General features: G+C 73.2%; 212 protein-coding genes, 4 tRNA genes, 3 pseudogenes and 1 riboswitch (1 of these 220 cut by a window edge). Of the genes and pseudogenes, 54 read left to right on the forward strand and 165 right to left on the reverse strand.

What is annotated here, in order from left to right:
- Nucleotides 1-386 carry the start of a cell division protein PerM gene (locus tag GCE86_RS21500; protein ID WP_154228629.1) on the reverse strand. It extends 907 nt beyond the left edge of the window, so only the first 386 of its 1,293 coding nucleotides appear in the window; the start codon lies at nt 384-386; its stop codon lies off the left edge, out of view.
- A gap of 159 nt (nt 387-545) precedes the next feature.
- On the opposite strand from GCE86_RS21500, the gene GCE86_RS21505 reads away from it, so the two are divergent.
- Nucleotides 546-815 (forward strand): DUF4190 domain-containing protein, encoded by a 270-nt coding sequence (locus GCE86_RS21505; protein WP_154228630.1) that lies wholly within the window; start codon nt 546-548, stop codon nt 813-815.
- A 57-nt stretch (nt 816-872) separates the two neighbouring features.
- Here the strand turns inward: GCE86_RS21505 and sucD are convergent, their stop codons facing one another.
- The 4 genes from sucD to icmB form a co-directional block, all read right to left on the reverse strand.
- Entirely contained in the window at nt 873-1,760 is an 888-nt protein-coding gene (gene sucD / locus GCE86_RS21510; protein ID WP_154228631.1) for a succinate--CoA ligase subunit alpha, read from the reverse strand.
- 2 nt (nt 1,761-1,762) lie between these two features.
- Nucleotides 1,763-2,941 carry an ADP-forming succinate--CoA ligase subunit beta gene (gene sucC / locus GCE86_RS21515; protein WP_154228632.1) on the reverse strand — a complete coding sequence of 393 codons (1,179 nt, stop codon included), beginning with the start codon at nt 2,939-2,941 and terminating at the stop codon, nt 1,763-1,765.
- 188 nt (nt 2,942-3,129) lie between these two features.
- Nucleotides 3,130-3,645: a hypothetical protein gene (locus GCE86_RS21520; RefSeq protein ID WP_154228633.1), complete on the reverse strand. Its 516-nt coding sequence runs from the start codon at nt 3,643-3,645 to the stop codon at nt 3,130-3,132.
- Nucleotides 3,646-5,092: 1,447 nt separating this feature from the next.
- Nucleotides 5,093-5,497, reverse strand: coding sequence for a coenzyme B12-dependent isobutyryl CoA mutase small subunit (icmB, locus tag GCE86_RS21525; RefSeq protein WP_091262602.1), 405 nt, complete (start codon nt 5,495-5,497; stop codon nt 5,093-5,095).
- A 385-nt stretch (nt 5,498-5,882) separates the two neighbouring features.
- Here icmB and GCE86_RS21530 point away from each other — a divergent pair, with 385 nt between their 5' ends.
- Together GCE86_RS21530 and GCE86_RS21535 are read left to right on the forward strand one after the other, a co-directional pair.
- The gene (locus tag GCE86_RS21530; protein WP_154228634.1) at nt 5,883-6,593 is read left to right on the forward strand and encodes a M23 family metallopeptidase; all 711 of its coding nucleotides are present in this window, start codon (nt 5,883-5,885) and stop codon (nt 6,591-6,593) included.
- A gap of 250 nt (nt 6,594-6,843) precedes the next feature.
- Nucleotides 6,844-7,629, forward strand: coding sequence for a M23 family metallopeptidase (locus tag GCE86_RS21535; RefSeq protein WP_154228635.1), 786 nt, complete (start codon nt 6,844-6,846; stop codon nt 7,627-7,629).
- 61 nt (nt 7,630-7,690) lie between these two features.
- On the opposite strand, the gene pcrA is transcribed toward GCE86_RS21535, so the two are convergent.
- On the reverse strand, nt 7,691-10,144 hold the full coding sequence (gene pcrA, locus GCE86_RS21540) for a DNA helicase PcrA (RefSeq protein WP_154228636.1): 2,454 nt from the start codon (nt 10,142-10,144) through the stop codon (nt 7,691-7,693).
- Between the two features lie 289 nt (nt 10,145-10,433).
- On the opposite strand from pcrA, the gene GCE86_RS21545 reads away from it, so the two are divergent.
- Nucleotides 10,434-10,781, forward strand: coding sequence for a chorismate mutase (locus tag GCE86_RS21545; RefSeq protein ID WP_154228637.1), 348 nt, complete (start codon nt 10,434-10,436; stop codon nt 10,779-10,781).
- A gap of 84 nt (nt 10,782-10,865) precedes the next feature.
- Here GCE86_RS21545 and GCE86_RS21550 read toward each other — a convergent pair whose 3' ends face one another.
- From GCE86_RS21550 to GCE86_RS21570, 5 genes are all read right to left on the reverse strand, one after another.
- Nucleotides 10,866-11,882 carry an ABC transporter ATP-binding protein gene (locus GCE86_RS21550; protein WP_154228638.1) on the reverse strand — a complete coding sequence of 339 codons (1,017 nt, stop codon included), beginning with the start codon at nt 11,880-11,882 and terminating at the stop codon, nt 10,866-10,868.
- Nucleotides 11,875-12,903, reverse strand: coding sequence for an ABC transporter ATP-binding protein (locus GCE86_RS21555; protein ID WP_154230614.1), 1,029 nt, complete (start codon nt 12,901-12,903; stop codon nt 11,875-11,877). Before GCE86_RS21555 ends, GCE86_RS21550 begins: the two co-directional genes overlap by 8 nt.
- A gap of 25 nt (nt 12,904-12,928) precedes the next feature.
- Nucleotides 12,929-13,912 carry an ABC transporter permease gene (locus tag GCE86_RS21560; protein ID WP_154228639.1) on the reverse strand — a complete coding sequence of 328 codons (984 nt, stop codon included), beginning with the start codon at nt 13,910-13,912 and terminating at the stop codon, nt 12,929-12,931.
- Nucleotides 13,905-14,831 carry an ABC transporter permease gene (locus GCE86_RS21565; RefSeq protein ID WP_154228640.1) on the reverse strand — a complete coding sequence of 309 codons (927 nt, stop codon included), beginning with the start codon at nt 14,829-14,831 and terminating at the stop codon, nt 13,905-13,907. Before GCE86_RS21565 ends, GCE86_RS21560 begins: the two co-directional genes overlap by 8 nt.
- Before the next feature lie 146 nt (nt 14,832-14,977).
- Nucleotides 14,978-16,621: a peptide ABC transporter substrate-binding protein gene (locus tag GCE86_RS21570; protein ID WP_154228641.1), complete on the reverse strand. Its 1,644-nt coding sequence runs from the start codon at nt 16,619-16,621 to the stop codon at nt 14,978-14,980.
- Nucleotides 16,622-17,050: 429 nt separating this feature from the next.
- Here GCE86_RS21570 and GCE86_RS21575 point away from each other — a divergent pair, with 429 nt between their 5' ends.
- Nucleotides 17,051-17,788 (forward strand): PIG-L deacetylase family protein, encoded by a 738-nt coding sequence (locus GCE86_RS21575; protein ID WP_244317039.1) that lies wholly within the window; start codon nt 17,051-17,053, stop codon nt 17,786-17,788.
- A gap of 27 nt (nt 17,789-17,815) precedes the next feature.
- Here GCE86_RS21575 and GCE86_RS21580 read toward each other — a convergent pair whose 3' ends face one another.
- The gene (locus GCE86_RS21580) at nt 17,816-18,496 is read right to left on the reverse strand and encodes a response regulator (protein ID WP_091263104.1); all 681 of its coding nucleotides are present in this window, start codon (nt 18,494-18,496) and stop codon (nt 17,816-17,818) included.
- A gap of 2 nt (nt 18,497-18,498) precedes the next feature.
- The gene (locus tag GCE86_RS21585; protein ID WP_154230616.1) at nt 18,499-19,740 is read right to left on the reverse strand and encodes an ATP-binding protein; all 1,242 of its coding nucleotides are present in this window, start codon (nt 19,738-19,740) and stop codon (nt 18,499-18,501) included.
- 189 nt (nt 19,741-19,929) lie between these two features.
- Here GCE86_RS21585 and GCE86_RS21590 point away from each other — a divergent pair, with 189 nt between their 5' ends.
- From GCE86_RS21590 to GCE86_RS21600, 3 genes and pseudogenes are all read left to right on the forward strand, one after another.
- Nucleotides 19,930-21,735 carry a PspC domain-containing protein gene (locus tag GCE86_RS21590; protein WP_154228642.1) on the forward strand — a complete coding sequence of 602 codons (1,806 nt, stop codon included), beginning with the start codon at nt 19,930-19,932 and terminating at the stop codon, nt 21,733-21,735.
- Nucleotides 21,732-22,010: pseudogene (locus GCE86_RS32630) on the forward strand (hypothetical protein); the annotation flags it as partial. The gene GCE86_RS21590 and the pseudogene GCE86_RS32630, both read left to right, overlap by 4 nt.
- A gap of 549 nt (nt 22,011-22,559) precedes the next feature.
- Nucleotides 22,560-23,807, forward strand: coding sequence for a phosphatidylserine decarboxylase (locus tag GCE86_RS21600; RefSeq protein WP_154228643.1), 1,248 nt, complete (start codon nt 22,560-22,562; stop codon nt 23,805-23,807).
- Nucleotides 23,808-23,881: 74 nt separating this feature from the next.
- Here the strand turns inward: GCE86_RS21600 and GCE86_RS21605 are convergent, their stop codons facing one another.
- The 3 genes from GCE86_RS21605 to GCE86_RS21615 form a co-directional block, all read right to left on the reverse strand.
- Nucleotides 23,882-24,817 carry a CDP-alcohol phosphatidyltransferase family protein gene (locus GCE86_RS21605; protein WP_154228644.1) on the reverse strand — a complete coding sequence of 312 codons (936 nt, stop codon included), beginning with the start codon at nt 24,815-24,817 and terminating at the stop codon, nt 23,882-23,884.
- 345 nt (nt 24,818-25,162) lie between these two features.
- Nucleotides 25,163-26,074: an NUDIX hydrolase gene (locus GCE86_RS21610; protein ID WP_154228645.1), complete on the reverse strand. Its 912-nt coding sequence runs from the start codon at nt 26,072-26,074 to the stop codon at nt 25,163-25,165.
- A 138-nt stretch (nt 26,075-26,212) separates the two neighbouring features.
- Nucleotides 26,213-27,160 carry an NUDIX domain-containing protein gene (locus tag GCE86_RS21615; protein ID WP_154228646.1) on the reverse strand — a complete coding sequence of 316 codons (948 nt, stop codon included), beginning with the start codon at nt 27,158-27,160 and terminating at the stop codon, nt 26,213-26,215.
- Between the two features lie 144 nt (nt 27,161-27,304).
- On the opposite strand from GCE86_RS21615, the gene GCE86_RS21620 reads away from it, so the two are divergent.
- The gene (locus GCE86_RS21620; RefSeq protein WP_154228647.1) at nt 27,305-27,658 is read left to right on the forward strand and encodes a PspC domain-containing protein; all 354 of its coding nucleotides are present in this window, start codon (nt 27,305-27,307) and stop codon (nt 27,656-27,658) included.
- A 7-nt stretch (nt 27,659-27,665) separates the two neighbouring features.
- Here the strand turns inward: GCE86_RS21620 and guaA are convergent, their stop codons facing one another.
- Complete coding sequence (guaA, locus tag GCE86_RS21625) at nt 27,666-29,219, reverse strand: glutamine-hydrolyzing GMP synthase (RefSeq protein WP_154228648.1); 1,554 nt, start codon at nt 29,217-29,219, stop codon at nt 27,666-27,668.
- A 68-nt stretch (nt 29,220-29,287) separates the two neighbouring features.
- Nucleotides 29,288-30,973 (reverse strand): FAD-dependent oxidoreductase, encoded by a 1,686-nt coding sequence (locus tag GCE86_RS21630; protein ID WP_154228649.1) that lies wholly within the window; start codon nt 30,971-30,973, stop codon nt 29,288-29,290.
- 142 nt (nt 30,974-31,115) lie between these two features.
- Between GCE86_RS21630 and GCE86_RS21635 the strand changes: the two genes are divergently transcribed.
- Entirely contained in the window at nt 31,116-32,228 is a 1,113-nt protein-coding gene (locus tag GCE86_RS21635; protein WP_154228650.1) for an LCP family protein, read from the forward strand.
- Between the two features lies 1 nt (nt 32,229).
- Here the strand turns inward: GCE86_RS21635 and GCE86_RS21640 are convergent, their stop codons facing one another.
- The 4 genes from GCE86_RS21640 to guaB all read right to left on the reverse strand — a co-directional run bounded on the left by GCE86_RS21640 (nt 32,230) and on the right by guaB (nt 37,955).
- Nucleotides 32,230-33,687, reverse strand: coding sequence for a M1 family metallopeptidase (locus tag GCE86_RS21640; protein WP_154228651.1), 1,458 nt, complete (start codon nt 33,685-33,687; stop codon nt 32,230-32,232).
- An 89-nt stretch (nt 33,688-33,776) separates the two neighbouring features.
- Nucleotides 33,777-35,171, reverse strand: a complete 1,395-nt coding sequence (locus GCE86_RS21645; RefSeq protein WP_154228652.1) for a M1 family metallopeptidase — start codon at nt 35,169-35,171, stop codon at nt 33,777-33,779.
- A 72-nt stretch (nt 35,172-35,243) separates the two neighbouring features.
- Nucleotides 35,244-36,362 carry a GuaB3 family IMP dehydrogenase-related protein gene (locus GCE86_RS21650; RefSeq protein ID WP_091262642.1) on the reverse strand — a complete coding sequence of 373 codons (1,119 nt, stop codon included), beginning with the start codon at nt 36,360-36,362 and terminating at the stop codon, nt 35,244-35,246.
- Nucleotides 36,363-36,392: 30 nt separating this feature from the next.
- Entirely contained in the window at nt 36,393-37,955 is a 1,563-nt protein-coding gene (gene guaB / locus GCE86_RS21655) for an IMP dehydrogenase (protein WP_154228653.1), read from the reverse strand.
- A gap of 197 nt (nt 37,956-38,152) precedes the next feature.
- Between guaB and GCE86_RS21660 the strand changes: the two genes are divergently transcribed.
- The gene (locus tag GCE86_RS21660; protein ID WP_154228654.1) at nt 38,153-38,557 is read left to right on the forward strand and encodes a DUF5319 domain-containing protein; all 405 of its coding nucleotides are present in this window, start codon (nt 38,153-38,155) and stop codon (nt 38,555-38,557) included.
- Between the two features lie 9 nt (nt 38,558-38,566).
- On the opposite strand, the gene GCE86_RS21665 is transcribed toward GCE86_RS21660, so the two are convergent.
- Complete coding sequence (locus GCE86_RS21665; protein WP_154228655.1) at nt 38,567-39,391, reverse strand: helix-turn-helix transcriptional regulator; 825 nt, start codon at nt 39,389-39,391, stop codon at nt 38,567-38,569.
- 257 nt (nt 39,392-39,648) lie between these two features.
- On the opposite strand from GCE86_RS21665, the gene GCE86_RS21670 reads away from it, so the two are divergent.
- Complete coding sequence (locus tag GCE86_RS21670; RefSeq protein ID WP_154228656.1) at nt 39,649-40,032, forward strand: WhiB family transcriptional regulator; 384 nt, start codon at nt 39,649-39,651, stop codon at nt 40,030-40,032.
- Nucleotides 40,033-40,450: 418 nt separating this feature from the next.
- Here GCE86_RS21670 and GCE86_RS21675 read toward each other — a convergent pair whose 3' ends face one another.
- From GCE86_RS21675 to groES, 3 genes are all read right to left on the reverse strand, one after another.
- Complete coding sequence (locus tag GCE86_RS21675; protein WP_204343114.1) at nt 40,451-42,037, reverse strand: molybdopterin-dependent oxidoreductase; 1,587 nt, start codon at nt 42,035-42,037, stop codon at nt 40,451-40,453.
- A gap of 135 nt (nt 42,038-42,172) precedes the next feature.
- On the reverse strand, nt 42,173-43,816 hold the full coding sequence (gene groL / locus GCE86_RS21680; RefSeq protein ID WP_154228658.1) for a chaperonin GroEL: 1,644 nt from the start codon (nt 43,814-43,816) through the stop codon (nt 42,173-42,175).
- 70 nt (nt 43,817-43,886) lie between these two features.
- Nucleotides 43,887-44,201 (reverse strand): co-chaperone GroES, encoded by a 315-nt coding sequence (groES, locus tag GCE86_RS21685; protein ID WP_018222648.1) that lies wholly within the window; start codon nt 44,199-44,201, stop codon nt 43,887-43,889.
- Between the two features lie 286 nt (nt 44,202-44,487).
- On the opposite strand from groES, the gene GCE86_RS21690 reads away from it, so the two are divergent.
- The 7 genes from GCE86_RS21690 (at nt 44,488) to GCE86_RS21720 (ending at nt 51,771) form a co-directional block, all read left to right on the forward strand.
- Nucleotides 44,488-45,675: a THUMP-like domain-containing protein gene (locus tag GCE86_RS21690; protein ID WP_154228659.1), complete on the forward strand. Its 1,188-nt coding sequence runs from the start codon at nt 44,488-44,490 to the stop codon at nt 45,673-45,675.
- 47 nt (nt 45,676-45,722) lie between these two features.
- Nucleotides 45,723-46,202, forward strand: coding sequence for a Cys-tRNA(Pro) deacylase (gene ybaK, locus GCE86_RS21695; RefSeq protein WP_154228660.1), 480 nt, complete (start codon nt 45,723-45,725; stop codon nt 46,200-46,202).
- A 221-nt stretch (nt 46,203-46,423) separates the two neighbouring features.
- Nucleotides 46,424-47,524 (forward strand): sugar ABC transporter substrate-binding protein, encoded by a 1,101-nt coding sequence (locus tag GCE86_RS21700; protein WP_154228661.1) that lies wholly within the window; start codon nt 46,424-46,426, stop codon nt 47,522-47,524.
- Between the two features lie 106 nt (nt 47,525-47,630).
- Nucleotides 47,631-48,446 carry an ATP-binding cassette domain-containing protein gene (locus GCE86_RS21705; RefSeq protein WP_154228662.1) on the forward strand — a complete coding sequence of 272 codons (816 nt, stop codon included), beginning with the start codon at nt 47,631-47,633 and terminating at the stop codon, nt 48,444-48,446.
- On the forward strand, nt 48,443-49,702 hold the full coding sequence (locus tag GCE86_RS21710) for a sugar ABC transporter permease (RefSeq protein ID WP_154228663.1): 1,260 nt from the start codon (nt 48,443-48,445) through the stop codon (nt 49,700-49,702). The genes GCE86_RS21705 and GCE86_RS21710 overlap by 4 nt, the downstream gene beginning before the upstream one ends.
- Nucleotides 49,703-49,727: 25 nt before the next feature.
- Nucleotides 49,728-50,909 (forward strand): ROK family protein, encoded by a 1,182-nt coding sequence (locus GCE86_RS21715; RefSeq protein WP_154228664.1) that lies wholly within the window; start codon nt 49,728-49,730, stop codon nt 50,907-50,909.
- A gap of 124 nt (nt 50,910-51,033) precedes the next feature.
- Nucleotides 51,034-51,771, forward strand: a complete 738-nt coding sequence (locus tag GCE86_RS21720) for a DUF4142 domain-containing protein (RefSeq protein ID WP_154228665.1) — start codon at nt 51,034-51,036, stop codon at nt 51,769-51,771.
- A 51-nt stretch (nt 51,772-51,822) separates the two neighbouring features.
- Here GCE86_RS21720 and GCE86_RS21725 read toward each other — a convergent pair whose 3' ends face one another.
- From GCE86_RS21725 to GCE86_RS21780, 12 genes are all read right to left on the reverse strand, one after another.
- Nucleotides 51,823-53,586, reverse strand: coding sequence for an ABC transporter ATP-binding protein (locus GCE86_RS21725; protein WP_154228666.1), 1,764 nt, complete (start codon nt 53,584-53,586; stop codon nt 51,823-51,825).
- On the reverse strand, nt 53,583-55,289 hold the full coding sequence (locus GCE86_RS21730) for an ABC transporter ATP-binding protein (RefSeq protein ID WP_154228667.1): 1,707 nt from the start codon (nt 55,287-55,289) through the stop codon (nt 53,583-53,585). The genes GCE86_RS21725 and GCE86_RS21730 overlap by 4 nt, the downstream gene beginning before the upstream one ends.
- 72 nt (nt 55,290-55,361) lie before the next feature.
- Nucleotides 55,362-55,616 (reverse strand): hypothetical protein, encoded by a 255-nt coding sequence (locus tag GCE86_RS21735; RefSeq protein WP_091262671.1) that lies wholly within the window; start codon nt 55,614-55,616, stop codon nt 55,362-55,364.
- An 18-nt stretch (nt 55,617-55,634) separates the two neighbouring features.
- Complete coding sequence (tsaD, locus tag GCE86_RS21740) at nt 55,635-56,681, reverse strand: tRNA (adenosine(37)-N6)-threonylcarbamoyltransferase complex transferase subunit TsaD (RefSeq protein WP_091262673.1); 1,047 nt, start codon at nt 56,679-56,681, stop codon at nt 55,635-55,637.
- Between the two features lie 5 nt (nt 56,682-56,686).
- Nucleotides 56,687-57,139, reverse strand: a complete 453-nt coding sequence (rimI, locus tag GCE86_RS21745) for a ribosomal protein S18-alanine N-acetyltransferase (RefSeq protein ID WP_154228668.1) — start codon at nt 57,137-57,139, stop codon at nt 56,687-56,689.
- On the reverse strand, nt 57,136-57,813 hold the full coding sequence (gene tsaB, locus GCE86_RS21750) for a tRNA (adenosine(37)-N6)-threonylcarbamoyltransferase complex dimerization subunit type 1 TsaB (RefSeq protein ID WP_154228669.1): 678 nt from the start codon (nt 57,811-57,813) through the stop codon (nt 57,136-57,138). The genes rimI and tsaB overlap by 4 nt, the downstream gene beginning before the upstream one ends.
- A gap of 99 nt (nt 57,814-57,912) precedes the next feature.
- Complete coding sequence (gene ung / locus GCE86_RS21755) at nt 57,913-58,614, reverse strand: uracil-DNA glycosylase (protein WP_154228670.1); 702 nt, start codon at nt 58,612-58,614, stop codon at nt 57,913-57,915.
- Between the two features lie 62 nt (nt 58,615-58,676).
- Complete coding sequence (gene tsaE, locus GCE86_RS21760; RefSeq protein ID WP_154228671.1) at nt 58,677-59,153, reverse strand: tRNA (adenosine(37)-N6)-threonylcarbamoyltransferase complex ATPase subunit type 1 TsaE; 477 nt, start codon at nt 59,151-59,153, stop codon at nt 58,677-58,679.
- A gap of 55 nt (nt 59,154-59,208) precedes the next feature.
- Nucleotides 59,209-60,300, reverse strand: coding sequence for an alpha/beta fold hydrolase (locus GCE86_RS21765; protein ID WP_154228672.1), 1,092 nt, complete (start codon nt 60,298-60,300; stop codon nt 59,209-59,211).
- On the reverse strand, nt 60,297-61,415 hold the full coding sequence (alr, locus tag GCE86_RS21770; RefSeq protein WP_154228673.1) for an alanine racemase: 1,119 nt from the start codon (nt 61,413-61,415) through the stop codon (nt 60,297-60,299). The genes GCE86_RS21765 and alr overlap by 4 nt, the downstream gene beginning before the upstream one ends.
- A gap of 172 nt (nt 61,416-61,587) precedes the next feature.
- Nucleotides 61,588-63,057, reverse strand: a complete 1,470-nt coding sequence (locus tag GCE86_RS21775; RefSeq protein ID WP_154228674.1) for an NAD(P)H-hydrate dehydratase — start codon at nt 63,055-63,057, stop codon at nt 61,588-61,590.
- A gap of 63 nt (nt 63,058-63,120) precedes the next feature.
- Complete coding sequence (locus GCE86_RS21780) at nt 63,121-63,489, reverse strand: holo-ACP synthase (RefSeq protein WP_154228675.1); 369 nt, start codon at nt 63,487-63,489, stop codon at nt 63,121-63,123.
- Nucleotides 63,490-63,653: 164 nt separating this feature from the next.
- Here GCE86_RS21780 and GCE86_RS21785 point away from each other — a divergent pair, with 164 nt between their 5' ends.
- Both GCE86_RS21785 and GCE86_RS21790 read left to right on the forward strand, forming a co-directional pair.
- The gene (locus tag GCE86_RS21785; RefSeq protein ID WP_154228676.1) at nt 63,654-63,950 is read left to right on the forward strand and encodes a type VII secretion target; all 297 of its coding nucleotides are present in this window, start codon (nt 63,654-63,656) and stop codon (nt 63,948-63,950) included.
- Nucleotides 63,947-65,776: an alpha/beta hydrolase gene (locus GCE86_RS21790; RefSeq protein WP_239543302.1), complete on the forward strand. Its 1,830-nt coding sequence runs from the start codon at nt 63,947-63,949 to the stop codon at nt 65,774-65,776. The genes GCE86_RS21785 and GCE86_RS21790 overlap by 4 nt, the downstream gene beginning before the upstream one ends.
- 64 nt (nt 65,777-65,840) lie before the next feature.
- Here the strand turns inward: GCE86_RS21790 and glmS are convergent, their stop codons facing one another.
- Nucleotides 65,841-67,754 carry a glutamine--fructose-6-phosphate transaminase (isomerizing) gene (gene glmS / locus GCE86_RS21795; protein WP_154228677.1) on the reverse strand — a complete coding sequence of 638 codons (1,914 nt, stop codon included), beginning with the start codon at nt 67,752-67,754 and terminating at the stop codon, nt 65,841-65,843.
- Between the two features lie 291 nt (nt 67,755-68,045).
- Between glmS and GCE86_RS32405 the strand changes: the two genes are divergently transcribed.
- Genes GCE86_RS32405 through GCE86_RS21810 form a run of 3 tightly spaced genes read left to right on the forward strand, consistent with a single transcriptional unit; the run spans nt 68,046 to nt 71,520 of the window.
- The gene (locus GCE86_RS32405; RefSeq protein WP_154228678.1) at nt 68,046-69,170 is read left to right on the forward strand and encodes an MmpS family transport accessory protein; all 1,125 of its coding nucleotides are present in this window, start codon (nt 68,046-68,048) and stop codon (nt 69,168-69,170) included.
- Nucleotides 69,171-69,226: 56 nt separating this feature from the next.
- Complete coding sequence (locus GCE86_RS21805; RefSeq protein WP_154228679.1) at nt 69,227-70,414, forward strand: pyridoxal phosphate-dependent aminotransferase; 1,188 nt, start codon at nt 69,227-69,229, stop codon at nt 70,412-70,414.
- Nucleotides 70,411-71,520: a threonine aldolase family protein gene (locus GCE86_RS21810; protein WP_154228680.1), complete on the forward strand. Its 1,110-nt coding sequence runs from the start codon at nt 70,411-70,413 to the stop codon at nt 71,518-71,520. The genes GCE86_RS21805 and GCE86_RS21810 overlap by 4 nt, the downstream gene beginning before the upstream one ends.
- A gap of 99 nt (nt 71,521-71,619) precedes the next feature.
- Here the strand turns inward: GCE86_RS21810 and GCE86_RS21815 are convergent, their stop codons facing one another.
- A complete protein-coding gene (locus GCE86_RS21815) occupies nt 71,620-72,225 on the reverse strand; it encodes a PadR family transcriptional regulator (RefSeq protein ID WP_154228681.1) in 606 nt (201 codons plus the stop codon).
- Between the two features lie 70 nt (nt 72,226-72,295).
- On the opposite strand from GCE86_RS21815, the gene GCE86_RS21820 reads away from it, so the two are divergent.
- The 3 genes from GCE86_RS21820 to GCE86_RS21830 are packed head-to-tail and all read left to right on the forward strand — an operon-like array spanning nt 72,296 to nt 76,233.
- Nucleotides 72,296-72,634, forward strand: a complete 339-nt coding sequence (locus GCE86_RS21820; RefSeq protein ID WP_154228682.1) for a hypothetical protein — start codon at nt 72,296-72,298, stop codon at nt 72,632-72,634.
- Between the two features lie 2 nt (nt 72,635-72,636).
- Complete coding sequence (locus tag GCE86_RS21825) at nt 72,637-73,383, forward strand: ABC transporter ATP-binding protein (RefSeq protein ID WP_154228683.1); 747 nt, start codon at nt 72,637-72,639, stop codon at nt 73,381-73,383.
- A 21-nt stretch (nt 73,384-73,404) separates the two neighbouring features.
- Entirely contained in the window at nt 73,405-76,233 is a 2,829-nt protein-coding gene (locus GCE86_RS21830; protein WP_154228684.1) for an FtsX-like permease family protein, read from the forward strand.
- 55 nt (nt 76,234-76,288) lie between these two features.
- On the opposite strand, the gene glmM is transcribed toward GCE86_RS21830, so the two are convergent.
- The 7 genes from glmM to GCE86_RS21865 form a co-directional block, all read right to left on the reverse strand.
- On the reverse strand, nt 76,289-77,644 hold the full coding sequence (glmM, locus tag GCE86_RS21835; RefSeq protein WP_154228685.1) for a phosphoglucosamine mutase: 1,356 nt from the start codon (nt 77,642-77,644) through the stop codon (nt 76,289-76,291).
- A 116-nt stretch (nt 77,645-77,760) separates the two neighbouring features.
- Complete coding sequence (gene rpsI, locus GCE86_RS21840; protein WP_088991922.1) at nt 77,761-78,225, reverse strand: 30S ribosomal protein S9; 465 nt, start codon at nt 78,223-78,225, stop codon at nt 77,761-77,763.
- A 20-nt stretch (nt 78,226-78,245) separates the two neighbouring features.
- On the reverse strand, nt 78,246-78,689 hold the full coding sequence (gene rplM, locus GCE86_RS21845; RefSeq protein WP_091262713.1) for a 50S ribosomal protein L13: 444 nt from the start codon (nt 78,687-78,689) through the stop codon (nt 78,246-78,248).
- Nucleotides 78,690-78,880: 191 nt separating this feature from the next.
- On the reverse strand, nt 78,881-80,254 hold the full coding sequence (locus GCE86_RS21850; protein WP_154228686.1) for an MFS transporter: 1,374 nt from the start codon (nt 80,252-80,254) through the stop codon (nt 78,881-78,883).
- Between the two features lie 122 nt (nt 80,255-80,376).
- Entirely contained in the window at nt 80,377-80,670 is a 294-nt protein-coding gene (locus GCE86_RS21855) for a type II toxin-antitoxin system PemK/MazF family toxin (protein WP_091262715.1), read from the reverse strand.
- Nucleotides 80,660-80,920: a DUF6364 family protein gene (locus GCE86_RS21860; protein WP_154228687.1), complete on the reverse strand. Its 261-nt coding sequence runs from the start codon at nt 80,918-80,920 to the stop codon at nt 80,660-80,662. Before GCE86_RS21860 ends, GCE86_RS21855 begins: the two co-directional genes overlap by 11 nt.
- 78 nt (nt 80,921-80,998) lie before the next feature.
- Nucleotides 80,999-81,694: a class I SAM-dependent methyltransferase gene (locus tag GCE86_RS21865; protein WP_154228688.1), complete on the reverse strand. Its 696-nt coding sequence runs from the start codon at nt 81,692-81,694 to the stop codon at nt 80,999-81,001.
- A gap of 148 nt (nt 81,695-81,842) precedes the next feature.
- Here GCE86_RS21865 and GCE86_RS21870 point away from each other — a divergent pair, with 148 nt between their 5' ends.
- The 5 genes from GCE86_RS21870 to GCE86_RS21890 are packed head-to-tail and all read left to right on the forward strand — an operon-like array spanning nt 81,843 to nt 89,341.
- Complete coding sequence (locus GCE86_RS21870; protein WP_154228689.1) at nt 81,843-83,951, forward strand: molybdopterin oxidoreductase family protein; 2,109 nt, start codon at nt 81,843-81,845, stop codon at nt 83,949-83,951.
- Complete coding sequence (locus GCE86_RS21875; RefSeq protein ID WP_154228690.1) at nt 83,948-85,417, forward strand: FAD-dependent oxidoreductase; 1,470 nt, start codon at nt 83,948-83,950, stop codon at nt 85,415-85,417. Before GCE86_RS21870 ends, GCE86_RS21875 begins: the two co-directional genes overlap by 4 nt.
- Nucleotides 85,414-87,918: a nitrite reductase large subunit NirB gene (gene nirB / locus GCE86_RS21880; protein WP_154228691.1), complete on the forward strand. Its 2,505-nt coding sequence runs from the start codon at nt 85,414-85,416 to the stop codon at nt 87,916-87,918. Before GCE86_RS21875 ends, nirB begins: the two co-directional genes overlap by 4 nt.
- The gene (gene nirD, locus GCE86_RS21885; protein WP_154228692.1) at nt 87,915-88,253 is read left to right on the forward strand and encodes a nitrite reductase small subunit NirD; all 339 of its coding nucleotides are present in this window, start codon (nt 87,915-87,917) and stop codon (nt 88,251-88,253) included. Before nirB ends, nirD begins: the two co-directional genes overlap by 4 nt.
- Entirely contained in the window at nt 88,253-89,341 is a 1,089-nt protein-coding gene (locus tag GCE86_RS21890) for a uroporphyrinogen-III synthase (RefSeq protein WP_154228693.1), read from the forward strand. Before nirD ends, GCE86_RS21890 begins: the two co-directional genes overlap by 1 nt.
- 21 nt (nt 89,342-89,362) lie before the next feature.
- On the opposite strand, the gene GCE86_RS21895 is transcribed toward GCE86_RS21890, so the two are convergent.
- From GCE86_RS21895 to GCE86_RS21910, 4 genes are all read right to left on the reverse strand, one after another.
- A complete protein-coding gene (locus tag GCE86_RS21895) occupies nt 89,363-89,980 on the reverse strand; it encodes a GTP-binding protein (protein WP_154228694.1) in 618 nt (205 codons plus the stop codon).
- Nucleotides 89,961-90,323 (reverse strand): DUF742 domain-containing protein, encoded by a 363-nt coding sequence (locus tag GCE86_RS21900; RefSeq protein WP_091262733.1) that lies wholly within the window; start codon nt 90,321-90,323, stop codon nt 89,961-89,963. Before GCE86_RS21900 ends, GCE86_RS21895 begins: the two co-directional genes overlap by 20 nt.
- A gap of 66 nt (nt 90,324-90,389) precedes the next feature.
- Entirely contained in the window at nt 90,390-90,797 is a 408-nt protein-coding gene (locus GCE86_RS21905) for a roadblock/LC7 domain-containing protein (protein WP_154228695.1), read from the reverse strand.
- Entirely contained in the window at nt 90,794-93,862 is a 3,069-nt protein-coding gene (locus GCE86_RS21910) for a sensor histidine kinase (protein WP_154228696.1), read from the reverse strand. The genes GCE86_RS21905 and GCE86_RS21910 overlap by 4 nt, the downstream gene beginning before the upstream one ends.
- A gap of 447 nt (nt 93,863-94,309) precedes the next feature.
- Between GCE86_RS21910 and GCE86_RS21915 the strand changes: the two genes are divergently transcribed.
- Nucleotides 94,310-95,491, forward strand: a complete 1,182-nt coding sequence (locus GCE86_RS21915) for an ABC transporter substrate-binding protein (protein WP_154228697.1) — start codon at nt 94,310-94,312, stop codon at nt 95,489-95,491.
- A 50-nt stretch (nt 95,492-95,541) separates the two neighbouring features.
- Here GCE86_RS21915 and GCE86_RS21920 read toward each other — a convergent pair whose 3' ends face one another.
- Together GCE86_RS21920 and GCE86_RS21925 are read right to left on the reverse strand one after the other, a co-directional pair.
- Nucleotides 95,542-96,381 carry an ABC transporter permease gene (locus GCE86_RS21920; RefSeq protein WP_154228698.1) on the reverse strand — a complete coding sequence of 280 codons (840 nt, stop codon included), beginning with the start codon at nt 96,379-96,381 and terminating at the stop codon, nt 95,542-95,544.
- Between the two features lie 101 nt (nt 96,382-96,482).
- A complete protein-coding gene (locus GCE86_RS21925; protein ID WP_154228699.1) occupies nt 96,483-97,514 on the reverse strand; it encodes an ABC transporter substrate-binding protein in 1,032 nt (343 codons plus the stop codon).
- Between the two features lie 286 nt (nt 97,515-97,800).
- Here GCE86_RS21925 and GCE86_RS21930 point away from each other — a divergent pair, with 286 nt between their 5' ends.
- The 4 genes from GCE86_RS21930 to GCE86_RS21945 all read left to right on the forward strand — a co-directional run bounded on the left by GCE86_RS21930 (nt 97,801) and on the right by GCE86_RS21945 (nt 103,341).
- Nucleotides 97,801-98,586, forward strand: a complete 786-nt coding sequence (locus GCE86_RS21930; protein ID WP_154228700.1) for an ABC transporter ATP-binding protein — start codon at nt 97,801-97,803, stop codon at nt 98,584-98,586.
- A gap of 2 nt (nt 98,587-98,588) precedes the next feature.
- Complete coding sequence (locus GCE86_RS21935; protein WP_154230618.1) at nt 98,589-99,539, forward strand: LLM class F420-dependent oxidoreductase; 951 nt, start codon at nt 98,589-98,591, stop codon at nt 99,537-99,539.
- The gene (locus tag GCE86_RS21940; protein WP_154228701.1) at nt 99,536-99,844 is read left to right on the forward strand and encodes a cupin domain-containing protein; all 309 of its coding nucleotides are present in this window, start codon (nt 99,536-99,538) and stop codon (nt 99,842-99,844) included. Before GCE86_RS21935 ends, GCE86_RS21940 begins: the two co-directional genes overlap by 4 nt.
- A gap of 65 nt (nt 99,845-99,909) precedes the next feature.
- Nucleotides 99,910-103,341, forward strand: a complete 3,432-nt coding sequence (locus GCE86_RS21945) for a hypothetical protein (RefSeq protein ID WP_154228702.1) — start codon at nt 99,910-99,912, stop codon at nt 103,339-103,341.
- Between the two features lie 48 nt (nt 103,342-103,389).
- On the opposite strand, the gene thiC is transcribed toward GCE86_RS21945, so the two are convergent.
- From thiC to GCE86_RS21995, 10 genes are all read right to left on the reverse strand, one after another.
- Nucleotides 103,390-104,973: a phosphomethylpyrimidine synthase ThiC gene (gene thiC, locus GCE86_RS21950; RefSeq protein ID WP_154228703.1), complete on the reverse strand. Its 1,584-nt coding sequence runs from the start codon at nt 104,971-104,973 to the stop codon at nt 103,390-103,392.
- A gap of 17 nt (nt 104,974-104,990) precedes the next feature.
- Entirely contained in the window at nt 104,991-105,779 is a 789-nt protein-coding gene (gene thiD, locus GCE86_RS21955) for a bifunctional hydroxymethylpyrimidine kinase/phosphomethylpyrimidine kinase (RefSeq protein ID WP_154228704.1), read from the reverse strand.
- Nucleotides 105,776-106,417 carry a thiamine phosphate synthase gene (locus GCE86_RS21960; protein WP_244317040.1) on the reverse strand — a complete coding sequence of 214 codons (642 nt, stop codon included), beginning with the start codon at nt 106,415-106,417 and terminating at the stop codon, nt 105,776-105,778. The genes thiD and GCE86_RS21960 overlap by 4 nt, the downstream gene beginning before the upstream one ends.
- A gap of 74 nt (nt 106,418-106,491) precedes the next feature.
- Nucleotides 106,492-107,271, reverse strand: a complete 780-nt coding sequence (locus GCE86_RS21965; RefSeq protein WP_154228705.1) for a thiazole synthase — start codon at nt 107,269-107,271, stop codon at nt 106,492-106,494.
- Entirely contained in the window at nt 107,268-107,468 is a 201-nt protein-coding gene (gene thiS, locus GCE86_RS21970; protein ID WP_154228706.1) for a sulfur carrier protein ThiS, read from the reverse strand. The genes GCE86_RS21965 and thiS overlap by 4 nt, the downstream gene beginning before the upstream one ends.
- A complete protein-coding gene (thiO, locus tag GCE86_RS21975) occupies nt 107,459-108,547 on the reverse strand; it encodes a glycine oxidase ThiO (RefSeq protein WP_154228707.1) in 1,089 nt (362 codons plus the stop codon). Before thiO ends, thiS begins: the two co-directional genes overlap by 10 nt.
- Nucleotides 108,541-109,167: a thiamine phosphate synthase gene (locus GCE86_RS21980; RefSeq protein ID WP_154228708.1), complete on the reverse strand. Its 627-nt coding sequence runs from the start codon at nt 109,165-109,167 to the stop codon at nt 108,541-108,543. Before GCE86_RS21980 ends, thiO begins: the two co-directional genes overlap by 7 nt.
- Nucleotides 109,162-109,271: riboswitch (TPP riboswitch) on the reverse strand. It overlaps the preceding gene by 6 nt.
- Nucleotides 109,272-109,469: 198 nt before the next feature.
- Nucleotides 109,470-110,414: an aldo/keto reductase gene (locus GCE86_RS21985; protein ID WP_154230620.1), complete on the reverse strand. Its 945-nt coding sequence runs from the start codon at nt 110,412-110,414 to the stop codon at nt 109,470-109,472.
- Between the two features lie 39 nt (nt 110,415-110,453).
- The gene (locus tag GCE86_RS21990) at nt 110,454-112,130 is read right to left on the reverse strand and encodes an ABC-F family ATP-binding cassette domain-containing protein (RefSeq protein ID WP_154228709.1); all 1,677 of its coding nucleotides are present in this window, start codon (nt 112,128-112,130) and stop codon (nt 110,454-110,456) included.
- 41 nt (nt 112,131-112,171) lie between these two features.
- Nucleotides 112,172-112,777 (reverse strand): class I SAM-dependent methyltransferase, encoded by a 606-nt coding sequence (locus GCE86_RS21995; RefSeq protein ID WP_154228710.1) that lies wholly within the window; start codon nt 112,775-112,777, stop codon nt 112,172-112,174.
- A gap of 126 nt (nt 112,778-112,903) precedes the next feature.
- Here GCE86_RS21995 and GCE86_RS22000 point away from each other — a divergent pair, with 126 nt between their 5' ends.
- The gene (locus GCE86_RS22000; RefSeq protein WP_239543167.1) at nt 112,904-114,088 is read left to right on the forward strand and encodes a hypothetical protein; all 1,185 of its coding nucleotides are present in this window, start codon (nt 112,904-112,906) and stop codon (nt 114,086-114,088) included.
- Between the two features lie 60 nt (nt 114,089-114,148).
- Here GCE86_RS22000 and truA read toward each other — a convergent pair whose 3' ends face one another.
- From truA to GCE86_RS22280, 56 genes are all read right to left on the reverse strand, one after another.
- Nucleotides 114,149-114,982, reverse strand: a complete 834-nt coding sequence (gene truA, locus GCE86_RS22005; protein WP_154228711.1) for a tRNA pseudouridine(38-40) synthase TruA — start codon at nt 114,980-114,982, stop codon at nt 114,149-114,151.
- 71 nt (nt 114,983-115,053) lie between these two features.
- Entirely contained in the window at nt 115,054-115,614 is a 561-nt protein-coding gene (gene rplQ, locus GCE86_RS22010) for a 50S ribosomal protein L17 (protein WP_154228712.1), read from the reverse strand.
- 34 nt (nt 115,615-115,648) lie between these two features.
- Nucleotides 115,649-116,671: a DNA-directed RNA polymerase subunit alpha gene (locus tag GCE86_RS22015; RefSeq protein ID WP_007073009.1), complete on the reverse strand. Its 1,023-nt coding sequence runs from the start codon at nt 116,669-116,671 to the stop codon at nt 115,649-115,651.
- A gap of 96 nt (nt 116,672-116,767) precedes the next feature.
- Nucleotides 116,768-117,394, reverse strand: a complete 627-nt coding sequence (rpsD, locus tag GCE86_RS22020) for a 30S ribosomal protein S4 (RefSeq protein ID WP_091262774.1) — start codon at nt 117,392-117,394, stop codon at nt 116,768-116,770.
- 13 nt (nt 117,395-117,407) lie between these two features.
- Nucleotides 117,408-117,815, reverse strand: coding sequence for a 30S ribosomal protein S11 (rpsK, locus tag GCE86_RS22025; RefSeq protein ID WP_148430066.1), 408 nt, complete (start codon nt 117,813-117,815; stop codon nt 117,408-117,410).
- Nucleotides 117,816-117,833: 18 nt separating this feature from the next.
- Nucleotides 117,834-118,214: a 30S ribosomal protein S13 gene (gene rpsM / locus GCE86_RS22030; protein WP_154228713.1), complete on the reverse strand. Its 381-nt coding sequence runs from the start codon at nt 118,212-118,214 to the stop codon at nt 117,834-117,836.
- 264 nt (nt 118,215-118,478) lie between these two features.
- Nucleotides 118,479-118,592: a 50S ribosomal protein L36 gene (rpmJ, locus tag GCE86_RS22035; protein ID WP_088982067.1), complete on the reverse strand. Its 114-nt coding sequence runs from the start codon at nt 118,590-118,592 to the stop codon at nt 118,479-118,481.
- Between the two features lie 92 nt (nt 118,593-118,684).
- Nucleotides 118,685-118,906 carry a translation initiation factor IF-1 gene (gene infA / locus GCE86_RS22040; RefSeq protein WP_007073013.1) on the reverse strand — a complete coding sequence of 74 codons (222 nt, stop codon included), beginning with the start codon at nt 118,904-118,906 and terminating at the stop codon, nt 118,685-118,687.
- Between the two features lie 274 nt (nt 118,907-119,180).
- A complete protein-coding gene (locus tag GCE86_RS22045; RefSeq protein WP_239543165.1) occupies nt 119,181-119,684 on the reverse strand; it encodes a DUF1707 SHOCT-like domain-containing protein in 504 nt (167 codons plus the stop codon).
- A 121-nt stretch (nt 119,685-119,805) separates the two neighbouring features.
- A complete protein-coding gene (gene map, locus GCE86_RS22050) occupies nt 119,806-120,657 on the reverse strand; it encodes a type I methionyl aminopeptidase (RefSeq protein WP_154228714.1) in 852 nt (283 codons plus the stop codon).
- 89 nt (nt 120,658-120,746) lie between these two features.
- Nucleotides 120,747-121,400 carry an adenylate kinase gene (locus tag GCE86_RS22055; RefSeq protein ID WP_154228715.1) on the reverse strand — a complete coding sequence of 218 codons (654 nt, stop codon included), beginning with the start codon at nt 121,398-121,400 and terminating at the stop codon, nt 120,747-120,749.
- Nucleotides 121,401-122,726: a preprotein translocase subunit SecY gene (secY, locus tag GCE86_RS22060; protein ID WP_154228716.1), complete on the reverse strand. Its 1,326-nt coding sequence runs from the start codon at nt 122,724-122,726 to the stop codon at nt 121,401-121,403.
- 234 nt (nt 122,727-122,960) lie between these two features.
- Nucleotides 122,961-123,404, reverse strand: a complete 444-nt coding sequence (rplO, locus tag GCE86_RS22065) for a 50S ribosomal protein L15 (protein WP_154228717.1) — start codon at nt 123,402-123,404, stop codon at nt 122,961-122,963.
- The gene (gene rpmD / locus GCE86_RS22070; protein WP_013473693.1) at nt 123,404-123,586 is read right to left on the reverse strand and encodes a 50S ribosomal protein L30; all 183 of its coding nucleotides are present in this window, start codon (nt 123,584-123,586) and stop codon (nt 123,404-123,406) included. The genes rplO and rpmD overlap by 1 nt, the downstream gene beginning before the upstream one ends.
- The gene (gene rpsE, locus GCE86_RS22075) at nt 123,586-124,200 is read right to left on the reverse strand and encodes a 30S ribosomal protein S5 (RefSeq protein ID WP_091262790.1); all 615 of its coding nucleotides are present in this window, start codon (nt 124,198-124,200) and stop codon (nt 123,586-123,588) included. The genes rpmD and rpsE overlap by 1 nt, the downstream gene beginning before the upstream one ends.
- 33 nt (nt 124,201-124,233) lie before the next feature.
- Nucleotides 124,234-124,623: a 50S ribosomal protein L18 gene (gene rplR / locus GCE86_RS22080; RefSeq protein ID WP_148430077.1), complete on the reverse strand. Its 390-nt coding sequence runs from the start codon at nt 124,621-124,623 to the stop codon at nt 124,234-124,236.
- Nucleotides 124,620-125,162, reverse strand: a complete 543-nt coding sequence (gene rplF, locus GCE86_RS22085) for a 50S ribosomal protein L6 (RefSeq protein WP_148430078.1) — start codon at nt 125,160-125,162, stop codon at nt 124,620-124,622. Before rplF ends, rplR begins: the two co-directional genes overlap by 4 nt.
- Nucleotides 125,163-125,178: 16 nt before the next feature.
- The gene (gene rpsH / locus GCE86_RS22090) at nt 125,179-125,586 is read right to left on the reverse strand and encodes a 30S ribosomal protein S8 (protein WP_013288624.1); all 408 of its coding nucleotides are present in this window, start codon (nt 125,584-125,586) and stop codon (nt 125,179-125,181) included.
- A 96-nt stretch (nt 125,587-125,682) separates the two neighbouring features.
- Nucleotides 125,683-125,868, reverse strand: a complete 186-nt coding sequence (locus tag GCE86_RS22095) for a type Z 30S ribosomal protein S14 (RefSeq protein WP_007073023.1) — start codon at nt 125,866-125,868, stop codon at nt 125,683-125,685.
- A 1-nt stretch (nt 125,869) separates the two neighbouring features.
- Nucleotides 125,870-126,439, reverse strand: a complete 570-nt coding sequence (gene rplE / locus GCE86_RS22100; protein ID WP_091262796.1) for a 50S ribosomal protein L5 — start codon at nt 126,437-126,439, stop codon at nt 125,870-125,872.
- Nucleotides 126,439-126,759: a 50S ribosomal protein L24 gene (rplX, locus tag GCE86_RS22105; protein WP_007465276.1), complete on the reverse strand. Its 321-nt coding sequence runs from the start codon at nt 126,757-126,759 to the stop codon at nt 126,439-126,441. The genes rplE and rplX overlap by 1 nt, the downstream gene beginning before the upstream one ends.
- Nucleotides 126,756-127,124, reverse strand: a complete 369-nt coding sequence (rplN, locus tag GCE86_RS22110) for a 50S ribosomal protein L14 (protein WP_007073026.1) — start codon at nt 127,122-127,124, stop codon at nt 126,756-126,758. Before rplN ends, rplX begins: the two co-directional genes overlap by 4 nt.
- A gap of 97 nt (nt 127,125-127,221) precedes the next feature.
- Nucleotides 127,222-127,497, reverse strand: coding sequence for a 30S ribosomal protein S17 (rpsQ, locus tag GCE86_RS22115; RefSeq protein WP_154228718.1), 276 nt, complete (start codon nt 127,495-127,497; stop codon nt 127,222-127,224).
- Nucleotides 127,494-127,730, reverse strand: coding sequence for a 50S ribosomal protein L29 (gene rpmC / locus GCE86_RS22120; RefSeq protein ID WP_013288628.1), 237 nt, complete (start codon nt 127,728-127,730; stop codon nt 127,494-127,496). Before rpmC ends, rpsQ begins: the two co-directional genes overlap by 4 nt.
- Complete coding sequence (gene rplP, locus GCE86_RS22125) at nt 127,730-128,155, reverse strand: 50S ribosomal protein L16 (RefSeq protein WP_073834927.1); 426 nt, start codon at nt 128,153-128,155, stop codon at nt 127,730-127,732. Before rplP ends, rpmC begins: the two co-directional genes overlap by 1 nt.
- A gap of 3 nt (nt 128,156-128,158) precedes the next feature.
- A complete protein-coding gene (gene rpsC, locus GCE86_RS22130; RefSeq protein WP_091262800.1) occupies nt 128,159-129,031 on the reverse strand; it encodes a 30S ribosomal protein S3 in 873 nt (290 codons plus the stop codon).
- Nucleotides 129,031-129,504, reverse strand: coding sequence for a 50S ribosomal protein L22 (gene rplV, locus GCE86_RS22135; protein WP_154228719.1), 474 nt, complete (start codon nt 129,502-129,504; stop codon nt 129,031-129,033). The genes rpsC and rplV overlap by 1 nt, the downstream gene beginning before the upstream one ends.
- A 40-nt stretch (nt 129,505-129,544) precedes the next feature.
- Nucleotides 129,545-129,826, reverse strand: a complete 282-nt coding sequence (rpsS, locus tag GCE86_RS22140) for a 30S ribosomal protein S19 (RefSeq protein WP_007073032.1) — start codon at nt 129,824-129,826, stop codon at nt 129,545-129,547.
- Nucleotides 129,827-129,838: 12 nt separating this feature from the next.
- The gene (gene rplB / locus GCE86_RS22145; protein ID WP_088976123.1) at nt 129,839-130,678 is read right to left on the reverse strand and encodes a 50S ribosomal protein L2; all 840 of its coding nucleotides are present in this window, start codon (nt 130,676-130,678) and stop codon (nt 129,839-129,841) included.
- Nucleotides 130,679-130,690: 12 nt separating this feature from the next.
- Nucleotides 130,691-130,993 carry a 50S ribosomal protein L23 gene (rplW, locus tag GCE86_RS22150; RefSeq protein ID WP_073834931.1) on the reverse strand — a complete coding sequence of 101 codons (303 nt, stop codon included), beginning with the start codon at nt 130,991-130,993 and terminating at the stop codon, nt 130,691-130,693.
- Nucleotides 130,990-131,640: a 50S ribosomal protein L4 gene (rplD, locus tag GCE86_RS22155; RefSeq protein WP_091262804.1), complete on the reverse strand. Its 651-nt coding sequence runs from the start codon at nt 131,638-131,640 to the stop codon at nt 130,990-130,992. The genes rplW and rplD overlap by 4 nt, the downstream gene beginning before the upstream one ends.
- The gene (gene rplC / locus GCE86_RS22160) at nt 131,637-132,302 is read right to left on the reverse strand and encodes a 50S ribosomal protein L3 (RefSeq protein ID WP_154228720.1); all 666 of its coding nucleotides are present in this window, start codon (nt 132,300-132,302) and stop codon (nt 131,637-131,639) included. The genes rplD and rplC overlap by 4 nt, the downstream gene beginning before the upstream one ends.
- An 11-nt stretch (nt 132,303-132,313) precedes the next feature.
- Entirely contained in the window at nt 132,314-132,622 is a 309-nt protein-coding gene (gene rpsJ, locus GCE86_RS22165) for a 30S ribosomal protein S10 (RefSeq protein ID WP_007073037.1), read from the reverse strand.
- Nucleotides 132,623-132,976: 354 nt separating this feature from the next.
- Nucleotides 132,977-134,170, reverse strand: coding sequence for an elongation factor Tu (gene tuf, locus GCE86_RS22170; RefSeq protein WP_091262807.1), 1,194 nt, complete (start codon nt 134,168-134,170; stop codon nt 132,977-132,979).
- A 214-nt stretch (nt 134,171-134,384) separates the two neighbouring features.
- The gene (gene fusA / locus GCE86_RS22175) at nt 134,385-136,481 is read right to left on the reverse strand and encodes an elongation factor G (RefSeq protein WP_154228721.1); all 2,097 of its coding nucleotides are present in this window, start codon (nt 136,479-136,481) and stop codon (nt 134,385-134,387) included.
- Between the two features lie 75 nt (nt 136,482-136,556).
- Entirely contained in the window at nt 136,557-137,027 is a 471-nt protein-coding gene (gene rpsG, locus GCE86_RS22180; protein WP_077938296.1) for a 30S ribosomal protein S7, read from the reverse strand.
- 1 nt (nt 137,028) lies between these two features.
- Nucleotides 137,029-137,403, reverse strand: coding sequence for a 30S ribosomal protein S12 (gene rpsL, locus GCE86_RS22185; protein ID WP_007465318.1), 375 nt, complete (start codon nt 137,401-137,403; stop codon nt 137,029-137,031).
- A 533-nt stretch (nt 137,404-137,936) separates the two neighbouring features.
- Nucleotides 137,937-138,359, reverse strand: a complete 423-nt coding sequence (locus GCE86_RS22190) for a hypothetical protein (RefSeq protein WP_154230623.1) — start codon at nt 138,357-138,359, stop codon at nt 137,937-137,939.
- Nucleotides 138,360-138,861: 502 nt separating this feature from the next.
- The gene (locus GCE86_RS22195; protein ID WP_154228722.1) at nt 138,862-139,230 is read right to left on the reverse strand and encodes a hypothetical protein; all 369 of its coding nucleotides are present in this window, start codon (nt 139,228-139,230) and stop codon (nt 138,862-138,864) included.
- Between the two features lie 95 nt (nt 139,231-139,325).
- Entirely contained in the window at nt 139,326-143,213 is a 3,888-nt protein-coding gene (locus GCE86_RS22200) for a DNA-directed RNA polymerase subunit beta' (protein WP_154228723.1), read from the reverse strand.
- An 81-nt stretch (nt 143,214-143,294) separates the two neighbouring features.
- Nucleotides 143,295-146,726 (reverse strand): DNA-directed RNA polymerase subunit beta, encoded by a 3,432-nt coding sequence (gene rpoB / locus GCE86_RS22205; protein ID WP_154228724.1) that lies wholly within the window; start codon nt 146,724-146,726, stop codon nt 143,295-143,297.
- Between the two features lie 593 nt (nt 146,727-147,319).
- Nucleotides 147,320-147,706 carry a 50S ribosomal protein L7/L12 gene (gene rplL / locus GCE86_RS22210; protein ID WP_154228725.1) on the reverse strand — a complete coding sequence of 129 codons (387 nt, stop codon included), beginning with the start codon at nt 147,704-147,706 and terminating at the stop codon, nt 147,320-147,322.
- 54 nt (nt 147,707-147,760) lie between these two features.
- Nucleotides 147,761-148,306 (reverse strand): 50S ribosomal protein L10, encoded by a 546-nt coding sequence (gene rplJ / locus GCE86_RS22215; protein ID WP_154228726.1) that lies wholly within the window; start codon nt 148,304-148,306, stop codon nt 147,761-147,763.
- A 309-nt stretch (nt 148,307-148,615) separates the two neighbouring features.
- A complete protein-coding gene (locus GCE86_RS22220) occupies nt 148,616-149,305 on the reverse strand; it encodes a hypothetical protein (protein WP_154228727.1) in 690 nt (229 codons plus the stop codon).
- Complete coding sequence (locus GCE86_RS22225; RefSeq protein ID WP_154228728.1) at nt 149,302-150,234, reverse strand: ABC transporter ATP-binding protein; 933 nt, start codon at nt 150,232-150,234, stop codon at nt 149,302-149,304. The genes GCE86_RS22220 and GCE86_RS22225 overlap by 4 nt, the downstream gene beginning before the upstream one ends.
- A gap of 78 nt (nt 150,235-150,312) precedes the next feature.
- Nucleotides 150,313-151,029 carry a 50S ribosomal protein L1 gene (gene rplA, locus GCE86_RS22230; protein ID WP_154228729.1) on the reverse strand — a complete coding sequence of 239 codons (717 nt, stop codon included), beginning with the start codon at nt 151,027-151,029 and terminating at the stop codon, nt 150,313-150,315.
- An 86-nt stretch (nt 151,030-151,115) separates the two neighbouring features.
- Nucleotides 151,116-151,547, reverse strand: coding sequence for a 50S ribosomal protein L11 (gene rplK, locus GCE86_RS22235; protein WP_091570017.1), 432 nt, complete (start codon nt 151,545-151,547; stop codon nt 151,116-151,118).
- 186 nt (nt 151,548-151,733) lie between these two features.
- Entirely contained in the window at nt 151,734-152,456 is a 723-nt protein-coding gene (gene nusG / locus GCE86_RS22240) for a transcription termination/antitermination protein NusG (RefSeq protein WP_046567240.1), read from the reverse strand.
- Between the two features lie 35 nt (nt 152,457-152,491).
- Nucleotides 152,492-152,884, reverse strand: coding sequence for a preprotein translocase subunit SecE (gene secE, locus GCE86_RS22245; RefSeq protein ID WP_154228730.1), 393 nt, complete (start codon nt 152,882-152,884; stop codon nt 152,492-152,494).
- Nucleotides 152,885-153,098: 214 nt separating this feature from the next.
- Nucleotides 153,099-153,171, reverse strand: a tRNA-Trp gene (locus GCE86_RS22250).
- A gap of 126 nt (nt 153,172-153,297) precedes the next feature.
- Nucleotides 153,298-153,690: a MaoC family dehydratase gene (locus GCE86_RS22255; RefSeq protein WP_154228731.1), complete on the reverse strand. Its 393-nt coding sequence runs from the start codon at nt 153,688-153,690 to the stop codon at nt 153,298-153,300.
- Between the two features lie 4 nt (nt 153,691-153,694).
- Nucleotides 153,695-154,141 (reverse strand): MaoC family dehydratase N-terminal domain-containing protein, encoded by a 447-nt coding sequence (locus GCE86_RS22260; RefSeq protein WP_154228732.1) that lies wholly within the window; start codon nt 154,139-154,141, stop codon nt 153,695-153,697.
- Between the two features lie 119 nt (nt 154,142-154,260).
- Nucleotides 154,261-154,428, reverse strand: coding sequence for a 50S ribosomal protein L33 (gene rpmG, locus GCE86_RS22265; protein WP_067301359.1), 168 nt, complete (start codon nt 154,426-154,428; stop codon nt 154,261-154,263).
- A 131-nt stretch (nt 154,429-154,559) separates the two neighbouring features.
- Nucleotides 154,560-154,632, reverse strand: a tRNA-Met gene (locus GCE86_RS22270).
- 25 nt (nt 154,633-154,657) lie between these two features.
- A tRNA-Thr gene (locus GCE86_RS22275) sits at nt 154,658-154,730 on the reverse strand.
- 96 nt (nt 154,731-154,826) lie between these two features.
- On the reverse strand, nt 154,827-157,355 hold the full coding sequence (locus GCE86_RS22280; protein ID WP_154228733.1) for a putative bifunctional diguanylate cyclase/phosphodiesterase: 2,529 nt from the start codon (nt 157,353-157,355) through the stop codon (nt 154,827-154,829).
- Here GCE86_RS22280 and GCE86_RS31700 point away from each other — a divergent pair.
- Nucleotides 157,264-157,566 (forward strand): hypothetical protein, encoded by a 303-nt coding sequence (locus tag GCE86_RS31700; protein ID WP_163636909.1) that lies wholly within the window; start codon nt 157,264-157,266, stop codon nt 157,564-157,566. The two genes, GCE86_RS22280 and GCE86_RS31700, sit on opposite strands and share 92 nt — an antisense overlap.
- Nucleotides 157,567-158,001: 435 nt before the next feature.
- Here GCE86_RS31700 and GCE86_RS22285 read toward each other — a convergent pair whose 3' ends face one another.
- The 3 genes from GCE86_RS22285 to GCE86_RS22295 all read right to left on the reverse strand — a co-directional run bounded on the left by GCE86_RS22285 (nt 158,002) and on the right by GCE86_RS22295 (nt 160,135).
- The gene (locus tag GCE86_RS22285) at nt 158,002-159,192 is read right to left on the reverse strand and encodes an epoxide hydrolase family protein (protein ID WP_154228734.1); all 1,191 of its coding nucleotides are present in this window, start codon (nt 159,190-159,192) and stop codon (nt 158,002-158,004) included.
- Between the two features lie 128 nt (nt 159,193-159,320).
- Complete coding sequence (locus GCE86_RS22290; RefSeq protein ID WP_154228735.1) at nt 159,321-159,974, reverse strand: class I SAM-dependent methyltransferase; 654 nt, start codon at nt 159,972-159,974, stop codon at nt 159,321-159,323.
- 77 nt (nt 159,975-160,051) lie between these two features.
- Nucleotides 160,052-160,135, reverse strand: a tRNA-Tyr gene (locus GCE86_RS22295).
- A 147-nt stretch (nt 160,136-160,282) separates the two neighbouring features.
- Here GCE86_RS22295 and GCE86_RS22300 point away from each other — a divergent pair.
- A complete protein-coding gene (locus GCE86_RS22300; protein ID WP_132180567.1) occupies nt 160,283-160,777 on the forward strand; it encodes a YajQ family cyclic di-GMP-binding protein in 495 nt (164 codons plus the stop codon).
- Nucleotides 160,778-161,022: 245 nt separating this feature from the next.
- On the opposite strand, the gene GCE86_RS22305 is transcribed toward GCE86_RS22300, so the two are convergent.
- From GCE86_RS22305 to GCE86_RS22345, 9 genes are all read right to left on the reverse strand, one after another.
- Nucleotides 161,023-162,282, reverse strand: a complete 1,260-nt coding sequence (locus GCE86_RS22305; protein ID WP_154228736.1) for an MFS transporter — start codon at nt 162,280-162,282, stop codon at nt 161,023-161,025.
- 184 nt (nt 162,283-162,466) lie between these two features.
- On the reverse strand, nt 162,467-163,345 hold the full coding sequence (gene htpX, locus GCE86_RS22310; RefSeq protein ID WP_154228737.1) for a zinc metalloprotease HtpX: 879 nt from the start codon (nt 163,343-163,345) through the stop codon (nt 162,467-162,469).
- A 148-nt stretch (nt 163,346-163,493) separates the two neighbouring features.
- The gene (locus GCE86_RS22315; RefSeq protein WP_154228738.1) at nt 163,494-164,960 is read right to left on the reverse strand and encodes an NADH-quinone oxidoreductase subunit N; all 1,467 of its coding nucleotides are present in this window, start codon (nt 164,958-164,960) and stop codon (nt 163,494-163,496) included.
- A gap of 55 nt (nt 164,961-165,015) precedes the next feature.
- Entirely contained in the window at nt 165,016-166,524 is a 1,509-nt protein-coding gene (locus tag GCE86_RS22320; protein WP_154228739.1) for a complex I subunit 4 family protein, read from the reverse strand.
- Nucleotides 166,521-168,446 carry an NADH-quinone oxidoreductase subunit 5 family protein gene (locus tag GCE86_RS22325; protein WP_154228740.1) on the reverse strand — a complete coding sequence of 642 codons (1,926 nt, stop codon included), beginning with the start codon at nt 168,444-168,446 and terminating at the stop codon, nt 166,521-166,523. The genes GCE86_RS22320 and GCE86_RS22325 overlap by 4 nt, the downstream gene beginning before the upstream one ends.
- Nucleotides 168,443-168,790, reverse strand: a complete 348-nt coding sequence (gene nuoK / locus GCE86_RS22330; protein WP_154228741.1) for an NADH-quinone oxidoreductase subunit NuoK — start codon at nt 168,788-168,790, stop codon at nt 168,443-168,445. Before nuoK ends, GCE86_RS22325 begins: the two co-directional genes overlap by 4 nt.
- On the reverse strand, nt 168,787-169,395 hold the full coding sequence (locus GCE86_RS22335; RefSeq protein WP_154228742.1) for an NADH-quinone oxidoreductase subunit J family protein: 609 nt from the start codon (nt 169,393-169,395) through the stop codon (nt 168,787-168,789). Before GCE86_RS22335 ends, nuoK begins: the two co-directional genes overlap by 4 nt.
- Nucleotides 169,392-169,985 carry a NuoI/complex I 23 kDa subunit family protein gene (locus GCE86_RS22340; RefSeq protein WP_154228743.1) on the reverse strand — a complete coding sequence of 198 codons (594 nt, stop codon included), beginning with the start codon at nt 169,983-169,985 and terminating at the stop codon, nt 169,392-169,394. Before GCE86_RS22340 ends, GCE86_RS22335 begins: the two co-directional genes overlap by 4 nt.
- 58 nt (nt 169,986-170,043) lie before the next feature.
- Nucleotides 170,044-170,466 carry an ester cyclase gene (locus GCE86_RS22345; RefSeq protein ID WP_154228744.1) on the reverse strand — a complete coding sequence of 141 codons (423 nt, stop codon included), beginning with the start codon at nt 170,464-170,466 and terminating at the stop codon, nt 170,044-170,046.
- A 95-nt stretch (nt 170,467-170,561) separates the two neighbouring features.
- On the opposite strand from GCE86_RS22345, the gene GCE86_RS22350 reads away from it, so the two are divergent.
- Nucleotides 170,562-171,617, forward strand: coding sequence for a glutathione S-transferase family protein (locus GCE86_RS22350; protein WP_154228745.1), 1,056 nt, complete (start codon nt 170,562-170,564; stop codon nt 171,615-171,617).
- 21 nt (nt 171,618-171,638) lie between these two features.
- Here GCE86_RS22350 and nuoH read toward each other — a convergent pair whose 3' ends face one another.
- Nucleotides 171,639-172,601, reverse strand: coding sequence for an NADH-quinone oxidoreductase subunit NuoH (nuoH, locus tag GCE86_RS22355; RefSeq protein WP_154228746.1), 963 nt, complete (start codon nt 172,599-172,601; stop codon nt 171,639-171,641).
- Nucleotides 172,601-173,332 (reverse strand): NADH-quinone oxidoreductase subunit C, encoded by a 732-nt coding sequence (locus tag GCE86_RS22360; protein WP_239543163.1) that lies wholly within the window; start codon nt 173,330-173,332, stop codon nt 172,601-172,603. The genes nuoH and GCE86_RS22360 overlap by 1 nt, the downstream gene beginning before the upstream one ends.
- A 114-nt stretch (nt 173,333-173,446) precedes the next feature.
- Here GCE86_RS22360 and GCE86_RS22365 point away from each other — a divergent pair, with 114 nt between their 5' ends.
- Nucleotides 173,447-174,493, forward strand: coding sequence for a glucose 1-dehydrogenase (locus GCE86_RS22365; RefSeq protein ID WP_208818035.1), 1,047 nt, complete (start codon nt 173,447-173,449; stop codon nt 174,491-174,493).
- Between the two features lie 39 nt (nt 174,494-174,532).
- Here GCE86_RS22365 and GCE86_RS22370 read toward each other — a convergent pair whose 3' ends face one another.
- The 6 genes and pseudogenes from GCE86_RS22370 to GCE86_RS22395 all read right to left on the reverse strand — a co-directional run bounded on the left by GCE86_RS22370 (nt 174,533) and on the right by GCE86_RS22395 (nt 180,733).
- Nucleotides 174,533-175,849, reverse strand: coding sequence for a DUF2252 domain-containing protein (locus GCE86_RS22370; RefSeq protein WP_154228748.1), 1,317 nt, complete (start codon nt 175,847-175,849; stop codon nt 174,533-174,535).
- Nucleotides 175,850-175,885: 36 nt separating this feature from the next.
- Nucleotides 175,886-176,461: an NADH-quinone oxidoreductase subunit B gene (locus tag GCE86_RS22375; protein WP_154228749.1), complete on the reverse strand. Its 576-nt coding sequence runs from the start codon at nt 176,459-176,461 to the stop codon at nt 175,886-175,888.
- A 412-nt stretch (nt 176,462-176,873) separates the two neighbouring features.
- A complete protein-coding gene (locus GCE86_RS22380; protein WP_154228750.1) occupies nt 176,874-177,314 on the reverse strand; it encodes a hypothetical protein in 441 nt (146 codons plus the stop codon).
- 189 nt (nt 177,315-177,503) lie between these two features.
- Nucleotides 177,504-178,976 (reverse strand): pyridoxal phosphate-dependent decarboxylase family protein, encoded by a 1,473-nt coding sequence (locus GCE86_RS22385; RefSeq protein ID WP_154228751.1) that lies wholly within the window; start codon nt 178,974-178,976, stop codon nt 177,504-177,506.
- A pseudogene (locus GCE86_RS22390) lies at nt 178,973-180,386 on the reverse strand (MFS transporter). Before GCE86_RS22390 ends, GCE86_RS22385 begins: the two are co-directional and overlap by 4 nt.
- 32 nt (nt 180,387-180,418) lie before the next feature.
- Nucleotides 180,419-180,733 carry an MGMT family protein gene (locus tag GCE86_RS22395; RefSeq protein ID WP_154228753.1) on the reverse strand — a complete coding sequence of 105 codons (315 nt, stop codon included), beginning with the start codon at nt 180,731-180,733 and terminating at the stop codon, nt 180,419-180,421.
- Between the two features lie 13 nt (nt 180,734-180,746).
- On the opposite strand from GCE86_RS22395, the gene proB reads away from it, so the two are divergent.
- Nucleotides 180,747-181,904, forward strand: coding sequence for a glutamate 5-kinase (proB, locus tag GCE86_RS22400; RefSeq protein WP_154228754.1), 1,158 nt, complete (start codon nt 180,747-180,749; stop codon nt 181,902-181,904).
- 11 nt (nt 181,905-181,915) lie between these two features.
- Nucleotides 181,916-183,157: a glutamate-5-semialdehyde dehydrogenase gene (locus GCE86_RS22405; protein WP_154228755.1), complete on the forward strand. Its 1,242-nt coding sequence runs from the start codon at nt 181,916-181,918 to the stop codon at nt 183,155-183,157.
- Nucleotides 183,158-183,361: 204 nt separating this feature from the next.
- Here GCE86_RS22405 and GCE86_RS22410 read toward each other — a convergent pair.
- The 6 genes and pseudogenes from GCE86_RS22410 to GCE86_RS32670 form a co-directional block, all read right to left on the reverse strand.
- A pseudogene (locus tag GCE86_RS22410) lies at nt 183,362-184,231 on the reverse strand (prenyltransferase/squalene oxidase repeat-containing protein); the annotation flags it as partial.
- Between the two features lie 93 nt (nt 184,232-184,324).
- The gene (gene moeZ, locus GCE86_RS22415) at nt 184,325-185,572 is read right to left on the reverse strand and encodes an adenylyltransferase/sulfurtransferase MoeZ (protein WP_204342987.1); all 1,248 of its coding nucleotides are present in this window, start codon (nt 185,570-185,572) and stop codon (nt 184,325-184,327) included.
- Nucleotides 185,573-185,613: 41 nt separating this feature from the next.
- The gene (locus tag GCE86_RS22420; protein WP_154228756.1) at nt 185,614-186,480 is read right to left on the reverse strand and encodes a DUF3152 domain-containing protein; all 867 of its coding nucleotides are present in this window, start codon (nt 186,478-186,480) and stop codon (nt 185,614-185,616) included.
- 86 nt (nt 186,481-186,566) lie between these two features.
- Nucleotides 186,567-187,445, reverse strand: a complete 879-nt coding sequence (locus tag GCE86_RS22425; protein ID WP_154228757.1) for a DUF3152 domain-containing protein — start codon at nt 187,443-187,445, stop codon at nt 186,567-186,569.
- A gap of 5 nt (nt 187,446-187,450) precedes the next feature.
- A complete protein-coding gene (locus tag GCE86_RS22430; RefSeq protein ID WP_154228758.1) occupies nt 187,451-188,497 on the reverse strand; it encodes an alpha/beta fold hydrolase in 1,047 nt (348 codons plus the stop codon).
- 39 nt (nt 188,498-188,536) lie between these two features.
- Nucleotides 188,537-191,605: a hypothetical protein gene (locus GCE86_RS32670; RefSeq protein WP_154228759.1), complete on the reverse strand. Its 3,069-nt coding sequence runs from the start codon at nt 191,603-191,605 to the stop codon at nt 188,537-188,539.
- Nucleotides 191,606-191,754: 149 nt separating this feature from the next.
- Between GCE86_RS32670 and GCE86_RS22440 the strand changes: the two genes are divergently transcribed.
- A complete protein-coding gene (locus GCE86_RS22440) occupies nt 191,755-192,393 on the forward strand; it encodes a TetR/AcrR family transcriptional regulator (RefSeq protein WP_154228760.1) in 639 nt (212 codons plus the stop codon).
- Between the two features lie 65 nt (nt 192,394-192,458).
- On the forward strand, nt 192,459-192,686 hold the full coding sequence (locus GCE86_RS22445) for a DUF3107 domain-containing protein (protein WP_117665019.1): 228 nt from the start codon (nt 192,459-192,461) through the stop codon (nt 192,684-192,686).
- An 80-nt stretch (nt 192,687-192,766) separates the two neighbouring features.
- Here GCE86_RS22445 and GCE86_RS22450 read toward each other — a convergent pair whose 3' ends face one another.
- Nucleotides 192,767-193,408 carry a ferritin-like fold-containing protein gene (locus GCE86_RS22450; RefSeq protein ID WP_154228761.1) on the reverse strand — a complete coding sequence of 214 codons (642 nt, stop codon included), beginning with the start codon at nt 193,406-193,408 and terminating at the stop codon, nt 192,767-192,769.
- Between the two features lie 296 nt (nt 193,409-193,704).
- Here GCE86_RS22450 and GCE86_RS22455 point away from each other — a divergent pair, with 296 nt between their 5' ends.
- Together GCE86_RS22455 and GCE86_RS22460 are read left to right on the forward strand one after the other, a co-directional pair.
- Complete coding sequence (locus GCE86_RS22455; RefSeq protein WP_154228762.1) at nt 193,705-195,372, forward strand: DEAD/DEAH box helicase; 1,668 nt, start codon at nt 193,705-193,707, stop codon at nt 195,370-195,372.
- 101 nt (nt 195,373-195,473) lie between these two features.
- Nucleotides 195,474-196,622 carry a class I SAM-dependent methyltransferase gene (locus tag GCE86_RS22460; protein ID WP_154228763.1) on the forward strand — a complete coding sequence of 383 codons (1,149 nt, stop codon included), beginning with the start codon at nt 195,474-195,476 and terminating at the stop codon, nt 196,620-196,622.
- On the opposite strand, the gene GCE86_RS22465 is transcribed toward GCE86_RS22460, so the two are convergent.
- Entirely contained in the window at nt 196,619-197,050 is a 432-nt protein-coding gene (locus GCE86_RS22465; protein WP_154228764.1) for a hypothetical protein, read from the reverse strand. The two genes, GCE86_RS22460 and GCE86_RS22465, sit on opposite strands and share 4 nt — an antisense overlap.
- 189 nt (nt 197,051-197,239) lie before the next feature.
- Between GCE86_RS22465 and GCE86_RS22470 the strand changes: the two genes are divergently transcribed.
- On the forward strand, nt 197,240-197,659 hold the full coding sequence (locus GCE86_RS22470; protein WP_154228765.1) for a helix-turn-helix domain-containing protein: 420 nt from the start codon (nt 197,240-197,242) through the stop codon (nt 197,657-197,659).
- An 8-nt stretch (nt 197,660-197,667) separates the two neighbouring features.
- On the opposite strand, the gene GCE86_RS22475 is transcribed toward GCE86_RS22470, so the two are convergent.
- The 10 genes from GCE86_RS22475 to GCE86_RS22520 all read right to left on the reverse strand — a co-directional run bounded on the left by GCE86_RS22475 (nt 197,668) and on the right by GCE86_RS22520 (nt 208,156).
- Nucleotides 197,668-198,654, reverse strand: coding sequence for a hypothetical protein (locus GCE86_RS22475; RefSeq protein WP_239543161.1), 987 nt, complete (start codon nt 198,652-198,654; stop codon nt 197,668-197,670).
- Entirely contained in the window at nt 198,647-198,877 is a 231-nt protein-coding gene (locus GCE86_RS22480) for a heavy-metal-associated domain-containing protein (RefSeq protein ID WP_154228766.1), read from the reverse strand. Before GCE86_RS22480 ends, GCE86_RS22475 begins: the two co-directional genes overlap by 8 nt.
- Nucleotides 198,878-198,986: 109 nt before the next feature.
- Nucleotides 198,987-201,107 (reverse strand): RecQ family ATP-dependent DNA helicase, encoded by a 2,121-nt coding sequence (locus GCE86_RS22485; protein WP_154228767.1) that lies wholly within the window; start codon nt 201,105-201,107, stop codon nt 198,987-198,989.
- A 19-nt stretch (nt 201,108-201,126) separates the two neighbouring features.
- Nucleotides 201,127-201,876, reverse strand: a complete 750-nt coding sequence (locus GCE86_RS22490; RefSeq protein ID WP_154228768.1) for an SDR family NAD(P)-dependent oxidoreductase — start codon at nt 201,874-201,876, stop codon at nt 201,127-201,129.
- 89 nt (nt 201,877-201,965) lie between these two features.
- Nucleotides 201,966-203,081: a branched-chain amino acid ABC transporter permease gene (locus GCE86_RS22495; RefSeq protein ID WP_154228769.1), complete on the reverse strand. Its 1,116-nt coding sequence runs from the start codon at nt 203,079-203,081 to the stop codon at nt 201,966-201,968.
- Nucleotides 203,078-203,968 carry a branched-chain amino acid ABC transporter permease gene (locus GCE86_RS22500; protein WP_091262914.1) on the reverse strand — a complete coding sequence of 297 codons (891 nt, stop codon included), beginning with the start codon at nt 203,966-203,968 and terminating at the stop codon, nt 203,078-203,080. Before GCE86_RS22500 ends, GCE86_RS22495 begins: the two co-directional genes overlap by 4 nt.
- Complete coding sequence (locus GCE86_RS22505; RefSeq protein WP_154228770.1) at nt 203,965-204,750, reverse strand: ABC transporter ATP-binding protein; 786 nt, start codon at nt 204,748-204,750, stop codon at nt 203,965-203,967. Before GCE86_RS22505 ends, GCE86_RS22500 begins: the two co-directional genes overlap by 4 nt.
- Before the next feature lie 55 nt (nt 204,751-204,805).
- Nucleotides 204,806-205,549: an ABC transporter ATP-binding protein gene (locus tag GCE86_RS22510; protein WP_154228771.1), complete on the reverse strand. Its 744-nt coding sequence runs from the start codon at nt 205,547-205,549 to the stop codon at nt 204,806-204,808.
- A 3-nt stretch (nt 205,550-205,552) separates the two neighbouring features.
- The gene (locus GCE86_RS22515) at nt 205,553-206,755 is read right to left on the reverse strand and encodes a substrate-binding domain-containing protein (protein WP_154228772.1); all 1,203 of its coding nucleotides are present in this window, start codon (nt 206,753-206,755) and stop codon (nt 205,553-205,555) included.
- Nucleotides 206,756-207,028: 273 nt separating this feature from the next.
- Entirely contained in the window at nt 207,029-208,156 is a 1,128-nt protein-coding gene (locus GCE86_RS22520) for a DUF7507 domain-containing protein (protein ID WP_154228773.1), read from the reverse strand.
- A 588-nt stretch (nt 208,157-208,744) separates the two neighbouring features.
- Between GCE86_RS22520 and GCE86_RS22525 the strand changes: the two genes are divergently transcribed.
- Together GCE86_RS22525 and GCE86_RS22530 are read left to right on the forward strand one after the other, a co-directional pair.
- Nucleotides 208,745-210,079, forward strand: a complete 1,335-nt coding sequence (locus GCE86_RS22525) for a TrkH family potassium uptake protein (protein ID WP_154228774.1) — start codon at nt 208,745-208,747, stop codon at nt 210,077-210,079.
- The gene (locus GCE86_RS22530) at nt 210,069-210,737 is read left to right on the forward strand and encodes a potassium channel family protein (RefSeq protein WP_154228775.1); all 669 of its coding nucleotides are present in this window, start codon (nt 210,069-210,071) and stop codon (nt 210,735-210,737) included. Before GCE86_RS22525 ends, GCE86_RS22530 begins: the two co-directional genes overlap by 11 nt.
- A 50-nt stretch (nt 210,738-210,787) precedes the next feature.
- Here GCE86_RS22530 and GCE86_RS22535 read toward each other — a convergent pair whose 3' ends face one another.
- From GCE86_RS22535 to GCE86_RS22565, 7 genes are all read right to left on the reverse strand, one after another.
- The gene (locus GCE86_RS22535) at nt 210,788-212,404 is read right to left on the reverse strand and encodes a serine/threonine-protein kinase (RefSeq protein WP_154228776.1); all 1,617 of its coding nucleotides are present in this window, start codon (nt 212,402-212,404) and stop codon (nt 210,788-210,790) included.
- Between the two features lie 71 nt (nt 212,405-212,475).
- Nucleotides 212,476-214,029, reverse strand: coding sequence for a fused MFS/spermidine synthase (locus GCE86_RS22540; RefSeq protein ID WP_154228777.1), 1,554 nt, complete (start codon nt 214,027-214,029; stop codon nt 212,476-212,478).
- Between the two features lie 36 nt (nt 214,030-214,065).
- Nucleotides 214,066-215,043, reverse strand: coding sequence for a VldE C-terminal domain-containing protein (locus GCE86_RS22545; protein ID WP_239543188.1), 978 nt, complete (start codon nt 215,041-215,043; stop codon nt 214,066-214,068).
- Nucleotides 215,044-215,298: 255 nt separating this feature from the next.
- Nucleotides 215,299-216,108, reverse strand: coding sequence for an inositol monophosphatase family protein (locus tag GCE86_RS22550; protein WP_154228779.1), 810 nt, complete (start codon nt 216,106-216,108; stop codon nt 215,299-215,301).
- Entirely contained in the window at nt 216,101-216,553 is a 453-nt protein-coding gene (locus GCE86_RS22555; RefSeq protein WP_154228780.1) for a response regulator, read from the reverse strand. The genes GCE86_RS22550 and GCE86_RS22555 overlap by 8 nt, the downstream gene beginning before the upstream one ends.
- Entirely contained in the window at nt 216,550-218,289 is a 1,740-nt protein-coding gene (locus GCE86_RS22560) for a sensor histidine kinase (protein ID WP_154228781.1), read from the reverse strand. The genes GCE86_RS22555 and GCE86_RS22560 overlap by 4 nt, the downstream gene beginning before the upstream one ends.
- Entirely contained in the window at nt 218,286-219,524 is a 1,239-nt protein-coding gene (locus tag GCE86_RS22565; protein ID WP_208818036.1) for a PP2C family protein-serine/threonine phosphatase, read from the reverse strand. Before GCE86_RS22565 ends, GCE86_RS22560 begins: the two co-directional genes overlap by 4 nt.
- Nucleotides 219,525-219,790: 266 nt before the next feature.
- Between GCE86_RS22565 and GCE86_RS22570 the strand changes: the two genes are divergently transcribed.
- Together GCE86_RS22570 and GCE86_RS22575 are read left to right on the forward strand one after the other, a co-directional pair.
- Entirely contained in the window at nt 219,791-222,214 is a 2,424-nt protein-coding gene (locus GCE86_RS22570) for a M28 family peptidase (protein ID WP_420846496.1), read from the forward strand.
- A gap of 87 nt (nt 222,215-222,301) precedes the next feature.
- A complete protein-coding gene (locus GCE86_RS22575; protein ID WP_154228782.1) occupies nt 222,302-222,898 on the forward strand; it encodes a dihydrofolate reductase family protein in 597 nt (198 codons plus the stop codon).
- A 31-nt stretch (nt 222,899-222,929) separates the two neighbouring features.
- Here the strand turns inward: GCE86_RS22575 and GCE86_RS22580 are convergent, their stop codons facing one another.
- Nucleotides 222,930-224,105 carry a low temperature requirement protein A gene (locus tag GCE86_RS22580; RefSeq protein WP_154228783.1) on the reverse strand — a complete coding sequence of 392 codons (1,176 nt, stop codon included), beginning with the start codon at nt 224,103-224,105 and terminating at the stop codon, nt 222,930-222,932.
- Between the two features lie 306 nt (nt 224,106-224,411).
- Between GCE86_RS22580 and GCE86_RS22585 the strand changes: the two genes are divergently transcribed.
- The gene (locus tag GCE86_RS22585) at nt 224,412-224,882 is read left to right on the forward strand and encodes a SigE family RNA polymerase sigma factor (protein ID WP_239543159.1); all 471 of its coding nucleotides are present in this window, start codon (nt 224,412-224,414) and stop codon (nt 224,880-224,882) included.
- Nucleotides 224,883-224,911: the final 29 nt, after the last annotated feature.

Here is a 224,911-nt window from a genome sequence, read left to right on the forward strand (position 1 = left end):
TGGACCCCGGCGCGGGTGAGCCGCCAGACGGCGAGCGCGGTCAGGGCGAGCGGCGCCAGGCCGAGCGGCCCGGCGGAGGTCTCCAGCGGCACGCCGTGCCCGAGCAGCCAGCCGACCAGCCCGGCGCGGAGCGCGCCGGGCACCGAGCCGGCGTCCTCGCTGAGCTGGGCCAGGCCGAGCACCACGGAGACCGGCAGCCACGACGTCACGGCGGCCCAGAGGGCGGCCACCCCGGCGGCGACGGGCAGCGGGGCCCGGCCGCGCGGCGGCTCCCCCGACCGGGGTGCGGGCACCCGCGGCGCCGGCCCGGCACGGCGGGTCGGCCGGGTGTCGGCGGCGACCTCGGCGGCGGGCTGGCGAGGCTGGTCAGGGGTGACGCGTGACATCGGCTCTACTCTGGCATGCCGCGCGGGTGACGGCAGTCCGATACCGCCCCGGGGCCACGGCGAGTTCCCTGATCCACCGGCTCGGCGGCCCGGATCCGGTTTAGCCTCGGCCCAGGACGCGACCTTTCCTGTCGCGGCACCGACCGCTCGGAGGAAGCCGTGAACGCTCCGTATCCGCCGCCCCCGCCGCCACCGGCCGCCGGCCGGGACCGGACCACACTCTGGGGCATCCTGGGGATCGTCACGGGCCTGCTCTGCTGCGGCATCCTCGGCATCGTCTTCGGCTACCTGTCGATCCGGGACGCGAAGCGCTTCGGCAAGTCCCCGCTGCTCGGCTGGCTGGCCATCGCGTTCGGCGTCATCAACCTCATCGCCAGCGCCATCATCCGGTCCCGGGGCAACTACTACTCCCCCTACTGGTACCGGTAGGAAGCGTGAGGGGGCCGACCGGACGCGGTCGACCCCCTCGGCACGTCACGGGACCGCTCAGCGGCCGGACATGATCTCCCGCATCAGCTTGGCGGTCTCGGTCGGGGTCTTGCCGACCTTCACGCCGACCGCCTCCAGCGCCGCCTTCTTCGCGTCGGCGGTGCCCGCCGAGCCGGAGATGATGGCGCCGGCGTGGCCCATGGTCTTGCCGGGCGGGGCGGTGAAGCCGGCGATGTAGCCGACCACCGGCTTGGTGACGTTGGCCTTGATGAACTCGGCCGCCCGCTCCTCGGCGTCGCCGCCGATCTCACCGATCATGACGATCGCCTCGGTCTCCGGGTCCGCCTCGAAGGCGGCCAGGGCGTCGATGTGGGTGGTGCCGATGATCGGGTCACCGCCGATGCCGACGCAGGTGGAGAAGCCGATGTCCCGCAGCTCGTACATCATCTGGTAGGTCAGCGTGCCGCTCTTGCTGACCAGGCCGATCCGGCCGGAGCCGGTGATGTCGGCCGGGATGATGCCGGCGTTGGAGGCGCCCGGCGAGGCGATGCCCGGGCAGTTCGGGCCGATGATCCGGGTCCGCTCACCCTTGGCCACGTTGTACGCCCAGAACGCGGCGGTGTCGTGCACCGGCACGCCCTCGGTGATCACCACGGCCAGGTCGATGCCGGCGTCGATCGCCTCGACCACCGCGGCCTTGGTGAACTGCGGCGGCACGAAGATGACGGTGACGTCAGCCCCGGTCTCCTTCATGGCGTCCGCCACGGACGCGAAGACCGGCAGCTCGGTGCCGTCGAAGTCGACCTTCTGGCCCGCCTTGCGCGGGTTGACGCCGCCGACGACGTTGGTGCCGGCGGCGAGCATCCGCCGGGTGTGCTTGGAACCCTCGGAACCGGTCATCCCCTGCACGATGACCTTGGAGTCCTTGGTCAGCCAGATAGCCATTGTCAGACCCCCGCAGCTGCCAGCTCGGCGGCCCGCTCGGCCGCGCCGTCCATGGTGTCGACCCGCTGGATCAGCGGGTTGTTCGCGCCGTCGAGGATCGCCCGACCGGCCTCGGCGTTGTTGCCGTCGAGGCGGACGACGAGCGGCTTGGTGGCCTTCTCGCCGCGCTGCTCGAGCAGCGCCAGCGCCTGCACGATGCCGTTGGCGACCGCGTCGCACGCGGTGATGCCGCCGAAGACGTTGACGAAGACGCTCTTCACCGACGGGTCGGAGAGGACGATCTCCAGGCCGTTCGCCATGACCTCGGCGCTCGCGCCGCCGCCGATGTCGAGGAAGTTGGCCGGCTTGACGCCGCCGTGCCGCTCACCGGCGTACGCGACCACGTCGAGCGTGGACATGACCAGGCCCGCGCCGTTGCCGATGATGCCGACCTCGCCGTCGAGCTTGACGTAGTTGAGGTCCTTCTCCTTGGCGGCCTGCTCCAGCGGGTCCACCGACGCCTGGTCGACCAGGGCCTCGTGGTCCGGGTGCCGGAACGCGGCGTTCTCGTCGAGGGTGACCTTGGCGTCCAGCAGCAGCAGCTTGCCGTCCTTGGTCGTGGCCAGCGGGTTCACCTCGACCAGCGTGGCGTCCTCGGCGACGAACGCCTGCCACAGCTTGACCGCGACCTCGACCACCTGGTCGGCGACCTGGGCCGGGAAGCCGGCCGCGCTCACGATCTCGCGCGCCTTGGCCTCGTCCACGCCGGTGTTGGCGTCGATCGGGGCCTTGACGACCTTCTCGGGGGTGTCGGCGGCGACCTGCTCGATGTCCATGCCGCCGGCCACGCTGGCGATGCAGAGGAAGGTGCGGTTCGCCCGGTCGAGCAGGTACGAGAAGTAGTACTCCTCGGCCACGTCCGCGGTCACGGTGATCATGACCTTGTGGACCGTGTGACCCTTGATGTCCATGCCGAGGATGTCGGTGGCGCGGGCCACCGTCTCCTCCGCGCCCTCGGCCAGCTTCACGCCGCCGGCCTTGCCGCGGCCGCCGACCTTCACCTGCGCCTTGACGACCACCCGGCCGCCGAGGCGCTCGGCGATCGCGCGGGCCTCCTCCGGGGTAGTGGCGACGCCGCCGGCGAGCACGGGCAAGCCGTGCCGCTCGAACAGGTCCCGCCCCTGGTACTCGTACAGGTCCACGATTGCGCGTCCCGTCCCGTCTCCGCGGCGCGCCGTCGCGCCGCCACCAGCGTTGGAAAATCAGTTTGACGCCTGTCATCAGATGAGACAGGCCATTTGCCGCAGCCTAACGAGATGGGAACCGGCGGCAACCGAGCGGGTGCACGGTGTGCGGTAATGCACAGCCACCTCTGTCTGGCGCGCCCGGCTCAGCCCACCCGGCAGCGACCGGCCACGTACCCGACCACCGCTCGCATGATCTCGTCCTCGCTCCGGTCGGCGTGGTTCACTGTGGCGGTGAAGCCGGTGCCGAAGAACGCCTGCTGCATTCCCGAGTCGAGGGCGGTGAACGCGCCGAGCCCGCTGCCCACCCGCGGGTCCCGCGGCTTCACGCAGAGCACCTTCTCCAGCCCCCAGCGCCGCACGTAGACCCGCTCGACCGCCTCCCACGGCAGCCAGATCGCCTGCCCTCGGGTCGGCCGCGTCTTGATCCACAGCCCGGCCGGCCCGAGCGCGAGCACCGGGCCGCCGGAGGAGACCAGCCAGAGCTGGAGGCCGATCGGCACGGCGAAGACCAGCATCACGACGGGAACGATGAGGAGCAGCCCGGCGCCACCGTTCTCGGACGACGCGGCGAGACCGATCGGGCAGGCGATCACCAGGCCGACCGCCAGGGTCACCAGCCCGAGCGTCAGCGCGCGCTTGCGCAGACTCGGTCGGACCACGTACGGCTGGTCCTCCGGAATCCGCTTCGCGGTCGGCGCCACCGGCGGCCGCGCCGGCCCGGGGTGATACGCCTGCGGCCAGCCCGGCGCCGGCTGCTGGTACGGAGCGTGCTGCTGGTACGCACCGGGCCAACCGGGCGCCGGCTGCTGCGGGGCAGGCGGGTACTGCGGCGCAGGCTGGTGCTGCGGCGCAGGCTGATGCTGCGGCCCGGGCTGGTGCTGCGGCGCGGGGGGCTGGTGCTGCGGCGCGGGGGGCTGGTGCTGCGGCGCGGGGGGCTGGTGCTGCGGCGCGGGGGGCCGATGCTGGGCGGCCTGGTGCTGTGGAGCCGGCCAACCGGGCTGACCATGCTGCTGGGGTGCGGTCCAACCGTGGGCGGGTTGCTGCGCGGGCCACGCCTCGCCGGGTGGCTGCGCGGGCCATGCCTCGCCGGGTGGCTGCGCGGGCCACGCCTCGCCGGGTGGCTGCGCTGGCCACCCCGGGGGCGGCGGGGGCTGGCCACCGGCGGGGTCGGGCTGCGGGTACGACGGCTGGGTCACGGCGGGCTCCCGGCGAGGTCGGGCTGGGGGTACGGCGGCTGGGTCACGGCGGGCTCGTCGACCGCGGGACGCGGTCCGGGCAGGCACACCCTACGACCCGCGCGCGGGGGCGCGAGGCCCCGCCGGAATCGGCCCGTCAGGGCGTCCGGGATGCGGGTTGTCAGCCGTCCGGGGGATGTTGCAGAACAGGCGTAACCCCCTGTTGAGGGCGTCGTTGAGTCTGATGTCGGAGCGCTGGTAAGGCGCGACGACGGGAGCGGCCGATGCCCTGTCGGTCGAGGGGTGGCGGCGGGGCATCGTGCATAGAGGGGCCGGACGTGTGAGGGGTGCGTCCGGCCCCTCCCCCTGTCCGGACACCGCCGATCGCCGCCACAACGCCGATCTGGCCGCAACCCGGCCGCCACGACACCGCCACCTCGGCGAGCCGGCGAACCCGAACGTCGACGTCGGACCGGCCGAGCGCCGTCCCAGCCATCGGACCCGTCGTGGCCCCGAAATCAATCGCAGATCCTGGCCTACTTGCCGGCCGCGACCTGAGCCACCGCCTCGCACCGCTTACAACCCTGATGACGTGGACGAGTCACGCCTGAATCGCCCGCAGCCCGCAGCCCGCAGCACCGCACTGGACGACTCACGCCTAGATCGCCCGCAGCTCGCAGCTCGCAGCTCGCAGCGAGTCATCCGCGACGTCAGCTCGAAAGGCTCCCACGAAGAGCCACCCGCTCCGATCCGTCCACGTCATCAAGCTCCTAGGCACCGACCGCACCCCGCGGAACCGCCGACGCCGTCCACCACCCGAGTTGATCAAGAGGTTTGCGTCGGGAGAGGGCACGTTCCTGACGCAAACTTCTTGATCAACCATGTGGGGGGTGCGGGCGGGCCAGTCCCGATGCCGGCGGCGACCCGTAGGTCAGGCGACCGGCTGGGCGACGTTCTCGCGGACCCAGTCCACGATCGACTGAGTGGTGGCGCCGGGGGTGAAGATCTTGGCGACGCCGAGCCGCTGGAGTTCCGGGATGTCGGCGTCCGGGATGATGCCGCCGCCGAAGACCACGATGTCGGCCGCGTCGCGCTCGGCGAGCAGCTCGAGGACCCGCTTGAAGAGCGTCATGTGCGCGCCGGAGAGGACCGAGAGCCCGACTGCGTCGGCGTCCTCCTGGATCGCGGTCTCCACGATCTGCTCCGGGGTCTGGTGCAGGCCGGTGTAGATGACCTCCATGCCTGCGTCACGCAGGGCACGGGCGACGACCTTCGCGCCCCGGTCGTGGCCGTCCAGGCCGGGCTTCGCGACGACGACCCGGATACGAGAGCTCATCAGCGCACACCTTTCACGGCTCCGGCACTCCTGACCTGAACGAACGGTAACCCGACCTGCCCGGGGCCGGAAACCCGGGCTGCGTCTTACCGTCCGGCCCCGCGCGCGGGAAGCCGGACACCTCCGCCGAACGGTCACTGTCCGCGACGATCAGGCGGTTGTCGGGCCACCCGACCGGTGGCACGAGCTATGACAAGAGCGGACGGAAACGGACAGAAAGAAACCCCAATTCGGCGCTTCGGCTTGTGACAGGAGTGGCGGTTGGCTAACGTGTCCACGGTTGTCATCAGGTCCACGGACGGGTGACGACGCGACACCGGAGGTTCGACCGAGCTTCACCGAACGGTCCGGAGTCGCATCGGATCCCCGACAACGGAGGGTGTGCGTGCGCCAGCGCCTGTCGTCTGAGCCCGATAGATATCGCGGCCGCCGCCGCGTACCCACCCCCCCGCGGAGCCGCTACGCCGCGGTCGTGACCACCGCCTTCGTGGGAGCCGGCATCGTCGCCCTCGGCGCGAACGCCCTCCCCGACGCCAAGAGCGTCAGCCCGTCGGTCCTCGACGAGCTCAAGCAGGCCTCGATCACCAGCCAGGACGCCGCGGCCCGGGCCAAGAGCGACGACCGCGCCACCCGTGACGAGCGCGCCGGCAAGTCCGCCACCGAGCAGGACACCTGGCTGCTCCCCCTGCACGGCTACGACTTCCAGTCGCCCTACGGCATGCGCTGGGGCAAGCTGCACACCGGCATCGACCTGGTCGCCCCGGAGGGCACGCCCTACCAGGCGATCCACGACGGCCAGGTCACCAAGGCCGGCTGGTTCGGCGGCTACGGCTACGCGGTGATCGTCAAGCACGCGGACGGCAGCGAGGCCATCTACGGCCACTCCTCGGCCGTGACCGTCAAGGAGGGGCAGCAGGTGAAGGCGGGCCAGCAGCTCGGCCTGGTCGGCAACACCGGGCACTCCTACGGTTCGCACCTGCACCTGGAGATCCATGTCAACGGCCAGCCGCTGGACCCGGTGCCGTGGCTGCAGGACCGCGGAGTGGACATCCAGCTCGAAGTCGAGGCAATCTACAGCGAGGTAGCCGCTTCCTGACGCTACGCATCGCCCGTTGACCGCCCGGATCAGTCGATCCGGGCGGTTTCGTCTGGGGCGAAGTCTGCTGGGTCACAACCACGAATGTGGCCGGAGCCACAGCCCCGCATGATCCTTTTCGGCAGCAAACCGCCCAGCCCGGCGGAAACCCGGGCAGGGGCCGTCACGCGCCCCGCCGGTCCTCCCGAACCCCGTACCCGCCCCCAGCCCGGCCGACACCAGTATTTCGAGGTCACGTGCCCCTCGACTGATGAAGGTTTCCGTGCAGGAAGACAGCTCCATCCAGAACGAGAACACCCCGGACATCGCTCCCGCCCGGCACCGGCGCCAGCGCCCGGTCCGGCGTACCGCATATTTCGTCGTCGGCGCGGTGGCCCTGCTGGGCCTCGGCGTCGGCGGCGTCTCCGTCGCCACCACCGACCACGGTGCCCCGACCCCCGCCGCCGTCGACTTCGACGCCCAGGCGCGCGCTGAGGCCGCCGCCCGCGCCGATCGCTCGGCCCGCGAGTCGCCCGCCCCGGTCACCCCCTCGGCCACTGCGTCGCCGAGCCCGACCGCGAGCCCGACGCCGACGCCGACGCCGACGAAGACCGCACCGGCCAAGCCGAAGCCGAAGAAGACCACCAAGCCGAAGCCGGCCTGGGTCATCCCCATGAAGGGCGCCGGCATCACCTCCTGCTACGGGCAGCGGTGGGGCACCCTGCACGCCGGCATCGACTTCGCCATGCCGGCGGGCACGCCCATCCACGCCGCCGCGGCGGGCACGGTGGTCAAGGCCGGCGACGTCGGCGACGGGTACGGCAACTCGGTCTTCATCGACCACGCCAACGGCTACCTGACCCACTACGCCCACCAGAGCCGGCTGATCGTCAGCGTCGGCGACAAGGTGAAGGCCGGTCAGGTCATCGGCTACGAGGGCGCCACCGGCGACGCCACCGGCCCGCACCTGCACTTCGAGGTGCACAAGGGCGCCATGTGGAACCAGATCGACCCGGCGCCGTTCCTGCGCGCCCGGGGCATCGACGTGGCCTGCTGACGGGCCACGGCACGAGGGAGGGGCCCGGTCCGGCGCGTCGCCGGGCCGGGCCTCACTCGGCTCAGAGCTTGTCGATCGGGGCGTGCCGGAGGACCAGCCACATGGTCTGGTCGCCGAAGTCGATCTGCGCCCGGGCGCCCGGGCCCTGCCCCTCCACCGCGAGCACCCGGCCGAGGCCGTAGCGCTGGTGGTTGACCCGGTCGCCAACCGAGACCTTGGGCGCCTGCTTCAGCTCGCTCGCGGTGGCCAGCCGGCTGGCGTCCACCCCGAGCCGCTTGGCGAGCTGGGTCGCCTTGGGCGTGCCCCCGGTGAAGCCGCCGCGCCCGCCGGGCGCGCGGTCCGCCCGGCCGCCGACGCCGCCGCCCCCACCGCCCCACGAGGTGTACGCCCCCTCGGTGCGCTCCCAGCGGACCAGCTCGGTCGGCAGCTCCTCGAGGAACCGCGACGGCGGGTTGTAGGCCGGCGCGCCCCAGGCCGAGCGGGTGACCGCCCGGGACAGGTAGAGGCGCTGCCGGGCGCGGGTGATGCCCACGTAGGCCAGTCGCCGCTCCTCCTCCAGCTCGCGCGTGTCGCCGAGCGAGCGCAGGTGCGGGAAGACGCCGTCCTCCAGGCCGCTCAGGAACACCACCGGGAACTCCAGGCCCTTGGCGGTGTGCAGGGTCATGAGGGTCACCACGCCCTGGTGGTCCGGGTCGTCGGCGGGGATCTGGTCAGCGTCGGCGACGAGCGCCACCTGCTCCAGGAAACCGGCCAGGGTGGCCCGCTCGTCCTCCTCGCCCAGCGCCTCGATCCGCTCGGTGTACTCCCGGGCGACGCTGACCAGTTCCTGGAGGTTGTCCACGCGGCCGGCGTCCTGCGGGTCGAGGCTCTCCTCCAGCTCGGCCAGGTAGCCCGAGCGGGTCAGCAGGGCCTCCAGCACCTCCTCGGGGGTGCCGGTGGCGGCCAGCTCGCGCGCCTCGTCGAGCAGCGCGACGAACTCGGCGATGCCGTTGGCGGCCCGGGTGGAGATCCCCGGGGCGTCCTTGGCCCGGCGCAGCGCCGCGCCGAACGAGATCCGGTCACGGCCGGACAGCGCCTCCACGCACGCCTCGGCGCGCTCGCCGATGCCCCGGCGCGGGGTGTTGAGGATCCGGCGCAGGCTGACCGTGTCGTCGTCGTTGACCACCGCGCGCAGGTAGGCCAGCGCGTCACGGACCTCCTTGCGCTCGTAGAAGCGCACCCCGCCGACCACCTTGTAGGGCAGGCCGACCCGGATGAACACCTCCTCGAAGACGCGGGACATGGCATTGGTGCGGTAGAAGACCGCCACGTCGCCGGGGCGGGTCTCGCCGGCGTCGACCAGCCGGTCGATCTCCCGGGCCACCCAGTCCGCCTCGGCGTGCTCGGTGTCGGCCACGTAGCCGACGATCTGCTCCCCGGCCCCGGCGTCGCTCCAGAGCCGCTTGGGCTTGCGGGAGGTGTTCCGGTCGATCACCGCGTTGGCGGCGTTGAGGATGGTCTGGGTGGAGCGGTAGTTCTGCTCCAGCAGGATCGTCCGGGCGTCGGTGAAGTCGCGCTCGAACTCCAGGATGTTGCGGATGGTGGCGCCACGGAACGCGTAGATCGACTGGTCGGCGTCACCGACCACGCAGAGCTCGGCCGGCGGGACACCCTCGGTGCCGGAGACCAGCTCCTTGATCAGCACGTACTGGGCGTGGTTGGTGTCCTGGTACTCGTCGACCAGCACGTGCCGGAACCGCCGCCGGTAGCTCTCCGCGACGTGCGGGTGCGACTGGAGCAGGTGCACCGTCGCCATGATCAGGTCGTCGAAGTCCAGCGCGTGCGCCTCGCGCAGCCGCCGCTGGTAGAGCGTGTAGGCCTCGGCCAGCGCCCGCTCGTTGGGGCCCTTGGCGCGGCCGGCGAACTCCTCCGGGTCGACCAGCTCGTTCTTCAGGTTGGAGACCTGGGCGGCCAGGCCGCGCGCCGGGTGACGCTTCGGGTCCAGGTCCAGCTCGCGGGCGACCAGCTGCATGAGCCGCCGGGAGTCGTCGGCGTCGTAGATCGAGAAGGTGGACTTCAGGCCCGCGTGCTCGTGCTCGGCGCGCAGGATCCGGACGCAGGCCGAGTGGAAGGTCGAGACCCACATCAACCGGGCGCGCGGGCCGACCAGGGCGGCGACCCGCTCCTTCATCTCACCGGCGGCCTTGTTGGTGAAGGTGATCGCGATGATCTCGCCGGGGTGCACGTCCCGCGCGGCGAGCAGGTAGGCGATCCGGTTGGTCAGCACCCGGGTCTTGCCGGAGCCGGCGCCGGCCACGATGAGCAGCGGCGACCCGGAATGGGTGACCGCGTCCCGCTGGGGGCCGTTCAGGCCGTCGAGGAGGGCCTGCGGATCCGGCCGGGCAGACGGTCTCGGGTCACGGCGCGGCGCCGAGGCCGAGGCCGAATTGTGGCCGCCGGCCGCGCGGGAGTCGGGCCGGTGCGCCGGGCGCTCCGGCGCGGGCGGGGACGCGGGGATGTCGAAGAGAGGATGCATCGCACCGGAAGTCTATGCCGACGGCCGGACACTTCCCGCCCGCGCGGCCCGACGGGACGGCGGCGTCACGTCCCACCTGTTGGCGGGTTTCCTTGCGCGGGCGGCACCCGGCTCGGCATACTCGACGGCGTGTTCGGTCAGCGCTTCTACTTTTACTACGGCACCGGGAGTCCGGCAGCCGTAGGTCGCGCCTGATCACAGACCTACGAAAAGCCCCGGGCTCCTGGAGCCCGGGGCTTTTCCGTCCCGGGATCCGGGTACCGGGCCCGAGACCCCGAGGGGTACGACGATGATGACTGACGTGGTGGACGGCAGCGCGGCGCCGCACGACCGGCCCGCCGGCGGTGACCCGACCGGGGCCGCGGCGGCACGGACCGGCACCGGCGACTCGGCGGCGGCCGAGCGGATCAGCGAGATCCGGGAGCGGATCGACGAGATCGACCGCACCATCATCGCGCTCTGGCAGGAGCGGGCCGCGCTCTCACAGGAGGTCGGGGCCACCCGGATGGCCTCCGGCGGCACCCGGCTGGTGCTCTCCCGGGAGCGGGAGATCCTGGAGCGGTTCCGCCAGGCGCTCGGCGCCGACGGCACCCAGCTCGCGCTCCTGCTGCTGCGCGCCGGCCGCGGACCGCTGTGACCCTCGCCGGCGGGGCGGCGGCCGCCGGATACGACGAACCGCCTGCCGGCGTCCAGTTGACGCCGGCAGGCGGTCCGGGGTGGATCAGGCCGCGTCGTGGGTGGCGACGATCTCCCGCTTCTCCGCGAAGTGGCAGGCGCTCGGGTGGTCCGAGCCCCGCCGGATCTGGAGCAGCGGCGCCTCCTGGGCGCAGACGTCCTGCGCCTTCCAGCACCGGGTGCGGAACCGGCAGCCCGAGGGCGGGCTGACCGGCGAGGGGACGTCACCCTGGAGCCGGATGATCGCCTTGCTCTCCCGCACGGTCGGGTCCGGCACCGGCACCGCCGACAGCAGCGCCTGGGTGTACGGGTGGGTCGGCCGCTCGTAGATCTCGTCCTCGGTGCCGACCTCCACCATCTTGCCCAGGTACATGACGGCGACCCGGTCGGACAGGTGGCGCACGACCGACAGGTCGTGGGCGATGAAGACGTACGAGAGACCGAACTCGGCCTGGAGCTTCTCCAGCAGGTTCATGACCTGCGCCTGGATCGACACGTCCAGGGCCGACACCGGCTCGTCGCAGACGATGACCTCGGGCCGCAGGGCCAGCGCCCGGGCGATGCCGATGCGCTGCCGCTGGCCGCCGGAGAACTGGTGCGGGTACCGGTTGATGTGCTCCGGGTTGAGGCCGACCAGGTCGAGCAGCTCCTTGACCTTGTCCCGGCGGGACCGCCGCGGAGCCACCTCGGGGTGGATCTCGAACGGCTCGCCGATCAGGTCGCCGACCGTCATGCGCGGGTTCAGCGAGGTGTACGGGTCCTGCATCACCAGCTGGATCTGCCGGCGCAGGCGCCGCAGCGCCCCGCCGGAGAGCTTGGAGATGTCCTGGCCCTTGTAGAGCACCTGGCCGGCGGTCGGCTTCTCCAGGTTCATCAGCACCCGGGCGAGCGTCGACTTGCCGCAGCCGGACTCACCGACCACGCCGAGGGTCTCGCCGGCCTTCAGGTCGAAGGAGACGCCGTCGACCGCCTTGACGTGACCGATGGTCTTCTTGAACACCACACCCCGGGTCACGGGGTAGTGCTTGACCAGGTCACGGACCTCGATGATGTTCTCAGTCACGGTTCACGAGCTCCTCGGCGAAGTGGCAGGCGCTGGCCCGGCCGCGGCCCAACTGCAGCAGCGGGGGCACCTTCTCCCGGCACACCGGCTGCGCCATGGGGCAGCGCGGGTTGAAGGCGCAGCCCGGCGGGATGTTCATCAGGTTCGGCGGGAGGCCCTTGATGGTGCGGAGCTCCTGCCCCTTCTCGTCCATCCGCGGGATCGAGTTGAGCAGGCCGAGGGTGTACGGGTGCGCCGGCTTGGCGTACAGGTCGTACACGTCGGCTTCCTCGACGATCCGGCCGGCGTACATGACCGCGATCCGGTCCGCGACGTCGGCGACCACGCCGAGGTCGTGGGTGATCAGGATCATGCCCATCTGCCGCTCCCGCTGGAGCTCGCCGAGCAGGTCCATGATCTGGGCCTGCACGGTCACGTCCAGCGCGGTGGTCGGCTCGTCGGCGATCAGCACCTCGGGGTCGAGCGCCAGCGACATGGCGATCATGGCGCGCTGCCGCATACCACCCGAGAACTGGTGCGGGTAGTTGCTGTACCGACCCTTGGCGTTCGGGATCTTCACCTGGTCGAGCATCTCGATCGCGCGCTTCTTGGCGTCCGAGCGGCTCATGCCGCGCCGGATGCGGAACTGCTCGGCGATCTGGAAGCCGACGGTGAAAACCGGGTTGAGGGCGGAGAGCGAGTCCTGGAAGATCATCGCAATGCCTTCACCCCGGATCCGACGCCGCTGCTCGGAGGACATCTTGAGCATGTCCTTGCCGTGGAAGCGGACCTGGCCTCCGGTGACGAAGCCGGGCGGGGTGTCGAGGATGCCCATGATGGTCTGCGCGGTGACGCTCTTGCCGGAGCCGGACTCGCCGAGCACGGCGAGGGTCTCCCCCGCGTCGACGTGGTACGTCACCCCGTTGATGACCTTGGCGACACCGTCCCGGGTGCGGAACTCCACCCGCAGGCCGTCGACCTCGAGCAGGCGGCCCGAGGGGCGGCCGGATCCGTCGGCGCCCGGCGCGGACTGCTCGGACACGAGAATGTCGGACAACTCAGTTCCCCTATCGGAGCTTCGGGTCGAGGGCTTCGCGGACCGCCTCGCCGAGCATCACGAAGCTCAACACGGCGACGACGAGGAACGCGGAGGGGAAGAACAGGAGGAACGGCGAGACCCGGATGTAGTTCTGCGCCTCGCTGATCATGATGCCCCAGGAGACCACCGGGCTCTTCAGGCCGATGCCCAGGAAGGACAGCGTGGCCTCCGCGCCGATGAACGAGCCGACCATGATCGTGCCGTACACCAGCAGCGGCGCCAGGCAGTTCGGCAGCAGGTGCTTGAGGATGATCCGGCCGGTGCCGGCACCCAGCGCACGGGCCGCCACGATGTAGTCGGCCTCCTTGGTGGCGAGCACCGAGGAGCGCATCAGCCGCATCACGACCGGCCAGCTCAGCACGGTCAGAGACAGGATGACCAGCCCCATGATCGTCCACTCACCGTTGTCGGTGCCCGAGCCGTTGAACGTGGTCAGGATGACGATCGAGCCGAGCACGAACGGCAGGCCGAAGAAGATGTCCGCGATCCGAGACAGGACCGCGTCCACCCAGCCGCCGCGGTAGCCGGCGATGATGCCCATCGCGCCACCGAACACCAGGGTGAGGATGGTCGACAGCAGCGCCACCACGATCGAGGCGCGGGCACCGTAGATCACCCGGGCGTACACGTCGCGGCCCTGCACGTCGTAGCCGAACCAGGCGTCGGCCGACGGCTCGACCCGGCTGCGGGACAGCGCGCCGTTGACGGCGTCGCCGGAGGTGAACAGCGAGGGGAACGCCGCCATCACCACGAAGAGCAGGATGAACGAAGCGGAGATCCAGAACAGCGGCTTGCGGCGCAGGTCGCGCCAGGCGTCGCCGAGCAGGCCACGCGGCTTCTGCTTCTTCGCGCTGTCCGGCAGGCCGGCGTTCACGGGCGCGCCGGAGCCTGCCTCGGTCGGCATGGTCGCGGGCGGCGTCGAGACGATCGACGCGGTACTCGGGTCACTCATAGCGGATCCTCGGGTCCAGGGCGGCGTAGAGCAGGTCCACCAGCAGGTTCATCACGAGATAGACGACCACCAGCACCACCACGATGCCGACAACGGTAGCGCTCTCCTTGGTGACGATCGCCCGGAGCACCTGGCGGCCGATGCCGTTGATGCCGAAGATGCCCTCGGTGATGATCGCGCCACCCATCAGGGCGCCGAGGTCGGTGCCGAGCAGGGTGACCACCGGGATGAGCGAGTTGCGCAGCAGGTGCACGCCGACGACCCGGCGCATGGGGAGGCCCTTGGCGATGGCGGTGCGGACGTAGTCGGCCCGCCGGTTCTCGGCGATGCTCGTCCGCGCGACACGCGCGATGTACGCCATCGAGGCGCTGCCGAGCACGAAGCCCGGCACGATCAGTTCGCTGAACCGCATCTCGTTCGAGACGGTGGGGTTGATGATCCCCCACTTCACGCCGAGCAGCCACTGGAGCACGAAGCCGATGACGAAGACCGGCAGCGCGATCAGGAAGAGGGTGGAGATCAGGACCAGGTTGTCCAGGAAACCGTTACGCCGGAGACCGGTGAGGACGCCCGCGCCGAGACCGATGACGGCCTCGATGGCGAGCGCGACCACCGCCAGCTTCAGGGTGTTCGGGTACGAGGTGGCGATGATGTCGCTGATCTCGCGACCGCCGAACGTGATACCGAAGTCGCCCTGGAAAAGGTTCTTCATGTAGCTGGCGTACTGCACCCAGATCGAATCGTCGAGATGGTACTTCTCGGTCATCATGGCCCGGTAGTTCGGGGGGCAACCGCGGTCGCCGCACTTGCCGGCGAACGGGTCGCCGGGCACCGACCAGACGAGCCAGTAGATCAGGAACGTCGTGCCGATGAACACCGGCACGAGTTGCAGCAGCCGTCTCAAGAGATAACGGCCCATGGGGTGGTCCTCCAGACAAGGGACGCGTCGGGCGGCCGACACGGATGGCGACAACGTGCGAGGGGTTCGTTGTACACCCCCTCGCGGAACGGCCCCGGGTCGGGCTCACCGGTAGGCGAGCCCGACCCGGGGTCAGACCGTTCGGATCAGAGCTCGACCGAGGTGATGTCGAGCTCGCCGACGTTGGTCAGCTCCAGCTTCTTGATCTTCTCCGAGTGGCCGGACTGCTCACCGTTGAAGTAGATCGGCATGGACGGGACGTCCTGGTCGATCAGCTTGACGGCCTCGGCGAACTTCTTGTGGGCCTCCTCGAGGCTGGGGGCCGCGGAGGCCTCCTTGGCGAGGGCGTCCACCTGCGGGTTGCTGTACTTGCCGTCGTTCGAGGAACCGCCGGTCACGTAGAGCGGGTTGATCCAGTTCTCGACGTCCGGGTAGTCCTGCTGCCAGCCGGCACGGTAGGCACCGGTCATCTTGTAGGCGTTGATGTTCGCCCGGAAGACCGCGAAGGTCGGCACGCCGACGGCGACCGCGTCGATGTTCAGGTTGGTCTTGATCTGCTGGGCGACGGCCTCCATCCACTCCTTGTGGCTGGCGTCCGCGTTGTACGACAGGGTCAGCTTGCCCTGGAAGCCACCGGCCTGCTGGAGCAGCCGCTTGGCCTCGGTCGGGTCGAACTTGCAGGCGGTGCAGTTGCCCGGCTCGGCGCCCGGGGTCAGCGGGTTGGCCCAGCTGTCAGCCGGCTTGCGGTTACCGAAGAAGATCTTGTCGGTGATCTCCTGCCGGTTGATCGACAGGGAGATGGCGCGACGCAGGTCCTTGTTCTGGAACCGCTTGTCGTAGATCGGGAAGGCGATGATGCCGCTCGCCGGGATCGTGGTCTGGATCGCCCGCTCGCCCAGGTCGGTCTTCCACTTGTCGCCCGCGAGCGAGGAGACCGGGACCTGCTGCTGGAAGTCCAGGTTGCCGGCGAGCAGGTCGTTGTAGGCCGCCGTGTCGTCCTGGTAGATCTTGACGGTGACGTCCTTGATCTTCATCTTGTCGCGCAGGCTGTAGTCGTCGAAGCGGGTGAGCTTCAGCTCGACGTCGTCCTGCCAGGAGACGAGCTTGACCGGGCCGTTACCGATCGGCTTCTTGCCGAACTCCGCCGGAGTCGTGTTGAAGAAGGCGTCCGGCAGCGGCATGAAGGCGCTGTAGCCGAGCTTGGTCGGGAACACGGCGGTCGGCGACGAGAGGGTGACCTCGAAGTTCCAGTCGTCGACGACCTTGAGGCCGGACAGCTCCTTGGCCTTCGGCTCCGCCGGCTTCTTCGGGCCGTCCGGGCCGTCCGGGTCCTCGGTGTAGGTGTCCTCGAAGCCCTGGATGTCGGAGAAGAAGGAGGCGTTCTGCGCGCCGTTCGGGCCGTAGGCCGCCCAGTTCCAGGCCTTGACGAAGTTCTCGGCCTTGACGGTGGTGCCGTCGTGGAACTTGGTGTTCTGCTTGATCTTGATCTTGAAGACCTTCGAGTCGCTCGTGTCGATCGACTCGGCCAGCAGGTTCTGCGGGGCCCCACCGTTGTTGGGGTACTCGACCAGGCCGCTCCACAGCCAGTCGACGATCTTGCCGCCACCGGTCTCGGTGGTGTTCGCCGGAACCAGGGGGTTCTCCGGCTGGGTGCCGTCGATGACGATCGCGCCGTCCTTGCTGGCGCTGGCGTCGCCGCCGTCGTCGTTACCGCTGGAGCAGCCGGACGCGATGAGCGCGAACGCCGCGCCCACCGCGAGCGCGCCGCTCGCCCGCTTCGAGACTCTCATGCCGAGGGGCCTCCTCTTTCTAACCTGGTTCCGTCGTGGGTTTCACGCACGTTTGGGGGGTGACACCGCCGACGACCCGGACCACAGGACGCCGGTTACCGCAGAGGAAATCGGGACACCCCAGGGGTACCGATCCGCCGGGCGCCACACCCTTCGACGCAGACACCGCGCAGGGTCCACAGCCACGCGCGGCGCGCGGAGGCGGCGTCACGTGGTCGGCAGGCCCGACGGGGTGCCTCACACCGGGGGGTGAGGTGCTGCCACTGTGACACTCACCGGCCCTTTGCGTGAAGGTGCCGTTATCAAGACGTTAGTTGCCCGCCACGTTGCCGATACTTGAGAAAAGATCATGAAACGCCCGTGTCGCACGGGGCTGAACAGGTCGGACACGCCCAGACGGGGCGAGACCACCCGCGTAGGCTCGGCGTCGTGAGCTTCCCCGCGTCCGCTCCGGTGCTGCCCGACGTCCGTCGAGCCCTCGCGGTTTTTGCCCATCCGGATGATGTCGACTTCGGCTGTGCGGGCACCATCGCCGGCTGGGTGGCCGAGGGTATCGAAGTGGCGTACCTCATCGCCACCCGTGGGGACTCCGGCGGCTTCGACAACACGCCGCGCGAGGAGATGCCGGCCCGGCGGGAGGCGGAGCAGCGGGCGGCGGCCGCCGCGGTCGGCGTACACCGGGTCGACTTCCTGGACGGCCACACCGACGGCGTCCTCACCCCCAGCCTGGTGCTGCGCCGGCAGATCAGCGCCGCGATCCGCCGGTTCCGGCCCGACCGGGTCCTGACCAGCTCGCCGCTGCGGCGCTGGGAACACCTGACCGGCCCGAGCCACCCCGACCACCTGGCCGTCGGCGAGGCCACCACCTGCGCGGTCTACCCGGACTCGCGCAACCGCTTCGCCTTCCCCGAGCTGCTCGACGAGGGGCTGGAGCCGTGGCTGGTCCGGGAGATCTGGTACGCCGGCGGACCCGGCCCGGACCACGCCGTCGACGTGACCGACCGGATCGACCGCAAGATCGCCGCGATGGAGGCGCACCGGTCGCAGACCGCCCACCTGGACGTGCCCACCTGGATCCGGGACCGGCTCACCACCGTGGCCGACAACGCCGGCCTCCCGCCCGGGCGGCTGGCCGAGGCGTTCACGGTGCTGCGCACCACCGAGTGACGCCCCGGCCGGGCGCGGCCGGGGCGGTCAGACCAGGCGGCGGTCGGCGGCCCAGCGGGACAGCTCGTAGCGGTTGGACATCTGGAGCTTGCGCAGCACGTTGGAGACGTGGGTCTCGACGGTCTTTATCGAGATGTAGAGCTCCCGGGCGATCTCCTTGTACGCGTACCCCCGCGCGAGCAGCCGGAGCACCTCGCGCTCCCGGTTGGTGAGCTGGTCCAGCTCCGGATCGGCCACCGGCGCGTCCGGCCGGGACGCGAAGGCGTCCAGCACGAAGCCGGCCAGCCGCGGGCTGAACACCGCGTCCCCGTCGGCCACCCGCCGGATCGCGTCGGTCAGCTCCTCGGGCGAGATGGTCTTCGTGACGTAGCCCCGGGCACCCGCCCGGATCAGCCCGATCACGTCCTCGGCGGCGTCGGACACGCTCAGGGCGAGGAACCGCACCTGCGGGTGGGTACGCCGCATCGCCTCCAGCACGGCCCGGCCACCGCCGTCGGGCATGTGCACGTCGAGCAGCACCACGTCCGGCTGCATCGCCGCGATCCGGCTGACCGCCTCCGCCACCGTGCTGGCCTCGCCGACCACCTCGACGCGCGCGCCGAGTTCGGCGCGAACGCCGGCCCGGAACATCGCGTGGTCGTCGACGAGGAACACCCGCAGCCGCCCGTCCCGGGGCGCCGCGCCCTCGACCGGTTCCTGCTCGACCATGGTCATCTGTCCCTTTCCGCCGTGGAGCCGGACCCGCTGATCGGCAGGATCAGCCGGACCTCGGTCCCCTCCCCCGGCTCGGACCGGATCTCCGCCCGGCCACCGTGCCGCTTCATCCGTCCGATGATCGAACCCCGGACTCCGTGCCGGTGATCCTCCACCGTATCCGGGTCGAAGCCCTTCCCCCGGTCCCGGACGAAGGCGCTCACCTGCTCCGGCTCCACTTCGGCGTAGAGCGAGACGGTCTGCACCTCCGCGTGCCGGGCCGCGTTGACCAGCGCCTCCCGGGCCGCCGCGACCAGCGCCCCGACCCGTTCGTCGGTCTCCCGGTCGCCGACCACCACCGTCTCCACGGTGATGGCGAAGGTGTCCTCCACCTCGGCGGCGGCCTGCTCCAGAGCGGCCGCGAAGCGCTCGGTCGGCGAGGCGGTCGGCTTGTAGAGCCAGTTCCGCAGCGACCGCTCCTGGCCCCGGGCCAGCCGCTGCACCGTCTTCACGTCGCCGGCGTTGCGCTGGATCAGGGCGAGGGTGTGCAGCACCTGGTCGTGCACCATGGCGGCCAGCTCGGCCCGCTCCTGCTCCCGGATCCGCCCCTCGCGCTCCGAGCGGAGCTGGTTCCACGTACGCCAGAGCACCGGGCCGGTCACCACGCCCACGCCGGCCAGCCCGACCAGCGCGAAGATGATCCCGTTGAGCACCGCGTCGAAGTTCTGCGCCGGGGAGTAGACCGCCGCCACGCCGATGATGCCGACGGCGACGAGCACCCCGCCGCCGATGAAGCGGAGCACGAACGCGCGCCGGTCGCTCTCCTCCACCACCGCGCCCAGCCAAGGCACCGCCATCGAACCGCCCCACTGTCGGCGGCGCTCCGGCGCGGACTGGTGCCAGATCACCCCGGCGCCGACCGCGATGATCGCCACCAGCCAGCCGGCGGTGCCGGCCGCGCCGACCGAGTCGAAGGCGACGACCTGGAGCAGCAGCACGCCCAGCCCGATCGCCACGAACGGCAGCAGCTGGGCGAGGTCGCGGCGGGGCGGGACGGCGGTGTCGCCGGGCCGCGGCGGTACGACCGCCCAGAACGCGGCGTAGAGCAGCAGCCCGAGACCGCTCAGGCCGAGCAGCACCATGAAGGCCACCCGGACCCGGAGCACCGAGATGCCCAGGTGCTCGGCGATGCCGGCGGCCACCCCGGCGGCCAGCCGGTGCTCGGTGGCCCGGTAGAGGCGCGGGGGGTGCGGGGTCACGGTGCTGCTGATCGGAGGCTCCCGGGTCGGGGACGGCGTGCCGGCGGCGGCCGACGTCCCGATCGTCACACGGCCGCACCGCCCCGGACCACGGGGACGCCCCGGACATTCGCGGCCCCGGGATCTCAGGGTGGGGTCAGGGTCGGGTCCTGAGGACGCTCGGGCGGCCGGGGCAGCAGGATCGGAGACATGACCGAGGACGCTGCCCGTCCGCCCCGCCCCGGGGCGGCAGCACAGGACGGGCCACCGCCACCCCCGCCGGGGACGGCGCCCACCGCCGCCGACGCCACGGCACCCCCGCCACCCGGATCCGTCCCGCCGCCCACCGGCGGCGGGCCGTCCGCCGACCCGCCACCCACCGGGTACGCCCCACCGCCCGGCGGCGCCGGCTTCACCTCCCGGTACGGGCTGGTCCGCCCCCGTGAGGGCCGCTACCTGGCCGGCGTCTGCGCGGCGATCGGCCGGGCCACCAACACCGACCCGGTGCTGTGGCGGGTGCTCCTGGCCGTGCTGGGCTTCTTCGGTGGCATCGGCATCCTCGTCTACGTCACCGCGTGGCTGATCATCCCGGGCGAGGGGGACACCGCCTCGCCGGTCGAGTCGATGCTCGGCCGCGGCCGGTCCAGCATGTCCCCGATCACCGTGATCGTGCTCAGCATCGTGGTCGCGGTCGGCTTCGGCTACGTCGTCACGAACGGGTTCCGGGCGATCCTGCTCGGGGCGGTGATCCTGATCGGCGGCGCGCTGCTGCTCAACCGCGACCAGCGCGGCCCGGCGACCCGGACGGCCGCACCCGGCGCGCCCGCCGGCCCGCCGCCGGGCCCGGTTCCCCCGGTGGCGTGGCCCGCGCCGCCGGCCGCCGCGCCCGCTCCCGGGACGCCGGCCGCCGCCGGACCGGTCCCGCCGCCCGCCACCCCGTCGACGCCCTGGCCGGGCACCCCGGCCGAGGCCGCCGCGGCGCCCTGGTCCGGCGCGCCGGCCGAGGCCACCCCGTGGTCCGGCGAGCCGCCGGTGACCGCCCCGCCGGCCGCCCGGCCGGAGCCGGGATACCCGCCCGCGCCGGTGTCCACGGCCGGCTGGCCGGCCACGACCGTCGCCCGGCCCGCCTGGTCCGAGCCGGAGCCCGCCGCGGCGCGACCGCCGGCCGTACCGGGCACCCGGTCCGGCGAGGCGTGGTCCGGCACCGAGACGGCCTGGTCCGCGGCCCCGACCACCGGACGTCCCTACGAGGAGCCGGCCGCCGTGCCGCCGCCCGCCCCGGTGGGCGCGCCGCTGCCGCCCGGGGGCTACCGGCCGCCGTTCGCGCCGCACGGCCCGTACGCCGGGTCGACCCCGCTCGCGCCGCCGGCGCCGACCCGCCCGGCCAAATCGCCGAAGCGGCCGAAGGAGCGTTCCGCGCTCGGCGCTGTCACCTTCTCGCTGATCTTCCTGGCGCTGGGCGTGGTGGCGATGCTCGACCTGCTCGACGCCTTCCCGGTCGGCGCGGCCGGCTACTTCGCCGCCGTGCTGGCCACCATCGGGCTCGGGCTGCTCGTGGGTACCTGGTTCGGCCGGGCCCGCTGGCTGATCGCACTCGGTCTGGTGACCGCGGCGGCGCTCGGCATCGCCACCGTCGCCGAGTCCTACGACCGGGTCCGCGGGATCGACGGGGACGTCACGTGGGCCCCGGCCGACTACCGCGACCTGGCCGACCGGTACGAGAACAACTTCGGCGACGCCGTGCTGGACCTGCGCGCGGTCGACTTCGACAAGAAGGACACCCAGGTGACCGTCGAGATCAACTTCGGCAAGGCCACGGTGGTCGTCCCGCCGAACGTCGACGTCACCACGGTGGCCGACGTGAACGCCGGTGACGCCGACGTCTTCGGCCGGCGGACCGGCGGGCTGAACGGTCGCCAGTGGGAGAACACCGACCTCGGGCCGGACGGCCGCGGCGGCGGCACGCTGCGCCTGGTGGTCCACGTCAACGCCGGAAACCTGGAGGTGACCCGGTGAAGGCTCACCGCACCGACATCGTGTCGTTCGCCTTCGGGCTGGCCTTCCTCGGGCTGTCCGCCTGGTGGCTGCTGGCCCGGATCCTCGGGCTGGCACTGCCTCCGGTGGGCTGGTTCCTGGCGGGCGCGCTGATCCTGATCGGACTCCTCGGACTGGTCGGCGCGCTGCGCTCCGGCCGGCACCCGGCACCGGAACCGGCGGAGGCGACCGTGTCCGCGCCCTATGAGAGCGGCACGCCGGCAGGCTCCACAGCGGCCGGTGACGAGGCGGACGAGTGGGCCACCGACGCGGTGACCGACACGCCGCTCGCGGCGCGGGAGGACCGCCCGTTCGACGAGGAGCCACGCTGGTCGCCCGGCGCGCCGGAGGTCCGGAGCGAACCGGTGACCCGCGAGCTGCCCCGCGTCGAGCCGGCACCTCAGGACTGGGCCGAACCGGCGACGGGCGAGCTGCCGGCCGCCGACGAGCGGAACGACGCGACCCGCGAGCTGCCCGCCGCCGACGAGCGGAACGACGCGACCCGCGAGCTGCCGACCGCCGAGGGCGGGGACGGCACGGCCGGGCCGGCCACCCGGGAGTTCCCGGCGGTCGACGAGGCGGCGGACCGGCCGGGGGGCGGTCCGCGTACCGGCGGGGACGGGCCGGGCTGACCGGCGGCGGTGCGGCTCGCGGGCGGCGCCGCCTATGCTGGCTGGTGGAGATCCCGCCTCCACCGGCCGGCCCACCCGTGGCGCCCCGGTCGCGGGCCGCGGCTCCCGGTCGGCCGGGTCGCCCGGGTCGGTCCCGTCTCCTTCCGTCTCTACCTCGTCAGGAGCCCGTCCGAGATGACCCAGTCCCCCGCCGTACGCGTCACCGGTCCCACCGGTGCGGTCCGCGTCGGCGAGCGCGCCGCCCGCACCCTCGTCAGCGAGTTCGCCCGGCGCAACGACGCGAAGGCCGGCCTGCTGGTCGGCGCGACCCCGGAGTCCGCGGTGCTGGCCGCGGCGATCGAGGCGCTGCTCCCCGGCGACCGGCTCACCGTCGTCCCGGCCGAGGGCGCCTCCGCGGCCGCGCTCCGCGCGCACGTGACGGCCCAGGGCCGCTGGGTGGCCGACCGGGTACGCGTGGTCGACACCCTCGCCGAGGCGGACGCCGCCGCGGTGGTGGTCGCGGCCGAGCCGTTCACCGGCACCGCCGAGGAGGCCCGCACCGCCGTCGACGGGCTGACGAAGTACCTGGCCGAGGGGGCCGTGCTGAGCGTGGCCGCGCCGCTGTTCCGCACCGAGGGCGCCGGGGCGGAGTTGGACCGGCAGGGCCTGCTGCACGGCATCCGCACCGACCTGGTGCTGCGCAACTCCCCGCCGGTGCGCGTACACCACCTGCGCTCCACCCCGGCGCCCGCCGCACTGGCCGCGTCGCTGTCCCCGGCGTACCGGCCGTCGAGCGTGCCGCTGACCCGGAGCATGCACATCGACTCCAACGGTGTGGCCGCCGCCGGCATCACCCTCGGGCTGGCCGCGCTGGCCCGGGCCGCCCGGCCGAAGTCCAAGCTGTGGCTGCTGCCGGCGCTGGCCGCCGCCCCGGTGGCCGCGTTCTTCCGGGACCCGGAGCGGGACGTGCCGGAGGACCCGTCGGCCGTGGTCGCCTCGGCGGACGGTCAGGTCCTGTCGGTGCAGCGGCTGCACGACGAGCGCTTCGGCGAGGGCGAGTGGCTGCGGATCGCGGTCTTCCTGTCCGTGCTGGACGTGCACGTCAACCGCTCGCCGGTGGCCGGCAAGGTGGTCGACTACTTCGTGGCCGACGGCGGCTTCGTCAACGCCATGAAGCCGGACGCCGAGCACAACGTGGCCGCGTACACGGTGCTGGACACCGACCACGGCACGGTCGTGGTGGCGCAGCGGACGGGGCTCATCGCCCGCCGGATCGTGCAGCGGGCGCCGGTGGGCGCGCTGCTGGCCCGGGGCGAGCGCTTCGGCCTGATCCGGTTCGGCTCGCGCACCGACGTCTACCTGCCGGCCGACGCCGCCGAGCCGCTGGTCGGCCCGGGCGACAAGGTGGTCGGCGGCGCGACGGTCATCGCCCGCTGGAGCTGATCGCCGGGTCTCGACCGATCGCCGAACGCAGAAAGGGGCGCCGCTCTCGCGGCGCCCCTTTTCCGTGCTGCGGGTCAGGCGGTGCGGCGCTGGCGCAGCCAGAGCACGGGGCCGCTGACCAGGTAGCCCACCACCACGAGGGCGAAGGTGAGCCGGATGTCGACCAGCGCGCCGACCACCGGGGCCAGCCAGAGCCACGGCGGCAGCTTCACCAGCCGGGCGAGCTTCGCGTACGGGAAGCTGGAGACCATGGCGAAGGCGAGCAGCGCCACGCCGGAGACCATGACCAGGCCGGAGACCGGCACCCCGATCGCCACGGTGAGGGCCAGCACGGCCGCCGCCATGGTGGTCGGTACGCCGCAGAAGAACCGGCCGTCCTTCGGCGAGACGTTGAACCGGGCGAGCCGGATGGCGGCGCAGGCCGCGACCAGGGCGCAGGCGACCGCGGCGGCCGCGGCCGGCACGGAGCCGGCCAGCGAGGCGTAGACCACGACCGGCGCGGCGAGGCCGAACGAGCACATGTCGGCCAGCGAGTCCATCTGCGCGCCGAACGGGCTGGCCACGTTGAGCTTGCGGGCCAGCGCCCCGTCCAGGCCGTCGAACGCGACGCACGCGATCAGGCAGAGCGCCGCGACCCGGACCTCGCCCTGCATGGCCAGGAAGATCGCCAGCATGCCGAGCATCAGGCTGCTCAGGGTGCAGGCGTTGACCAGCGCGAACTTCGCCCGGCGGGCGGCGGTGCGCTCGCCCGGCAGGAGCGGGATCGACATCGCGGGCGACTCGTCGACCGGCGTGGCCGGGGCGAGCGCCGGGCTGACCGGCATCACGGCCTCGACCTCGGCGTCGTACCGCGGGGCGTCGATCTCGGCCTCGTAGCGGCCGTAGCGGACACGCTGGCGGTCCGACCAGCGGTGGTCGGGGGTGACCAGGTCGGTCCCGGTGGCGGCGCTGTCCCGACGGCCCACCCGGACCAGCAGCACCTGGCGGGCGAACGTGCTGCTGCGGCGCAACCGGCCCGCCCAGCGACGCCCTGCGGGGCGCGGACTGTCAGTCGTACGACGCCGGCGCCATGGGGCTCTCGGCACGTTTCCTCCATCACCGGATCGGGTTACCGCCACGTGGGCGGGTGTCCGGCTGTCTCGTGCCGGACCTTTCAGGCCCGGCAGCCCATTTGCGGAGTACACCATTGCACAGGGGATAGGGGGTTGGCGATAGCTGCCGGCGGTACTTATAACTCTCTTAACCGCGCGAACCGCTCACTTATTCCCATCTCGGGCCTCATCGCCCGTTTTCGTCGCCCAATCCCAACTACCGACTGTACCGGAGGCGGGCCCGGCCGGCTCGGCGAGCGAGCGTCACCTACCCCGATGTCCGGTTGCCCGGGCCGCCACCTCGGTCATCCGCAGGCCCCTGACCTGGTCCGGCGTGAACCACGCGGCCCGCGCCGTGGAGCCGCCCGCGAGCTCGGTCACCACCGCCTCGGTCGGGGCGTCCACCCGGACGCGATAGATCACCCGGACGCCGTGCCAGTCCAGCGGTCGCCCCTCCGGGCCGAGCGCGGCCGGGTTGTGCAGGTTGTCCACGGCCAGCAGGCCGACCACCCGGCCGAGCTGGCCCGCCTCCTCGACCAGCTCGCGGAGCAGGCCGGCGGCCGGCTGCTCGCCGTGGTCGGTCCCGCCGCCGGGCAGGTGCCACTTCCCGGCACCCGGGTAACCGTCCGCGATCATGGTGAGCAGCACCCGCCCGGCCGGGTCGGTGACCAGCCCGTACGCGGCGAAGCGCTGCCGCCGGTCGGCGTCCGGGGCGGCCGGCGCGGGCGGGAGCGCCCGGGGCAGGTCCGCCGGCAGGGGCGACACCGGCAGCCCGAGCAGCTCGGCGGTGAACGGCATCAGCGGCACGGCCGCGGCCTCGGCCGGGGTGAACCAGTCCAGCTCGTCACTGCCCCCGGCCGGCTCCGGCCGCAGCTCGCCACCGCGCGCCTCGACGGCGAAGATCAGCCGGTCGGTGTGCATCACGACGCCGTCGCCCGGGAAGGCCGCCACGTCGGCGATCGCGGCCCGGATGGCGGCCGCCGCGACGGTCAGCCCGGTCTCCTCGGCGAACGCCCGCTCGACGGCCCGCGCCGGATGCTCGGCGTGCTCGATGCCACCCCCCGGCAGCTGCCACACCCCCGGACAGGGACAAGCCTCCGACCCGCGCGCCAGCAGAACCCGCCCACCCGCGTCCGCCAGCACCCCGTAGGCCGCGATCCGCCGCCGTTCCTCCACCCGCACCCACTCCCCCGGTCGACTCCGTCGATCATGAGGTTAGCGGCACCGGGACGGACATTTCGCACCGTTAACCTCATGATCAACGGCGCGGGGCGGGCGGGTGGGGGCAGGGGCAGGGCGGGGGGCTGGGGGCGGTTAGATCAGGTGGGCGGCGTGGACGGCTTCGGCCGTTACCTCGGTTAGGCGGTCCGTGGGGAGGGCGCCCAGTTCCTCGCGGCGGAACCAGCGGGCCTCGCAGGTGGAGCCGCCGACGTCGGCCACCGTGGGCGGGGCGGGCTGGTCGACGACCACCCGGTAGAAGGCGCGTACGCCGTGCCAGTCGATCGGGTAGCCCTCGGGGCCGAGCGAGGCGGCGTCGCGGTGGCTGGCCACCCCGAGCAGCTCGACGAGACGGCCGGTCTGCCCGGTCTCCTCGACCAGCTCCCGGATGAGCGCGGCGCCCGGCTGCTCGCCGTAGTCCGTGCCGCCGCCGGGCAGGTGCCAGCAGCCCGCGCCCGGGTAGCCGTCGGAGACCCGGGTGAGCAGGACCCGCTCCTCCGGGTCGGTCACCACGGCGTACGCGGCGAACCGCTGCGCCCGGTGCAGCCCGTCGGGGCCGGGGACGGCGTAGAACGAGGGGAACTCGGGGACCTCCTCCGGCACGATGTCGTCGGTGGAGGTGGGCAGGCCCAGGGCGCGCGCGGCGAACGAGCGCAGCGGCAGCTCCCGGGCCTCGTCGAGGGTGAACCAGCGGGCCAGGTCGGTGGGCCGGTCGACCCGGTCGGCGAGCGTCCCGCCCCGCACCGAGACCGTGTAGAGCAGCCGGTCGGTGTGGATCGTGATGCCGCGCTCGGGCAGCGCCCGCATGTCGGCCAGGACGTCCTGGAGGGCGGCGACGGAGACCGAGAGCCCGGTCTCGGCGGCGGTCTCCCGGACGACGGTGTGCTTGGGGTCCTCACCGTGGTCGACCGCCCCGCCCGGCAGCGACCACGTGCCGGGGGTGCCGGAGCGCTCCGATGCGCGGACCAGCAACACTCGGCCGTCTGAATCAGCACAAACTGCGTATGCCGCGATCCTGCGGAGCGGCTCCAGCAAGGTGGTCACGGGAGGAAATTCTCCCCGGATGCGGTTACCGGCATCGAAAAGAGTCAGATTCCTGACTCTTGGCTGGCGCCTCAGGGACGGGTCAGGGTAGGGCTCCGGGCGGTCACCGAGGTCGCCCGCCGAACCGCGCGGGACCGTGGAGACATGACCTCGACGAACCCCTCCCAGGCCCCGTACAAGCAGCTCCGCCGGCCGGTCACCGACCGCATGGTCGCCGGTGTCGCCAGCGGCCTCGGCCGCTACTTCGCCGTCGACCCCACCCTCGTGCGGGTGGCCTTCGCGGTGGCCACGCTGCTCACCGGCGGGATCGCCGCGCTGGCGTACCCGATCATGTGGTTCCTGATGCCCGAGGAGCCGGCGGGTGCGCCCGCCTGGCCGCACGCGCCGGGCACCGCGCCCGGCTGGCCGCCGGTGCCGCCGGCGCCCCCGGCCACGCCGGAGCCGGCGCCCCGGCCGGCGCCTCAGCCGCCGATGCCCCCGATGCCCCCGGCGGCCTGACCCGGCGTCACTCCCACTCGATGGTGCCCGGCGGCTTGCTGGTCACGTCCAGGACCACCCGGTTGACCTCGGCGACCTCGTTGGTGATCCGGGTGGAGATCCGGGCCACCACCTCGTAGGGCAGCCGGGACCAGTCGGCGGTCATGGCGTCCTCGCTGGAGACGGGGCGCAGCACCACGGGGTGCCCGTAGCTGCGCCCGTCGCCCTGCACACCGACGCTGCGCACGTCGGCCAGGAGCACCACCGGGAACTGCCAGACGCCCCGGTCGAGGCCGGCGGCGGTGAGCTCCTGCCGGGCGATCAGGTCGGCCTTGCGGAGCACGGCCAGGCGCTCCTCGTCGACCGCGCCGATGATCCGGATGGCCAGGCCCGGGCCGGGGAACGGGTGCCGCCAGACCATCGCCTCGGGCAGCCCCAGCTCCAGGCCGAGCGCGCGGACCTCGTCCTTGAACAGGGTGCGCAAGGGCTCGACCAGGGCGAACTTCAGGTCCTCCGGAAGCCCGCCGACGTTGTGGTGGCTCTTGATGTTGGCGGTGCCGGTGCCGCCGCCGGACTCGACGACGTCCGGGTAGAGGGTGCCCTGCACCAGGAACTCGACGTCGCCGTGCGAGGCGATCTCCCGGGCGGCGGCCTCGAAGACCCGGATGAACTCCCGGCCGATGATCTTGCGCTTCTGCTCCGGGTCGGTCACGCCGGCCAGCGCGCCGAGGAACCGGTCGCGGGCGTCGACCACCTTGAGCTTGATGCCGGTGGCGGCGACGTAGTCCTTCTCGACCTGCTCGGCCTCGCCCGCGCGGAGCAGGCCGTGGTCGACGAAGACGCAGGTGAGCTGGTCGCCGACGGCCTTGTGCACCAGCGCCGCGGCGACCGCCGAGTCGACGCCGCCGGACAGGCCGCAGATGACCTCCTTGTCGCCGACCTGCGCCCGGATCCGGGCCACCTGCTCGTCGATGATGTTCTCGGGCGTCCAGGTCGGCTCGATGCCCGCGATGTCGTGCAGGAAGCGGGTGAGCATCTCCTGGCCGTGGGCGGTGTGCCCGACCTCCGGGTGGAACTGCACCCCGGCCCGGCGGCCGGTCAGGTCCTCGAAGGCGGCGACCGGCGCGCCCGCCGACTCGGCGGTGACCGTGAAGCCGGCCGGGGCCTCGGTGACGCAGTCGCCGTGGCTCATCCACACCGGCAGGTCGTCGGGGAGGTCGCGGAGCAGCACGCCGGCCTCCGGGCGGGCGTGCAGCGGGGTGCCGCCGTACTCGCGGTTGCCGGTGCGCGCCACGGTGCCGCCGAGCGCCTGCGCCATGGCCTGGAAGCCGTAGCAGATGCCGAAGACGGGCACCCCGGCGTCGAACATCCCGGCGTCGATCTGCGGGGCGTCCGGCGCGTAGACGCTGGACGGGCCGCCGGACAGGATGATCGCGGCCGGGTTCTTCGCCAGCATCTCGGACACCGGCATCGAATGCGGGACGATCTCCGAGTAGACCTTCGCCTCGCGGACGCGGCGCGCGATGAGCTGGGCGTACTGGGCTCCGAAGTCCACCACGAGGACGGGGCGAGGCGTGCTCATGTGCAGCAACCCTACCGACAGTCACCGCCGAAGCGGGCCGCGCCCCGGTGTGTCGCGCGCCGCGTCACTCAGGGGCGCAGCGCGGCCGGGGCGTGGGCGGGTACGGCGGGCTGCCTCGGGGCCACCGGGGCGAGCCGGCGGTACGCCGAACCGAGCGGCGGGCGCGGGTCGTCCTCCCCCTTGTTGGGCCAGAACGACATGGCCCTCTCGGCCTGCGCGGTGATCGTCAGCGACGGGTTGACGCCCAGGTTCGCCGAGACCGCAGCGCCGTCCACCACGTGCAGCCCGGGGTGACCGTGCACCCGGTGGTACGGGTCGATCACCCCGCGCTCCGGGCTGTCGCCGATCACCGCGCCGCCCAGGATGTGCGCGGTCATCGGGATGTTGAACGGCTCGGTGACCGCCCCGCCGGGCGTGCCGTCGATCTCCTCGGCGAGCAGCCGGACCGCCTCGTTGCCGGCCGGGATCCAGGTCGGGTTGGGCGCGCCGTGCCCCGGGCCGGAGACCAGCCGGCCGCGCCGGTAGCGGGTGGTGAGTGAGTTGTCGACCGATTGCATGACCAGGGCGATGACGGTGCGTTCGGACCAGCCGCGCACCGAGAGCATCCGGGCCGCCAGCCCGGGCTGCCGGACGATGCTGCCCAGCCAGCGCCGGACCCGGTGCGGGCCCCCGTCGACCAGCAGCGACTGGAGCAGCCCCATGGCGTTGGAGCCCCGGCCGTAGCGGACCGGCTCGATGTGGGTCTGCGGGTCGGGGTGGAACGAGCTGGTGATCGCCACCCCCTCGGTGAAGTCGAGGCCCCGCCGGCGGGCCTGGGCGGGCCCCACCGAGGCGCCGAGGATGGCCTCCGAGTTGGTGCGGGTCAGCTCGCCGAGCCGGGGCGACAGGTGCGGCAGCGCCCCGGTAGCCCGCATCTCGTGCAGCAGCCGCTGGGTGCCCAGCGCGCCGGCCGCGAAGACCACCTCACCGGCGTGGATCACCTGCCGGCGCTTGCGGACCCAGGCGCCGGTGCGCTCGGTGTGCACCTCGTAGCCGCCGTCCGCGGCGGGGCGTACGGCGGTCACCGTGGTCAGCGGGTGGACCTGCGCGCCGAGCCGCTCGGCCAGCCAGAGGTAGTTCTTGACCAGGGTGTTCTTCGCGCCGTGCCGGCAGCCGGTCATGCACGAGCCGCAGTGGCTGCAGCCCGTCCGGTCCGGCCCCACCCCGCCGAAGTACGGGTCGGGCACCCGCTCGCCGGGGCGGCCGATGTGCACGCCCACGGGTGTCGAGTGGAAGGTGTGCCCCACCCCCATCCGCTCGGCCACCGCCCGCATGGCCCGGTCCGCGCCGGTGTCGACGGGGTACGTGGTGACGCCGAGCATCCGCTTCGCCTGGTCGTAGTGGCGGGCCAGTTCGTCGCGCCAGTCGGTGATGTGCCGCCACTGCGGGTCGGCGTAGAACGCGTCGAGCGGTTCGTAGAGGGTGTTCGCGTAGACCAGCGAGCCGCCGCCCACCCCGGCCCCGGCGAGCACCAGCACCCCGCCGCCGGCCTTCCGGTCGGCCGAGCGCAGCAGCGTGATGCGCTGGAGGCCGTAGCAGCCGAGCTTCGGGGCCCACAGGAAGCGCCGCGCCCGCCAGGAGGTCTGCGGGAACTCGTCGTCGGCGAAGCGCCGGCCGGCCTCCAGGACCCCGACGGAGTAGCCCTTCTCGGCCAGCCGGAGCGCCGTGACGCTGCCGCCGAAACCGGACCCGATGACGACCACGTCGTACCGCATGCACGCATCATTACCGACCGGTAGCTATAGCGCCAGCGAGAGTTTTTCGCAGATCATGCAGAGCGCTCGATGACACGGGAATCCCGTGCAACCGACGGACCTGCGTCGCGCGTCGAGTGGTGGACGGGGGAGGGAGACCACGATGACACGACGACGGTGGCTGCTCGGACTGGCCGCTCTGGTGGCGGTGGTGCTGGTCGCCGCGGGCGCGGTGGTGACCACGCGGCTGGTCTCCCGCCCGTCGCCCGGCCCGGTGGCCGGGTCCGCACCGCCGAGCCCGTCCTCCCCCGCGGTGACCACGCCGGCGCCGGTCACCAGCAGCCCCACCCCGCCACCCGGGGCCGACCTCAAGGGGCCGCTCAACCTGCTGCTCGTCGGCGTGGACACCCGGGTCACCGTGCCGGGCTGGGAACCGCACGCCGACGCCGTGCTGGTGCTGCACGTGCCGGCCGGGCTGGGCCGCGCGTACCTGTTCTCGCTCCCCCGCGACCTGGTGGTCGACATCCCGGCCTACCCGAAGGCCGGCTACCCGGGCGGCCGGACCAAGCTCACCCACGCCATGAGCTACGGAAGCCGGGTTCCGGGCGACAAGTTGCATCCGAGCACCGCCCAGGGGTACGAACTGCTGCGGACCACGGTCAGCCGGTACACCGGGCTGCGCATCGACGCCGGCGCGGTGCTCACCTTCTTCGGCTTCGACCGGCTGGTCGACGCGCTGGGCGGGGTGGACCTCTACGTCGACCAGCGGGTCGCCTCGATCCACCGGCGCCCCGACGGGCAGTACCGGCAGCACACGGCGAGCGGATACGTCGGGCCGCAAATGGTCTACGAGAAGGGCACCCGGCACCTCAACGGCTGGCAGGCGCGGGACTACGCCCGGCAGCGCTACATCGCGGGCGGCGACTACGCCCGGCAGCGCCACCAGCAGCAGCTGATCCGTGCGCTGGCCCTCAAGATCCTCAGCCAGGGGATCGCCCGGGACCCGGACCGGGTCGAGCAGGTGGTGAGCACCCTCGGCAAGACCATGGTGTACGTCGGAGGCGGCCGGCGGCTGATCGACTTCGCGTACGCCCTGGGTGGCCTGCCGCCGGAGAAGTTCGTCCTGGTCGGCCTCCCCGGCGACGGGGTGGGCAGCGGCGGCTCCTACCGGGGTGAGCAGCTGCGCCCGGTGGGCCGGCAGTTCTTCGCCGCCCTGCGCGGCGGCGACCCCGACGCCTTCCTCGCCGCGAACCCCGCGCTGCGGGTGAAGAACTGACTCAGAGCGGCTTCGGTGCCGGCGGGCGCTCGGTGCCGTAGAGCCAGGCGTCGAAGAGCTTGCCGAGCTTCCTGCCGGAAACCCGCTCGGCGAGCGCCACGAACTCGTCGGTGGTGGCGTTGCCGTGCCTCTTCTCCGCCGCCCAGGTGCGCAGGATCGTGAAGAAGGCGCTGTCGCCCACCGCCACCCGCAGGGCGTGCACGGTCATCCCGCCCCGGTCGTAGACCGACCGGCCGAACAGGTCCGCCACCCCCGGCTTCCCTGTCGGCGTACGCCAGACCTGGCTCGACGTCGTGGCGTACTTCTGGTCGAAGGTGCGCTGGACGGTGGACTGGCCGGCGTGCTCGGCCCACAGCCACTCGGCGTACGTCGCCAGCCCCTCGTTGAGCCAGATGTCCTGCCAGCGCTGGAGGGAGACGCTGTCGCCGTACCACTGGTGGGCCAGCTCGTGCGCGACCACGCCGGTGTTGTCGCCCTGCCGGAAGAACCCCGCCGAGTAGACCGGCCGGCTCTGCGTCTCCAGGGCGTACCGGATCCGGTCGTCGGCGACCACCACCCCGCCGTACGCCTCGAACGGGTACGGCCCGAAGATGCTCTCCAGGTAGTCGGCCACCTCGACGGTCCGTGCGATCGACCGGTCCGGCGCGCCCTCGGCCACCTGGGTGGTGACCGCGCTGTAGACCGGCCGGCCCTTGTGCTCGTCGGTGGTGACCCGGAACTTCCCGATCGCCACCATCGTCAGGTAGCTGGCCATCGGGGCCTCCTCGGACCAGCGCCAGGTGGTCCAGCCGCCCGTGGTGCTCCGTCCCTTCGGGACCCCGTTGCTGACCGCCGTGAGCCCCTTCGGCACGGTGATCTCGAAGTCGTAGGTGGCCTTGTCGGAGGGATGGTCGTTGACCGGGAACCAGGTGCTGGCCGACTCCGGCTGGCCGAGCGCGATCGCCCCGTCGACGGTGTGCAGCCAGCCGGCCCCGCCGAGCACGTCGTTGTCGAGCGCGGCCGGCTGGCCGTCGTACCGGATCTCGGCCACGAAGCCGTTGCCGGAGGTGAGGCCGGTGGCCGGGGTGACGACCAGCTCGTCGTCGGCCCGGGTGTGTGCGGCCTTCGCCGCGTCCACGGTGACCGACCGCACCGTCAGCCCGGCCAGGTCCAGGTTGAACGCCGACAGGTTGGCCGTCGCCGTGGCCCGCAGGGTGGTGGTGCCGGTGAGCCGGTCGGTCGCCGGGTCGTAGCGCACCTGCACCGTGTAGTGGGCGACGTCGTAGCCGCCGTTGCCGTAGCTCGGGAAGTAGGGATCGCCCGCGCCGGGCGCACCGGGCGCGAAGCTGCGCCCGGCCGTCGGGCTGGGCGCGGTGAGCGCCGGCGTGGCCCGGTCCGGCCCGGCCGCGCCGCAGCCGGCCAGCAGCAGCGCTCCGCAGACCACCAGCCCGAGCCGTCGTCGTCCGCCGCGCCGCGCCATCGCCTCGATCCCTCCCGGACCGCACCGTGGCGGCCCTGCCCGGGGCCGCTCCGCCCGCGGCAGCCTACCCAGGATCGATCACGTCCGCGTCACGGCAGGGCCGGCGCGCTCGCCCCGACGAGCCAGGCGTCGAAGAGCGGGCGCAAGGGTTTCCCGGCCGTGCGCTCGGCGTGGGCCACGAAGTCGGCGGTGGTGGCGGTGCCGTCGCGCCGCTCGGCCAGCCAGCCGCGCAGGATGCGGAAGAAGGTGTCGTCACCGACCGCCCGGCGCAGGGCGTGCACGGCCAGCGCGCCGCGCTGGTAGACCGCGTCGCCGAACATCGCGGCGCGGCCCGGGTCCACCGAGGGCTTGCTCCAGTCGGTGACCGCGTACCGGTCGGCGAAGGCCCGCTCGACGGTGCGCCGGCCGTCGTGCTCCGCCCAGAGCCATTCCGCGTACGTGGCGAAGCCCTCGTTGAGCCACAGGTCGCTCCACCGGGCAACCGAGACGCTGTCGCCGAACCACTGGTGGGCCAGCTCGTGCGCGACCACCTCCGTGTTCGGGCCGGCGCCCCGGAAGAAGCCCGGCCCGTAGACGGGCCGGGACTGCGTCTCCAGCGCGTACCGGATCCGGTCGTCGGACACCACGATCCCGCCGTACGCGTCGAACGGGTACGGCCCGAAGCGGCCGGCCAGGAAGTCGGTGATCTCGCCGGTGCGGGCCACCGACGCGGCGGCCGGACCGTCGCCGGGCAGACCGGCGGCGACGGCGGTGACGATCGGCTTCCCCGCGTGGGTGCCGCTCGTGACCCGGTAGTGGCCGATCACCAGGGTGGACAGGTAGCTCGCCATGGGACTGCCCTCGGACCAGCGCCAGGTGGTCCAGCCGTCCTTGCTCGCGGTCCCCTTCGGCACCCCGTTGCTCAGGGCGGCGAGCCCGTCCGGCACGGTCACCGCCAGGTCGTAGGTGGCCTTGTCGGAGGGGTGGTCGTTGACCGGGTACCAGGTGCTCGCCGACTCGGGCTGGCCGAGGGCGATGGCGCCGTCCCCGGTGGCGTGGAAACCGCCGTCACCCAGCTCCGCGCTGGGCAGCGGCTCGGGCACCCCGCCGTACGTCACCTCGACCGTGAACCGCTGGCCGGCCGGCAGCCCGCGGGGCGGGGTGATCACCAGCTCGGCGCCGTCGCGCCGGTGCTTCGCCGGGGCGCCGTCGACGCGTACCCGGTCGACGGTAAGGCCGGCCAGGTCGAGCTGGAACCGGGACAGCGCCCGGGTGGCGGTGGCGGTCAGGACGGCCTCGCCGGTGAGCCGGTCGTCGGCCGGGTCGTAGCGGACCTTCAGCGCGTAGTGGCCGACGTCGTAGCCGCCGTTGCCGGCCCCCGGCACGTACGGGTCACCCGCGTCCGGGGCGCCCGGCTGGAACGGCCCGTCGTCGTCCCGGGTGCAGCCGCCGGCCAGCAGCACGACGGCGAGCACCGCCGTGCCCCACCGCCGGCCGCGCGTCATCCGCCGAGCCTAGACGCGCGACGGCGCGGGAGGGACCGGAATCCCCACCCGCGCCGTCGGCCGGTCACGCGGTCAGCGGTCGAGGACCAGGCCGACCTTCTGGAACTCCTTGAGGTCGCGGTAGCCGCACTTGGCCATCGCCCGGCGCAGCCCGCCGAAGAGGTTGAGCTGGCCGTCCGGCTCGTCGGCCGGGCCGAACAGCAGCTTCTCCATCGAGCCGAGCGGCTCACCGGCCACCTCGAACGCGCCACGCGGCAGCGACGGGTGGCTGGCGGCCGAGTGCCACCAGGCACCGCCGGCCGGGGCCTCCTCGCAGAGCGACAGCGGCTCGCCGAGCATCACGGCGTCGGCCCCGCAGCCGAGCGCCTTGGCGATGTCGCCGGAGGTCTGCATGTCGCCGTCGGCGATCAGGTGCACGTACCGGCCGCCGGTCTCGTCCAGGTAGTCGCGGCGGGCCGCGGCGGCGTCGGCGATGGCGGTGGCCATGGGCACCCGGATGCCGAGCACCGACTCGGTGGTGGACCAGTCGTCGCCGCCGACGCCGACGATCACGCCGGCCGCGCCGGTGCGCATCAGGTGCAGCGCCGTCTTGTAGTCGGTGCAGCCGCCGACGATGACCGGCAGGTCGAGGTCGGCGATGAACTCCTTGAGGTTCAGCGGCTCGTCGGTGGTGGAGACGTGCTCGGCGGAGACGATGGTGCCCTGGATGACCAGGATGTCCACGCCGGCGTCGAGGATCACCGGGGCGAGCGCCAGGGTGTGCTGCGGGGAGACCCGGACGGCCACCGTGCCGCCGCCGTCGCGCAGCTCGCGGACCCTCTCGGCGATCAGGTCGGGGCGGATCGGCTCGGCGTAGACCTCCTGGAGCCGCTTGGTGGCCCGGGCGTCCTCGTCCAGGCCGGCCAGCTCCTCCAGCACCTTGGCCGGGTTCTCGTAGCGGGTCCACAGGCCCTCGACGTTGAGCACGCCGAGGCCGCCGAGCTGGCCCAGCCGCACCGCTGAGGCGGGGCTCATGGTCGCGTCGGAGGGGTGCCCGACGCAGGGGATGCCGAACTGGTAGGCGTCGAGCTGCCACGCCGTGGAGACGTCGTCGACGTCCCGGGTGCGGCGGCTCGGCACGATGGCGATGTCGTCCAGGTGGTAGCCGCGCTGCGCGGTCTTGCCCAGCCCGATCTCGACCACGTCACGCATGGGGGACTCCAGGAGGTTGGGGGTGGTGGGTCAGCGGGAGTGGTAGTTCGGCGCCTCGACCGTCATCTGGATGTCGTGCGGGTGGCTCTCCTTGAGGCCGGCCGCGGTGATCCGGATGAGCTGCCCGCGCCGGTGCAGCTCGGGGATGCTCTCGGCGCCGACGTAGCCCATGGCGGCGCGGAGCCCGCCGGTGAGCTGGTGGGCGACCTGGGCGAGCGGGCCGCGGTAGGGGACCTGGCCCTCGACGCCCTCGGGGACCAGCTTGTCCTCGGCGAGCACGTCCTGCTGGAAGTAGCGGTCTTTGGAGTAGGACTTGCCCTGGCCCCGCGACTGCATCGCGCCGAGCGAGCCCATCCCCCGGTACGCCTTGTACTGCTTGCCGTTGATGAAGATCAGCTCGCCGGGGCTCTCCTCGCAGCCGGCCAGCAGGCTGCCGAGCATCACGGTGTCGGCGCCGGCCACCAGGGCCTTGGCGATGTCACCCGAATACTGGATGCCGCCGTCGCCGATCACCGGGACGCCGGCCGGGCGGGCCGCCCGGGACGCCTCCATGATCGCGGTGATCTGCGGGACGCCCACGCCGGCCACGATCCGGGTGGTGCAGATGGCACCGGGGCCGACGCCCACCTTGATGCCGTCGGCGCCCGCGTCGACCAGCGCCTTGGCGCCGGCGTAGGTGGCGATGTTGCCGCCCACGATGTCGATGGTCACGTCCTTCTTGAGGCGGGCGACCATCTCCAGCACGGCCCGCTGGTGGCCGTGGGCGGTGTCCACGATGAGCACGTCCACCCCGGCGTCGACCAGGGTGCGGGCCCGCTTGTACGCGTCCTCGCCGACGCCCACGGCGGCGGCGACCCGGAGCCGGCCGGCGGAGTCCTTGGTGGCGTTCGGGTACTGCTCGCTCTTGGTGAAGTCCTTGACCGTGATCAGCCCGCGCAGCTTGCCGGCCTCGTCGACGATCGGCAGCTTCTCCACCTTGTGCTGCCGGAGCAGCGACAGCGCCTCGTCCTTGCTCACCCCGACCCGGGCGGTGATCAGCGGGGTCCGGGTCATGATGTCGCGGACCGGGGTGGCCGGGTCGGAGACGAAGCGCATGTCCCGGTTGGTCACGATGCCGACCAGCTCGCCCTGCCCGTCGACCACCGGCACGCCGGAGATGCGGTAGCGGCCGCAGAGCGCGTCGACCTCGCGGAGGGTGTCGTCCGGGCTGGCGGTCACCGGGTTGGTGATCATGCCGGACTCGGAGCGCTTGACCAGGTCGACCTGGAGCGCCTGGTCCTCCACGGAGAGGTTGCGGTGCAGCACGCCGATGCCGCCCTGGCGAGCCATGGCGATCGCCATCCGGGCCTCGGTGACGGTGTCCATGGCGCTGGAGAGCAGCGGGATGGTCAACTCGACGTTGCGGGTGAGCCGGGTGCGGGTGTTGACCCGGCTGGGCACCACGTCCGACTCGCCCGGCTGGAGCAGCACGTCGTCGAAGGTCAGCCCGAGCGGCACCACCCGGGCCGAGCCGGCGGGCAGCTCGGGCAGGTGGCCGCCCAGCTCACCGCCGTCGCGGCCGGCCGGGATCTCGGTGCTGGGCGAATTCTCCACGATTGCTCCCCTGAGCTGGTCGGACGGGCTGCGGCGAGGCGGCGCGCGCGGGCACCGGCGCACGACGGCAGGACGGCGCGTCGCTTCATCGTACCCATTGAGCTGGTCCGCCCCTGGCAGCGCCGGGCGCGGGTAGGCGGCGCCACAGGGAGTCCCGGGGGCGGGCTTTCCGGCGGGTCGGGGACTACGGTGAGGGGGTGCACGACGAGCCCATCGACCCGTTCAACGGCGACCCGGCCGATCCGGCTGCCGGCCTGCACGACCCGCGCGAGGACGACCCGCTCGACCCGCTGAGCGAGGTCGAGCGGCAGGACGTCCTGGAGGACCTGGCCGACCTGGAGATCTACCAGGCCCTGTTGCAGCCGATCGGGGTCCGCGGCCTGGTCATCGAGTGCGAGGACTGCCGGGAGCCGCACTACTTCGACTGGGACCTGCTCCGGGGCAACCTGCGCCACCTGCTCAACTCGGGGCGGCCCCGCGTGCACGAGCCGGCCTACGACCCCGACCCGGACCACTACGTGAGCTGGGACTACGCCCGGGGCTACGCCGACGGCGTGCACGACACCCTCACCGAGGGCACGGACGACACCGCCGAGGAGTGAGCGGCCGGGTCAGGCGACCAGGCCGGCGCGGAATCCCGCGGCCACGGCGTGCGCCCGGTCGCGGGCGCCCAGCTTGCGGAACAGCCGGCGGGCGTGGGTCTTGACGGTGTCCTCCGAGACGAACAGCTCCCGCCCGATCTCCGCGTTGCTCTTCCCCTCGGCCATCCCGAGCAGCACCTGAAGCTCACGCTCCGTGAGCCCGATGGCGCTTCGCGGACTGCGCGCCGGCCGCTGCGGGCCGCCCGCCGGCGCCGGCTCCGCCTCGCCCGCGGCCGGGTCGGCCGGATCCTCGCCGCGCTGCACCGGCACCATCGTGGGCCCGCCGCCGGGACCCTCCGCCGGGCCCGCCGGGCCTGCCGGCCACGCCGCCCCCGCCGGGGTACGCCCCGGCGCGGCCGACCGGGCCGGGCCGCCGACCGCCGCCGCGTCCCGGGCGGGGTCGGTGACCCGGTGCCGGTTGGTGCGGCCGGGGGCCGAGAGCAGCAGCAGCGCCTTGGCGACCGCGCTGGTCAGGTCGTGGTCGGCGTTCTGGATGAGACCGCGGGCGCCGGCGCTGATGGTGGCCGCGGCGGCCTCCGACTCCTCGGCCCCGAGCAGCAGCACGGCGGCCTGCGGGGCACGGGCGAGCACCCGGCGGACGAAGCCGGCGCTGTCCGGCCGGGTGAGGGCGGTGTCGGCGAGCACCACGTCGACCTGGCGCTCCGCGAGCCGCAACATCACCTCGGGATCGGAGACGGCCGTCCGAAGCACGCCCGACAGCCCGAGCCGCGCCGCCGCGGAGGTCAAATGCTGGGCTGCGAGTGGTGTCCGAACGCACACAAGAACGCTACGCACAGTGGTCTCCTCTCCGACTCAGAGTCGACCACGACGGCGTGTGCTCGGGAGGAGGTTCCGGGCAATCATCCGAACTTTTCCGGCAGATGGGGCATATGCCGCCAACTGTCCGAGGTTTTCGATCACAGATGTGTGAGCGCGGGAAAGCCCGGGTACCGAGGGGTCACTCCGGAAACGGTGTCCCGCGCGGACCACCCGCACCGGTAGGAGCTGGCCACGAAGATTCTCCGCGGTGCCGCGCGGGAGGAGGGGTGCTGATGTCGAACGTACGCAGACTGCCCGGACCCATTGTCGACCTCTGGGACTGGCAGCGACTCGGTGCCTGCCGCGGCCGGGACAGCGCCCAGTTCTTCCACCCGGACGGCGAGCGCGGCTCGTCGCGGCTGCGCCGCGAGTCCGGCGCCAAGGCCGTCTGCCGCACCTGCCCGGTGCGCGCCGAGTGCGCCGCCCACGCCCTCTCGGTCCGCGAGCCCTACGGCGTGTGGGGCGGCTTCAGCGAGTCGGAGCGGCTGCGGTTGCTCGCCCTCGGCTGGGAGGACCTGGCCGACCGCCGGCAGTCCCGCGTGGACGTCGCCCGGCTGGAGGCCCGCCTCGGCCGCCCGCACAAGTCCGCCGTCCCGGACCAGCGCAAGATCGCCTGACCGTTCCGCATCGACCACCGCGACGCCGCGCCCCGGAACTCCGGGCGCGGCGTCGCGTTTCGCCCTCATCACCGGAGCGGGGACTTTCTCCGGCAGCGCCTGTCGAGCTGACATCACCAACGACTCGAACCCAGGGCGACCGCCGACCGAACCCGCCTGAGCGGGCGCCCGCACATTGCGATGCCCAGGCCGGCCACCGCCACAGCCGTCGCCACCCCGCCTCGGCCCTCGGTTGGCGCCCACCCGCTCCGGTTGCTCCCGCTCGCGCGGCATGGCCCGGCCGGCCGACACCGAGGGCCGCGCTGGTTCGCGGAGAGGGCCGACCGGGCTGGGGTCCGGACACCGTTGAGTCGTCTGCGACATCAGCTCGACAGGCGGTCGGAACCCGATGCCGCTCGCCGGAGTGGAGGCGCCGGGGTCAGCCGACCTCGACCGGGACGGTGTGCCAGCCGGTGGCGCCGTCCGGGGCGACCGGGCGGCGCTGCGCCGGCTGGGTCTCCCCGGCGGCGTCCGTGGCCCGGACCTGGAGGGTGTGGTCGCCCGGGGTGGCGTCCCAGCGCCACGACCACTGCACCCAGGTGTCTACCGAGACCGTCGGGGCCAGGGTCGCCTCGTGCCAGGGGCCGTCGTCGACGCGTACCTCGACCCGGCGGATGCCCCGGTGCTGGGCCCAGGCCACCCCGGCGACCGTGACCGGTCCGGCGGTGAGCCGGTCCCGCCGGCGCGGCGTGTCGATCCGGGACTCCGTCTTGATCGGCCCCTGCGCCGACCATCCGCGCGGCACCCAGTACGCGTCGAAGTCCGCGAAGCTGGTCAGCTCCAGCTCGGTCACCCACTTGCACGCCGAGACGTACCCGTAGAGGCCGGGCACCACCATCCGCACCGGGAAGCCGTGCTCCACCGGCAGCGGCTCGCCGTTCATCCCGACCGCCAGCAGGGCGTCCCGGCCGTCCCGCAGCACCGCCGTGGGGGTGCCGCAGGTCCAGCCGTCGACCGAGCGGCCGACCACCTGGTCCGCACCCTCCTCCGGCTCGACCTCGTCCAGCAGTTCCCGGATCGGCACGCCCAGCCAGCGGGCGTTGCCGATCAGGTCGCCGCCCACCTCGTTGGAGACGCACGCCAGGGTGATGTGGCGCTCGACCATCGGCCGGGCGAGCAGGTCGTCGAAGCTCAGCTCGAGCGGTCTGCGGACCCGGCCGTGGATACGCAGCCGCCAGGTCGCCGGGTCGACCTGCGGCACCACGAGGGCCGTGTCGATCCGGTAGAACTCGCGGTTCGGGGTGACGAAGGGGGCGAGCCGGTCCACCGCCAGGTCCGCGCCGGCCGGCACCGGTGGGGCGGGCGCGACCGGCGTGGGCAGGCGCACCGCCTCGCGGGCCGCCGAGACCCCCCGCCGCCCGGCCAGCCAGTGCCCGCCGAGCCCCGCCACCGCCGCCGTGCCGGCCAGCAGGCCCACGCCGCGCAGGAACCGCCGCCGCGACTCGTCCCCGGCGGCCTCCTGCGGCTCCCACCCGGCCGGCGCCTCGTCCCGCGCGAGCGCGGCGGCGGGCGGCGACGGCGGGGTCGAGGGGGCGGCAGCCTCGCGCAGCGGGCCCGCGACGAACGCCCAGAGCGTGAGCGCACCCAGTGCACCACCGACCAGGGAGGGCAGCGCGTCGAGGGCGTCCGCGCCCGCCCGGGTCAGGGCGGCGGCCACCCCGAGGGCCGCGAACGCGGCGATGCCGGCCAGGCCGAACCGGAGCCGCCGGGCCGCCAGCACGCCGAGCAGCGCGGCGATCGCGGCCAGCAGCACCGCCGTGCCGACCAGCAGGGCGATCTTGTCGTAGGTGCCGAAGACCGCGATGGCGAACTGCTTGAGCGGCTCGGGCACGACGTCGACGACCAGCCCGCCGACCGCGATCAGCGGGGCGGACCGGGGACCGGTGAGGACGGCCACCGGTTCGGCGACACCGATCGCGACGACCGCGGCCGTGACCCCGGCCAGCGCGGCCCGGCCGCGCGACATGCTGCTCACGGCGACCAGTGTCGTCGCTCGGAGCGGCCGACCGCCAACCTCGTCAGGGTTTCGTAAGCAGAGACGGGTCAGGGCACACCGCCGAGGTCGGCGGTGTGCCCTGACGTCAGGCCGTACGGCTCGGGATCAGAAGCCCGGGCCGTGCTGGTGGCCGTGCCCGTGGCCGTGGCCGTGCCCGGCGTCGGCCGGCTCGGCCTTCTCCGGCTTCTCCACCACGAGGCTCTCGGTGGTGAGCAGCAGACCGGCGATCGACGCGGCGTTGGCGACCGCGTTGCGGGTCACCTTCACCGGGTCGAGGATGCCGGACTTGACCAGGTCGACGTACTCGCCGTTGGCGGCGTTGAGGCCGTTGCCCCACTCCTGGCCGGCGACCTTCTGCACCACCACGTAGCCGTCGTGGCCGGCGTTCTGGGCGATCCAGCGCAGCGGCTCGACCAGCGCCTTGCGCACGATCGAGACGCCGACCTTCTCGTCACCGGTGAAGCCCAGGTCGTCGTCGAGCACCGGCAGGATCTGGGCCAGGGCGGCGCCGCCACCCGGGACCGTACCCTCCTCGACCGCGGCCTTGGTCGCGGAGATCGCGTCCTCGATGCGGTGCTTGCGCTCCTTCATCTCGACCTCGGTGGCCGCGCCGGCCTTGATCACCGCGATGCCGCCGGAGAGCTTCGCCAGCCGCTCGGCCAGCTTCTCCCGGTCCCACTCGGAGTCCGAGGCCTCGATCTCCTTGCGGATCTGGGCGACCCGGTCGGCGACCTCGGCGGACTGGCCGCCGCCGTCGACGACCGTGGTGTTCTCCTTGTCGACCACCACGCGGCGGGCGGTGCCGAGCACCTCCAGGCCGACCTGGTCGAGCTTGTAGCCCAGCTCCGGGGCGACCAGCTCGGCGCCGGTCAGGATCGCCATGTCCTGGAGCATCGCCTTGCGGCGGTCGCCGAAGCCGGGGGCCTTCACGGCGCAGACCTTGATGGTCTTGCGGATCGCGTTGACCACCAGCGTGGACAGGGCCTGGCCCTCGACGTCCTCGGCGACGATGAGCAGCGGCTTGTTGTTCTGGAGGACCTTCTCCAGCAGCGGCAGCAGCTCCTCGATGGCCGAGATCTTCTGCGTGGTGATCAGGATGTACGGGTCCTCCAGGACCGCCTCCTGCCCCTCCACGTCGGTGACGAAGTTCGGCGAGATGAAGCCCTTGTCGAACTGGAGGCCCTCGGTGACCTCGAGCTCGGTGGTCAGGGCGGAGCCCTCCTCGACGGTGATGACACCGTCGCGGCCGACCCGCTCCATCGCCTCGGCGATCAGCTCGCCGATGGTGGCGTCCTGCGCGGAGATCGTCGCGACGTGCGCGATCGACTCCTTGTCGGCCACCTCGACGGCCCGGCCGAGCAACGCCTCGGAGACCTTGGCGGCCGCCGCGTCGATGCCCCGCTTGAGGCCGGTGGGGTTGGCTCCGGCGGCCACGTTGCGCAGGCCCTCGCGGACCATGGCCTGGGCCAGCACGGTCGCGGTGGTGGTCCCGTCGCCGGCGACGTCGTTGGTCTTGGTCGCCACCTCCTTGACCAGCTGCGCGCCGAGGTTCTCGTAGGGGTTGGTGAGCTCGATCTCCTTGGCGATCGTCACGCCGTCGTTGGTGATCGTGGGCACACCAAACTTCTTGTCCAGGACGACGTTGCGCCCGCGCGGGCCGAGAGTGACCTTGACCGCGTCCGCGAGGGCGTTGACACCATGCTCCAGCAGGTGCCGGGCGTCGTCCGAGAAGCTCAGGATCTTCGCCATCTGTATCCCTTCGAAGCGACGTTGCCCCGGCCCGGCGAGCCGGACCGGGGCAACGACACTGATCGGTTGCTTACTTCTCGATGACCGCGAGGACGTCGCGGGCGGAGAGCACCAGGTACTCCTCGCCGGCGTACTTGACCTCGGTGCCGCCGTACTTCGAGTAGAGGACGGTGTCGCCGACCTTGACGTCGATCGGCACGCGGTTGCCCTTGTCGTCGATCCGGCCCGGGCCGACAGCGAGGACGGTGCCCTCCTGCGGCTTCTCCTTGGCGGTGTCGGGGATCACGATGCCCGAGGCGGTGGTGGTCTCGGCCTCGTTCGCCTGGACCACGATGCGGTCCTCGAGCGGCTTGATCGCAACCTTGGTCGCGGTAGTCACGGGCATACCCTCCTGGGGTACTTGGTGTCGTTGCCGGTCGCGGGCGACCGGCGTCAATCTGCCACATGCCACCGGGCGGGGCCGTCGTCGCGGGTGCCGGTCCGCCTGGCGTTCAACCCCCGGACACCAGGGCCCGGGCGTTGGCACCCTCAGGGTGAGAGTGCTAATCGCAGGTTATTCCTCGGCTAGCACTCCGTCAAGGAGAGTGCCAACGCGCCGCCTCCCGTGTCGCCACGGCACCCCTCCCAGGGGCCCCGGGCCGGGCGGGTCGGGCGGCCGGGAGAATGCCGGGGTGGACCTGGAACAGTTCGCCGCTCTGCGTACCCCCGAGGGGTCGGCCGCGCTCGACGCGGCGGCGCGGGTGGCCGGCGGCGACCCGCTCACCGCGGCGGCCGCGCTCCGCTCCGCCGGGGTGCCCGGCGGCCTCGCGGCGGCGGCGCTGACCCAGGCGGAGCTGCGGCGCCGCGCGGCCGGCAAGTTCGGCGCGGCGGCGGGCGGCATGTTCCTCACCCGGGCGGGGCTGGAGCAGGCCACCCGGGGGGTCGTGGCGGGGCGCCGGGCGGAGCGCCTGCGGGCCGCGGGCGTGGCGACGCTGGCCGACCTGGGGTGCGGCCTCGGGGCGGACGCGCTGGCCGCGGCCCGCGCCGGCATCCGGGTGTACGGCGTGGAGGCCGACCCGCTGACCGCCGCCATGGCCGCCGCGAACGCCGAGGCGGCCGGGCTGGCCGACCGCTTCACCGTGGAGTGCGGGGACGCCACGGCGTTCGACGTGACCCGGGTCGACGGCGTCTTCTGCGACCCGGCCCGCCGGAAGGCCGGTACCGGCCGGCGGATCTTCGACCCGAACGCCTACTCGCCACCGTGGGACTTCGTCACCGGGCTGGCCGAACGGGTGCCGCGCACCGTGGTGAAGGTGGCGCCCGGGCTGGACCACGCGCTCATCCCGCCGGGCGCCGAGGCGGAGTGGGTGAGCGTCGACGGCGACCTGGTCGAGGCGGCGCTCTGGTGCGGCGCGCTGGCCGAGGTGCCCCGCCGCGCCACGGTGCTGCGGGAGCAGGCCGCACACGTGCTGACCGGCGGCGGCGACGCCGAGGCGGCGGTCGGGCCGGTCCGCCGTTTCCTGTACGACCCGGACCCGGCGGTGGTGCGGGCGCACCTGGTCGCCGAACTGGCCCGCGACCTCGACGGCACGCTGGCCGACCCGAGCATCGCCTACCTGTACGGCGACGAGGGCCGGCCCACCCCGTTCGCCCGCTGCCTGGAGATCACCGACGTGCTGCCGTTCTCGTTGAAGCGGCTCCGGGCCCTGCTGCGGGAGCGCCGGGTCGGGCGGGTGGAGATCCTCAAGCGCGGCTCGGCGCTGGAGCCGGAGAAGCTGCGCCGCGACCTGAAGCTGGCCGGCGACGCGGCGGCCAGCCTGGTGCTGACCCGGGTGGGCGGGGCGCCGACCGTGCTCCTCTGCCGCCCGCTTCCCGCCTGACGGTTTCCCGCTCGCCCGGCGCGTACGGCCGGGTTAGCTTGTCGCTCATGGCGGGACAGGGCACTCCGGCGACGGCACTGCTGACCAAGCGGAAGATCGCGCACAGCACGCACCCGTACGACGTCTCACCGGACGCGCCGAACTACGGCGCCCTGGTCGCGGCGGCCCTCGGGGTGCCGCCGGCCCGGGTCTTCAAGTCCCTGGTGACCGAGGTCGACGGCGGGCTGACCGTGGCGGTCGTGCCGGTCACCGGCGAGCTGGACCTCAAGGCGTTGGCGGCCGCGGCGGGCGGCAAGCGGGCGGCCCTGGCGGACCGGGCGGTGGCCGAGCGGGCCACCGGCTACGTCCGCGGCGGGATCAGCCCGCTCGGCCAGCGCAAGCGGCTGCCCACGGTCATCGACGCCACCGCGCTGGAACATCCGACGGTCTACGTCTCGGCGGGCCGTCGCGGCCTGCAACTGGAGCTCGCCCCGGCCGACCTGGTCGCGTTGACCGACGCCGTCACGGCGTCGATCGCCACCCGCTGAGCCGTCCCACCGCAGGTCACCTGGGAGCGTTCCCGCAGCTCCCCGGAGGGAGCGCTCTCCGGCGGTGACCGCCGGGTGTCAGTTGCGTTGCTGAATTGTTACTGCCGCCAACAAACTTCTGACCTCGGCTCTCTTGCGCCACTCCGGAGCGGGGGAATACGTTGCCGGGCACAACAAAACACCGACAACAACTCCCCCAACCCCCGAAAGGACCCATGCACATGCGCAAGGGCTTCCTCACCTTCGCGGCCGTCGGTCTTCTCGCGACCGGCAGCATGGCCGCCTGCGGTGACGACGGCGGTTCCGACCAGGCCGGCGGTTCGACGGACAAGAAGCCGAAGATCGGCGTGATCCTCCCCGACAGCAAGTCCTCCGCCCGGTGGGAGGGCGCCGACCGCAAGTACCTCAAGGAGGCGTTCGACGCGGCCGGTGTCGACTCGGACATCCAGAACGCCCAGAACGACAAGAACGCCTTCCAGACCATCGCCGACCAGATGATCACCAACGGCGTCAACGTGCTGATGATCGTCAACCTGGACTCCGGCACCGGCAAGGCCGTGCTCGACAAGGCCAAGTCGCAGGGCGTCGCCACCATCGACTACGACCGGCTGACCCTGGGCGGCTCCGCCCAGTACTACGTCAGCTTCGACAACGAGGCGGTCGGCAAGCTCCAGGGCGAGGGCCTGAGCAAGTGCCTGACCGACAAGGGCGCGAAGAACCCGTCGATCGCCTACCTCAACGGCTCGCCGACCGACAACAACGCGACCCTGTTCAAGAACGGGTACGACTCGGTGCTCAAGCCGAAGTTCGACTCGAAGGAGTACACCAAGGTCGCCGACGACTCCGTGCCGGCGTGGGACAACGCGCAGGCCGCCACGATCTTCGAGCAGCAGCTCACCAAGGCTCGCGGCAAGATCGACGGGGTGCTGGCCGCCAACGACGGCCTGGGCAACGCCGCCATCTCGGTGCTGAAGAAGAACAAGCTCAACGGCAAGGTCCCGGTGACCGGTCAGGACGCCACCAAGGAGGGCCTGCAGAACATCCTCCTGGGCGACCAGTGCATGACGGTCTACAAGGCGGTCAAGAAGGAGGCCGACGCGGCCGCCGAGCTGGCCATCGGGCTGGCCAAGGGCCAGAAGAAGGACACCGGCCAGACCGTCAAGGACCCGGAGGGCGGGCGGGACGTCCCGGCCGTCCTGCTGGAGCCGAAGGCGATCTACAAGGACAACGTCAAGGACGTCGTGGCCGACGGCTACGTCACCAAGGACGAGCTCTGCACCGGCAACTTCGCCAAGCTCTGCACCGACGCCGGCATCAGCTGACCCATCCCCCGCTCCAGGCGGCGCCGCCCGGCACGGACATCCGTGCCGGGCGGCGCCCACGCCGGACGGGATCCGAGACCTTCCCTCCGTTCCCAAGGAGACCCCCGTGTCCGCAACCCCCCTGCTGGAGCTACGCGGGATCGACAAGAGCTTCGGTCCCGTCCAGGTGCTGCGCGACGTGGCCTTCGCCGCGTACCCCGGCGAGGTGACCGCGCTGGTCGGCGACAACGGCGCCGGCAAGTCGACCCTGGTGAAGTGCATCAGCGGCATCCATCCCACCGACGCCGGCGAGTTCCACTTCGACGGCCGGCCGGTGAGCATCAACAGCCCCCGGGACGCCGCCGCGCTGGGCATCGAGGTCGTCTACCAGGACCTCGCGCTCTGCGACAACCTCGACATCGTGCAGAACATGTTCCTCGGCCGGGAGAAGCGCAGCGGCATCGTGCTCGACGAGCCGACCATGGAGCAGATGGCCGCCGAGACCCTGGCCGGGCTGAGCGTGCGGACCGTCAAGTCGCTGCGTCAGCACGTGTCCAGCCTCTCCGGCGGGCAGCGGCAGACCGTCGCCATCGCCAAGGCGGTGCTCTGGAACAGCAAGCTGGTCATCCTCGACGAGCCCACCGCCGCCCTCGGCGTCGCACAGACCGCCCAGGTGCTGGAACTGGTCCGCCGGCTCGCCGACAACGGCCTCGCCGTGGTGCTCATCTCGCACAACATGAACGACGTCTTCGCGGTCTCCGACCGCATCGCCGCCCTCTACCTCGGCCAGATGGTCGCCCAGGTGAAGACCAGCGACATCACGCACGCGCAGGTGGTCGAGCTGATCACCGCCGGTCGCTCCGGCAACCTCGGCCTCGCCGACACGGGCAGCAACGGCACCGGCGCCGCGCCCGCCGACACGACTCCAGGAGCCGTCCGATGACCACCACCGCCGTCCAGAAGGAAGGCCCCGCCGCAGTCGCGCCGGCGCCCACCGTCGGCACCCATTTCAACAACTACTGGCGCCGGGTACGCGGCGGCGACATCGGCGCGCTGCCGGCCGTGTTCATGCTCTTCGCGCTGGTGGTCGGCTTCTCGATCGCCCGGCCGACCTTCTTCACGGCCGGCAACTTCGCCAACCTGTTCACCCAGGGCGCGGCGACCACGCTGATCGCGATGGGTCTGATCTTCGTCCTGCTGCTCGGCGAGATCGACCTCTCCGCCGGCTTCGCCAGCGGTGTCTGCGCCGCCATCCTGGCCAACGCGGTCACCGAGCGCGGCTACCCGTGGTACGTGGCGATGCTCGCCGCCGTGATCACCGGCGTGGTGATCGGCACCCTGCTCGGCCTGCTGGTCGCGAAGGTCGGCATCCCGTCCTTCGTGGTCACCCTGGCCGGCTTCCTCGCCTTCCAGGGCATCGTGCTGATGCTCATGAAGGAGGGCTCCAACATCTCGGTGCGGGACGACATCATCCTCGCCATCGCCAACCGCAACCTCTCCCCCGCGCTCGGCTGGGCGCTGGCCGCGGTGGCCGTCGCCGGGTACGCGGCCGTGCAACTGCTGCGGCACCGCAACCGTGCCGCCCGCGGCCTGCTCACCGACCCGACCGCGGTGGTCCTCGCCCGGATCGTCGGCCTCGCCGTCATCCTCGGCCTCGCCGTCTACGTGCTCAACCTGGAGCGCAGCCGCAACGTACTGGTCGTCTCGCTCAAGGGCGTGCCGATCGTGGTGCCGATCATCGCGCTGCTGCTGGTGATCTGGACCTTCGTGCTCCAGCGCACCAGCTACGGCCGGCACGTCTACGCGGTCGGCGGCAACGCCGAGGCGGCCCGCCGGGCCGGCATCAACGTCGACCGGATCCGCATCTCCGTGTTCGTCATCTGCTCCACGATGGCGGCGATCGGCGGCATCGTGGCGGCCAGCCGGGCCAACTCGGTCGACCCCAACACCGGCGGCAGTAACGTACTGCTCTACGCCGTCGGCGCGGCGGTGATCGGCGGCACCAGCCTCTTCGGCGGCAAGGGCCGGATCCTGGACGCCGTCCTCGGTGGCGCGGTGGTCGCGGTCATCGACAACGGCATGGGACTGATGGGTTACAGCTCGGGCGTGAAGTACGTGGTGACCGGCGTGGTACTGCTCGCCGCCGCCACGATCGACGCGCTGTCCCGCCGGCGGGCCGCCGCCACGGGCACCCGCTGAACCCGGTACGGACATGACGGTGGCGATGCGTGCGGGACCGAGCCAGGACGAGATCCGTCGGCAGAACCTGGGCGCGTTGCTCCGTTACGTCCACGTGCGGGGGGCCACCACCCGGGCGGAGCTGACCACCGCGCTCGGCCTCAACCGCAGCACCATCGGCGCGCTGACCGCCGACCTGGCCGGCGCCGGTCTGGTCAGCGAGGGGACGCCGAAGGAGACCGGCCGGGCCGGACGACCCTCGCTGGTCGTCCGGCCCGAGTCGGCCCGGGTCTACGCGTACGCGTACAGCATCGAGGTGGACCGGCTGCGGGCCGCGCGGGTCGGGCTCGGCGGCGAGGTGCTCGACCGGCGGGAGCTGGAACGGCCACGGAACCTGGTCGCCGGGGAGGCCGCCCCGCTGCTGGCCGACGCGGTGCGGGAGATGCACCGGGCGGTGCCGTCCGACTCGATCTGCGTGGGCGCCGGCGTGGCGGTCTGCGGCATGGTCCGGCGCGAGGACGGGCTGGTCCGGCTCAGCCCCACCACGGGCTGGGTGGACGAGCCGATCGGCGCGGCGCTCGCCGCCGAGCTGGGCGTCGACGTGCCCATCACGGTGGGCAACGTGGCCGACGTGGCGGCCTTCGCCGAGCATGCCCGGGGCGCCGCGGCCGGCTGCGACAACGTGATCTACCTGTACGGGGACGTCGGTGTCGGCGCCGGCATCATCGCCGGCGGGCGGCGGCTCACCGGGCACGGCGGCTACAGCGGCGAGGTCGGCCACATGGTGGTGGTCCGCGACGGCGTGCGCTGCGACTGCGGCCGGCGCGGCTGCTGGGAGACCGAGATCGGCGAGCACGGGCTGCTCCGCGCCGCCGGCCGCTCCGACGCCCGGGGCCGGGAGGCGCTGCTGGCCGTCTTCGACGCCGCCGACCGGGGCGACGCCCGGGCCCAGACCGCCGTGCGGCAGGCCGGCGACTGGCTCGGCTTCGGCGTGGCCAACCTGGTCAACATCTTCAACCCCGAGATGGTCATCTTCGGTGGCACCATGCGCGACCTCTACCTGGCCGCCGCCGCCCAGGTGCGCAGCCGGCTCAACTCCAACGGGCTGCCCGCCTGCCTGGAGCACGTGCGGCTGCGTACCCCGAAACTCGGCGACGACGCGGCGCTCATCGGCGCCGCCGAGCTGGCCTTCGAGCGCCTCCTCGCCGACCCGCTCGACGTCGGGTGACCGGCCGCCGCGCGGGGTGAACTGAATCGGCTCGTGATCCGTACCAGTGGGCGGACGGACGGCCGCGGGGGCGGCCGTCCGCGCCATCCCGCGTACCGGTCCGGACCGAGGAGGCACCGCAACCATGGCACCGCTGGAATCCGTACGCCGCCGGCTGGCGCACCGGGTGATCCTGCTGCTCGTCGCGCTCGCCGCGGGGATCGGCGTCCTTCCCGGCGCGGCACTGGCCGCGCCCAACCCCGTCGTGCAGCTCAACGCCGCCGACATGACGCTGCTCAACGGCGTACGGCTGGCCGGGCTCTGGGAGATGCCGGCCGGGCAGATGGCCGCCGAGAAGGGCCAGTCGAAGCGGGTACGGGAGATCGGCGCGGAGATCGCGCGACAGCACGGCATCCTGGACCAGCTCGTGGTCGAGGCGGCGAACAAGCTGGGCGCCACCCTGCCGACCACACCGACCACCCAGCAGCAGGGCTGGCTGACCGAGATGCAGAACGCCACCGGCGCCCAGTTCGACCAGATCTTCGTGACCCGGCTGCGGGTCGCGCACGGCAACATCTTCCCGGTGATCGGCGCGGTCCGGGCCAGCACCCGCGACCCGATCGTGCGCAAGCTCGCCGACCAGACGAACACCTTCGTCACCAACCACATGCTGATGCTGGAGAGCACCGGGCTGGTCCGCTGGCAGCAGCTCCCGCCTCCCGCGATGCCCCCGGCGCAGAGCGACTCGCTGATCGCCGCCGCCGGCGCCAACGTCGGCAGCACCGGCGGGACCCAGATCAGCACGACCCTCGTCTGGGCCGTCTTCCTGCTCGCCCTGGCCACCGGCGGGTACGCGACCTGGCGGCTGCTGCGCCGCACCTGACGACGCCGTTCGCGCGGGGCCCCCACCGGCGTTCCGGTGGGGGCCCTTCGTTCAGCCGTGCCAGGACCGCCAGAGGGCGGCATACGAGCCGTCGGCGGCGACCAGTTCGTCGTGCGGGCCCAGCTCGGTGATCCGGCCGTCCTCGACCACCGCCACCCGGTCCGCGTCGTGCGCGGAGAAGAGGCGGTGCGCGATGGCGATGACGGTCCGGCCCTGGAGCACCGCGGCCAGCGAGCGTTCCAGCGCCCGGGCCGCCCGCGGGTCGATCAGCGAGGTGGCCTCGTCCAGCACCAGGGTGTGCGGGTCGGCGAGCACCAACCGGGCCAGCGCGAGCTGCTGCGCCTGGGCCGGCGAGAGGGGGTGCCCGCCGGCCCCGACCCGGGTGTCCAGCCCGTCCGGCAGCGCCTGCGCCCAGTCGAGCGCGTCGACCGCGGCGAGCGCCGCGCGCACCTCGGCGGGCCCGGCGGCCGGGCGGACCATCGACACGTTGTCGGCGAGGGTGCCGATGAAGACGTGGTGCTCCTGGCTGACCAGCGCCACATGCGTGCGCAGCTCGGCCAGGGGCAGCCCGGAGAGCGGCCGGCCGTCCACGGTCACCGTGCCGGCGCGCGGCGGGTGCACCCCGGCCAGCAGCCGGCCCAGGGTGGACTTCCCCGCGCCGGACGGGCCGACCATGGCCAGCTTCTCCCCCGGCCGCGGCACCAGGGTCACCCCGTGCAGCACGTCGTGTCCGGCGCGGTACGCGTACCGGACGTCGTGGGCCGCGAGCCGCCCGCCGTCGGTGACCGGCCGGTCGGGCGACGCGTCGGCGGCACCGGTCGGCCGGTCGGCCGTTCCCGCCGGCTCGGCCACGCCGAGCAGCCGGGCCAGCGAGGCACCGCCGACCTGGAACTCGTCCAGCCAGGAGAGCAGCCGGTCGACCGGGTCCACCAGTTGCTGGGCGTAGAGGGTGGCCGCGGTGACCTGCCCGAGGCTGACCCAGCCCTCCAGGTAGAACCAGCCGCCGAGCAGCAGCGTGCCGGCCACCGGCAGCAGGTAGCCGATCTCGGCGACCGGGAAGAAGACCGTCCGCAGGTTCAGCGTGTAGTACTCGGCCGCGTACGACCGGCGGATGTCGGCGTCGGTGCGGGCCCGGCGGCGGGCCTGCTGGCGCAGCGCCTCCGTGGTCCGGGCCCCCTCGACCGTCTCGCTGATCCCGTCGGTGATGTCGGAGTACGCGGCGTTCTCCCGCAGGTAGCCGGCCGGCGCCCGGCGCAGGTACCAGCGCGTGCCGGCGACCAGCAGCGGAACCGCGAGCAGGCAGGGCACCACCAGCAGCGGCCCGGTCAGCGCCACGGCGCCGAGGATCAGCAGCACGGTGACCGCCGCGATCAGCGTCTCCGGTGCGGCGAACCGGACCGTCCGGGACAGCGCGGCGACGTCCCGGGACGTGCGGGTGAGCAGGTCGCCGGTGCCGGCCCGCTCCACCGTGGACAGCGGCAGGGCCAGCACCCGGTCGACGAACTCCTCGCGCAGCTCGGCGAGGACCCGCTCGCCGAGCCGGGCCGACGCCAGGTGGGCGAAGCGGACCAGCACCGACTGGGCGACCACGAAGCCCGCGATGGCCAGGGCGATCCGGTCGACCGTCACGGCGCCGACGCCGCGCGAGATCCCCTCCACGAGGTCGCCGAGGAGCCGGGGCGCGACCAGGCCGGCGGCCGCGGCGAGCGCGTGCAGGCCGAGCGCGGCGGCCAGGCCGCGCGGGTGCCGGCGGAACAGCTCCCGCGCGTACCGGCGGACCTGCCGCGCGTCGGCGACGGGCAGGGCGTTGCTCACCGGTCCTCCTCCCGGCTCACCGTGGCCCGGTACCGGGGCTCGGCGGCCAGCAACTCGTCGTGGCGGCCCTCGGCGACGACCTTGCCGTCCTCCACGAAGACCACGTGCTCGGCGCGGCCGAGCACCAGCGGGCTGGTGGTGCACACCAGCGTCGTCCGGCCGCGCCGCGCGGCGGCCAGCCGGTCGGCGATGCGCGCCTCGGTGTGCGCGTCCACCGCGCTGGTCGGCTCGACCAGGATCAGCGCCTCCGGGTCGGCGACCAGCGCCCGGGCCAGCCGCAGCCGCTGCCGCTGACCGCCGGAGAACTCCCGGCCGCGCTCGGCGACCGGGCCGTCCAGGCCGCCGGGCAGCGCCTCGACGATGTCCGTGGCGCTCGCCGCCACCAGCGCCGCCTCGACCGCCCGGCGGTCACCCCGGTCGTGCGGGTCCAGCTCCGTGCGGAGGGTGCCGCTGAACAGCTGCGCGTCGTTGTCGGCCACCAGGATCCGCTCGCGCACCGTCGCCAGCGCCACGTCCCGCAGCGGTACGCCGTGCAGCGTCACGTCCCCGTCGGCGTACCGGCCGAGGCGGTCGGCGATCTCGGCGGCGTCCTCCGGGGCGGTGGCGGCCAGCGCGGTGAGCCGGCCCGGCCGCAGCACCAGCCCCGAGCGCACGTCCACCAGCTCGCCCGGCCCCTCGGGCACCGCCACCGGGCGGGCCGGGTCGGTGAACTCCGGGGCCAGGCGGAGCAGCCGCACCACGCGGCGGGCCGCGACGTGCCCCCGGGTCAGCTTGTCGGCCGCCTCGGTGAGGTTGCGCAGCGGGCTGACCAGGAACGCCGTGTAGCCGTAGAACGAGACGAGCTGACCCGCGCTGATCTCGCCGCGCAGCGCGAACCGGGCCCCGAGCCAGGTCACCAGCACCACGAAGACGCCGGGCAGCAGGATCTGCGCGGCCTGGATGAGCGACTCGACCCGGGCCACCCGCAGGCCGTTCGCCCGCAGCGCCTGGGACTGCTCCCGGTAGCGGGCGCCCAGCACCGGCTCACCGCCCACCCCGCGCAGCACCCGAAGCCCCGAGACGATGTCGCCGGCCCGGGCGGTCAGCTCGCCGGTCGACTCCCGGTACGCCGCCTGCTGCCGGTGCAGCGGCCGGATGAGCAGCGCCACCAGCGCCATGAGCAGCGGCACCCCGAGCACCACCACGAGGCCGAGCGGCAGGGACGCGGTGAGCAGGATCACCGCCACCGTGGCGATGGCGACCACCGCGCCGGTGCCCCGGGCCGTGATGTCGATCGCGCTGCCGATGTGCTCGATGTCGGCCGTACCGATGCTCACCACCTCGCCCGCGGCGACCCGCCGGGGCAGCGCGGCGCCGAGCCGGTTGGTGGCGTCCACGGTGACCTGCACGGTCCGGTACGCGGCGCCGAGCCAGTTGTGCACCGCGCAGCGGTGCCGCAGGATGCCGGTCACGGCCTGGACGACGCCCAGCCCGAGCAGGACGAGGCCCCAGCGGACCAGGGCGTCCGGGTCGCGGTGGGCCAGGCCGGCGTCGACGGCCCGGCCGATGGCGGCCGGCATCAGCGCCTGCGCCACCATCCAGGTGACACCGAGGGCGATGGCGCCGCCGAAGAGCAGCGGACGCCGACCGGCGAGCCAGACCAGGTAACGGGTGGCGGACCGGGCGTCGGGGGTGCCGGGATCGCCGGCGGGTGAGAAACGCATGACCACCCGACGCTAGGTGCCGGGCCGGGGCGGACGCCAACGGGTTTCCCGCCGGTCAGGCGGGCCGCCGGGTCAGCGGTCGACCTGGGTGAAGTCCCAGCTGTGCGGCGGCCGGGCGACCAGCCGCATGGGCGGCTCGGGCAGTTCCCGCGGGTTGCTCCGCCACTTCGAGATCACCACGACCCGGTGGTCGGTGGAGGAGAACACCTCGCTGGACAGGTGCAGCGGCTCGTGCTCGAACTCGGGCAGCGCGGTCTCGCACACCCAGGTGATCAGGTCGGCGAAGCCGTACGGCTCGGCCTTCGCCTCCCACATCCGGACGATCACGTCGGTCCCCTCCCCGCCTCAGACGCTGACCACGGTCAGCGGCATGGCGGAGTCGGCCGGCAGGTCCAGCCGGCTCGGGGCGACGCCCGCGGCGACCAGGTGCGAGCCGAGCGCGGCCACCATCGCGCCGTTGTCGGTGCAGAGCTTCGGCCGGGGCGTACGCACCCGGACGCCGTGCTTCGCGGCCCGGTGCTCCGCCATCGCCCGCAGCCGCGAGTTGGCCGCCACCCCGCCGCCGATCACCAGCGTGTCGATGCCGCTGGTGCGGCAGGCGTCCAGCGCCTTGCCGACCAGCACGTCGCAGACCGCCTCCTGGAAGGACGCGGCCACGTCGGCCACCGGCACCGGCTCGCCCGCCCGCTGCCGCGCCTCCACCCAGCGGGCCACCGCCGTCTTGAGACCCGAGAAGGAGAAGTCGAAGCGGTGCCCCGCCAGGTCCTTGGGCGCGGTCAGCCCGCGCGGGAAGGCGATCGCCGCCGGATCGCCGGCCCGCGCCTCCCGGTCGATGAACGGGCCGCCCGGGAACGGCAGCCCGAGCAGCCGGGCCACCTTGTCGAACGCCTCGCCGGCCGCGTCGTCGATGGTCGCGCCGAGCGGGGTGACCTCCCGGGCCAGGTCGTCGACGCGCAGCAACGAGGAGTGCCCGCCGGAGACCAGCAGGGCGATGGCCGGCTCGGGCAGGGGGCCGTGCTCCAGGGTGTCCACGGCCACGTGCGCGGCGAGGTGGTTCACCCCGTACACCGGCTTCTCGGCGGCCACCGCGTACCCCTTGGCGGCGGCGACCCCGACGAGCAGCGCGCCGGCCAGGCCCGGCCCGGAGGTGACGGCGATCGCGTCGATGTCGGCGATCGTCACCCCGGCCTCGCGCAGCGCCCGGTCCATGGTCGGCACGATGGCCTCCAGGTGGGCGCGGCTGGCCACCTCGGGCACCACACCGCCGAACCGGGCGTGCTCCTCGACGCTGGAGGCCAGCGCGTCGGCGAGCAGGGTGTGCCCGCGGACGATGCCCACCCCGGTCTCGTCGCAGGAGGTCTCGATGCCGAGGATCAGTGGTTCGTCAGCCATGCGCGTCAGTCCTCGTTGCGCTGCATGACCAGCGCGTCGGTGTTGCTCGATTGGTAGTACCCGCGGCGCACGCCGATCGGCTCGAAGCCGTACATCGCGTAGAGCCGCTGGGCGCGGGCGTTGTCGGCGGCGACCTCCAGCAGCGTGCTGCGCACCCCGCGCCGGGCCGCCTCGGCGAGCAACGCCTCCAGCAGCAGCCGGCCGATCCCTCGGCCCTGCGCGTCCCGGCGGACCCCGATGGTCTGCACCCACGCCTCGTCGGGCGGCGCCACCATGAGCCCGGCGTAGCCGAGCACGGTGCCGTCGTCGTCGGTGGCGGCCACATAGTGGTCGCCGTTGGCCAGTTCGTTCCAGAACATCGCCGGGGACCACCGGTCGGCGCCGAACAGGTCCGCCTCCAGGGGCAGCACCTCCTCGATGTGCCACCAGCGGAACCGGCCCAGTCGGACCTGGCTCATTGCAGGACCGGCTTGTGGCCGGTGGCCGCCACCGCGTCCGGGCGGCGCAGGTAGAGCGGGGTGAGCGGCTCGCCGGGGGCGCCCGCGCGGATCCGCTCGGCGGCCAGGCGGGCCAGCGCCAGGGCGTCCGGGTAGCGCGGCTCCTCCCGGACCGGCAGGCCGAGGACGTCGGCGTACCGGTGCGCGCCGTCGCCGACGGCCACCGTGACGGCCAGACCCCGGGCCCGCTCCGCGGCGACCGCCGGGGTGTCCACGTTCGGGCCGGCGATGCGCTGGCCGGCGCCGTCGTACACGGCCCAGTAGACCTCCCGGCGGCGGGCGTCGCTGGCGGCCAGGACCGGCTCGCCGGCCGCCGCCGGGTGGCCGATCCCGTCGAGCGAGCACACCCCGTACGTGGGGATGCCGAGCACCTGACCCATCGTGGCGGCGGTGACCAGGCCCACCCGGAGGCCGGTGAACGGCCCGGGACCGAGCCCGGCGACGATCGCGGCCAGGTCGGCGGGCCGGGCGCCGACGTCGGCCAGCACCGCGTCGACCTGCGGGGCGAGCAGCTCGCCGTGCGCCCGGGCGTCGACCGTGCAGCGCTGCGCGCGGGCCGCGACGCCGTCCGCCGAGACCTCGACCAGCGCCGCGGTCACCGCGGGCGTCGAGGAGTCCACCACGAGTACGAGCACGGTATGCCAGCCTAGTCGCCGCCCCGGTTACCGGCGGTGACGCCCCTCCCCCGTCATCGCTGCGCTCGCAGACCCGGACCGGCGGCGCCGGCTCGACGGTCAGCCGGCGGTGCGCTCCCAGTCGATCGTGGGCAGGCCGGCGTCGGCGAGTGCCTTGTTGGCCGCGCTGAACGGGCGGCTGCCCAGGAAGCCGCGCGGGTTCATGGGGCTCGGGTGGCCCGCCTCCAGCACCACGTGGTTCGGGTTGGTGACCAGGGCGGCCTTCTTGCGGGCGTAGCCACCCCAGAGCAGGAAGACCACCCGCCGGTCGAGCGCGTCGAGCGCCCGGATGGTGGCGTCGGTGAACTCCTCCCAGCCCCGGTTGGCGTGCGAGCCCGGGGTGGCCTGCCGGACCGTCAGCACCGCGTTGAGCAGCAGCACGCCCTGCGCCGCCCAGCCGCTCAGGTTGCCGCCGGCCGGCTTCGGCACGCCCAGGTCCTCGCCCAGCTCCTTGAAGACGTTGCGCAGCGACGGCGGCACCGTCACCCCGTCGCGCACGCTGAAGCTCAGCCCGTGCGCCTGCCCGGCCCGGTGGTAGGGGTCCTGCCCCAGGATCAGCACCCGGGTGTCCGCCGGCCCGCACAGGCGGTAGGCCGAGAACAGGTCCTCGACCGGCGGGAAGACCGTGCCGGTGGCGTACTCCCCGGCGACGAACTCGGCCAGCGCCGCGGTGCGGGCCGGGTCGAGGTGCGGGGTGAGCGCCGCCCGCCAGGTGTCCGGCAGGAGCGCCAGCAGGTCGAGGGTGGGAGCGTCGTCGGGCATCGGCAACCTTTCACCGCGTCTGGTCGGTCCCCGGCACTCTAGGCAGCGGGTACGACACGGGGTCAGTCGAGGGCGGCCAGCCGCCGTGCCCAGTCGCCGCCGACCGGCTCCAGGGTGAGCACCCGGGTGTCGTCGTCCCGCCGGTCGATGCGCACCCGCAGATGGGCGTCGACCAGCTGCTCGACCATCCCCTCGCCCCACTCGACCACGGTGACCGCCTCGTCCACCGAGGCGTCCAGGTCCAGATCGTCGATCTCGGCGCGCGGGTCGGCCGACTCCCCCAGCCGGTACGCGTCGGCGTGCACCAGGGTCACCCGGCCGCCCCGGGCCGGATCCGGCCGGTGCACCCGGGCGATCACGAACGTCGGCGAGGTGATGTCGCCCCGCACCCCGAGGCCGGCGCCGATGCCCTGGGTCAGCGCCGTCTTGCCGGCGCCCAGCGGGCCGCTGAGCAGCAGCAGGTCACCGGCACGCAGCACCCCGGCCAGCCGGCGGCCGAACTCGTGTGTGTCGTCGATCGTCTCGAGCTCGACCTTCACAGCGCCATCTCGGCTCGCGACTGCGGGGCTCGCAACCCCGGCTCACTCCTCGCGCTCACAGCGACTCCAGGAACCTCTCCAGCGCCACGTTCACCTCGTCGGCGTGCTCCAGCATCACCACGTGCCCGCTGTCCTGGATCTTCACGAACTCGGCGTGCGGCAGCCGCCGGACGATCTCCTCGGAGTGGGTCACCGGAGTGATCATGTCCTTGTCCCCCACGATCACCAGCACCGGCGTGCCGGCCAGCGCGGCCAGCGCCGGGAACCGCGAGTGGGTGGCCAGGGTGCGCAGGTAGCGGGTGACCGTGTCGGCCGAGGTGCGCGAGTTCATCGTCTCGACGTAGGACACCAGGGCCGGGCTGGGCTTCGGGGTGCCGAAGCCGTACCTGCGGGTGAGCAGCCAGGCCACGTTGGAGGTCGACTTGCGGGCCTTGTCGATCACCGTGCCGCCGTAGCGCGTGGCGTTGCTCATCATGTACATCACCGGCGCGCCGACCCGGCCGAGCAGCGCGGGCGCCACCAGCTTGGTTTCCGCGAGCAGGCCGCCCGAGGTGGCCATCAGCACCGTGCCGACCACCCGGTCGCCGAACAGCTCCGGATACAGCTCGGCCAGCGCCATGATCGTCATGCCGCCCATGGAGTGGCCGATCAGCACGAGCGGCCCCTCCGGCGCCACCTCGTCGATCACGCGGCGCAGGGTGTGGCCCAGCGCGGCCAGGTCGTAGTCGCCGCTCTCCAGCTTCCCGGAACGGCCGTGCCCGGGCTGGTCGTAGGCGACCACCCGGTAGTCGCCGCGCTCGGCGAGCAGCTTGCGCTGGAAGTGGAACGTCCCCATGTCCAGGCAGAAGCCGTGCACCAGCACCACGGTCGGGTGCCCCGCCACCGGACGGGTCGCCTCGACCACCTCCACGTGGATGTCCGTGCCGTCCGGCATCTCCAGCCGGTACGCCGCGTCGTACCGCTGCTCGCCGAACACCTCGTCGGCGTACGGGTCGGCGGGGTCGGACTTGAGGCGGCGGACCAGGACCCGCTCGCTCACCACCCCCGCGGCGAGGCCGGCGGCGGCCACACCGAGCGCGGCGCCCACCACCCCGGCGGCCCGGCCGGCGGCGCTCCGCGGCCGCGGAATCCGGAACCGCTGACTCATGGGCGCTCGCCGTCGTAGACCCGCGGCACCCGGACGCCGCCGAACCGGGTCACGATCTCGTAGTTGATGGTGCCGACCGCCTCGGCCCAGTCGTCGGCGGTGGGCTCGCCGTCCGCCCCGCTGCCGAAGAGGGTGGCCACGTCGCCGGCGGCCACCTCGTCCTCGCCGCAGTCGACGACGAACTGGTCCATGCAGACCCGCCCCGAGATGGTCCGCCGCTTCCCGGCGAGCTGCACCGGGCCCGTGTTCGAGGCGTGCCGGGGCACCCCGTCGGCGTAGCCGAGCGGGACGACCGCCAGGTTCGCCTCCTGCTCGGTGAGGTAGGTGTGCCCGTACGAGACGCCGGTGCCCGCCGGGACCCGCTTGGTCAGCATCACCCGGGCCCGGGCGGTCATCGCCGGGCGCAGGCCGAACTGCTCGCCCTCGATCGGGGAGAGGCCGTAGACGGCCAGACCGGGGCGGACCAGGTCGAAGTGGGTGTCCGGGCGCGTCAGCGTGGCGGCCGAGTTGGCCAGGTGCCGGTAGCGGGGGCGCAGCCCGGCCCGCTCCACCATCTCCAGCCCCTCGTGGAACACCGCCAGCTGGCGGTCGGTGGTGGGGTGGCCGGGCGAGTCCGCGTACACGAAGTGGCTCCACACGCCGACCACCTCGACCAGGCCGTCGGCCTGGGCCTTCGCGGCGGCCTCCAGCAACGCCGGCCAGTCGGCGACGGTGGCCCCGCCGCGGGACAGCCCGGTGTCGATCTTGAGGTGCAGCCGGGCCGGGCGGTCCGCCCGCCGGCCCGCCTCGATCATCTCGTCGAGCTGGGTGAGGCTGGCGCAGCCCAGGTCGACACCGACCGCGACCCCGTCGTGCAGCGGCAGCCCCGGATCGAGCAGCCAGGCCAGCACGGGCGCGGTCACACCCTGCTGCCGCAGCAGGAGCGCCTCGTCGAGGGTGCAGACGCCGAGCCAGTCCGCCCCGGCGTCGAGCGCCGCGTTGGCCGCCGGCACCATGCCGTGGCCGTAGCCGTCGGCCTTGACCACCGCCATCAACTCGGCGCTGGTGCCCGACTTGAGCCGGGCCACGTTGTCCCGGATCGCGTCCAGATCGACGCGCACCTCCGACTGCCACATGCCCTCAGCCTACTTCCGTCGGTGATCACCATGGCCGCGAGCCGCGCGGCCGGCCTCGTCGGCCGCGTGCGGACCGCCGTGTCGGCCGGGCGCGGGCCGCCGTCGCCGGCCGCCGGCGGGCGCCGGCCGCGGTCGTGTGCCTGCCGCCGTCGTGCGCCGGCCGGGGTCGTGCTCAGGGCAGGCGGGCCAGCACCGGGCGGAGCGCGGTCGCCACGTCGGGCGCGGTCACCGGACCGCCGCGCGCCGCCTCCCGGCCGGCCAGCCCGTGCAGGTACGCGGCCGCGGCGGCCGCCCGCTCCGGGGCCAGCCCGGCGGCGAGCAGCGAGCCGAGCAGCCCGGCCAGCACGTCGCCGGTGCCCCCGGTGGCCAGCACGGGCGTGCCGGTGGGGTTGACGTAGGCCCGGCCGTCGGGGGTGCCGATGATCGTGCGGTCGCCCTTGAGCAGCACCACCGCGTTCATCCAGGCGGCCAGCCGCAGCGCCGCCCCCACCCGGTCCGTCCCGGGGGTCTCGCCGCACAGCCGGGCGTACTCGCGGTCGTGCGGCGTCACCACGATCGGCGCGTCGCGCCCGCGCAGCCGGTCCGCCAGCTTGCCGTCGACCAGCAGGGTGAGCGCGTCGGCGTCGAGCACCGCGGGCACCGGCGCGGCGAGCACCGCGCGCAGTTCGGCGGCGGACTCCTCGCCGGTGCCCAGCCCGGAGCCGCAGACCCAGGCCTGCACCCGGCCCGAGGCGGCGACCCGGTCGGTGGCGATCACCGACGGGTGCTGGTGCAGGACCTCGGCCCTCGCGCCGCCCGCGTAGCGGACCATGCCGGTGGGGCCGGCCAGCGCGCCGCTGACCGACAGCACGGCCGCGCCCGGATAGGTCGCCGAGCCGGTCGCCACCCCGACCACGCCCCGGCTGTACTTCTCCGAGGACGAGCCGAGCCGGGGCCACCAGTCGACCAGGTCGGACCACTCGGTGACGCGCAGCGCCGGAGTGCCGCGCAGCCACGGCTCGAGCCCGATGTCGACCAGCTCGATGTGCCCGGCGAGCGGCGCGGCCGGGCCGACCACCAGGGCCGGCTTCAGCGCGCCGAAGGTGACCGTCACGTCGGCCCGGACGGCGCAGGGCCGGCCCGAGGCGGTGAGCGGCACGTTCCCGGTGTCCACCGCGACGCCGCTCGGCACGTCGACCGCGACCACCGTGGCGCGCGTGCCGTCCCGCCCGATGCGCTCGGCCAGGCTCGCGGCGAGCTGGTCGGCGGTCTCCCGCAGGCCGCCGGTGCCGCCGATCCCGACGATCCCGTCCAGCACCAGGTCCACCACGGCCGGCGGCCGGTCGACGACGCGCCCGCCGGCGGCGCGCAGCGCGGCCAGCCCCTCGGCGTGCGCCCGGCCCGGGGTGAGCAGCAGGGCGGCGACGGCCGCGCCCCGGCGGGCCAGGTGCGCGCCCGCGTAGAGGGCGTCGCCGCCGTTGTCGCCGGACCCGACCAGCAGCAGCACCCGGGCGCCGTAGACGCCGCCCCGGTCGCCGAGCAGCAGCGCGCAGCGGCGGGCCAGCCCGGCGGCGGCCCGCTGCATGAGCGCCCCGGGCGGCAGGGTGGCCATGAGGCCCGCCTCCGCCGCGCGTACGTCCGCGACCCGCCACACCGGTCTCATGCCACCCCGTCCCGTCCGTTCGTCCCGTTCGTCCCGGACCGGCCGACCGGCCGCCGGGCCGGCTCACCCTTCCGCGACCACCATGGCCGACGCGATCCCGCCGTCGTGCGACAACGACAGGTGCCAGCGGCTGATCCCGCGCTCGGCCGCCGCGGCGGCAACCGTGCCGGTGACGCTCAGCCAGGGCCGGCCGGCCTCGTCGGGCACGACCTCGCAGTCGTGCCAGCTGAGCCCGGCCGGCGCGCCGAGCGCCTTGGCCACCGCCTCCTTCGCGGCGAACCGCGCGGCCATCGACTCCGGCGAGCGCGGGCTGCCGGAGCGGGTGTGGCGCTCGGTCTCGGTGAAGAGCCGGTCGGCGAGCGACGGCGTGCGCGCCAGGGACCGGGTGAACCGGTCGACCAGCACGACGTCGATGCCGACAGCCACGATCACGGACCTCACCCTACCGGCGCGCCGGGCCGCGGACCGGCCGTGGAGAACGCCTGTGGAAAACCCGGGGTACGCCCCACCGCCCGTCGTCCACAGGGCCGGCGCGGGGCGTCCGCCCCGCCGTAGCGTCCCCGCTGTCCGTCCGCCGGATCGCAGGGAGGGCACCGATGGGCGAGGAGCCGTTGCACGTCGAGCCGGAGCTGTTGCGTGGGGTGGCCCGGGAGCTGACCGACGACGCCTACCGCCTGGCGCGGGGGCCGGCCGCCGAGCCGGGGCTGGTGGTGCCGGCCGACGGCTGGCGGGCCGGGGTGGCGCTGGCCGACCTGGAGGCGGCCGTGCAGCGCTGGTGCGGGTCGCTCGCCGCCCGGGTGGCGGCCACCGGCGAGGCGGTCCGCGCCGCCGCCGACGGCTACGAGGCCGTGGACGAGCGTGCCGCCCGCCGGTTCGCCGGGATCCCCCGATGAGCACGTCGACCGACTCCCCCGGTCGCGGCGGCCAACCGGCGGCCGGCCCGGTGCCGGGACCACACCGCGCCACGAGCGGAGATGGCGCAGCGCCGGCCGGTGTCCCGGCAACGCGGCCCCCGAGGCCCACGGCCGGAAGCACCGCACCGCCGGCCGGTGGCCCTCCGCGTCGACAGGCGGGGCGCGAACGCCCGCCGGCCGGGCGCCGGGAGCGAGCCGCCGAGGCGCCGTCGGTCGGCTACGCGCAGCTGTGGCGGGCCGACCCGGGAGCGTGGACCGCTGCGGGCGCCGCCTGGCGCGGGCTGACCGGCCCGGTCCGGCGCCGGGCCGACGGGCTGAGCGCCCGGATCGGCGCGCTGCACCCCGGCTGGTCGGGTGCGGCCTCGGGCACCGCCCGGGGGCGGATCGGTGAGCTGCGCACGGCGCTGACCGACGTGCTGCCCGCGCTCGTCGAGGTCGACCAGGTGCTCGCCGAGTTCGCCGCCCGGGTGGGCGCGGCCAGGGCGCGGCTGGGTGCCGCCGTGGCCGCCGCCGAGGCGGGCGGCCTGCTGGTGGACCGGGCCGGGGCGGTCCGGCCCGATCCGGCCCGCCCCCGGCCGGCCGCCGCCGTCGGGCCGGCGGTGGTGCAGGCGAGTGCCGGGATCCGGGGCGCGCTGGCGCTGGCCGGCGCGGCGGACCGGGAGGCGGCCGGCCGGCTGGGCGACCTGACGACGGCGGCGGCGACCGGCTGGGTGAGCGTCCCGCCGGGACTACGGCCGTCGCCCGGCGCGGGGCCGGTCGAGGTGAGCCGGTGGTGGGCCGGCCTCACCCCGGCCGAGCGCCGGTGGCTGATCAGCCGCGAGCCGGAGCGGGTCGGCCGCCTCGACGGGGTGCCGGTGGCCGCCCGCGACCAGGCCAACCGCCTGCTGCTGGCCCGGCGACGGGCAGAGCTCGTGGAACGGCGGGCCGGGCTGCTGCGCCCGCTGCCGGCCGGGCCACTCGAACTGGCCCGGCTGGCCCGGCTCGCCGGGGTGGAGGCGGCGCTGCGCGGCCTCGACGGGCTCGGCGAGCGGCTGGCCGCACCCGGGGCGCCACGGGCGTACCTGCTGGGGCTGGACCCGGCCGCGGACGGACGGGCGGTGGTGGCGCTCGGCAACCCGGACCGGGCCGGCGCGGTGCTGACCTACGTGCCGGGGATGACCGCGGACCTCGCCGACGCCCCGGGCGAGCTGGGCCGGGCCGCCCGCGTGCTGGGCCGGTGCGCGGCGCTCGAACCGGGCACGGAGGCGGCGGCCGTGCTCTGGCTGGACTACGACGCGCCGGACTTCCTGCCCGAGGCGGCGCGTGGCCGGCAGGCCGAGGACGCCGGGCCGGCCCTGCACCGGTTCCAGGAGGGGCTGCGCGCCTCTCACGAGGGGTTGCCCGCCCGGCAGACCGTGCTCGGGCACAGCTACGGCTCGGTGGTGGTCGGCACCGCGGCCCGGGACCACGGGCTGAGCGCCGACGCGCTGGTGTTCGTCGGCTCTCCGGGCGTGGGCGTCGACCATGCCGCCGAGCTGCGGATGCCCCCCGGCCAGGTCTGGGCCGCCACCGCGCCGGACGACGTGATCCGGCTGGCCCGGCCGCCCGAGGAGCTGGCCCGGCGGGCGGTGCTGGCCGGCACGCCGCTCGGCCCGGTGATGGCGCTGCTCGACCCGCACGACGACCGCCTCTGGTTCGGCGCCGATCCGAGCACACCCGGCTTCGGCGGCCGGCGCTTTCCCAGCGGGCGGCACGGGCACGCCGGCTACTGGGATCCCGGCAACCCGGCGCTGGACGGGATGGCCCGGATCGTGCTGGGCCGATGACCGCACGAGGGCGGAAACGGCGCGGCCCCTCCGCCGTGGGACGGAGGGGCCGCGACCGGGTCGACTACTCGACGGTGACCGACTTGGCCAGGTTCCGGGGCTGGTCCACGTCGTGCCCGCGGGCGGCGGCGATCTCGGCGGCGAGCACCTGGAGCGGCACGGTGGTCACCAGCGGCGCGAGCAGCGTCGGCGTGCGCGGCACGTAGATCAGGTGGTCGGCGTAGCGGACCACGGCCTCGTCGCCCTCCTCCGCGATCACGATGGTGCGGGCGCCGCGGGCGCGCACCTCCTGGATGTTGGAGACGACCTTGTCGTGCAGCATGCCCCGGCCGACCGGCGACGGCACGATGCAGATGACCGGCGTGCCCTTGTCGATCAGCGAGATCGGGCCGTGCTTCAGCTCGCCGGCGGCGAAGCCCTCGGCATGCATGTACGCCAGCTCCTTGAGCTTCAGCGCGCCCTCGAGGGCCACCGGGTAGCCGACGTGCCGGCCGATGAACAGCACGGTCGGCTCCGACTTCAGCTCACGGCCCAGCTCGCGGACCGGCTCGATCCGGTCCAGCAGCTCGCGCAGCTTGGCGGGCATCTCCTGGAGCTGGGCCACCACGGCGCCGACCTCGTCGGCGAACTTGATCCCGCGCACCTGGGCGAGGTGCAGCCCGATCAGGTAACACGCGACGACCTGGGTGAGGAACGCCTTGGTGGACGCGACCGCGATCTCCGGGCCGCCGTGCGTGTACAGCACCGCGTCGGACTCGCGCGGGATGGTGGAGCCGTTGGTGTTGCAGATGGCCAGCACCCGGGCCTTCTGATCCTTGGCGTGGCGCAGCGCCATCAGCGTGTCCATGGTCTCGCCGGACTGCGAGATCACCACGATCAGCGTGGACCGGTCCAGCACCGGGTCGCGGTAGCGGAACTCGCTGGCCAGCTCCACCTCGCAGGGGATCCGGGTCCAGTGCTCGATGGCGTACTTGGCGACCAGGCCGGCGTGGTAGGAGGTGCCGCAGGCCACGATGAAGATCTTGTCGACGTCGCGCAGGTCCTGCTCGCTGAGGCGGACCTCGTCGAGGGCGATCTCGCCGCTCTCGGTGAGCCGGCCCAGCAGCGTGTCCGCGATGGCCTGCGGCTGCTCCTCGATCTCCTTGAGCATGAACCAGTCGTAGCCACCCTTCTCGGCGGCCGACGAGTCCCAGTCGATGTGGAAGTCCTTGCCGGTCGCAGGCTGGCCGGCGAAGTCGGTGATCTCGATGCTCTCCGGGGTGATGAGGACGATCTGGTCCTGGCCCAGCTCGACCGCGTCGCGGGTGTGCTCGATGAACGCGGCCACATCGCTGGCCAGGTAGTTCTCGCCGTCGCCCCGCCCGACCACGAGGGGCGAGTTGCGCCGGGCGCCGACCACCGCGCCCGGGATGCCGGCGTCGACGGCCAGCAGCGTGAAGGCGCCCTCCAGCCGCTGGCAGACCAGCCGCATGGCCGAGGCGAGCAGCTGCGGGCTGTCGACCTCGCCGGCCGAGCGCAGATCGGCCAGCGAGCGGGCGAGCAGGTGCGCGGCGCACTCGGTGTCGGTGTCGCTGGTGAACTCGACGCCGTCGGCCTCCAGCTCGGCGCGGAGCTTCGCGAAGTTCTCGATGATGCCGTTGTGGATCACGGCGACCCGGCCGTCCGGCGACAGGTGCGGGTGGGCGTTGCGGTCGGTCGGGCCGCCGTGGGTGGCCCACCGGGTGTGGCCGATGCTGGTGGTCCCGTCGCCGATGCCGATCGGGCTGGCGGCACAGGACTCCGGGTCGGAGGCGGCGCGCTCCGCGAGAACCTTCTCCAGGTTGGCCAGCTTGCCGGCCTTCTTCTCGATCAGCAGCTCGTCGTCACAGACGACGGCGACGCCCGCCGAGTCGTAGCCGCGGTACTCCAGCCGCCGCAGTCCGTCCAGCACGATGCCGAGCGCCGGGCGCGCACCGGCGTAACCCACGATTCCACACATGGTCCGCAGCCTAACCCAGTTTCGCTCACCGCGCGTGCTCGGAAGGCGGGTAAACGATCACTGAATTTGAGCGAACCGGTGAGCGGATGGCGAGGATCGGACAAACCTCGCAGACAACCCGGGACACGGGAAGCGGGGACGCGGCATCGACGGCGGACATTCGGGTACCCGACCTGCGCACGGGTACGCGCGGGCGGGTCGCCCGGCCGTACATTGAGGGCCCCGTCGGGGCGACGCCCCCGACCCCACCCCCTCCGCGGTCGTCCGCGCCGTCCCCTGCGAGCTGAACCGATGTCCGAGCCGACCCCCACCCCCGAACCGGCGAACAGCGGCGGCCCGAGCGACCCGACGGCTCCGCAACCCACCACCTGGACCCCGCCGGACCCGCTCGCCGCCCCGCAGCCCTGGGCGCCGCCGGCGCCGTGGGCCCCCACGTCCGGGACCCCGGACCCGTGGGCGGCCCCGGCCGGCTCCTCCGCGCCGGGCGCCACGGAAACGCCGCCGCTTGCCGCCCCGGACGAAACGCCGGGCACCTGGCCCCCGCCGCCCCGATCCCCCGCGCCGGGCCCCACCGGGTCGCCGGCCCCGTCCAGGGCGGGCGCGGACCCGACGGCAGCCCCGGGCCCGACCGGCTGGACGGCCCCGGGCCCGACCGGCTGGTCGGCGCCGGAAGCAGCGCCGGGCCCGACCGGGTGGACGGCCCCGGGCCCGACCGGCTGGTCGGCGCCGGGAGCAGCGCCGGGTCCGGCCGGCTGGGGTGACCCGGGTGCTCCGCCGCACGCCCCGAACACCCCGGGCGGCGTGCCCGCGCCACCCTGGCCGGGCGGCGCCCCCGGACCGGGTTGGCCTCCGGCCGGCTACCCGCCGCCGTACGCGTACCCCGGGCCGGCCGCGCCGCGCCGCTCGGCGGGCGGGCGGGTCGTGGCCGTCGTGGTGACCGTGGTCATCGCCCTGGTGCTCGCCGTCTGCGGGTGCGTCGGCTTCGGCGTCCTGGGCAGCTTCGTCGACGGCTCGGGCTCCTCCGGGCAGCCGTACGACGACCCCGAGTTCGGCGGGCCCGGCTTCGGCGAGCCGGACGGCGGCGTCGCCGAGGAAACCACGGAGCCCACCCGGCCGGCCCCCGCCACCACCCCGTCCGGCGGGCGGGGCCGGTTCGCCGTGACCTACGAGGTCACCGGAACGGGAGCGGCGAACATCCAGTTCTACGACGCCGACGGCGAGTTCCTCCAGTTCGACCGGGTGCAGCCACCGTGGCGGCTGACGCTCACCGCCGACAACCGGGAACGGGTGCAGATCGTCGCCCTGGCCCAGAACCAACAGAAGGACGGGGTGAGCTGCCGGATCACCATCGACGGGAAGGTGGTCTCCCGGGATTCGAGCGCGACGGGAGGGGTCGCCACCTGCTTCGGCTGGTGACGAGGGCGGGAGGCGCTGGTCTTGCGGCGTCGGTGCCGGGCCGTAGGCTGGCCGGCGTGACGACGACCGATCCGCTGGTGGCCCGGATGCGGCCGTTCGGCACCACGATCTTCGCCGAGATGTCCGCGCTGGCCGTGCGCACCGGCGCGGTCAACCTCGGGCAGGGCTTCCCCGACACGGACGGGCCGCCGGAGATGCTCGCGGCGGCCGCCGAGGCGCTGCGCTCCGGCCACAACCAGTACCCGCCGGGCCCGGGCATCCCGGCGCTGCGCGCGGCCGTGGCGGCACACCAGCGCCGGTTCTGGGGCCTGGAGTACGACCCGGACGGCGAGATCGTGGTGACCGCGGGCGCCACCGAGGCGATCGCGGCGAGCATCCTCGCCCTCTGCGAGCCGGGTGACGAGGTGGTGTGCTTCGAGCCCTACTACGACTCGTACGCGGCCTCGATCGCCCTGGCCGGCGCGGTCCGCCGCCCGGTGACGCTGCGTCCCGGCGCCGACGGCCGGTACGCCGTCGACCCGGCGGAGCTGCGCGCGGCGTTCGGGCCGCGCACCCGGCTGGTGCTGCTGAACACGCCGCACAACCCGACCGGCAAGGTGTTCACGGCCGACGAGCTGGCCCTGGTCGCCGAGCTGTGCCAGGAACACGGCGCGTACGCGGTCACCGACGAGGTCTACGAGCACCTGGTCTTCACCGACGCGGCCGCCCCGCACCTGCCGCTGGCGACGCTCCCCGGCATGCGGGAGCGGACCCTGCGCATCTCCTCGGCGGGCAAGACGTTCTCCTGCACCGGCTGGAAGGTCGGCTGGGTGAGCGGCCCAGCGCCGCTGGTCGCCGCCGTGCTGCGGGTGAAGCAGTTCCTCACCTTCGTCAACGCCGGGCCGCTGCAACCGGCCGTGGCGGTGGCGCTCGGCCTGCCGGACGCGTACTTCGCCGACTTCCGGGACGGCATGCAGCGGCGGCGGGACCAGCTCGTCGCCGGGCTCACCGACGCCGGGTTCGGAGTGCTCGCACCGGAGGGGACGTACTTCGTCACCGCCGACGTCACGCCGCTGGGCGGGCGCGACGGGGTGGAGTTCTGCCGCGCGCTGCCCGAACGCTGCGGCGTGGTGGCGGTGCCGACCCAGGTGTTCTACGACGACGTGGCGGCGGGCCGGCGGCTGGTCCGGTTCGCGTTCTGCAAGCGGCCCGAGGTGCTCACCGAGGCGGTCACCCGGCTGCGGCGCCTGAAGGAGGACGCATGACCGACGCGTACGCCGACCGGATGCGCCGGCTCGCCGCCCAGCGTGACTGCGACACGGTGCTCTCCGGCGTCCGGCCGGCCACGGTGCGGGAGCAGCTCGCGACGCTCGGGGCGGCCGTCGGCGACGACCTGCTGCCCGACTTCTACGGCGAGGGCGGGGCGGTGGAGCAGCTCGAACGGCGGGTCGCCGAGCTGCTCGGCGTGGAGGCGGCGGCCCTCTTCCCCACCGGCACCATGGCCCAGCAGGTCGCGATGCGGCACGGCGCCGAGCTGACCGGCAGGGACGCCGTCGGCCTGCACCCGCTCAGCCACCCGCTGCTGCACGAGCGCGACGCGTACGCGGTGCTCGGCGGGCTGCGGGCGGTGCGGACCACCGCGGCGCCGCGCAACCCGACGGCCGAGGAGGTGGCCGCGCTCGACGAGCCGATCGGCACGCTCTTCCTGGAGCTGCCGCTGCGCGACGCCGGGTTCGTCCTGCCGACCTGGGACGAGCTGGTGGCGGTGGTCGGCGCGGCCCGGGAGCGGGGTGCCCGGGTGCACCTGGACGGGGCCCGGCTGTGGGAGTCGACCGTCCACCTGGGGCGCTCGGCGGCCGAGATCGCGGCCCTCGCCGACAGCACGTACGTCTCGTTCTACAAGTCCCTGGGCGGCCACTCCGGCGCGGCCCTGGCCGGCGACGCCGAGCTGGTCCGGTACGCCCGCGCTTGGCGGCACCGCTACGGGGGCACCCTGTTCCAGCAGTGGCCGGCCGCCCTCGCCGCACTCGCCGGCCTGGAGCGGGAGCTAGCCCGGCTGCCCGGTTACGTGGCGCACGCGAAGGTGGTGGCCGAGGCGCTGGCCACCCTGCCGGGCGCCCGGGTCCACCCGGCGCCTCCGCACACCCACCAGTTCCGGCTCTGGCTGCCGCATTCGGCCGAGGCGCTGGACGCGGCCAACCTCGCGCTCGCCGAGGAGGAGAAGGCGTGGTTCGCCGGCGGCTGGCGGGACACCGAGGTGCCCGGCCTGGCGCTGACCGAGGTGACCGTGGCCGGCCCCGCGCTGGAGCTGGGCTCCGACCAGATCCTCGACCTGGCCGACCGGTTCCTGCGCCGCGTGGCGTCCCGCTGACCCCCGCCTGACGCTCCGCCGTCCCTGGCGCATCCGAAGGCGGCCAGCCCAGGGAACGGGCCGGCACCACGCGCGTCGGGGGGCGTCCCCCCGCAGCGGTCAGCCCGCGGAACGGGCCGGGCCGGTGCCCGCTGCCGGCGTCGCCGGGCCCGGCCGGTCCGCCGCCAGGGCCCGGAGCACCGCGCCCCCGCCGGCGAGCAGCGCCGACTCGGCGTCGTCGACGAAGGCGAGATCGGCCTCGACGTGCCGGGCGGCGGCGGAGAGCAGCAGCCGGACCACCGGGTCCTCGGAGCGGCGGCGCAACCCGTCGAGGTTGCGCAACTCCCGCATGAGGTGGCCGCGCTGGTTGGTCAGCACGGTGCGGACGGTGGGGGCCTCGCCGGACCGGGCGGCGGCGGTCACCTTCAGGAAGAAGTCGTCCCGGAAGCCGCCGCTGCGCGGGCTGGGTTCGGCGAGCCAGCGATCGAGCTCGGCCCGGCCGGCCTCGGTGATCTCGTAGACCACCCGGTCCGGCTTCACCGGCTGGGCGTGCCGCTCGGCGACCACCAGGTCGTCCCGGGAGAGCCGGTCGAGGATCTGGTAGAGGTGCCCGATGTTGAGCGGGCCCCACTGGGGGCCGACCGCCGCCTCAAAGGCGCCCTTGAGCTCGTAGCCGTAGCTGGGGCCGCGGGCGAGCAGGGCCAGGACCGCGTGCTGGATCGCCACCGTCTCCTCCGATCCGGTTCCGGACAGGCACCCGTGCGGGGCCTTGCATTGTCACAATGTATCGCGCACAGTGTGGTCAGCACACGGGGAGGCGCGACATGTTCCACGTCATCTGGGGGCAGCTTCGTGGCCGTGCGGGCCGGTCGGTGGCGCTGCTGGTCGGCGTGCTGGTGGCGACACCGGTTTCGTCGTCCGGACCGGTGCCACCACCACCTCCCAGCTGGCGGTCACCGGCGCCGGCCTCGGGCTCGGCGGAGCGGCCTGGCTGGTCGGCGACGTGCCGGCCGCGCTGGTGGCCGTGGCCGCCGCCGTGGCGCTGGCCGGGCTGCTCGTCACCTGCCTGGCGGCGCTCGTCCCGGCCGCGCTGATGCGCCGCCTTCCCACCGCACGACTGCTGGCAGAGGAGTGACCATGGACCCGACGACGGGCAGCAGGGTACGCATCGCCGGGCTGGTCCGGCAGTTCCGCAGCGGGGCCGAGCGGCTCACCGCCGTCGACGACGTGTCGCTGGAGATCGCCGCGGGATCGGTGGTGGCACTGACCGGGCCGAGCGGCTCCGGCAAGTCCACGCTGCTGCACCTGATCGGCGCGATCGAGCAGGCGGACCGGGGCACGGTGACGGTCGACGACGTGGAGGTCACCGCGCTGCGCCGCACCGCTCTGGCCCGGTACCGCCAGCGGGTCGGCTTCGTCTTCCAGCGCTACCACCTGCTGCCCGCGCTGAGCGTGCTGGACAACGTGATCGCACCGGTGCTGCCCCGGCGGGGGCGCGCCGACCACGCGGCCCGCGCCCGCGAACTGCTGGACGCCGTGGGGCTCGCCGGCCGGGAACGCGCCCTGCCCGCCCAGCTCTCCGGCGGCCAGCAGCAGCGGGTGGCCATCGCCCGGGCCCTCATGGGCGCGCCGCGGCTGCTGCTGGCCGACGAGCCCACCGGCAACCTCGACTCGACCACCGGCGCCCAGATCCTCGACCTCCTGCTCGACCTGCGCGACCGGCACGGCATGACGATCCTGCTCGCCACCCACGAACAGGCCGTCGCGGCCCGCTGTGACCGCCTGATCCGCCTCGGCGACGGCCGGATCGTCGAGGACCTCGACCTCACCGAGGGCGAAGACCCGGCCGACACCTATGACCGCGCCACCCGGCTGCGGCTCTGAGTCAGCACACGGAGGCGCGACATGTTCCACGTCATCTGGGGGCAGCTTCGTGGCCGGGCGGGACGGTCGGTGGCGCTGCTGGTCGGCGTACTGGTGGCGACCACCGGGTTCGTCGTCCTGACCGGGGCCACCACGACCTCCCGGCTGGACGTCACCGGCACCGTCGAGCGGAATACCGAGGCGGCGTACCAGATCCTGGTCCGTCCGGAGGGGACGCGGACCCCGCTGGAGGTCGAGCGGCGGCTGGTGCGGCCCAACTACCTCTCCGGCCTGTTCGGCGGCATCACCACCGCGCAGTACGAGCAGGTCAAGGCGGTGGACGGCGTCGACGTGGCCGCGCCCATCGCGATGCTGGGCCACTCCACCGCACCGGTGCCCATGTCGTTCGACGTCACCGACGCCGTCGACCGGAGCCTGGACCGGCAGGTGATCCGCGTCGACCCCACCTTCGTCGCCGAGCGCGGCCTCTCCACCGCGCCGGCCAAGCCACGCTACGTGTACGTGACGAAGCACCGCCTCATCTACCCCCGCTACGACGGCGACCTGTCCGAGCAGGCGACGCCGTACACCGACGGCCGGACGTACACGTGGGACCACCTGTGCGGGCCCGTCCCGCGGGAGGTGCTCCCGAGCGGGGAGAGCCGCCCGATCTGCGATCCGATGTTCGGCGGCCTGCAGGGCAGCCCCGCCACCCTCTCGGAGCGGCAGGTGTGGAGCCTGGACTCGGTGCGGCTGCTGCCGGACGGCCGGTTCGAGAGGGCCGACGGCCTGCTCACGCCGGACACCGCTCCCACGACCAGCGACCGCCTTGCGCTCACCTACCAGCTGACCGTGCCGCTGCTGATCGCCGCCGTCGACCCCGTCGCCGAGAACCGGCTCGTGGGGCTGGACTCCGCGGTGGTCAGCGGGCGATCGGTCCGGGCCGACGACCCGGTGACCGAGCGCCGCGGGGGCACCCTGCTCACCCGTACCGCGCCGGCGCTCGTCACCAACCGTCCCTTCTTCGACAGCACCGTGCGCGCCCGGTTCACCCGGCTGCCCACGGCCCGGCCGGCCACCGTGCCGCCGATCGAACTCGAGCAGACCCTGCGCCGCGCCACCGGGATCCCGGCCGGCTCCGCCGAGGTCGACGCGGACGCCGCCTACCGCGCCCAGCTGACGAACGGGATCGCCGGGGACGCCTGCTGCCGCGGCCAGCTCCAGCGGGTCATCCAGGCGGGACCGGTCACCTACCGGGAGCTGCCGGACGGCACCCTGCGGGCCGACGCGGTGCCGCCCGCGGACCCCGCCGTGTACGGCAACCAGTCCACCTACAACTTCCTGCCCCGGCCCTGGCTGGCCGAGGACACCGGTTCGCGGCCGATCCGGGCCGTCGCCGGGAAGGAGGGTGGCGCGGCCACGCAGTACCACCAGTGGCAGGCCGTCGGCGTGTTCGACCCGGAGAAGCTGGCCGGCTTCGGCGACGCGGGCACGGTCCCGCTGGAGACGTACGAGGCGCCGCGCGCCGCCGGCGCGGACGACCGCAGCCGTACCGCGCTCGGCGGCCGGCCCCTGGAGCCGAGCGGCAACCCGGCCGGCTACCTCTCGGTGCCGCCGCTGGTGCTCACCAACCTCGCCAGCGTGCCGAAGCTGCTGGAGGGCAGCAACAGCCCGCAACGCAGCGCGCCGATCAGCGCGATCCGGGTCCGGGTCGCCGGTGTGGACGGATACAGCGAGCACGCCGCGGAGCGGGTCCGGCTGATCGCCGAGCAGATCAACCGGGCGACCGGCCTGGACGTCGACATCACGCTGGGCTCGTCCGCCGCCCCGCGGACCGTGGAACTGCCGGGCGGCGCGTTCGGCCGCCCCGACCTGCGGCTGACCGAGAACTGGTCGGCGCTGGGTGTGGCCTCCACCATCGTCCAGGCGGTCGACCGTAAGAGCGCCGTGCTGTTCCTGCTGGTGCTGGTGGTCTGCGTGCTCTTCCTCGGCAACGCCGTCTCCGCCGCCGTCCGGGACCGCCGCTCCGAACTGGCGGTCCTGGCCTGCCTCGGGTGGCCGGCCCGCCGGATCGGGGCGCTCGTACTCGGCGAGGTCGCCCTGCTCGGCCTCGGCGCCGGGCTGCTGTCGCTGGGGCTCGCCGTACCGCTCGGCGCCGCCCTCGGCATCGCCGTCGACTGGCGGCGGGCGTCGCTCGCCGTACCGGTGGCGCTGCTGCTCGCGCTGGCCGCCGGACTGGTGCCCGCAATGCGGGCGGCGCGCGCCCACCCGGCCGCGGCGCTCCGCCCGCAGGTCGCCACCGCCCGTTGGATACGCCGGCCCCGTACCCTGTTCGGGCTGGCCCTGGCCAACCTGGTCCGCACCCCGGGGCGGACCCTGCTCGGTGCCGGCGCCCTGGCCATCGGCGTGGCGGCGCTGACCCTGGTGGCCGCCGTCGGGTACGCGTTCCGGGGCGCGATCGTCGGGACCCTGCTCGGTGACACGGTCGCGCTGAGCGTGCGCGGCGCCGACGCGCTGGCCGCCGGCGCGACCGTGCTGCTCGGCGCCGCCGCGGTCGCGGACGTGCTCTACCTCAACATCCGGGACCGGGCGGCCGAGCTGGCGACCCTGCGCGCGACCGGCTGGACCGATCTCGCGCTCGGACGGCTGGTCGGTTACGAAGGGCTGCTGCTCGGCGGGCTCGGCGCGCTCGCCGGCGCCGGGCTGGGCACGGGCGGGGCGGCGTGGCTGGTCGGGGACGTCCCGGGCGCGCTGGTGCTGGTCGCCGCGGTGACGGCGGCGGGCGGCGTGCTGCTCACGGCCGGCGCGGCGCTGGCGCCGGCCGCGCTGCTGCGCCGGCTACCCACCGCACGGCTGCTGGCCGAGGAGTGACCAGGGAGGGCCGCGGCGCTGGCGACACCCGCCAGCGCCGCGGCCGGCCGATCGGTCAGGCGACCGGGCTGGCGCTGCGGACGTGCTCGGCGATGCGCTCGGCCACCGAGCGGGCGGTCGCCTCGGTGGCGGCCTCGACCATGACCCGCACCAGCGGCTCGGTGCCCGACGGGCGGAGCAGCACGCGGCCGGTCTCGCCCAGTTCGGCCTCGGCCCGCTCCACCTCGGCGCGGACGGCCGGCGCGGCGGCACCGACGGTGCGGTCGCCGACCGGCACGTTGATGAGCACCTGGGGCAGCTTGGTGACCACGCCGGCCAGGTCGGCGAGGGACTTGCCGGTGGCGGCCATCCGCGACATGAGGTGCAGGCCCGTGAGCACGCCGTCGCCGGTGGTCGCGTACGCCGGCATCACGATGTGTCCACTCTGCTCGCCGCCGAGCGCCAGACCGGAGGCGCGCAGCTCCTCCAGCACGTACCGGTCGCCGACCTTGGTCTCGACGAGCCGGATGCCCTGCGCGGACATGGCCAGCCGGAGGCCGAGGTTGCTCATGACGGTGGCGACCAGGGTGTCCTGGGTCAGCTCGCCGGCCTCCCGCATGGCCAGGGCGAGGATCGCCATGACCTGGTCGCCGTCGACCTCCTCGCCGTCGGCGGTGACCGCGACGCAGCGGTCGGCGTCGCCGTCGTGGGCGATGCCCAGGTGCGCGCCGTGCTCGACCACGGCGGCGCGCAGGGCGTCGATGTGGTTGGAGCCGCAGTCGTCGTTGATGTTCAGGCCGTCCGGCTCGGCGCAGATGGCGATCACCTCGGCGCCGGCCTCCCGGTACGCCACCGGGGCGACGTCGGCGGCCGCGCCGTTGGCGCAGTCGACCACGACCTTGATGCCCTCCAGCCGGTGCGGCACGGTGCCGACCAGGTGCTGGACGTAGTGGTCGGCGCCGTCGAGCAGGTCGTGCACCCGGCCGACCCCGGCGCCGATCGGGCGCTCCCAGGCGGTGGTGGCGTTCGCCTCGACGGCGGCCTCGATCTGCATCTCGATCTCGTCGGGCAGCTTGTGCCCGCCGGCGGCGAAGAGCTTGATGCCGTTGTCCGGCATCGGGTTGTGCGAGGCGGAGAGCATGACGCCCAGGTCGGCCTTGGCCTCGGCGGTCAGGAACGCCACCGCGGGGGTGGGCAGCACGCCGACCCGCACCACGTTGGCGCCGGCGCTGGTCAGCCCGGCGACCACGGCGGCCTCCAGCATCTCGCCGCTGGCCCGGGTGTCCCGGCCCACCACGGCGAGCGGCGGATGGCTCTTGTCGGTCTCGGCCAGCGTGTGGGCGGCGGCCACCGCCACCGCGAGCGCCAACTCCGGGGTGAGATCCGCGTTCGCCCGCCCGCGTACGCCGTCCGTGCCGAACAACCGGCCCATACCCGCCAACCTCCGATGAAACTGCCGTTGAGAGGAGAAAGCGGAACGGCCGGGCCACCTCCCGGAGTGGGAGGCGGACCCGGCCGTCCGTCAGAAGTACAAGGCGCTGCTGGTGATCAGCGCTTCGAGTACTGGGGAGCCTTACGGGCCTTCTTGAGGCCGTACTTCTTGCTCTCCTTGACCCGGGCGTCACGGGTCAGGAAGCCGGCCTTCTTGAGGGCCGGGCGGTCGTCGGGCTCGCTGACGATCAGCGCCCGGGCGATGGCGAGCCGCAGTGCGCCGGCCTGGCCGGTGGTGCCGCCGCCCCGCAGGTTGGCGATCACGTCGAACGCCTCGGGCTTCTCGGCGGTGACCAGCGGGTCCTTGATGAGCTGCTGGTGCACCTTGCTCGGGAAGTAGGCCTCGAGGTCGCGGCCGTTGCAGGTGATCTTGCCGCTGCCCGGGACGATGCGGACCCGGACGATGGCTTCCTTGCGCCGACCCACGGTCTGGATCGGGCGGTCGCCACGAGGCGCGCGCGCGACGGGCGCCGGCGCCTCGGTGGCCTCGGGGGCGACCTCGGTGGCGGTGATGTCGGTCATGCTGCTTCCTTCGCCCGCGCTCACTGCGCGATCTGCTTGATCTCGAACGGCACCGGCTGCTGCGCGCCGTGCGGGTGCTCGGCACCGGCGTAGACCTTCAGCTTCTTGAGAATCTGACGGCCCAGCTTGTTGTGCGGAAGCATGCCCTTCACGGCCAGCTCGATGGCCCGCTCGGGCCGCTTGGTCAGCAGCTCGTCGTAGCCGACCTGCTTCAGACCACCCGGGTAGCCGGAGTGGCGGTAAGCGATCTTGGTCTGCCGCTTGTTGCCGGTCAGCGCGACCTTGCCCGCGTTCACGATGACGACGAAGTCGCCCGTGTCGACGTGCGGCGCGAAAGTCGGCTTGTGCTTGCCACGCAGCAGCGTGGCGGCGTGGGTCGCGAGGCGGCCCAGCACGACATCAGAGGCGTCGATGACGTGCCACTGACGCTCGATCTCACCCGGCTTCGGGCTGTACGTACGCACAGGTCTACCTTGTCTCGTCGTCGGTCTGGGGTCGCGCGCCGAGGTGACCAGGCGCGCACGAACGACCAAGCGTACCTGATGCGGCACGCCTAAGAATGTCGTACAACAGCAGGCAACGATACCCGGCCGCACGGCGGCAGGTCAAAACGGGGTGTCACCCCGCGTGGCCTGCGCCTTTCCCATGGCGGAGGTCACACACCGACCAGCTTACGCGGCCCCCGCCGCAGGTACACCGCCCAGGTCACCAGGAAACAGAGCGCGTACCAGGCGATGAAGGCCAGGTAGGCGGCGTCGGCGGTGCCGGAGGCCAGGAACGACTGCCGGAACGCCACGTTCACCAGCACGCCCCCCGACGCGCCCACCGCCCCGGCGATGCCGATGAGCGCCCCGCAGCGCCGCCGAGCCCGCCGCTCGGCCGCCTCCCGGTCGCCGGCCAGCTCCGCCTCGGCGGCGGCCCGGGCCCGGAAGATCGCCGGGATCATCTTGTACGTCGAGCCGTTGCCGATCCCGGAGAAGACGAAGAGCGCCAGGAACCCGGCCAGGTAGAGCGGGAAGGACCGGTCCCGGGCGGCGTACAGCACCAGCCCCGCGCCGGCGGCCATCGCCACGAAGTTCCAGAAGGTGACCCGAGCCCCGCCGAGCCGGTCGGCGAGCTGGCCGCCGAACGGCCGGACCAGGGACCCGATCAGCGGCCCCAGGAAGGTCAGCCAGGCGGCGTCGACCGGGGTGGGGAACCGGTCGTGGAACTGGAGCTGGAGCACCTGGCCGAAGGCGAAGCCGAAGCCGATGAACGAGCCGAACGTGCCGACGTAGAGCAGGGACATCACCCAGGTGTGCGGGTCCCGGGCCGCCGCACGCAGCGCGCCGGGCTCGTTGCGCGCCCCGGGGAGGTTGTCCAGCCCCCGCGCCGCGGCCAGCGCCGCGAGCACGATCAGCGGCAGGTAGACCGCCGGCACCAGCCGGGGGTACGCGGCCCCGGCGGTGGCCAGCACCGCCAGCCCGACGAGCTGCACGGCCGGCACGCCGAGGTTGCCGCCGCCGGCGTTGAGCCCGAGCGCGCGGCCCTTGAGCCGCTCGGGGAAGAACAGGTTGATGTTCGCCATGGAGGAGGCGAAGTTGCCGCCGCCCACGCCGGTCAGGCAGGCCAGCACCATGAGCGTGGCGTACGACACGCCGGGCTCGATCAGCACCGCCATGGGCACGGCCGGCACCAGCAGGAGCAGCGCGCTCACGACCGTCCAGTTCCGCCCGCCGAACCGGGCCACCGCCAGCGTGTACGGCAGCCGCAGCACCGCGCCCAGCGCCGCCGGCACGGCGGTGAGCAGGAACTTGCCGGCCGGGTCGATGCCGTATTCGGGGCCCAGGAAGAGCACCATGACCGACCAGAGGCTCCACACGGAGAAGCCCACGTGCTCGGCGAAGATCGAGACGTACAGGTTGCGGCGGGCGACCGGCGCGCCGGTCGTGGCCCAGAACCGCGGGTCCTCGGGGCGCCATTCGGCGATCCGTCCCGGGCGGCCGGTCTCGGCCGGGGCCAGGGTGCCGGGGGAAGCAAGCGTGCTCACGGCGACTCCTCCTCGTCGGTGACGAGGGGGACGCTAGGAACGGGCGGTTTCCCGGCCGTCGCCGCCCGGGGTCGGCGGCGATACGGGGACCGCACGTCCGGCGCCGGGCGGCGGTGAGGCGCTCAGATCTCCTGGAGGATCCGCAGCGCGCGGCCGACCCGCTGCATTGTCTCGGTGTCGGCCACGTCGACGCACTCGGTGAACCACTTCTTCATGGGCGAGGAGAGCCGGTCGGGCATCACCACGTAGGTGCCCATCGGCACGGCCAGGGGCGAGTCGCGGAGCAGCGACTCCTCGACCACCTCGACCACGATCACGATCGGCACGGCGGTGGAGTTGTAGACGTCGGAGCTGATGACCAGGCCGAGCCGTTCCCGGGCGCCGGAGATGCGCCAGACCTCTCCCCTACGCAGCACTCGTGCGCCCGCCGCCGAACAGCGCGTCGTCGACCAGCGCGGCCTCCCGGGCGTCGGCCAGCGCGGCGGACTCCAGGTCCAGGCCGGCGCGGGCGACCGCCTCGGCGTGCGCGGTGAAGACCTCGCGCAGCGCCTTCTCCCGCGCGGCCTGGTCCATCCAGGCGGAGAGGGAGAGCCCTTCCCGCTTGGCGAACCGGCGCGCCTCCTCGATCGTCTCGTCGGAGAACGACAGTGTCACCTTGGCGGTCATGCCCGACAGATTACCCACTGGTATGACCGCCAGTCATCCCCGCTCGCACCGGTCGCCGAACCGGACAGCCGGGCACGCTCAGGGACGCCGCCCCCCGAACACCGCGAACCGCCACTCCTTGAAGAAGCAGTCCACGTCGGCCAGGCCGGCCTCGCTGAGCCAGCGGCACTGGTCGGCCACCGGCGCGGGCCGGTCGTGCCGCATCCGCTCCCGGGCTCCGGCGATCTCCGCGGCGTCCGAGCCCAGCTCCGTGATCCGGGCCGTCCAGACCTCGTCGTAGCGCCGGTCGAGGGCCGGCGTCGGCCCGGCCACCTGCTCGGCGTTGACGAAGACGCCGCCCGGCGCCAGCGCCTCGGCCACCCGGCGGTAGAGCGCCCGCTTGCCGTCGTCGTCCAGGTGGTGGATGGCGAGCGCGGAGACCACCGCGTCGTAGCGGCCGGCGGGCAGCGGATCGGCCAGGTCGGCGAGCACGGTGCGGTGCGGCACCTCCCGGGCGGCCAGGTGACCGGTGGCCACCGCGAGCATGCCGGGCGCGCCGTCGACCAGGGTCAGCCGGACCCCGGGGACCGCCGCGGCCAGCAGCAGGGAGAGCAGCCCGGTGCCCGCGCCCAGGTCCAGCACCTCGGGGGTACGCCCCGCGGCGAGCGCCGCCCGCAGCGGGGGCGCGGCCACCTCGACGGCCGTGCCGTAGAAGGCGTCGAAGCAGGGCACCAGCCGGCGCCGGGCCGCGTCGTAGCTGCCCGCCACCGCGTCGAACGCGTCCGCCACACCCATCGCACGCCTCCCAATATCCGAGATATGTGTCCCACATTCTAAGCCCTGCCGACCGGCCCGTCACTCCCGTGCGGTGTGAGGTGCTCTTGACAGGACCGAAACAGAAGGGACCCGGACCGGAAACCGCCCCCGGGCACGCTTTTCCGGCATGACAGACGGTGCACGGCTGGCGACGCAACCGGGGGCCCGGCCCCGGGAGGCGGCCACGCACTGCCCGTACTGCGCCCTCCAGTGCGGCATGGTGCTCCGCGAGAACGGGGCACGCGTCGAGGTCGCGGCCCGGGACTTCCCCACCAACCGCGGCGGCCTCTGCCAGAAGGGCTGGACCGCCGCCGACCTGCTCGACCACCCGGACCGGCTGACCACCCCGCTGCTGCGCGACCGGCCCGGCGGTGAGCTGCGCCCGGCGGGCTGGGACGAGGCGCTCGACCGGGTCGCCGGCGGGCTGCGGGCGATCCAGGAGCGGCACGGGCGGGACGCCGTCGCGGTCTTCGGCGGCGGCGGGCTGACCAACGAGAAGGCGTACGCGCTCGGCAAGTTCGCCCGGGTGGCGCTGGGCACCCGGCACATCGACTACAACGGACGCTGGTGCATGTCCTCCGCGGCGGCGGCCGGGCTGCGCGCCTTCGGCGTCGACCGGGGACTCCCCTTCCCCCTGGCCGACCTGGGCCGGGCCGACACCCTGCTGCTGGTCGGCGCGAACCCCGCCGAGACCATGCCGCCGCTCATGCGCCACCTGGCCGACCAGCGCGAGCGGGGCGGCCGGCTCATCGTCGTCGACCCCCGGCTCACCGCCACCGCCCGCCAGGCCGACCTGCACCTGCAACCGCTGCCCGGCACCGACCTGGCGGTGGCGAACGCGCTCCTGCACATCGCACTCACCGAGGGCTGGCTCGACCGGGCGTACGTGGCCGACCGGACCACCGGCTTCGACGAGGTACGGCGGACCGTGGCGGGCTGCTGGCCGGCCGAGGCGGAACGGCTCTCCGGAGTGCCGGTGGCCGACCTGGAGGCCACCGCCCGGGCTCTGGCCACCGTGGACCGCGCGGTCATCCTCACCGCACGCGGCGCCGAGCAGCACGCCAAGGGCGTCGACACGGTGACCGCGTTCATCAACCTGGCGCTCGCGCTGGGCCTGCCCGGCCGCCCCGGCTCCGGTTACGGCTGCCTCACCGGCCAGGGCAACGGGCAGGGCGGCCGGGAGCACGGGCAGAAGGCCGACCAGCTCCCCGGCTACCGGCGGATCGACGACCCCGCGGCCCGCGCGCACGTGGCCGGGGTCTGGGGCGTGGACCCCACGACGCTGCCCGGACCCGGCGTACCGGCCTATCAGCTCCTCGACTCGCTCGGCACCGCGCACGGCCCCCGGGCCCTGCTGGTCTTCGGCTCGAACCCGGTGGTGTCGGCGCCCCGCGCGGCCCGGGTCGAGTCCCGGCTGCGCGACCTGGACCTGCTGGTGGTGGCCGACTTCCTTCGCTCCGAAACCGCCGAACTCGCCGACGTGGTGCTGCCCGTCGCCCAGTGGGCCGAGGAGGACGGCACCATGACCAACCTGGAGGGCCGGGTGCTGCGCCGCCGGGCGCTGCGTCAACCACCCCCCGGCGTCCGCACCGACCTGGCCGTCCTGGCCGGGCTGGCGGCCCGCCTCGACGCGCCCGGCGCGTTCCCCACCGACCCGGCGGCGGTCTTCGCCGAGCTGCGCCGGGCCTCGGCCGGCGGCCCGGCCGACTACGCCGGGGTCAGCTGGGACCGGATCGACGCCGGCAGCGGCGTCTTCTGGCCCTGCCCGGACGCGGACGGGCCGGACACCCCGCGCCTCTTCGCCGACCGGTTCCCCACCCCGGACGGCCGGGCCCGGTTCCGCGCCGTGACCCACCGGCCGGCCGCCGAGCCGGTCTGCGCCGACTACCCGCTGCACTTCACCACCGGCCGGGTGCTCGCCCACTACCAGTCCGGCACACAGACCCGGCGGGTCGCCGCGCTGCGCCGGGCCGCCCCCGGCGGCTTCGTCGAGCTGCACCCCGACCTGGCCGGCCGGCTCGGGGTGGCCGAGGGCGAGGAGGTCCGGGTGGTCTCGCGCCGGGGCGAGCTGCGCGCGCCGGCCCGGCTCAGCCCGGCGATCCGGCCGGACACCGTCTTCGCACCGTTCCACTGGGCCGGCGTGGCGCGGGCCAACTCGGTGACCAACGACGCCGTCGACCCGGTCTCCGGGATGCCGGAGTTCAAGATCTGCGCCGTCCGGGTGGAGAAGGCATGACCGAGCGCATCGTGATCGTGGGATACGGCATGGCGGGCGCCCGCCTCGCCGCCGAGCTGCACGCCCGGGGCGGGGACCGGAAGGTGACCGTGCTCGGGGCGGAGCCGCACCGGGCGTACAACCGGATCCTGCTCTCCACCCTGCTCGCCGGGAAGATCGGCGAGCCGGACGTCGAGCTGGTCGAGGTCGCCGGGCAGGGCGCGGACGTCCGCACCGGCACCGCGGTCACCGCGGTCGACCGGGCCGCCCGGGAGGTACGCACCGCCGACGGTGACCGGCACGGCTACGACCACCTGGTCCTGGCCACCGGCAGCCGGGCCCTGGTGCCGCCGCTGCCCGGGCTCGACCCGCTGCCCGACCGGGTGGTCCCGTTCCGCACCCTGGACGACTGCCGGCGGATCCTCGCCGCGGCCCGGGGCGCCCGCCGGGCGCTGGTGCTCGGCGGCGGGCTGCTCGGGCTGGAGGCGGCCCGCGGGCTCGCCGCCCGGGGCCTCGACGTGACCGTGGTCCACCCGGTCGGGCACCTCATGGAACGGCAGCTCGACGAGCCGGCCGGGGCGGTCCTCGCCGGCACCCTCGCCGGGCTCGGGGTACGCACCCGGCTGGGCGTCCCGGCGACCGGGGTGGCCGCCGACGCCGACGGGATCCGCCTCGACCTCGGCGACGGCGGCTCGCTCGCGGCCGACCTGCTGGTCCTCTCCTGCGGCGTACGCCCGGACACCGCGCTGGCGGCCACGGCGGGGCTGGCCGTGGACCGGGGCGTGCTGGTGGACGACCGGATGCGCACGAGCGACCGGCGGATCTCGGCCATCGGCGACTGCGCCCAGCACGACGGCACGCTGACCGGGCTGGTCGCCCCGGCGTGGGCGCAGGCCCGGGTGGTGGCCGAGGTGCTGACCGGCGACGATCCGCTGGTCCGCTACCGGCCCCGGCCGGTGGTCACCCGGCTCAAGGCGGCCGGGATCGACCTGGCCGCCATGGGCGACGCGTCCGGTGCGCCGGACGGGGGCGGGCCGGTCGAGGAGCTGACCTTCGCCGACCCGGCCCGGGGCACGTACGCCCGGCTGCGAATCCGCGACGAGCGGCTGACCGGCGCGATCCTGCTCGGCGACAACCCGGCGGTCGGCACCGTGGTGCAGCTCTTCGACCGGGGTGCGCCGGTGCCGGCGGACCGGCGCTCGCTGCTGCTCGGGCGGGCGTTCGGCGCCGCACCGGCCGCACCCGCCGCGTCCCCGGCGCTCATGCCGGACGCGGCCACGGTGTGCCAGTGCAACGACGTGAGCAAGGGCGCGCTGGTGGCGTGCTGGCGCGCCGGCGCCCGGACCGTCGCGGCGCTGTCCGGGGCCACCCGGGCGGCCACCGGCTGCGGCGGCTGCCGGGACGCGGTTGCCGGCATCGCGGGCTGGCTCGCCGAGGTGGATCCGGTGGCAGGTGACGGGATGGACCGTGTGGAGGTGACGCGATGAGCGGCGGCAGGCTGGTGGTCGTCGGCAACGGCATGGTCGGGCAGCGCTTCGTGGAGGCGTTGCGGGCCCGGGACCAGGAGCGGCGCTGGCGGGTCACGGTGCTCGGCGAGGAGCGGCGACCGGCGTACGACCGGGTGCGGCTCTCCGCCTTCTTCGACGGGGTGAGCGCCGACGAGTTGAACCTGCACACCCCCGACGACGGGGTGGACCTGCGGCTGGGCGAGCCGGCGCTGGCCGTCGACCGGGTGCGGCGGGTCGTGCGGAGCGCGCGCGGCGAGCACCCGTACGACGCGCTGGTGCTGGCCACCGGCTCGTCGGCGTTCGTGCCCCCGGTCGACGGCACGGGCCTGCCGGGCGTCTTCGTCTACCGGACCCTGGACGACCTGGCGGCGATCCGGGCGTACGCGGCGGGCCGGCGCACCGGTGCGGTGATCGGGGGCGGGCTGCTCGGCCTGGAGGCGGCCAACGCGCTGCGCCTGCTGGGCCTGGTCACCAGCGTGGTCGAGTTCGCGCCGCGGCTCATGCCGGTGCAGGTGGACGAGGCGGGTGGGGCGATGCTCCGCCGTTACGTCGAGGAGCTGGGCGTCACGACGTACCTCGGGGTGGCCACGACCGCGCTGCGCCCCGGCCCGGACGGGGCGGTCGGCGCGCTGGAACTCGCCGACGGGCGCACGGTCGGGGCGGACCTGGTGGTGGTGGCCGCCGGGATCCGGCCCCGGGACGAGCTGGCCCGGGCGGCCGGGCTGCCGCTCGGCCCGCGCGGCGGGGTGCTGGTCGACGCGGGCTGCCGGACGGCGGACGAGCGGATCTGGGCGGTCGGCGAGTGCGCCGCCGTGGAGGGCACCTGTCACGGGCTGGTCGCCCCCGGCTACGCGACCGCCGAGGTGGTCGCCGACCGGCTGCTCGGTGGGGCGGCCACCTTCCCGGGCGCGGACACCGCCACCAAGCTCAAGCTGCTCGGGGTGGACGTGGCGTCGTTCGGCGACGCGCACGGCGTCACCCCGGGCTGCCTCGACGTCACCTTCACCGACCCGGCCACCCGCGCGTACGCGAAGCTGGTCCTCTCCGACGACGCGACGACGCTGCTCGGCGGCGTGCTGGTGGGCGACGCGAGCGCGTACCCGACGTTGCGGGCGAGTGTCGGCGGGCCGCTGCCCGCTCCCCCGCTGGCGCTGCTGGCCCCGGCGGGCGGCGCGGGCGCCGGGGCGCTGCCGGCCGCCGCGCAGGTCTGCTCCTGCAACGCGGTGACCCGGGCCGACCTGGACGCGGCCATCGCGGGCGGGGCGACCGACGTGCCGGCGCTCAAGGCGTGCACCCGGGCCGGGACGAGCTGCGGCTCCTGCGTGCCGATGCTCAAGCAGCTCCTCGACGCGGCCGGGGTGGCGCAGTCCCGGGCGCTCTGCGAGCACTTTGACACCGGCCGGCAGGAGCTGTTCGACATCGTCCGGGTCCGGGGCATCCGGACCTTCTCCCAGCTCATCGCCGAACACGGGCGCGGGCGGGGCTGCGACATCTGCAAGCCGGTGGTCGCGTCGATCCTCGCCTCGCTGGGCACCGGGCACGTGCTCGACGGCGAGCAGGCGTCCCTTCAGGACACCAACGACCACTTCCTGGCCAACCTGCAACGCGACGGCAGCTACTCGGTCGTGCCGCGGATACCGGGCGGTGAGATCACCCCGGAGAAGCTCATCGTGATCGGTGAGGTGGCCCGGGACTTCCGGCTCTACACCAAGATCACCGGCGGTCAGCGGATCGACCTGTTCGGCGCCCGGGTCGAGCAGCTCCCGCAGATCTGGCGCCGGCTGGTGGACGCGGGCTTCGAGTCCGGCCACGCGTACGGCAAGGCGCTGCGCACGGTGAAGTCCTGCGTCGGCGAGACCTGGTGCCGGTACGGGGTGCAGGACTCGGTGGGGCTGGCCGTCGCGCTGGAACTGCGGTACCGGGGGCTGCGCGCACCGCACAAGCTGAAGTCGGCGGTCTCCGGCTGCGCCCGCGAGTGCGCCGAGGCCCGGAGCAAGGACTTCGGCGTCATCGCCACCGAGACCGGATGGAACCTCTACGTCGGCGGCAACGGCGGCTTCCGGCCCCGCCACGCCGACCTGTTCGCCACCGACCTGTCGACGGAGGCGCTGATCCAGCTGATCGACCGCTTCCTGATCTACTACATCCGCACGGCCGACCGGTTGCAGCGCACCGCCGCCTGGATCGAGGCGATGGACGGTGGGCTCGACCACCTCCGGTCCGTACTCGTGGACGACTCGCTGGGGCTCTGCGCCGACCTCGACGCGGCCATGGCCCGGCACGTCGCCGGCTACTCCGACGAGTGGCGGGACGTGCTGGAGGACCCGGAGCGGCTGCGCCGCTTCACCTCCTTCGTCAACGCCCCCGACGTGCCCGACCCGTCCATCACCTTCGCCGTCGAGCGCGGCCAGCCGGTGCCCAGCCGGGGTGCCGACGGCCGGCGGCCGGTCGCGCTGGGCCTTCCGGGGGTACGGCGATGAGGACGCTGGACTGGACGGCGGTCTGCCCGCTGGACCGCCTCGACCCGGACCGGGGCGTGGCCGCCCTGGTCGACGGGGTGCAGGTGGCTCTCTTCCGCACCGGCGACGAGCTGTACGCGGTCGACAACCTCGACCCGGTCGGCGGCGCGCAGGTGATGTCCCGGGGCATCGTGGGCAGCCGCGGCGGCCTGCCGACCCTCGCCTCCCCGCTGCACAAGCAGGTCTACGACCTGACCACCGGGCGGTGCCTGGACCTCCCGGGCGTGGCGCTGCGGCGGCACGAGGTGCGCTGCCGGGACGGCCTCGTCGAGGTGCGGTTGCGACAGGAGGAGTGATGCGCGAGGAACTGGCGGGCTTCACCATCGGGGTCACGGCGGACCGGCGGCGCGACGAGCTGGCCGCGCTGCTCCAGCGCCGTGGTGCGCGGGTGGTGCTCGCCCCGGCGCTGCGGATCGTGCCGCTGGCCGACGACACCGACCTGCGCGAGGCCACCCGGGCCTGCCTGGAGCGCCCGCCGGACGTGCTCATGGCCAACACCGGGATCGGGATGCGCGGCTGGCTGGAGGCGGCCGAGGGCTGGGGGCTGGCGGAGCCGCTGCGCGGCGTGCTCGCCCGGTCGTACGTGGTGGCGCGCGGCCCCAAGGCGACCGGGGCGATCCGGGCGGCCGGCCTGCGGGAGCACTGGTCCCCCGCCTCGGAGAGCTGCGACGAGGTGGTCGAGCACCTGGTCCGCCGCGGGGTGGCCGGCCAGGTCATCGCGCTGCAACTGCACGGCGAGCGGCAACCGGAGTGCACCGAGGCGCTGGAGGCGGCCGGGGCCACCGTCATCGAGGTGCCGGTCTACCGCTGGGCGCCGCCCACCGACCCGGCGCCGCTGCACCGGCTCATCGACCTCGTCGCCGGGCGGATGGTCGACGCCGTCACGTTCACCTCCGCCCCGGCGGCCGAGGCGCTGCTGCGGGCGGCCGGTGACCGCACCGAGACGGTGCTGGCGGCGCTGCGCGGGGACGTGCTGGCCGGCTGCGTCGGCGCGGTGACCGCCGAGCCCCTGGTGCGGCGCGGGGTGCCGGTGAGCGCCCCGAACCGGGCCCGGCTGGGCGCCCTGGTCCGGACGATCGTCGACGAGCTGCCCCGCCGGACGGTGACCGTGAAGGCGGGCGGGCACCTGCTGACCCTGCGCGGCCACGCCGCGGTGGTGGACGGTGAGCTGCGCCCGCTCGCGCCGGCCCCCATGGCGGTGCTGCGGGCGCTCGCGGCCGCACCGGGGAAGGTGCTGTCCCGGACGGCCCTGCTGCGTACCCTGCCCCGGGGCGCGGACGAGCACGCGGTGGAGATGGCGGTCGCCCGCCTGCGGGTCGGGCTCGACGCCCCCCGCGTGGTGCAGACCGTGGTCAAGCGCGGCTACCGGCTGCGGGTCGACTGACCCGCCACCGGCCCGGGGGACTCAGCCGACCGGGGTCGCGAAGCCGTGCTCGGCCTGGAGGCGGAGCATGGCGTGCTCGACCACGGTCACCAGCACCTGCTTGACCGAGTCGCGCCGCCGCGCGTCGCACATCACGAGCGGCACGTCCGGCGAGATCGCGAGTGCCTCGCGGACCTCCTCCAGCTCGTACTGCGGCGCGTCGTCGAACCGGTTCAGCGCCACCACGTACGGCAGGTTGCGGTTCTCGAAGTAGTCCAGCGGCGCGAAGGCGTCGGTGATCCGGCGGGTGTCCACCAGCACGGCCGCCCCCACCGCGCCCCGGATGATCTCGTCCCACATGAACCAGAAGCGGGTCTGGCCCGGCGTGCCGAAGAGATAGAGGATCAGGTCCTCCGCCATGGTGATCCGGCCGAAGTCCATGGCGACCGTGGTGGTCTCCTTGCCGGGCACCTTCGACGGGTCGTCGATGCCGACGCCGGCCGCCGTCATCAGCGCCTCGGTGGTCAGCGGCTGGATCTCGGAGATCGCGCCGACCAGGGTGGTCTTGCCCACCCCGAAGCCGCCCGCGATGACGATCTTCGCGGAGATGATCTCCCGGCTGCGGTTCGCCCCCGCGGGGTCATAGTTCGCGAAGTCCACTTAGCACCCTTCCAAGCAGGTTCATCCGCGCCGCGAACCCTGTGGCGGGAGCGGCGGTGTGTAGCGTCAGCAGGCCCTCGGCCACCATGTCGGCGACCAGCACCCGGGTGACGCCCAGCGGCATCCGGGTGTAAGCGGCGATCTCCGCCAGCGACTGTGCCCGGCCCTCACAGACCGAGGCGATGCGGTATTTGTCGTGCCCGGCGAACCGCGCCTCGGCCGACTGGGTGGGCGTGCACGACAGCACCGCCTCTAGCGCGATGTTCTGCAACGGCTCGGTGCGGCCACGGGTGACCGCGTACGGCCGCACCAGCGCGCCACGCGGATCACGTCGTGGTTCCATCTCGCGATCACCTCCCCTCGTACGGAGCCCGCCGGGCTCCGGATCATCAGGTCACCGGGCGGCCGGTCAGGGCCGGACGGCGTCCCTCGGCAGCGGGACCAGCGCCTGGCCGACCCGCTCCACCAGCAGTGCCATCTCATAGCCCACCTGGCCGACGTCGCAGCTCCGCGCGGCCAGCACGGCCATCGACGAGCCGTCGCTGATCGACATGAGGAACAGGTAGCCGCTGTCCATCTCGATGACGGTCTGGAGCACCCCGCCGGCGCTGAACATCCGGGCGGCACCCTCGGTCAGGCTCACCACGCCGGAGGTGATGGCGGCGAGCTGGTCGGCCCGGTCCATCGGCAGGTCGCGGGAGGAGGCGAGCAGCAGCCCGTCCGCGGACACCGCCACCACGTGGGCGATGCCCGCCACGCTGTCGGCGAAGTTGGTGAGCAGCCAACCCATGTCCTGCATGGCCGCTGGCCTGTTCATCGGTTCGTCTCCTTGGTCGAGGTGCTGTTCAGGTCCGCGCCGGCCGTCCGACCCCGCTGCACACCGCGGTGGTAGGCCGACAGCAGGCCGCGTACTTCGTCCGGGGTGCGCCGGGCGGTGGCCCGGCCGCCCTTGGGCTCGATGCCGCCGGGCACGAGCTGGGCCTGCGGCACCCGCTTGGGCAGGCCGGAACGGGTGGTGCCGGCGTTGCTGGGCTCCGCGGCCCGGCTGGCCCGCGACCACCCCTCGTCGGCCGCCGTCCGCCAGGCCGCCGGGTCGATGGGCGGCGGTGTCGGGGCCGGCGGGGGTACGGCCGCGGCGGGCGGCGCGGTCGGGACCGCCGGCGGGGTGTACGGCGGCGGCGTGGACAGCCCCGCCGACTGGGCGCCCGGGGTGCGGGTCGGCAGCGGTGGCAGCGGCGACCCGGCGGGCTGGGCCGGCGCGGCGGGCTGCGCCACGGGTTGCGCCGGGGCGGCGGGTTGCGCGGACGCGACGGGCTGGGCCGCCTCGTCGTCGAACCGGGGGCGGGTGAAGATTGTGGTCTCGTCCTCGCCGTGCGAGCGGAACCAGACCGCCTCCATCTCCCGGAAGATCGGTGCCTCGGCGGGCCGGGCGGCCCGGGCCACCACCGGGGCCGCCGGGGCGGGCTCGACCGCCGGGGCGGCCGGCTGGTAGGCCGGCGGCGCCGCGGGGGCCACGGTGGCCGTCTCGCCGCCCGGCGTCCGGTGGGGCAGCGGGTCGAGGGCGGGGTGGGCGGCCGTCGACCCACCCGCCGACCACCCGGCGCCGGAGACCGGGGCGGGGGCGGCGGGGACGGGCGGCGCGGAGGCGACCGGCGCCGGAGCCGGCACGGTGGGCAGCGCGCCGGTGGCGCCCCCGAACTGCACGGGTGCGACGGTGTCGCGGGCCTCGGCCGGCGCCTGCCAGCGTGCGGGCGGCGGGGTGGCGCTGCTGCGCCACTGGTCGGCCAGAGTGGCCGTGCCGGCCCGGCCCGCACCGGCCAGCGCGTCGGCGGCACCGACCTGGCTGAGCGGGGACTGCTCGACGGCGAGCGGCTGGCGCGGGCGGGTCAGCGGGGCCTGGCCCCGGTTCGCCGGCAGCACCACGGTGGCGTTCGGCAGGGTGACCTGGGCGACGGTGCCGCCCTCGACGTTGCGGCGCAGCTCGACCCGGATCCCGTAGCGCGAGGCGAGCCGGCTGACCACGGCCAGGCCCATGAGCCGGAACGCGGCCACGTCGACCGTGGGCGGAGCGGCCAGCCGGCGGTTCAGCGAGTCGAGCTGTTCGTCGCTGAGCCCGAGGCCGCGGTCCTCGACCTGGATCAGCACGTAGTCGCGGATCCGGCGGCCGTCGGCCACCACGACGGTGTTCGGCGGCGAGAACCGGGTGGCGTTGTCGAGCAGCTCGGCGACGAGGCGGACCACGTCGTTGACGGCGTGCGCGGCCACCGAGATGTCGGTGTCCACCGTGCCGAACTCGATCCGGTTGTAGAGCTCCACCTCGGACTGGGCGGCGCGCAGCACGTCGACCAGGAGCGCGTCGTCACGGCGCGGCACGGCCGAGTCGGCGCCGGCCAGCACCAGCAGGTTCTCGTCGTTGCGGCGCATCCGGGTGGCCAGGTGGTCCAGCTCGAAGAGCTGGGCCAGCCGCTTCGGGTCCTCCTCGCTGCGCTCGATCGCGTCCAGCTCGCCGATCATCCGGTCGACCAGGCTCTGCGAGCGGCGGGCCAGGTTGAGGAACATCGCCGAGACGCTGGTCCGCAGCGCGGCCTGCTCGGCCGCCACCCGGACCGCCTCCCGGTGGACCACGTTGAAGGCCGACGCCACCTGGCCGACCTCGTCGCGGTTGGTCAGCTTGATCGGGTCCCGGACCTGCTGGACGATCTCGTCCACGCCGCCGTCGCCGATGGCGTTGACGTTCTGGAGCCGGCTCACGGCGTCGGGCAGGTCGTGGTTCGCCACGGCCAGCGCGCCCTCGCGCAGCCGGCGCAGCGAGTCGTTGAGCGAGCGGGCCAGCACCACGGCCAGCGTCACGGCGACGGCGAGGGTGAGCAGCACCAGCAGGCTCTCCACGACGGCCTGCCGGATGACGTCGCTGCGCACCGCGTCGACGTCGGCGAGCAGCTGGTCCTGGAGCTGGATCTCGGCCCACCGCATCAGGTCGCCGACCGCGCCGACGGCCGCGGCGGCCTCGTCCCGGGTGACCAGGGGGGCCTGCCCGACCGAGCGGGAGATGTCGTTGGCGACCCGGTCACCGAGCTGCACGGCGTCACCGGAGACGGTGCGGTCCACAAGGGATCGCTGGGCCGGCTCGGCCGACCGGGAGAAGGACAGCAGGGCCTCCTGCTGGCCGGTCAGGGTGGCCACGAACGAGGAGAACTGCTCCTCGTCGATCCGGCCGGTGGAGAGCGCGGTGTAGGCGACCGCCTCCTCCTCGGCGACCTCGGCCTTGGCGTGGGCGAACGCGGCCACCGCGCGGCGGGCGTCGGCCAGGCCCTCCGCGCCGGGCTGCTGGGCCAGCGTGTCGCCGTACGCGACGAGGTCGTCGAGGATGATTCCGTAGCGCAGGCTCGCCTCGGAGACCGGCATCTGCTGCCGGTCCAGCACCTCCTGGCGGGTGCCGTTGAGGGTCTCCAGGTGGTCGTCGATCACCTTGAGCCGGTCGCGCACCGAGGCCGGCACGTCGCCGAGCTTCCCCCGCTCGTCCCGGTAGGCCGCGATCCGCTCGTCGGTGCTGCGGACCCGCAGGTTGTAGGCGTCCGGCTTCTGGTTGGGCGCGACCAGGAAGGAGGCCGCGGCCATCCGCTCCTTGTGCAGGTCCTGGGTGAGTGCCGAGACGTCGATCGACAGGGCGGTAAGCGACCGCATCCGGTTGGCCTCGTACGCGCCCTCGCCCACCGAGACGAGTCGGATAGTTGCCAGTGCGATGACGGCCGCCACCGGAACGACGAGGATGAGGGCGAGCTTGGAACGGATCCGCGCGTCACGCAGCCGAGGCAGTCGCCGTCGCCGGTTCCGCTGATCGGCGTCGGGGCTCTCGGGCAGGGTCGTAGGTCCGGTGCTCACGACATCGCCTCCGTCGTTTCTTCCACGCTTGACCCGCCGACCCGTGCCTGGTGCAGCGGCCAGCGCCACGCGCGGCACGGCCGCGATTTCATCAGACGAGATCGGGTTTGGGAAGCGGCAGTGAGGCACGAAACGGTCGGGGCCGACGCACCCCGTGATCCGATCACCTAATACCTTCTTTTCTTCAGCCCCCTGAACAGGGCGTGTGACTCCAGAGTGGTCAGACGTATCTGTGCAGTAATTGTCGGTTAACGTTCTGTGTCCCCAACATGTGGGACGGCCGTCCCGAAACCGCTCACGACATCGGCGCTTGACCACAGGGCCCGGCATTGGCAAGGTTTTGCAGGCTTCGCGCACACCGTACGGCACACCAATCCCGTCCCTCTACTGAGGACGGATGAGCGGCGGTGATCGGGCGCTGGCCCGCGCCGCACCTGGAGGACTGAGTTGAGCCCCATCCGCTCCGCGAGCATCGCGGTGCTCGCATCGGCCGTGCTGGCCGCCACGCTCACCGGCTGCGGGATCGGCGGGGAACCGCAGGACACCAGCCCGATCGTGATCGCCGCGGACCTGGAACTGTCCGGCGCCTCCGCGACGATCGGGAAGGTGTACCAACGGGCCCTGGATCTGAAGGTCGAGCAGTTGAACTCCTCCGGCGCGCTGGGTGGCCGGAAGATCAAGCTGAAGGTGAAGGACAACCGCTCCGACGCCGCCGAATCGTTGCGGAACATCAACGATTTCAGCGCCGACTCGCAAGTCAGCGCCATCATCATGGGCGGCTGCAACGAATGTGCGATCGGCGCCGTCCGCACGATCGGCGAGAAGCGCATTCCCACCATCGCGCTCGCCTCCTCCGGGGAGGTCACCGAACCGGTCGCCGATCGCCGCTATGTCTTCAAGCTGGCGCCGAATGCGGCCGACAGCGCCGCCGCACTCACCACCGAGTTGATCCGCCGCAACATCCGCAAGGTGGCCGTGCTGCACAGCGCCGACAAGTACGGCGAGGAGGGGCTGGCCGCGTTGAACAGCGAGTTCACCAAGGCCGGCATCCAGTTGGCCCGCGCCGAGTCGGTACGGACCACCGACACGGAGGTCAGCACCCAGATCGACAACCTGGTCGCCAAGAAGCCCGAGGCGCTGATCGTCTGGACCCCGCCGGAGCAGGCGGCGCTGGCGGCCTCCACCGCCCGGCAGAGCCGCTACACCAAGGCCCTCTTCTTCGACGCGTCGGCGGCCGGTGACCTCTTCCTGGGCGCCTCCGCCCGGTCCACCGAGCAGGCCACGCTGATCTTCACCCAGACCATGGTGATCGACGACGTCATCGCCACCACGCCGGCCAAGGCCGCCCGGCGGCAGTGGTTCCAGGAGTACACCGCCCGGTTCGGCGGCTACAACGGCTACTCCTCGTTCGCCGCGGACGCCGTGCAGCTCATCGCCGACGCCGAGCTGCGCTCCGGCGGCGAGCCGGGCGAGGTGGACCGGGGCGCCCTGCGCGAGGTGCTGGAGACCGCGCAGCTCGACGGCCTCTCCGGGCCGATCCGGATGACCCCGGACAACCACTCCGGCCTGATGCCCCAGGCGTTGACCACGCTCGTCGCCCGCGGCGGCCGCTGGCGCCTGGCCGGTTGATCGCGGCCGGTTCCGGCGGGAAGCGGGCGCTTCCCGCCGGGACCGACGGGTCAGCGGGCGGAGGTGGTGGCGCGGACCCAGGGCAGGGCCAGGCGCTCGACGAGGCTGAGGGCCGAGTAGAGCAGGATGCTCATCACCGCCACCAGCACGATCGCCGCCCACGCCGTCGCCGTGTCCCCCATGCCGTTGTACTGCAGGATCTGGTAGCCCAGCCCCGGCCGGTCCGAATAGAACTCCCCGATCACCGCGCCGATCGCGGCCAGCGGCATGGCCACCTTCAGTCCGACGAAGATCTGCGGCAGCGCGGCCGGGAAGCGCACCTTCCGGAACGCCTGCCACCAGGACGCGTTCAGCGACCGGCCCAGCTCGGCCAGATCGGCGGGAGTGGTGGTCAGCCCGGTCGCCGTCGACAGCACGATCGGGAAGAAGCAGAGCAGGAACACCATGGTCAGGATGGGCTTCTGGCCCCAGCCCACGGCGACCACCAGCAGCGGCCCGAAGGCGATCTTCGGCACCGCGTTGATCGCCACCAGCAGCGGGGCGAACATCCGCTCCACCCGGCTGGAGGCGGCCAGCGCCATCCCGATCAGCACCCCGGCGAGCGTCGAGAGCAGGAAGCCGAGCAGGGTCATCCAGGTGGTGATGCCCAGCGCCGGCAGCAGCACGTCGGTGGCGTCGACCAGCGAACGCCCCACCGCCTGCGGCGGCGGCAGCGCGGCCGGATGGACCAGGTGCAGCCCCGACGTGACCAGCCACCAGGCGGCCACCGCGATGACGAGCCCGAGCGCCGGCAGGCCCACCGCCGCCGGGCGGACGACGAGCCGCCGCGGAGCGACGGCGGGCTCCGCCGGCGCCGGCGCCTCGGCGCGGGTCCCGGTCAACTGCGTCAACGTGTCCTCCTCTCTCGGCCGGCCCGACGACCGGCACGCGAAGGGGGTGCGCCCCGCCGGGTGTCCCGGCGGGCCGCACCCCCGTTGCCCGAGCCGACCGGTCAGGCCTTCGGCGCGAGGTTGAAGTCGATGATCTGGTCGGGGGTGAGGTTCTGCTTGAGCGCCCCCGCGCCCTGGAGCAGCGCGATGCTCTTGGCGACCCGGCCGCTGTCCAGCGTGCCGATGGCGGTGCCGGAGTTGCTGGAGCGGACGTACGCGGCCATCAGCTGGAGCTCGGCGGCGGACGCGGCCGGGTTGGCGGCCGGCACGTTCTTCTTCAGGAGTTCGCCCGCCTCGTCCGGGTGGGCCAGCGAGTACTCCAGGCCCTTGAGCAGCGCCGTGGTGAAGCGCTTGACCATCTCCGGCTTCTCCTTGGCGATCTTGCTGGAGGTGATCAGCACGTTGCCGTAGAGGTCCTGCATCACGTTGCTGTAGGGCAGCACGACCGGCTTCTTCTTGGCCACCGCCTCGACGGTGGGCTGACCGACCACGAACTGGCCGATGCCGTCGACCGCACCGGAGCCGAGCATGCCGATGAGACCCTGCGCCTCACCGTTGACCCAGGTCACCTTGCTGCCGTCGATGCCGGCCAGCCGGGCGTACGTCGGGAAGAGGTTGCGCACGACGGAGGTGGGGGTGTCGGCGAGCTTCTTGCCCTCGAGGTCCTTCGGGGTGGCGATGTTCTTGCCCTCGACGGAGACGATGGCGGCCATGGTGCGCTGCTGGATCGCCGCCACCGCGACGAAGTCCTTGGCCTGGCCGTTGCCGAGCTGGAGGATGCCGCCGGTCAGGTCGATCGGGCCGAAGTCGGCCTGGCCGCCGGTGATGGTCTGGATGACCGAGCCGGTGCCCTGCCCGGGCTTGATGTCGACGTCGAAGCCGGCCTCCTTGAAGAAGCCCTTCTCCTTCGCCACCCAGGCGTAGGAGTCACGGCCGAAGTTGCCGAACGAGGTGAGGTAGGTCACCTTCTCCAGCGCGGCGCCGTTGCCGGCCTTGGCGTCCTCCGACTTGTCCGAGTCGCTGCTGCAACCGCCGACGAGGGCGAGGGCGGTGGCCAGCGCCGCGGCGGCGACCGAACGGGTCAGCCTTCTCATCAGTGCACCATGTCCTTTCCGACCAGGGCACGTTCGCCCGGTCGGGTCGTGGGTCCGACGGTGTCGGCAGGAGGGGGCAGCCGACGGGACCGTCGTGAGGGGACTCTTCGCGCGCAACAGCGTACGAGAAGGCCGATGAAGGCAGGCGGGCGTACGGGTTGCGGAACGGAAACGAAGTTGCCTGACGGAAAGGAGACTGACGTCCACCCTGGATGGTGCTATGAGGAGCCACGCCCGCTACGCTGTCCCGGCTCGCGATCGCGACCTTGGAAGGGAGCCGGCGGGGATGATCCGACTGTCCGGGGTGTCCCGCACCTTCGACGGCCGCTCGGGCCGGGTCGAGGCGCTGCGCGGCATCGACCTCGACGTCGCGGAGGGCGAGTTCGTCGCGGTCCTCGGCCGCTCCGGGTGCGGCAAGTCCACCCTGCTCCGCATGATCGCCGGCCTGCTCCCGGTCAGCGACGGTGAGATCACCGTGGCCGGCACGCCGATCACGAAGCCCCGCCGGGACATCGCCATGCTGTTCCAGCGGCCCGCGCTGCTGCCCTGGCGCACGGTGCTGGACAACGTCCTGCTGCCGGTGGAGATCTTCGGCTGGAGCCGGGCCAGGCACCGCGACCGGGCCCGCGAGCTGCTGGAGATGGCCGGGCTCGGCGGCTTCGAGAAGCGCCTCCCGCACGAGCTCTCCGGCGGCATGCAGCAGCGGGTCGCGCTCTGCCGGTCCCTGATCGGCGAGCCCCGCGTGATGCTCATGGACGAGCCCTTCTCCGCGCTCGACGCGCTCACCCGCGAGGAACTCTCCGGAGAGCTCCAGCGGGTGCACATGGAGACGAAGGCGACCATCGTCTTCGTCACCCACTCGATCGACGAGGCGGTGCTGCTCGCCGACCGGGTCGTCGTGCTCAGCCCGCGTCCCGGCCGGATCCGCGAGGTGGTCGAGGTGTCCGTGCCCCGGCCCCGCACCCTGGGCCGCCACGCGCACCTGGCCGAGGTGGCCCGGATCAGCGCCGAGCTGCACGAACTGCTGATGGAGCGCGACGCCACCGGTGGCGTCGCCGCGGGAGGGCGGTGACCATGCGCGTGTCCGTCTTCACCGAGCCGCACCGCGGGGCCGGCTACGACGACCAGCTCCGGTTCGCCCGCCTGGTCGAGGAGACCGGCTTCGAGGGCTTCTTCCGGGCCGACCACTACCGGGCCATGGGCGACGAGCCCGGCCTGCCCGGCCCCACCGACGCCTGGCTGACGCTCGCCGCGCTGGCCCGGGAGACCTCCCGGATCCGGCTGGGCACCCTGGTCACCTCGGCCACCTTCCGGCTGCCCGGGCCGCTGGCCGTGATGGTCGCCCAGGTCGACCAGATGAGCGGCGGCCGGGTCGAGCTGGGCATCGGCGCCGGCTGGTACGAGCGCGAGCACACCGCCTACGGCATCCCGTTCCCGGCGGTCACCGAACGGTTCGACCGGCTGGCCGAGCAGCTGGAGGTCGTCACCGGGCTGTGGCGAACCCCGCCCGGCGAGACCTACAGCTTCACCGGCGACCACTACCGGCTGGTCGACGCGCCCGCGCTGCCCAAGCCGGTGCAGCAGCCCGGCCCGCCGGTGATCGTCGGCGGCCGGGGCCCGAAGCGCACCCCCGAACTGGCCGCCCGGTACGCCGACGAGTTCAACATGCCGTTCAAGACCGTCGCCGAGACGGCCGCCGCGTACGAGCGGGTCCGCGAGGCGTGCGACCGGACCGGCCGCACCGCGTCGGGACGGGCGCCGCTCGTGCTCTCCGCCGGCGTCGTCGTGGCGATCGGGCGCACCGACGCCGAGGCCCAGCGCCGCGCCGCGCCGCTGCACGTCAAGAGCGCGCTCCCGCCGGAGGACCCGGTGGTCGGCTCCCCCGCCCAGCTCGTCGACCGGCTCGGTGAGTTCGCCGCGATCGGGGCCACCCGGGTGCACCTGCGGCTCATCGACTTCGACGACCTCGACCACGTGGAGCTCATCGCCGCCGAGGTGCTCCCCCAACTGGACGGACCACGATGACCGAACTCTCCGCCGACCTCGAACTCGGCCCGGTGGGCCAGGAGATCGTCTTCGAGAACGACCGGGTACGCGTCTGGCACATCCGCCTGGCGCCGGGCGAGCGGCAGCCGCTGCACCGGCACGACCACCCGTATCTGGTGGTGGCCATCGAGGGCGCGAAGAACGTGGTGCAGACCATCGACGGCACGACGATCGACGCCGACGAGCCGACCGGCGGGGTGGTCTACCGCGACCCGGGCGCCGTGCACATGCTGACCAACGTCGGTGACACCACGTACCTGGCCCGGCTGGTCGAGCTTAAGTAGCCAGGTCGACATCAACCTCGGCGAGTAAGTAGCGGGCGGCCGCACCGGGCCGTAACGTGCCCGACATGGCCTTTCGGACGTGGGGCAGGCTGCTGCTCACGGCGCTCGGGGTGAGCGTGCTGGCCGGGGCCGGCCAGCTCGGCATCGCGTACGGCTTCGGCGTCGTACGCCTCGACGGCGCGTTCGTCGACGACTCGGTGAACCGGTGGCCCGCCCAGCTCGCCTGGGTCGGCTGGTTCGCCGCGGTCGCGACGGTCGCCGGCGCCGTCCTCACCGAACGACTCACCCGCCGGGACGCCCCGGCCGGCACCACCGAGGTGCTCTCCATCGCCGGCCTCAGCGGGCTGGGCGCGGTCGTGGTCGCACCGCTCAGCATGCAGCCGGCCCGCGCCGCGGAGCTGGGCAACACCGTCGACCCGGTGTGGGCGGTCGGCATCTGCGCGATCCTCGGCGCCGTGGTCGGGGCGGGCGCGGCGATCGCCGTGCTGCTCAAGCCGCCGTTCGGCTGGAGCATCGTGCTCACCGCCGCGGCCGTCTGGCTGCTCGCCCTGATCTCCGTCGCGCCGTCGGTCGCATCCGCCGGCACGCTGCCCACCGTGCGCCTCGGCGTGCTCGAACCGTCCTGGCTGGACCCGGCCGCGGCCCAGCGCCTCGCCATGCTGCTGCTGCCCACGCTGGCCCTGCTGGCCGGCGCGGCGGTCGGCGCGCTGGCCCGCCGCGCCGGCTACCTGCCGGTGATCGGCGGCGCGGCCGGGGCGGCCGGCCCGGTCCTGCTGGCCTTCGCCTACCTGACCGCCGGTCCCGGCACCGCGGCCGACCGCTACCAGCTCGCGCCCTACTACGGCGCCCTCATCGCGGTCGCCGCCGGAGCGCTCGGCTCGACCGCCGCCACGGTGCTGCCCCGACCGGCGACCACGGCCGCCGGGCCCCACGCCATCGAACCGACCGACATCCTCCAGCCCCTGCCGCCGTCGCCCGCCACCCACGACGCCGCTCACCCGGCTCCCACCGCCCCGGTGACCGCGCGCCCCGCGGGAGCGCCGAGCCCCGCGCACTGGGACTGGCCGGCCGCCGGCGGTCTCGCCCCGGCGCCCGTACCGGCCGGGCTCACCCGCCGGCCCGTCGACGGCCCCGGGTCCGAACGGCCGGCCGGCCGCGACGAACCGACCCCGGTGTACGCGTCGGATCCCGCCCGCGAGGAGGGGTCCTCCTCCGCCACCGGCGCGGTGACCGACCGGACCCCGGTCGCGCACGACGCCGAGCGGCCGGCTGCCGAGCCGGGCTCCACCGCGGACGGGATCACCGCGAGGCACCTGGCCCCCGAGCCCGACGACCGGCCCGCGCCGGCCGACGGCACAACGGGCGTGGTCCACGAGCCGACCTCGGACCGGCAGCGGTTCGAGCCGGCCTTCCCGCCGGAGCAGGGTCCGGACGTCGCTCACCGGGACCGGTCGGACGACATCGGTGCCGGTCAGCTCCCCGGATCGCCGCCCCCGGGACGGCGGACCTCCGCCATCGACGTGCTCGCCGCCGGCCGCCCGGCCCCGACGGTCGAGTCGGCCCCGGTCACACCGTCCGTCCCGATGACCGAGCCGGCCCCCCGGATGCCAGCGCACGCCGAGGCCACGGGGACATCTGGCCGGACGGAAGCGCGGCCCGTCGCCTCTGACCCGAAGCCGGACCGGACGGAAGCGCGGTCCGTGACCTCGGACCCGAAGCCGGACCGGACGGAAGCGCCGTCCGTGACCCCGGACCCGAAGCCGGACCGGACGGCAGCGCCGTCCGTGACCCCGGACCCGAAGCCGGACCGGGCGGAAGCGCCGTCCATGGCCGCTGACCCGGCGTCGGACCGGACGGGAGCGCCGTCCGTAGGGGCGAGCCCGGCGCTGGACCGTACGGAGGCGGCGGCCGGGGCGGCCGAGCGCCCGGTGGCCGACGCCTCCCCTGCCCAGACGGCGGCCGAGGCGGCCCCGACGCGGGCCACGCGATCGAAGCGGGGCCGCGCCGCGACTCCCGCGCCCCGCTCCGCGGACCGCGACTCCCGGACGACCGAGCCGGCGGACGACGTGCCCGCGAAGGCCCGGCCGGCCGACGGCACGCCACCGGCGACCCGTTCGAAGGCGGCGCCCGCACCGGCCCCGGCGGTCGACGACTCGCTCCCGGCGGCCCGGTCGTCGGACGAGGCCCCGCCGGCGGTTCGCCCGGCCGACGACGGCACCCGGGCGGCCGGGGCGGAGGCGGCGGGCGAACCCGCCCCGGCTTCGGCCGGGCGCCCCAAGCGCACCCGCAAGCCGCGCACGACCCGTACCGCCCCGCACCAGGCCGCCACCGAGCCGACCACCGCGACAGCGGACAGCACCGCCGAACCGCCCGCGACCACGCCGGACACCACGGCCGAACCGGCGACCACCAGGCCGGACAGCACCGTGGAGCAGGCCGGCAGCAAGCGGGACAGCACCATCGATCGGGCCGGAACCACGCCGGACAGCACCATCGAGCCGGCCGGAACCACGCCGGCCGCCGCGGAAACGCCCTCGGGCGCCCCCACCGGGCCGACCGGCGCGGACGAACGGACCGGCCCTGGTGAACGGCGGCGCCCGGCCGGCGAGGCCAGGGGCGCGGACGTACCAGGGGCGCCGGCCCAGGCCGGCCCGAGCGGCGGCGAGCGGCGGAACTTCTTCTTCGACCCGGCGCCCGCCGAACTGCCCGAACCCCCGGCGTCGCCCCGGCCGCGGATTCCGATGTTCGAGGACGTGACCCCGGGCAACGTCCGGCCGGCCTGGCCGGTCGCCCCCGCCGCGAACTGGCCGGTGGCGCCGCGCGGCACCGAACCGGCCGCACCGGGCACCCCGAACGCCGGCCGGACCGGTGACGCCGACGGCACCGGCAGCGCGGGCGTCACCCGGCCCGAGCCAGCCCCGCGTCCCCGGCACCGCGCCCTGCCCGACCTGGGCCGGAGCACCGGCTGGGACGCCCTCGCGAACGCGCGCCCGGCCGGCCCGCCACCCACCGACCGGGCCCCGGAAACCACCGGCCCCATCGGCGGGAAACCGGAAACGACGGACCACACCGGCGGAACCCCGGAGACCACCGGCCACACTGCCCGGACCCCGGAGGCCACCGGCCGGACCGCGGAGACCAACGGCTCGGCTCAGGAGACCACCGGCGGCACCGGTCACGCCCCCGGGGCCACCCGGTCGGTCCTTCCGTCCTGGGACGGTCCGGCCCCCGAGGTGGCCGGCAGTGCACCCGGCCGGCACGCCGACCTGTCCGGGGCCGACGCGACCACCGAGGCGGGCGGCGGGAAGTCGAAGGCCCGGCGCAGCCTGTTCCGGCGTAACCGGGGCAAGGGCGCCGAGCCGGGCGACGTCGAGCGCGAGTCCGAGCCGCTCGCCGCGCAGGACGAGGAGTACGTCGACTGGGTCGCCGGCCTCGCCTCGGACGACAACGCGGACGACGCCCGGTCCCTGCGTACCGGCCGGCACCACCGCGACTGAGCCCGCCGGGGAGCCGCGCCGACCAGCGGCACGGCTCCCCGCTGACGCTCAGGCCAGCGGCAGGTAGACCCGCGACCCGCCGGCCACGAACTCCTCGGACTTGTCCCGCATGCCGCGCGCCGCGTACTCCTTCAGCTCCTGAGTGATCTTCATGGAGCAGAACTTCGGCCCGCACATCGAGCAGAAGTGCGCGGTCTTCGCGGGCTCCGCCGGCAGCGTCGCGTCGTGGTACGACCGGGCGGTCTCCGGGTCCAGCGCCAGGTTGAACTGGTCCTCCCAGCGGAACTCGAACCGGGCCTTCGAGAGCGCGTCGTCCCAAGCCTGCGCCCCGGGGTGTCCCTTGGCCAGGTCGGCCGCGTGCGCCGCGATCTTGTACGCGATCACGCCCGCCTTCACGTCGTCGCGATCGGGCAGACCGAGGTGCTCCTTCGGCGTGACGTAGCAGAGCATGGCGGTGCCGAACATGCCGATCATGGCGGCGCCGATGGCCGAGGTGATGTGGTCGTACGCGGGCGCGATGTCCGTGGTCAGCGGGCCGAGCGTGTAGAACGGCGCTTCGTGGCACCACTCCTGCTGGAGGTCCACGTTCTCCTTGATCTTGTGCATGGGCACGTGGCCGGGGCCCTCGATCATCACCTGCACGTCGTGCGCCCAGGCGATCCTCGTCAGCTCGCCCAGGGTGCGCAGCTCGGCGAACTGCGCCTCGTCGTTGGCGTCCGCGATCGAGCCGGGCCGCAGCCCGTCGCCCAGGGAGAACGTCACGTCGTACCGGGCGAGCAGCGCGCACAGCTCCTCGAAGTGGGTGTAGAGGAAGTTCTCCTCGTGGTGCGCCAGGCACCAGGCCGCCATGATCGAGCCGCCGCGGGAGACGATGCCGGTGACCCGGTCCACGGCCAGCGGCACGTACGGCAGCAGCACCCCGGCGTGCACGGTCATGTAGTCGACGCCCTGCTCGGCCTGCTCGACCACCGTCTCCCGGAACACCTCCCAGCTCAGCTTCACCGGGTCGCCGCCGACCTTCTCCAGCGCCTGGTAGATCGGGACGGTGCCGATCGGCACCGGCGAGTTCCGCACGATCGCCTCGCGGGTCTCGTGGATCCGCTTGCCGGTGGACAGGTCCATGACGGTGTCCGCGCCCCACCGGGTGGCCCAGGTCAGCTTCTCCACCTCCTCGGCCACCGAGGAGGTCACCGCCGAGGTGCCGATGTTGGCGTTGACCTTGACCAGGAACGCCTTGCCGATGATCGCCGGCTCGCACTCGGGGTGGTTGACGTTCAGCGGCAGCACGGCCCGCCCGGCCGCGATCTCGTCCCGGACGAACTCCGGCGCGACCCCCTCCCGGATCGCCACGAACTCCATCTCCGCGGTGACGGTTCCGGCCCGCGCGTAGGCGAGCTGGGTCGGACGGCTTCCCGCCAGCGGCGTGCCGGCGCCCCGCACCGGGGCGACATCCCCGCGCTCGGCGATCCACGGCCCGCGCAGCGGCGGCAGCCCCGCCTCCGGCTCGGAGCCCGGGCCGGACGTGTCGTAGAGCCGGACCGGCGGATTGTCCCCGGTCAGTTCCACCTCGGCGAACGGCACCCGGATGTCCGGGCGTGACCCCTCGACGTAGACCTTGCGACGTGCCTGCATGACAGCCTCCCTGTCGCTCAAGCGGACCAGCCGAAGTGGTCCAGCGGGCCGCGTCCCGCGCCCAGCTCCCAGTGCCGCGCGCCGGTCAGCGCGCGGGTCACGTACTCCTTCGCAGCGGCCACCGCGACCGGCACCGGGTCGCCCGCCGCCAGCCGGACGGCGATCGCCGCCGAGAACGAGCAGCCGGTGCCGTGGTTGTGCCGGGTCGGCACCCGGGGCGCGCGCAGCAACGTGGTCGCGCCGCCGCCGGCCAGGACGTCCACCGACTCGCCCGCCGCGTCGACGTCGCCGCCGGTCACCACGACGTGCGCCGGGCCGGCGGCCGCCAGCGCCTCGGCCGCCGCGACCATCTCCTCGACCGTGGTCACCGGGCGTCCGGTGAGGGCCGCGGCCTCCGCGCAGTTCGGCGTCGCCACCTCGGCGTACGGGAGCAGCCGCTCGACGGCCGACACCACGCCGAGCCGGTGCCCGCTGGTGGCGACCAGCACCGGGTCGACGACCAGGTGGGGCAGCCGGCCCGCCTTCGCCGCCTCGGCCACCGCGTCGGCGACCGCCGGGGTGCCGAGCATGCCGGTCTTCACGGCGCGTACGTCGAAGTCGCCCAGCACGCTGTCGAGCTGGTCGCGCACGGTCTGCGGCGGCAGGGGCAGCACGGCGTCCACGCCCCGGGTGTTCTGCGCGGTGACCGCGGTGAGCACGCTGGTGCCGTAGGCGCCGAGGGCGGCGAAGACCTTGAGGTCGGCCTGGATGCCGGCGCCGCCGCCGGAGTCTGATCCGGCGATCGTGAGTGTGGTCCTCGGGGTCACTCGTTGTCCTCTGTGGTTGCGGTGGGGGTCTGCGGCCGACCGTGCCCACTCCGGGCGGTCAGGCCAGCCGCTTCGGTGAGTTTGGCGGCGATCTCGGTGGGGTCGTCGGCGCGCATGAGGGCGCCGAGCACGGCCACCCCGGCGGCGCCGGCCGCCACGCACTCCCGGATTTGGGCCGGGGTTTCGATGCCGCCCAGGGCGAGCACCGGCACGGGGCTGGTCGCGATCAGCTCGCGGAGCCCCGCCGGGTGCAGGGGTGGCCCGTAGCCGGGTTTGGTCCTCGTGGGGTAGACCGGCGAGACGGTCACGTAGTCCTCGGTGGTCAGTCGGGCCAGCTCGGTGCCGTCGTGGCAGGAGCGGCCGACCAGCCCGGCGGCCGGCGGCGGGTACGGGCCGGCGGCCGGCAGGTGGACGGCGTCGCCGTCGAGCGGGTCGGGCCCGGCGACGATCAGCCTCCCCCCGGCGTCGGCGAGGATGGCGCGCAGCTCGGCGGCCAGCGCGGCCCGCGCCACCCGGGAGAGGTCCTTCTCCCGCAGCACCACCCACCGCACTCCCCCGGCGACGGCCGCCCGAACGACCTCGGCGAGAGGACGCCGCGCCTGCCACCGATCGGTGAGCAGCACGACGCCGGACGGCACGGCATCGCCCGAGGTCTTGGAGGGTTTCGGCCCCTCGAGGGGCCGTTTCCTACCAAGATCTGCGGCCGCGGCCGTCACAGGTCGGGCCTTCCCTCGTCGGGGGTGGAGGCGAGGGCGTGGAAGCGGCGCGCGATCCGGCCCGCCCCGTACGCCAGCCGCCCCGCCCGCACCGCATGCCGCATGGCGGTGGCCATCGCCACCGGGTCGGCGGCCCGGGTGACGGCGCTGGCCAGCAGCACGGCGTCGCAGCCCAGCTCCATGGCGAGCGCGGCGTCGGAGGCGGTGCCGATGCCGGCGTCGAGGATCACCGGCACGTCGACGGTCTGCCGGATGAGCCGGATGTGGTGCGGGTTGCTCACCCCGAGCCCGGAGCCGATCGGTGCGCCGGCCGGCATCACGGCCGCGCAGCCCACGTCGGCCAGCCGCCGGGCCAGGATCGGATCGTCCGAGGTGTACGGCAGCACCGTGAACCCGTCGGCCACCAGCTCCTCGGCGGCGCGCAGCAGCTCCACCCCGTCGGGCAGCAGCGTGCGCTCGTCGCCGATCACCTCGAGCTTCACCCAGTCGGTGTCGAACGCCTCCCGGGCGAGCTGCGCCACCTTCACGGCCTCGGACGCCGTGTAGCAGCCGGCCGTGTTCGGCAGCAGCCGTACCCCGCACCGGTCCAGCAGGTCGAGCAGGCCGCCCGCGGCGCCCGGCGCGGTGTCCACCCGGCGCAGCGCCAGCGTGACCAGCTCGGTGCCGGAGGCGCGGATCGCCTGCTCCAGCAAGTGCAGGTTGGCCGCGCCGCCGGTGCCGAGGATGAGCCGGGAGCCGAAGCCGACGCCACCGATCTCGAAGGACATCGGGCTCACCCGCCCTGGGCGGCGCTGAGCACCTCGACCCGGTCGCCGTCGCGCAGCACCGTGGCCGTCCAGCCGCCGCGCGGCACCACCTCGCCGTTCACGGCGACCGCCAGGCCGCGCTCCTGCTCGGTGACCGCACGGACCACGTCGGCGACGGTCGAGCCGCCGGGCAGGTCCCGTCCCGCGCCGTTGACGATCAGTTCCACGTGGGCTCCTTCCCGAACCGGACCGGGGTGAAGGGGGCGAGCAGCGGATCCGGCTCGCCGGTGACGATCAGCTCGGTGACCAGGTCGGCGGTGACCGGGGTGAGCACGATGCCGTGCCGGTGGTGTCCGGTGGCGACGAGCACGCCGGGGCGGCCGGGCAGCGGCCCGATGATCGGCGCGTTGTCCGGGGTGCCGGGGCGCAGCCCGGCGATCGCCTCGACCAGGTCGTACTCGGCCAGCTCCGGCACCAGGTCCACGGCGGCGCGGAGCAACCGGAGCACCGCGCCCGCGGTCACCTCGGTGTCGGCGCGCTCCTCGACGGTCGCCCCGACCACCACCTCGCCGCTGTCCCGCGGAACCAGATAGATCGACTCGCCGTCGGCGTACCCCCGGATCACGTGCCGGAAGCCCGGCGCGCCGCGACCGGGCGCGCGGAGCCGGAGCACCTGGCCCTTGACCGGCCGGACCGGCAGCCCGGTCAGCGCGGCGGCGCCGCAGCCGGCCGCGACAACGGTGAGCCCGGCGTCCACCTCGGACAGCGCGCCGACCCGGTCCGGGCGCAGCACCGCGCCGGCCCGCTCGGCCGCCGCCCGCAGCGCGGGAACCAGCCGGCGCGGGTCGACCTGGTGGTCGCCGGGGGCGACCGCGCCACCCCGCACCCGCGGGGCCAGCGCCGGTTCGCGGTCGCGCAGCTCCGAGGGGCGCAGCGGCGTGATCGGCAGTCCCAACCCCTGCTGGTACGACCAGAGCCGCCGCGCCTCGGCCAGGTCGTCGGCGGTGAGCCCGACCACGAGGGTGCCGTCGGCGCGGTACCCGATGTCGGCGCCGGCCGCGTCGGTCAGGTCGGCGGCGAAGCGGGGCCAGCGGGCGGCGGACTCGGCGAGCAGGCCGGTCAACTCGTGCTCGCCGAAGTACGCCTCGGCCACCGGCGAGAGCATCCCGGCGGCGACGTGCGAGGCGCCGGAGCCGGGTGCGGGATCGTGGACGGTCACGCGCAGCCCTCGCGAAGCACAGCGCCACGCGATCGCCAGCCCGACCGGTCCCGCCCCCACGATGGCGACGTCCGGTCGGGTCAGCACGTCAGCGCCGCGATCAGCTCGGCGGTCGTACGTGCGGGATCGGGGCTGCCGGACAGCGCACCGACCACCGCCACCCCGTACGCCCCGGCCGCCCGCAACGCCGGCACCGACGCGACGGTCACCCCGCCGATGGCTATCACCGGCACGTCCACGGCACCCGCCACCGCGCGCAGCCCCGCGGGGCCGATCGGGTCGGGCAGGCCGGACTTGGTGGTGGTCGCGTGACACGGGCCCACGCCCAGGTAGCTGGCCCCGGCGGCGACCGCCGCGGCGGCGCCGCCCGGCTCCCGCGCGGTCGCGCCGAGCAGGGCGCCGGCGCCGAGCACCCGGCGGGCGGCCGCGACGGGCAGGTCCTCCGCGCCGACGTGCCCGCCGGCGGCGTCGACCGCCAGCGCCACATGCAGCCGGTCGTTGACCAGGCACGTCGCCCCGTACGGCCGGCACAGCCCGACCACCTGCCGGGCCAGCTCGTACGCCTCCCGGTCGCTGGCGTCGTCCTCGACCCGGACCTGGACGACCAGCTCGGCGCGGGCCACCGGCAGGGCGGCGCGCAGCACGCCGAGCGGGTCCCGCCCCGGCCGGGTGTCGGTGATCAGATGCAGTCGTCCCAGGGACGGCACGGCAACACTCCTCCCTGCGCCGGCATTACCCGGATCAGGTTCGACGGTCGGGGGCTTCCAGCCCCCCTCTCAGCCCGGTGGCACCGGGCTCCCGTGGGTCACTTGCGGGCCTACCGTACGACGCGGGCGCGGATCCGCCAAGGGGCAGGTGGGGAATTTCCCACCGACCGTCCCGCATGGAGGTTGGGGACAGCGGGTGATCTCCCGGTCACGTCATGCTGTCCGGATGCCCTCGTCGAGCCACGGTGGACAGCACGCTGCCCCGGCACCTCAAGGGCGGCGCCGGGGCAGCGAGGGGTGGGTCAGAGGATTGCGTCGAGGGCGTCGAGGTCCTCGTCGGTGGGCTGCCAGGTGCCCGCCTCGGCGTTGGCGCTTACCTGCTCGGGCGTGGTGGCGCCGGCGATCACCGAGGTCACCGCCGGACGGGCCGCGAGCCCGCCGATGGCCACCTGGAGCATGCTGAGCCCGCGCTGCGCCGCGAACTCCGAGATCGCCTCGATGGTGTCCCAGTCGGCGGCGGCGAGGCGCTCGGCGTACCGGCCGCCGCCCGAGAGCCGGCTGCCGGCGGGCGGGTTCTCGTTCCGCTTGTACTTGCCGGTGAGCAGGCCGTTGGCGAGGGGGAAGAACGGCAGCATGCCCAGGCCGAACCGCTCGCACGCCGGGATGACCTCGGCCTCGACGGACCGTTCCAGCAACGAGTAGTGGTTCTGCGCCGAGATGAAGCGCGTCCGGCCCTGGGAGGAGGCGGTCCAGTCGGCGTCGGCGATCTGCCAGCCGGCGAAGTTGGAGTTGCCGAGGTAGCGCACCTTGCCGGCGGTGACCAGGTCGTCCAGCGCGGCGAGGGTCTCGTCGATCGGGGTGCCCGGGTCGGGCTCGTGCATCTGGTAGAGGTCGATGTGATCGGTGTCGAGGCGGCGCAGGGACGCCTCGACCGCCCGGGCGATGTAGCGGCGGGCGCCCCGGGCGCCGTGGTCCGGCCCGTTCAACCCGTGCATGTCCATGCCGAACTTGGTGGCGACCACCACGTCGTCCCGGCGGCCCTTGAGCGCCTGCCCGAGCAGTTCCTCGGAGCCGCCCTGCGGCTCGCCGTAGATGTCCGCGGTGTCGAAGAAGTTGATCCCGGCGTCGAGCGCGGCGTCGACCACCGCCCGCGTGCCGTCGAGGTCGAGCTTGCGGCCGAAGTTGTTGCAGCCGATGCCGACCACGGACACCACGAGTCCGGAGTCGCCCAGCCGGCGGTAGGTCATCTCAGTCACGAGATCCACCCTATGCCGCCGGCCGGGCGGTCACCCGACGTCCCAGACCGGCTCCGGGGTCTCCACCACCTCGCCGTCGCCCCGGAACAGCACGAACCGGTCGAAGGACCGGGTGAACCACCGGTCGTGGGTGACCGCGACGACCGTCCCGGCGAACGCGTCGAGGCCCGCTTCGAGGGCCTCGGCGGAGGCCAGGTCGAGGTTGTCGGTCGGCTCGTCGAGCAGCAGCAGGGTCGCACCGGACAGCTCCAGCAGCAGCACCAGGAAACGCGCCTGCTGGCCGCCGGAAAGGGTGCCGAACCGCTGGTCGCCCTGCCCGGCCAGCTCGTACCGGGACAGCGCCGCCATGGCGGCGTGCCGGTCCATGCCGGCCCGGTGCTCGTCGCCCCGCCACAGGATGTCGACCAGCGTCTTCTCCATGAGCTCCGGACGGTCGTGGGTCTGGGAGAAGTGGCCGGGCCGCACCCGGGCGCCGAGGCGGACCACCCCGTCGTGCCCGACGGGCGCGAGCTTCGCCCCGTCGACCGGGATGTTGGCCGGGTCCGGGTCGGTGCCGCCGCGGGCGAGCAGGCGCAGGAAGTGCGACTTCCCCGTCCCGTTCGCGCCGAGCACCGCGACCCGGTCGCCGTACCAGAGTTCCAGGTCGAACGGGTAGGTCAGGCCGTCCAGTTCCAGCTGCTCGGCGATCACCGCGCGCTTGCCGGTCCGCCCGCCGGTCAGGCGCATCCGGATGTCCTGCTCCTTCGGGGGTACGGGCGGCGGCCCGGCCTCCTCGAACTTGCGCAGCCGGGTCTGCGCGGCCTGGTAGCGGGAGGCCATCGCGTCGTTGTACGCGGCCTTCTGCTTGTACATGAGCATCAGCTCGCGCAGCTTCTGGTGCTCCTCGTCCCAGCGGCGGCGCAGCTCGTCGAGGCGGGCGTGCCGGGCCACCCGGGCCTCGTGCCAGCTGGCGAAGCCGCCCGGGTGCACCCACGCGCTCCCGCCCTCGACGGCGACCACCCGGTCGGCGGTCTGGGCCAGCAGCTCCCGGTCGTGCGAGACGTAGAGCACGGACTTGCCGGACTCGCGCAGCCGGGCCTCCAGCCAGCGCTTGCCGGGCACGTCGAGGAAGTTGTCCGGCTCGTCGAGGAGGAGCACCTCATCCGGGCCGCGGAGCAGCAGTTCCAGTGCGAACCGCTTCTGCTGGCCGCCGGACAGGGTCCGCACCGGCCGTTCCCGGGCGGCGTCCCACGGCAGGTCGAGGACGATGGTGGCGACGGTGTCGAAGAGCACCTCGGCGTCGTACCCGCCGGTCTCGCCCCAGGCGGCCAGCGCGTCCGCGTACGCGAGCTGGGCCTTGCCGGCGGCGCTGCTGTACTTGCCGCGGACCTCGGCCGCCCGCATGGCCGCCTCGGTGTCGGCGAGGCGGCGGCCGGCGTCGCGCAGGGCGGGCGGGGCGAGCGACAGCGCCAGGTCGGCGAGGGTCGACTCGTCACCGATCATGCCGATGAACTGGCGCATGACGCCGAGCCCGCCGGAGCGGGCGACGGCACCGGTCTTCACCGGCAGGTCGCCGGCGACCATGCGCAGCAGGGTCGTCTTTCCCGCGCCGTTCGGGCCCACGAGGGCCACCTTGGCGCCCTCACCGACCCGGAACGACACGTCGGCGAAGAGCTCCCGGCCATCCGGGAGGATGTGCCCGGCCCCTGCCACGTCCACGTATCCCACGCTGGCATCCTGCCCGAGGGGAGGGCCTGCGCGACACTCGATTACCGGGTGACCCGGAGCACCCGGAAGCCCTTCTGGCTGGCGTGCCGCTCGACCTGCCAGCCCTGCTCGACCAGCCAGCGGTGCAGCGAGTCGCCGCCGAGGTGCCGCGCGACGACCAGCCAGGCCACCCCGTCCGGGGCGAGCCGCGGCAGCCACCGCCGCAGCAGCTCGTGGAGCTCCGCCTTGCCGATGTGGATCGGCGGGTTGGACCAGATCTCCGCGAAGGCGACGTCGGCGGGTACGGCGTCCGGCGCGGCCACCCGCACCCGGTCGGCGGCGCCGACCCGGGCGGCGTTGGCGGCGGTGAGCTCGCGGGCCCGCTGGTTGACGTCGACCGCCCAGACGGTGGCGGCCGGCGCGGTGCTGGCCAGCACGCAGGTGATCGGCCCGAAGCCGCACCCCACGTCGAGCAGCGGGCCGGTGACGTCGGGCCCCGGCAGGTCGGCCTTGCGCAGCAGGACGGCCGTGCCGGGGTCGAGGCGGGCAGCCGAGAAGACGCCGCTGGCCGAGGCGAGGGTGTAGTCGCGCCCGGCGACGGAGAACGCGACCTCACGCGGCTGGGCGGGGGTCGTGGGTTCAGCGGTGAAGTAGTGGTCGCCGGTCACGTCGGGAATTGTCGCACCGGCCGGTAGCGGCATCGGCGACGGTGCGCCGGGCAGGATCCCACGCCACTCCGCCGGAATTTCGCGATATTACCCACGAAAGGGACAATGGCCCCTACTCTAGCCAACATGGTGTATCGGTACGAGTCCGATGAGGACGCCTTCCTGGAGTACCCGAGACCCGGGGCGGACCCGTCCGGGCCCGGTGCCGCGGCGGCTCCACCGGCGGGTCCCTCGCCGTCCCGCTTCCCCACCCCGTCGCTGCCGCCGCCGGTGCGGCCCGCCCCGGCGGTCGAGGCCGCCCGGGCGCCGGCCCCGCCGCGCCCGGCACCGGCTCCAGCGCCCAGCCGGCCCGCCCCGCCCCGGGAGCCCGCTCCCGTGCCGCAGCCCACGCCGGTGGCGCCGCCCGCACCGCCCGTGCCGCAGCCGACGCCCGCCGCCGCGCCCGGACCGGAGATGGCGGCCCCGGCCGACCCCGTGGTCCGGACCACCGATCCGCTGGACCTGGCCCCCTCCCGCCACGCCGAGCGTCGGCGCGGCGGCGGCCGGGCCTGGCAGGTGCTGATCGGTGGCGCCGCCGTACTCATGCTGCTCGCCCTCACGGGGCTCGCCGTCGCCGCCCTCCTCGAGGACCGCACCGCCACGCCGCAGGCCGGCCAGCAGAGCAGCCAGCCGGTGGTGGAGCAGTCCGCCGCGGCCGACGGACACGACCTGGACTCGCGGGACACCGACCAGGCGGCGCTCACCGCCAAGGAGGTCTTCCCCGGCCAGCAGCTGGTCGTGGCCGACGGGCAGCCGGCGTACCGGGTGCTCAAGACGCACTCCAGCGGCAGCTGCGCGGTCGCGGCCACCGGTGAGGTCGCCGACCTGCTGGTCCGCCTCGGCTGCAACCAGGTGGTCCGGGCCACCCTGCGCTCCGCGGACGGCGACCACCTGCTCACCGCCGGCCTGTTCAACCTCACCGACGTGGCCAGCGCGCAGCGGGCGCGCGACCGGATCCGGCCGATCCTGGACGAGCGGCAGGGCCGGTTCCGCGGCATGGCCGCGGACAAGAACACCGAGGTGGTGGCAACGGCGGCCGCCCGGGTCGGCTGGCAGGTCCGCGGCCACTACCTGGCCTACTGCGTGGTCACCCGCGCCGACGGGGAACGGATCAGCTCCACCGACACGCAGGCACGGGACATCCTGTACGACATGATCGAGGTCTACCTGAACCGGGGCGTGCTGGAGCGCCGGGCCAACGGCGGGGTCGCCAGCCAGCCGACCGACGGCCCGACCGACGGCACCGCCGGCCAGGACGGCAGCGGAAACTAGCGCTCGACCGGCACGGCCCGTCGCCCCCGCACCGGGGGGCGGCGGGCCGTTCCACTGTGTTCAGCCCTCGGCGACCGGCACCCGGAGGCGGCGCGTGAGGTCGGCGCGGCGGGCGTACTCGGCGGGGTCGGCCGGGTAGCCGACCTCGACCAGGGCCAGCCCGTGCGCGGGCGCCACGGTCACCTCGCTGGCGCGTTCGCGGCGGTTCAGCAGGGCGGCCGGCCACTCGACCGGCCGGCGGCCGTCACCGGCCACCAGCATGGCGCCGACCAGGCTGCGCACCATGTTCTGGCAGAACGCGTCGGCCTGCACCGTGGCGACCAGGATCCCGTCCGGCTCGCGCCGCCAGTCCAGCCGGGTCACCTCGCGCAGCGTGGTGGCGTTCTCCTTGCGCCGGCAGTACGCGACGAAGTCGTGCTCCCCGACGAGGCCGGCCGCGGCGGCGTTCAGCGCCGCCAGGTCGAGCGGCTTCGGCCAGGCCAGGGTGTCGGTGCGGCGCAGCGGCTCGGCGCCCCACGGCGCGTCGGTGACCCGGTACTCGTAGCGGCGGAAGATGGCCGAGAAGCGGGCGTCGAAGTCGGCCGGCACCTCGGTCATCGCCCGTACCCGCACGTCCGGTGGGAGCAGCCGGGCCAGCCGGCGCAGCAGCCGCCCGTCGTGCTGCCGCCACACCTCGGTGGGCAGGTCGAGGTGGCAGACCTGCCCGGTGGCGTGCACGCCGGCGTCGGTGCGGCCCGCCACGGTCAGCCCGGTCGCGGTGCCCGCGCCGAGCACCAGGTCGAGGGTCCCGGTGAGCACCCCGGCGACGGTGCGCCGGGCGGGCTGGGCGGCCCAGCCGGAGAAATCGGTGCCGTCGTACGAGACGTCCAGCCGCAGCCGGGTCCGCTCGTCCACCTCGTACCTCCTCATGCCGTCGGGCCCGGCACCCCGCGCGGGGGTACCGGGCCCGACGATGCGGCCTGCGCTCAGGCCTTGTCGTTCTCGCCGGCCTCGTCGCTGTCCTCGCGCGACTCGGCGGTGTCGCCGGAGGCGTGCACCGGCGGCTCGGCGTCCTGGTCGGCCGGAGCCGACGCCGGGGTCTCCTCGGCCGGGGCCAGGGCCTCGACCTTGTCCTGCTGGGCGGCCTTGCGGGCGGCGGTCTTCTTGTTCGCCTTCGGCTCGGCGACCTGAAGCTCCTCCACCAGCTCGATGATCGCCATCGGAGCGGCGTCACCCTTGCGCGGACCGGTCTTCACGATCCGGGTGTAGCCACCGTTGCGGTTGGCGTACCGGGGCGCGATCTGGTCGAACAGGGCGTAGACCACGTCCTTGTCCTTGACGACGCCCGCCACCCGGCGCCGCGAGGCGAGGTCGCCGCGCTTGGCCTTGGTGATGAGCTGCTCGGCCAGCGGACGCAGCCGCCGGGCCTTCGTCTCGGTGGTCTGGATCTTGCCGTGCTGGAACAGCGCGGTGGCCAGGTTGGCCAGCATCAGCCGCTCGTGCGCGGGGCTGCCGCCGAGGCGGGGGCCCTTGGTGGGCGTGGGCATGCTTGGTGCTCCTCAGGTGTGGCGGCAGCGCGGACTAGAGCTGCTCGGTCTCGCGGTAGTCGTCGGTGTCGTAGTCAGCCTCGCCGAAGGCGTCCACGACGTGCGCCGGGTCGAAGTTCGGAGCCGAGTCCTTCAGCCCCAGGCCCATCCCGGCGAGCTTCATCTTGACCTCGTCGATCGACTTCTGACCGAAGTTGCGGATGTCGAGGAGGTCGGCCTCGGTACGCCCGATGAGCTCACCAACGGAGTTGATGCCCTCGCGCTTGAGGCAGTTGTAGGAGCGGACGGTCAGGTCCAGCTCCTCGATCGGCAGGGCCAGGTCGGCCGCCAGCTGGGCGTCCTGCGGGGACGGCCCGATGTCGATGCCCTCGGCGGTCTCGTCCAGCTCCCGGGCCAGCCCGAACAGCTCCACCAGCGTCGAGCCGGCCGAGGCCAGCGCGGTACGCGGGCCCATCGACGGCTTGGTCTCGACGTCGATGATCAGCCGGTCGAAGTCGGTCCGCTGCTCGACACGGGTCGCCTCGACCCGGTAGGTCACCTTGAGCACCGGCGAGTAGATCGAGTCGACCGGGATCCGGCCGATCTCGGCACCCGCCTGCTTGTTCTGCGCCGCGGTGACGTAGCCGCGACCCCGCTCGACGGTCAGCTCCATGTCGAGCCGGCCCTTGCCGTTGAGGGTGGCGAGCTTCAGGTCCGGGTTGTGCACCGAGACACCGGCCGGGGGCTGGATGTCACCGGCGGTCACGTCGCCCGGGCCCTGCTTGCGCAGGTACATGCTGACCGGCTCGTCGTGCTCGGAGCTGACGCACAGCTCCTTGATGTTCATGACGAGCTCGACCACGTCCTCCTTGACACCGGGGATCGTGGTGAACTCGTGCAGGACACCGTCGATCTTGATCGAGGTGACCGCCGCACCCGGGATGGACGACAGCAGCGTACGCCGCAGCGAGTTGCCCAGGGTGTAGCCGAAGCCCGGCTCCAGCGGCTCGATGGTGAACCGGGACCGGGTCTCGTTGATCGACTCTTCGGAGAGAGACGGTCGCTGGCTGATGAGCATCTTTTCTCTTCTCTTCCGGGACGCCCGCTATATGACGCCCACGACACAAACTGTTCCGGTGGCCCGCCCCGCGGGGCGGGCCACCGCAACGAGCCCTTACTTGGAGTAGAGCTCGACGATCAGCTGCTCCTGGACCTGGGTGTCGATCACCTGGCGGGCCGGGAGCGAGTGCACGAGGATCTTCATCTGGCTGGGGATCGCCTCGAGCCAGGCCGGAACCGCCCGCGAACCGGCCTGAGCCTGCGCCACCAGGAACGGGGTGAGCTGCTTGCTCTTCTCCCGGACCTCGATGATGTCGTGCTCCTTGACGCGGTACGACGGGATGTCGACCTTCTTGCCGTTCACCGTGAAGTGACCGTGCTTGACCAGCTGGCGGGCCATGTCCCGGGAACCGGCGTAGCCGGCCCGGTAGACCACGTTGTCCAGCCGCGACTCGAGGATCTGCAGGAGGACCTCACCGGTCTTCGCCTGCTTGCCCACGGCCTCCTCGTAGTAACCGCGGAACTGCTTCTCCAGCACGCCGTAGACCCGGCGGGCCTTCTGCTTCTCACGGAGCTGGAGCAGGTACTCCGTCTCCTTGGTGCGGCCGCGGCCGTGCTGCCCGGGCGGGAACGGCCGGGACTCGAACGGGCACTTCGGGCCATCGCACTTGCTGCCCTTGAGGAACAGCTTCATCTTCTCCCGCCGGCAACGGCGGCAGTCAGCACCGGTGTAACGAGCCATCTCTCTCTACCTCTCAGACCCGACGACGCTTCGGCGGACGGCATCCGTTGTGCGGCTGCGGGGTGACGTCGGAGATCTGCCCGACCTCCAGCCCGGCGGCCTGCAGCGAACGGATGGCGGTCTCCCGGCCGGAGCCGGGGCCCTTGACGAACACGTCGACCTTGCGCATGCCGTGATCCATGGCCCGGCGCGCGGCGGCCTCGGCGGCCAGCTGCGCGGCGAACGGGGTCGACTTGCGCGAGCCCTTGAAGCCCACCTGGCCCGAGGAGGCCCAGGAGATGACGGCACCGGTCGGGTCCGTGATGGACACGATGGTGTTGTTGAAGGTGCTCTTGATGTGCGCCTGCCCGTGGGCGACGTTCTTGCGTTCCTTGCGCCGGACCTTCTTGACGGCGGCTCCGGCACGAGCCTTCGGTGGCATAAGTCTGTGCGCTCCTAGTTACTTCTTGCCGGGCTTCTTCTTGCCGGCGACGGTCCGCTTCGGGCCCTTCCGGGTCCGCGCGTTGGTCTTGGTCCGCTGGCCACGAACGGGCAGGCCCCGGCGGTGCCGGATACCCGCGTAGCAGCCGATCTCGACCTTGCGGCGGATGTCTGCGGCGACCTCGCGGCGAAGGTCACCTTCAACCTGGTAGTTGGCCTCGATGTGGTCGCGGAGCTGCACGAGCTCCTCGTCCGTGAGGTCCCGAGCGCGCTTCTCCGGCGAGATGCCGGTGGCGGCGAGCGTCTCCAGGGCACGGGTGCGACCGACCCCGAAGATGTAGGTGAGCGCGATCTCCATCCGCTTGTCGCGGGGGAGGTCCACGCCGACTAGACGTGCCATGTGCGGGCGTACTCCTCGTGATGTTGTGGCGGAGGTGTGGACCCGTCCCACCCCGCTACCGACCGTCCCTGTCCTTCCGGCGCGTTCAGCGCCGGCGACCGGGATCGGTCGCTGCCCGAGCGGGCCCCGGCCTCCGACCGGGGGTCAACCACGAGGGGGTACGCGCTGCGTACCGCTCGCGGCTGGGACGAGCTGGTGATGTGTGTGCCGGATCTGCCACCCGGGCCGGTTCCGCCGCCGCTCGTCACGGTCGGCGGGAACGGATCAGCCCTGGCGCTGCTTGTGGCGCGGGTCAGAACAGATGATCATGACCCGGCCGTGCCGGCGGATAACCCGGCACTTGTTGCAGATCCTCTTGACGCTCGGCTTGACCTTCACGGTTGCCTTACTTCCCATCTGGCCCGGAGACGCGACGGTGCGCGACCCGGACGTCGAAGACGGACACGGGGACGTCCCGGCCGTCGTCAGGCTTACTTGTAGCGGTAGACGATGCGCCCGCGGGTCAGGTCGTACGGCGAGAGTTCGACGACGACCCGGTCCTCCGGCAGGATGCGGATGTAGTGCTGCCGCATCTTGCCGCTGATGTGAGCCAGCACCTTGTGGCCGTTCGCGAGCTCCACCCGGAACATGGCGTTCGGCAGGGGCTCGATGACCCGACCCTCGATCTCGATGGCTCCGTCTTTTTTCGGCATGTCCTCCGCTGTCCTGACGTCGGTTGCTCCGGACGGCCCACAACGTCTTACACGGGCTGCGGTGAGATTCACCGAGCCCGAGCCAGCCGCGGCTCCGACTCCCACCGAAGCGCAGGGTGGGCATGCCGGAGTGGACGCTGTGCGCCGATCAGAAAGTGTACGCCCGCCTGCGCGCCGCCGCCAAACCGACCGCCAGGCCCGTCACCTCGGCGGCGGAATTTCGCCGGGTCCGACGGCCCGGCTGTGGCGCGGGCCACAGCCTCCGGACGGCGGCTCAGCGGCCCCGGCGACGGTCCCGCCGGGCCCGGTCACGCCGCTTGGCGGGGTGCGCCCCGTGGTCGTGGCCGCCCACGGTGCGCATGAGCAGGAAGAAGCCCCATGGCCCGATCGCCCAGACCGGCCAGTAGTGCCCCAGGTGCCCCGAGCCGAGCGAGGCGAACAACCAGATCGCGGTGAGGATCGCGGCCACCCGCAGCCACGGCGACCAGATCGCGAGCAGCCAGCCGCTGCCCCGCCCCCGGTCCACGACCGGGGCGCCGGTGCCGGTGGGCGCGGCCGGCGCCGCCGGGGCCACGGCGGCGCGCTGCGCGGGCGCCGGTCCGGGCAGGTCGGCCACCACCGCATCCAGGTCGGCGTAGGTCTTCGCCCCGTACGCGCGGCCCAGCCGCTCGTCGTACTCGTGCAGGTTGAGCCGGCCCTCCTCCAGGGCCGCCCGGAGCCGCTCCGCCGTGGCCTCCCGGTCGGCGTCGGCCGCCCGCATCCCGCTCCGCCCGTCCATGAGGGCAAGCATGCCACCGGCGCGCCACCGCCCGACATCCCCGTTCGCGGAAGGCGAGCGGATCGCCAGGCGGACAGCGGGGCCGGAACCGCCCGGGCCGCCCGGAACCGGGCCGGACCGGTCAGACCGCCGGAGAATCCGCCGTCTGGCGGGAGGTGACCAGATCGCCGAGCCGGGCCCGCCCGCCGTCCTCGGCGGTCAGCACCCACACGCCGTCGTCCAGCAGCGCCATCGAGTGCTCGACGTGCACCGCCATCGACCGGTCCCGGGTCACCACGGTCCAGCCGTCCGACAGCTCGACCGTGCGCGGGGAGCCCATGGTGATCATCGGCTCGATGGCCAGGGCCAGGCCGGGCACCAGGCGCGGGCCCTTGCCCGGGCGCCCGTGGTTGAGCACGTGCGGGTCCTGGTGCATCTCGGTGCCGATGCCGTGCCCGCCGTAGCCGTCGACGATGCCGTACCGGCCGCCCTTGCGGACCGCGGTCTCCACGGCGTGCGAGATGTCGGTGAGCCGGCCCTTGCCGCTCGCCGCACCCCGGGCGGCGGCGGCGATGCCGGCCCACATGGCGTCCTCGGCGACCGCCGCCATCTTCAGCAGGGCCGGCTCGACCTCGCCGACCCCGACCGTGATGGCCGCGTCACCGTGCCAGCCGTTGAGGACCGCGCCGCAGTCGATCGAGATCAGGTCGCCCTCGCGGAGCACCTGCGTCGACGCCGGGATCGCGTGCACGACCTGCTCGTTGACGGAGGAGCAGATCGACGCCGGGAAGCCGTGGTAGCCCTTGAACGACGGGACCGCGCCGGCCTCCCGGATGGTGGCCTCGGCGATCGCGTCGAGATCGGCGGTGGACACGCCCGGGGCCACCGCCTCCCGCATCCGTCGCAGCGCACGGGCGACCACCAGACCGGCGGCCCGCATCAGCTCGATCTGCTCGGGGGTCTTCAGCTGGATGTCCAGCTGGGGACGGCGCATGGAGGCGTTACCTTTCGTTGCGCGGAACAGCGGGGCACGTCGCACGTACCCCGCTGTTCGCACTCTATCCGCCGGAGGCCGGCGGGACGTCAGCCGCTGTACGAGCGGAGGGCGTCGATGGCACGGACGGTGACGTCCTCCACCGGGCCGGTCGCGTCGATGCCGACGAGCTTGCCCTGGGCGCCGTAGTAGTCGACCAGCGGCGCGGTCTTCTCGGCGTACTCCCGCAGCCGGGCCGCGATGGTCTCCGGCTTGTCGTCGTCGCGCTGGAACAGCTCGGCGCCGCAGCGGTCGCAGACGCCCTCGCGGGTGGTGGCGTCGAACTCGACGTGCCAGATCTTGCCGCAGCCCCGGCAGGTACGCCGGCCGGAGAGCCGCCGGATCACCTCGTCGTCGTCGACGACCAGTTCCAGCACCAGGTCCAGTGCGGTGCCGAGGTCGGCGAGGAGCTTGTCCAGCGCGGCCGCCTGCGGCGTGGTGCGCGGGAAGCCGTCGAGGAGGAAGCCCTCGCCGGCGTCCGGCTCGGCGAGCCGGTCCCGCACCATGTTGATGGTGACCTCGTCCGGGACCAGCTTGCCGGCGTCCATGTACCGCTTGGCCTCGACTCCCAGGGGCGTGCCCTGGGAGACGTTGGCCCGGAAGATGTCACCGGTCGAGATCTTCGGCACCGAGAGGTGAGCGGCGATGAACTCCGCCTGCGTGCCCTTGCCCGCGCCCGGCGGGCCAACCAGAACGAGTCGCATCTACCGCAGGAACCCTTCGTAGTTCCGCTGCATGAGTTGGCTCTCGATCTGCTTCACGGTCTCCAGACCGACGCCGACCATGATGAGCACAGCGGTGCCGCCGAACGGGAAGTTCTGGAACTGCTGGTTGGCGAGCCAGATGAAGAAGAAGTTCGGCAGGACCGCGACGATGCCCAGGTAGAGCGCACCCGGCAGGGTGATCCGGCTGAGGATGAAGTCGAGGTACTCGGCGGTCGGCTTGCCGGGGCGGATGCCCGGCACGAAACCGCCGTACTTCTTCATGTTGTCCGCGACCTCGGTCGGGTTGAACGTGATCGACACGTAGAAGTACGTGAAGAAGATGATCAGCAGGAAGTAGATCGCGATGTGCTCGGGCGCGCTCGCCTTCACGATGTGGTTCTGGATCCAGGCCTGGGTCTTGCCCGGGTTGTTCTGGTCGAAGAACTGGAGGGCGAGCGTCGGCAGGTAGAGCAGCGACGAGGCGAAGATGACCGGGATGACACCGGCCTGGTTCACCTTGAGCGGGATGTACGTGGACGTGCCGCCGTACATGCGCCGGCCGATCATGCGCTTGGCGTACTGCACCGGGATCCGGCGCTGCGCCTGCTCGATGAAGGTGACCGCCGTGATGACGACCAGGACCAGGACGATGACCAGGACGAACCAGCCCCAGCCCTTCTGGGTCTTGATCTTCCAGCCCTCGCTGGGGAGCCGGGCCGCGATCGAGGTGAAGATCAGGACGGACATGCCGTTGCCGACGCCGCGGTCGGTGATCAGCTCACCGAGCCACATCACCACGCCGGTGCCGGCGGTCATCGTCATGACCAGGATGGTCAGCGTCAGCCAGTCCGGGATGCCGGTGCCCCGCGGGACGATCGGGAACTGGTCGCACTGGTTGTTGAAGAGCTGACCCGAGCGCGCCAGCGCCACGAACGCCGAGGACTGGAGGATGCCCAGGCCCAGCGTGAGGTAGCGGGTGTACTGGGTGATCTTCGCCTGGCCGGCCTGACCCTCCTTGCGGAGCTGCTCCAGGCGCGGGATGACCACGGTCAGCAGCTGCAGGATGATCGACGCGGTGATGTAGGGCATGATGCCCAGCGCGAAGACCGAGAGCTGGAGCAGCGCGCCCCCGGAGAAGAGGTCCAGCAGGCCCAGCACGCCGGTGCCGCCCTGGACGGTGTCGAGGCACTTCTGCACGTTGCCGTACGAGACACCCGGGCTGGGCAGCGTGGCGCCGAGCCGGTAGACCGCGATGATGCCTACTGTGAACAGCAGCTTCTTGCGCAGGTCAGGCGTACGGAACGCACTGAGAAAGGCGGACAGCAACTTCTTCCTCCTGCGCTACGCGGGCCGCCGGTGATGATCCCTGGCGGAGCGGGGTGGGTGCCGGGCGGACCGCCCGATATCCATAGCTGGGAAGGGACTCTAACAGCCCGATCCCGGTCCGGGCAGATGTGCCCGGCTACATAAAACGAATCCGATGTTACCCGGCGCACATGTGCCAGGTAGAGCACGGCGCCCGCCCAGTTGCGGACAACTGAGCGGGCGCCATGACGTGCCTTACAGCTCGGTGACCGAGCCGCCGGCCGCGGTGATCTTCTCCTTGGCCGACGCGCTGAACGCGTGCGCCGACACCTGGAGAGCCACGCCGCCGAGGTCGCCGGTGCCGAGCACCTTGACCGGGTGGCCCTTGCGGACCGCGCCGACCTCGACCAGCTCGGACGGGCCGACCTGGCCGCCGTTCGGGAAGAGCTCGGCGAGCCGGTCCAGGTTGACCACCTGGAAGACGACCTTGAACTTGTTCTTGAAGCCCTTCAGCTTCGGCAGGCGCATGTGGATGGGCATCTGCCCACCCTCGAACGCCGCCGAGATGTTCTTCCGGGCCTTGGAACCCTTGGTACCGCGACCGGCGGTCTTGCCCTTCGAGCCCTCACCGCGACCCACGCGGGTCTTGTCGGTCTTGGCTCCGGGCGCCGGGCGCAGGTGGTGCACCTTGATCGTCATTACTCGACCTCCTCGACCTTCACGAGGTGGTTGACCGTGAAGATCATGCCCCGGATCTCCGGCCGGTCCTCCTTGACCACCACGTCGTTGATCCGCTTGAGACCGAGCGAACGCAGCGAGTCACGCTGGTTCTTCTTGGTCCCGATCTCGGACCGGACCTGGGTGACCTTCAGGCGTGCCATCAGGACGCCACCCCCGCCCGCGACGCCAGCATGGCGGCCGGCGCGACGTCCTCGACCGGCAGACCACGACGGGCCGCGACCTGCTCCGGCGACTCGAGCGCCTTCAGGGCCGCCACCGTGGCGTGCACGATGTTGATCGGGTTGGACGAGCCGAGGCTCTTGGAGAGCACGTCGTGGATGCCCGCGCACTCCAGCACGGCACGCACCGGACCGCCGGCGATGACACCCGTACCGGCCGAGGCCGGCTTGAGCAGCACCACACCGGCCGCGTCCTCGCCCTGCACCGGGTGCGGGATCGACTGACCGATCCGCGGCACCTTGAAGAAGTGCTTCTTGGCCTCCTCGACACCCTTGGCGATCGCCGCGGGCACCTCCTTGGCCTTTCCGTAGCCCACACCGACGGTGCCGTCGCCGTCGCCCACGATCACCAGGGCGGTGAAGCTGAAGCGACGACCGCCCTTCACGACCTTGGCGACGCGGTTGATCGCGACGACCCGCTCGAGGTGCGGGGTCTTCTCGACGGGCGCGTTTCCGCGGCCGCCCTCACGGCGGTTGTCGCGGCGACCACCCTCGTTGCCACCGGACCCGCCGCCACGGCGCTGTTGACCTGGCATCAGCAGCCTTCCTTCTCTCTCGTGACGGGGTTTCTAGAACTCGAGCCCGGCTTCGCGGGCGGCGTCGGCAAGCGCGGCGACCCGCCCCGCGTACCGGTTGCCACCGCGGTCGAAGACGACCTTCGAGACGCCGACGGCCTTGGCCCGCTCGGCGAGCAGGGCGCCGACCTTGCCGGCCAGGGCGCTCTTGTCGCCCTCGACGCCGCGCAGCGAGGCGTCCATGGTCGAGGCCGACGCCAGGGTGTGACCCTTGGTGTCGTCCACGATCTGGGCGACCATGTGCCGCAGGGAGCGGGTGACGACCAGGCGGGGACGCTCGGTGGTGCCACTGACGTTCTTGCGGACCCGGAAGTGCCGGCGCGCACGCCCGACGGCACGCTTGGCGGCGACGCCGCGGCGGCGCTTGAGCAGCGTGGCGCTCACTTCTTACCTGCCTTTCCAGCCTTGCGGCGGATGACCTCGCCCTGGTACTTCACGCCCTTGCCCTTGTAGGGCTCCGGCGGGCGGATCTTCCGGATGTTGGCGGCAACCTCGCCGACCTGCTGCTTGTCGATGCCGGCCACGTGGAACAGCGTCGGCCGCTCCACCGTGAACGTGATGCCCTCCGGGGCCGGGACCAGCACCGGGTGCGAGAACCCGAGGGCGAACTCGAGGTCCTTGCCCTTGGCGGTCACGCGGTAACCGGTACCGGCGATCTCGAGGCTCTTGCGGTAGCCCTCGGTCACGCCGACGATCATGTTGGCCACCAGCGTACGGCTCAGGCCGTGCAGCTCCTTGGCCTTGCGCTCGTCGTTGGGCCGGTTGACGTGCACCTGGCCGTCCTCGGCGCGCTCCGCCGTGATGGGCTCGGCGAGCGTGTGCGACAGCTCGCCCTTGGGGCCCTTGACCTTGACGGTCTGGCCGTCGATGGTGATCTCGACGCCGGCTGGCACCGGGATCGACTTACGTCCAATACGCGACATTTCTACCTGTCTCCCGTTACCAGACGAAGGCGAGGACTTCCCCGCCAACGCTCCGCTTGCGGGCCTGCCGGTCGGTGAGCAGCCCCTGGGACGTCGAAATGATCGCCACGCCCAGCCCGCCGAGCACCCGCGGGAGCCCGTCCGACTTGGCGTACACCCGGAGACCGGGCTTGGACACGCGCTTGATGCCGGCCAGGCTCCGCTCCCGGTTCTGGCCGTACTTCAGCTCGACGACCAGTCGCTTGCCGACGGCGCCCTCCTCGGGCTCCTCGACCGACCAGGTGGCGATGTAACCCTCGGCCTTGAGGACCTCGGCGATGTTCGCCTTGATCTTCGAGTAGGGCATCGTCACCCGGTCGTGGTACGCCTGGTTGGCGTTACGCAGACGCGTGAGCATGTCTGCGATCGGGTCGGTCATCGTCATGAAATTCGTCAACCTTTCTCGCCGGGGTTCCCCGGGCCAGGCCCGGGGCCTACGGCGAAGAGACAGTTCAGCTGACGCGCGAAGCGCGCCGGGCTATTACCAGGAAGCCTTGGACACGCCGGGCAGCTCACCGCGGTGGGCCATCTCCCGGATGCACACCCGGCAGAGACCGAACTTGCGGTAGACCGCCTTCGGACGCCCGCACCGCTGGCAGCGGGTGTACGCGCGAACCGAGAACTTCGGCTTCGCGGCCGCCTTGAGGATCAGCGCCTTCTTGGCCATCTCAGTTCTCCTTGAACGGGAAGCCCAGGAGCTTGAGCAGCGCCCGGCCCTCGTCGTCGGTCGTGGCGGTCGTGACCACCGTGATGTCCATGCCCCGCTGGCGATCGATCTTGTCCTGGTCGATCTCGTGGAACACCGACTGCTCGGTCAGACCGAACGTGTAGTTGCCGTGGCCGTCGAGCTTGCGCCCGTCCAGGCCGCGGAAGTCGCGGATACGCGGCAGCGCGATGGAGAGCAGCCGGTCCAGGAACTCCCACATCCGGTCGCCCCGGAGGGTGACCTTGGCGCCGATCGGCATGCCCTCACGCAGCTTGAACTGCGCGATGGACTTGGTCGCCCGCCGCACCAGCGGCTTCTGGCCGGTGATGGTGGCCAGGTCGCGGACGGCGCCGTCGATCAGCTTGGCGTCGCGAGCGGCCTCGCCGACGCCCATGTTGACGACGATCTTGACCAGCCCGGGCACCTGCATGGGGTTGCCGTAGTTGTACTGCTCCTGCAGCTTCGCCACGACCTCGTTGCGGTACCGCTCCTTGAGGCGCGGCAGGGTCTTGGTTTCGGTAGCCGTGGTCATCAGAGGTCCTTACCGGTGCTACGCGCGATGCGGACCTTCTGGCCGTTGTCGTCGATCCGGTAACCGACGCGGGTCGGCTTGCCGTCGGAGTCCAGGACCTGCACGTTCGAGACGTGGATCGGGGCCTCCTGGGTGACGATGCCACCGGTCTTGGCGCCACGCTGGGTGGTGCTGATGCGAGTGTGCTTCTTGACCCGGTTCACGCCCTCGACCAGGACCTTGTCCTGCCGCGGGTAGGCCGCGATGACCTTGCCCTTGGCACCCTTGTCCTTGCCGGCGATGACGACGACCGTGTCGCCCTTCTTGACCTTCACGGTCACAACACCTCCGGCGCGAGAGAGATGATCTTCATGAACCGCTTGTCCCGCAGCTCCCGGCCCACCGGGCCGAAGATGCGGGTACCGCGCGGGTCCCCACCGTCCTTGATGATGACGGCGGCGTTCTCGTCGAAGCGGATGTACGAGCCGTCCGGCCGCCGCTTCTCCTTGGCGGTGCGAACGACGACGGCCTTGACGACGTCGCCCTTCTTCACACCGGCACCGGGGATCGCGTCCTTGACCGTGGCCACGATGACGTCGCCGATGCTCGCGTAGCGCCGACCGGAGCCACCGAGAACCCGGATGCACAGGATCTCCCGGGCACCCGTGTTGTCGGCGACGCGCAGTCGCGACTCCTGCTGAATCACGTCTATCTCCTATGTCTGCCGGTTCTCCGGCCGCCGGGGGCGGCCGGAGCCTGGCGGAACCTGCGCCCGACCGAACCCGGCCGAGCTCGAGCCTTCGCTACTTGGCCTTCTCGAGGATCTCCACGAGCCGCCACCGCTTGGTGGCGGACAGCGGCCGGGTCTCCATGATCAGGACCCGGTCGCCGATGCCGGCCGAGTTCTGCTCGTCGTGGACCTTCAGCTTGCTGGTGCGGCGCATGATCTTGCCGTACAGCGCGTGCTTGACCCGGTCCTCGACCTCGACCACGACGGTCTTTTCCATCTTGTCGCTGACCACGAGACCCTCGCGGGTCTTGCGACGGGCCCGCGCGGCGGCGGTGGTGTTCTCACTCATGATGCAGTCACCTCAGTCGGCGCGGCCGAGAGACCCAGCTCACGCTCACGCATGATCGTGTAGATCCGGGCGATCTCCCGACGGATGACCTGCAGCCGCCGGTTGTTGTCGAGCTGCCCGGTTGCGGCCTGCACGCGGAGGTTGAACAGCTCCGCCTTGGCCTCGCGCAGCTTCGTGACCAGCTCCTCCTCGGAGAGCTCACGCAGCTCGGAAGGCTTGACGCCAGCTGCCATCAGGATTCACCCACTTCGCGCGTAACAATGCGGCACTTCATCGGGAGCTTGTGGATCGCGCGACGCATCGCCTCTCGCGCGATCTGCTCGTTGGGGAAGGACATCTCGAAGAGAACCCGCCCCGGCTTGACGTTGGCGACCCACCACTCGGGCGAACCCTTACCGGAACCCATGCGGGTTTCCGCCGGCTTCTTGGTGAGGGCCTGGTCCGGGAAGATCGTGATCCAGACCTTGCCGCCACGCTTGATGTGACGGGTCATCGCGATACGCGCCGACTCGATCTGGCGGTTGGTCACGTACGCCGGCTCGAGAGCCTGGATCCCGAACTCGCCGAACACCACCCGGTTACCGCCCTTGGACGCGCCGTGGCGGTCCGGGTGGTGCGGCTTGCGGAAGCCCTTCGGGGGCTTGCGCGGCATCAGCATCTGTCAGCCCTCCTGCTGCGTTTCTGCCGGCTGGGTCGCGGCCGCGGCCACGGCTCCGGCGTCGACCGGCTCACCGGCCGGCGTCTCCGCCTGCTGCGCGATGGTGGTCGCGGCAGCGCGGCCGGCCTCGGTGCCACCGGCGGTCGTACCCGACGAACCCGACCGGCCACGGCGCGGCCGCTCGGGCCGGTCGCCACGGTCGCGGCGCGGGCCGCGCGACGGGGCGGCCTCGGCCGGGGCCTCGCGGCCCGGGACGGCGTCGCCCTTGTAGATCCAGACCTTCACGCCGATCCGGCCGAAGGTGGTACGGGCCTCGAAGAAGCCGTACTCGATGTTGGCCCGCAGCGTGTGCAGCGGGACCCGGCCCTCGCGGTAGAACTCGGTCCGGCTCATCTCAGCGCCGCCGAGACGGCCCGAGACCTGCACCCGGATGCCCTTGCAGACCGGGTTCTTCATCGCGGACTGCATCGCCTTGCGCATGGCCCGGCGGAAGCTGACCCGGCTGGACAGCTGCTCGGCGACGCCCTGGGCGACCAGCTGCGCGTCCGACTCGGGGCTCTTCACCTCGATGATGTTCAGCTGGACCTGCTTGCCCGTGAGCTTCTCCAGCTCGCCGCGGATCCGGTCGGCCTCCGCACCCTTACGGCCGATGACGATGCCCGGCCGGGCGGTGTGGATGTCGACGCGGACCCGGTCCCGGGTGCGCTCGATGTCGACCTTGGAGATGCCGGCGCGCTCGAGGCCCTTGGACATCATCCGGCGGATCTTGACGTCCTCGCCGATGTAGTCCTTGTAGAGCTTGTCCGCGAACCAGCGGGACTTCCAGTCGGTCGAGATGCCGAGCCGGAACCCAGTGGGGTGAACCTTCTGACCCATTACTCGGCACCCTCCGTCGTGCTCTGCCCCTCAGCCGCCCCGGCCTGGCTGGTTGCCTCGGCCTTCGTCTGCGCCTGGGCCTTCTTCGCCGACTTCTTCGGCGCGGCCGGCGCCACCGCCTCGACCGCCACGGTGATGTGGCAGGTGCGCTTGCGGATCCGGTACGCCCGGCCCTGCGCCCGCGGCCGGAACCGCTTCATCGTCGGGCCCTCGTCGACGAACGCCTCGCTGACGAGCAGCGCGTCGGGGTCCAGCCGCTCGTTGTTCTCCGCGTTGGCGATCGCGCTCGCGAGCACCTTGTACACCTGCTCGCTCGCAGCCTGCGGCGCGAACTGCAGCACCGTGAGCGCCTCCTTCGCGGGCAGGCCGCGGACGAGGTTGACCACCCGGCGCGCCTTCATCGGCGAGATGCGCACGTGCCGCGCAACCGCCCGCGCGCCCGGAAGCACCGGAGCGTCGCCCTTTCCTGGCATCGCTGTAACCCCTTGTTCCTCTATCCGTATGCCCGCGGCGTCAGCGCCGGCGGCTCTTCCGGTCGTCCTTCTCGTGACCCTTGAACGTGCGGGTCAGCGCGAACTCGCCGAGCTTGTGCCCGACCATGGCCTCGGTCACGAAGACCGGGACGTGCTTGCGTCCGTCGTGCACGGCGATCGTGTGACCCAGCATCTCCGGGATGATCGTCGAGCGCCGCGACCAGGTCTTGATGACGTTCTTCGAGCCCTTGTCGTTCTGCGTCTCCACCTTCTTGAGCAGGTGGTCGTCGACGAACGGGCCCTTCTTCAGGCTGCGAGGCATGTCTTATCTCCCTCAGCCGCGCTTACGCGTGGCGTAGCGGCGGCGGACGATCAGCCGGTCGCTCGGCTGGCCCTTACGACGGGTGCGGCCCTCGGGCTTACCCTGCGGGTTGACCGGGTGGCGACCACCGGAGGTCTTACCCTCACCACCACCGTGCGGGTGGTCCACCGGGTTCATGGCGACACCACGGACGGTCGGGCGCTTGCCCTTCCACCGCATGCGGCCGGCCTTACCCCAGTTGATGTTCGACTGGTCGGCGTTGCCGATCTCGCCGATGCTGGCGCGGCAGCGCACGTCGACCCGCCGGATCTCGCCGGACGGCATGCGGAGGGTCGCGTACGCGCCCTCACGGCCGAGCAGCTGGATGCCGACGCCGGCCGAGCGGGCCAGCTTGGCGCCGCCGCCCGGACGCAGCTCCACGTTGTGGATCGTGGTACCGACCGGGATGTTGCGCAGCGGCAGGTTGTTGCCCGGCTTGATGTCGGCGCTCGGCCCCGACTCCACCCGGTCGCCCTGCTTCAGGTCCTTCGGCGCGATGATGTAGCGCTTCTCGCCGTCGGCGTAGTGCAGCAGCGCGATGCGCGCGGTGCGGTTCGGGTCGTACTCGATGTGCGCGACCTTCGCCGGCACGCCGTCCTTGTCGACCCGCTTGAAGTCGATCAGACGGTACTGCCGCTTGTGGCCGCCACCGTGGTGCCGCGTGGTGATCCGGCCGTGGGCGTTGCGTCCGCCCTTCTTCGGCAGCGGAGCCAGCAGCGACTTCTCGGGCGTCGACCGGGTGATCTCGGCGAAGTCGGCCACGCTCGAGCCACGCCGGCCCGGCGTCGTCGGCTTGTACTTACGGATAGCCATTGTCTACACCCCTCAGCTGACCGGGCCGCCGAAGGCCTCGATACGGTCACCGTCAGCCAGCTTCACGATCGCCCGCTTGGTCGCCTTGCGCTGACCGAAGCCGGTCTTGGTGCGCTTGCGCTTGCCCTCGCGGTTGAGCGTGTTGACCGTCAGGACGCGGACGTTGAAGATCTGCTGGATAGCGATCTTGATCTCGGTCTTGTTGGCGTCCGGGTGCACCAGGAAGGTGTACCAGTTCCGGTTCAGCTCGCTGTAGCTCTTCTCCGAGACGACCGGGGCGACGATGATGTCGCGCGGATCGGCGATCGTGCTCACTTGCCACCCTCCTCGGTGGTCTCGGCGGGAACGCCCAGGAACTCGTCCAGGGCCTCCTTCGTGAAGACCACGTCGTCGGCCACCAGCACGTCGTACGTGTTGAGCTGGCCGGCCTCGATCAGGTGCACCCGCGGCTCGTTGCGCAGCGACACCCAGTTCAGCTCGTCGGTGCTGCTCAGCACGACCAGGACCCGACGGGCCTCGGTCAGCTTCGCCAGCGTGGCCAGCGCGGCCTTGGTCGACGGCTTCTCGCCCGAGACGAACGCCTCGACGACGTGCACCTGGCCGGCGCGGGCCCGGTCGGAGAGGGCGCCACGCAGGGCGGCGGCCTTCATCTTCTTCGGGGTCCGCTGGCTGTAGTCGCGCGGCACCGGGCCGTGGACCACGCCACCGCCGGCGAACTGCGGCGCGCGGGTCGAGCCCTGGCGGGCACGACCGGTGCCCTTCTGCTTGTACGGCTTCTTGCCTCCACCGGAGACCTCGCCGCGGGTCTTGGTCTTGTGCGTACCCTGCCGGGCCGCCGCCAGCTGAGCCACCACGACCTGGTGCATCAGCGGGATGTTGGCCTGGGCGTCGAAGATGTCGGCGGGCAGCTCGACGGAGCCGGCCTTGTTGCCTTCGACGTTGAGGACGTCAACGGTGGTCACTTGGCCGCACCGCCCTTCTTCACCTTGGTCTTGGCCGCGGTACGGACCAGGACCAGCGCGCCCTTGGGGCCGGGAATGGCGCCGCGGACGAGCAGGAGGTTGTTCTCGGTGTCCACCGCCTGGACGGTGAGGTTCTGGACGGTGTAGCGCACGCCACCCATCCGACCCGCCATCCGGGTGCCCTTGAAGACGCGACCCGGGGTCGCGCAGGCGCCGATCGAGCCCGGCGAGCGGTGCTTGCGCTCGACGCCGTGGCTGGCGCGCAGACCGTGGAAGCCGTGCCGCTTCATCGGGCCGGCGTAGCCCTTGCCCTTGGTCTTGCCGGTGACGTCGATGGTCACACCGGCCGGGAACTCCTCGACCGTGACCTCCTGGCCCGGCGAGTAGTCGCCGGCGTCCGAGGTGCGCAGCTCGACGATGTGCCGGCGCGGCGCGACGTCCGCCTTGGCGTAGTGCCCGGCGATCGGCTTCTTGACCTTGCGCGGGTCGATGGCCCCGTACGCCAGCTGGACCGCGGAGTAACCGTCCTTGTCGGCGCTACGAACCTGGCTCACGACGCACGGGCCGGCCTGAACCACGGTCACGGGAACAACGCGGTTGTTGTCCCAGACCTGGGTCATGCCGAGCTTTGCGCCCAGGATCCCCTTGACTTGCCTGTCCATTTGTCCGGTCCCTACAGCTTGATCTCGATGTCGACGCCAGCCGGCAGGTCGAGGCGCATGAGCGAGTCGACCGTCTTCGGGGTCGGGTCGATGATGTCGATCAGACGCTTGTGCGTGCGCATCTCGAAGTGCTCGCGCGAGTCCTTGTACTTGTGCGGCGAGCGGATAACGCAGAAACGGTTGATCTCCGTGGGCAGCGGCACCGGGCCAGCGACCTGCGCCCCGGTACGCGTCACCGTCTCGACGATCTTCCGAGCCGAGGAGTCGACGACCTCGTGGTCATAGGCCTTGAGCCGGATGCGGATCTTCTGTCCCGCCATGGTGGCTTCTGTTCCTTCTCTCGATGCCGCTGTGTTGCGGGCGCCTGTACCGGCTGGTACAGGCCCACTTCGCCGACCCCCGCGGTCGGGCGTGTCGCGCCCGTGGGCCAGGCTCCGCCCCGGGACTCCGGAGCGATTTCCGACCACGCGGTGGGTCATGGCGCCGATCGCGGTGACCGCGACCTGGACGCCGCGCGAGGGTGGTTGATCGCCGTGGGCGATCAACCACCCCTACGCGAGACTGTCTGACACCCGGAGGTCCAGCGTTAACCGGACGCAGGCGACTGACCGTCGTTACGCAACCTGACTAGTATGCCGCACGACCGGCGGCGACGCTAATCGGGGTTACCCAGCTCACTTGACGATCTTGGTGACGCGACCAGCGCCGACCGTGCGGCCACCCTCCCGGATCGCGAACTTGAGGTTCTCCTCCATCGCGATGGGCTGGATCAGCTTCACGGACATCGTGGTGTTGTCGCCCGGCATGACCATCTCGGTGCCCTCGGGCAGCGTGACGACGCCGGTAACGTCCGTGGTCCGGAAGTAGAACTGCGGACGGTAGTTCTGGAAGAACGGGGTGTGCCGGCCGCCCTCCTCCTTGGAGAGGATGTAGACCGTCGCCTCGAACTCCGTGTGCGGGGTCGTGGTGCCCGGCTTGATGACGACCATGCCGCGCTCGACGTCCTCGCGCTTGATGCCGCGGAGGAGCAGACCGACGTTCTCGCCGGCCCGGGCCTCGTCGAGCAGCTTGCGGAACATCTCGATGCCGGTGCAGGTGGTCTTCATCGACTTCTCGCGGATGCCGACGATCTCCACCTCCTCGTTCGGCTTGAGGATGCCGCGCTCGGCGCGACCGGTGACGACGGTGCCACGACCGGTGATCGTGAACACGTCCTCGATCGGCATCAGGAACGGCTTCTCGGTCTCGCGCTCCGGCTGCGGAATCGCGGTGTCGACAGCGTTCATGAGGTCCATGAGCTTGCCGGTCCACTCGGGGTCACCCTCGAGGGCCTTCAGCGCCGAGACCCGCACGACCGGCAGGTCGTCACCCGGGTACTCCTGCGACGAGAGCAGCTCGCGGACCTCGAGCTCGACGAGCTCCAGGAGCTCCTCGTCGTCGACCATGTCGCTCTTGTTGAGCGCCACGACGATGTACGGCACACCGACCTGACGGGCGAGCAGCACGTGCTCGCGGGTCTGCGGCATCGGGCCGTCGGTCGCCGCCACCACCAGGATCGCGCCGTCCATCTGGGCGGCACCGGTGATCATGTTCTTGATGTAGTCGGCGTGACCGGGGCAGTCGACGTGCGCGTAGTGACGCGCCTCGGTCTGGTACTCGACGTGCGCGATGGAGATCGTGATGCCGCGGGCCTTCTCCTCCGGCGCCTTGTCGATCTCGTCGAACGGCGTGTACGGGTTGAGGTCCGGGAACTGGTCGTGCAGGACCTTGGTGATGGCCGCCGTCAGCGTCGTCTTACCGTGGTCGATGTGACCAATGGTGCCGATGTTGACGTGCGGCTTAGTCCGCTCGAACTTCGCCTTCGCCACTGGTGTCCTCCTGTGGACTTTCTTGGTTCGTTCGCCCCGGCGCGCCGGTCGGCGCTTAGGACTCTGTCGACAGCCTTTCCGGCCTGACGGCCGGAGAGCCTTTGTGGGTTCTGCGGCGATGAAGCCTACAGGCCCGGATTCACACGATCCGACCGAGGTGGCCGCGGGCGGGAGAACCCTCCCGCGACCGGCCCCGGATCAACTCAGGTGAGTGTCACTCACCCGTCGCCTTGGCGATGATCTCCTTCGCGACGCTCTGCGGAACCTCCGCGTAGGAGTCGAACTGCATGCTGTAGCTAGCCCGGCCCTGGGTCTTCGACCGCAGGTCGCCGACGTAGCCGAACATCTCCGACAGCGGCACCAGGGCCCGGACGATGCGAGCGCCGTGACGCTCCTCCATCGCCTGGATGATGCCCCGCCGGGAGTTGAGGTCGCCGATGACGTCACCCATGTTCTCCTCAGGAGTGGTGACCTCAACGGCCATCATCGGCTCGAGCAGTGCGGGGTCGGCCTTGCGGGCCGCCTCCTTCATCACCATCGAACCGGCGATCTTGAACGCCATCTCGGACGAGTCGACCTCGTGGTACTGGCCGTCCAGCAGCGTCAGCTTGACACCCACCAGCGGGAAGCCGGCGAGAATGCCGTACTGCATGGCGTCCTGGGCGCCCGCGTCCACCGACGGGATGAACTCCCGGGGGATGCGGCCACCGGTGACGGCGTTCGCGAACTCGTAGGTCGGCGAGTCGTTGTCCAGCGGCAGCGGCTCCAGGCTCACGATCACCCGGGCGTACTGGCCGGAACCACCGGTCTGCTTCTTGTGGGTGTACTCGACCTTCTCCACCGTGCGGCGGATGGTCTCGCGGTACGCCACCTGCGGCTTACCGATGTTCGCCTCGACGTTGAACTCGCGGCGCATCCGGTCCACCAGGATGTCCAGGTGGAGCTCGCCCATGCCGGAGATGACCGTCTGGCCGGTCTCCTCGTCCAGCTTGACGCGGAAGGTCGGGTCCTCCTCGGCCAGCCGCTGGATGGCGGTGCTGAGCTTCTCCTGGTCGGCCTTGGTCTTCGGCTCGATGGCCACCTCGATGACCGGCTCCGGGAAGGTCATCGACTCGAGGATGACCGGGTTGGCCGGGTCGCACAGGGTGTCACCGGTGGTGGTCTGCTTCAGACCCTGGACCGCGATGATGTCGCCGGCCTTGGCGGAGCTGCGCTCCTCCCGCTTGTTGGCGTGCATCTGGTAGATCTTGCCGATGCGCTCCTTGCGGTCCTTGGTGGAGTTGACCACCTGGGACCCGGACTCGACCACGCCGGAGTAGACCCGGACGTAGGTGAGCTTGCCGAGGTGCTTGTCGGTCTGGATCTTGAAGGCCAGGCCGGCGAACGGCTCCGAGGTCGACGGCTTCCGCTGCATCGGGGTCTCGCCGTCGGTCGCGGTGCCCTCGATCGCCGGGATGTCCAGCGGCGACGGCAGGAAGTCGACCACGGCGTCGAGCATCGGCTGGACGCCCTTGTTCTTGAACGCCGAGCCGCAGAGGACCGGGTTGGCCTTGCTGGCGATGGTGGCCCGACGGATGGCGGCCTTGATCTCCTCGACGGAGATCTCCTCGCCCTCCAGGTACTTCTCCATCACCGAGTCGTCGACGTCGGCCAGGGTCTCCATGAGCTTCTCGCGCCACTCGGCCGCGGAGTCGGCCAGGTCGGCCGGGATCTCCTCGATCGCGTAGTCCTCACCCTTCTGGGTCTCCCCGCGCCAGGTGAGGGCGCGCATGCCGATCAGGTCGACGACGCCGATGTGGTCGCCCTCGAGCCCGATCGGGATCTGGAGCACCAGCGGGGTGGCGTTCAGCCGGTCGATCATCATCTGCACGCAGCGGAAGAAGTCCGCACCGGTCCGGTCGAGCTTGTTGACGAAGCACATCCGCGGGACGTTGTACTTGTCGGCCTGCCGCCAGACGTTCTCCGTCTGCGGCTCGACGCCGGCGACACCGTCGTACACCGCGACCGCACCGTCCAGCACCCGCAGCGACCGCTCCACCTCGACCGTGAAGTCGACGTGGCCGGGCGTGTCGATGATCTGGATCGTGTGGCCCTTCCACTCGCACTTCGTTGCGGCGGAAGTGATGGTGATACCGCGCTCCTGCTCCTGCTCCATCCAGTCCATGACGGCAGCGCCCTCGTGGACCTCACCGATCTTGTACGTGATGCCGGTGTAGAACAGGATTCGCTCGGTGGTAGTGGTCTTACCGGCATCGATGTGCGCCATGATGCCGATGTTGCGTACGTTGGCGAGCGCGTCTGCGGCGGCCACTTCAATCCCTACTTATCGTCGTCTAGACACAACTGGTGGCGGTTCCGGCGCCTCGTGGGCGCCGGAACCAGGGTGTTACCAGCGGTAGTGCGCGAAGGCCTTGTTGGACTCGGCCATCTTGTGCGTGTCCTCGCGCCGCTTGACGGCGGCACCGAGGCCGTTGCTCGCGTCCAGCAGCTCGTTCATCAGCCGCTCGATCATGGTCTTCTCGCGACGGGCGCGGGAGTAGGTGACCAGCCAGCGCAGACCGAGGGTGGTCGCGCGGGCCGGCCGCACCTCGACCGGAACCTGGTAGGTGGCGCCACCGACGCGACGGCTGCGGACCTCGAGGGTCGGCTTCACGTTGTCCATCGCCCGCTTCAGCGTGACGACGGGGTCGGTGCCGGACTTCTCGCGGCAGCCCTCGAGGGCGGCGTACACGATGCGCTCGGCGAGCTGGCGCTTGCCGCGCAGCAGGATCTTGTTCACCAGCTGGGTGACCAGCGGCGAGTTGTACACCGGGTCAGCGACCAGCGGCTTCCGCGGAGCGGGTCCCTTACGCGGCATGTCAGCTCTTCTCCTTCTTCGCGCCGTAACGGCTGCGAGCCTGCTTGCGGTTGCGGACACCCTGGGTGTCCAGCGAGCCGCGAACGATCTTGTACCGCACGCCGGGGAGGTCCTTCACACGGCCGCCGCGGACGAGCACGATCGAGTGCTCCTGCAGGTTGTGGCCGACGCCCGGGATGTAGGCGGTCACCTCGATCTGGCTGCTGAGCTTGACACGAGCGACCTTGCGCAGCGCCGAGTTCGGCTTCTTGGGGGTGGTGGTGTACACGCGGGTGCACACGCCGCGCCGCTGGGGAGACCCCTTGAGCGCCGGGGTCTTGGTCTTGGTCGTCTTGGCCTGACGGCCCTTTCGGACCAGCTGCTGAATGGTGGGCACCGGGTTTCTCCGCTCCCTTCGGCCGCTGCGAGGCGACCGCGCCGTCTGCTCTAGCCGGCCTGATGGACGGCTCTCCTACATTCCAACCAGGGCCACCTGACGGGGTCCCAGCACCCGCGGTCGGGCGTGTCGCCCGAGTCACGGTCCCGGTGCGGTCACTCGCGCGTCCCACCGGGTTTCTGTCACCGGCGCAGGAAACTCCCGACGCCAGGTCTTGAGGCTCTGTCGTGCGGCCGCGCGATCACCGGATCACCGGCTCCAGCGCACGCACGCATTGCCCGGGCTGGCCCGGGCACAAGGGGAAAGAGTACCTACCACAGCCGCGCAGGTCAAAACGGAGCGGTCCGGGAGAACCGCCTCGCGGTCCGCCGGCCGATCGCATCCTGCCCGCACGCCCGTCATGGGCACCTACGGAAACAAGTGTACCGGCTTCCGCGGCACTCGGCCCGGCGGCCCCGGCACCGCCCGCGCACCGGCCATCCCGGCATTCCGGTCGTTCCTGGTCAACACGCCGCCCGGCCCGAGCCGCGGGATCACGTGATCTGCACCACCAGGGCCAGCGCGAGCCCGGCGAGGCTGACCAGCAGGCCCACTCCCCCGCAGCTGAGCCCGGCCACCGCCAGGCCGCGACCAGTGAACCGGACCGCCGGCGGCGGTGCCGGCCGGCGGATCTGCCGCCGGGCCAGCAGCCCCGCGACCACGGCCGCCGTGCCGGCGATCACCCCCAGCACGGTGAAGGCACCGGCCGCCCACGCGCCGCCGTAGTTCGGCCCCGCGACACCGAAGCAGAGCACCAGCAGCGACACCAGGATCGAGGCTATCCCCGTCACGAGGGACCCGATGGCGAGCCCCGAGGTCACCGGCGGCACGTCCAGGTGGACGACCCCGAACGGGGTGCCTGGAACCGCGTCGACACGCTTCGGCGGGCGCGGCGCCTCGCGCGGAGGCGGCGGCACGGACGCCGGGCCCCAGCCACCGCCGGCCGGCGGGCTCCCGGGCCCCGCCCACCCGCCGCCGGACCCCGGCTGGCCGCCCGGGTACGCCCCGGACGCCGGCCACCCCGCCGGCCCCGACGGTGCGGGAGCGTGGGGTGCGGGGGCGTGCGGTGCGGGGTACCCGGCCCGGTGCGCCGGGGAGCCGGACGGCGCGGGCGGATACGGCCCGGCGGGCGGCCACGATCCGGGCGGCGCGGACTGCGGCGAGCCGGGCGGCGGGGCGTACCCCGAGGGTGTGGCGTCCGGTCCGGCCCAGGGGCTGGCCGGCTGCGGCCCGGCGGCGCCCGGCCCGGTGCCGGGGCGGGTCGGGTCGCCTCCCGGGGCCGGTTCCGTCACGGGGTCCTCCTGTCGACGCGGCGCGCGCCCGCCGCGCGGCGGACACCGGCCAGGCTACCGTCGCGGGTCCCGCCCGCGGGGTCGGGCGCGGGGCGCTCCCCCGGCGGGTCAGTCGATGTTCGGCGGGTCAGTCGATGTTCGGCGCGAAGTCGTGCCCGAACGGGGCGCCCGCCAGCCGGACCACGCCGATCACCACGGCCGCCACGATCGCGACGGCCGCGAGCAGCAGCCCCGTCCAGGCCAGCTGCTCGCCGCGGCGCACCCAGCCGGCGCCGGTGAGGAAGCCGCCCGAGACGTACGCCTCCCGGCGGGCCTGCCGGGCGAGGGTGAGCGCGATGGTCGCGGGCACCACCCCACCGACGAAGAACCCGGTGAGCGCCCCGATCAGCCCGAGGGCGAAGACCGCGCGGGCCTTGGTGGAGCGGACCGGCTCGGGATCGAGCGGGTGCCGGTGCCCCTGCTGGGCGACGGGCACCTGCCCGGGCACGGTCGTCATGCCCACCATCATGCCCCGATCGGCCGCCACCCGACGCGTCCCCGGACGCGACGAGGCCCCCGGCGCGTGCCGGGGGCCTCGTCGTTTCCTACTGCTTAGCGGTACGACCCGAAGTCGAAGTCGTCCAGCGGAACCGCCTGGCCGCTGGCCGGCCCGAAGCCGTAGTCGGTCTCCGGGTAGCCGGTCATCGAGTAGACCTTGGCCTTCGCCTCCTCGGTCGGCTCGACCCGGACGTTGCGGTACTTGCTGATGCCCGTACCGGCCGGGATGAGCTTACCGATGATCACGTTCTCCTTGAGGCCGATCAGCGAGTCGCTGCGGGCGTGGATCGCCGCGTCCGTCAGCACCCGGGTGGTCTCCTGGAAGGAGGCCGCCGACAGCCAGGAATCCGTGGCCAGCGAGGCCTTGGTGATACCCATGAGCACCGGGCGACCGGCGGCGGGCTCGCCACCCTCGCCCACGAGCCGGCGGTTCTCCGACTCGAACAGCGCCCGGTCGACCAGCACGCCCGGCAGGAACTCGGTCGAGCCGGAGTCGATGACCGTCACCCGCTTGAGCATCTGGCGGATGATGATCTCGATGTGCTTGTCGTGGATGAGCACACCCTGCGAGCGGTAGACCTCCTGGACCTCCTGGGTCAGGTGGACCTGGACCGCGCGCGGGCCGAGGATGCGCAGCAGCTCGTGCGGGTCGATGGTGCCCTCGGTGAGCTTCTCGCCGACCTCGACGTGGTCGCCGTCGTGCGCCCGGAGCCGGACCCGCTTCGAGATCTTGTCGTAGACGATCTCGTCGCTGCCGTCGTCCGGGATGACGACGATCTTGCGGGACCGCTCGCCGTCCTCGATCCGGATCCGGCCGGGGGTGTCGGCGATGGGCGCCTTACCCTTCGGGACCCGGGCCTCGAAGATCTCCTGGACACGGGGCAGACCCTGGGTGATGTCCTCACCCGCGACACCACCGGTGTGGAAGGTACGCATCGTCAGCTGCGTACCCGGCTCACCGATCGACTGGGCGGCGATGATGCCGACCGCCTCGCCGACGTCCACGGTCTTGCCGGTCGGCAGCGAGCGGCCGTAGCACGCACCGCAGACGCCCAGCTTCGACTCGCAGGTGAGCACGCTGCGCACCCGCACCGTCTCCACCCCGGCCGCCACGATCGCGTCGACCAGGATCGAGTTGAGGTCCTGACCCCGCTGGGCCACCACGGTGCCGTCCGGCCCCTTGATGTCGTCGGCCAGGGTCCGGGCGTGCACGCTGGTCTCGGCGTGCTCGTGCACGACCAGCTTGCCGTCGAGCCGCTCGCCGATCTGCATCGGGATGGCGCGGTCGGTGCCGCAGTCCTCCTCGCGGATGATGACGTCCTGCGAGACGTCCACCAGACGCCGGGTCAGGTAACCCGAGTCGGCGGTACGCAGGGCGGTGTCCGCGAGACCCTTCCGGGCACCGTGCGTGGAGATGAAGTACTCCAGCACGGACAGACCCTCCCGGTACGAGGCCTTGATGGGCCGCGGGATGATCTCACCCTTCGGGTTGGCCACCAGACCACGGATCGCCGCGATCTGCCGGAGCTGGAGCAGGTTACCGCGGGCACCCGAGTTGATCATCTTCCACAGCGGGTTCTCCTGCGGCAGCGCGGTGTCCATCTCCTTGGCGACCTCGTTGGTCGCCTTGGTCCAGATCTCGATGAGCTCGCCGCGGCGCTCCTCGGCGGTCATGAGACCACGCTGGTACTGCTTGTCGATCCGGTCGGCTTCCTTCTCGTACCGGTCCAGGATCTCCCGCTTGCGCGGGGGCGCGATGACGTCCTCCATGCCGATGGTGACGCCGGACCAGGTGGCCCAGTGGAAGCCGGCCTCCTTGAGCCCGTCCAGAGTGGCCGCCAGGGCCACCTTCGGGAAGCGCTCGGCGAGGTCGTTGACGATCGCGGAGAGCTGGCCCTTGCGGATCTCGTAGTTCACGAAGCGGTAGCCCTGCGGCAGCGTCTCGTTGAACAGGACCCGGCCCAGGGTGGTCTCCACCGTCACCGGCTCGCCCTCGACCCAGCCCTCGGGCGCGACCCACGGCTCGGCGCCGGCGCCGTTGTCGACACCGACGATGCCCCGCAGGCGGATCTTGACCGGGGTCTGCAGGTGCAGCTCACGGTTGTCGTACGCCATCCGCGCCTCGGCGTCCGAGCTGAACGCCCGGCCCTCGCCCTGCCCACCCGGGGTGAGGTGGGTGAGGTGGTAGAGGCCGATGACCATGTCCTGGGTGGGCATGGTGACCGGCTTGCCGTCGGCCGGCTTGAGGATGTTGTTCGACGACAGCATCAGGATCCGCGCCTCGGCCTGGGCCTCGGCGGACAGCGGCACGTGGACCGCCATCTGGTCACCGTCGAAGTCGGCGTTGAACGCGGTGCAGACCAGCGGGTGGATCTGGATGGCCTTGCCCTCGACCAGCTGCGGCTCGAAGGCCTGGATGCCCAGCCGGTGCAGGGTCGGCGCCCGGTTCAGCAGGACCGGGTGCTCACCGATGACCTCTTCCAGCACGTCCCACACGACCGGCCGCTGCCGCTCGACCATCCGCTTGGCGGACTTGATGTTCTGCGCGTGGTTGAGGTCCACCAGCCGCTTCATCACGAACGGCTTGAACAGCTCCAGCGCCATCTGCTTGGGCAGGCCGCACTGGTGCAGCTTGAGCTTCGGGCCGACCACGATGACCGAACGGCCGGAGTAGTCGACGCGCTTGCCGAGCAGGTTCTGGCGGAACCGGCCCTGCTTGCCCTTGAGCATGTCGGAGAGCGACTTCAGCGGGCGGTTGCCCGGACCGGTGACCGGCCGGCCGCGACGGCCGTTGTCGAACAGCGCGTCGACGGCCTCCTGGAGCATCCGCTTCTCGTTGTTGACGATGATCTCGGGCGCGCCGAGGTCGATCAGCCGCTTGAGGCGGTTGTTCCGGTTGATCACGCGGCGGTACAGGTCGTTCAGGTCGGAGGTCGCGAAGCGGCCACCGTCCAGCTGCACCATCGGACGCAGGTCCGGCGGGATGACCGGGACGCAGTCCAGCACCATGCCGAGCGGCGAGTTGCGGGTGTTCTGGAACGCCGCCACGACCTTGAGCCGCTTGAGCGCCCGGATCTTCCGCTGGCCCTTGCCGGACCGGATGGTCTCGCGCAGGCTCTCGGCCTCGGCCTCCAGGTCCATGTTCTGGACCAGCGCCTTGATGGCCTCGGCGCCCATGCTGCCGGTGAAGTACTCGCCGAAGCGGTCGCGCAGCTCGCGGTAGAGCAGCTCGTCGGTGACCAGCTGCTTCGGCTCGAGCTTGCGGAAGGTGTCGAGGACCTCGTCGAGGCGGTCGATCTCGCGCTGGGCCCGGTCGCGGATCTGGCGCATCTCGCGCTCTCCGCCCTCCTTGACCTTGCGCCGGACGTCCGCCTTCGCGCCCTCGGCCTCCAGCTCGGCCAGGTCGGCCTCGAGCTTGGCGGCCCGCTTCTCGATCTCCGAGTCGCGGCTGTTCTCGGCCTGCCGCTTCTCGGCCAGGATCTCGTTCTCGATGGTCGAGAGGTCACGGTGACGCGCTTCGGCGTCCACGCTCGTCACGACGTACGAGGCGAAGTAGATGATCTTTTCGAGGTCCTTGGGGGCGAGGTCCAGCAGGTAGCCCAGCCGGCTCGGCACGCCCTTGAAGTACCAGATGTGGGTCACCGGAGCGGCCAGCTCGATGTGACCCATCCGCTCGCGGCGAACCTTGGAGCGGGTCACCTCGACGCCGCAGCGCTCGCAGATGATGCCCTTGAAGCGGACCCGCTTGTACTTACCGCAGTAGCACTCCCAGTCCCGCTGCGGACCGAAGATCTTCTCGCAGAAGAGCCCGTCCTTTTCCGGCTTCAGGGTGCGGTAGTTGATGGTCTCGGGCTTCTTGACCTCGCCGTGGGACCACTGACGGATGTCGTCGGCGGTGGCGAGGCCAATGCGCAGCTCGTCGAAGAAGTTGACGTCGAGCACTATGTCCCCTATGTCGTCGTCTGTACTGCCTAGCTAACGGGCGGGGTCGGGAGCCGGCGGACCGGCTCCCGACCGCTCGCCTCAGACCTCTTCGACCGAGCTCGGCTCGCGCCGGGACAGGTCGATGCCCAGCTCCTCCGCGGCCCGGAACACCTCGTCGTCGGTCTCGCGCATCTCGAGGGCCACGCCGTCGCTGGAGAGCACCTCGACGTTGAGGCACAGCGACTGCAGCTCCTTGAGCAGCACCTTGAACGACTCCGGGATGCCCGGCTCCGGGATGTTCTCGCCCTTGACGATCGCCTCGTAGACCTTCACCCGGCCGAGGACGTCGTCGGACTTGATGGTCAGCAGCTCCTGCAGGGCGTAGGCGGCGCCGTACGCCTGCATGGCCCAGCACTCCATCTCACCGAAGCGCTGGCCACCGAACTGCGCCTTACCACCCAGCGGCTGCTGCGTGATCATCGAGTACGGGCCGGTCGACCGGGCGTGGATCTTGTCGTCGACCAGGTGGTTGAGCTTGAGGATGTAGACGTAACCGACCGCGATCGGGTCCGGCAGCGGCTCGCCGGAGCGACCGTCGAACAGCTGCGCCTTGCCGGAGGAGCCGATCAGCTGCTTGCCGTCCCGGTTGGGCAGGGTCGACGCGAGCAGACCGGAGATCTCCTCCTCCCGGGCACCGTCGAAGACCGGAGTGGCCACGTTGGTGTCGGGCTCGGACTCGTGCGCCTCGATCGAGCGGAGCTGGCGCTTCCACTCGGTGTCGTCGCCGTCCACGCTCCAGCCGGTCTTGGCCACCCACCCGAGGTGGGTCTCCAGGACCTGACCGATGTTCATCCGGGACGGCACACCGAGGGGGTTCAGCACGATGTCGACCGGGGTGCCGTCCTCCAGGAACGGCATGTCCTCGATCGGCAGGATCTTGGAGATGACGCCCTTGTTGCCGTGGCGGCCCGCGAGCTTGTCACCGTCCTGGATCTTGCGCTTCTGGGCCACGTAGACCCGGACCAGCTCGTTCACGCCCGGGGGCAGCTCGTCGCCGTCCTCGCGGGAGAAGGTACGCACACCGATGACCGTGCCGGTCTCGCCGTGCGGCACCTTCAGCGAGGTGTCCCGGACCTCGCGCGCCTTCTCGCCGAAGATCGCGCGGAGCAGCCGCTCCTCGGGGGTCAGCTCGGTCTCACCCTTCGGGGTGACCTTGCCGACCAGGATGTCGCCGGGGACGACCTCGGCGCCGATCCGGATGATGCCGCGCTCGTCGAGGTCGGCGAGCATTTCCTCGCTGACGTTCGGGATGTCGCGGGTGATCTCCTCCGGGCCGAGCTTGGTGTCCCGGGCGTCGACCTCGTGCTCCTCGATGTGGATCGAGGTGAGCACGTCCTGCTGCACGAGGCGCTGCGACAGGATGATCGCGTCCTCGTAGTTGTGGCCCTCCCAGGTCATGAACGCCACGAGCAGGTTGCGCCCGAGCGCCATCTCGCCCTCGTCGGTGCACGGACCGTCGGCGATGACCTGGCCGGCCTCGACGCGGTCGCCCTCGAAGACGACCGGCTTCTGGTTGACGCAGGAGCCGGCGTTGGAGCGGCGGAACTTGTGCAGCAGGTACGTCCGGCGGTGGCCGTCGTCCTGGTGGACGGTGATGTAGTCCGCGCAGAGGTCCTCGACCACACCGCCGACCTCGGCGACGACGACGTCACCGGCGTCCACGGCCGCCCGGTACTCCATGCCCGTGCCGACCAGCGGGGCCTCGGCCTTGACCAGCGGCACCGCCTGGCGCTGCATGTTGGCGCCCATGAGCGCGCGGTTGGCGTCGTCGTGCTCGAGGAACGGGATCATCGCGGTCGCGACCGAGGTCATCTGCCGCGGCGACACGTCCATGTAGTCGACGGCCGACGGCGCCACGTCCTCGGTCTCGCCGCCCTTACGGCGGACCAGGACCCGGTCCTCGGCGAACGAACCGTCCGCCTTGAGCGGGGCGTTGGCCTGCGCCTTGACGAACCGGTCCTCCTCGTCCGCGGTCAGGTAGTCGATCTGGTCGGTGACCCGACCGTCGATGACCTTCCGGTACGGCGTCTCGATGAAGCCGAACGGGTTGACCCGGGCGAAGGTGGACAGCGCGCCGATCAGGCCGATGTTCGGGCCTTCCGGCGTCTCGATCGGGCACATCCGGCCGTAGTGGGACGGGTGCACGTCACGGACCTCGAAGCCGGCCCGCTCCCGGGACAGACCACCCGGGCCGAGCGCGCTCAGCCGGCGCCGGTGGGTCAGGCCCGCCAGCGGGTTGGTCTGGTCCATGAACTGGGACAGCTGCGACGTGCCGAAGAACTCCTTGATCGCCGCCACCACCGGGCGGATGTTGATCAGGGTCTGCGGCGTGATCGCCTCGACGTCCTGGGTGGTCATCCGCTCGCGGACGACCCGCTCCATGCGGGAGAGACCCACCCGGACCTGGTTCTGGATCAGCTCGCCCACGGTGCGCAGGCGCCGGTTGCCGAAGTGGTCGATGTCGTCGGCCTCGTAGCCCTCCTCACCGGCGTGCAGCCGGCAGAGGTATTCCACGGTGGCGACGATGTCGTCCTCGGTCAGCGTGCCGGTGGTGATCGGCACGTCCAGCTCGAGCTTCTTGTTGAACTTGTAACGACCGACCTTGGCGACGTCGTACCGCTTCGGGTTGAAGAAGAGGTTGTCGAGCAGGGTCTGGGCGTTCTCACGGGTCGGCGGCTCGCCAGGGCGGAGCTTCCGGTAGATGTCGAGCAGCGCCTCGTCCTGCCCGGCGATGTGGTCCTTCTCGAGCGTGGTCATCATGAGCTCGGACCAGCCGAACTTCTCGCGGATCTGCTCCGCGGACCACCCGATGGCCTTGAGCAGGACGGTGACGGCCTGCCGGCGCTTGCGGTCGATGCGTACGCCGACCGTGTCGCGCTTGTCGATGTCGAACTCCAGCCAGGCACCCCGGCTCGGGATGACCTTGACGCTGGAGAGGTCGCGGTCGGAGGTCTTGTCCGGCTGCTTGTCGAAGTAGACGCCCGGCGAGCGGACGAGCTGGCTGACCACGACGCGCTCGGTGCCGTTGATGATGAAGGTGCCCTTCGGCGTCATCATCGGGAAGTCACCCATGAACACCGTCTGGCTCTTGATCTCGCCAGTGGTGTTGTTGGTGAACTCCGCGGTCACGAACAGCGGCGCGCAGTAGGTCAGGTCCTTCTCCTTGCACTCCTCGATCGAGGCCTTGACCTCGTCGAAGCGCGGAGCCGAGAAGGAGAGCGACATGGTGCCGGAGAAGTCCTCAATGGGACTGATCTCGTCGAGGATCTCCGCGAGACCCGAGCGTGCGTGCGGGTCGTCCGACGACCGGCCCTGCCAAGCCTCGTTGCCGACGAGCCAGTCGAAGGACTCGTTCTGGATGGCGAGGAGGTTGGGGACCTCGAGGTGTTCGGTAATCCGACCGAAAGAAACTCGGCGGGGCGCGAAAGCGCTCGACGTACGACTGGTCTTCGCAGGGCGGGAAGCTGCCAAGATGCGTCCTTCCGAGGACCGGTGCTGCAGAACGGCTGGTACGCGTGCACTCCAATGACCCCACCAGAATTATCCGTAAACGGACATTTCCGAGCAGGGGTCAAGTCGGAAGGCAGCGCAAACTAGCAGTGTAGCCGAGAGGCTAACCGCTGTCCAGCCCACCCCGCAGGTCATCGCGGAACTTGCCTCGGGACCTCGGAAAACCGGGTCAACCGGGCTGCTCGGAACGCGACGTTCCTGCCGGTCCGCTCGGGCGGAGCGGCGGTGGTGCTGCCGTTGCCTTACCCGAGAGGCGGCCGTTGCAAGCGCGGAAGGTCTTGCTGGTGTCAGCGTGCCTGCCGGGCCCGTGCCGCGTCAAGGGCCGGTTACCCCTCGGGGTGTCTTTCCCACCGTCGGGCTACCGGCACACGGCGCCCTGCGGCCGGCACGCCGGGCGCGGACGCCCTGCTCACGCCACTGCCACCCGCCATCACCAACACGGCGGGCGGCGATCCGGTTCCCCGGATCACCGCCCGCCGCGACGCGGTGTGCCCCGACTGACGCGGTGTGCCCCGACTCACGTGAGCCGGACGCGCGTCAGGTCGAACGCAAGGTCACTTGAGGGTGACCTTGGCGCCCTCGCCCTCGAGCTTGGCCTTGGCCTTGTCGGCGGTCTCCTTGTTGACCTTCTCCAGGACCGGCTTCGGGGCGGCCTCGACCAGGTCCTTGGCCTCCTTGAGGCCCAGGCCGGTCAGCTCGCGCACGACCTTGATGACCTGGATCTTCTTGCCACCGTCGGCGTCGAGGATGACGTCGAACTCGTCCTTCTCCGGCTCGGCCTCGGCGGCCGGGGCGCCCGGGCCGCCGGCGGCGGCGACGGCGACCGGAGCCGCGGCGGTGACCTCGAAGGTCTCCTCGAACTGCTTCACGAACTCGGAGAGCTCGATCAGCGTCATCTCCTTGAACGCGTCGAGCAGCTCGTCGGTGCTGAGCTTCGCCATGTCTGGCGTCCTTTCTGAAAGTGAAAACTAAGAACGTGGGTGCGCCGGGTGGCCTCAGGCCGCCTCGGCGCCCTCCTTCTCGCGCTTGTCCTGCAGAGCGGCCGCCAGACGCGCGGTCTTGGCGAGCGGAGCCTGGAACAGGGCCGCGGCCTTGCTCAGGTTGCCCTTCATGGCGCCGGCCAGCTTCGCCAGCAGCACCTCGCGGGACTCCAGGTCAGCGAGCTTCGTGACCTCGGCCGCGGAAATGGCCTTGCCCTCGAAGACACCGCCCTTGATGACGAGCTTCGGGTTGGCCTTCGCGAAGTCGCGAAGCCCCTTCGCCGCCTCGACGACGTCGCCCGAAACGAAAGTCAGCGCGGTAGGACCGGTGAACAGCTCGTCGAGGCCGGAGATGCCCGCCTCGCTCGCGGCACGCTTGGCCAGCGTGTTCTTCGCGACCGTGTAGCTGGTCTCCTTGCCGAGCGAGCGCCGCAGCTGCGTGAGCTGCGAAACCGTGAGCCCGCGGTACTCGGTCAGCACGGTCGCTCCCGCGGTGCGGAAGCTCTCGGTCAGCTCGGCGACGGCCGTGGCCTTGTCGGCCCGGATCGGCTTGTCCGCCATGTCCCTCCTCTCTCGTTGCTCGGAGCTGGTACGCCGGCGACGAAAGCTCGCGACGGCGGCGGAGGTCTCACGACAACGAGAAAAGCCCCGGCGCAGGGCGCACGGGGCGAGGGCCGGTGCGACGGGCGCGGTCGGCGGACCACGCACTGCACCGATTTTCGCTTGCCGCCCTGCGCGGGTCGCCCGTCATCGCGGGACCTTCGACCGTGCCAGGGCACGGTGACCAGCGGTCTCTGGGTGGAACTACGGGACAAGGTTACGCGACGTGTCCCGTCACCTCCAAATCGCCCCCGGAGTGCTCCCGGTCACTCAGGCGCGGCTCCGGCGGCCCCAGGCGTAGCCGGTCAGCGCCACGGCCGCCCAGGCCAGCGCCCAGGCGGTCAGCAGCAGGCCGGTGGACGCCGCCAGCGGGCCGGCCAGCGCCCGGGCGGTCGGCAGCACCGGCGGGACCAGCCAGGGCGCCACCGAGCCGGACAGACCGAGGACCAGCGCGGTCACCGCACCGAGGGTGAGCACGGCGACGCCGTAGCCGGCGCTGCGGGTGATCGCCCGGCTGGCCAGGGCACCCAGGGCCACGGCCGCCGGCAGGGCCAGCAGGTGGGCCCAGAGGCCGAGCGCCAGCCCCTCGACCAGCGGCCGGTCCCCCGGCCCGCTCGGGCCGGTCACCCCGCCGACCAGCCAGGGGAAGATCAGGGCGACGGCCACCGTGCCGAGGCCGGCCACGGCCGCCGCGAGCAGGCCGGCGGCCCGCTCCCGGGCCGCGCCGACCACCACCCGGGCCAGCCGGCGCTGCACGTCGGGCTCCACGTCGAGCAGGATCTTGGTCTGCCAGGCCAGCACCGGGAAGAGCACCACCGCCGAGACGCCGTAGGCCTCCGCCGGCTGAGCCCGGCCGCCGCCGTAGAGGACGCCGAGGGCCAGCAGGCCGGCCAGCACCGGGGCCAGCGCCCGGCCGGTACGCACGAAGCCCGCCAGCCGCATGTGCACCAGGGCCGTCACCGGGCCACCTCCGGGGCGGGACCGGGCCGGCCGGGCGCGCCGGACGCCGGGGCCTCGTCGACATCGGGGCCGCCGGACACCGGAACCTCAGCGGGATCCGGCCGGCCGCGCTCGCCGGACTGGCCGGCACCGGAGCCCGGGACCGCTCCGGCGGTGGACGGGGAGCCGGAATCGGGTCGCGTGGCGGGAGGCGGGGCGGCGGCGTCGCGTATCCGCAGAACGTGGTGGCCGTCGGCGCGCAGGCGGGCGACGGCGGCGGCGGCCCCGGCGGCCGGGACGGACAGCTCGACCACGACGGTGGCCGCGCCGCCCGACGGCGCCGCCTCGGTGACCGTGCCCTCGGCGACCGACCAGTGCCGGGCGCCGGGGAGCCGGACCGTCTCGCCGCGGTGGTCGCTGACCAGCACCGCACCGCCGTCGGCCAGCACCTCGCCGATCACCTCGGGCACCAGGTCGCGGGCGGCCGCGTCGAGCCCCTCCCAGGGCTCGTCGAGGACGAGCAGACCGGGCGGGCGGAGCAGCGCCTGGGCCAGGCCGACCTTCTGGGCGGTGCCCTTGGACAGCTGGGGCAGCCGCACCCCGTGGAAGCGCGCCAGGCCGAGCCGGTCGACCCAGCGCCGCACCGCACGGTCGGCGTCCGCGGCGGAGAGGCCGGACACCCGGGCCATGGCGGTGAGGTAGGCCCCGACGGTGAAGGGCTGGTCGGCGGGGAAGCGCTCCGGCACCCAGCCGACGGTCGCCGGCCGGTCGACCACCCGGCCCCGGGTCGGCGGCAGCACGCCGGCGGCGAGCTGGAGCAGGGTGGACTTGCCCACCCCGTTGCGCCCGAGCACCACCGCCACCTCGGCCGGGCCGATCGCCACGTCGGTCTCCCGCAGCACCCACGGACCGCGCCGGTGGTACCGCAGCCAGACGCCTTCCAGCCGCATGCGCCGAGCCTGCCACACCGGACAGACGGACGGGGCCCCGCCACCGGTGGTGGCGGGGCCCCGTCAGGGCAGTGGCGCTCAGGCCTCGGCCGGAGCCTCGGTCAGGTTCTTCACCAGCTTCGGGTCGACCGGGACGCCCGGGCCCATCGTGGTGGTGAGGGTGACCTTCTTGAGGTACGTGCCCTTGGCCGCGGACGGCTTCGAGCGGAGCACCTCGTCCAGCACCGCCGCGTAGTTGTCGACCAGCTGGGACTCGGAGAACGAGGCCTTGCCGATGATCAGGTGGAGGTTGGAGTGCTTGTCCACCCGGAAGGTGATCTTGCCACCCTTGATGTCGGCGACAGCCTTGGTGACGTCCATGGTCACGGTGCCGGTCTTCGGGTTCGGCATGAGGCCGCGCGGGCCCAGGATCCGCGCGATCCGGCCGATCTTGGCCATCTGGTCCGGGGTGGCGATCGCCGCGTCGAAGTCCAGCCAACCGCCCTGGATGCGGGCGACCAGCTCGTCGGTGCCCACCTCGTCCGCACCCGCGGCGGCGGCCTCTTCGGCCTTCGCGCCGGCGGCGAAGACGATCACGCGGGCGGTCTTACCGGTGCCGTGCGGCAGGTTGACCGTGCCGCGGACCATCTGGTCCGCCTTGCGGGGGTCGACGCCGAGGCGCATCGCGACCTCGACCGTGGCGTCGAACTTGACGTTGGTGGTCTCCTTGGCCAGCTTGACGGCCTCGGCGGGAGAGTAGAGCTTCGACCGGTCGATGACCTCGGCGGCCTTGCGGTAGCTCTTGCTGCGCTGCATTTCTCGTAACTCCTGTGGTCTATGGCGGGCCCGCGTCCTGCGCGGCCCTCCCACGAACTGATCCGGGTGGAGCGGGTCGACCGAGGTCAGTCGGCGACGGTCAGGCCCATCGACCGGGCGGTGCCGGCGATGATCTTCTCAGCCTGGTCGATGTCGTTGGCGTTGAGGTCCGCCATCTTCTTCTCGGCGATCTCGCGCAGCTGGGCGCGGGTCACCGAGCCGACCTTCTGGGTGTGCGGGACGCCCGAGCCCTTCTGCACGCCGGCGGCCTTGATCAGCAGCCGGGCGGCGGGCGGGGTCTTCAGCACGAAGGTGAAGGTGCGGTCCTCGTAGACGCTGATCTCGGCGGGGACGATGTCGCCCCGCTGGGACTCGGTCTGCGCGTTGTAGGACTTGCAGAACTCCATGATGTTCACGCCGTGCTGGCCGAGGGCGGGGCCGACCGGCGGCGCCGGGGTGGCCTGGCCCGCCGGCAGCTGAAGCGTGAACGTCTTGACGAGCTTCTTCTTCGGAGGCATGTCTCTTCCTGGGGCTTGGAACTGGGATTTTCGCCGGCCCGCGGGCGCGCACGGTCAGCGCGGTGCGGACAGCCGACGTTCTAGGGTAGCGCAGCCTCGTGCCACCCATACCGCCGAGGTCCGGCGGACGGCGAAAACGACGCACCGGCGGCCGGCCGGGAAGGCCACCGCCGGTGCGGACGTACGTCAGATCTTGGCGACCTGGTTGAAGTTGAGCTCGACCGGGGTCTCCCGGCCGAAGATCGACACCAGCACCTTGAGCTTCTGCTGGTCGGCGTTGATCTCGCTGATCGTCGCCGGCAGCGAGGCGAAGGCGCCGTCGGTGACGGTGACCGAGTCGCCGACCTCGAAGTCGAGGACCTTGACCTCGGGCTTGGCCTTCTTCTGCTCGGTCTCGACCGCCGGGGCCAGCCACTTGAGCACCTCGTCGAGGCTCAGCGGCGCCGGCCGGTCGGCCCGGTCGGTCGCGCCGACGAAGCCGGTGACCCCCGGGGTGTTCCGGACGCAGGAGTAGGACTCGGCGGTCAGCTCCATCCGGACCAAAATGTAGCCCGGGAAGACCTTCGCCTGGACCTGCGACCGCTTGCCGTTCTTGACCTCGACCTCTTCCCGGGTCGGCACCTCGACCTGGTAGATGAAGTCCTCCATGTCGAGGGAGGTGATCCGGGTCTCGAGGTTGGTCTTGACCTTGTTCTCGTAGCCGGCGTAGGAGTGCACCACGTACCAGTCGCCGGGGGCGTACCGCAGCTTCTGGCGCAGCTCGGCGACCGGGTCGAAGTCCTCGTCCGGGGCGGGCTCGGTGGTCGGGAACTCCGGCTCGCTGGCGGCCTCGACCGACTCATCGTTGGCCGCCGTCGCCACCGTGGACTGCTCGTCCGGGGTCTCGGCGGTCTCGTCGTACTCAGGCACGCTCGCTCACTTCCGTCACTATCGCTGTCCGCAGGTCAGCTGGGGTTGCCGAAGACCCACAGCACCGCCTTCGCGAAGCCGTAGTCCAGGCCGGCCACGATCGCCAACATGACCGTGACGAAGGTGACCACCACGGCCGTGTAGGTCAGCAGCTCCTTGCGGGTCGGCCAGATGACCTTACGCAGTTCGGCCACGACCTCGCGGAAGAAACGCGCGATGCGGGCGAACAGCCCGATCCGCTCGGTGTCCTTCCGGGTCTTCCGGCCCTCGGTCGAATCGGCGCGGGCCCGTTTACGGGTGGCGGTGCCGCCCCGCGAGACCGGCTCGTCCGCGTCGGTGGCGTCGTCGTCGGCCACGCCGTCGACGGTCGCGTCGTCGTCCAGACGCTCGTCGCCGGCGTCCTCGCCGCGCCGCTTGCTCTCGGCCACTTCGCCCTCCGTGCGGGATATCGGGTCGCACGCCGGACGGCGTGCGCGGCGTGTGGTCACGCCGGCCGGACCAACCGTCCCGCGACGGGCCGCGGCCGGCGGACCGACCGGGAGGGCCCCGAATGCCTCGGAACCAACCCCGCCGATGCCACCACCACGGGCCGGGCGCCGCCCTGCGGCGGCGCGACCCACGGGAACGGTCAGGCCTGAGGCGCAGGGGTGACAGGACTTGAACCTGCAGCCTGCGGTTTTGGAGACCGCTGCTCTGCCAATTGAGCTACACCCCTGTGCGGCAACTCACCCCGCCCGGACACAGGGTGCCGAGCAGGGGTCACTTGCCCCACGGCGGACCAGTGTACGGGTAGTCGTGCGACTTTCCCAACCGGTCCACCCCTCCCAGGTCGAACGGATCCTCAGCGGGCTGTCCGGAGGAGCGCCCGAGCCTGCGACAGCACCTTCTCCCCCAGGCAGGTCGCGGTGATGTCGAGCCTGGTCAGGCCGTCCTCGGTGACCTCCTTGACGACCGCGGAGACCACCACCTCGGTGCCCTCGTCGGTGTCCGGCACGACCACCGGCCGGGTGAAGCGGACGTTGAAGTCGACCACCGCGTCCGGCGCGCCGGCCCAGGTGGTGAGCGCCCGGCCGACCAGGGCCATCGTGAACATGCCGTGAGCGATGACCCCGGGCAGGCCGACCTTGGTGGCGGTGCGGTCGCTCCAGTGGATCGGGTTGAAGTCGCCCGAGGCGCCCGCGTAGCGGACCAGGTCGGCGCGGGTCACCCGGTACGTCTGGGTGGGCAGTTCCATGTCCTCAGGCCTCCCCGCGTACGACGATCTTGGACCAGACCGCGACCACCGGCTCGCCGGCGACCGTGCTCACGTCGGTGCGGGTGGTCAGGAAGCCGTGCCCGCCCCGGTTGGTGACCTCCTCGATGGTGTTCACGCAGACCAGCTCGTCCCCGGCCACCACCGGCCGGGTGTACGCGAAGCGCTGGTCACCGTGCACCACCCGGCTGTAGTCGACACCCAGCGCCGGGTCCTCGACGATCTGCTGGCCGGCGGCCATGGTCACGATCACCGGGAAGGTCGGCGGGGCCACCACGTCGGGGTGGCCGAGCGCCCGGGCGGCCGCCGGGTCGTGGTGGGCCGGGTCGGTCGCGCCGACGGCGGTGGCGAACTCACGGATCTTTTCTCGGCCCACCTGGTAGGGGGCGGTCGGCGGATAGGTCCGGCCGACGAAGGACGGGTCCAGGGACATGCCGCGAACCTACACGGAAAGCACGAACGCCGATCCGTACGGTCGGGCGGCTCGGGGGCCGCCGTCCGTGCGGATCGGCGTTCGGAAGCTGGCTGCGGACCGGCCGTGCCGGCCGCGGGTCAGCGGGTCTCGCGGTGGATGGTGTGCTTGCCGTCCCGGGGGCAGAACTTCTTCAGCTCGATGCGGTCCGGGTCGTTGCGGCGGTTCTTGCGCGTGATGTAGTTGCGCTCCTTGCACTCCACACACGCCAAAGTGATCTTCGGCCGGACATCGGTCGCCTTCGCCACGGCGGAGTGCCTTCCTCGCTCACGGATAACAACTACGGCGCATCAGCCTACGCGCTGACTACGCGAACATGCAAAGTGGGCGCCTGTGGCGCCCATCCCGCCGACCACCGGGCGGGCCCGGAGGACGAGAGTAGCGGTGGCCGGACTTGAACCGGCGACACAGCGATTATGAGCCGCTTGCTCTGCCATCTGAGCTACACCGCCGTGGCGGGTCCAGCCGGACCCTCTGAGCCCCCTTACGGAATCGAACCGTAGACCTTCTCCTTACCATGGAGACGCTCTGCCGACTGAGCTAAGGGGGCCTGCCCGATCACCCCGTGGGGCGCCGCGCAGAGGAAACAGTACACGACCCCGACCCCGAGGTGAAATCGGATCCCCCGTTGCCGCGTCCACGCAGCTCAGGGCACGACGCGCAGCCGCGGAAGCTCGCCCGCCGCGATCGTTTCCGGGTCGACCTGGGCGCCGAACCAGGCCTCCAGCCGCTCGTACGGCAGGGGCCGGCTGAACAGGAAGCCCTGGCCGATCTCGCAGCCGATGTCCTGGAGCAGCTCCAGGGTCAGCTCGCTCTCCACACCCTCGGCGACCACCGCCAGCCCGAACTGCTGTGAGAGCGTCACCACGGCGTTGACGATGGCCAGGTCGCCGGGGTCGGTCGCCATCCCCTGCACGAACGAGCGGTCGACCTTGACCTCGTGCACGGGCAGCCGGCGCAGCTGGGCCAGGGACGAGTTGCCGGTGCCGAAGTCGTCCACCGAGAGCCGGACGCCGAGGTCACGCAGGCGCTTCAGGGTCGGAATGGGACGTTCGGTGCCGTCGAGCACCCCGGCCTCGGTGATCTCCAGGGTGAGCCGCTGCGGCGGTACGGCGTACTCCTCGAGCAGATCCCGCACCAGGGCCGGGAAGTGCTGGTCGGTGAGCGTCCGGGCGGCCAGGTTGACCGAGACGGCGAGCGCCTGCTCGCCGTGGCTCCAGTCCCGGCTGCGCCGCAGGCTCTCCCGCAGCACGAACTCGGTGAGCCGGCCGAGCTGGCCGGTGTGCTCGGCCACCGCCACGAAGTCGTCCGGGGCCACCGTGCCGTGGGCCGGGTGCTCCCAGCGCGCCAGGCACTCCACGCCGACCAGGCGCCGGTCCCGCAGGGTGACCTTGGGCTGGAAGTAGACCTCCAGCTCCCGGTCGTCCAGTGCGCGGCGCAGGTCGCCGGCGAGTCCCAGCCGGCGCAGCGACCGCGACTCCAGGGCCGGGCTGTAGAGCTGGACGCTGCCCGGGACCGACTTGGCCGCGGTGGCCGCCAGGTCGACCCGCTGGAGCAGGGTCACCGCGTCGCTGCCGTGGTCGGGGTGCACCGCCACGCCGACCGCGGTGTCCACGTCCAGGGTGAGCGCGTCGAAGACCATCTCGTCGCGGATCTGCTCGCGCAGCTGGCCGGCCAGCTCCAGCGCCGCCTCGGCGCTCTCCAGGCGCAGCATCACCAGGAACTCGTCGCCACCGGCCCGGCCGACAAGCGCCGAGGAGGGCGCGCAGGCGCGCAGCCGCTCGGCCACCTCGATGAGCACCTTGTCGCCGGCCGCGTGGCCGAGCGACTCGTTGACCTGGCGCAGCCGGTCGACGTCGAAGAGCAGCAGCGCCACCACCTCGCCGGGCGCCGCGATCCGGACGGCCTCGGTCACCGCCGCGGTGACCCGCCGGCGGTTGGGCAGCTTGGTCAGCGTGTCGTGCTCGGCGTCGTGCCGGAGCCGGTCGACGAGGCGGGAGTTCTCCAGGGCGACCGCGGCGTGCGCGGCGACGGTCTCGAAGACCGCGATGTCCGCCGGGGTGAAGTGGTTGCCGTCGCCGAGCCGGTTGGCCACCTCCAGGGTGCCGATCACCACCGGGCCGGAACGCAGCGGCACGACCACGGCGTCCTTGACCCGCCGCTCCCCCAGCTCCGCGCGGAACTCGCCGTCGGTGGTCACGCCCCGGCCGACCGCCACCGTACGGCGGGTGTCGCGCACCTTCTCCCGGAGCGCCTGCGGGGTGTGCGCCATGTCCAGCAGCCCCGGGTCGTCGACCCGGGCGGTCAGCAGGGTCTCCGGGTGCCGGCCCTGGGCCGGGAGCCAGAGCGTCGCGTACTCGGCCTGCATGAGGGCGCGGACCCGGCCGAGCAGGGCGTCGGCCAGGGTGCCGCTCTGCCCGCTCTCGACGACGGCGCGGGTCAGCTCGTAGAGGTCGGTCAGGGTGCGGTGCTGGCGGAAGAACTGGGCATAGGACCGGTAGACGGGCACCAGGCCGGCGCCGAGCGCGGCGAGCAGCAGCAGTGACCAGTAGGTGCTGTCGACCAGGATCAGCATGATCAGGCCGACCGTCACGTTGATCGCCGCGGTCAGCAGCGCGGTGCGGGCGCTGCGCAGCGCTCCACGGCCGGTCTGCCAGCCGTGCAGCAGGGTGTGCACGGCGACCACGCTGACGACACTGACGAGCAGCACCATGCTGACGGCGGCGAAGATGCTCACCCAGGTCCGCGGGTCCACGTCGGTCATCGGCGGTAGCGCCCGCAGGAGCAGCACGGCCAGCGAGGTGCCGGCCGCGGCCCGGGCGACGTTGAACCAGACCTTCGGCGCGGACAGCCGGTGCCGGATGTGCGTGATCAGCGTGGCCAGCGTGTAGATGACGACCACGGTCAGCGGAGGCAGGAAATAGAGCGCCAGGACCAGGGGCAGCTCGGTCAGCGTGACGCCCAGCGTCTGCCTGCGGACGACGAGGCTCAGCAGCGGCAATCCCGCTGCGATCATGAGGACCAGGAAGAGCGCCGCCTGCGGCCAGTCACCGAAGGGGCGGTCGGCGAGCAGGCCGGTCACCGTGGCGCAGGCGACGGCTACCAGAGCCATCGGCGCCGTGATGATCCAGGCGTCCTCAGACGACCTGCGCCGTGGCTGGCCGCGACCGATCATGCCGCTCCTTCTCGTTGGCGGCGCACCGTCCCGTCACCGGCACGAGTCGATCTCCGGCTGGCGCGACGCTCGTGTCAACCGGAGATCGACAAGGGTAGACCGGATGCTCCGGTCACTGCCAGATGAGGTCCTGGGTCTGCGCGGCCCCCGTGTTGCCATCGAAGTCGAAACCGCCGACACCACCGACGAGGGCGGCGAGAAGGAAAAGTGAGCCAAGCAGCCGGCCCAACCTTCGACCAGACATGATTGCTCCTGTCGAGAGAGTTTCAGCGATGGTGGAGGTTCCACGATCGTGCCACACGGGGGGCGGGCGCAAAAGCGGTGGAGGGGCCCCGTCGGCGCGGCAGACAGGGAAATCATCCGTTCGACCGGCGCGGCCGCCTCTCCGGCCCAGCATGCCGTCACGATCGGTCCCGGGCCTGCTACGGAAGGCGCGTACAACGACTTCCCGGTTAAACCGCGCGTAAGAGCAGATTCGCCTACCAGCCATGCTGATCAAGAATCTTGACCACAATGGACGGCGAAGCGGGCGTTGCGGCGGCCCCGTCGAACAGACTCCACCATCATCGATGCCCGGGCAAGAGGCTCGGCCTGTCCGATTCGCGCGCCCGGGGTCGGGTTCCCGCGGGCCGCGGCGGCTTCCGGACTACCGCAGCGGCCGGAAAGCCGCCCGGAGCTCGGTCGCGAACAGCTCCGGCTCTTCCCAGGCCGCGAAGTGTCCACCCTTCTCGACCTCGTTGAAGTACGCGAGGCCGGGGTAGACAGCCTCGACCCAGCTGCGCGGGGCAGCCCAGAGCTCCCCGGGGAACACGGTGAAACCGACCGGAACCGCGACCGGTGGAGGCGCCTGGCCGGACGCGGCGGCCGCGGCCCGGAAGCGGCCGAACTCCCAGTACCACCGGGCGGATGAGGCACCGGTGCCGGTCAGCCAGTACAGCGTGATGTTGTCGACGACGCTCTCCCGGGTGAGGCCACCCACGGGCATGCTGTCGACGAACGCGCGGGAGATCTTGTAGTAGCTGTCCGTGTCATGGTCGAGCATCCAGGCCGCCAGCCCCACGGGTGAATCCAGCAGCGAGTAGCCGATCGTCTGCGGCCGGGTGGACTGCTCCAGGAAGTAGCCGAAGCCGTCCTTCGTGAAGGTGTCGAGCGCCTCGTGCGCCGCGCGTTCCTGCTCGGTCTTCGCCGGCAGCTTGTCCTTGATGCCGATCGCGCCGGAGAGCAGGGTGAGGTGGATGCCGAGCAGCCCCTCGGGCGCCTGGCGGCCCATCGCATCCGTGACCGCGGCCCCCACGTCGCCTCCCTGCGCGACGTAGCGGGTGTAGCCGAGGCGGCCCATCAGCTCCGCCCACGCCCGTGCCATGCGGTTGGAATCCCAACCGAGCTCGGCCGGCTCGCCGGAGAAGCCGTAGCCGGGCAGCGAAGGCAGGACCAGGTGGAAGGCGTCCTCGGCCGCCCCGCCGTGCGCGGTCGGGTCGGTGAGCGGGCCGACGGCCCCGAGCAGCTCGACGACGGAACCGGGCCAGCCGTGCGTCATGATCAGCGGCAGGGCGTTCTCATGCGGCGACCGCACGTGGATGAAGTGGATCTCGACGCCGTCGAGGTAGGTCGTGAACTGCGGCAGGGCGTTCAACTTCGCCTCGCACGCCCGCCAGTCGTACTCGGTACGCCAGTAGCGGGCCAGCTCCTGGACCGTCGCCAGCTGCACGCCCTGCGAGCGATCATCGACGAGCTCCCGGGTGGGCCAGCGCGTGGCCTCGATGCGACGACGCAGGTCCGTGACCGCCTCCTCCGGCGTGTCGAGCCGAAAGGGACGGACGTCCGAGTCGTTGGGCATGCTCTCCACCTGCCGGATCAGGTCGACCGGTGCGGAAGCGCCGGCTGCGTTGGCCTGCGCCCATCGTCGCAGCGGCCCGGTGACGGCGGACCCGAACGCGAATACCCACCCGAGCCGGGGCCGGCCCATCAGCGGTGGCGGAACTCCGCACGCCAGCGGATCCCGCCGTCGGGAGCGGCGATCTCCTCCACCCGGGCCGGGATCAGTGGGCCGGCCGCGAAGGCGTCGACCTCCGCCCGGGTCAGCGGCCAGGGCGGGCCCTCGACGGCCTCGTCGTCCCGCCGGCCGGCCGCGATCACGAGCAGCATCCCGTCCGGCGCGACCAGCCGGCCGACCGCCGGGATCGCCCGCCGCCGCAGCTCGGCCGGCAGCGCCTGCACGTTCATGCTCTCCAGCACGAAATCGAACCCGCCCAGCCAGTCGCGCGGCGGGTCGAGCAGGTCGGCGGTCTCGTACCGGACCGGGGAGTCCGGGTGACGACGGCGGGCCGTCCGTACCGCCGTGGGAGAGATGTCGAAGGCCACGGTGGCGAAGCCGAGGCGGGCCAGATGTTCGGCGTCCCGGCCGAAGCCGCACCCGACGACCAGGGCACGCCGACCAGATCCGTCCGGCCGGGTCCGGTCGGTCCACTCGGCGAGCAGCGAATGGGCCCGGTCGAGGTCCCACGGGACGACGGCCTCGCCCCGCTCGGCGTCGGCGTAGAGCCGCTCGAACCGGCCGCCCGGATCACTCCCGGCACCGGCCGGGGAGGACACCTGCTGGGTCGGATCGTCGTCGGGCACGGACGCCTCCTTGGCTGGTCGGAGACGACGAAGGCCCCTGACTCGCGTTTCCGCAGGTCAAGGGCCTTGCCGTTGCCTGGTGGCGGGTAGAGGATTCGAACCTCTGTAGCTTTCGCGACGGATTTACAGTCCGCTCCCATTGGCCGCTCGGGCAACCCGCCAGGGCACCCCACCGCGTCGCGACGCGGCGGCGGAAGCAAGGATAGCGGTTGTCCCCGGGACCGGCGCAAGCGGGTACCGTCAGGGGGTCCCACGCTGGTCAGCGGGGGACGGACCAGGACAGACCGCCGGACAGCAGGAGCATGAGCATGGCAGCGAACCCGTCGTTCGACATCGTGAGCAAGGTCGACCGGCAGGAGGTCGACAACGCCCTCCGCCAGGCGGAGAAGGAGCTCGCGACGCGGTTCGACTTCCGCGGCACCGGCGCCGAGATCTCCTGGTCGGGCGAGGAGGCGATCAGCCTCCAGGCGGAGACCGAGGAGCGCGTCCGGGCCGCCCTGGAGGTTTTCAAGGAGAAGCTGGTCAAGCGGAACATCTCGCTGAAGTCGCTGGACGCCGGAGACCCCCGGTCGTCGGGCAAGATCTTCAAGATCGACGCCAAGGTGATCCAGGGCATCGACTCGGACAAGGCCAAGGCCATCAGCAAGAAGATCCGGGACGAGGGTCCGAAGGGCGTGCAGGCGCAGATCCAGGGCGACCAGCTCCGGGTCACCGGCAAGAAGAAGGACGACCTCCAGGCCGTCATCGCGCTGCTCAAGGGCGAGGACTTCGGGGTCGCCCTCCAGTTCACGAACTACCGCTGACGCCACGTGCCCGGCCGCCGTCCGGATCGACACCGGTCGGCGGCCGGCCCCACCGAGTTCACCAGCCAGGAGCTGACGGTGGTCGGCGGCCTCGGCGTCTGAGGCCGCCGGCCACGGTCAGCGCGAGAAGATCAGCAGCAGGATCACGGTCACCACGGCGCTGACCAGGATCGAGCCGAGGCAACCGACCCGGTTCGAGAAGAAGAGGAACATACGCGGGCTTTACCCGGCCCACGGGAATCCGATCAGGCGACGAGGGACTGTTCGGCGCGTACCGCGGTGGCCTCGGCGCGGGCGATCGGCCCGCCGCGCGGCGCGGCGACCGCGGCCCCGACGGCGACCGCCGCCCCGGCGAAGACGAACGCCCAGGGCACGCCACCGGCGTGGTCGACGATGAGCCCCGCCACCGCTCCCCCGGCGGCGCTCGCCGCCACCGACATGGTGACCACCCAGGTGTACGCCTCGTTCAGCATGCCGGCCGGCGCGATCCGGCCGACCAGGGTGTTCTCCAGGGTCAGCGCGGGGGCGATGGTGGCGCCGCCCAGCACCAGCGCGACGCCGAGCGCGGCCGGGTCGGGCATCACGGCGAAGACGGCGAAGCTGGCCGCGACCGCGCCGAGCAGCCAGGCGAACTGGCGGGTCATGTTGGCGGCGGGCTTGCGTACCCCGAACCAGAAGCCGCCGAGGGCGCTGCCGATGCCCCAGACGGCGAGCAGCACCCCGGCGAGGCTCTCCGGGTCGTCGGCGGTGGCGTTCCCCGCGAAGGCCGGGACGATCACGCCGGCGGCGCCGAAGGCGATGCCGAGGCTGGCGACGCAGAGCAGCAGGGCCGGGAAGCCCCCCACCCGCAGCGGGCCGAGGCCCTTGGCGTGGTGCTCGCGCGGGTGCGGCCGCCAGCCGCGCATGACCCGGCCGAGCGCGACGGCGGTGGTGCCGACCAGGGTGACCACGGCGGCGCCGACCAGCGCGGCGGCGGCGTCGGCGACCAGGACGAAGCCGGCCACCAGCAGCGGGCCGAGTACGAAGACGACCTCGAAGAGGGAGGTCTCGGCGGCGAGCGCGGTGTTGCGCAGGTGGGCCCGGCCGGTGGCGGGGGCCGTGAGGTCGTTCCAGGCGCCCCGGATGGCGGCGGTGAGTGGCGGGTACGTGGCGCCCGCGACACCGGCGGCCAGGTAGATGAGGGGGAGGCTGCCGGACCCGGACCGGCTGGCGCCGAGCAGCCCGAAGAGGGCGAGCGGGTGGGCCACGGCGGTGGCCAGCAGCACCGGGGTGGGGCCGACGCGGTCGGCGACGCGCCCGGCGATCGGGCTGAGCGCGGCGCCGGAGAGCGCGTAGATGCCGCCCGCGACGGCGGCGAGCGAGTAGCGGCCGGTGACCTCGGCGACCACCAGCAGCAGCGCCAGCGGCGTCATGCCGATCCCGAGCCGGCCGATGATGCCGAGGATCAGCAGCATCGGGGCGCCGGGGATCCGCCAGACGCCCAGGTACTGGCGCAGTGCGGCCACGGTCGACCTCCAGGGGTGTAACGAGCGGGAAACGTTTCGACCCTAACGCCGGTGCGTATCCGAGGGAAACGGTTTGTGCCCGGACACACCGCCCGGCCGGACACACCACCCGGCCGGACACCCCCCGCCCGCACGCCACTCCGCCCGCGTCCGGGTGGACGCGGGCGGAGGCGGTCGGTACGGGTCAGCGCTGGAACTGCACCGGCCCGGAGTTTCGGGCCAGCTGCTCCAGCCGGGCCACCCGCTGCTCCATGGGCGGGTGGGTGGCGAACATGGCGGCGAGGCCGCCACCCCGCTTGAACGGGTTGTCGATCATCAGGTGCGCGGTGCTGGTGAGCTGGCCCTGCGGCGGCAGCGGGCGCGCCTGCGTACCCAGGTGGATCTTGCGGAGCGCACTGGCCAGGGCCAGCGGGTCCCGGCTCAGCTCAGCGCCGGACTGGTCGGCCTGGAACTCCCGGCTCCGGCTGATCGCCAGCTGGATCAGGGTGGCCGCGATCGGGCCGAGGATCAGGGTGAGCAGCAGCACCGCCGGGTTCGGGGCGTCCTCGTCGTCGGAGGAGCCCAGCGGGATGAACCACGCGATGTTGGCGAGCGCGGTGATGATGCCGGCGAGGCCGGCCGCCACGCTGGAGATCAGAATGTCCCGGTTGTAGACGTGCGACAGCTCGTGGCCGATGACGCCCCGCAGCTCCCGATAGTCGAGGATCTCGACGATCCCCTGGGTGACGCAGACCGCCGCGTGCTCCGGGTTGCGCCCCGTGGCGAACGCGTTGGGCTGCGCCGTCGGGCTCACGTAGAGCCGGGGCATCGGCTTGCCCGCCTGGGTGGAGAGCTCCCGGACCATGCGGTACAGCTCGGGGAACTGTGCCTCGCTGACCGGTTGCGCCCGCATCGAGCGCAGCGCGAGCTTGTCGGAGTAGAAGTAGGTGACGCCGTTCATCAGCAACGAGATGACGACGGCGAAGACGAGACCGCCGCTACCGCCGAACCAGTAGCCGACCGCGAGGATCAGCGAGGTCAACAGGCCGAGCAGCGCTGCGGTCTTGAGACGGTTGTGATGCACGATCTCTCCTTCGGTGCGCGCGCCCGCACGGGGCCCGCTGACCGGTTCAACAACACCGGTACCCGCCAACCATCCTGCTCATGGCTGAAAGTTGGCTGAGGATTCCTGTGCGCGGGCTGTGGCAGGCTCCCACCGGGGGACGAACCGGTCAGCGGGCCGCCACGTCGAGCACCAGTTGCGGCGCGAAACCGAGCACCACGGCCAGCGCGGTGGCGACCCCGAGCGCGAGCACCACGACCCGGCCCGGGCGGACCGCCACACCGCCGGGCGCGGCGTAGAGGGTGGCGGCCAGGCGCAGGTAGTAGGCCAGGCCGATCACCGCGTTCAGCGCCACCACGAGGGCCAGCCAGCCGGCGTGCCCGGCCAGCAGCGCGCGGACCACGGTGACCTTGGCGAACAGGCCGGCCAGGCCGGGCGGCAGCCCGGCCAGCCCGATGAGGGCGAGCGCGAACGCGCCACCGACCCACGGGTGCCGACGTGCCGCGCCGCGCAGGTCGGCCAGGGTGCCACCGTCACCGTCCGCGGGCCGCAGCGCCACCACCGCGGCGAACGCGGCCAGCTCCAGCAGCACGAAGAAGACGGTGTACGCGACGGCCGCGGCGTACGCACCGGCGCGGGCGTCGGCGTCGCGCCCGGCGGCCAGCGCGAGCGCGCCCAGCGGGGCGAGGATGTAGCCGGCCTGGGCCACGGACGACCAGGCGAGCAGCCGGACCGTACGCCGCTGGCGCAGCGCCACCAGGTTGCCCACGGTCATGGTGAGCACCGCCAGCAGGGCCAGCACCGGACCGGTCACGTCGGCCGGCAGCGCCCGCTGGACCACGGCGAGCAGGGCCACCACGCCACCCAGCTTCGAGGCGGTCGACAGGTACGCCGCCACGGGCAGCGGCGCGCCGTCGTAGGTGGCGGGTGCCCAGGCGTGGAACGGCACCGCGGCGACCTTGAACGCCAGCCCGGCCACCACCAGCGCCACGGCGACCGTGGTCAGCGGCAGGTCGAGCAGCCCCTCCCGGTCGGCCGCGAAGGCCGCGCCGAGCCGGTCGAGGTGGACGCTGCCGGTCACCGCGTAGAGCAGCGCCGCGCCGAGCAGGGTGACCGTGGTGGCCACCACGCTGACCACGAAGAAGGTCACCGCCGCCTCGGCCCCGGCGAGGCTGCCCCGGCGCAGCCCGACCAGCACGTAGAGCGGCAGGGTGAGCGTCTCCAGCGCCACGACCAGGGTGATGAGGTCGCCGGCCGCGCCGAGCACCACGCCACCGGTCATCGCGCAGGCGAGGAGGAAACAGTACTCGCCGACCGGAATCCGGCCGGCACGCAGCAGCGGGCCGGAGAGTGCCAGCACGCCGAGGGTGAGCAGGGCGACGACCACTGCGACCAGCGCCGCCCGCCCGGTCCAGAGCCAGGAGCAGTCCGGGCCGGCGCAGAACGTCCGGCGCTCACCGGCCGCGCCGACCAGCGCCGCGCCGAGCGCGGTGCCCGCCGTGCCGAGGGCGGCCACGGCGACCGTGGCGGCGGGCCGGGCCACCAGCAGGTCGACGAGGAGCACCAGCACGGCCGTGCCGGCGGCCAGGTAGGCCGGCAGCAGCGCCACGTTGTCCACGCTCTGCACCAGGCTCATCTGCGCTCGCCTTCGTTCGCGACTGCGGGGCTCCGCTGCGCTGCACTCCTCGCGCTCACCTGGTGACCACTCCCAAAAGGGCACCCACCGGCCCAGAGGAATAGGACAGGACCAGTGCCGGGGCCAAACCGACGGCGAGGGCGAGCAGCACCAGCGGCGCCCAGGCGGTCAGCTCCGCCCCGGCCAGGCCCGGCGCGAGCGGGGCCACCGCCGGGCTGGGCCGCCCGTGGGTGACCCGGCGGAGCAGCCGCAGGAAGTACGCGGCGGTCAGCGCCCCGCCCAGCGCGGCCAGCACCGCGAGGGTGGTCCACAGCCCGCCGCCCCGCCGGACGGCGGCCACCACGGCGAACGCCTCGCCCCAGAACCCGGCCAGCCCGGGCAGCCCGAGCGAGGCGACCGCCGCGAACCCGAGCAGCCCGGCCAGCCGGGGCGCGGTCTCCCGCAGCCCGGACAGCTCGGCGAGCGACCCGGTGCGGGTGCGGTCCTTGATGGCCCCGGCCAGGAAGAACAGCAGCCCGGTGATCACGCCGTGGGCGATGTTGCCGATGAGCGCGGCCTGGAGGCCGGTGGCCGTGAGCGTGGCGACCCCGAGCAGCACGAAGCCCATGTGCCCCACGCTGGAGTAGGCGATCAGCCGTTTCAGCTCGGTCTGCGCGAGACAGACCAGGCCGCCGACTCCGATCGCCGCGACGGCGAGCACCCCGAGCACCGGAGCGGCCCAGCGGGCGCCCTCGGGAGCCACCCCGACCGCCACCCGGATCAGCCCGTACGTGCCCATCTTGAGCAGCACCCCGGCCAGGATCACGCTGCCCACGGTGGGTGCCTGGGTGTGCGCGTCGGGCAGCCAGGAGTGCAGCGGCCAGAGCGGGCTCTTCACCGCGAAGGCCAGCGCCAGCAGCGTGAACGCGGCGAGCTGGGTGCCCCGGGACAGCCCGGTGCCGCCGGTCAGCGTCACCAGGTCGGCGGTGCCCGCGGCGGCGACCACCACGTAGACGCCGACCAGCAGCAGCACCGAGCCGAAGAGCGTGTAGAGGGCGAACTTGCGGGCCGCCCGGCGCCGGTCGTCGCCGCCCCAGCCGGCGATGATCGCGTACATCGGCAGCAGGACGACCTCGAAGAACAGGAAGAACAGCACGAGGTCGAGGGCGAGGAAGGTGCCCAGGATGCCCACCTCGACCACGAGCAGCAGCGCCACCAGGGCTCGCCCGCTGCCACCGTCGCCGGGCACCCGCCAGAGCGTGTAACCGCAGCAGAGCAGGGTGAGCAGCGCGGTGAGCACGACGAGCGGCCAGGAGATGCCGTCGACCCCGAGGTGGAAGCGCAGGTCGAGGCCGGGCACCCAGGGCACGTCGAGCTGGTGCCAGGGCTGCACGGCCGGCCGGGGGCCGTAGCCGAACCAGCCGTGGTCGCCACCGACCAGCGGCAGGGTGGCGAGCAGGGTCAGCGCGGCGGCGGCCGTGCCGACCAGCCGGCCGGCCCGGTCGCCGGGGACGGCGGCGGCCGCGACCGCGCCCAGCGCGGGCACCGCGAGGACCGCGACCAGCAGGAACTGCCCGAACGTCATGAGGTCACTCCGATCAGGGCGACCGCGAGGCCGATCAGCAGCGCGCCGGCCAGCACCCCGGCCGCCGCGCGGGGCAGCGCGGCCCGGTGCAGCGCGGCGAGCCCGCCACCCAGCTCGACCGCGGCCCGGCCGCTGCCCTCCACGAGGCCGTCCACACCCAACTCGTCCCCGGTCCGCACGACCCGGGCCAGGGCCGTCGTCGGGCGTACGACGAGGGCGTGCTGGACGTCGTCGAGCCGGAACGCCCGGGCGAAGACCGGCCGCAGCGGACCCAGGAAGCGCGCCGGGTCGGCGGCCGGGTCGCGGCGCCAGCCGGCCCAGGCGACACCGGCGCCGACCAGCAGGAGCAGGAAGGGCAGGACCAGGTTCGGCGCGAGGTGGACCAGCTCGACGGCTTCGTCGGAGGCGTCTGCGGGCACCCGCAGGCGGTCGGCGAACCACGGCGCGAAGGCGGCCAGGCCGAGCAGCGCGGCGGGCACCGCGAGCAGCAGCACCGGCCAGCGCAGCACGGCGGGCGGGTCGTGCGGGTGGGCCAGCGGGGTCCGGGTCGCGCCCAGGAAGGTGCGCAGCAGCAGGCGGGTCGCGTACCAGGCGGTGACGGCGACGCCGACGAGCCCGGCCAGCCAGACCAGCCAGCCCACCCAGGCCGGGGCCGGGCCGGCGCCGTCGAGGGCGGCGGCCTGCGCGGCGGCGAGCACGCCGTCCTTGCTCCAGAAGCCGGACAGCGGCGGCACGCCGGCGAGCGCGCCGAGGCCGATCAACATGCACCAGAAGGTCACCGGCATGGCGGCGCGCAGGCCGCCCATCCGCGACATCAACGTGGTGCCGACGGCATGGATGACCACGCCGGCCGCGAGGAACAGCAGCGCCTTGAAGGCGGCGTGGGTGAGCAGGTGGAACAGGGCCGCCGCCGGGGCGCCGACGGCGAGCGCGCCGGTCATGTAGCCGATCTGGGAAACCGTCGACCAGGCCAGCACGCGCTTGATGTCGTCCTGCGCGGTGGCCGCGAACGCGCCCAGCAGCAGCGTGACCGCCGCCATCACCCCGAGCACGGCCAGGGCGGCCGGGGCCTGGGCGAACAGCGGGAAGAGCCGGGCCACCGCGTAGACCCCGGCGGCGACCATGGTGGCCGCGTGGATCAGCGCGGAGATGGGGGTCGGGCCGGCCATGGCGTCGGGCAGCCAGGTGTGCAGCGGGAACTGGGCGCTCTTGCCGGCCACCCCGGCGAGCAGCAGCAGGCAGGCCGCCGTGAGCGTGCTGGCCGGATAGTCGTGGGCCAGCACGTCGGCGATCCGGAAGCTGCCCGCGCCGACGCCGAGCAGCGCGATGCCCAGCAGGAAGCCGACGTCACCCACCCGGGTGACGAGGAACGCCTTCACGGCGGCGGCCGGCGCCTCCGGCAGCCGCCGGTCGTGGGCGATGAGCAGGTAGGAGCAGATGCCCATCACCTCCCAGCCGACCAGTAGCAGGATGAGGTCGCCCGAGACCACCACGGTCAGCATCGCGGCGGTGAACAGGCTGATCTGGGCGGCGTAGGGCGGGTAGCGGTGGTCCACCTCGACGTCGTCGTGCGGGCCGCGCCTCAGGTAGCCGATCGAGTAGACCTGCACGGCCAGGGCCACCGCGGCCACCGCCACGGCGACCAGCACGGCGACCCCGTCCAGCCGCCAGCCGAGCGTGACCCGGAGCCCGCCCAGGTCGACCCAGTCGGTGGCGGCCTCGACCGGCTCGTTCACCCGGAACAGCAGCGCCACCGCGGCCAGCAGCGCGAGCGCCGCGCCGGCCACGCCGAGCGCGATGGCCGCGCGGCGCGCCGGGTCCTCCCCGGTGGCCGCCCCGCGCGGGGACGGCGGAAGCAGCAGCCCGAGCAGGCCGGCGACCAGGGGTACGCCGGGCAGCGCGACCGCGAGCAGTCCGGTCACCGGTCCCCCTCGCCCCGGTCGGCGGCCACCCCGGCGTGCGCTTCGGTGAGCGGCACGTCGTCCACCGTGACGCTGGCCCGCAGCCGGTAGAGCTGGAGCACGATGGCCAGCCCCACGCCGATCTCGGCGGCGGCGAGCACGATCACGAAGAGCGCGAAGACCTGGCCGGAGTGCGGCAGGGCGGCCCGGACCGTGGTGTCGGCGGTGACCAGGATCAGGTTGACCGCGTTGAGCATCAGCTCGACGGCCATCAGCACGAGGACGGCGTTGCGGCGGCGCAGCACGCCGTAGACGCCGAGGCCGAACAGCAGTGCGGCGGTGACGTACGGGATGACCGGTCTCACGAGCGCCCGCCCTCCTCGGCGGCGACGGCCACCGGCTCGGTGCGGGCCGGCTCGACCGGCCCGGCCGGGCGGTCGCGGCGGGCCGGGCCGGCGGGCGGCGCCGCGCCCGGGCGGCCGATGTCAGGGCGGGACAGCACGATGGCGCCGACCAGGGCGGCGAGCAGCAGCACCGAGAGCACCTCGAAGGGCAGGACCCACGTGCGGAACACCTGCTCGCCGAGGCGCTCGGCGGTGCCCGCGGCGGGCAGGTCCACCCGGGACCAGCGGAACGCGTCGACCAGCAGCACGGCCAGCCCCAGCGCGCTTCCGGCGCCGATCAGCGCGGCCGGCCAGCCGGGCCGGTCGAGGTCGTCGGAGGGGCCGATGGGTGCCCGGGTCAGCATCACCGCGAACAGCAGCAGCACCACCACGGCGCCGACGTAGATGAGCACCTGCACCCAGGCCACCAGCTCGGCGCTCAGCACCAGGTAGTCGCCCGCCAGCGCGCCCAGGCAGACCACCAGCCACAGCCCGGCCCGGACCAGGTGCCGGGTGCCCACCACGAGCGCACCCGCGCCCACCGCCACCGCGCCAAGGGCGAGCAGCAGCACGTCGGCACCCGTCATGACGGCGTGCCTCCGCCCTGCTCGGCATCGGGCTGCGGGCGGGCCGGGGCCGGCCGCGCGGCGGGGGCCGCGGCCTTGCGGGCGGCGGTGGTCTCCTCCTTCGAGGGATCGCCGTGCGGGTCGTGGGCCGGCGGCGGCGGGACGGTGACCATCCACTCGCCGAGGTGGTCCTTGTCGTGCAGGAGGTCCTTGATGTCGTACTCGGCGTACTCGAACTCGGGCGACCAGTAGAGCGCGTCGAACGGGCAGACCTCGATGCAGATGCCGCAGTACATGCAGAGCGAGAAGTCGATGTCGAACTTGTCGAGCACGTTGCGCTGCCGGGGACGGGCGGCCCCGGGGACCGCCACCTCCTCCTTGTGCGAGTCGATGTAGATGCACCAGTCCGGGCACTCGCGGGCGCACAGCATGCAGACGGTGCAGTTCTCCTCCAGCAGCGCGATCACGCCGCGGGAGCGGGGCGGCAGCTCGGGGGCCACGTCCGGGTACTGCTGCGTGGTCGAGCGGCGGGTCATCGTCTTCAGCGTGACCGCCAGGCCCTTCACCAACCCCTCGCCGGGCACGCCGCTGCGCTCGCTCATGCCGCCCATCCTGCCCTGTGCCCCCGGCGCGCGCGACCACCACCCGGCGGATCGCCCGCCGCCCCGGTCACGCGCCGGTGGCCGGCAGCGGTGGGAGCATCTCGACGCCGAGTTGCTGGAGAACCTGGAACAGCTCGTTGACGCTCCACACGTCGGCGATCCGGCCGCTCTCGTCGAAGCGCAGGAAGGTCGCCCCCGAGTAGCTGACCACCCGGCCGGTCGGCGGCACCGGCCCGAACTGCCCGGCCTGGGTGCCGGCGGCCCGCCAGTGCACCGCCACCCGGTTGCCGGCGGCCACCACCTCGACGACCTTGTAGCGCAGGTCGGGGAAGGACGCCCGCCGGTCGCGGTGCCAGGCCAGCGTGGCCTCCGGGCCGGTGCCGCCCAGCCCCGGGCAGTCCTCGGCAATCAGGTCGTACGCGCTCTCCTCGCGGCCGGCGTTCCACACGTCGGCGATGAACCGCCGGGCCGCCGCCTCCACATCGGTCATCGCGGCAGCCTAGCCCCGGTCGTCGCGACTCGGCCTGCCGGAAGCCGGCGGAGCGACCATGATGGGACCGGACGGCGACATCCTCGGGAGGCGGCGTGGGCGGCAAGAACGACGAGATCCTCGACCGGACCGGCGGCAAGTACGTCGAGCCGGGCGGCGAGTTCACCCGGGACCAGCGGTACATCGCCACCCGGATCACGGCGGACGGGTCGAGCGGCTGGCCGGTGGAGCCGGGCCGCTACCGGCTGGCGGTCAGCCGGGCCTGCCCGTGGGCCAACCGTCTGATCATCGTCCGGCGGCTGCTCGGGCTGGAGGACGCCATCTCGATGGCCGTGGCCGGGCCCACCCACGACAAGCGGAGCTGGACGTTCGACCTCGCCCCGGGCGGCCGGGACCCGGTGCTCGGCATCGAGCGGCTGGCCGACGCCTACTTCGCGCGCTTCCCCGGCTACGAGCGGGGCATCACGGTGCCGGCGATCGTGGACGTGCCGACCGGGCAGGTGGTCACCAACGACTACGCGCAGATGAGCCTGGACCTGTCGACGGAGTGGACCGCCCACCACCGGAAGGGGGCGCCGGAGCTCTACCCGGAGCGGCTGCGCGGCGAGATCGACGAGGTCAACGCGGTGGTCTTCGCAGACGTCAACAACGGCGTCTACCGGTGCGGCTTCGCCGGCAGCCAGGAGGCGTACGAGCGGGCGTACCACCGGCTGTTCGACCGGCTGGACTGGCTGAGCGAGCGGTTGACCGGGCAGCGGTACCTGGTCGGCGACACGATCACCGAGGCGGACGTGCGGCTGTTCACCACCCTGGTCCGCTTCGACCCGGTCTACCACGGCCACTTCAAGTGCAACCGGCAGAAGCTCAGCGAGATGCCGGTGCTCTGGGCGTACGCCCGGGACCTGTTCCAGACGCCGGGCTTCGGCGACACGGTCGACTTCGACCACATCAAGCGGCACTACTACGAGGTGCATCGGGACATCAACCCGACCGGGGTGGTGCCACTCGGCCCGGACCTGGCGAACTGGCTCACCCCGCACGGGCGGGAGCAGCTCGGCGGCCGCCCGTTCGGCGACGGAACGCCGCCGCAGCCCGCGCCGCCCGCCGAGCGGGTCGACCCGGCCCACACCCCGCTGCGCGACGTCGACTGACGGCGTGGGGAGCGCCGGGCCTCACATGGCCAGGCGGACGGCGGCGGTGAGCACCAGCTGGGCCAGGGCCAGCGGGACGAGCACCAGCCAGCACAGGCGCTGGAGCTGGTCCTCGCGCAACCTCGGATAGCTCACCCGGAGCCAGATGATCACGAACGCGACGGCGAACACCTTGAGCAGGGTCCAGAGCCAGCCGAGCTGGGCGTCGGCGAACGGGCCCTGCCAGCCGCCGAGGAAGAGCACCGTGGTCAGCGCGGCGATCACCACGATGCCCACGTACTCGGCGAGCAGGAAGAACGCGAAGCGCAGGCCCGTGTACTCGGTCATGTAGCCGAAGACCAGCTCGGAGTCGGCCACCGGCATGTCGAACGGGGGCCGCCGGATCTCGGCCAGCCCCGCCACGAAGAAGATCACCATGGCCGGCGCCTGCCAGAGCAGCCACCAGGGCCGCCACGCCTCGACGATCCCGGGCAGGCTGAGCGTGCCGGCCGCCATGGCCACCGAGGCGGCGGCCAGCACCAGCGGCAGCTCGTAGCCGAGCAGCTGGGCCGCCCCGCGCAGACCGCCCAGCAGGCTGTACTTGTTGGCCGAGGCCCAGGCCGACATGAGCACCGCCAGCACCCCGATGCCGACCACGGCCAGTACGAAGAACAGGCCGATGTCCAGCGGCTGGCCCACCAGATCGCCGGGGCCGAGCGGGATGACCAGGAGGGCGAGCAGGTAGGGCACCAGGGACACGGCCGGGGCCAGCCGGAACACCGGCCGGTCCGCCTCGCGCGGGGTGACGTCCTCCTTCTGCACGAACTTGATGCCGTCGGCGACGAGCTGGGCCCAGCCGTGGAAGCCGCCCGCGTACATCGGGCCGAGCCGGCCCTGCATGTGGGCCATCACCTTGTGCTCGGCCTGGCCCACGATCAGCGGCAGGGTGAGGAACGCGACGAGCACACCCACCACCCGGAGGACCAGTTCCAACCAGGCCGGCATCAGCCCTCCCCCTCCTCGGCGCCGCCGGCCGGCCGGGGCCGGGCCGGGCGGGTGGGCCGCTCACCCGGAGCGGGACGCGCGGGGCGTTCCCGGGCGGGGCGGGCCGGCGTACCCCCGCGGGGGCCCTCCCCCACCCCGGCCGCGCCGGCCGGCGTGGGCGTCGTCCCCCACTCCCCCGGCGCCGGCACGCCCGGGGGCCGGATCGGCCGCCGGCCGCCGCCCGCCTCCGACTCGCCGGGTTCCTTGGCGCCGGGCCACGGCTTGGCGGCCCGGGAGGCGAGCACGAACTCCTTGCGCAGCGGGTGCCCCTCGAACTCCGGCGGCAGCAGCAGCGGCCGCAGCTCGCCGTGCCCGTCGAAGCCGATGCCGAACATCTCGTGGGTCTCGCGCTCGTGCCAGGCCGCGCCGGGGAACACGTCGACCACGGACGCCACGACCGGCGTCTCCCGCGGCACCCGGGTGCGCAGCAGCAGCCCGTGCCGGTGCCGGACCGACCAGAGGTGGGCCACCACGTCGAAGCCCTCGGCCAGCTCGTCGACCGCCGACAGCCAGTCGAAGAAGTCGCAGGCCAGCTCGGCGTCGTCGCGCGCCGCGCGCACCGCGTCGCGCCAGCTCGCCACGGGTACGTCGACGGTGGCGCGGGCGTGCCCCTGACCGCCGGAGACCGTGGTGGTGGCCTCGGCGGGCGCGAGCAGCGCGACAATCCGCCGGCCGACCTCTTCCGGAGTCATGCCGCTGATCCTAGGGCCGCCGGCCGGAAGCCGTATCGGGCCGTCCGCGCTCCCCGGGCCCGGATCCGCCGCTTTGCCCGGCACGGGAGCCTCCGGCGGGGAAGGATGAACGGCGTGCGCGCTGTCACTGTGGCTCCCGGAGTTGCCGACTCGCTGCGCCTCGACGACGACTGGCCCGAGCCGGCCGCGGAGGAGGGCGCGATCCTGGTCCAGGCCGTCGCGGTCGGCGTCTGCGGGACCGATCAGGAGATCATCGCGGGCGAGTACGGCGAGGCCCCGCCCGGCCAGGAGCGGCTGGTGCTCGGGCACGAGTCGCTCGGCCGGGTGCTGGAGGACCCGTCGGGGACGCTCCAGCCCGGCGACCTGGTGGCCGGGATCGTCCGGCACCCCGACCCGGTGCCCTGCCCGAACTGCGCCGTCGGCGAGTGGGACATGTGCCGCAACGGCCGGTACACCGAGCACGGGATCAAGGGGCTGCCCGGCTTCGCCCGGGACCGCTGGCGGGTGCAGCCGCGGTTCGCCGTCCGGCTCGACCCGGCGCTCGCCCCGGTCGGAATGCTGCTGGAGCCGACCAGCGTGGTGGCCAAGGCGTGGGACCACATCGAGCGGATCGGCAGCCGGGCCGTGTGGCAGCCGCAGAGCGTGCTGGTCACCGGGGCCGGGCCGATCGGGCTGCTGGCCGCGCTGCTGGGCATCCAGCGCGGGCTGTCGGTGCACGTGCTGGACCGGAACACGACCGGGCCCAAGCCCGAGCTGGTCCGCGCGCTCGGCGCCACGTACCACACCTCGACGGTGGCGGAGCTGGACTTCGCGCCGGACGTGGTGGTGGAGTGCACCGGCGCACCGGTCGTGGTGATGGACGCGATGACCAAGGCCGGAACCAACGGCATCGTCTGCCTCACCGGGGTGTCCAGCGGCGGCCGGACCATCGACTTCGACGCCGGGGCGCTCAACCGGGAGCTGGTGCTGGAGAACAACGTGGTCTTCGGCTCGGTGAACGCCAACCGGCGGCACTGGGAGCTGGCGGCGGAGGCGCTCGCCCGCGCCGACCAGGCCTGGCTGAGCTCGCTGATCACCCGCCGGGTGCCGGTCGCCTCGTACGCCGACGCGTACACCTCCGGCGGGACGGACATCAAGGTGGTGCTCGACTTCGAGCAGTGAGGCGGGGCGCCGGAGCGCGGGCTCGGGCGCCCCGGACCCTCAGATGCCGGGGAGCCGGCCGTTGCGGAACAGGTCCACGAAGAGCTGGTGGTCCTCGCGGGCCCGGATGCCGTAGGTGTGCGCGAAGTCGATGAGGTAGTCGACGAAGGCCTCCGGGTCGCCGTCCACCACCGCGACGATGGACTCCTCGGTGGAGTAGTCCACCAGGTCGTGGCTGGACTCGTCGTCGGCCACCGAGTGCATCCGGGCCACCGCCCGGCCCAGGTCGGTGAGCACCCCGGCGAGTTCCTCGGGCTCGTTGACGTCGGCCCAGTCGAGGTCCGCCGCGTACGGGGACACCTCGGCGACGAGCTGGCCGGCCCCGTCCAGCTCGGTGAAGCCCAGCCACGGGTCGGCGTGCGCCTGCAGCGCCCGCTGCGACTCGGCGGTCCGGTGCCCCTGGTGCCGGAAGTACGAGCGGACCCGCTCGTCGTCGATGTGCCGCGCGACCGCCGGCACCTGTGCCTGCTTCATGTAGATGACGACGTCGTTCTCCAGCGCCTGGGTGTGCCCCTCGAGAAGGAGGTTGTAGGAGGGCAGCCCCGCGGACCCGATGCCCACCCCCTTGCGCAGCACGACGTCCTTGATGTTCGTCGCGACCGGGCGGAGCCGGGCGGTGGCCGTCGGCAGGGTGCCCAGGTAGTGCTGGAACGCGGCGCAGACCTGCTCCCGGGTCGCGGCGTCGATCTCGTAGACCCCGTCGCCCAGGGAGAACCGGCGCTCGTAGTTGTCGATGGTGGTCTGCGTGGCGAGCAGGTCGACCCGGGTGTTCAACCGGGCCTGCTGGAGCACCCGGCGCAGCACGCCGTCGGCGTTCTCCAACGTGATCGAGCCGATCGCGTCGTCCCCGCCGGCCGCGATGGCCCGCAGCTCGGCCAGGTACGACCGGGCGAAGCCGGCCACCAGCTCGCCGATCACCCGGTCGGAGAGCGCCTTGGCGTAGCCGAGCAGGGCCACGCTGGCGGCGAACCGCTTCAGGTCCCAGGAGAACGGCCCGACGTACGCCTCGTCGAAGTCGTTGACGTTGAACACGAGCTGCCCGGAGCCGTTCATGTAGGTGCCGAAGTTCTCGGCGTGCAGGTCGCCGTGGATCCACACCCGGCTGGTCCGGTCGTCGAGGAACCGGTCGCTGGCGAAGTCGCCGCGCTGGTCGGCGTAGAAGAGCGAGGCGCTGCCCCGGTAGAAGGCGAACGGTGAGGCGGCCATCTTGCGGAACTTGCGACGGAACGCCGCCGGGTCGGTCGCCATCGACGCGCCGAACTCCTCGGTGAGCACGTCGACGATGAAGGCGGAACGCTTGTCCGCGGACTGGGTCATGATGCGCAGGCTAGCCCCGCGCCGCCACCTCGCGGCTCAGCCGGCCGGAGGACGGACCGGTGGCGCCGTGAGGGATTCCACCGGCCGGGGGGTGCTCTCGGCGGGGCCGGGGTCGACCGGCGGAGCGAGCCGGTCCGGGCGCGGCACGCCGCCGACCCCGGACTGCTCGGCGGCGATCTTCTCCTGGAGCCGGAGGATGCCGTGCAGCAACGCCTCCGGGCGGGGCGGGCAGCCGGGCACGTAGACGTCGACGGGGATGAGCTGGTCGACGCCCTTGGTCACCGAGTAGGAGTCCCAGTAGGGCCCGCCGCAGTTCGAGCAGGCGCCGAACGAGATCACGTACTTCGGCTCGGGCATCTGGTCGTAGAGCCGCTTGATGGCCGGGGCCATCTTGTCGGTGACCGTGCCGGAGACCACCATGAGGTCGGCCTGGCGGGGGCCGTGGGCGAACGGGATCACGCCGAGCCGCATGAAGTCGTGCCGGCCCATGCTGGTGGCGATGAACTCGATGGCGCAGCAGGCCAGCCCGAAGTTGAACACCCAGAGGGAGTAGCGGCGGCCCCAGTTCAGCACGAACCGGATCGGCTCGCCGAGCACGGCCGGCAACTGCACCTCGAGCCTCCCTCGCCTCTCCCCTGCGGTGACAGTCAACCACAGCGGGCCGGTGACGGAACCGGTGCGACCCGGGACCCCCGCCGCGCGTGTGAGAAGGGTCGCGGCGGGTGCCGCCGACGCTCAGGGAAGGAACAGGTGACCGTTTCGTCCGCCGGGGCGACGCGCGTCGACCGCCGCCAATACGATCCTGGTCGATGTCCCGCAGCGGACACGAACACGGGGAGTAACACCATGGCAAACGACATGCCCACCGGACGCGACCTGTCGCCCAGGAAGCAGTCCGCATTCGGCGCCCTCCGCACCGTTCCGGCCGGAATGGTGGTGCCGGTGCCGGCCACCGCCGGGTAGGCCGTCGCGGCCGGCTGAGCGTCACCCGGCCGGGCGGTTCCCGGCCGGGTGACCCGGTTCGTCAGCGCCCCGCGACCGACGGGCCGGGGCCGATCGCCGCCGTCAGCACGCTCGGGCCGGGACCGATAGCCGCCGTCAGCACCGACGGGCCGGGGCCGATCGCCAGCTTCGCCACGCCGGCGCGGAGCGCGGCGGGAAGCACCGACGGACCGGGGCCGATCGCTGCCGTCAGCACGCTCGGGCCGGGACCGATGGCGGCCGTCAGCACGCTCGGACCGGGGCCGATCGCCGCCGTCAGCACCGACGGACCGGGGCCGATCGCCCCCGTCAGCACACTCGGGCCGGGACCGATCGCCGCCGTCAGCACGCTCGGGCCGGGACCGATCGCCCCCGGCATGCCCGGGCCGGGGCCGATCGCCGAGACGGTCGCCGCCGCACCCCCACTCAGGGCAAGCCCCGCCAGGGCTGCCGCACCCATCATCGTGATCTTCCGAACGTCCATCTCAGGTCCTCCCGTGTCGGTCTTGCCGTTGACGAGAACGCTACGTATCGGCGAGATGACAGAGAACCTCCCTTTATGCAGTTATTTGTATACTTAAGTAGGTTGATGTACGGTTCTCGCTGTGCCCGTCTCCGCACCGACGAGGGCCCGGAACCAGCACGGTTCCGGGCCCTCGTGACGGGGCGGAGTTCACCAGGTCGGGCGTTGCAACAACCCGACGAACTCGGCCAGCAGGCGCTCCCGCAGCCGTACCGGCGCGGCGTCCAGCAACGTGTTCACCACCGCCATCCGTCCGGGCGTCGCCGCCCGGTCGAGCCCCAGGCCCGCGGCGAGTCCGGCGACCAGGTCCGGGGTGAGCGCCTCCGGGGTCAGGCTCGCGGCGAGCGCCAGCAGGTCCGGTGGGAGCACGACGGGCCCGGCCGTGCGGGCCGCCGCCACCGCCTCGGCCAGTGCCGGGCCGAACTCGGCCACCCGCGGGGCCACGGCCGCGGTCACCGTGAGGTGCACGCTGGCCGGCAGGCCGGCGTACGCGAGCTGCGGCTGCGTGTGCCAGCCCCGGGCGGTCAGCTCGTCCACCAGCACGAACAGATCCAGCCCCGGGTCGTCGGAGGTGAAGCAGACCACGGTCGACTCCGGCTCGGCCAGCAGCCGCAGCCCGTCGACCGCGCGGACCGCGGCGGCCAGCCCGGCGACCGCGTCCCGGGTCAGCGCGGCCAGCCGCAGGTAGCCGTCCTCGCCGAGATGCCGCAGGGTCGCGTACGCGGCGGCGATCGGCCCGCCCGACCGGGTCGAGGCGATCACCGGGTTGACCATCGTGTAGCCGGGCCAGTCCGCGTACGCGAAGTACTGCGGCGACCGCAGCCCCGGATCCCGGTGCAGCAGCACCGACACCCCCTTGGGGGCGTACGCGTACTTGTGCAGGTCGACCGAGATCGAGGTGACGCCGGGCACGGCGAAGTCGAACGGGGGCACCGGCGCGCCGAGCCGGCGCAGCCAGGGCAGTGTCCAGCCCCCGAAGCAGGCGTCCACGTGGCAGCGCACCCCGGCCGCCGCCGCCACGGCCGCGATCTCCGCCACCGGGTCGACCACACCGTGCGCGTACGACGGTGCGGAGGCGACCACCAGCACGGTCTCCGGCCGGATCGCGGCGGCCACGTCGGCGACGGCCGGGCGCAGGGTCGCCGGGTCCACGGGCACCGGGTCGAGGGCCACCCGCAGGTAGTGGGCCGCCTTGGCGAAGGCGGCGTGCCCGCTGACCGGCACCACGAGGCGCGGCTCGGCGAGGTCGGGCCGGGCGTCCCGGGCCGCCTTGACGGCCAGGATCAGCGACTCGGTGCCGCCGCTGGTGACGCTGCCGACCACGTCCGGCGCGGACGTGCCGGGGCCGCCGCCGAGCAGCCGGGCGGCCGCGCCGACCACCGCGTTCTCCATGGCCAGCAGGGACGGAAAAGCGGTCGGGTCGAGACCGTTGACGTGCGCGCTCTCGGCATACGCGGCCTGCGCCAGCTCGTCCAGCCCCGCCACCCCGGGGTCGTAGACGTAAGCGAACAGCCGCCCACCGTGCGTAGGCCGATCACCCGCCCGAAGCCCCCGAATCTCGTCAAGCACCCGCGCGGCCGAAACCCCGTGCGGTGGCAGCGCCCCCGTCGTTTCGTCGATCATGGACTTGTGGTGCCCTTTCTATGACGTTCAGCGGCTTTCGTCCGCGACCACAACTCCATGATCGGCGGAGCTGTCGTCCCCGGTGGCCAAATGCGCCGGGGTCAGGGTGTAGGCGCGGAGGAGGGCTGCCGGGGCGGCTACCAGGAGGGCCGGTAGGACCGTGAAGCCGAGGAGGACGCCCAGCCGGGCCGCCGCCGATTGGTCCGCTGCGACGCCGGTGGACGAGGAGACGTAGCCGGAGAGCTGGAGGACCAGGCCGTAGATGCCGGGGCCGAGAGCCAGGCCGAAGGTCTCCCCGGCCGTCCACAGCCCGGTGAACACCCCGGCCTGCCGCCGACCGGTTCGCGCCGTGTCGTAGGCGATGCAGTCGGGCAGCATGGCCAGCGCGAAGACCTGCTGGCCGGCGTAGCCGACGCCGATCAGGGCGACCACGGCGTACACCCCGGCGGCCGGCAACGCCGGTGACGCGACCAGGGCCAGCGCGCCGGCCGCGAAGAGCAGCGACGCGGCGACCAGGGCGGCGCGCTTGCCCAGCCGGGCGCCGGCGCGGGTCCACAGCGGCATGACCAGCAGCGCCGGGCCGACGAAGCAGGCGAACAGCAGGGTCGGCCCGCTGTCCGGGGCGCGGAGCACCTGGTCGGCGAAGTACTTCACCCCGGCCAGCACGGTGGCGACCCCGGCGGACTGGATCACGAAGCAGACCAGCAGCACCCGGAACGGCCGGTTCCGGGCGGCGACCGCGAGCTGGGCGCGCAGGCTGGGCTCGCTCTCCCCCACCGTGCCGGTCGGCGCGGAGCGGGTGCCGAGGAAGACGCCGACGGTGCCGGCCACGATCAGCACCGCCACGAACAGGCCCATCCAGCGGTGCCCCGGCACGCCGTCGCCGCCGGCGGTCACCACGGCCGGGGCCACCGCGCCGGAGACCAGGATGGCCAGCGCCAGCACCGCGATCCGCCAGGTCATCAGCCGGGTACGCTCCGCCGGGTCGGCGGTCAGCTCGGCCGGCATGGCCACGTAGGGCACCTGGAAGAAGGCGAACGCCGTGGCGGTGGCCAGGAACGCCAGGGCCACGTACGTCCCGGCGGCCGGTCCGGCGCCGAACGGCGCCGCGAAGATGGCGGCGAAGAGCACGGCCAGGGCCAGCCCGCCGCCGAGCAGCCACGGCCGGCGCGCGCCCCAGCGGGACCGGGTCCGGTCGGAGATCCGGCCGGCGACCGGGTTGACCAGCACGTCCCAGGCCTTCGGCAGGAGCACCAGCAGGGCGGCCACCCCGGCCGCGACGCCCAGCGTGTCGGTGAGGTACGGCAGCAGGAGCAGCCCCGGCACCGTCCCGAACGCGCCGGTGACCAGCGAGCCCAGCGCGTATCCGGCGTGCACCCGGCGAGGCAGGCTCCCGCCCGTTCCTGTCATGGAGCCGAATGCTACTCACGTTATGTCGGCGGTCACATCCCCTCGTCGGGCGACCAGGAGGCCGCCGCCATGTCCACACCGGCGGGGCGCAGCGGGCAGCCCTCGGCGCGCAGCCGGGCCCGCGCCTCCACCTCGTGCCCCGGTGGCAGCCGGCCGGCCGCGTTCACCACCCGGTGCCACGGCACCCCGCCACCGTGCCGGGCCATGATCGAGCCGACCAGCCGGGCCGACGCCCGCCCCGACCGCTCGGCCAGGGCGTCGGCCACCGCCCCGTACGACATCACCCGGCCCGGCGGGATCCGCTCGACCAGGTCCAGCACCGCCTCGACGTACTCGTCAGGTGTCACGGGCTGCCACGATATGGGAACGCGACGAGGTGTGGCGGACCGCAGCGCGCAGAATGGTCCGGTGCGCGAAGCAGTCACCTCGGCCCGCCGGATCGTCGTCAAGATCGGCTCGTCCTCGCTGACCACCCCGGCGGGCGGCCTCGACGACACCCGGGTCGACGCGCTGGTCGACACCCTCGGCGCGCTGGCCACCACCGGACGCGAGGTGGTGCTGGTCTCCTCCGGGGCGATCGCCGCCGGCCTGGCCCCCCTGGGGCTGCCCCGGCGTCCCCGCGACCTGGCCACGCAGCAGGCCGCCGCGAGCGTCGGGCAGGGCCTGCTCATCGGCCGGTACGCGGCGGCCTTCGCCCGGCACCGGCTCACCGTCGGGCAGGTGCTGCTCACCGTCGACGACGTGACCCGGCGGGCGCACTACCGCAACGCGTACCGGACCCTGCGCAAGCTGCTCGACCTCCGGGCCGTGCCGATCGTCAACGAGAACGACACGGTGGCCACGGAGGAGATCCGGTTCGGCGACAACGACCGGCTCGCCGCGCTGGTCGCCGCCCTGGTCGACGCCGACCTGCTGGTGCTGCTGTCGGACGTCGACGCGCTCTGGACCGGCGACCCGGCCCGCGCCGGCAGCACCCGGATCACCGAGGTGCACGGCGAGGGCGACCTGGCCGGCGTCGACATCGGCGGCGCCGGCCGTGCCGGGGTGGGCACCGGCGGCATGGTCACCAAGGTCGAGGCGGCCCGGATCGCCACCGGCTTCGGCATCCCGGTGGTGCTGACGGCCGCGCCGCTGGCCGCGCCGGCGCTGGCCGGCGAGCCGGTCGGCACCTTCTTCCACCCGAGCAGCCGGCGCCCGGCCGCGCGGCTCTTCTGGCTGGCGCACGCCACCGCGCCGCGCGGCCGGCTGCACCTCGACCCGGGCGCCGTGCAGGCCGTGGTGGGCCGGCGCAAGTCCCTGCTCCCGGCCGGGATCACCGCGGTCGACGGCGCGTTCACCGCCGGGGACCCGGTGGACCTCGTCGACACCGAGGGCGCACCGGTCGCCCGCGGGCTGGTCAACTACGACGCGATCGAGCTGCCCGGGCTGCTCGGCCGCTCCACCTCGGAACTCGCCGCGGCGCTCGGCCCGGCGTACGAACGGGAGGTCGTCCACCGCGACGACCTCGTGCTGCTGTGAGGAGTGCCGACATGAGCGTCGTCGAGCAGGCCCGGCGGGCCCGGGGCGCGGCGGAGGATCTCGCCGTCGCCACCCGTACCGTCAAGGACGCCGCGCTGCACGCGATGGCCGATGCGCTGGTGGCGCGTACCCCGGAGATCCTGACCGCCAACGCGGCGGACCTGGCGGCGGGGCGCGAGGCCGGGCTGAGCGCGGCCGTGCTGGACCGGCTGGCCCTCGACGAGGGCCGGGTGGCCGGCATCGGCGACGCGCTGCGGCAGATGGCCGCGCTGCCCGACCCGGTCGGCGAGGTGGTCCGCGGCGCGACCCTGCCCAACGGGCTGGAGCTGCGCCAGATCCGGGTGCCGTTCGGGGTGGTCGGCATCATCTACGAGGGCCGCCCCAACGTGACCGTCGACGCGGCCGGGATCTGCCTGAAGTCCGGCAACGCCGCGCTCCTGCGCGGCTCCTCCTCGGCGGCGCACTCCAACGCCGCCCTCGTCGCGGTGCTCCGCGACGCGGTCGCCGGCGCCGGCCTGCCGGCCGACGCCGTGCAGCTCCTGGACGCCAGCACCCGCGACTCGGTCAAGGAGCTGATGCGCGCCCGGGGCCTGGTCGACGTGCTGATCCCGCGCGGTGGCGCCTCGCTCATCCGGACCGTCGTCGAGGAGTCGACCGTGCCGGTGATCGAGACCGGGGTGGGCAACTGCCACGTCTACGTGGACGCCGCGGCGGACCTGGCCAAGGCCGTGGCGCTCACCCTGAACTCGAAGACCCAGCGGCTGTCCACCTGCAACACGGCCGAGTCCCTGCTGGTGCACGCGGGCGTCGCGGACGCCTTCCTGCCGGCCGTGCTGACCGCCTTCGCCGACGCCGGGGTGACCGTGCACGGCGACGCCCGGGTGGCCGCCTACTCGGACGCCGTGGTGCCGGCCACCGAGGAGGACTTCGACACCGAATACCTCTCCGCCGACATCTCGGTCGCGGTGGTCGACTCGCTGGACGCGGCCGTCGCGCACATCCGGCGGCACGGCACCGGGCACACCGAGGCGATCGTCACCGACTCCCAGCCGGCGGCCCGCGAGTTCGTGGCCCGGGTGGACGCCGCCGCCGTGATGGTGAACGCCTCGACCCGGTTCACCGACGGCGGCGAGTTCGGCTTCGGCGCCGAGATCGGCATCTCCACGCAGAAGCTGCACGCCCGCGGCCCCATGGGGCTGCCCGAGCTGACCAGCACCAAGTACGTGGTCACCGGCGACGGCCACCTGCGCTGAGCGGACCGGCGCGCAGCCGGCTCAGGCGGTGGGCGCGGCCGGCTCGGGCGGCGCAGACTCCGGTGGCGGCGCGGACGGCGGCGCCGGCCTCGGCAACGGGACGACGGGCGGCAGCACCAGCTCGCCCGGGGGCGCCGGGCGCGGCGTGGGCACCAGCGGCGCGACGAACGGCGCGCCGGAGACCGGGGCCTCGGGGGCGCTCGGGCGGCAGGCCCGGATCGCGCGCAGCGTGGTGTGCACGTCGAACTGGTGGCCGTCGTCGCTGTCCCAGCCGCCGTCGCTGCGCTGGGTCTCGGCCAGCCGCCGCCGGGCCGAGACCAGCAGCCACTGCTCCTCGCCCACGTCGACCCGGCGCAGCGTGGCGGCGAGCCAGGCCACGTCGGCCGCGGACATCTGCGGGATGCGCTCGGCCAGCACGGCCTGGATGCGGGCCGACTCGTAGTACATCTGCTGGCGGTGCAGCACGGCCGCCGCCAGCCACCCGGCCGGCAGGAACGACGGCCAGCTGCCGTCCGGCGCGAGCTGCGCGGCGAGCGCGTGGGCCGCCGACTGCACCACCCCGGCGTACGCCCCGCCGACCCGGTGGTCGAGCGGGCCGGCGGCGCGGGCGTCCAGTCCGGCCACGGTCAGCCAGAACCCGGCGTTGGCGGTCAGGAACAGCCGGGCCTCCGGGTCGCCCGGGGTGGCCCACTCGGGGGCGAACCCGGCCAGCGACGCGTCCTCGTCCCAGCCGCCGTCGGGGAGCTGGCGGGCGGCCAGCCAGTCCAGGGCGTGCCGGGCGGCGGGACGGCCCAGCGCCCCGAGGTCGTCCAGCTCGGCCAGCCGGTAGCAGGTGGCGTCGACCGAGGCGACCTCGCCGTCGAGCACCGCGGGCCAGCCGCCGCCGGGCGCCTGCCCGGACTCGGCCGCGTCGAGCAGTTCGGGCGGCACCGGGGCGCCGGTGCGCAGCCGGGAGAGGCGGGCGCGGTCCACCGCGTCGCCGTGCGCCACGACGAAGCCGATCGCCGCGTCCAGATCCACCACGCCAGTCACGCTACCGGCGCAAACGTGGTTACGCCTCGGTAGCTCGGCCAGGGGTGTCCCGGCCCACCGGCGGCACGCGAAGGGCCCTCCCGGCACACCCGGGAGGGCCCTTCGACGGCGACCGCAGTGGGCCGGCAGTGCCGGTCAGTAGGCCGGCAGCGCCGGGTCGATCTGCTTGATCCAGGAGAGCACGCCGCCCTGGACGTGGACGGCGTCCCGGAAGCCGGCGGCCTTGAGCGCCGCGAGCGCCTCGGCGGAGCGGACGCCGGACTTGCAGTGCAGCACGATCTGCTTGTCCTGCGGGAGCTTCGCCAGCGCCTCGCCCGAGATGATCTCGCCCTTGGGGATGAGGGTGGCGCCGGGGATCCGGACGATCTCGTACTCGGCCGGCTCACGGACGTCGACCAGGAAGATGTCCTTGCCGGCGTCCTGCCACTCCTTCAGCTCCAGTGCGGTGATGGTCGAGTCGACCACCGCCTCCTGCGCCTCGTCGGAGACCGCGCCGCAGAAGTCCTCGTAGTCCTCCAGCAGGTCGGTGACCGTCGGGTTCTCGCCGCAGAGCACGCAGTTCGGGTCCTTGCGGACCTTGATCTTGCGGTAGCTCATCTCCAGGGCGTCGTAGACCATCAGCCGGCCGACCAGCGGCTCGCCGATGCCGGCCAGCAGCTTGATCGCCTCGTTGACCTGGATCGACCCGATCGACGCGCAGAGCACACCGAGCACGCCGCCCTCGGCGCAGGACGGAACCATGCCGGGCGGCGGCGGCTCCGGGTAGAGGCAGCGGTAGCACGGACCGTGCTCGGCCCAGAACACCGACGCCTGGCCGTCGAACCGGTAGATCGAACCCCAGACGTACGGCTTGCCGAGCAGCACCGCCGCGTCGTTGACCATGTAGCGGGTGGCGAAGTTGTCGGTGCCGTCGACGATCAGGTCGTACTGGGAGAAGATCTCCCGCACGTTGTCGCGGTCCAGCGCCGTGTTGTGGATCTCGACGTTGACCAGCGGGTTGATCTCGCGGATCGAGGCGGCGGCGGACTCGGCCTTGGACCGGCCGACGTCGGAGACGCCGTGGATGATCTGGCGCTGGAGGTTGGACTCGTCGACGGTGTCGAAGTCGATGATGCCGAGCGTGCCGACGCCGGCGGCGGCCAGGTAGAGGAGGGCCGGCGAGCCGAGGCCGCCGGCGCCCACACAGAGCACCCGGGCGTTCTTCAGCCGCTTCTGCCCCTCGACCCCGACGTCCGGGATGATGAGGTGGCGGGAGTAGCGACGGATCTCGTCTACGGTCAGCTCGGCGGCGGGCTCGACGAGCGGGGGCAACGACACGGTGGACTCCCCGGGATCGGCGGTGGGACCGCGCCATTGTCGCTCGTCCCGGTAGGGATCGGCCATGATGAGGGCCACGTCGCCCGACATGCGGGAGCGGGAATAACTCAGACCCCGTCGGTGGGCTCACCGGAATAGCGAACCCCGTCGACGTACGGCCAGGCGTTCGCCACGCAGCCGTCCAGCCCGTACGTCTGCTGCTGCATGACCGGGGCGGGCGCGCCGGGCCCGGGACAGGCCTGGTGCAGCTCGCCGAACTCGTGCCCGACCTCGTGGTTGATCACGTAGGTCCGGTAGACCTCCAGCGGGGCGCCGTAGTCGGGCACCGCCTCCATCCAGCGGGCCAGGTTGATGACGACCCGGCCGGGCAGCCGGCAGGAGGTGTAGCGCTCGGTGCTGAGCCCGCCCTCGGCGCACATGCCCTCCGAGGTGGCCGGGGTGGCCAGGTAGATGGTGAAGTCGGCGGCCTCGGCCTCGGGCACCCGCTGCACCCGCAGCTCCCCGGAGGCGATCCAGCTGCGCGGGTCGCCGAGCACCGCGTCCACGGTGGCGGCGAACTCGTCGACGTCCTGCCCGGTGTCCCGCTCGACCTCGACGCGGTAGCGGCGCAGCGGGCCGTCGTCGCCGCGTACCGGCGAGCGGCCGTCGGCGGCGGCGAAGCTGCCGGTGCCGGCGGTGGGGTAACCGCGGGGCTCGCTCCCGGACCCGGCGCCCGTGCCGTTGGCCAGGGACGGGTCCGCGGCCAGCGGGTGCCGGCCGAGCAGGTCCGGCCCGGCCAGCCGGGTCACCCCGGCCGCGCCGGCACCCGCGACCAGCAGCGCCACCGCGAGCAGCACGGTCCGGCGGCGCCGGCGGCGCATCCGGCGCAGGCCGGGCCGAACCGGCGCCGTGCCGGGGTGGGCCGGCGGGCGGTCGAAGTCGAGCCGGGGCGGGCGGGGCTCGGCAGGCGGGTCGTAAGGGGACGACGACGTCATGCCCTCAGCTTGCCAGGAAAATTCGGGCAATTAACCCGTTCTACCGCTTCTCCCGCGAAATACTTCTCATCGCCAGGATCAGGTCTTCACACCGACGGACCGGTGTACCGCTTCCCGCCCACGTACGGCCACGGGTTCGGCCGGCAGCCGTTCAGGAAGAGGGTCTGCTGCTGCATCACCGGCGCCGGCCGCCCCTTCCCCGGGCAGGCCTCGTGGTGGTGACCCAGTTGGTGGCCGACCTCGTGGTTGATGACGTAGAGCCGGTAGGTGTCCAGCGGAAGCTTCGCAGCCACCAGGTGCGGCGCCGAGGTGCGCCACCGGTCCAGGTTGATCACCACCTTGCCGGTGACCCGGCAGGACGTGTACGGCACCCCGCCCACCCGGATGTCGATTCCCCCGGCCCGGCAGAGCCGGCCCGCGGTGTCCCGGGTGGCCAGGTAGATCGTGAAGTCCGCCCGGCTGCCCGGGCCGACCCGCTGCATCCGCAACTGGCCGCTGTCCACCCAGCTCCCGGGGCCGGTCAGGGCCCGTTGCACGGCGTCACCGAACGCGTGCGCGTCCTCCCCGGAGCCGTTCTCCACCGCCACCCGGAACCGGCGCAGCACCCCGGCCCGGCCCAGTACCCCGCCGGTCCGGTCGTCGTAGCCGAAGCTCCCCCGGCCGTGCGCGGGCACCGGGCCGGGCAGCCGCAGCACCGGCGTGCTCGGGACCGGATCCGGCGAGGCCGACGGCGACGGTGACGACGCGGGTGGCGCGCTCGACGCGGGCCTGGCGGCCGGCAGGGGCGGCTGGGCCGCCGAGCCGGCACTGACGAGCGCCTCGGCGCCGACCGAGGGACGTTGCAGGGCGACCCCGATGCCGACCGCGGCGGCGACGAGGAACGCGCAGACCACGACGGCGGAACGCCAGCGGCCGGCGGGCGGGGCGGTGGGCCGCGCGGCACGCGGACGAACGGAGGTGGGCATCCGGCTCAGCCTGCCATGTCCCGGCGCAGTCCGCTCTCCCCCGTTTCGGTGATCAATGCCCTGGCCTGCGCATCCGTCTGTTCCCCACCCGGCGGCGCCCCGTCGGGGGACGCCTCGGCGAGCAGTGCCAGCACCGCCCGCGCCACCGTCCGGGGCACCTCCAGCTGGGCCACGTGCCCCACACCGTCGAGCAGCAGCAGGCGGCTGTCCGGGATCACCCGGGCGGCCTGCGGCGCCACCCGGACGTCGACCAGGCGGTCCGCCCGCCCGCCCACCACCAGGGTCGGCACCCGCACCGTGGCCGTCAGCCGCCACAGCGAACCCGATCCGGGCAGGTACGACCGCAGGAAGCTGGAGACCAGCCCACGGAAGGTGCGGACGTAGGCGGCGGCGTAGTGGGCCGCCTCGTAGCGGATCCGGATCTCCTCGACGGCCTCCTGCCGGCGCTGCTCACTGATCCGGGTCAGGTCGGCGATGCACGCCTCCATCACCTGCTGGGCCATCACCTCGGGAGCAAGCTGGGCCAGCCGCCAGGCGGCCAGGCGCTCACCCCGGGGGATCGCCAGCAGGGGCAGCATCCGCCCCTGCAGCGAGCGCCGGAAATCCAGGAACGGCAGGGCCGGGGAGATCAGCGTCAGCGTCCGGACCAGCTCCGGCCGCAGCGCCGCGACCCGGACCGCGACGGCGCCGCCGAGCGAGTTGCCGAACAGGTGCACCGGCCCCCGGTCGCTGTGCTCGATCCAGCGGACCACCCGCTCGGCGAAGGCCGGCACCGTGTAGCGCCGGCCGGGCTCGCTGCGCCCGAAGCCGGGCAGGTCGATCGCCTGGCCGTCGAGCCGGTCGGCGAGCAGGCCGGCCAGGTCCGTCCAGTTCTGCGAGGAGCCACCGAGGCCGTGCACGTAGAGCGCCGGCTCGGCGCCCGGTGCGGTCGCCGGGGTGTCCCGCACGTACGTCACCGTGCCGTCGAGCCGGACCTGCCGGCCGGGCCAGGGCGGCGGGACGTCGTGGTGCGCGGGCAGGAGGTGGTCCGGCCAGAGGGTGGCGGGCTTCATGGCACCAGTCTTCCCGGACCGGGCGCGCCCGACACCGGCTCAGGCGAGCAGCGCCTCCAGCCGGCGGTTCACCGCGGCCAGGGTGGCCCGGACCACGGCCTGCCGGGGATCCCCGGCGACCAGGGCCGACCCGGCCAGCTGTTCCACCCAGCCGTCGCAGACCAGCAGCACCACGACGGTCGCCACCTCGCAGTTGCCGAACGGCACCACGGCCGCGTGCTCGACGAAGCACCGGCCCCGCTCCCCGGCCGGCGCGCGGCCGAGCAGTTCGTCCACCGCGGCGGCCGCGGCCACCGCGCAGAGCCGCAGCACGTACCCGTCGACGGCCGGCCCGGTGGAGTGGCCCTCCGCCGTGCGGTCGCCGGCGAGCAGGCGGACCTCGACGGTGGCGTCGAGGCCGAAGGTGCTCACCTGGACGTGGTCGATCACGACCCGGGGCCCCGGCAGGCCGCCGGTGTCCAGCGGTCGCGACGGCGCGGTCTCCGTCGTGCTCATCTGCCCGCCGGAGTACGACGTGCCGAGCGTGGCCGGGCTGCCGGTGGCCGTGCCGGCCGGTGCGGCGGCGAGCGAGGACTCCTCGACCGCGGCCCGGCCCCGGTGGGCGCTGGCCTGCCGGCGGCGGCGCGGCGGCTCGTCGCCCTCGGGCGGCGCGTCGGCGAGCCGGGGGGCGCGCGCCTCGGGCGCGGCGAACCGGCCCTCCCCGGACCGGTTCTCGGCGGGCCGGTTCGGGCCGGACCGCGGGCCGACCGGCTCCTCGGCCGTACGCGACCGCGGGCCTGGCGGCTCCTCGGCCATAAGGGACTGGGGGACGGCCGGCTCCTCGGCCGCGCGGAACTGCGGGACGGACCTCGGGCCGGGCGGCTCCTCGACCGTGCGGAACTGCGGGACGGACCTCGGGCCGGCCGGCTCCTCCGCCGGCCGGGCCGCGCCCGCCGGCTCCTCGGCGGGGCGGGACTGCGGAACGGACCAGGCCGGCCGGGACACGTCCTCCGCCAGAGGGGACTGCGCGCCGGACCGGGCCGCGCCGGACCGGTCGTCGGCCGGGCGGGGCTCGGCCGGACGGTCGGCGCGCGGCTGGGCCGACCGGCGGCGGACCGGGGGCGGCGGGGTCGCCGGGGCGCCGGGCAGGTTCTGCGGGGCGGCGGCCAACCCCATCCGCTCCTGGAGCAGGCGGGCCACCACCCGGCTCACCTCGGCCGGGTCGGCGCCGTCGGCCAGGTCCAGCCGGAGGCTGTGCGCCCCGGCCGGGGTGCGGCGCAGCGCCGCGTCCCGGACGCCGGCCACCTCGCGGACGGCATCGAGGATGGCGTTGACGTCGAAGCCCTCGGGCCGCTCGCGCAACGGCGCCGGCTCGTCGTCCCGGCGCAGGTGGGTGGCGATGCGGGCGAGCTCCGGGGTTTCGGCGGACGGTTCCACGGCGGGCGGCTCCGGCACGACGGGCACATCCGGCTCGGCGGGGACGCGCTGCGGCAGCACCGGCGTGGGGTCGTCGGCGACCGCCTCGGCGGCCGGTGGCGGTTCCGGGGCGGACCGGCGGGCGGCGTAGGGCGGCGCGCTCGCCGGGACCGGCGCGGGGATGCGGTCGACGGGGGCGGGCGGTGGGCCGGCCGGCACAGCGGGGTCCGACCCACCCGGCAGCCGGTACGGCGAGCCCTCCCGCTCCTCGGCGGCGCGGACGGCCGGCACGGGCGGGTAGCCGGTGGGAGCCTCGCGGGGCACCGGCGGCGCGCTGGTCGGGGTGGTGTGCGGAGGGGCGCTGAACGGGGTCACCGGCACGGGTGGCGCGGCCCAGCTGGGCCGCTCGGGGGCCGCCCGGGCAGCCGGCTCGGGCGCGGGGCGCGGCTCCTCGTACGGCCGGGACGGCTCGGGACGCGGCGCCTCGTAGCCCGCGGGCGCCTCGGTCCGGACCGGCTCGTAGGGGTGGACGGGCTCCGGGCGGGGGTCGTAGCCGGCGGGCGGCTCGACCCGGGCCGGCTCGTAGGGCCGGGACGCCTCGGCCGCCCAGTCCTCGCGGGCGGCGCGGCGGGCGACCGGCTCGTCCTCACGGGCGGCGCGGCGGCCGGCGGGCTCGTCCTCACGGGCGGCGCGGCGGGTGACCGGCTCCTCCTCACGCGCGGCGCGGCGGCCGGTGGGCTCGTCCTCGCCGGCCCGGCGACCGGGCGAGTCGTCCGCGCGCCCCCACGGCGGCGCCCAGCCCCCGCCCCAGCTCGGGCGGTTCCAGGCCGGGCCGGACCACGCCGGCTCCTCGGCCGGCCCGGCGCCCCGGTCGTCGGCCGCGGCACGCGGCTGCTCGGCGACCGGCCGGCGCTCCTCGCCCGCGCCGGTGTCCGGACCGGCGGGCGGGGCTGAGGTGGGCCGGTCGGCCCAGCCCCGGGACAGCGACGGCGCCTGGGCCGGCGGCTGTTCCGGCGGGAACCGGTCGGCGTGACCCGCGGGGGGCGTCGCCTCGGCCGGGGGTTGCTCCGGCGGCCGGCGGTCGGCCCAGCCGCGGGAGAGCGACGGTGGTTCGGACCGCTCGGCGGTCGGGGCGTGGAAGCCGGGGGGCACCTCGAAGCCGGAGGCGGCGGCGCCGACCGGCGGCACCTGGAGGGCCGGCGGCCCGGAGGTCGGGCCGCTGTCGGCCCAGCGGGCGGCGCGCCCGGCCGGGGAGTCGTCGGAGGCGTGCCGGGACCCGGCGGGATCCGCCTCGGCGGCGGGCTGTTCGACCGCGGGTGCCGGCCGCTGGGCCGGCACGACGAGCCGGTCGGCGTCGGTGTCCCGGCGCGGCTCGTCCGCGGGTGGGGCGCTCACCGGCGCCTGGCGGGTCACGGGCGGTTCCTCCCCGGCGTGGTGCACCCCGTTGACGTGGTGGCCATTTAGCCGGCCGGGCGGCTCCTGGGTGGCCAATCCGGGCACCGGGGCCGGGAGGTCGCCGTGCCGGGGGGACGAGGCGCCCCAGCCGGTGGTGAGGTCGGCGCGTGGCCAGCCGCCGGGTGCCGGCGCTCCCCGGGCCCAGCCGGTCGCCGGGGGCGCCCACCCGCTGCCGGCGTGGGCAAGGTCGTCCTGCTGACCCGTGCCGTCGCCGTGCTCTCCCGGGGTGGCGGCTCCGGGTTGCCCTGATTCACTCACCGCGCGCTCCTTGGTCGCCCCCGCTGAGGCTACCGTGTGGTGACAGTGGCGATAAGTTACAGCGGCGGGCCAATTCCGCGACGGGTTCACGAACCCGGACCGGTTCGGGTGATTAGTGCCGGCTCGTACAGAGAAACTCGGAGGTTCCCATGACCGCTGTGGGGAACGGTGCGCAGACCGCCGGCCGGCCCACCCGACTGCCCCGCTCGGCGCGACGCAAGCAGCTGCTCGCCGCCGCGCAGGAGGTGTTCGTCGCGCACGGCTACCACGCCGCCGCGATGGACGACATCGCCGAGCGGGCGGGAGTCTCCAAGCCCGTGCTCTACCAGCACTTCCCGGGCAAGATGGAGCTCTACCTGGCGCTGCTGGACACGCACTGCGACGCCATCGTGGCGAAGGTGCACGACGCCATGCGCGGCACCAACGACAACAAGGAGCGGGTCGGCGCCTCGGTGCGCGCCTACTTCGACTTCGTCGACCACGAGAGCGAGGCGTTCCGGCTCGTCTTCGAGTCGGACCTGCGCAACGACCCGGCCGTACGCCAGCGGGTCGAGCGGGTCGAGCAGGGCTGCATCGCCGCCATCACCGACACCATCATCTCGGACACCGGCGTGAGCCGGGCCCACGCCGAGCTGCTCGCCTCGGGCCTGGTGGGTGCCGCCGAGACCGCCGCCCAGTTCTGGCTGGCCGGTGGCCGTCAGGTGCCCAAGGCCGAGGCGGAGGCGCTGGTCGCGGCCCTGTCCTGGCGGGGCATCGCCAGCTTCCCGCTGCAAGGTGAGTCAGCCTGAACATCGGGCCGCCAGATCGGATAGCCTTCCCACGGTGGCTTTTTCGCCCCAGTTGAGGAGGCACAGTGGAGGTCAAGATCGGCGTGCAGTACGCGCCGCGGGAGCTGGTCCTGGAGAGCGCGCAGTCGCCGGCCGAGATCGAGCAGATCGTGACCGACGCCATCGCCAAGGGTGAGGGCACCCTCTCCCTGACCGACGAGAAGGGCCGGCGGGTCATCGTGCCGGTCTCGAAGGTCGCCTACGTCGAGATCGCGGAGGCCTCGCCCCGCGCGGTCGGGTTCACCGTCCGCTGATCCGGCCGGCCCGCCGTCGCGGGCCGTCGTCCCCAGCCGGCCCGCCGTGGCGGGGAAGCCCGTCACGGCGGCGCCCGGCGTCAGTTGTTCAGCCCCGCGGCCGTCATCCGCGCGGTGTGCGCCTCGGTCAGCCGGCGGAACAGCGCCGGCGCGTCCACGCCCTCCCGGGAGATCAGCGCGGTGAGCGCACCCCGGTCGGCGGCGGCGACCCGGCCGGCCTGCGAGAGCGCCTCGCCGACCAGGCGCCGCGCCCACATGGAGAGCCGGTTGGCCACCGGCGGGTCCGCCTCGATGGCGGCCCGGATCTCGGCGGCGGCGAACTCGGCGTACCGGGAGTCGTGCAGCACGTCGAGGATCAGTCGCCGGTCCGGCCCGTCGAGGCCGTCGGCGATCGCGCGCAGGAAGTCGTCGCTGATGGCGTCGCCCACGTACGCCTTGGTCACCGCCTCCGGCCAGTCCTTCGGCTCGGTCGAGTCGTGGTAGGCCTGCAACGCCTCGACGTAGGGGCCCATGGCCTCGTCGGGAGTCACGCCCAGCGTGGTGATCCGTTCGGCGATCCACCGGTAGTGGGCGATCTCGGCGGCGGCCATCTCGCTCAGCGCGGCCCGGCGGCGGAGGTCGGGGGCGAGGCGGGCGTCGGCGGCCAGCCGGTCGAAGGCCAGCAGCTCGCCGTAGGCGACGAGGCCGAGCAGGTCGACCAGAGCGGGGGCGGGGGCGGACACGAGCGCAGGCTACCGTCCGGGCGCAAGACCGCCTTATCAGTGACCCAGGTCACACCGATCACCCCTGGGCGCGGTACGGTCACCCGGAATCAGGACCGCCCCCCTGCCGTTCAGGTAAGATAAGACAGTTGCCGTGGGCACCGACCAGTTCAGCTCAGCTGATCAGCACCGGTCCGCGGCGCGCGTGCGGCCCGGTCCGGCTCGGCGTTCCGCCCCCGACCGTGTGGCCCGCGCCATACCGTTCGCGCCCTGAGGACATGACGGGGCGCACCACGAGAGGGCACCCCCAAATCCATATGAGCGAGCAGATTCAAGGCCAGGAACTGGCCCCCACCGCTCCGGTCCGTCCGGAGGCTCCCACCTTCGCCGAGCTCGGCGCCCGCCAGGAGACCGTCGAGGCCCTGGCCGCCGCCGGCATCACCCGCGCCTTCGCCATCCAGGAGTACGCGCTGCCGATCGGCCTGCGCGGCGTCGACCTGATCGGCCAGGCGCCGACCGGCACCGGCAAGACCCTCGGCTTCGGCATCCCCCTGCTGGAGCGCGTCTTCGCGCCCGCCGAGGGCAGCGACGGCGTGCCGCAGGCGCTGGTCGTCGTACCCACCCGCGAGCTGGGCCTCCAGGTCGCCAAGGACCTCGACGCGGCGGGCCGCACCCGGGGCGTCCGGGTGCTGCCGATCTACGGCGGCGTCGCGTACGAGCCGCAGATCGACGCGCTGCGCAAGGGCGTCGAGATCCTGGTCGGCACCCCCGGCCGCCTGCTGGACCTGGCCAAGCAGAAGCACCTCCGGCTCGACCGGGTGCACGCGCTGGTGCTCGACGAGGCCGACCGCATGCTCGACCTGGGCTTCCTCGACGACGTCGAGAAGATCCTGGCGATGCTGCCGGAGGACCGGCAGACCATGCTCTTCTCGGCCACCATGCCGGACCCGATCGTCGCGCTGTCCCGGCGCTTCCTGCGCCGCCCCGTGACCATCCACGCCGGGCACACCGCCGAGACCGGCCCGTCGCCGCAGACCCAGCAGCTGGTCTACCGCACCCACTCGATGAACAAGGTCGAGATCGTGGCGCGCATCCTCCAGGCCGAGGGACGCGGGCTGACCATGATCTTCACCCGTACCAAGCGGGCCGCCGACCGGGTGGCCGAGGACCTCGACTTCCGTGGTTTCGCGGTCGCCGCCGTCCACGGCGACCTGGGCCAGGGCGCGCGGGAGCGGGCGCTGCGGGCGTTCCGGGCCGGCAAGATCGACATCCTGGTGGCCACCGACGTGGCGGCCCGCGGGCTCGACGTCACGGGCGTCACCCACGTCATCAACTACGACTGCCCCGAGGACCAGGACACCTACACCCACCGGATCGGCCGCACCGGCCGCGCCGGGGCGTCCGGTGTCGCGGTGACCTTCGTCGACTGGGACGACATGCCCCGCTGGCGGATCATCGACAAGACCCTCGGGCTCGACATGCCCGAGCCGCCGGAGACCTACCACACCTCCGCGCACCTCTACACCGACCTGGCCATCTCCCGGGACGTCAGCGGCACCCTGCCGACCGCCGAGCGCACCCGCGCCGGCCTGTCCGCGGAGGCCGAGGAGGACCTGGGCGGCGGCCGGTCGCGGCGCGGCGAGCGCGGCCCGCGGCGCGGCGAGAGCCGGGGCGAGGGCCGGGGTGACGGCCGGGGCCGGGAGCCCCGCCGGGGTCGCCGCGGCGACGGCGACACCGCCGGCGAGGGCGCGGCCACCGAGGCGTCCGCCGAGGAGGGCACCCGCAGCCCGCGCCGCCGCCGGCGCCGCCGGGCCGGCGAGACGGTGGCCGGCGAGGCCACCGCGGTGATCGCCGCCGAGGGTGGCGCCGAGCCGGTCGCCACGACCGCCGAGGGCGAGTCGGCCGCCAAGCCGCGCCGCCGCCGGCGCCGCCGTGGTGGCGGTGGCGGTGGCACCGGTACGCCGGCCGAGGCGACCGCCGACTGACCCGCGAGACATCCGACGTCCCCCGCACCGGTTGACCGGTGCGGGGGACGTCCCCGTTCCGCCCCGGCCGCTGGGCCGAACCCGTCGAGGAAGAGGAAGCCATGCCGGAACCGCTGGACGCCGCGCTGAGCGAGGTGCGGGCGCTGCTGCTCGACCCCGCCCTGACCCGGGCGGTCGCCGCCGGGCGCCGCCGCGGCCAGCGCCCCTCGGTGGTCCGCGCCGAGCTGCGTCCGGTCACCCTCAAGGGCGGCCCCCGGCTCCAGATCTCCACCTCCGACGGCGCCCGGCCGTACACCCGGAACGTGGCCCCGGGCGCGGAGGCCGACGGGGCGGTCGACGCGCTGCTGGCCGAGCCCTTCGGCAACTGGCACGTGGAGACCGCCGACAGCACGCTCCAGCTCCGGGTGACGAAGTCCGGCGAGGCGCAGGTGCACCGGGCGGCGGCGAGCCGGCCGGCGCCCGAGCCGGGTGGCCACGACCGGGCCAAGGACTGGCTGCTCGATCCGGGTGACCCGATCTTCGCCGAGATCGGCGGCTCGGCGGCCAAGCGCCGCCAGGTGGACGCGTTCCTCCGGGCGCTGGCGGCCACCCTGCCGGACGACCTCAGCGGGCCGCTGCGCGTGGTGGACCTGGGGTGCGGCAACGCCTACCTGACCTTCGCGGCGCACCGCTACCTGACCCAGCGCGGGCTGGACGTGACGCTGGTCGGGGTGGACGTCCGCGAGGACCAGCGCCGGCGCAACACCGAGCTGGCCGAGCGGCTGGGCTGGGCGGACCGGGTGAGCTTCGTGGCCGGCACCATCGCCGACGCGCGGGTGGAGCCGGCGCCGGACCTGGTGCTGGCGCTGCACGCCTGCGACACGGCGACCGACGAGGCGCTGGCCCGCGCGGTGCGCTGGGGCGCCCGCTGGGTGCTCGCCGCGCCGTGCTGCCACCACGACGTGGCCGCCCAGCTGCGGGCGCGACCCGCACCGGCGCCGTACGAGCTGCTCACCCGGCAGGGCATCCTGCGCGAGCGGTTCGCCGACGTGCTCACCGACGCGCTGCGCGCCGGGCTGCTGCGGCTGCACGGCTACCGCGCCGAGGTGGTGGAGTTCGTCGATTCCCGGCACACCCCGCGCAACCTGCTGATCCGGGCCCGGCACACCGGGAGCGCGCCGACCGGCGACCAGCGCGCCGAGTATCGCGAGCTGGTCGACCGATGGGGCGTCACGCCCCGGCTGGAGACGCTGCTCGCCGACCGCCCCTAGCGGCGGCGGTCGCCCCGGTTGCGCTCCCCGCGCTCGAACGCGGTGACCCGCTCGCCGAGCCTCCGGTTGGTGGACCGGTCGGTCTCCGGCGACGCGGCCGGGAACGGCACGACCTTCGCCGGGTCGTCGGCGTTGCCGGCGGCGGCGAACGCGTTCCACGAGATGTCGACCAGCAGCCGCTTCAGCTCCGCGTGCCGGACGGCGGCGTTGCGCTGGAGCGCCATCCGGGCGCCCAGGATCACGCCGGCCAGCGTGGTCGTGATCGCCCCGGTCGCGGCGATCAGGTGCACGCCGGTCGCCGGGCCGCCGAGCACCGCCAGCACCAGGAGCCAGATCCAGAAGCCGAGGGCGAAGACGCCGGCCTTGGCCACGAAGAAGAGGCTGATCGCGCCCGGGCGGTGGGGCACGGGACGGTCCGGCTCGGCCATGCTGCTCCTCGTCGTCGGTTTCCTGCTCAGCGGGTCCGTCGAGCTTAGTTGACATCGCACAACTGTCGATGCCCGCGCGGTCCCGCCCACGGGACCTTCCGACCGATCAGTCAGTTACTTATTCCAGCGGGCGTACTAGGCTTCGTGCCCAGAGTCGGGTGCTCCGGCGGAAAGGGACAGACCCCGGGGATGGGCTCCGCAGAGATATCGCCGCAGATGGCCTTCGCGCGCTTCGTGCGACGTGCCATCGACGACGCCCGCGAGGAGCGTGGCTGGACGGTGACCGACCTCGCCACGCACACGGGCGTGGGCCGGTCGACCGTGTTCCGCTGGCTGGCCGGCGACTGGCAGGACTACCCCGAACTGGCCAAGGTGCGCGGCTTCTGCGCCGCCCTCGACCTGCCGGTGGCGGCCGCGTTCCGCGCGCTCGGCCTGCCCGACGCGGGAGCGGTGCCCCGCCGCCGCGGCGCCGAGGAGGGCCCCGTGGAGGCCGACGTCCGGGTGATCCTGGAGCGGCTGGCCGACCCGAACGTCCCCGCCGAGGAGAAGCACCACATCCGGGACCTGCTCCGCTACCTGGCCCGCCGCCCGGTCCGCCGGGCCGGCTGACCGACCGCTCAGGCCACCGTCACGCTGAACGCGGCCGTGCGCACCACGCCGCCGACCTGGAAGTCCAGGAACATCCGGTAGCGGCCCGGCCCGGGCGCGGTCAGCCAGAAGGTCACGGCGTCGCCGTCCCGCACCGGCTCGGGGTGCACGTGCAGGTAGCCGAGGTCGCCCTCGCGGAGCGCGACGAGATGGCCGTACGCGCCGAGGTAGGGCTCCAGCGGCGCGGCCGCGCCGCCGGCCCCGGTGACCCGGAACCGCAGCGGCACCGACTGCCCCACGGCCGGGGTGCCGGTGTAGCCGACGGTGAACCCGTCCACCGCAGTCGACGTGGCCGGGGCGGGCAGCGGCCGGGGCGCGTACCCGCCGGGCGCGGTCAGGTCGGCGCCGAGGATCACGGCGGTCTGCCGGCCGTCGTCGGCGACGGCCGTGAAGTCGGCGTACGCCCGCCAGGCGCCGGGCTCGGCCAGGGTCAGCGGCACCGACCAGGTGCCGTCGGCGGCCATGGTCGGGTGCAGGTGCTGGTAGCCGGTGAGGTCGCGGCGCACCACGATGAGGTGCATCGGCTTGTCGTGCACGACGGCGAACCGGGTGACCGCCCGCCGCCGCTCGTCCCTGATCTGGAACCGCAGCTCACCGGCCCGGCCGGCGGTGAACTCGACGGTCGACGGGGCGAGCGTGTAGCCGGCCGAGCTGATCGCCAGGCCGGCCGCGTCCGCGTCACCGCCCTGGGTGACGGTGGCCCCGCCGTGCGAGTGCGCCCCGGTGCCGGGGGCGTGGGTGTGCTCGGCGGGCACCGCCGCGGCACCGGTGCGGGCCGGGTCCGGCGGCGGGTTGAGGCGGCCGAGACCGAAGCCGAGCAGCACGGCCAGCACCAGCCCGCCCACGGTGAGGGCGAGCCGCAGCGTCGCCCGGTCCACCTCGACGGGCCCGTTCGCGGCGGCGGATGCGTCGGTGACCGGCGCGTCGGGGCCGGCGAGGGGCGGTGACTCAGGCAACGCCGGAGGCCAGCTCGTAGCCCGCCTCGTCGACGGCGGCGCGGACGGACTCGATGGGCAGCGGGGCGGCGCTGGTGACCGTGGCCGTGCCGGCACCGAGGTCGATGCGGACCTCCTCGACGCCCGGGAGGGCGGACAGCTCCTCGGTGACCGCCCGGACGCAGTGTTCGCAGGTCATCCCGGTGACGGTGTACGTCTGGACGGCGGATCGCTGCTCGGTCATGCGCCCACGGTACCGCCGGCCGGGGCCTCGCCCGCCGACGGTCCGCCGACGGTGGCGACGCTCGCATTCCGGGCGCGCCGGGAACTTTCCGTCCCCGGGCGGCGACGGTTCAGCCGGCCACCGCGAGCGCCAGCGGCAGCACGTCGGGGGCGCCGGCCCGGCGCAGCAACCGGGCCACCATGCTCATGGTCCACCCCGAGTCGACCAGGTCGTCGACGAGCAGCACCGGCCCGTCCAGCCCCGGCAGCGCGTCGGCCAGGTCGGCGGGCACCGCGAAGGCGTCGTGCAGCGCGCGTACCCGCTGGGCGCTGTTGCCGCGCGGACCGCCGGAGCCGGACGGGCCGGTCGGGACGACCCGGCCGAGCAGCGGCAGCCGGCCCACCGTGGCGATCCGCTCGGCGAGCGAGCCGACCAGCAGCGGGCGGGTGCGGGAGCCGACCGCGACCACGCCGACCGGGCGGCGCGGCCACGGGTCGTCGCCGTGCGCCCAGGCCTTCAGCACCTCGACCACCGCCGCCGCCACGTCGTCGGGGACGGGGCCGTCGGCCGCATCGGGCCCGACCAGGCCGCGCAGCCGCCCGCCCCACCCCAGGTCGGACAGGCGCCCCACGGCCCGGCCGGGCAGCGCCTGCTCCGCCGGAGCGATGCGCCCCTTCAGGGGTACGCCGACCGCCTCCAGCCCGGTCGGCCAGAGCTTCTTCGGTGCGATCGCCACGCCGGGGCGGCCCAGGAACGTCTGCGCCGCGGTGAGTGCGGCCTCGGAGACCTCGGCGCCGAACAGCGGGGCGGCACAGTTGTCGCACCGGCCGCAGTCGCCCGCCCCGGCGTCGTCCAGGCACTCCCGCAGGTAGCGCATCCGGCAGCCGGGCGTGGCCGCGTACTCCCGCATGGCCTCCTGCTCGGCGGTGCGCGCCTGGGCGACGCGGCGCAACCGGGCCTCGTCGTAGACCCAGGGCTCGCCGGTGGCGAGCCAGCCACCGCGCACCCGGCGGACCGCGCCGTCCACGTCGAGCACCTTGAGCATCAGCTCCAGCCGCGCCCGGCGCAGGTCGACCAGCGGTTCCAGGGCCTGGGTGGAGATCGGCCGCCCGGTGGACAGGGCGGCGAGCACGGCCCGGACCTGCTCCTCGGGCGGGAAGGCGAGCGAGGCGAAGTATCGCCAGATCGCGGCGTCCTCGACGCCGGGGAGCAGCAGCACCTCGGCGTGCTCGACGGCCCGGCCGGCCCGGCCGACCTGCTGGTAGTAGGCGATCGGCGAGGGCGGCGCGCCCAGGTGCACGACGAAGCCGAGATCCGGCTTGTCGAAGCCCATGCCGAGCGCGCTGGTGGCCACCAGCGCCTTGATCTTGTTGTCCAGCAGGTCCTGCTCGGCGGCCCGCCGGTCGGCGTCCTCGGCCTGCCCCGTGTAGGCGGCCACCGACCAGCCCCGGGCCCGCAGGAACTCGGCCGTCTCACCGGCCGCCGCCACGGTCAGCGTGTAGATGATCCCCGAGCCGGGAAGCTGGTCCAGGTGGTCGGCGAGCCAGGCCAGCCGGTGCGCCGGGCTGGGCAGATCCAGTACGCCGAGGCGCAGCGACTCGCGGTCGAGGGTGCCCCGCAGCACCAACGCGTCGCCCAGCTGCTCGGCCACGTCCTGGGTGACCCGGGCGTTGGCGGTGGCCGTGGTGGCGAGCACCGGGGTCCGCTCGGGCAGGTTGGCGAGGAAGGTGCGCAGCCGGCGGTAGTCGGGGCGGAAGTCGTGCCCCCAGTCGGAGACGCAATGCGCCTCGTCCACCACGAGCAGCCCGGTGGTGGCGGCCAGCTTGGGCAGCACCCCGTCGCGGAAGTCGGGGTTGTTGAGGCGTTCGGGGCTGATCAGCAGCACGTCCACGGCCCCGGCGTGGATCTCGGCGGTGATCTCGTCCCACTCGTCGAGGTTCGCGGAGTTGATGGTGCGGGCCCGGATGCCGGCCCGCGCGGCCGACTCGACCTGGTTGCGCATGAGCGCCAGCAGCGGCGAGACGATCACCGTGGGGCCGTGCTCCCCACCCTCCCGGAGCAGCGCGGTGGCCACGAAGTAGACCGCCGACTTGCCCCAGCCGGTGCGCTGCACGCAGAGCACCCGCCGCCGGTCGACCACCAGCGCCTCGATGGCCCGCCACTGGTCCTCGCGGAGCCGGGCGTGCTCACCCGCCAGCCGCCGCAGCACCGCCTCGGCGCGCTCCCGGACGGCCATCCGATCCTGACCCATCCGGCATTTCTACCAGGTGTCAGCGGCCGAGGACGGAACCGCCGTTGACGCCGAGCACCTGCCCGGTGACGTAACCGGCGGACGGGCCGACCAGGTAGCGCACGGCCGCCGCGATGTCCTCGGGCACGCCGGCCCGGCCGACGAGGGTGGCGGCGACGCGCTTCGCGTGCCCCTCCGGGGTCATCCGGTCGCCGAAGAACTCGGTCTCGGCGACGTAGCCAGGGCTGACCACGTTGACCGTGATCTGTTCCGGACCGAGCTGGGCGGCCAGGTCGTACGCCCAGCCGTGCAGCGCGGCCTTCGCCGCCGAGTACGGCCCGCCACCGCCCCGCTGGGCGGCGATCGAACTGAGCAGCACCACCCGGCCGCCGGGGCGGCGCAGGGCGGGCAGCAACGCCTCGGTGAGCAGCACGGCCGTGAGCACGTTGGCGTCCAGATTGGCCCGCCACCAGCCGGCCACGTCGGCGAGCGTGTCGGTCGCCCCGCCCAGGTAGCCCCCGGCGTTGTTGACCACGGCGTCGACGGTTCGCTCCCCGACCGCCGAGACGACCGCCGACACTTGGCCGGGATCGGTCAGATCGGCGGCCACCGCGGTGACGGCACCCGCCCGCCCGGCCTCCGCCGAGATCCGTTCGGCGGCACCGGCCAGCACATCGAGCCGCCGCCCGACGATCACCACGTCGTACCCGTCGAGAACCAGCCCCCGCGCGACGGCGGCCCCGATCCCGGTCCCACCCCCACTGACGACGGCGAGCCTGCTCTCCCCCACGACCCCTCCCCCGTTGATCAAGAACTTTGCGTCATCCTACGGCGGATTCCCGACGCGAACTTCTTGATCAACGGGGGAGGTGGGCGGGGTCAGCGGCGGCGGAGGGCCGCCTTCAGCGGGTTCAGGCGGGTGCGGAGGCTGGCCAGGCCGCCGGGGAAGAAGTACACCGCCAGGATGAACACCGTGCCCAGGACGAACAGGGGCTGGCTCAGCGGGTGGCTCAGGACGGCCGGGAGGCTGTTGACCGCGTCGCTGGTGCCGAAGGCCGTCAGGCGGTGGTCCAGGTACATGTAGAGGATGCCGCCGAGCACCGGGCCCCAGCGGGTGCCGGGGCCGCCGAGCACCACCATGACCAGCAGCGACAGGGTCAGCTCGCTCGACGTCACGTGCGGGCTGGCGCCGCCGACGATCAGGCAGTAGACCGTCCCGCCGGCCGTGGCCAGGCCGCCGGCCAGGGTGAACGCGACCAGCTTGAACCGGTACGGGTCGAGCCCCAGCACCCCGATCCGCCGCTCGTCGTCGCGCAGCCCGGCCAGCACCCGCCCGGTCGGCGAGCCGCTCACGCGGTGCACCACGAGGACCACCACGGCCAGGTACGCCAGCGCCAGCCAGTAGAGGTTCACCGTGTTGGTGACCCCGACCAGCGCGGCCGGCAGCCCGGAGACGTCCAGCGGCAGACCCTCCTCGCCGCCGGTGAGCCCGCCGAAGTCCCGCGCCACGAGGATCGCCCCGACCTGGGCGAAGGCGAGCGTGACCATGGCGAACGCGATGCCGACCGTGCGCAGCGCGACCGCGCCGAGCAGCGCGGCCAGGATGGTCCCGCCCGTGACGGTGAGCAGGGCGGCCTGCCAGAGCGGCAGTCCCGCCCGGGTGACCAGCACGTCGGTGCCGTAGACGCCGGCGGCGAAGTAGAGGGCGTGCCCGAAGGACAGCATCCCGGTCCGCCCGAACAGCAGGTCGTAGCCGGCCGCCAGGCCGCCGAAGACCAGGCAGATGGCGAGCAGTTGCAGCGTGCCGGGCGAGTTCAGCGGCCCCTCGAAGATGCCCGGCAGGTTGACCGTGGAGTACGGCAGGATCGCGGCCACGACCAGGGCGACCAGCGGCGCGTACGGGCGCAGGCCGTGCCAGCGGGAGTGCCCGGGGGTCAGCTCGTCGGGCACCGCCGCGGGCGGCGCCGGCACCTCGGGACTCTTGACCTCGGTCATGCGTGAGCCACCTTTCCGGCCAGGCCCTGCGGACGCAGCAGCAGCACCACGGCGAGCAGGCCGACCACGCAGAGGTCACCCAGCCCGGACGTGCCGTAGTAGTTGACGAACTGTTGCAGCAGCCCCACCGCGACCGCCGCGTACGCGGACCCGACCACCGAGCCCATGCCGCCGATCACCACCACTATGAACGCGAAGATCAGCAGCGAGCCGCCCTGCCCGGGCGAGACGGTGCCGAAGTAGACCGAGCCGAGCGCGCCGGCCAGCGCGGCGGCCGCCCCGCCGATCGCGAAGACCAGGGTGAACGCCTTGCGCACGTCGATGCCGAGCGCGGTCACCATCTCCCGGTTCTCCACGCCGGCCCGGATGATCAGGCCGTACCGGGTGAACCGCAGGAAGGCGAGCAGCGCGCCGAGCACCACGGCGGCGGCGACGATCAGCAGCAGACCGGCGTTCGGCACCTGGGCGCCGAGCACCGAGGTCACGTCCCGGGTCCACTCCGGGCGTGGGAACGGCCGGGCGTCGGCGCCCCAGGTGGCCTGGAGCAGCGCCACCCCGGCTAGCGACAGGCCGACGGTGACCAGCACCTGCTCGATGGTGCGGGAGTAGAGCGGCCGGATCAGCACCAGCTCGACCAGCACCGCCACGGCCGAGCCGGCGAGCACGCCGAACGCGACGGCCACCAGGAACCCGAGGCCGTCGGAGCCCGCACCGGGCAGGTTGCCCGCCGCCCACCAGGTCGCGTACGCCCCGACGCCCAGGAACAGGCCGTGCGCGAAGTTCAGCACGTCGGCCAGGCCGAAGACCAGGGACAGGCCCGAGGCGACGAGGAAGTAGAGCGCCGCCAGGCCCAGCCCGGTCAGCGTCAACAGGATCACCGTGCTCACGCCGAGCCACCCTTCGTTCGCGACTGCGGGGCTCGCAGACCCGGCTCACTCCTCGCGCTCACCGGCACCTCCGCGCCCACGCCCAGCAGCGACTTCGTGAGCGCGGTCTCCAGCAGCAGGTCCTGCGCGTTGCCGGTCCAGGCGACCCGGCCGGCCGAGAGCACCACGGCGTCGCGCGCCAGCCGCCGCACCACGGCCAGGTTCTGCTCGACCAGCAGCACCGGCACGGATTCCGCGACCCGTTCCAGCACCTCGGCCACCTCGGTCACCACCTTCGGCGCCAACCCCTTGGTCGGCTCGTCGACCAGCAGCAGCCGGTTGTCGTTGAGCAGCACCCGGCCGATCGCGAGCATCTGCTGCTGCCCGCCGGAGAGCGAGCCGGCCCGTTGCCGTCCGCGCCGGTCCAGCTCGGGGAAAAGGGCATAGACCTTGTCGTACGCCGGGCTCGTGCCCCGCCGCTCGGCCAGCCGCAGGTTCTCGGTGACGGTGAGCCCGGCGAAGACGCAGCGGTCCTCCGGCACGTAGCCGAGCCCGCCGCGGACCAGCCGGTGGGTGGGGCGGGCCAGCAGGCTCTGCGCTCCCATCCGGACGGTGCCGCGCACCTCGCCGTTGCGCGGCGTCAGCCCGACGATCGCGCGCAGCGTCGTGGTCTTGCCGACGCCGTTGCGGCCGAGCAGCACGGTCACCCCGGTCGGCGCGACCGCGAACGACACCCCCTGGAGGATGTGCAGCCCGGCGATCCGCACCGACAGGTTCTCGACGCTCAGAACAGGTTCGGTCACAGCGCCAGCTCCGTTCGCGACTGCGGGGCTCGCAGACCCGGCTCACTCCTCGCGCTCACAGTGCCTCCCCCAGGTACGCCTCCTGCACGGTGGCGTTCGCCATCACCGTGTCCGGGGTGTCGCACGCCAGCAGCGCGCCGTGGTGCATCACGGCGATCCGGTCGGCCAGCTCCAGGATCACGTCCATGTGGTGCTCCACCATGAGCACCGACCGGCCGCTGTCCCCGGTCAGCGACTTGATCACGCTGACCAGCTCGGGCACGTCCTCGGCGCTCACCCCGGCCATCGGCTCGTCCAGCAGCATCACCCGGGGCTCACCGGCGAGCAGCAGGGCGATCTCCAGCTTGCGCTTCTCGCCGTGGGCCAGGGTGCCGGCCAGCGCCGTACCCCGGTGGGCGAGGCCCACCCGGTCGAGCGCCGCGTCGGCGGCGGCAGCCACCTCCCGGTCGGCCGCCGCCCGCCGCCACAGCTTCATCGAGCCACCCCGGTGCGCCTGTACGGCGAGCCGGACGTTCTCCCGCACCGTCAGCGACCCGAAGACCGAGGACGCCTGGAAGGTACGCCCCAGTCCGAGGCGGGCCCGCCGGTGCGGGGGGAGGTCGGTGACGTCCGCCCCGTCCAGCAGGATCCGTCCCCCGGTGGGCCGGCGCAGGCCGGTGATCAGGTTGAACAGGGAGGTCTTGCCGGCGCCGTTCGGCCCGATCACGCCGAGGAACTCCCCGGGCGCGAGGTCGAGGTAGACGGAGTCGACGATGGCGACCTCACCGATCCGCCAGGTCAGACCGCGGGTGGCGAGCACTGGTCAGCCCTTCATCTGCGCGACCGGCGGCGCGGACTCGTCACCGGTCAGGGTCTTCTGCGCGGTCGCCGTGTAGGCGGTGCCGCTGCCGGAGAGCTTCGCCTGGTACATCGGCTGGAGCAGCGCGTGGTCCTCCGCGCGGATGGTCATCTTGCCCTTGACGCCGTCGAACTGCCAGCCCTCCAGCGCCTTGACCATCTTCTCCACGTCGTCGCCGCCCTCCTGCACGGCGCGGACGACCATCTGGGCGGCGGCGAAGCCGTCCGGGTGGAACAGGTCGAGCGTGCCGCCCGGGATCTTGGCCTTGGCGGCCTTGGCGGCCTCGGTGTCGCTGGCCCCGTCGAAGTAGTGCGACAGGAAGGAGATCTTGCTGCCGGCCGCGCCGAAGGTGGGCCAGGAGGCGCGGATGTCCAGGCCGGTGACGACCGTGGTGGAGGCGAGGACGCCCTGCTGGTCGAGGGTCTGCCACATGGCCGGGGCGGTGGTGCCGGCCCAGGCGACGAAGAGGAGGTCCGGCTTGGCGGCCTTGATCTGGCTGGCGAACGGGGTGAACTCGGTCGCGCTGGCCGGGGCCCGGACGCCGCTCACGGTCGCGCCGGCGCCGCCGATGACCGCCTTGACGGCGGCCTCGTTGGCGTCACCGAAGGCGCCGTCCTGGGCGAAGACGACCACCTTCTTGCCGGCGGCGTCGCCGATGAACGACTTGGCGGTCACCACGTCCTGGTACGACTGCCGGCCCGAGCGGAAGGTGTACTTGTTCGCGCCGGTCACCGCGTCGGTGGCGGCCGGGCCGGAGATGAACAGCACCTTGTTCTGCGCGGCGATCGGGGCGACCTGGAGGGCCACGCCGGACGAGGTGGACCCGGCGATGATCTTCGTGCCCTTGCCGATGAGGTCCTTGGCCGCGGAGACCGCCTTCGCCGGGTCGCCCGCGTCGTCGACCTCGGTCAGCTCGATCTTCCGGTCGCCGACCTTGCCGGTGCCCTTGGTGGCGAAGTCGAGGCCGGCCTTGAAGCCCTCGATGTACTGCTTGCCGTAGCTGGCCAGCGGCCCGGACTGGGAATACACGAGGCCGACCTTGACGGGTGCGGCGTCGCCGCCGCCGGAGGCGGTGTCCTGCGGGCTGCCACAGGCCGTGGCCGCGAGCGCGGCCGCCATCACCGTGGCGGCGGAAAGGAACACCCGTCGCGTGTGCCGGATCGTCATAGCGACTCCAGGTGGGGACAGGGGGAAGTGTCAGTTGTCGGCTCACGCTAGAAGTGACGTCACGCACGGGCTATGTGGCCGAAACACACAAGTAACCAGGGTGGGGTGGCCGGCCATTACAACAGCCCGCCACTGGTTGATCATCGCCCGGTCCCACGTGGCCGCCGGCACCACCGCGCGGGACGCCGCTGTGTCGCGCCCCGCCATCGAAGTCGCCCGAAACACGCGACGGCCCGGCGGAGCGTTCCGCCGGGCCGCCGCATCGGATACGGGTCAGAGCCGCAGGTGCGCCCTCCGCCGCAGCCGGCCGAGCCCGACCAGGAGGCCGCCGGCCGCCAGCAGGCCGCCACCCAGGGAGAGGGTCTGGGCCACGTTGTCGCCGGTGACGGGCAGCTCGGGCTTGCCGCCCTTGTCGTCCCAGCCGCCCTTGTCGTCCCAGCCGCCCTTGTCGTCCTTGTCGTCCTTGCGGTGGTCGTACTTGCCGTCGCGGATGCAGATCGTGACGGTGGCCGGGTCGGAGACCACGGTCCGGTACCGGTACTTGCCGGTCGCCCGGGCGGTGTTCACCACCTTGCCCTCCTTCACGTCGGCCCAGCTCACCACATACGGCTTGACGGCGTGGCAGTCGGTGCTGGTGCCCGGCGCCAGCGTCGTCTCGTTGCAGTGCACGTAGCCGGCGGTCCGGTCGTCCACCTCGACGTCGGCGATCTTCACGGTGCCGGTGTTGGCCGCCCGGTAGGTGTAGAAGATCTTGTCGCCCTTCGCCGCGAAGCCGTCGTTCGTGCACTCCTTGCGGCAGTCCGACTCGACCCGCGCCTTCTTGTCGATCGACAGGCTGACCTGCGGGTCTCCCGGGTGACCGGGGTAGCCAGGATCGCCCGGATCACCGGGGTAGCCGGGGTCTCCCGGATCGCCCGGGTCGCCCGGGTCGCCCGGGGCATCGGAGGCGGCGCAGGTGTGGGCGAGCACGAAGTTCTCGGCCGTCCCCGAGATCACCGCGGTGGCGGCGGTAAGGGTCCAGTGGGCCGGCAGCCGGATGAAGGCTCGGCTCACGCCCTCGAAGTCGACGATCTCACTGTTCGGCGAGCCGGGGATCGGCCGCGTGACGGTGCCGCCGGGCGTCCTGAACGTCGTCGACAACGACTGGAAGACGCCGCTGGTCTCCGGCTCGCCGGACAGGTCGAACACCCAGGTCTCCTCGTCCGGGAAGGGCCCGCCGCCCGGATAGCAGAACTGAGGAGCGTGCGCCGCCGTGGTCGGCACGTCGTCCGGATCGATGCTGATCGTCTGTGCGGCCAGGGCCGGCGTACCGCCCAGCAGCAGGGCGCCGGTCAGCACACCGAACGCTCCCAGCCGCACGCCGATGCTCGCTCGCCTGCTCGGCGCAGTGGTCTCTCTCATGTACATCCCCCGTGTCGTGGATCCTTGACACGGGTCGAAACGACCACTAATAGGACATGTTACGCAAAGCGGACACGAATCCCTCGGACGATGGAACGCGCTCCGATCCTCACCGGAGGGCCCAGCCGGTCGACGGCCGGAACCTGATCATCGGGCAACAGGGGCGCGGCACCTACGTCGCCGAACGACCCGGGCGGTAACTCCCGGGCCGCTACGGACCTGATGTCGTGACCGACTCACGCCCGCCCGCCCGCCCGCGCCCGACTCGACCTGCCGTCGAGGGCCGCTGCGGACAAGGGCGCCCCGTGGCCATGACTCCGGCTGCTGCCCGGCCCGCCGCCGGCCCGCTCGGCAGACTCAGCCGCCCGCTCTCGAGTCGTTTCCGACATCAGCTCGACAGGCACGCACGAGGACACGGCGACCGACCACCGACAGCATCTCGCGGTCCGTCCGATCCATTCACGTCATCAAGTTCGTACCGCGGTCAGAGTCCCGCGCGCCGCCACGGCGGTGTCGGGCCGTCGGCGATTGGCCGCCAGTTGGTCGGTTCCTGACCTGCCGGTGAATCTCCGGACGGAAGATGACCTGGTGCGCGGCCTGCTCCGGAACCCCGTTCGGCTGGTGCCGTTCGGGTTCCTGGCGGTCATCCTGCTCGGCACCGGCCTGCTCATGCTGCCCTGGGCCACCAGCGAGAGCCGCTACACCCCGTTCGTCACCGCGCTGTTCACCTCGACCTCGGCCGTCTCGGTCACCGGCCTGGCCATCAACGACACGCCGAACTACTGGAACGAGTTCGGCCTGGTGATGATCACCGTGCTCACCCAGCTCGGCGGCCTGGGCATCCTGACGGTCGCGGCGCTGGTGATCCTGGTGGTCTCCCGGCAGCTCGGCCTGCGCAACCGGCTGCTCGTGCAGGCCGAGACCGCCGAGTTCGGCCTCGGTGACGTCCGCTGGCTGCTGGTTCGGATCGTCGCGACGGTCTTCGCCACCGAGGCGGTGATGACCGCGGTGATCACCGGGCGGCTCTGGCTGGTCTACGACTATCCACCCGGACGGGCACTCTGGTTCGCCGCCTTCCACGCGGTCCAGGCGTTCAACAACGGCGGCTTCACCCTGTACTCGGACGGCCTGGTCGCCTTCTCCCGAGACCCGTGGGTCGCACTGCCGCTCGGTCTCGGCGCCATCGTCGGCGGCCTCGGGTTCCCGGCGTTGTTCGAGGCCGTCCGGGAGTGGCGGAAGCCGAAGAGCTGGGCGGTCGCCACCAAGCTGACCATCTGGGGCAGCGTCGTGCTCATCGGCTCGGGCTTCGGCTTCCTGCTCCTCTCCGAGTGGACCAACCCCGCCACCATCGGCACCTTCGACGCCCCTGGCAAGGCGCTGGCGTCGTTCACCCAGATCGCGCTGAGCCGCACGGGCGGCTTCGACGTGATCAACGTGGACAAGCTCAGCAACGAGAGCTACCCGCTGCTCATCGTGCTGATGTTCGTGGGCGGCGGCAGCGCGAGCACCGCGGGCGGCATCAAGGTCTCGACGTTCTTCCTGCTCGGCTTCGTGATCTGGGCCGAGCTGCGGGGCGAGCCGGACGTGAACGTGGGTGGCCGGCGGGTGGCGACGGCCACCCAACGCCAGGCGCTCACCGTGACGCTGCTGAGCGTGACGCTGGTCGTCCTCGGCACGATCCTGCTGATCGTGTTCACCGACAACCTGCGCAACTTCGCCGCGGTGTTCGAGGTGACCTCGGCATTCAGCACCACGGGCCTGTCCACCGGCCTCGCACCGGAGCTGTCCCAGCCCGGCAAGTACGTGCTCATCGTGCTCATGTTCATCGGCCGGGTCGGGCCGCTCACCCTCGGGTCGGCGATCGCGTTGAACACCCGGCGACACCTGTACCGCTATCCGGAGGAGCAACCCATTGTCGGCTAGGAGGACGGACGACAGCAGCGTCGTGGTGATCGGCCTGGGCCGGTTCGGCTCCCGGCTGGCCGGCTCGCTGCTGCAACTCGACCACGACGTGCTCGCCATCGACCACCAGCAGGAACGGGTGCAGCGCTGGGCGTCCCGGCTGGACCGGGTGGTGCAGGCCGACACCACCGAGGAGAACGTGCTGCGCCAGCTGGGGGTCGCCGACTTCCGCCGGGTGGTCGTGGCCATCGGCGCGTCGGTCGAGGCCAGCGTGCTCACCGTGCTGGCCCTGACCGAGCTGGGCATCCCGCAGATCTGGGCGCGGGCCACCTCGGAGAAGCACGCCAAGATCCTGCAGTCGGTGGGCGCCCACCACGTCATCTTCCCGGAGGCGGAGACGGGCGACCGGGTGGCGCACCTGATCGTGAGCCGGATGCTCGACTTCATGGAGTTCGGCCACGACTTCGCGATCGCCAAGGTCCGGGTGCCCGCGTCGCTCGTCGGCCGTTCCCTGCGCGAGGTGCGGCCGATCGACCGGTACGGGGTCATGGTGGTCGGCGCGAAGCCCGCCGGCGAGCCGTTCCGCTACGCGGACCCGGACACCGTCCTCCAGCCGGACAGCGTGCTCATCGTGGAAGGCCCGATCAACCGGGTGCAGCAGTTCGCCGTGCTGGCCTGACCGTCACTTCTTCTCGCCCTTACCGCCGTGCCCACCCCCCTTCGGCCGGTCTACCTGCCTTTTCCCTTGCCACTCTCCTTGCCCTTGCCGGACTTGGGCGGTTTGGGCTTGGCGGCGGTCTTCGGGGCGGCCTTCGCGGGCGCCTTCGCCGGTACCTTGGCCGCCGGCTTCGCGGGCGGCGCGACGGGCGGCGGGGCCGTGGTAGGCGCGGACCCGGCGACGCCGGACACCTGCACCCCGCAGGTGCTCCCGTCGACCTTGAACTCCACCGGCAGCGGGTTCGCCCCGGTGTAGCTGCCCGTCAGCGAGACCTTCTTCGAGGCGCCCGGGGCCAGCGCGGCGTCGGTGGCCGGCGCCCGGAGCAGCACGTCGTTGCCCTGCTGGCGTACGGCCGGCTGGCCCGTCCCGACCTTCTGCTGCCCCGGGAAGGTGAAGCTCATGGTCCAGTCCCGCAGCTCGCGGGTGCCGGTGTTGGTGAGGGTCACGTCGGCCGTGAAGTCCGTGCCGGAGTCGCGGCGCAGCACGTAGTCGACCGCGCAGGGGATCGGCTCGGGCAGGCCCATCCGCGCCTCGGTCGGCTCCACCCCGCCGCTGGCCGGGCTCTTCGAGGTGACCCCCCACAGGGTGGCGGTGACCGCGATCAGGCCGGCGGCGGCCACCCCGGCCTCCACCTTGCGCCGGCGGGCGGCGGCCCGGCGGGTCTTGGTGCGGATCGCCGAGAAGGGCAGCGCGTCGGTCGCCGACGACCAGGGCAGGATCGTGGTGCCGGCGTTCTCCGTCAGCGCCGGGTCGAACTGGCCCAGCGCCGGGGAGACCGGCACGATGGCCGCGATCCCGGCGGCGTCGGCGAGCGTACGGGCCACCTCGGCCGTCGCCGGGCGGTCCTCCGGGCGCTTCGCCAGGCAGCGCCGGACCAGCTCGGCGACCTCGTCGGGAAGCCCCACGACCGCCGGCATCGGGTCGGGCTCGTTGTACATGTGGGCGCGGAGCATCTGCGTCGTGGTGCTCGCCTGCCAGGGCAGCCGGCCGGTGAGCATCCGGTAGAGCAGCAGCCCGACCGCGTAGACGTCGGTGGCCGGGGAGACCTGGCCGTTGTCCAGCCGCTCCGGAGCCAGGTACGCGGGCGTGCCGAGCAGCGCGCCGTCCGGGCCCTTCTCGCTCTCCCCCACCAGGGCCGAGATGCCGAAGTCGACGACCTTCACCCCGGTCGAGGTGAGCATGACGTTGCCGGGCGTGACATCCCGGTGCACCACACCCCGGGCGTGCGCGGCGGCCAGGGCCGACGCCACCTCCGCGCCGATCGTCAGCGCCTCCCGCCAGGGCAGCTGCCCGCCCCGGCCGAGCCGGCTGCTCAGCGGCCCGCCGTCGACCAGCTCCATCACGACGTACGGGACGGTCAGCCCGACCTGCTCGGACTCCCCGTAGTCGTACACGTTGGTGATGTTGGGGTGGCAGAGCCGCGCGGCGGCCTGCGCCTCGATCCGGATGCGGTGCCGGAACGCCTTGTCACTGGCCAGCCGCGAGGCCAGCACCTTGATTGCCACCTGCCGACCCAGCACCTCGTCGTAGCCGCGCCAGACGACCGACATGCCCCCCGCACCGAGCTGCTCGACGAGCCGGTACCGCTCGCCGAGGAGCTGCGCGCCGTTCCTGACCGCTGCACCCATGGTCGGTCCAGTTGCCCGAGGTGAGCCCTCGTACACCTCACCGGTCGAAATCGGTCAGCGAAGTCACCCGATCAGGCGGTCGCCAGGAGCTGGTCCACCGGCGCGTAGTCGTCGGTGAGCACCAGCGCGTCCCCGACGAAAGCGCTCAGCTCCGCGCCGTCCAGCAGCGTCGCCGGCTCGGGCAGCAGCCGCAGCCGCGCCGGGACGTCGGCCAGCGGCAGTGGCGCGTCCGACGCCACGATGAGGAAGTTCGCGCCGTGCTGCCCGGCGATCGCACCGGGCGGTGCGATCAGCGCGACGTGGCGGAACTCGGCCGCCACGGTGGCCAGCTCGGCCCGGATGAACCGGTCCGGCGGGTAGTCGATCACGTTCTGCACGTAGATCCCGTCCGGGCGGAGCACCCGGCGGATGTCGGCGGCCATCTCCCGGGTGGCCAGGTGCCAGGGCACCACCAGGTGACCGAAGGCGTCGCCGACGATGAAGTCACGGCTGTCGGTGGGCTCGGCGCCGAGCAGCACCCGAGCGTCCCCCACCCGGGCGTGGAGCTGCGGCCCGGTGCGTACCCCCAGCTCCCGCCGGTCCAGGTCGACCAGGCCGCCGTCGATTTCGAAGACCAGGTTGTCGCTGCCCGGCCGGGTCGCGGCCAGGTAGCGCGGCATGGTGAAGCCGCCGCCGCCCAGGTGCAGCGCGTCCATCCGCTGCTTCGCCGGCCGCGCCACGTCCGCGACCAGGCCGATCCACTGGGTGTACGCGTACTTCAGGTGCGTGGGCTCGGCCAGGTCCACGTAGGAGTGCTCGGCCGAGTTGAGATAGAGCGTGCGCCCTTCAGGCCACTGCTCGTCGACCTCGACCCGGGCGCAGTGGTAGGCGGTCTCCACGTCGCACGGGTTCGGGGCGACCGCGGAGAGGCCGGCCGCGGCGAGGCCGAGCACCGCCAGGGCGGCCTTGGCCCGGGCCGGACCGGGCAGCGCCGTCCCCGACTGCCGGCGCAGGTACGCCCCGAGCACCAGCCCGGTCATCCCCAGCACGCCGGCCAGCGCCAGCACGATCACCGTGCTGGGCAGGGCCGCCACCAGCACGAAGCCGGTGGCCAGGGTGGCCGTGATGCCGCCCAGGGTGCCGATGCCGGACAGCCGGCCGACCACCTGCCCGGTGCGGCGCAGGTCGGCGAGCTGGAGCTTCACCACCAGCGGGGTGACCCCGGCCAGCAACGCGGCCGGCAGCAGCACCGCCAGGGCGGTCAGCAGCAGCACGGCGCTCGCCGCGCCGCCGCGCAGCGCCTCACCGGCGTACCGGACGACCGGCAGGGTGACCGCGGTGGCGATGCCGGCCAGCACCAGGGCCGGCGCCAGCAGGGAGCGCGGGTCCCGCCGGTCGGCCAGCCAGCCGCCCATCCACGCCCCGTACGCGATGGCGCCCAGGGCCATGCCGATCACCGAACTGGTCACCTGGAGGGTCACCCCGACGTAGGGGCCGACCAGGCGGAGCGAAACCGTCTCCAGCACCAGCACCGCACCGCTGGAGAGGAAGACCAGGAACGCGGCGAGCCCGTTCGGGAGGGCCCGGGGCGGGACCGGCGCGCTCGGCGCCGGCTCCGCGACGACGTCGGACGATGTGCTGCTCACCGTGGCGATGCTACGCAGCGTTCCTCGGCGGAGACGTCAATACATCGAGATGTGAACATGGTTTGTGTGGTCCGCGGCGGGACTGCCACCCCCGCTGTACGCCCGCCAGCCCGTGTTCGGCATCCAGATCTGGCGGTACCAGATGACGTACATGATGCCGAGCTTGCTGGCGTTGTTCTTGGCCCAGGAGGCGAGGCTGTCCCCGTACGCCTTGTCGCCGCCGGTGGCGGACTTGTCCTCGAAGCCGCCGGTGGCGGCTGCGAAGTCGCAGGCCCGGCCCTTGGGGTGCTCGCCACCGCCACCGCTGCGGTGGCAGGAGACGTAGCGCTTGTAGCCGGCCGCCTTGGCCTGCTCGAGCATGTGCAGGGTGCGCGGGGTGATGCAGCCGTCGGCCGGCGTCGGGTCGTTCACCGAGCAGGACTCCGACGGCCACGAGCCGTCCGGGTTACGCGGCGCCGGCTTGGCCGAGGACGAGCCGCCGCTGAAGCCGGAGCCGGCACCGGAGCTGACCTTGGCGAGCGCCACCTCGGCGTCGCGCTTCTTCTTGGCCAGCACGGCGAGCTGCTTCTGCTGCTCCCGCACCTCGATGTCGATGGCCGTCTTCGCCTCGGCGGCCTGGGCCTTGGCCTCGTTGAGGTCGTGCAGCCGCTTGCTGTCCCGCTGGGCCATCACGTCCAGCTCGGCGGCGCGCTTGAGGAAGGCGTCCGGGTCGGAGCTGGCCAGCAGCATCGACACCGGCGTCAACCGGCCCAGCCGGTAGGACTGCGCGGCCACCTCGCCGACCTGCGCGGTCAACTCGACCAGGCGGCCCTCGACCTGCTTGAGCTGGTTGTTCAGCGCGACCTGCCGGCGCTTCGAGTTGTCCAGCCGGTTCTTGGCCTCGATGTGGCCCCTCGCCGCCGCGTCCAGGGCCTCGCGGAGCTGCTTGCTGCCGCCCTCGTCCGGCGCGTTCGGGGTGGGGGCGGCCGCGGCCGCCGTGCCGGGGGTGAGGCCCGCGCCCAACAGCAGGGTCATTGCGGCGAGCAGGGCGAGCAGCGACCGGCGGACGGGCCGGCGGGTGAGCCTGGTCCTGGGCACGTGAGGGTCCTTCCGTCGACCGCCGGCCCCCGAGTCGACCTTGCGCGGCGGCGGCTCCACCGGCCCCGGACGGCGGCCTGCTGGCGGAGACCGCCGGTCACGATACCGGACCGCAGGCCGCGCGCCATGCCCCCGACCTCGGGCGACGCCGATCGTCGACGCAGCGTGCCGGGGCCGTCGCGGACCGCTCGCTCAGTCGCCCAGCAGGGCGGCCCGGACCTCTTCCCAGCTCTCCTCGCTGGCCGCGACCAGCAGGCCCTTGCCCTCGTCGGCGGGGTGGTAGTCGGTGCCGTCGAAGCGGCGGGCCACCCCGCCGGCCTCCCGGACGAGCAGCGTGCCGGGCGCGTGGTCCCAGGGCAGGGTGCGCCAGAAGAGCACGAACTGCTGCGCGCCCGTGAGGATGTCCAGGTATTCCCGGCCGGCGCAGTGCTGGCCGGGCAGCAGCTCGCCGAGCCGCTCGCCGCCCGCCTCCACGCTCCGCCGGAAGTCCGGCGGCAGGAAGCGGGTCATGGCGGTGCCGCGCAGCGCGCCCACCTCGGGCTCCCGCCCGGCGGTGCGCACCGGCGTGCCGTCGAGTCGGGTGCCGTCGCCCACCCGGCAACTGGCCAGCGTGCCGTCCAGCGGGTCGTAGACCCAGGAGGCGACCGGCACTCCTTCGGTCAGCAGCGCCACCATCAGGGCGAACGGGCGCCGGCCAGCGGCGAAGTTGGAGGTGCCGTCCACCGGGTCGACCAGCCAGACGTCACCGCCGCCGCGCAGGTGCCCCAGCAGGGCCGGGTCCTCAGCGACCGCCTCCTCACCGACCACCACCGAGCCGGGGCGCAACCGCCGCAGCCCGGCCGAGATCAGCGCCTCGGCCTTCCGGTCGGCGACGGTGACCACCTCGCCGGGAGCCTTCTCGGAGATGTCGGCGTCGTCGAGGCGGCGGAACAGCGGCACGACGATGTCGGCCGCGGCCTGCCGCAGCAGCGCGCCGACCTCCTCCAGCAGCGGCTCAGCCACGCGGCGGCAGCTTGACCACGCTGACGAAGAACTCGTCGATCTGGCGGACCACCGAGATGAAGCGCTCGAAGTCCACCGGCTTGGTCACGTAGGCGTTGGCGTGCAGCTGGTAGCTGCGCAGGATGTCCTCGTCGGCCTGGGAGGTGGTGAGCACCACGACCGGGATCCGGCAGAGCTGCTCGTCCTTCTTGATCTCCTCCAGGACCTCCCGGCCGTCGCGGCGGGGCAGGTTCAGGTCGAGCAGGATCAGGTCGGGGGTCACGGCGTCGCCGTACTGGCCCTCGCGACGCAGGTAGGCCAGCGCCTCGGCGCCGTCCGAGACGACCGTGAGGCGGTTGCGGAGCTTGTGCTCCTCGAACACCTCCTGGGTCATCAGCACGTCACCCGGGTCGTCCTCGACGAGCAGAACCTCGATCGGGCTCTTGCCGTCCGCCGGCGCGGTCATCCCACCGTCTCCTTCATGCCACCCGTTGTACCGTCCCGGGCCGCCCCCTCGGGCGTCTCTTCCCGTGCCGCGCCGTCCGGCTGCCGGGCCACGCCCACCGCGGCGTCGTCGGCACCGTCACCGGTCGCCGCAGCGTCCCCGGTCGACTCCTCGACCTCGGCCTGCTCCGCAGCCCGCGCCGCCTCGACGTCCTCCGGCAGGGCCGGGAGGGTGAACCGGATCGTGGTGCCCTCCGCGGTCTCGGTGTCCACCCAGACCCGGCCGCCGTGGTATTCCACGATCTTCTTGACGATGGCCAGCCCGATGCCGGTGCCCGGGTAGGCGTCCTTGGAGTGCAGCCGCTGGAAGATCACGAAGATCTTGTCGGCGAACTCCGGCTCGATCCCGATGCCGTTGTCCCGGCAGCTGATCTCCCACTCGTCGTCGACCAGCCGCGCCGAGACGTGCACCTTCGGTGGCACGTCGGGGCGGCGGAACTTGATCGAGTTGCTGACGAGGTTGGCCAGCAGGTTGGTCAGCAGCGGCTCCTCGCCGCGGATCACCGGCAGCCGGTCCCAGGTCAGCTCGGCGTCGGCGTACTGCCGGGCCGCCTCGGTCTGACCGGCCACGTCACCCATCACCTTGTTGAGGTCGACCTCGGTGAACCCGGTGGTGAGCCGGCCGATCCGGGAGAACGCGAGCAGGTCGTTGATGAGCCGCTGCATCCGCTGCGCGCCGTCGACCGCGAACGCGATGTACTGGTCGGCCCGCTCGTCGAGCTGGCCCGCGTAGCGCCGCTGGAGAAGCTGGCAGAAGCTGGCCACCTTGCGCAGCGGTTCCTGGAGGTCGTGCGAGGCGACGTACGCGAACTGCTCCAGGTCACGGTTGGAGCGGGTGAGTTCCTCGGCCTGCTTCTGGAGCTGGCTGTTGACCCACTCGATGCGCTCCCGCGCCTCGCGTACCTCGTCCAGCTCCCGGGCGATCTTCTGCCGCATGACGTCGATGTCGTCGGCGAGGAGGCGGAACTCGGGCGGGCCGGACCCCTCGATGTGGTGCCGGTAGTCGCCCGAGGCGACCTCGCGCACCTGACCGACCAGGCCGGCCAGCGGCCGGATCAGGATCCGGTCCAGCGAGAGCAGCAGCACCGCGCCGGCCACCGCCACCACGAGGGCCGCGATGATCAGGAGCACCACCAGCACGTTGCTGGTCGCGTTGACCTTGTCGGCGGTCTTCTGCCGGACCTTGAGGATCTCGCCTTGGAGGCCGTCCACCGCGGCCCGGATGCGGTCGAACTGCTGCCGGGTCTGGTCCGTGATCAGCGCCTGGCCGGCGGACGGGCCGCTGCGCTCGGTGGTGCTGATCACCGGCTCGGCCACGGCGGACCGCCATTGCGCCGCCCGCTGCTCGACAACGTCCAGCGCGCCCAGCACGTCCGGATAGTCGACGGCCAGTTTCCGCATCTCCGCGAAGGTGGCCTGCTCCCGGTCCACACCCGTCCGGTAGGGCTCCAGGTCCTTGCGGTCGGCGTTCACCGCGTAGCCGCGGACCGCGGTCTCCTGGTCGAGCAGGGCGCTCATCAGCTCCTGCGCCTGTACCCGCAGCGGCCCGGTCTTGAGCAGCACGTCGTCGATGTTCTGCCGGTTTTTCGCGGCGAGGGTCGCCTCGGCCGCGGCCAGCCCGAGCAGCAGCACCAGCACCACGCCGAGCAGCGCCACGACGCGCCGCCGCAGGGTCCACCCCTGCTGGTACGCCTTCATCGGCCGCCGCCGCGGGTGACCAGCAGCATCGCCACGTCGTCGGCGAGCGGCCCGCCGTTGAGCTGCTCGGCCCGGCCGACCAGCCAGGCGGGCAGCTCGGCCAGCGGCACGGCGCGGTTGGCGGGGTCGGCGAGCAGGTCGGTCAGCCCCGGCACGTCCAGCCGGTCGTCACCGGTGTCCACCCGACCCTCGATGAGGCCGTCGGTGTACATCAGCAGGGACCAGTCATCGGTGTCGAACTCCAGGTCGAAGGCAACGGGTCGGCGCGGCCGTACGCCGAGCAGCAGACCGCCCCGGGCCGGCACCGGGGCGACCTTACCTCCGCTGAGCAGCAGCGGCGGCGGATGACCGGCGAGTCGCACGGTGGCCCGGTTGGCCGCCAGGTCGAGGCGGGTGGTCGCCACCGTGGCGAAGATCTCCTGGAGCCGGCGCTCGCTCATGAGCACCTGCTCCAGCGCGGGCAGCACCTCGTCGTCCGGCACCCCGGCCAGGACCAGGGCCCGCCAGGCGACCCGCAGCTCGACGCCGAGGGCGGCCTCGTCCACGCCGTGGCCGCAGACGTCGCCGACGATCAGGTCGATCCGGTCCGGCCGGGTCTGCACCACGTCGTAGAAGTCACCGCCGATCAGGGCGGCGTGCCGGCCGGGGCGGTAGAAGGTGTGCACCGCCACCTGGTCGGTGGTCATGAGCGGCTGGGGCAGCAGGCCGCGCTCCAGGCGGGCGGACTCGGCCTGGCGCAGCTCCACCTCGCGCAGCCGGCGGGCGTTCTCGTCGGCCCGCTTGCGCTCCACGGCGTAGCGCAGCGCCCGGGTCAGCAGGACGCCGTCGACCTGGCCCTTGACCAGGTAGTCCTGCGCACCCTCGGCGACCGCCACGATGCCGAGGTGCTCGTCGGAGCGGCCGGTGAGCACGCAGACCGCCGCACCGCTGGCCATCTCCAGCACCTGGCGCAGCCCGTCCAGGCCCTGCGCGTCGGGCAGGCCCAGGTCGAGCAGGACGCAGTCGACCCCCATCACCCGCTGCCGGGCCTCGCTGAGGCTGGTGGCGACCAGCAGGTCGATCATCGAGTTGGTCTCGGCGAGCAGCTCACCGACCAGGAAGGCGTCGCCCTCGTCGTCCTCGACCAGCAGGACCCGCAGCCGCTCGCCGGGCGGCACGCTCAAGTGGTGCCCGAACCCGGCCTGCGGCGCGACGGGTACGCCGGGCAGACCGGTTCCCCGGTGCGGCCGGGTCACCGCCGCGAGACGCGGGATTTCGCTGGTGATGTCGGGGCTCCTTCCGAATGCCCTGCTGATCCTGTATCAGACAACGGTCGCACACAACACGACCGAAGTCGGCGTGGGCAGCGAGCGGGCCACCCGTCGTACAGCGGCTCGACCAACGCCCGATGTTACGCCGCGACCGGTGTTCAGCCCGGAGCGCACCGGCCGGTGGGAGTGCCGCCGCAGGCCGCGGGGGTGCAGGATGATGCCCACCCCCGAAGCACCCCGAGGAGTCACCCGTGGGCGTACCCCCCACCCGCCCCGCCGACCGCGCGCCGGCCCGGCCGGGCCCACTCCGCACGCGACCGGCCGACCGGACGCTGGCCCGGCCGCGCCGACGGCTGCCGGCCGCACTGGCCGCGCTCGCCGCGCTGCTCGCCGTCGGGGCCGGTGTCCTCGTCGACCTGGCCACCCCGGCGCCCCGCCCAGCCGACGCGCCCGCGGACGCGTTCAGCGCCGAGCGGGCGTACCAGCAGGTCAAGGTCATCGCGGCGCGGCCGCACGTGGCCGGCAGCGCCGCCAACGACCAGGTCCGGGAGCACATCGTGGGTGTGCTGCGCGGGCTGGGCCTGGAGACCGAGGTGCAGGACACCGTGGCCCCGGAGGCCGGGCAGCTCAGCGGGGCGGCCGGCGGCGCGACCCTGGCCCGGGTCCGTAACGTGGTGGCCCGGCTGCCCGGCACCGAGCCCACCGGCCGGGTCTTCCTGGTGGCCCACTACGACTCGGTGCAGTCCGGGCCGGGCGGCAACGACGACGCGGCCGGCACGTCCACCATCCTGGAGGTGGCCCGGGCGTTGGCCGCCGGCCCGCGCCCCCGCAACGACGTGGTGCTGGTGCTCACCGACGCCGAGGAGGCGTGCCTGTGCGGGGCCGCCGGCTTCGCCGCCGACCACCCCCTGGCCGCCGACGGCGGCGTGGTGCTCAACCTGGAGGCGCGCGGCTCCACCGGTCCGGTGATCATGTTTGAGACGTCCCGGAACAACGCGAAGCTCGTGGAGGCCTTCGGCCGGGCCGCCCCGCACCCGGTGGGCACCTCGTTCGCCGTGGAGATCTACCGGGCGCTGCCCAACGACACCGACTTCACGGCCTTCCTCGACCACCGGTTCGTCGGGCTGAACTCGGCGTACATCGACGGGGGCGCGGTCTACCACACCCCGCTCGACGTGCCCGCGGCCATGAACCGGGGCAGCCTCCAGATGCACGGCGACAACGCGCTGGGCCTGGCCCGCGAGTTCGGCCGGACCGACCTGCGCGAGCTGCGCTCCGGCCACGACGACACCTACTTCCCGGTGCCCGGCGGGCTGGTCCGCTACCCCGGTTGGCTCACCCTGCCGCTGGCCCTGGCCGCGCTGCTCGCCGTCGGCGTGCTCGGCGCCCTGCTGCGCCGGGCCGGCCGGGCCACCGCCGGGCGGCTCGTGGCCGGCGTCGGGCTGGCCCTCGTGCCGGTGGTCGCCGCCCCGCTGGGCGCGTGGCTCCTCTGGACCGCCGTCACCACCGTCCGTCCCGGCTACGCCGAGCTGCTCGACCCGTACCGCCCGGTCTGGTACCGGCTCGCCGTGGTGGCGCTCGCCGCCGCGATCCTCTTCGCCTGGTACGCGCTGACCCGCCGCTGGGCCGGCCCGGCCGCCCTGGCCTTCGGCGGCCTGGTCTGGCTGGCCCTGTTCGGGGTGCTCCTCGCCGTGCTGGTGCCCGGTGGCGCGTACCTGACGACCCTGCCCGCCCTGGTCGGCGCGCTGGCCGGCCTGGCGGCGCTGGCCACCCGGCGCGACGGCCCGTGGCCGGTGGTCGCCGTGACCCTGGCCGGCGCTGTGGCCGTGGTGATCCTGCTGCCCACCGTCGTGCTGCTCTTCCCGGCGCTCGGCATGGGCATGGGCGGCGTGGCGGCGCTCGTCGCGGTGCTGCTCGGCCTGGCCGCGCTGCCCGTCGTCGACCTGCTGCACCCGCAGGCCGGCGGCCAGCGCGGCCTGCTCGCGCTCCGGGCCCGCCGGCTCGGCGCGCTGCCCGCCGGCGCCGCCGCGCTCGCCGCCGTGGTGCTCGCCGGGGTCGGCCTGTCCGTCGACCGCTTCGATGCCGCGCACCCCGTGCCGACCCACCTCATGTACGCCCTCGACGCCGGCACCGGCAGGGCGCAGTGGCTCAGTCATGAGGAAGACCCCCAGCCCTGGACCGACGGGTACGTGGACCGCGCCGTCTCGGTGGCCGACGACTTCCCAGGCCTGGGTGACGCGGAGCTGCGGAGCGGGGCGGCGCAGGCGGCGGACCTGCCCGCCCCGAAGCTGGAGACCCTGTCCGACACCCGGTCGGGCGACCAGCGGGTGCTGCGGGTCCGGGTGCTGCCGCAGCGGCCGGTCCGGCTGCTCTCCCTGCACGTCGACACGTCCACGGCCGAGGTGAAGTCGGCGACCGTGGCCGGGCGGGACGTGCCGGTCAAGGCGCGGGACGGCCGGTGGGGTTTCGGCGTCGTCTTCCACGCCCCGCCGCCGGAGGGCGTCGAGGTCACGCTGACGCTGGTGCCGAAGGCCGGGCAGGTGCGCCTGCGGGTCATGGACGCCAGCGACGGGCTGGGCGGGCTGCCCGGATTCCGGGCCCGGCCCGCCGACGTCGGCGTGGTGGGCTCGCACAGCTCGGAGATGCTGGCGGTGGCCCGGACGTATCCCCTCTAGAAAAAGTTCCGGGACGGATGTCGAGAGGAGCCGCCCAGCTTCTACTCCCGGGTGAGAGCAACCCCCACGATCCCGAGGAGCAGATCGATGACGAAGGTGAGCACCGGAGCCACCATGTCGCTGGACGGCTACATCGCCGACGCGTCCCACGGTGGGTTCGAACACCTCTTCCAGTGGTACGGCAACGGTGACGTGGAGATCCCGACGGCCACCCCCGGCATGACGTTCCGGACGTCGGCGGCGAGCGCCGAGCACGTACGCGCGCTGACCGAACGGACCGGCGCGCTCGTCGTCGGGCGGCGGCTGTTCGACATGACGAACGGCTGGGGCGGTCGCCACCCCATGGACGTCCCCGTGGTCGTGGTCACGCACCACGTGCCGGAGGGCTGGGACCGGGAGGGCGACTCGTTCGTGTTCGTGACCGACGGCATCGAGGCCGCGATCGAGCGGGCGAAGACCCTCGCCGGCGACAAGGAGGTCGGCGTCAACGGCGGCACCATCGCGACGCAGGTGCTGGAGGCCGGCCTGCTCGACGAGGTCCACGTCGATCTCGTACCGGTCCTGCTCGGCGACGGCATCCCGTTCTTCGCCGGCCTCCGGATCGCGCCCGTGCAGCTGGAGGGGCCCGTCCGGGTCGTACAGGGCACGGAGGTCACCCACCTCGCCTACCGGGTCCGCAGGTAGGGCTGACTCGGCGGTCGCGACCCGTCCCCGCTCAGCCGGGTCGGCCCCGCAGCAGGGGACGGGTCAATCGCCCGCCCATGGCGTCGCCGGTCACCACCCCCGCCAGCATGAGCACGACGAGGGTGGTGACCAGCACCGGGGGCCACTTGCCGACCCACGGCATCACGGCCAGCAGGAGCAACACCCAGAACACCCGGTGCCACGGGACCCTGCCGATGATCCGCCAGGTGAACACGGTGCGCCCGAGCAGGAACAGTGCGGGCCCGCCGAGGACCAGCGCGATCCACCGCCCCGGCGTGTCGCCGGTGGGCCGCTCGACGACCAGGTCGAACGCGGCGGCGGTGCAGACGATGCCGGCCAGCATGACGAAGTGGGTGTACGGCGCCAGCCGGGTCGCGCGTCGGAGCACCCGCGGAGCGTTGGTCCGCACGATCTGGCCGGCACCCAGGACGTAGATCTGCCAGAGCAGCAGCATGGTGGCGAAGGCGGCCAGGAAGGCGGCCGACCGGGCCAGGGTGAAGTCGGACCGGCTGATCTCCAGGGTCGGCACCAGGATGACGTCGCCGAGCGCCAGGATGACGAACTGCTGGTAGCGCTCGCCCAGGTGCTCGGTCGTCTTCTCGTACTGGCCGAGCGGCACCCGGCCGAGGCCGGGCGTCGGGTAGCGCGCGCCGGCCGAGACGTAGTCGATCGTCACGGCCACGGCCCAGAGCGCCCACGACCCCTCGTGCGGCAGCAGCGCGCCGCCGACCCAGAAGAAGCCGGAGACCACGAACCAGAAGAGGAAGCGGGCGGCCCGTTGCTCGGCCATGCGCTGGCGCGGGTGCAGCACGGTCACCAGCACCACCCCGCGCACCAGGTGCGGGGTCACGTAGCCGAGCGCGAAGACCAGCGCGTGCGTGTCGACGGCCAGCGCCGCCGCCGTGACCACGGCGCCGAACATGGTCACCATGAGGATGACCTGGATGGGTAGCTGGTCCGGGTCGTAGAAGTCGGTGGTCGTCGAGGTGATCGACCAGGTCCACCAGACGGCCATCAGCATGATCACGACCGGCGCGACGCCGTTCCACCTGGGCCGGTCCGCGATCAGCATCGAGACCAGCGCCAGCGCCGCCACGAAGACGACGTCGAAGAGCAGTTCCAGCAGGGTGGCGCGGGTCGAGCCTCCCGGCGGGCGCACCAGCTCGCTGCTGCCTCCGGTCGTCATGCCCGGCCTCCCGCCGCCCCGGGGCACTGCCTTTCCGGCAATTATCCGGGCGAATCGGTCCTTCCGGGTCTACTTCCCGCGGTCGGAGCTCGCCGGTTTCAGCCCCACCGCTCCGTCCGCCATGATCATCGATCGCAGGAGGCCGAGCGCTTGATCCCGGCCGCCGGCAGGGGCGCTCACCACGCGGGCTTGCCGGGCCGGTAAACCTCGCGGGCCGACCAGGTGTCTTGCTGGGTGACGAGGCCGGGAGGGCAGATGAGGGATTCGCGTGGAGCGGAGTTCGACGACTTCGTTCGCACCCGATCGATGGTGCTGTTACGGGTTGCCTTCCTGCTGACCGGGGATCGGCATGCGGCGGAGGACCTGCTTCAGGAGGTGTTGGAGCAGGTGTATGTGCGGTGGCGTCGAGTGCAGGGCAGCCCGGAGGCGTACGCGCGGCGCGCGTTGGTCAACCGGTCGATCAACCGGTGGCGCCGCCGTGCCCGCCGGCCCGAGCAGTCGCTGGGCCGGCACGACGAGGTCGCCCGTGACCACGCCGACGCCGTGGCTCTCCGCGGAGTGGTCGTTGCGGCGCTGCGGGCGTTGCCGCCTCGGCAGCGGGCCGCAGTCGTGCTCCGTTACCTGGAGGACGTGTCGGTGACTGACGTCGCCGCGGCGATGGGCTGTTCTCAGGGCGCGGTGAAAAGTCACGCCGCGCGCGGGCTGGCTCGACTGCGCGAGGTGCTGGCCGCATCGGATCTCGTCATGCCCATCACCGACTCTGGGGGTTCGCGATGACTTTGAACGACAGTGACGTGCGCGACGTT

The organism is Micromonospora terminaliae (genome assembly GCF_009671205.1).
Lineage (GTDB): Bacteria > Actinomycetota > Actinomycetes > Mycobacteriales > Micromonosporaceae > Micromonospora > Micromonospora terminaliae.

What these genes read in the sequence shown, in the direction of transcription:
- sucD (WP_154228631.1), bottom strand. Translation starts at nt 1,760, where the DNA reads ATGGCTATCTGGCTGACCAAGGACTCCAAGGTCATCGTGCAGGGGATG.
- icmB (WP_091262602.1), bottom strand. Translation starts at nt 5,497, where the DNA reads ATGAGCTCTCGTATCCGGGTCGTCGTCGCGAAGCCCGGCCTGGACGGC.
- GCE86_RS21535 (WP_154228635.1), top strand. Translation starts at nt 6,844, where the DNA reads ATGAAGGTTTCCGTGCAGGAAGACAGCTCCATCCAGAACGAGAACACC.
- pcrA (WP_154228636.1), bottom strand. Translation starts at nt 10,144, where the DNA reads ATGCATCCTCTCTTCGACATCCCCGCGTCCCCGCCCGCGCCGGAGCGC.
- GCE86_RS21545 (WP_154228637.1), top strand. Translation starts at nt 10,434, where the DNA reads ATGATGACTGACGTGGTGGACGGCAGCGCGGCGCCGCACGACCGGCCC.
- GCE86_RS21560 (WP_154228639.1), bottom strand. Translation starts at nt 13,912, where the DNA reads ATGAGTGACCCGAGTACCGCGTCGATCGTCTCGACGCCGCCCGCGACC.
- GCE86_RS21565 (WP_154228640.1), bottom strand. Translation starts at nt 14,831, where the DNA reads ATGGGCCGTTATCTCTTGAGACGGCTGCTGCAACTCGTGCCGGTGTTC.
- GCE86_RS21570 (WP_154228641.1), bottom strand. Translation starts at nt 16,621, where the DNA reads ATGAGAGTCTCGAAGCGGGCGAGCGGCGCGCTCGCGGTGGGCGCGGCG.
- GCE86_RS21580 (WP_091263104.1), bottom strand. Translation starts at nt 18,496, where the DNA reads ATGGTCGAGCAGGAACCGGTCGAGGGCGCGGCGCCCCGGGACGGGCGG.
- GCE86_RS21590 (WP_154228642.1), top strand. Translation starts at nt 19,930, where the DNA reads ATGACCGAGGACGCTGCCCGTCCGCCCCGCCCCGGGGCGGCAGCACAG.
- GCE86_RS21600 (WP_154228643.1), top strand. Translation starts at nt 22,560, where the DNA reads ATGACCCAGTCCCCCGCCGTACGCGTCACCGGTCCCACCGGTGCGGTC.
- GCE86_RS21620 (WP_154228647.1), top strand. Translation starts at nt 27,305, where the DNA reads ATGACCTCGACGAACCCCTCCCAGGCCCCGTACAAGCAGCTCCGCCGG.
- guaA (WP_154228648.1), bottom strand. Translation starts at nt 29,219, where the DNA reads ATGAGCACGCCTCGCCCCGTCCTCGTGGTGGACTTCGGAGCCCAGTAC.
- GCE86_RS21630 (WP_154228649.1), bottom strand. Translation starts at nt 30,973, where the DNA reads ATGCGGTACGACGTGGTCGTCATCGGGTCCGGTTTCGGCGGCAGCGTC.
- GCE86_RS21635 (WP_154228650.1), top strand. Translation starts at nt 31,116, where the DNA reads ATGACACGACGACGGTGGCTGCTCGGACTGGCCGCTCTGGTGGCGGTG.
- GCE86_RS21640 (WP_154228651.1), bottom strand. Translation starts at nt 33,687, where the DNA reads ATGGCGCGGCGCGGCGGACGACGACGGCTCGGGCTGGTGGTCTGCGGA.
- GCE86_RS21645 (WP_154228652.1), bottom strand. Translation starts at nt 35,171, where the DNA reads ATGACGCGCGGCCGGCGGTGGGGCACGGCGGTGCTCGCCGTCGTGCTG.
- GCE86_RS21650 (WP_091262642.1), bottom strand. Translation starts at nt 36,362, where the DNA reads ATGCGTGACGTGGTCGAGATCGGGCTGGGCAAGACCGCGCAGCGCGGC.
- GCE86_RS21670 (WP_154228656.1), top strand. Translation starts at nt 39,649, where the DNA reads ATGTCGAACGTACGCAGACTGCCCGGACCCATTGTCGACCTCTGGGAC.
- GCE86_RS21675 (WP_204343114.1), bottom strand. Translation starts at nt 42,037, where the DNA reads ATGTCGCGCGGCCGGGCCGCGCTGGCCGGGGTCACGGCCGCGGTCGTC.
- groL (WP_154228658.1), bottom strand. Translation starts at nt 43,816, where the DNA reads ATGGCGAAGATCCTGAGCTTCTCGGACGACGCCCGGCACCTGCTGGAG.
- groES (WP_018222648.1), bottom strand. Translation starts at nt 44,201, where the DNA reads ATGCCCGTGACTACCGCGACCAAGGTTGCGATCAAGCCGCTCGAGGAC.
- ybaK (WP_154228660.1), top strand. Translation starts at nt 45,723, where the DNA reads ATGGCGGGACAGGGCACTCCGGCGACGGCACTGCTGACCAAGCGGAAG.
- GCE86_RS21700 (WP_154228661.1), top strand. Translation starts at nt 46,424, where the DNA reads ATGCGCAAGGGCTTCCTCACCTTCGCGGCCGTCGGTCTTCTCGCGACC.
- GCE86_RS21710 (WP_154228663.1), top strand. Translation starts at nt 48,443, where the DNA reads ATGACCACCACCGCCGTCCAGAAGGAAGGCCCCGCCGCAGTCGCGCCG.
- GCE86_RS21715 (WP_154228664.1), top strand. Translation starts at nt 49,728, where the DNA reads ATGCGTGCGGGACCGAGCCAGGACGAGATCCGTCGGCAGAACCTGGGC.
- GCE86_RS21720 (WP_154228665.1), top strand. Translation starts at nt 51,034, where the DNA reads ATGGCACCGCTGGAATCCGTACGCCGCCGGCTGGCGCACCGGGTGATC.
- GCE86_RS21730 (WP_154228667.1), bottom strand. Translation starts at nt 55,289, where the DNA reads ATGCGTTTCTCACCCGCCGGCGATCCCGGCACCCCCGACGCCCGGTCC.
- tsaD (WP_091262673.1), bottom strand. Translation starts at nt 56,681, where the DNA reads ATGGCTGACGAACCACTGATCCTCGGCATCGAGACCTCCTGCGACGAG.
- rimI (WP_154228668.1), bottom strand. Translation starts at nt 57,139, where the DNA reads ATGAGCCAGGTCCGACTGGGCCGGTTCCGCTGGTGGCACATCGAGGAG.
- ung (WP_154228670.1), bottom strand. Translation starts at nt 58,614, where the DNA reads ATGCCCGACGACGCTCCCACCCTCGACCTGCTGGCGCTCCTGCCGGAC.
- GCE86_RS21765 (WP_154228672.1), bottom strand. Translation starts at nt 60,300, where the DNA reads ATGAGTCAGCGGTTCCGGATTCCGCGGCCGCGGAGCGCCGCCGGCCGG.
- alr (WP_154228673.1), bottom strand. Translation starts at nt 61,415, where the DNA reads ATGTGGCAGTCGGAGGTGCGCGTCGATCTGGACGCGATCCGGGACAAC.
- GCE86_RS21775 (WP_154228674.1), bottom strand. Translation starts at nt 63,057, where the DNA reads ATGAGACCGGTGTGGCGGGTCGCGGACGTACGCGCGGCGGAGGCGGGC.
- GCE86_RS21785 (WP_154228676.1), top strand. Translation starts at nt 63,654, where the DNA reads ATGGGCGAGGAGCCGTTGCACGTCGAGCCGGAGCTGTTGCGTGGGGTG.
- GCE86_RS21790 (WP_239543302.1), top strand. Translation starts at nt 63,947, where the DNA reads ATGAGCACGTCGACCGACTCCCCCGGTCGCGGCGGCCAACCGGCGGCC.
- glmS (WP_154228677.1), bottom strand. Translation starts at nt 67,754, where the DNA reads ATGTGTGGAATCGTGGGTTACGCCGGTGCGCGCCCGGCGCTCGGCATC.
- GCE86_RS32405 (WP_154228678.1), top strand. Translation starts at nt 68,046, where the DNA reads ATGTCCGAGCCGACCCCCACCCCCGAACCGGCGAACAGCGGCGGCCCG.
- GCE86_RS21810 (WP_154228680.1), top strand. Translation starts at nt 70,411, where the DNA reads ATGACCGACGCGTACGCCGACCGGATGCGCCGGCTCGCCGCCCAGCGT.
- GCE86_RS21825 (WP_154228683.1), top strand. Translation starts at nt 72,637, where the DNA reads ATGGACCCGACGACGGGCAGCAGGGTACGCATCGCCGGGCTGGTCCGG.
- GCE86_RS21830 (WP_154228684.1), top strand. Translation starts at nt 73,405, where the DNA reads ATGTTCCACGTCATCTGGGGGCAGCTTCGTGGCCGGGCGGGACGGTCG.
- glmM (WP_154228685.1), bottom strand. Translation starts at nt 77,644, where the DNA reads ATGGGCCGGTTGTTCGGCACGGACGGCGTACGCGGGCGGGCGAACGCG.
- rpsI (WP_088991922.1), bottom strand. Translation starts at nt 78,225, where the DNA reads ATGACCGACATCACCGCCACCGAGGTCGCCCCCGAGGCCACCGAGGCG.
- GCE86_RS21860 (WP_154228687.1), bottom strand. Translation starts at nt 80,920, where the DNA reads ATGACCGCCAAGGTGACACTGTCGTTCTCCGACGAGACGATCGAGGAG.
- GCE86_RS21865 (WP_154228688.1), bottom strand. Translation starts at nt 81,694, where the DNA reads ATGGGTGTGGCGGACGCGTTCGACGCGGTGGCGGGCAGCTACGACGCG.
- GCE86_RS21870 (WP_154228689.1), top strand. Translation starts at nt 81,843, where the DNA reads ATGACAGACGGTGCACGGCTGGCGACGCAACCGGGGGCCCGGCCCCGG.
- GCE86_RS21875 (WP_154228690.1), top strand. Translation starts at nt 83,948, where the DNA reads ATGACCGAGCGCATCGTGATCGTGGGATACGGCATGGCGGGCGCCCGC.
- nirB (WP_154228691.1), top strand. Translation starts at nt 85,414, where the DNA reads ATGAGCGGCGGCAGGCTGGTGGTCGTCGGCAACGGCATGGTCGGGCAG.
- nirD (WP_154228692.1), top strand. Translation starts at nt 87,915, where the DNA reads ATGAGGACGCTGGACTGGACGGCGGTCTGCCCGCTGGACCGCCTCGAC.
- GCE86_RS21890 (WP_154228693.1), top strand. Translation starts at nt 88,253, where the DNA reads ATGCGCGAGGAACTGGCGGGCTTCACCATCGGGGTCACGGCGGACCGG.
- GCE86_RS21900 (WP_091262733.1), bottom strand. Translation starts at nt 90,323, where the DNA reads ATGGAACCACGACGTGATCCGCGTGGCGCGCTGGTGCGGCCGTACGCG.
- GCE86_RS21905 (WP_154228695.1), bottom strand. Translation starts at nt 90,797, where the DNA reads ATGAACAGGCCAGCGGCCATGCAGGACATGGGTTGGCTGCTCACCAAC.
- GCE86_RS21925 (WP_154228699.1), bottom strand. Translation starts at nt 97,514, where the DNA reads ATGAGAAGGCTGACCCGTTCGGTCGCCGCCGCGGCGCTGGCCACCGCC.
- GCE86_RS21930 (WP_154228700.1), top strand. Translation starts at nt 97,801, where the DNA reads ATGATCCGACTGTCCGGGGTGTCCCGCACCTTCGACGGCCGCTCGGGC.
- GCE86_RS21935 (WP_154230618.1), top strand. Translation starts at nt 98,589, where the DNA reads ATGCGCGTGTCCGTCTTCACCGAGCCGCACCGCGGGGCCGGCTACGAC.
- GCE86_RS21940 (WP_154228701.1), top strand. Translation starts at nt 99,536, where the DNA reads ATGACCGAACTCTCCGCCGACCTCGAACTCGGCCCGGTGGGCCAGGAG.
- GCE86_RS21945 (WP_154228702.1), top strand. Translation starts at nt 99,910, where the DNA reads ATGGCCTTTCGGACGTGGGGCAGGCTGCTGCTCACGGCGCTCGGGGTG.
- thiC (WP_154228703.1), bottom strand. Translation starts at nt 104,973, where the DNA reads ATGCAGGCACGTCGCAAGGTCTACGTCGAGGGGTCACGCCCGGACATC.
- GCE86_RS21985 (WP_154230620.1), bottom strand. Translation starts at nt 110,414, where the DNA reads ATGACCTACCGCCGGCTGGGCGACTCCGGACTCGTGGTGTCCGTGGTC.
- GCE86_RS22000 (WP_239543167.1), top strand. Translation starts at nt 112,904, where the DNA reads ATGGTGTATCGGTACGAGTCCGATGAGGACGCCTTCCTGGAGTACCCG.
- rplQ (WP_154228712.1), bottom strand. Translation starts at nt 115,614, where the DNA reads ATGCCCACGCCCACCAAGGGCCCCCGCCTCGGCGGCAGCCCCGCGCAC.
- GCE86_RS22015 (WP_007073009.1), bottom strand. Translation starts at nt 116,671, where the DNA reads ATGCTCATCAGCCAGCGACCGTCTCTCTCCGAAGAGTCGATCAACGAG.
- rpsD (WP_091262774.1), bottom strand. Translation starts at nt 117,394, where the DNA reads ATGGCTCGTTACACCGGTGCTGACTGCCGCCGTTGCCGGCGGGAGAAG.
- rpsK (WP_148430066.1), bottom strand. Translation starts at nt 117,815, where the DNA reads ATGCCACCGAAGGCTCGTGCCGGAGCCGCCGTCAAGAAGGTCCGGCGC.
- rpsM (WP_154228713.1), bottom strand. Translation starts at nt 118,214, where the DNA reads ATGGCACGTCTAGTCGGCGTGGACCTCCCCCGCGACAAGCGGATGGAG.
- infA (WP_007073013.1), bottom strand. Translation starts at nt 118,906, where the DNA reads ATGCCGAAAAAAGACGGAGCCATCGAGATCGAGGGTCGGGTCATCGAG.
- GCE86_RS22045 (WP_239543165.1), bottom strand. Translation starts at nt 119,684, where the DNA reads ATGGACGGGCGGAGCGGGATGCGGGCGGCCGACGCCGACCGGGAGGCC.
- map (WP_154228714.1), bottom strand. Translation starts at nt 120,657, where the DNA reads ATGCGCCGTCCCCAGCTGGACATCCAGCTGAAGACCCCCGAGCAGATC.
- GCE86_RS22055 (WP_154228715.1), bottom strand. Translation starts at nt 121,400, where the DNA reads ATGCGACTCGTTCTGGTTGGCCCGCCGGGCGCGGGCAAGGGCACGCAG.
- rplO (WP_154228717.1), bottom strand. Translation starts at nt 123,404, where the DNA reads ATGACGATCAAGGTGCACCACCTGCGCCCGGCGCCCGGAGCCAAGACC.
- rpmD (WP_013473693.1), bottom strand. Translation starts at nt 123,586, where the DNA reads ATGGCACGCCTGAAGGTCACCCAGGTCCGGTCCGAGATCGGGACCAAG.
- rpsE (WP_091262790.1), bottom strand. Translation starts at nt 124,200, where the DNA reads ATGCCAGGTCAACAGCGCCGTGGCGGCGGGTCCGGTGGCAACGAGGGT.
- rplF (WP_148430078.1), bottom strand. Translation starts at nt 125,162, where the DNA reads ATGTCGCGTATTGGACGTAAGTCGATCCCGGTGCCAGCCGGCGTCGAG.
- rpsH (WP_013288624.1), bottom strand. Translation starts at nt 125,586, where the DNA reads ATGACGATGACCGACCCGATCGCAGACATGCTCACGCGTCTGCGTAAC.
- GCE86_RS22095 (WP_007073023.1), bottom strand. Translation starts at nt 125,868, where the DNA reads ATGGCCAAGAAGGCGCTGATCCTCAAGGCGGCCGCGAAGCCGAAGTTC.
- rplE (WP_091262796.1), bottom strand. Translation starts at nt 126,439, where the DNA reads ATGACCACGGCTACCGAAACCAAGACCCTGCCGCGCCTCAAGGAGCGG.
- rpsQ (WP_154228718.1), bottom strand. Translation starts at nt 127,497, where the DNA reads ATGAGTGAGAACACCACCGCCGCCGCGCGGGCCCGTCGCAAGACCCGC.
- rpmC (WP_013288628.1), bottom strand. Translation starts at nt 127,730, where the DNA reads ATGGCAGCTGGCGTCAAGCCTTCCGAGCTGCGTGAGCTCTCCGAGGAG.
- rplP (WP_073834927.1), bottom strand. Translation starts at nt 128,155, where the DNA reads ATGCTGATGCCGCGCAAGCCCCCGAAGGGCTTCCGCAAGCCGCACCAC.
- rpsC (WP_091262800.1), bottom strand. Translation starts at nt 129,031, where the DNA reads ATGGGTCAGAAGGTTCACCCCACTGGGTTCCGGCTCGGCATCTCGACC.
- rplV (WP_154228719.1), bottom strand. Translation starts at nt 129,504, where the DNA reads ATGCCAGGAAAGGGCGACGCTCCGGTGCTTCCGGGCGCGCGGGCGGTT.
- rpsS (WP_007073032.1), bottom strand. Translation starts at nt 129,826, where the DNA reads ATGCCTCGCAGCCTGAAGAAGGGCCCGTTCGTCGACGACCACCTGCTC.
- rplB (WP_088976123.1), bottom strand. Translation starts at nt 130,678, where the DNA reads ATGGCTATCCGTAAGTACAAGCCGACGACGCCGGGCCGGCGTGGCTCG.
- rplC (WP_154228720.1), bottom strand. Translation starts at nt 132,302, where the DNA reads ATGGACAGGCAAGTCAAGGGGATCCTGGGCGCAAAGCTCGGCATGACC.
- rpsJ (WP_007073037.1), bottom strand. Translation starts at nt 132,622, where the DNA reads ATGGCGGGACAGAAGATCCGCATCCGGCTCAAGGCCTATGACCACGAG.
- rpsG (WP_077938296.1), bottom strand. Translation starts at nt 137,027, where the DNA reads ATGCCGCGTAAGGGACCCGCTCCGCGGAAGCCGCTGGTCGCTGACCCG.
- GCE86_RS22195 (WP_154228722.1), bottom strand. Translation starts at nt 139,230, where the DNA reads ATGACGACCGTGCCCGGGCAGGTGCCCGTCGCCCAGCAGGGGCACCGG.
- rplL (WP_154228725.1), bottom strand. Translation starts at nt 147,706, where the DNA reads ATGGCGAAGCTCAGCACCGACGAGCTGCTCGACGCGTTCAAGGAGATG.
- rplJ (WP_154228726.1), bottom strand. Translation starts at nt 148,306, where the DNA reads ATGGCGGACAAGCCGATCCGGGCCGACAAGGCCACGGCCGTCGCCGAG.
- GCE86_RS22225 (WP_154228728.1), bottom strand. Translation starts at nt 150,234, where the DNA reads ATGCGGCTGGAAGGCGTCTGGCTGCGGTACCACCGGCGCGGTCCGTGG.
- rplA (WP_154228729.1), bottom strand. Translation starts at nt 151,029, where the DNA reads ATGCAGCGCAGCAAGAGCTACCGCAAGGCCGCCGAGGTCATCGACCGG.
- rplK (WP_091570017.1), bottom strand. Translation starts at nt 151,547, where the DNA reads ATGCCTCCGAAGAAGAAGCTCGTCAAGACGTTCACGCTTCAGCTGCCG.
- GCE86_RS22255 (WP_154228731.1), bottom strand. Translation starts at nt 153,690, where the DNA reads ATGGAACTGCCCACCCAGACGTACCGGGTGACCCGCGCCGACCTGGTC.
- GCE86_RS22260 (WP_154228732.1), bottom strand. Translation starts at nt 154,141, where the DNA reads ATGTCCCTGGACCCGTCCTTCGTCGGCCGGACCTATCCGCCGACCGCC.
- GCE86_RS22280 (WP_154228733.1), bottom strand. Translation starts at nt 157,355, where the DNA reads ATGATCGGTCGCGGCCAGCCACGGCGCAGGTCGTCTGAGGACGCCTGG.
- GCE86_RS22285 (WP_154228734.1), bottom strand. Translation starts at nt 159,192, where the DNA reads ATGCCCAACGACTCGGACGTCCGTCCCTTTCGGCTCGACACGCCGGAG.
- GCE86_RS22300 (WP_132180567.1), top strand. Translation starts at nt 160,283, where the DNA reads ATGGCAGCGAACCCGTCGTTCGACATCGTGAGCAAGGTCGACCGGCAG.
- GCE86_RS22315 (WP_154228738.1), bottom strand. Translation starts at nt 164,960, where the DNA reads ATGAGCCTGGTGCAGAGCGTGGACAACGTGGCGCTGCTGCCGGCCTAC.
- GCE86_RS22320 (WP_154228739.1), bottom strand. Translation starts at nt 166,524, where the DNA reads ATGACGTTCGGGCAGTTCCTGCTGGTCGCGGTCCTCGCGGTGCCCGCG.
- GCE86_RS22335 (WP_154228742.1), bottom strand. Translation starts at nt 169,395, where the DNA reads ATGACGGGTGCCGACGTGCTGCTGCTCGCCCTTGGCGCGGTGGCGGTG.
- GCE86_RS22340 (WP_154228743.1), bottom strand. Translation starts at nt 169,985, where the DNA reads ATGGGCGGCATGAGCGAGCGCAGCGGCGTGCCCGGCGAGGGGTTGGTG.
- GCE86_RS22345 (WP_154228744.1), bottom strand. Translation starts at nt 170,466, where the DNA reads ATGACCGATGTGGAGGCGGCGGCCCGGCGGTTCATCGCCGACGTGTGG.
- nuoH (WP_154228746.1), bottom strand. Translation starts at nt 172,601, where the DNA reads ATGCCGGCCTGGTTGGAACTGGTCCTCCGGGTGGTGGGTGTGCTCGTC.
- GCE86_RS22360 (WP_239543163.1), bottom strand. Translation starts at nt 173,332, where the DNA reads ATGACTCCGGAAGAGGTCGGCCGGCGGATTGTCGCGCTGCTCGCGCCC.
- GCE86_RS22370 (WP_154228748.1), bottom strand. Translation starts at nt 175,849, where the DNA reads ATGACCCAGTCCGCGGACAAGCGTTCCGCCTTCATCGTCGACGTGCTC.
- GCE86_RS22380 (WP_154228750.1), bottom strand. Translation starts at nt 177,314, where the DNA reads ATGGACGTTCGGAAGATCACGATGATGGGTGCGGCAGCCCTGGCGGGG.
- GCE86_RS22385 (WP_154228751.1), bottom strand. Translation starts at nt 178,976, where the DNA reads ATGATCGACGAAACGACGGGGGCGCTGCCACCGCACGGGGTTTCGGCC.
- proB (WP_154228754.1), top strand. Translation starts at nt 180,747, where the DNA reads ATGGGAACGCGACGAGGTGTGGCGGACCGCAGCGCGCAGAATGGTCCG.
- GCE86_RS22405 (WP_154228755.1), top strand. Translation starts at nt 181,916, where the DNA reads ATGAGCGTCGTCGAGCAGGCCCGGCGGGCCCGGGGCGCGGCGGAGGAT.
- moeZ (WP_204342987.1), bottom strand. Translation starts at nt 185,572, where the DNA reads ATGGCCGATCCCTACCGGGACGAGCGACAATGGCGCGGTCCCACCGCC.
- GCE86_RS22420 (WP_154228756.1), bottom strand. Translation starts at nt 186,480, where the DNA reads ATGACGTCGTCGTCCCCTTACGACCCGCCTGCCGAGCCCCGCCCGCCC.
- GCE86_RS22425 (WP_154228757.1), bottom strand. Translation starts at nt 187,445, where the DNA reads ATGCCCACCTCCGTTCGTCCGCGTGCCGCGCGGCCCACCGCCCCGCCC.
- GCE86_RS22430 (WP_154228758.1), bottom strand. Translation starts at nt 188,497, where the DNA reads ATGAAGCCCGCCACCCTCTGGCCGGACCACCTCCTGCCCGCGCACCAC.
- GCE86_RS22440 (WP_154228760.1), top strand. Translation starts at nt 191,755, where the DNA reads ATGACCGCTGTGGGGAACGGTGCGCAGACCGCCGGCCGGCCCACCCGA.
- GCE86_RS22455 (WP_154228762.1), top strand. Translation starts at nt 193,705, where the DNA reads ATGAGCGAGCAGATTCAAGGCCAGGAACTGGCCCCCACCGCTCCGGTC.
- GCE86_RS22460 (WP_154228763.1), top strand. Translation starts at nt 195,474, where the DNA reads ATGCCGGAACCGCTGGACGCCGCGCTGAGCGAGGTGCGGGCGCTGCTG.
- GCE86_RS22465 (WP_154228764.1), bottom strand. Translation starts at nt 197,050, where the DNA reads ATGGCCGAGCCGGACCGTCCCGTGCCCCACCGCCCGGGCGCGATCAGC.
- GCE86_RS22470 (WP_154228765.1), top strand. Translation starts at nt 197,240, where the DNA reads ATGGGCTCCGCAGAGATATCGCCGCAGATGGCCTTCGCGCGCTTCGTG.
- GCE86_RS22480 (WP_154228766.1), bottom strand. Translation starts at nt 198,877, where the DNA reads ATGACCGAGCAGCGATCCGCCGTCCAGACGTACACCGTCACCGGGATG.
- GCE86_RS22485 (WP_154228767.1), bottom strand. Translation starts at nt 201,107, where the DNA reads ATGGGTCAGGATCGGATGGCCGTCCGGGAGCGCGCCGAGGCGGTGCTG.
- GCE86_RS22495 (WP_154228769.1), bottom strand. Translation starts at nt 203,081, where the DNA reads ATGACCGAGGTCAAGAGTCCCGAGGTGCCGGCGCCGCCCGCGGCGGTG.
- GCE86_RS22515 (WP_154228772.1), bottom strand. Translation starts at nt 206,755, where the DNA reads ATGACGATCCGGCACACGCGACGGGTGTTCCTTTCCGCCGCCACGGTG.
- GCE86_RS22520 (WP_154228773.1), bottom strand. Translation starts at nt 208,156, where the DNA reads ATGAGAGAGACCACTGCGCCGAGCAGGCGAGCGAGCATCGGCGTGCGG.
- GCE86_RS22535 (WP_154228776.1), bottom strand. Translation starts at nt 212,404, where the DNA reads ATGGGTGCAGCGGTCAGGAACGGCGCGCAGCTCCTCGGCGAGCGGTAC.
- GCE86_RS22545 (WP_239543188.1), bottom strand. Translation starts at nt 215,043, where the DNA reads ATGACCCTGCTGTTGGGCGCGGGCCTCACCCCCGGCACGGCGGCCGCG.
- GCE86_RS22555 (WP_154228780.1), bottom strand. Translation starts at nt 216,553, where the DNA reads ATGACCGCGCCGGCGGACGGCAAGAGCCCGATCGAGGTTCTGCTCGTC.
- GCE86_RS22560 (WP_154228781.1), bottom strand. Translation starts at nt 218,289, where the DNA reads ATGAAGGCGTACCAGCAGGGGTGGACCCTGCGGCGGCGCGTCGTGGCG.
- GCE86_RS22575 (WP_154228782.1), top strand. Translation starts at nt 222,302, where the DNA reads ATGACGAAGGTGAGCACCGGAGCCACCATGTCGCTGGACGGCTACATC.
- GCE86_RS22580 (WP_154228783.1), bottom strand. Translation starts at nt 224,105, where the DNA reads ATGACGACCGGAGGCAGCAGCGAGCTGGTGCGCCCGCCGGGAGGCTCG.
- GCE86_RS22585 (WP_239543159.1), top strand. Translation starts at nt 224,412, where the DNA reads ATGGTGCTGTTACGGGTTGCCTTCCTGCTGACCGGGGATCGGCATGCG.